This window comes from Curtobacterium sp. MCBD17_026 (genome assembly GCF_003234895.2).
Classification (GTDB): domain Bacteria; phylum Actinomycetota; class Actinomycetes; order Actinomycetales; family Microbacteriaceae; genus Curtobacterium; species Curtobacterium flaccumfaciens.
Genome location: NZ_CP126281.1, coordinates 965,188 through 1,194,268, shown reverse-complemented (window position 1 = coordinate 1,194,268; position 229,081 = coordinate 965,188). Strand labels below are relative to the sequence as shown.

Below are 229,081 nucleotides of genomic sequence, written 5' to 3'. Positions count from 1 at the left end.
TGTGCGGGAGAGTGCCCAGGTACGGCGCTCGACGACGTCGAGGCGGGAGCGGTCGAGGAACAGGCCGACCTGTTCGCCACCGCCGCGCGTTCCCCGCCCGGCCAGGACGGGCTCCCAACCCGACCCGAGGCCGGACGTCAGGTCGTCTGCCTGCGTGGGCAGGGCCTCCTGGACGGCGAGGACGGTGGGCGCTTCGGACGTGACGAGCGCGAGGACGGCGTCGCGGCGGCGCTCCCAGGCGTCCGGGTGGGTCGGCTGTCGCGGCACGCGGCGACGCACGTTGAGCGTCATGCAGTGCACCTCGGGCGACCGGACCGGTCCGATGAGCGGGCGGTCGTCGGGGTGGTGGGGCATGCCTCCCTTCTACGAGACGACACCCGTCGGATTCCCAGGGACCTCTCCGTCTGACTCGTATGGTGGCTCGATGCGTTCTCGTTCCACCCCTCGTTTCCTGCTCGCGATCGCGGTGTCCGGGCTGCTGCTCGGAGCCGCCGGGTGCACGTCGAGCGGACCGGACACGAGCCGCCCGACCCTGGCGAAGGCCTCGGCCGACACCGTCACGGTGGCCGACGCTGGGGACGCCGCCGCCCGGTCCGTCCGCGTCAGCAAGGCCCTGTTCGCGAGTGCTCCCGGAGCGGTCGTCGCCCGGGCCGGCGACGCCGACGGGATCCGTGGTGCGGCGAAGGCTGCGGCGAGCGCCCACGTCCCGGTGCTGCTGACCGCGAAGGACGACAAGAACACGAGCACCGCCGTCGCCCGCGAGCTCGACCGGCTCGGTGCCGACTGGTACCAGGCCGAGGGCGACGTGTCGGTCGACACGGACGTCGGACAGCGGCAGGCGCCGGACGGCGGTGACGCGCCGGAGCCGACCCGGGCCTCCCGGCAGGCGACCGTGGTGGTGGCGGACGCGAGTGCGGACGCCGCTGCCGTGGCGACCGCGAAGGCCGCCGGTGCCCGCGTCGTGACCATGCCGGAGGGCGTTACCGACCCGGCTGCCGCACCCGACGTGGTGACCGCGCTGCACGAGCGGACGAAGCACCCGACCGTCCTGGTCGGCGCGGCGTTCGACGCCCTGCCAGAGCCGGAGTGGACGGTGCGGGCGGCCGAGGGCGGGTTCCAGCTGCGGAACGGCGGCCAGCGGCCGTTCGACGGGCACCGGTACGTGGCGCTGTACGGGGCTCCGGGGGCGCCGGCGCTGGGCGTGCTCGGCGAGCAGGGGCCGAAGGAGACCGTGCAGCGCGCCGAGCAGGTCGCGAAGCCGTACCGGGCGGAGTCCGACGAGCTCGTGACGCCCGCGATGGAGGTCATCGCGACCGTCGCCGCCGGGGACGCCGGAGCCGACGGCGACTACTCGACGGAGCTGCCGGTGTCGACGCTCGAGCCCTACGTCGACGCCGCGCACGACGCGGACATGCCGGTCATCATCGACCTGCAGCCCGGCCGGTCGGACTTCCTGTCGCAGGCCAAGAAGTACGAGTCGCTGCTGAAGAAGCCGGGCGTCTGGCTGGCCCTCGACCCGGAGTGGCGGCTCACGAAGGACCAGGTGCCGCTCGAGCAGATCGGCAGCGTGTCGGCGTCCGAGGTGAACGAGGTCTCCTCGTGGCTGGCTGCGCTCGTGAAGAAGGAGGGGCTGCCGCCGAAGGCCCTGGTGCTGCACCAGTTCCGGCTGTCGATGATCCAGGACCGCTCCGCACTGAAGACCCACCCGGAGCTCGACATGCTCGTGCACGTCGACGGGCAGGGGTCGCAGCCGGACAAGCAGGCGACCTGGAAGGCACTGCACCAGGGCGCGCCGGAGGGGCTGCACTGGGGCTGGAAGAACTTCTACGACGAGGACACGCCCATGCTGACGCCCGCGCAGACCATGCAGGACGTGCAGCCGACGCCCTCGTTGGTCACGTACCAGTAAGCGCGCCCCGTCGCGTTGTCCACAGTCTGGAGGCGCGGGTCGGGTTTCGTCGGTTGCTCCTGACAGCATGGGGGCATGGACACCCCCACCGCCGCTCCGTCTGCCGCCCCGCCTTCTGCGGACATCGCCGCCGAGGCGCAGCAGGCGCTCGCTGCGCTCACGGGGCGCCCCGACGCGGTGTTCCACCCCGGCCAGCTCGAGGCGATCTCGGCGCTGGTCGAGCACCGGCAGCGCGCCCTCGTGGTGCAGCGCACCGGGTGGGGCAAGTCCGCGGTGTACTTCCTCGCGACGCTGCTGCTGCGCCGACGCGGGGGCGGCCCGACGGTCCTGGTGTCGCCGCTGCTCGCCCTGATGCGCGACCAGGTCGCCGCCGCCGCGCGGGCCGGTGTCCGTGCGGTGTCGATAAACTCCGCGAACGCCCACGAGTGGGGCGAGACCCAGGCCGCCCTCGCCCGTGACGAGGTCGACGTGCTCCTCGTCTCCCCCGAGCGACTGAACAACCCGAAGTTCCGCGACGAGCAGATGCCGACCCTGATCGCCCGGATGGGCATGCTCGTGGTCGACGAAGCGCACTGCATCTCGGACTGGGGCCACGACTTCCGGCCGGACTACCGCCGACTGGCCGAACTCATCCGGTCGCTCCCCCACGGCGTCCCCGTCCTGGCCACCACCGCGACGGCGAACGAGCGCGTGGTCGAGGACGTCGCCGAACAGCTCACCGCCGGCCCGGCCGACCCGGTGTTCACCATCCGCGGGTCCCTGGCTCGCAAGTCCCTGCGCCTCGGCGTGCTCACGCTGCCCGATGCCCGGCAGCGGCTGGGGTGGCTCCTCGCGCACCTCGGCGACCTGCCCGGCAGCGGTATCATCTACACGCTCACGGTCTCGGCGGCCGAGGACATCGCACGACTGCTCCGCGACAACGGGTACGCGGTGCGCGCCTACACGGGGCGCACCGACACCGACGAGCGCGAGCAGCTCGAACAGCAGCTCAAGGGCAACGAGCTGAAGGCCCTGGTCGCCACGAGCGCGCTCGGCATGGGGTTCGACAAGCCCGACCTCGGGTTCGTCGTGCACGTCGGGGCTCCCTCGTCGCCCGTCGCCTACTACCAGCAGATCGGTCGTGCGGGTCGTGCGACCGACAACGCCGACGTCCTGCTCCTGCCCGGGCGCGAGGACCGCGAGATCTGGCAGTACTTCGCCAGTGCCTCGATGCCGACCGAGGCCCGCGCCGCCGCCGTGCTCGGCGCCCTGTCCACCGACGCCGCGATGTCGACCGTGGCGCTCGAGGGCCTGGTCGACATCAAGCGCTCCACCCTCGAACTCCTGCTCAAGGTGCTCGACGTCGACGGCGCCGTCCGACGCGTCACCGGCGGCTGGGTGTCGACCGGGCAGCCGTGGGAGTACGACGCACCCCGGTACGAGCGGGTCGCAGCGGCCCGCGCTGCCGAGGCCGCGTCGATGCTCGACTACGAGTCCACCTCGGCCTGCCGCATGCAGCTGCTGCAGCAGGACCTCGACGACCCCTCGGCCGAGCCCTGCGGCCGGTGCGACAACTGCGCCGGGGCGTGGTTCCCGACCGCCGTGTCCGACACCGACTCCTCCGGAGCCGCGGCCGCGCTCGACAAGGTCGGCGTCGAGATCGCCCCGCGTGCCCAGTGGCCCTCGGGGATGTCGTCGCTCGGGGTCTCGGTGCGGGGCAAGATCGGCGCGGAGGAGCTCGTGCAGCCCGGCCGTGCGGTGGCGCGTCTGACCGACCTCGGCTGGGGAGGTCCCTTGCGTGCGCTGTTCTCACCGTCCACCCCCGATGCCCCGATCTCGCGCGAGCTCGTCGACGGCTGTGTCCGGGCGCTCAAGGACTGGCCGTGGGAGACCCGGCCGACCGGCGTCGTGGCGATGTCGTCACGGTCGCGGCCCGAGCTCGTGGGGTCCCTCGCCCAGGCGCTGTCCACGATCGGGCGACTGCAGTTCCTCGGCACGCTCGGCCGCGACGGCGGGACCCCCCGTGGCGACGGTGCGACGAACAGCGCGTACCGACTGTCCGGCGTGTGGGACACCTTCGTGGTCGATCCATCGCTCGCCGCAGCCCTGCAGGCGCACGAGGGCCCGGTGCTGCTCGTCGACGACCTGGTCGACAGCCGGTGGACGATCACCGTCGCCGGCCGGGAGCTCCGGCGCGCCGGGGCCGCCGCAGTGCTCCCGTTCGCCCTGGCCACGGTCGCGTAGCCCGGTCGCGCCGGTCTCACACCACCGTTGCGACACTCCACCTGTCGATCGACGCGTGTTCTGTCGCAGATCCGGTCCACCGCCTGCCGGAGGCCTACCGCCGCGCGGGCTTCGGGAACGTCGCCCGCATGTGGTCGCTCGTCAGCACGTCGCCGATGCCGACCATGAGCACCGAGAACAGGATCTGCTCGATGACCATCCAGAACGGGTAGAGCCCGGGGATCGCCGCGACGATCAGCGTCACGATCGGGAAGATCCGGCTGAACAACCGCAGCCGCTGGTACGCCCAGTAGTACCCGAGCTGCGCCCGCCAGGCGAACACGTAGAGCGTCAGGGTGATGAGCAGCACCACGGTGGACCGGAACCACACCGCCCATGACAGGGATTCCCCCGCGCGGGTCAGCAGCACGGCGACCACGATGGCGGTGAGCCCGACGACGGTCTCCGCGACGAGCAGCCACCGGATCCAGCGGAACGAGCGGACGGTGTCCGGGTGTTCGAGCATGTCCTCGCGTATCACGTACCCGGACTGTCGACCTCCGGCCAACCGATCGAGGCGCAGACGGCACCACACGCGGTCGGCGAGCACGCCGAGTCCGTCGTTCTGCTGCGTCACCACTCCATCGTGCCCCATCCCGAGGCCCCCGGCGGACGCAGCCCGGGGCACCGACGGCTCAGTCGGACGGGACGAGTGCCGCGCCGCCCAGCACGGTGCCTGTCCCGGCGTCGAGCAGGACCAGGGACCGGACCTCGTCGGGCAGTGACCACGGGTCGCTCAGCACGACGGTCAGCCCCTGTTCGACCCCGGCGGCCTGGAACAGCTCGTAGGACTCCCCGGCGGGCATCCACATCGGCTTCGAACCACCACGCACCGTCCCCGCGGACAGCACGACGTCGACCGGGCCGTCCCCGCCGGTCTCCAGGTGGTCGATCTCCACAGCGAGGGTCTCGTCGCCCGTGTTCGCGGCGATCCGGACGTGCCCGGAGGCAGCGGCTCCGATGCCGACGATGTCGCCGGAGACCGGCGGGACGCGGCGCCACCACGGGTCGATGGGCGAACCGTCGACCGGCCGGACGGGTTCGGGCTCGATCGGTTCCTCGAGGGCGTTGGACGGCTGCAGTCGGACGTCGGGCGACCGCGCCGGCTCGGGGGCCACGGCGTCGGCACGCGTGACCGTGTCGCCGTCGTCGGACGTGTGCGAGACCGCCCACAGGGAGACCGAGCCCACGACGACCACACCGACGAGGACGCCCACCAGGGCGAGCCGACGTCGGTCCGCTGCCCACGGCCCGGTACGCACGCACCCATGATGCCGCACGGGCGCGCCGGACCGGCTCCGGACCTCCAGGCCGGACGCGAACGCAGAACGCGCCCCGACGGATCGGGGCGCGTTCTGCGTGACGGGTGGGAGGGCTCAGCGCTTCCGGCGCTCGCGCACCCGCATGTTGACGTTGATCGGGGTGCCGGAGAAGCCCCAGACCTCGCGGAGGCGACGCGTGATGAAGCGTCGGTACTGCGGGTCGAGGAACGCCGACGTGAAGAGCACGAAGGTCGGCGGCTGGCTCGACGCCTGGGTCCCGAACAGGATGCGGGGCTGCTTGCCGCCGCGCACGGGGTGGGGGTGCTCCTGCACGAGCTCGGCGATGAAGGCGTTGACCTTGCCGGTCGGGATGCGGGTGTCCCACGACTCGAGGGCGGTCTCGAGCGCCGGCACGAGCTTCTCGAGGTGGCGGCCCGTGCGGGCGGAGATGTTCACGCGCGGGGCCCAGGCGACGTGCGCCAGGTCCTGCTCGATCTCGCGCTCCAGGTAGCGGCGTCGCTCGTCGTCGAGCAGGTCCCACTTGTTGTAGGCCAGCACGAGGGCCCGGCCGGACTCCAGGACGAGGTCGATGATGCGGAGGTCCTGCACGGAGACCGGCTCGGTGACGTCGAGGACGACGACGGCGACCTCGGCCTTCTCGAGCGCGGCGGTGGTGCGGAGCGAGGCGTAGAAGTCCGCGCCCTGCTGCAGGTGCACGCGCTTGCGGATGCCGGCGGTGTCGACGAAGCGCCACACCTTGCCGCCGAGCTCGATCTGCTCGTCCACCGGGTCGCGGGTGGTGCCGGCGATGTCGTTCACGACGACCCGCTCTTCACCGGCGGCCTTGTTGAGCAGCGAGCTCTTGCCGACGTTCGGGCGGCCGAGGATGGCCACGCGGCGGGGGCCGCCGACCTCCTGCTTGGCGACGGCCGACGTGTCGGGCAGCGTCTTGATGATCAGGTCGAGCAGGTCCGCGACGCCGCGGCCGTGCAGCGCGGAGACCGGGTGCGGCTCGCCGAGACCGAGGTTCCAGAGCTCGGAGGCGTCGAGGTCGCGGCGCTCGTCGTCGGACTTGTTCGCGACGACGATGACGGGGCGGTCGGTGCCGCGGAGCATCTTCACGACGTGCTCGTCGGTGGCGGTGATGCCGACCGTGACGTCCACGACGAAGAGCACGGCGTCGGCCAGGTCGATCGCGACCTCGGCCTGCGCGGCGACGGAGGCGTTGATGCCCTCGGCGCCGGGCTCCCAACCGCCGGTGTCGACGAGGGTGAAGCGCTTGTCGTTCCAGTCGGCCTTGTAGCTGACACGGTCGCGGGTGACGCCGGGGACGTCCTGCACGACGGCCTCACGACGACCGAGGATGCGGTTCACGAGCGCGGACTTGCCCACGTTCGGGCGGCCGACGATCGCGAGCACCGGGTAGGCGGGCAGGTAGTGGACGCCGTCCTCGCCGACCTGACCGGCCTCGAGCAGGGCAAGGTCTTCGTCCTCGAGGTCGTACTCCTCGAGTCCGGCGCGGAGCGCGGTCGCGCGCTGCTCGGCCTCGGCCTCGTCGAGTCCGGCGAGCCGCTCGCCGAGGGCGTCGTCGTACTGTGGGAAGTCGTCGTTGTCCGGGTTGTCCAGCTGAGCCATCTTGGGTTCCTCGCGAGCGGCCGGGGCCGCGGTGTCGGTGGCCGTTGCCGGCCGGGGCCGGGGGTCCGGCCGTGGTGGACCGTCCCGCCGAGGCGGTCCGGTCTGCGTCAGTGCGTGATCGGCCCGCCGAGGCGGTCCGGTCTGCGTCAGTGCGTGGCCGCGCGGGCCAGGTCGACGACCGCCTGCACGGTCTGGTCGAAGTCGAGGTCGGTGGAGTCGAGCGTCGTGACGCCGTCGGCGGCGTTCATGAAGTCGACGACCTTCGCGTCCGCCGCGTCGCGACGAGCGAGTGCTGCGGAGGTCTCGGCGGCCGACTGGGTCGTGACCTCTGCCGAGCGTCGCGCCATTCTAACGGACTCGTCGGCCGTCAGCAGGATCCGGACCTCGGCGTCCGGCGCGACGACCGTGGTGATGTCCCGGCCCTCGGTGATGATGCCCGGGGCGTCGGTCTTCCGCATCACGTTCCGGAACAGCTGGACCAGGCGCTTCCGGACGTCCGGGAGCTTCGCGATGTGGGCGACCGCGCCGGTGACGTCGGGGGTGCGGATGGCGTCGGTGACGTCGGTCTCCCCCACCTTGACGTAGTAGTCGTCGGGGTCGGTGCCGATGGCGTAGTCGAAGGTGTCCCAGCTCGCCAGGATCGCCGCGGCGTCGTCGAGGTCGACCCGCTGCTGCAGGGCGTGCCACGCGAGTGCACGGTAGGCGGCGCCGGTGTCCTGGTAGCCGTAGCCCAGGGCGCGGGCTGCCGCACGGGAGACGCTCGACTTGCCGCTGCCTGCGGGGCCGTCGACCGCGATGACGATCTTCGCCACGTAGGCGCCGTCGGCCAGGCCGGACGGAATCGGGGCGCTGGTCGAGCCGGGCTCGCCGCCGGGCTGGCCCATGCCGCCAGCCGGACCGCCGAGGGGGCCGCCCTCAGCACCGCCGCGTGCCCCGTCACCGGGCGTCGGCGTCGGCGTCGGCAAGCCGGAGTCGGGCCCGTCGGTCCCGCCAGCCGGAGCGCGCCCGCCGGCCACACCCGAGTCGTTCGTCGCTGCGTTCGTGTCGTCGTTCAGGCCCATGCTGCTGCGATCCTCCATCCGCGCCCCTCGAGTTCCTCGACGAGTCGCTGTTCCTGCTCGGGCAGCACCGACACCTCGACGATGCCGATCTGTGCGCCCGGTGAGTGCTCGAGGCGCATGTCCTCGAGGTTGATGCCGATCTCCCCGATGAACGTCAGGAGTGCGGCGATCTGCCCGGGGGTGTCGTCGACGAGGACGACCACCTGGGCGAAGCGCTTGGTGGTGCCGTGCTTGCCCGGCAGCCGTTCGACCCCACGGTTGCCGTCGGCGATGGTCTCGGCGATGGTGCGCGGCGAACCGGCACCGTCCGGGTCGCCGAGGGCGTCGATCACGCGGGACAGGTCGTCGCGCAGGTCGGTGAGCACCGGCCGGATGTGCCCGGCGTTCGCCCCGATGATCTGCACCCACAGCCCGGGGTCGCTCGCGGCGATCCGGGTGACGTCGCGCACGCCGCCGCCGGCCAGGCCGAGCGACCCGTCCGGGGCGTCCCGCAGGCGCGAGGCCATCAGCGTCGACACGAGTTGCGGTGCGTGCGAGACATACGCCACGGCGAGGTCGTGCGACTCCGGGTCCATCGGCACGACGGTGGCACCGAGGTCGAGCGCGAGGTCCTCGACCGCCGCGGCACGCTGGTACGTGATGCCGTCGTGCCCGGCGATCACCCACGGGCGCCCGAAGAACAGGTCGGCGCGGGCGGCGGTCGGCCCGCTGCGCTCACGCCCCGCCATCGGGTGCGAACCGATGTACCGGGAGACGTCGGCGCCGGCAGCCACCAGGGCAGCGAGCGGCCCGGACTTCACGCTGGCGACGTCGGTCACCACGGCGTCCGGGTAGGCGGCGAGTTCTCGCTCCACCACGGTCGCGACGACGTCAGGCGGCACCGCGACGACGACGAGCTCCGGCTGGTCGCCGGCAGCCGATCGACGCCCGGCACCGTAGTCCACGGCGAGCGCCAGTGCGGCGGGTGAGACGTCGTCGAGGATGACGTCCACGCCCTTCTCACGCAGGGCCAGACCGATCGAGGCACCGAGCAACCCGGCACCGACGACCCGGACCGGGCCACGCAGACGGCGGTCGATGTCGGTCGGGTTCACGTCGGTCACCGGGCAAGCCTACCGATCGGGTCTCGGGCATCGGTCGATGCCCGAGACCCGGCTTGGTCAATCGGCCGACTCGTCCTCGTACTCGTCGTCGTCCTGGTCCAGCGCGACGTCGCGGTCGTCACGAGCGGACGGCTTCGCGTCACGGACGGTGCTGAGCAGCTTGCCGACCTCGACCGTGCCGAGCTCGCGCATCTTGCCCGGCGGCAGGCTGCCCAGGTGCAGCGGTCCGAACGACCGGCGGACGAGTTCGAGGACCGGGTGGTCGACGGCCTCGAGCATGCGGCGGACGATGCGGTTGCGGCCGGAGTGCAGCGTGATCTCGACGAGCGATTCACCCCGCGAGGACTCGAGCAACCGCACCTTGTCGGCCTTGATCGGACCGTCCTCGAGCTCGACGCCCTCGGTCAGGCGCTGCACCACGGCAGGGTTCACGTTGCCGTGGACCTTCGCGATGTACGTCTTCTGCACGCCGAACGACGGGTGCGCCAGCACGTGTGCCAGGTCGCCGTCGTTCGTCAGGACGAGCAGCCCGGAGGTCTCGGTGTCGAGACGGCCGACGTTGAACAGGCGCTCCTCGTAGCGGTCCACGAACTCGGTCAGGTCGCGTCGACCGCGCTCGTCCTGCAGGCTCGAGACGACACCGGTCGGCTTGTTCAGGACGATGTACCGCCGCGACGAGTCGATCTGCACCGGCACGCCGTCGACGCTGATCGCGTCCTTCTCGGGGTCGACGCGACGCCCGAGGGCGTCCACGACCTCGCCGTTGACCGTCACGCGGCCCTCGACGATCAGGTTCTCCGCGACGCGGCGGGATGCCACGCCGGCAGCGGCGATCACCTTCTGCAGGCGCTCACCCTCTGCCTGGAGGCCCGGCTCGGCCCCGGCAGGCGCCGTTCCGTCCGCCGCGTCCCAGTCCTCGATGATCGGCCGTTCGGGCGTGCCCTCGGCCGGGTTGCCCCGGTCGTCGCGCTGCCCGCTCGGCTTCGGCGTGGTGCGGTCGCTGTTGCGGACGCTCGTGGTGCCGCCGACGTAGCGGCGTCCGTTGTGCCAGACGCGGCTCTGCTGGCCGTCGGGGGTGCGGCGGTCGTCGCGGGGAGCGGAACTGCCACGGTCGTCGCGACCCCGGTACCCACCACGATCATCACGCGGAGCCGAAGCCCCACGGTCGTCACGACCCCGGTACCCACCACGATCATCACGCGGAGCCGAAGCCCCACGGTCGTCACGACCCCGGTACCCACCACGATCATCACGCGGAGCCGAGTTGCCGCGGTAGCCGCCACGGTCGCCGCCACGGTCATCACGCGGAGCCGAAGCCCCGCGGTAGCCGCCACCGGAGCGGTCGTCACGACCCCGGTACCCACCACGGTCATCACGCGGAGCCGAAGCCCCACGGTCGTCACGACCCCGGTAGTCACGGGGAGCCGAGTTGCCGCGGTAGCCACCGCGGTCATCACTCGGAGCCGAAGCACCACGGTCGTCACGACCCCGGTACCCACCACGGTCATCACGCGGAGCCGACCCTCGGTAGCCACCCCGGTCGTCACGCGGAGCGGAAGCACCACGGTCGTCGCGACCCCGGTACCCGCCACGGTCGTCACGCGGCGCCGAAGCCCCGCGGTACCCACCGCGATCGCCACCACCGGAACGGTCGTCACGACCCCGGTAGCCACCTCGGTCGTCACGCGGAGCCGGGGCACCACGGTACCCACCGCGGTCGTCACGCGGCGCGGAGCCACCACGGTCGTCACGGCCGCGGTAGCCACCGCGGTCATCGCGCGGCGCCGAACCTCGGTAGCCACCACGCTCATCACGCGGAGCGGAGCCTCGGTAGCCACCGCGGTCTCCACCACGCTCGTCCCGCTGCGCCGAAGCCCCGCGGTACCCACCACGGTCGCCGCCACGATCGTCGCGCGACGGGTACCCGCCGCGCCGGTCGTCGTCACGCGGCGGGCGTGCGCCCCCGCGGTCGTCGCGACCGTACCCGCCGGAGCGGCCACCGGCACCAGAGCCGGCCCCGCCGCGTCCGCCGGCCGGTCGGCCGGAGCGATCCGGGCCTCCTGAGCGTCCGCTGCGGTCGTCTCGGTCTCGGGGCGCGCCGCGCCCCCGGTCGTCAAACCCTGCCATCGGGGATCCCTTCGTTCTGCTCGAAGCCGTCCGCACCGTCGTCCAGGAGGGGCGAGATGAGCGGCAGCTCGTCGAGCGAGTTGATGCCGAGCTGCTGCAGGAGCAGGTCGGACGTGACGTAGTTGATGGCGCCGGTCTCGGCGTCGGTGAACGACTCCTCGATGAGGCCGCGTGCCACCAGGGTCCGGACGACGCCGTCGACGTTGACGGCGCGGATCGCAGCGATCTGCGAGCGGGTGATCGGCTGCTTGTAGGCGACGACAGCCAGGGTCTCGAGCGCGGCCTGGGACAGCCGCGAGGGGCGCTCGGCCTCGACGAACTGCTCGACCACGGGGTCCAGGTCGGCGCGGACGTAGAAGCGCCAGCCGCCACCGACCTCGCGCAGTTCGAAACCGCGGCGGATCGTGCCGTCGACGCCGTCGAAGTCCGCGACGAGACGTTCGATCGCCTGGCGGACGGCGGGGACGGGCGAACCGACCGCAGCGCCGAGCGCGACGAGCGACTGGGGCTGGTCGGCGATCATCAGGATCGCCTCGAGCTGACGGTCGATGGGGATGGTGGGGTGGGCCGGCGACGCGGCGCGTTCGTGGATCTCGTGCTCGATCGCGCGGGCGTCGGCCATCTCGTCGGCGCCGCCGGGTTCGGCGCTGGACGTGTCGTGCACGTCATCCGTCATAGTCGGCTCCCAGGTTCGCGAGGCTCTCGTCGGACCAGTCCTCGGCGGTCCACCGCAGTGTCAGCTCCCCGAGCGGCTCGAGCTGCTCGAACGAGATCGACGCGTTCCGGTACAGCTCGAGGATCGCGAGGAAGCGAGCCACCACGATACCCGTCTGGTCGACGCCCGCGACCAGTTCGCGGAACGAGACGCCCTCACCATCGCGGGTGCGGAGGATCGAGACGACGATCGCGGCTTGTTCGCGGATGCTGATGAGCGGGGCGTGCAGATGGTCGAGGCCGACGGTCGGGATCTCCCGCGGGGCGAAGGCCAACGCGGCCAGTGCGGCGAAGTCCTGCACCGACAGCGTCCAGACGAGTTCGGGTGTGCGGGCGCGGAACCGCTCCTCGAGCCGGACGCTGCGGACGTGCCGGCGCGACTCGACGCCCCAGCGCTCCCCGAACCAGTCGGCGGCCTGCTTGAAGGCCCGGTACTGCAGCAGCCGGGCGAACAGCAGGTCACGGGCCTCGAGCAGGGCGACGTCCTCGGCGTCCACGAGCTCACCCTGGGGCAGCAGCCCGACGATCTTCAGGTCGAGCAGGGTCGCCGCGACGACCAGGAACTCGCTGGCCTCGTCGAGCTCGTCGGCGGACTCGGCCTGCCGGACGTACTGGATGAACTCCCCCGTCACGGCACCGAGCGACACCTCGGTGATGTCGAGCTCGTGCTTCGTGATGAGCGACAGCAGGAGGTCGAACGGTCCGTCGAAGTTGGCGAGCCGGACCCGGAACCCCGCGTCAGGCGACGGCGCCACGCTGGACGAGCTCTCGTGCGAGCTGCCGGTAGGCGTGGGCGGCAGGGTGGTCCGGCGCGGTCTGCGTGATCGGGCGTGCGGACACCGTGGCGTCCGGGAACTTCACGGTGCGGCCGATGACGGTGTCGAGCACGCGGTCGTCGAAGGTGTCGACGACCCGCTCCATGACCTCGCGCGAGTGCAGCGTGCGCGAGTCGTACATGGTCGCCAGGATGCCGTCGAGCTTGAGCGCCGGGTTGAGGCGGTCACGCACCTTGTCGATCGTCTCGATGAGCAGGGCGACACCGCGGAGCGCGAAGAACTCGCACTCGAGCGGGATGAGCACGCCGTGCGCCGCGGTCAGGGCGTTCACGGTGAGCAGGCCGAGCGACGGCTGGCAGTCGACCAGGATCACGTCGTAGTCGTTCGCGACCTTGCGCAGCACGCTCGCCAGGATCTGCTCGCGGGCGACCTCGTTGACCAGGTGCACCTCGGCCGCGGACAGGTCGATGTTCGCCGGGATGACGTCGAGGCCGGGGGTGTTCGTCGGCTGGATGACCTGGTTCGGGTCCTTCACGGCACCCATCAGCAGGTCGTAGACGGTGTGGATGTCGTGCGTCCGGACCCCGAGACCCGCGGACAGCGCGCCCTGCGGGTCGAAGTCGACGGCCAGGACCTTGCGGCCGTACTCCGCGAGCGCGGCGCCCAGGTTGATGGCCGTCGTGGTCTTGCCGACGCCGCCCTTCTGGTTGCAGAGCGCGATGATGCGGGCGGGTCCGGTGCTGTCGAGCTCCTCGGGTACGGGGAAGTCCCGGACGGGACGCCCCGTCGGACCGTGGGTGGTCGCGCCGGTGGGGTTGGTCGTCGGGTTCGGGCTCACCCCGTCATCGTACCGGCGACCTCGGGCTGGGCCGGGCCGCACCGCCGCGGGACCCCTGCGCTGCTGGCTGGCAGCCTGGCCGCGGCCGCTGCTGGCCGGCAGCCTGGCCGCGGCCGCTGCTCGCTGGCAGCCTGGCCGCGGCCGCTGCTGCTCGTCAGGCAGCGCGCAGGGCGACGCGCATGCTGTCGACCCGCTCCGCGATCACGGGGTCGGTCGACCACCGCTGCTGCAGCCGACCGACGAGCTCGCCGACCCGCTCGCGGTCGAGCCCCGGGTGCAGCGCCAGGCCCACCGTCAGCTCCGGCCCGGCGAACCGTCCGAAAGGGTCGCCCGGCGCGAGTTCGACACGGGCGACGTCGGGCTCCCCCTCGACCGAGGCGGCGAAGGCCCGGGCCACCTCGGGGTCCTCGAAGCACGGGGTCCACGGCAGGTCCTGCCCGAGCGCCCACACGGCCGGACGACGCAGCACGAACTCGGTCGGCGACTTCGGGTCGAGCACGACGAGCTGGGTGTCCTCGCTCGCCGCGGCCATCGCCACACGGCGGGATTCCACCGGCACCGGGCGCGCCTCCGGATCCCACGCGTGCACGGCGTCCACCGAGGTGAACGCCGGCATCGCGCTGCGACCGTCCGGACCGGCGACCGTCACGATCGAGAGTTCCTGGGTCTTGTCGACGAGTTTGCCCTCATCGGTCTCCCCCACGTCGCCGGCCTCGGCGATGAGCGGGATGAGCAGGCGCGCGGAGCGGAGTGCCTCGACGATCGCGGCCTGGGAGGCTCCGTCGGCGAGCGCACCGATGGCCGCGACCACCGCGGGGTCGGCGAGCCCGTCGTCATCGGCGAACGCGGTGTCGTGGTGGTCGAACGTGCGACCTTCCCACGAGAAGCCCGCCGAGTCCGCCGCCCCACCCGGGGTGTGCGCGTCGTCGGCGTCGGGCCCGGTGCCGCGGCCGTTCGAGATGCCCGCCACGGCGTTACTCGGAGGCGACGTCGAGTGCGGCCGGCAGCGTGAACGCCCCGGAGTACAGCGCCTTGCCGATGATCGCGCCCTCGAGCCCGTACGGCACGAGTTCGCGGAGCGCACGGAGGTCGTCGAGCGTCGAGATCCCGCCCGAAGCCACCACGGGCTGGTCGGTCCGGTCGCACACCTGGCGGAGCAGTTCGACGTTCGGCCCCTGCAGCGTGCCGTCCTTGGTGACGTCGGTCACCACGTAGCGGGCACAACCGGCGGCTTCCAGCCGGTCGAGCACCTCCCACAGGTCACCGGCGTCCTCGGTCCAGCCGCGGCTCGAGAGCGTGGTGCCGCGGACGTCCAGCCCGACGGCGATCTGCTCGCCGTACTCACCGATCACACGGGCGGCCCAGTCGGGGTTCTCGAGCGCCGCGGTCCCGAGGTTCACGCGTGCCGCACCGGTCGCCAGTGCCGCTTCGAGCGAGGCGTCGTCACGGATGCCGCCGGACAGCTCGACGGAGACGCCCTCGACCTCGCGGACGGCGTGCGCGATCACCCGGCGGTTGTCGCCACGCCCGAAGGCCGCGTCGAGGTCGACGAGGTGGATCCACTCGGCGCCCTGGTCACGCCAGGTCCGGGCAGCGGCGACGGGGTCGCCGTAGCCGGTCTCGCTCCCCGCCTCGCCCTGGGTGAGTCGCACGGCCTGTCCGTCGACGACGTCGACAGCCGGAAGCAAGACGAGGGGCGGGGTGTCGGTGAGGTCGGTCATGGTCCTGTCGGTTTCGTTGCGGTGGAGAAGGGGCTGCGGACGGCCGGGAGGCCCGGTGCGCGTCCGGCACGGCCGTCGCGGCCGGCACGGCCGGGTTCAGAGCGAACGCACCCAGTTGGAGAGCAGGCGGATGCCCGGCTCGCCGGACTTCTCGGGGTGGAACTGCGTGGCGGTGAGCGGCCCGTTCTCGACCGCGGCGATGAACTTCTGGCCGTGCTCGGCCCAGGTCAGACGGGGCGCGCGGAACGGCCCGTACGCCTCGAGCGGGAAGTCGGTCACGCCGTAGGAGTGCACGAAGTAGAAGCGCTCGTCGTGCAGCCCGTCGAACAGCACGGAGTCCTCGGGGGCCTGCACGGTGTTCCAGCCCATGTGCGGCAGCACCTCGGCCTGGATCTCCTGCACCGTGCCGGGCCACTGGCCGAGCCCTTCGACGTCGGCACCACGCTCGATGCCCCGCGAGAACAGGACCTGCATGCCCACGCAGATGCCGAGCACGGGTCGCCCGCCGGCCAGACGGTGGTCGACGATCTCGCCGCCCTGCACGTCCTCGAGCTGGTCGATCACGGCGGCGAACGCGCCGACGCCGGGGACGAGCAGGCCGTCGGCCTTGAGCGCCGCCTGCTTGTCCGAGGTCAGCGTGACATCAGCCCCGGCGCGCTCGAGCGCCTTGGCGGCGGAGTGGACGTTGCCCGACCCGTAATCGAGGACGACGACGTTCGGCTTGGCGGCGGTCACAGTGCGCCCTTCGTGGAGGGGATGCCGTCGACGCGCGGGTCCAGTTCGACCGCCTTGCGCACGGCTCGGGCGAACGCCTTGAACTCGGCTTCGGCGATGTGGTGGGGGTCGCGGCCCTCGAGCACGCGGACGTGGACGGTGATGCCGGCGTTGAACGTGATCGCCTCGAACACGTGGCGGACCATCGAGCCGGTGAAGTGACCACCGATGCGGTGGAACTCGAAGCCCGCGGGCTCGCCGGAGTGCACGAGGAACGGACGCCCGGAGACGTCGACGACGGCCTGGGCCAGCGCTTCGTCGAGCGGGACCAGGGCGTCACCGTACCGGCCGATGCCGGAGCGGTCGCCGAGCGCCTGCTTGATCGCCTGTCCGAGCACGATGCCGGTGTCCTCGACCGTGTGGTGCACGTCGATCTCGGTGTCACCCGTCGAGCGCACCCGCAGGTCGATCAGGGAGTGCTTGCTGAACGCGGTCAGCATGTGGTCGAAGAACGGGACGGAGGTCGAGATCGACGAGGTCCCGGTGCCGTCCAGGTCGAGCTCGAGTTCGACACTCGATTCGCTCGTCGAACGGCTGATCGAGGCGGTGCGGGCGGTCATGCCTCAACCCTAACCGGCGGCTGCTCGGCGGCGACCTGCCGCATGGCGTCGAGGAACGCGGTCGTCTCGGCCTCGGTCCCCGCACTCACCCGCAGGTGGTTCGGGATGCCGAGGTCGCGCACGATGACGTCGCGCTCGAGCAGCGCCTCGAACGCGGCGTGCGGGTCGGCCACACCACCGAACAGGACGAAGTTGGACCAGGTCTCGTAGGTGCGGTACCCCATGGCCCGGAGCGCGGTGACCATGCGGTCGCGCTGCCCCTTGATGTCGTCGACCATCGCCAGCATCTCGGGGGCGTGCCGGAGTGCCGCGATGGCCGCCGCCTGGGTCAGCGCGGACAGGTGGTACGGCAGCCGGACCAGCCGGACGGCGTCGACGACGGCGGGGTGCGCGGCCATGTACCCGACCCGGGCACCGGCGAACGCGAACGCCTTGCTCATCGTGCGGGAGACCACGAGGCGCTCACGACCGGGCAGCAGCGTGAGGGCGCTCGGAGCGTCGGACGGCATGAACTCGGCGTACGCCTCGTCCACCATCACGATACCGTCGGTCGCGTCGTAGGCGGCCGCGATCGTCTCGATCTCGAGCGGGGTGCCAGTCGGGTTGTTCGGCCCGCACAGGAACACGATGTCCGGCTGGTGTTCACGGATCGCCGCCACGACCGTCTCGGGCGAGATGCGGAACTCGTCCTCCCGCTGGGCCGGGATCCACGTGGTGCCGGTGCCCGACGCGAGGATCGAGTGCATCGAATAGGTGGGCGGGAACCCGAGCACCGAGCGGCCCGGCCCGCCGAACGCCTGGAGGAGCTGCTGCAACACCTCGTTCGACCCGTTCGCCGCCCAGAGCTGCTCGGCGGTCAGGTCGTGCCCGAGGTAGTCGGCGAGGGACTGTCGGAGCTCGGTGAACTCGCGGTCCGGGTACCGGTTCACCGTGAGCAGGGCTTGCCGGATCGACTCGACGATGTCGGCAGCCACGTCGTCCGGAACGGGATGCGTGTTCTCGTTGACGTTGAGCTGCACGCGGACGTGCTTCTGCGGGGCGCCGTAAGGGCTCTGCCCGCGCAGGTCGTCTCGGATCGGGAGGTCTTCGAGCGTGAATGCCACCGATCCATCGTAGGCTGCTGTCACCGTGCGACGACCAGCCGTCTGGACGGCGCTGCCCGAGTGGCTACTCGCCGTCGGTGTACTTGGTGGGGATGGCGATCTCTTCGCCGGCCTGCAGCGCGGAGCCGTCGAGCGCGTTGAGGCTCACGACGTCCTGCACGAAGTCGCGCGGGTCGGAGTCGGGGGCCGTCTGCTCGGCCAGCTGCCAGAGGGTCTCGCCCGGCTGGATCGTCACGGTCTCGAACTGGGTGCGGGCGCCGCCGGCGGTGGCGTCACCGGCGGAGGCCTGTCCACCGTTCAGCACACCGAGGGCGACGACGATGAGGAGCGGGAGCGCGGCGAGCGTCGTGAAGACGATGCGGCCGCGACGCGTCAGACGCAGGCGGGTACGCACGGCGGGCGCCGCGGTGCGCTGGATGTCAGCGATGGCGATGGTGCTCATGTCGTTCTTGCCTTCCCGTTCGGTGGAACCGAAGTCGTGTACCGAACATAGTTTCGAATCAGATGACGCACAAGTCCTGGGAGGGGATTTCTGCGGGGTTTTCTTGCGACACGCTCGAACAGGTGTTTGTCCGGCCCTGGCTGGTCGGATACTGTTTCGATCGACTGGGACAAGCCTGGCGGGGACCACCGACATTCCCGCCGCGGCCGGACCGGCACCGACGAAAGCGAGACGACGTGGTGGACGAACTGCGGGGCCAGAAGCCGCTGACGCCGAAGCAGCAGGCGATCTTCGACGCGATCCGTGCGTCGATCGCCTCACGGGGCTACCCGCCGAGCATGCGCGAGATCGGCGACGCCGCCGGGCTCTCCTCGCTCTCCAGCGTCTCCCACCAGCTCGGCCAGCTCGAGCTCGGGGGCTGGATCCGCCGCGACCCGAACCGCCCGCGTGCGCTCGAGGTCCTGGTCGACGAGCCGTCGTCCGACGTCGGGGGCCCGGACATCGACGCCACCACGCTCGTGCCGCTCGTCGGCCGGATCGCCGCAGGTGTCCCGATCACTGCCGAGCAGCACGTCGACGAGATCATCCCGCTCCCCCGACAGCTCGTCGGCACCGGCGAGCTCTTCATGCTCAAGGTCGTCGGTGAGTCGATGATCGACGCCGCGATCTGCGACGGCGACTGGGTCGTCGTCCGGTCGCAGCAGACCGCCGAGAACGGTGACATCGTCGCGGCCATGCTCGACGAAGAGGCCACGGTCAAGGTCTTCCGCCAGCGCGACGGTCACACGTGGCTGCTGCCGCGCAACTCCGCCTTCGAGCCGATCCTCGGCGACGCGGCCTCGGTCCTCGGCAAGGTCGTCGCGGTCCTCCGCTCCCTCTGACCGCCTCCCGCGCTGTACCGGCGCGAGACGCCGTCGTCACCGTACGACGCCCCCTGCACGACGAAACGCCGCCGGATCCGGCGGCGTTTCGTGTGTTCCGGGGCGTCTCGGTGACAGGACGGCGTCCGGCGGACCCGTGACGGGCCTCCAGGCCGCGCGGCAGCGCTCGCCAGCGCCAGCGCCCACCGGAGCCGGCCGTCAGACGGTCGGGACCGGCGTGACCACGTAGGGCTCGAGCTCGGCGACCTGCCGCTGGAAGACGCGCACCCGCAGGCGTGTGCCGTCCTCGACGTAGTCGACCGACTCGACCGAGCCGGTGTCGTGCAGCGACGACACCAGGTCGCCGCGGTCGTACGGCACCACGATCGTCAGGTCGACGTCGGGCTCGGGCAGGCGGTCCTCGATGACGCTGAGGAGCTCCGGGATGCCCTCGCCGGTGCGCGCCGACACGAACACCGCGTCCGGTACGAGTCCGATGAGCACGAGGCGCTGCGCGTCGTCGATCAGGTCGGCCTTGTTGAAGACGACGATCTCCGGGATGTCGCCGGCACCGACGTCGCCGATGACCTCGCGCACGGTGGACAGCTGCGCCCCGGGGTCGGGGTGCGAGCCGTCGACCACGTGCACGATGACGTCCGCGTCGCCGACCTCCTCGAGGGTGGAGCGGAAGGCCTCCACCAGCTGGTGCGGCAGGTTGCGCACGAAGCCGACGGTGTCGGCGAACGTGTACTCACGGCCCTTGGTGCTCTCGGTCCGGCGGACCGTGGCGTCCAGCGTCGCGAACAGCTGGTTCTGCACCAGCACGCCCGCGCTCGTGAGCCGGTTGAGCAGCGACGACTTGCCGGCGTTGGTGTAGCCCGCGATCGCGACGCTGGGCACCTCGTTGCGGTTGCGCTCGGCACGCTTGGCCTCGCGCGCGGGGCGGAACCCGGCGATCTGGCGGCGGAGCTTGGCCATCCGGGTGTGGATGCGACGCCGGTCGAGTTCGATCTTGGTCTCACCGGGGCCACGCGAACCCATGCCCGCGCCGCCGGAGACCTGACCACCGGCCTGCCGGGACATCGAGTCACCCCAACCACGCAGTCGCGGCAGCAGGTACTCGAGCTGGGCGAGTTCGACCTGCGCCTTGCCCTCGCGGCTCTTGGCGTGCTGGCTGAAGATGTCGAGGATCACGGCCGTGCGGTCGATCACCTTGACCTTCACGACGTCCTCGAGCGCACGGCGCTGCGAGGGAGCGAGCTCGGTGTCCGCGATCACGGTGTCGGCGCCGGTGGCCTTCACGATCATCGCGAGCTCTTCGGCCTTGCCCTTGCCGAGGTAGGTCGAGGCGTCCGGGTGGGGCCGGCGCTGCAGGAGCCCGTCGAGCACGACCGCGCCGGCCGTCTCGGCAAGGGCGGACAGCTCGCGCAGGGAGTTCTCGGCGTCCTGCGCGTCGCCCTGGGGGTACACGCCGATGAGGACGACCTGCTCGAGCCGCAGCTGGCGGTACTCGACCTCGGTGACGTCCTCGAGTTCGGTGGAGAGGCCGGCGACACGGCGCAGCGCCGCTCGGTCCTCACGGTCGTACTGGTCGCCGTCGCCGGTCCAGCTGCGGTCGTCGACCGACTGCGTCTGGATGGCCTGGGCGGGTGCGAAGATGGACGATGCTGCGCGGTGGTCTGCGTTGCGCAGCACCCTCTCGACGACACCGTCTGCGCTGTCGTCGTTGGTCTGGTTGTTCTGCTGATGGGTATCCGTCATCCTGTGCACAGGCTACCTCCGGAGGCCCTCCGACACACTCGGTTGCCGGTACGGTTCATCCATGGCGAACGACCACTACTTCTCGGCCACCCCCGAGAGCGAACTCCGGCCGCGCCAGGTGCACGTCACGCTCGCCGGTCAGCCCCTCACCCTGTCGACCGCTGCGGGGGTCTTCAGCCCCGACGGCGTCGACCGCGGCACGAAGGTCCTGCTCGGTTCGGTGCCGGCACCCGCTGCCGACGGCGCCCTGCTCGACATCGGCTGCGGCTGGGGCCCGATCGCGATCACCATGGCCCTGCAGTCCCCCGATGCCCACGTGTGGGGCGTCGACGTCAACGAGCGGGTGCTCGGCCTCGCGCGCGCCAATGCCGCTGCTGCAGGGACGTCGAACGTCACGATCGCGCTGCCCGACGACGTCCCGGCCGACCTGCGCTTCCGCACGATCTGGTCGAACCCGCCGATCCGTGTCGGCAAGGACGAGCTGCACCAGATCCTGCTGACGTGGCTGCCCCGGCTCGAGGTCGGGGGCGACGCCTGGCTCGTCGTGTCGAAGGACCTCGGGGGCGACTCGCTGCAGAAGTGGCTCGTCGGGGCACTCGGCGAGGGGTTCTCGGTCACCCGGGAGTCGACGGCCAAGGGCTTCCGCGTCATCCGGGTGCGCCGCAGCGCGGAGGCTCGCAGTTCGTGAGCAGGAATGGTCGGGTCGCCCCTGGGCAGCCGACCATTTCTGCTCACGAAGCGCGCGCCGCGCGACCGCCTCGCCGCGCGACCGCCGCGCCCGCCTCAGACCGTCAGGTCGCCCGAGAACACGAGCTCGGCTGGCCCGGACAACGACACGTGTTCGCCATCCTCGGTCGCCGTCATCCGCACCGTCAGCAGCCCGCCCGGCACCCGCACCCGCCAGGTGTCCGGCGCCCCGGCACCGACCCAGTAGCGGGTGGCGAGGGCAGCCGCGACGGCCCCGGTGCCGCACGAGAGCGTCTCTCCGCTCCCCCGCTCGTGCACCCGCATCGTGATCTCGCCGACGCCGTCCTTGATGAGGGGGTCGCCGGGCAGCACGAACTCGACGTTCGCACCGTGCTCCGGCGCCGGGTCGAGCACCGGCAGGAAGGTCAGGTCGAGGTCGGCCAGTTCGTCCTCGGTCTCGACGGCGACGACCACGTGCGGGTTGCCCACGTCGATGCCGATGCCGGGCCGCGCCCCGTCGAGGTTCTTGGCCCGCACGAGCACGTCGTCAGAGCCCCCGCCCTCGATGCCCAGGCCCCAGCGGCCGAGGTCGGCGGCGAACCCGTTCGTGGTGCGCTGGATGTCGACCAGCCCCTTGCGGCTGCCGACGGTGAGCGTCTCGCCGGGAGCGAGCTCGACCAGGCCGGACTCGGTCAGGAACCGGGCGAACACGCGGATGCCGTTGCCGCACATCTCCGCGATCGTGCCGTCGGCGTTGTGGTAGTCCATGAACCACGTCGCCTCGGGCTCGACGGCCACGAGCGCACGCCCCTCGGGGATCGCCTCGGACCGCACCGCGCGGATCACACCGTCGCCGCCCACGCCGAAGCGTCGGTCCGCGATCGCGCGGATCCGCTCGGGGGTCAGGTCGACGGTGGCGTCGGGGTCGGCGAACAGGACGAAGTCGTTGCCGGTCCCCTGGCCCTTGGTGAAGTGCAGCTCGGTCACGGCACGATCCTACGGGCCAGTTCCGACAGGTCGCCGCGGTCCGCCCCTGTGACGTCGAGCGTCTCGGCATCGGCGTACCGGCGGAACCAGGACACCTGCCGCCGGGCGTACTTCCGGGTCGCGATGCCGGTCGCCTCGACCGCGTGCTCGCGCGTGGCTGTGCCGGCGAGCACCTCGAGCGCCTGCGAGTAGCCGATGGCGCCGCGCGCGGTCCTGCCCTGCTCGAGTCCCTGCTCGCGGAGCGCCGCGACCTCGTCGACGAGTCCGGCCTCGAACATCCGCGCGGCCCGCTCGTGCAACGCCGACACGAGCTGCTCGCGGTCACGCCGCAGGTGCAGGATCCGGGACGGTCGCCAGGCGCGGGGCGAGGCCGGGAGGCTCGGGGTCACGACCTCGGATCGGCTCGCGATCTCGAGTGCACGGATCAACCGCCGTGGGTTGCGTGCGTCGATCGTCGCGGCGGCCGCCGGGTCGAGGGCGCGGAGTCGCTCGAGCAGGATGCCCGGGCCGAGCTCCTCGTGCTCGCGCTCGAGCTGCGCGCGGAGCGCGGGGTCGGTGCCCGGGAACGCCAGGTCGAACAGCACCGCGGAGACGTAGAGGCCACTGCCGCCGACGAGGACGGCCACGCCACCGTCGGCTTGGATCCGGTCGACGTCGGCTCGGGCGGCGACCTGGTACGCCGCGACGCTCGCCTCGTCGGTGACGTCGAGCACGTCGAGCTCGTGGTGCGGGATGCCGTGCCGTTCGGCCGGGGGGAGCTTCGCGGTACCGATGTCCATGCCCCGGTACAGCTGCATGGCGTCCGCGTTGATGATCTCCGCGGGGCGACCGGCAGCACGCAGTCGCTCTGCGATCGCGATGCCGAGGTCGGACTTCCCGGTGCCCGTCGCCCCGACGACCGCGATCAGGTCGGCAGTGGCAGCGGCACCGGCACCGGCACCGGACAGCGTTCCGGAGGCGACGGGCGGAACACCCGACGGTCCGGCGGTCGGCAGGTCAGCGCCCGACACGGAGCGTGGGCAGCCCGAGCGAGACCGGACGGGGCCCGTCTCCCGCGGCGGCAGCGGGTGTGGGCACGCCGCAGCTCTCGGCCTGCGCGCGGTCCCAGGCGTCACCGGCCCGGGTGCGTCGGATGCGCAGCGGAGCGTCGTCGTCGGCGAGCAGGAAGTGCGGCGCGGCACGGGTGACGTCGACGGTGACCACGTCGCCGGGGCGCGGGACCTCGGAGCCGGCGGGCACGGCGAAGTGCACGAGCCGGGAGTCCTCCGCGCGACCGGAGAGCCGGCGGGTGGCGTCGTCCTTGCGTCCTTCGCCCGAGGCGACGAGCACCTCGACGCTCCGGCCGACCTGCAGCGCGTTCTCTTCCGCGGTGATGCGTTCCTGCAGGGCGACGAGTCGCTCGTAGCGCTCCTGCACGATGTGCTTCGGCAGCTGGTCGTCCATCGTCGCCGCCGGGGTGCCCGGACGGATCGAGTACTGGAACGTGAACGCCGAGGCGAACCGCGCCTGCTCGACGACGCGCAGGGTGTCCTCGAAGTCGGCGTCGGTCTCACCGGGGAACCCGACGATGATGTCGGTGGAGATCGCCGCGTGCGGGATCTTCGCGCGGACGCGGTCGAGGATGCCGAGGAACCGCTCGCTGCGGTAGCTCCGGCGCATGGCCTTGAGCACGCGATCGGAACCCGACTGCAGCGGCATGTGCAGCTGGGGCATCACGTTCGGGGTCTCCGCCATCGCGTCGATGACGTCGTCGGTGAAGGCCGCCGGGTGCGGGCTCGTGAAGCGGACGCGCTCGAGCCCCTCGATGGCGCCGGTGGCCCGCAGCAGCTTGCCGAACGCCTGTCGGTCGCCGAACTCGACCCCGTAGGAGTTCACGTTCTGCCCGAGCAGCGTGACCTCGATCGCGCCGTCGTCGACGAGCGCCTGGACCTCGGCCAGGACGTCACCGGGACGGCGGTCCTTCTCCTTGCCGCGGAGCGACGGGACGATGCAGAACGTGCAGGTGTTGTTGCAGCCGACCGAGATCGAGACCCACCCGCTGTGCGTCGAGTCGCGCTTGGTGGGCAGCGTCGACGGGAAGACGTCGAGTGCCTCGAGGATCTCGATCTGCGCCTCGTCGTTGTGCCGCGCCCGCTCGAGCAGGGTCGGCAGCGACCCCATGTTGTGCGTACCGAAGACGACGTCGACCCACGGCGCCTTCTCGAGGATGACGTTCTTGTCCTTCTGCGCCAGGCACCCGCCGACGGCGATCTGCATGCCGGGGTGCTCGCGCTTGATGCCCGCGAGCTGCCCGAGGTTGCCGTACAGCCGGTTGTCCGCGTTCTCGCGCACCGCACAGGTGTTGATGACGACGACGTCGGCCTGCGCACCGTCCGCCGCGGTGTAGCCCGCGGCCTGCAGGGATCCGCTCAACCGCTCGGAGTCGTGCACGTTCATCTGGCACCCGTAGGTGCGGACTTCGTAGGTGCGGGGGCGCGCTTCGACGGTGGCCATGGTCGTTCCAGTGTAGGTCGGGGCGACTACTCGAACCGTACGGTCCCGCGGCCGGGTTGCGGCCGTTTCCCACCGCCGTCGAGGGCACGTGCAACAGCGATCCGGACAACCCCGGAGCTGTAGCCCTTGCGCATCAGGAAGCCGGACAGACGGCGTTCCGCAGTGGCCCGGTCGAGCCCGCGCATCTGCGGCGCCCGCTTGTCGGCGAGTTCCTGCGCGCGGAGGAACTCGTCGTCCTCGTCATCGGCGGCTTCGTCGAGCGCGGTGTCGATCGCCACCTGGTCGATCCCCCGGCGACGGAGCTCCGTCACGACACCCTGTCGACCGAGGCCCTTGCGGGCGTGCAGTCGATCCACCAGGTCGGTGGCGAGGGCGACGTCATCGAGGAGCCCGACACGGGTCAAGCGTTCGATCTCGTGCTCGACCACGTCGGGGTCGAGGTCCTGCTGCAGCAGCAGGGTCCGCATCTCGGACTCGCTCACGCCCTTGCGCCCGAGAGCGCGCAGGCTGATCCGTTCGGCATCCGCCCGCTGTTCGTCGAGCGGACGCGGTGCGTCGGCCGGGTCGATCTCCTCGCCGCCGGCGATGGAAAACACCGACGCGGTGCTGGCATCAGCCGTCTCGGAGTCGTAGCCGTCCTGCTCCGCACGGCTCGAGCGCCCGCTGCCGTCGCCGATCACGGGCGACACCCACGCTGCCGGCCCGCGGGCACCGTGCAGCGGCACCGGCGAATCGGCGTCGAACGATGCGGGGAACTCGTCCACCCGGCTTTCGTCCGACTCGGGCAGCGCCCAACCATCGGTGTCGCGCGGTTCGTCCGGTGACACCGGAGGCTCGGGGATCGCGGGCGTCACCGGGGTGACGGGGGCACGACGACGCGACCTCGCACCGAACAGGTCGGTGACCGGTGCGAGGCCGTCGTCGTCGTGGTCGGTGCTCACGCGCCCTTGCGCTCCGCGAGCTTCGGCGCGATCGACTCGACCGGGGCATCTTCGGCCTTGGCGCCACCGACGCCGAGCTTGGCGAGGATCTTGCCTTCGATGTCGGCAGCGATCTCGGGGTTCTGGATCAGGAAGGAACGCGAGTTCTCCTTTCCCTGCCCGAGCTGGTCGCCGTCGTAGGTGTACCAGGCACCCGACTTCTTGACGATGCCGTGGTCGACACCGAAGTCCAGCAGCGAGCCTTCGCGCGAGATGCCGACGCCGTACAGGATGTCGAACTCGGCCTGCTTGAAGGGCGGCGCCATCTTGTTCTTGACGACCTTGACGCGTGTGCGGTTGCCCACCGCGTCGGTGCCGCTCTTGAGCGTCTCGATGCGACGGATGTCGAGGCGGACGGACGCGTAGAACTTCAGCGCCTTACCGCCCGAGGTGGTCTCGGGCGAACCGAAGAACACGCCGATCTTCTCGCGCAGCTGGTTGATGAAGATCATCGTGGTCTGCGTCTGGTTCAGGCCACCGGCGAGCTTTCGCAGGGCCTGGGACATGAGGCGGGCCTGCAGACCGACGTGCGAGTCGCCCATCTCGCCCTCGATCTCGGCGCGCGGCACGAGGGCCGCGACGGAGTCGATGACGATGAGGTCGATGGAGCCGGAGCGGACCAGCATGTCCGCGATCTCGAGCGCCTGCTCGGCGGTGTCGGGCTGCGACACGAGCAGGGCGTCGATGTCGACACCGAGCTTCTTGGCGTACTCGGGGTCGAGCGCGTGCTCGGCGTCGATGAAGGCCGCGATGCCACCGGCGCGCTGGGCGTTGGCGATGGCGTGGATGGTGAGGGTCGTCTTACCCGACGACTCCGGGCCGTAGATCTCGACGATGCGGCCACGGGGCAGGCCACCGATGCCGAGCGCGACGTCCAGCGCCACCGACCCGGTCTGGATGACGTTGACGGGGGCGCGTTCGTCCGAACCGAGGCGCATGATCGCACCCTTGCCGAACTGCCTGTCGATCTGTGCGAGTGCGGTCTCGAGGGCCTTCTCGCGGTCTGCCGGTGATGGCATGGGGTGCTCCTTCGTGCTCGTGTTCGGCCGCCTGTAGGCTGTCGCGTCCACGCCGGCCGATGGTGCAAGGCCGATGGTTCTGCGACAAGGCTTCGGGCTGTTCCCGATGTCCATCAACCTATGGCGAGCCACCGACATCACTGCCGACGGTCACGCGATCTGTGGATGGAACACCCGGGCGACGCCGCTGTGGAGGAAGCTACCACCGATCGAACACGCGTTCGAGCAACACGCCGAACACAGTTTCGGGTACCCGGCCTCGCGGAACCGCCTCAGTCCTGGGGTTCGGCCAGGCCCTTGCCGTGCCGACGGTCCATCGGGACGTCCTGCGAGTCGCAGAGCGCGTCCCACACCCGGCGGGCATCGACACCGGCGGCGAGGGCGTCCACGGCGGAGCGACCGCCGAGCCCTTCGAGCACGACGTCACGGGTGACCACGGAACCGTAGGCCTCACCGAACACCTGGTCGACGGCTCGCCAGAACTCACTCACGCGCATCCGACCAGCCTAGGCGCGTGGTCGTGGGCCGGAACGCAGAACGCCCCCGCCGGGAAGGACCGGCGGGGGCGTTCGGTGCGATGCGCTCAGCGCACCGCGAGGTCGTTGTCGAACTCGGCGACGAGGTCGTCCGGGAGCGTGTCGGGGACGGGGGTCAGCCCCTCGACGATCGCGAGGCGGTCGCCCACTTCGCGCATGATGGTCGAGATGGGCGTGTCCAGAGCATCCGCGACGGACGCGAGGATCTCCGAGCTGGCTTCCTTCTGCCCACGCTCGACCTCACTGAGGTACCCGAGCGCGACACTGGCCTTGGACGCGACCTGACGGAGGGTCCGGCCCTTCTGCAAGCGGAAGTCCCGGAGCACATCGCCGATTTCCTGACGAACGAGAACCATGAGAACTCCTCCTCTCTGTCGTCTCCGCGCCCGCTCGGTCCGGTGGATCGAGTTCGGGTTCAGCAACAATAGCGTTGCCGGTTGCAGCATGTTAGCCAGGCTGGCTGCCGTACTGCTGGAGATTTCGTGAGATGTAACCCAGTGGAAACGGGACCTATTCCCGACCCCGGACCTCGGACGACATCCGTGCAAGGAGTTCGGAGACGGTGGCGTGCCGGATTGCTCCCCGGTCACCGTCGAGGTGCAGCTCGAAGGCCTCTGCCCCCGCGGCGGAGGCGATCCCCACGTACACGGTGCCGACGGGCTTGCCGTCCTGCGGATCCGGGCCGGCGACGCCCGTCGTGCTGATCCCCCACGTCGCGGGTTCCCCATCGACGGACAGCGCGATCCGGACACCGGCGGCCATCTGCCGGGCGACCTCCGGGTGCACGGCACCCTCGGCATCGAGCAGCTCCGCCGAGACCCCGAGCACGGAGTGCTTCACGGCCGTCGCGTAGGCCACGACGCCGCCGCGGACGACGGCGCTCGCCCCCGGCACGTCGACGAGGGTCGCGACCACGAGGCCGCCGGTCAGCGACTCCGCCACGGCGAGGGTCTCGCCCCGCGCCGTCAGTTCGGCGATGAGTCCCGGTGCGACCGGGACGGGAGGGGCGGCCTGCGTCGAGCGCTCGGGTCCGGTCAGGCGGGGGTGCGGTTGTGCTTCCATGCCTGCCAGAGGTAGTCGATCCCGCTCAGGATCGTTGCCAGGAACGCGGCCGTCATCAGGATGCCGTTGACCCAGTGCGCCCAGTCGCCGACCAGGTTCCACCACGGGAACAGCGCGGCCGTCAGGGCGACGGCCTGCAGCACGGTCTTGATCTTGCCGCCGCGGCTGGCCGGGATCACCCGGTCGGAGAGCACCGCGAACCGGAAGACCGTGATGCCGATCTCGCGCACCATGATCAGCAAGGTCACGTACCAGGGCAGCTCGGCCAGGATCGACAGCGCCACCAGCGCACCCCCGATGAGGACCTTGTCGGCGATCGGGTCGACGAGCTTGCCGAAGTCCGTGACCAGGTTCTGCCGACGGGCGATGATGCCGTCGGCGCTGTCCGTGACGATCGCCACGACGAAGACGACCGCCGCCCAGATGCGCAGGGGTCCGTCGTCGCCGGCGTCGGCGAGCAGCAGGACGAAGAACAGCGGCGCCATCAGGATCCGCACCACCGTGATGATGTTCGCGACGTTCGCGGTCGACGCCGGGCCGGGGCCCTTGCGCAGCAGCCGCCCGCGCCACGGGAACCGTGCGCCGTGCGTGGTGTTCGTGCTGTCCGAGGCGGTCATCGCCGTCACTCCCTGCCCGTCAGTCCCCACGCGTCCTCATCGGGCTCGTCGTGGACTTCATCGTACCCGCGGGTCATGTCCCCGACCGGGTCTGCTCCGTAGCGGTCACCGTCGCCGGACGGCGTCGGCGCCGGCGCTGCCGGAGCGGCCGCGGCGGGCGGCTCCTCGCCGCGGAGCTTCGCGAGCACCGCGGGCAGCTGGTCGGCGGTCACCAGGACGTCGCGGGCCTTCGAGCCCTCGGACGGCCCGACGATGTCACGCGACTCCATCAGGTCCATCAGGCGACCGGCCTTGGCGAAACCGACGCGGAGCTTGCGCTGCAGCATCGACGTCGAACCGAACTGGGTCGACACGACCTGTTCGACGGCCGCGAGCAGCAGTTCGAGGTCGTCGCCGATGTCGGCGTCGATCTCCTTGCGCTCGACCACGGCCTGGACGTCCTGGCGGTACTCGGGCTGCGCCTGCCGCGTGACGTGCTGGACGACCTCGGCGACCTCGCCCTCCTGCACCCAGGCGCCCTGCACGCGGAGCGACTTGGACGAACCCATCGGCAGGAAGAGCGCGTCGCCCTGACCGATGAGCTTGTCGGCACCGGGCTGGTCGAGGATGACGCGGGAGTCCGTGACGCTCGTCACCGCGAAGGCGATGCGCGACGGCACGTTCGCCTTGATCAGCCCGGTGATGACGTCGACCGAGGGGCGCTGCGTCGCGAGCACCAGGTGGATACCGGCGGCTCGCGCGAGCTGGGTGATGCGGACGATCGACTCCTCGACGTCACGCGGCGCCACGAGCATGAGGTCGGCGAGCTCGTCGACGACGACGAGCAGGTACGGGTACGGCTTGAGCTTCCGCTCGCTGCCCGCGGGCAGGACGATCTCGTTGTTCTCGATCGCCTTGTTGAAGTCGTCGACGTGGCGGAACCCGAACGACGCCAGGTCGTCGTACCGCATGTCCATCTCCTTCACGACCCACTGCAGCGCTTCGGCCGCCTTCTTCGGGTTCGTGATGATGGGCGTGATGAGGTGCGGGACACCGGCGTAGATCGAGAGCTCGACGCGCTTCGGGTCGACCAGGACCATGCGGACCTCGGACGGCTTCGCGCGCATCAGCAGCGACGTGATCATCGAGTTGATGAACACCGACTTGCCGGAACCGGTGGAGCCGGCGACGAGCAGGTGCGGCATCTTCGCCAGGTTCGCGACGACGAAACCGCCCTCGACGTCCTTGCCGACGCCGATCGTCATCGGGTGCTTCGACTTGCGGGCGGCGTTCGAGCGCAGCACGTCGCCGAGCGAGACGATCTCGCGGTCGGTGTTCGGGATCTCGACGCCGATGGCGCTCTTGCCCGGGATCGGCGACAGGATGCGGACCTCGTTCGAGGCGACCGCGTACGACAGGTTCTTCGACAGGGCCGTGACGCGCTCGACCTTGACGCCGGGGCCGAGCTCGATCTCGTACCGGGTCACCGTCGGCCCGCGGGAGAACCCGGTGACCTTCGCGTCGACCTTGAACTCGGTGAGCACCCCGGTGATGGCGGCGACGATGTCGTCGTTCGCCTGGCTGCGCGCGACCGAGGGCGTTCCGGAGCTCAGCGTGGTGGCAGCGGGCAGTCGGTAGGGCTTCGACGGGTCCTCGTCGGACCCGGCGGCGGCCGCGCTGAGCTCGGCGTCGGCGTCGATGTCTTCCGGCTCGTCGACGATCTCGGGCTCGGACAGCACCTCGGGCACCGCGGGACGGATGTCGGCCGTCGGCTCCGGCGGCGCGGGGACGTCGGTGCCGAACGCGCGGAGCGCCTGCTCGGCATCCTGCAGGTCCTGTTCGACGGAGTCGTTGAGGTTGACCGACGCGGGCTCGGCCGGCGTGAGGTCGACGAGCCCGGCGGCGGCACCGGCGTTCGGACACGCAGCGGGCACGACGGGCGCAGCAGGCGCAGCAGGCGCAGCAGGCGCGACGGCAGCGGCAGCCGGGGCGACCCCGGTGGCCGGGGGCAGCACCGGGCTGTCGTACGCCGGGTCCTCTTCGCGCCCGGACTTGTTCCGGCGCCACCACGGCACGTTGTCGCCATCGGCTTCGGCGGCGGCAGCGGCCTGCTCGTCACCGAACCCGAGGTCGTCGAACAGCTGGAAGTCGGCGTCGCCCTTCTTGCCGCGCTTGGACGTGCGGGCGCGGGCGGCGGGCTCCGCCACGGCGGCGGCGTCGGCCTCGGGTTCGGCCGCGGGGGCCGGTGCGCCGAACAGGTAGGCGTAGAGCTCGTGCAGTCGGCGACCGAGCTTGTTCGGCGGCGTCTTGGTGATGATGAAGAGCGAGAGCACCAGCAGCACGATCGCCACGGGCACGGCCACCCAGGCGGTCGCGATCGTGACGAGCCAGCCGATGACCACCCAGCCGAGCACCCCGCCGGCGGCGGCCAGCGCGGGCATGCCGTCGGCCGCGCTCGGTCGGCCACCGAAGACGTGGCAGAGCGAGGCGATCGACACGATCAGGATGCCCAGGCCGATGCCGATCCGGGTGTTGTCGTGCACGGAGGCCGGGTGCCGGAACAGCCACCCGGCGAACACGATCATGATGACGGGCAGGGCGAACGCCAGGCGGCCGAACAGCCCACCGAACGTGTACGCGTCGAGTGCGACGGAGACGCTGTTGGTCGGGTTGAGCCACTCGACGACCCCGCCGGCGATGGCCAGCAGGAACAGCAGGAACGGGAACCCGTCGCGCCGCTGGTCCTTCTCGAGGGTCTCCTTGCCGAGCAGCCGGAACATCGCGCCGACGCCGTGCGCCATCGCGAGCCAGAAGGTCACGAGCGGGTTCTGCTCGCGGAACACCGGCGTGGGCGCGGCCTGCGGCAGCTTCTTCGTCGTGGCCTGGGTGCGCGACGAACCGCGCGTCCCGTTGCCACGGGACGACGTGGACGCGCGCGAGCGCGTGGTCGACTTGGTGCCTCCGGCCATGGGCAGAACCCTAACGCCCGCTCAGGACAAACGCAGGAAGGCCCGCCGCAGCGTCCGTGACGGACGCTGGACGGGCCTCCAGGGCGGGAACGGACGCTACGCCTCGATGACCACCGGGACGATCATCGGACGACGACGGTGCTTCGTGTTCACCCAGCGGCCGACCGTGCGGCGGACGACCTGCGCGAAGGCGTGCGAATCGCGCGTGCCGTTGGCGGCAGCCTCGGAGATCGCCTTGGCGATCTGCGGGCGGACGTCGTCGAACACGGAGTCGTCCTCGGCGAAGCCACGCGACTGGATCTCCGGGCCGATCACGCACTGCCCGGTGGTGAAGTCCACCGCGGCGAAGATCGAGATGAAACCCTCTTCCGCCAGGACGCGGCGGTCCTTCAGGTCGGCGTCGGTGATCTCGCCGACGGTGGAGCCGTCCACGTAGACGTAGCCGATGTCGAGCTGGCCGGCAACCGTCGCGACGCCGTCCTTCAGGTCGACGACGATGCCGTCCTGCCCGAGGATCACGTTGCGCGGCGGGACACCCGTCTGGATCGCCAGGTCGGCGTTCGCGTACAGGTGGCGGTGCTCGCCGTGGACGGGGAGCACGTTGCGCGGCCGCAGGATGTTGTAGCAGTAGAGCAGTTCGCCGGCGGAGGCGTGTCCGGAGACGTGCACCTTCGCGTTGCCCTTGTGCACGACCTTCGCACCGAGCTTGGTCAGCCCGTCGATGACGCGGTACACGGCGTTCTCGTTGCCCGGGATGAGCGACGACGCGAGGATGACGGTGTCGCCCTCGCCGATCTCGATCTGGTGCTCGAGGTTCGCCATGCGGGCCAGGACGGCCATCGGCTCGCCCTGCGACCCGGTCGACATGTAGACGATCTGGTCGTCCGGGACGTTCTTCGCCTTCTTCGTGTCGATGAGCACGTTCTCCGGCACCCGCAGGTACCCGAGGTCGGCGGCGATCGTCATGTTGCGGATCATCGAGCGCCCCATGAACGCGACCTTGCGGTTCGCGGCTGCGGCGGCGTCGAGGACCTGCTGCACACGGTGCACGTGCGACGAGAAGCTCGCCACGACGACCTTCTTGCGGGCGCGCATGATGATGTTCTCGAGCACCGGGCCGATGTCGCGCTCCGGAGCGGTGAAGCCCGGCACGTCGGCGTTCGTGGAGTCCGGCAGGAACAGGTCCACGCCGGCCTCGCCCAGACGGGCGAACGCACGGAGGTCGGTGATGCGGTCGTCCAGCGGGAGCTGGTCCATCTTGAAGTCACCCGTGTGCAGCACACGACCGGCTGGGGTCGTGATCGCGACGGCGAGGGCGTCCGGGATGGAGTGGTTCACGGCGACGAACTCGAGGTGGAACGGGCCGATCTGCTCGGTCTGGTCCTCGGCCACGACGAGCGCGTACGGCTTGATCCGGTGTTCCTTGAGCTTCGCCTCGACCAGCGCGAGGGTGAGCGTGGAGCCGATCAGCGGGATGTCGTCGCGGAGCTTGAGCAGGTACGGGACGGCGCCGATGTGGTCTTCGTGGCCGTGCGTGAGCACGACGCCGAGGACGTCGTCGAGGCGGTCACGGATCGGCGAGAAGTCCGGCAGGATCAGGTCGACACCGGGCTGGTGCTCCTCGGGGAACAGCACGCCGGCGTCGACGATGAGCAGCTTGCCCTCGTACTCGTAGACGGTCATGTTGCGACCGATCTCGCCGAGGCCCCCGATGGGGACGACGCGGAGGGTGCCGGCTTCGAGCGGCTGCGGTTCGGAGATCTGTGTGGGCATTCGGTCCTACGGATTCGGGCGACGCGCGTGCTGCGCGCCGCGGTGTTCGCTAGCGGGTGGTGCCTGGCACCTTCGGTAGTGCACCGCCGGCCGCCGCGTTGCGGTCGGGGCGGAAGTTCGAGAAGTCGGCGCCGGGCACGTCACGCACGGCTTCGAGGGAGGTCTCGATGGCGTACGCCTCGGAGTCCTCGGGGCCGACGAGCGGCAGTCGGACGCGCGGGCTGCCGATGCGGCCGAGCCCGTGCAGGATGTACTTCGCGGCCACGGTACCGGGAACGTGCGTCATCACGGCGCGGACGAGCGGCTCGAGTCGCTTGTGCTCGGCCGTCGCAGTGGCCAGGTCGCCCCGGTTCACGGCGTCGACGATGGTGCGGTACGGCGCCGACGTGATGTTCGCGGTCACGCCGATCAGGCCGGTGGCGCCGATCGACAGGTGCGGGAGCACGTTCGTGTCGTCGCCGGAGAAGTACATGAGGTCGGTGTTGTTCAGCACCCGCGAGACCTCGGCGAAGTCGCCCTTGGCGTCCTTCACGGCGAGGATGTTCGGGTGCTTCGACGCGCGCAGGATCGTGTCGTACGTGATCGGGATGCCGGTGCGGCCCGGGATGTCGTACAGGATCACCGGCAGGTCGGTCGCGTCCGCGATCATCCGGAAGTGGGTGAGGACACCCGACTGCGTCGGCTTGTTGTAGTACGGCGTGACGATCATCACGCCGTCCGCGCCGGCCTTCTCGCTCTGCTTGTACAGGTGGATCGCGTGCGCGGTCTCGTTCGAGCCACCGCCCGTGATGATCTTCGCGCGACCGGCGGCGACGGACTTGCCGACCTCGACCAGACGGAGCTTCTCCGGGTCGGTCAGCGTCGACGTCTCGCCGGTCGTGCCGGTGACGACGATGCCGTCGGCACCGGCGGTGATGCAGTCGTCGATGTGCTGCTCGACGCCGGGCCAGTCGACCTCGCCGTCGGCCGTGAACGGGGTCACGAGGGCGACGAGGACCTGACCGAAGGGATTCTCACGCGGGGACACGGGCACCAGCGTACCGGGGATGCGCGCGAGGACCGCCGTCCGTGTGGACGGTGGACCGCCTGCGGCGCGACCGGGAGGCCCGGATCACGTCCGTCCCGCCGGTCACGCCCGGTGGGAACCAGGTTCCGGACACCGCACCACGGGACAGCGCGGTGCTGTGTCCGGAACCTGGTTCCGAGTGGTCACGCGCTGCGGTGCCACTCGAGGAACCGGTAGCGGGTGCCGCCGTTCCGGGACTCCTGCCAGGGGCCCTCGTCGGCGAGCGTCCAACCGGTCGCCTCGCCGAGCGTGGGTGCGACGGTGTCGCCGGGGACGTCGACGTCGATCAGGGTCTCGGAGACGTGGTCGGCCGCGTCGAGTGCGGCGTCGTACACCTGGCCGCCGCCGATGACCCAGACGGTCTCGTCGGTGTCGAGCGCGGCCTGCAGGTCGTGCACGACCTCGGCGCCGTCGGCCGTCCACGTCGTGTCACGGGTGAGCACGACGTTGCGACGACCGGGCAGCGGCCGGAAGCGCTCGGGCAGGGACTCCCAGGTGCGTCGGCCCATCAGCACGGTCGCATCGCCGGTGACCTGCTTGAAGTGCGCCAGGTCCTCGGGCACGTGCCAGGGCATGCCGCCGTCGGCACCGATGACACCGGTGGTCGAACGGGCCCAGACCATGCCGATCATCAGACGGCGACCGCTGCCTTGATCGCCGGGTGGTGCTCGTAGCCCACGACGGTGAAGTCCTCGTACTCGTAGTCGTCGATCGAGTCGCGCGGTGCGAGTTCGAGCGTCGGCATCGGGTACGCCGTGCGGGACAGCTGCTCCTCGACCTGTTCGACGTGGTTGTCGTAGATGTGGCAGTCGCCGCCGGTCCAGACGAAGTCGCCGACCTCGAGCCCGGTCTGCGCCGCGATCATGTGGGTCAGCAGCGCGTACGAGGCGATGTTGAACGGGACGCCGAGGAACATGTCGGCGCTCCGCTGGTAGAGCTGGCACGAGAGCTTGCCGTCGTTGACGTAGAACTGGAAGAACGCGTGGCACGGGGCGAGCGCCATGTCCGGCACGTCGGCGACGTTCCACGCCGAGACGATGAGCCGACGGCTGTCCGGGTTGGTCGTGATCTGCTCGATGACCTGGGCGATCTGGTCGACGTGCTCACCCGAGGGGGTGGGCCACGAGCGCCACTGCACGCCGTACACCGGGCCGAGGTCGCCGTCGGCGTCCGCCCACTCGTTCCAGATCCGGACACCGTGCTCCTGCAGCCAGGTCGCGTTGCCCTCGCCGCGCAGGAACCAGAGGAGCTCGTACGCGACCGACTTGAAGTGCACGCGCTTCGTGCTGACGAGGGGGAACCCCTTCGACAGGTCGTAGCGGAGCTGCGCGCCGAACAGGCTGCGGGTGCCGGTGCCGGTGCGGTCACCCTTCGGCGATCCCTCGGTCAGGACCCGGCGGAGCAGGTCTTCGTAGGGGGTCGGGACGGAGGCGTCGGGCTGTACGGTCTCGCTGTCGGTCACACACAGAAGCCTACGTCGGTGTGAGTAGCGTTGCGGGCATGCCCGACACGACGGAACAACCGCTCTCGATCCTGGTGGCCGGCTCGTCCGGGTTCATCGGAACGCCCCTCGTCCGCGCCCTGCGCGAGGCGGGGCACCACGTCACCACGCTCGTCCGCCGCGAAGCGCGCACCGCCACCGAGTTCCGCTGGGCGCCGGGGCGGCGTCCGCTCGACCCGGCGATCCTCGACGGCGCCGACGTGGTGATCAACCTGGCCGGCGCGAACATCGGCAAGCTGCCGTGGACGGACGCCTACCGCAAGGAGATCCGCAGCTCGCGCATCGACGCCACCGACACCCTGGTCGAGGCGATGCGGCACGCCGCCACTCCCCCGGCGCTGTTCCTGTCGGGCTCGGCCTCGGGCGTGTACGGCGACCGCCCGGCCGACGTGCTGCAGGACGACGCCGCCCCGGGCACGGGCTTCCTCGCCGACGTCTGCACCGCGTGGGAAGCAGCCGCGAACGCCGCTCCCGCCGGGGTCCGCGTCGTCACGCTCCGCACCGGCATCGTCATCGGCAAGGGCGGTGGTGCACTCGCGCCGCTCGTGCCGCTGACCAAGCTCGGCGTCGGCAGCCGGCTGGGCACCGGTGGCCAGCACTGGCCCTGGATCGCGCTCGAGGACGAGGTGGGCGCGATCGTGCACCTGGCGACCGCGGCCCCGGACGTCTCCGGCCCGGTGAACTTGGCGGGTCCTGAGCCCGTCGTCGCCGACCGCATCACGAAGCACGTCGCCGAGGTCCTGCACCGCCCGTACCTCTTCCGGATCCCCGAGTTCGCCCTGCGCCTGGCACTGCGGGACGCCGCCGACGACATGCTCCTGTCGAGCCAGCGGATGGTCCCCACGAAGCTGATCGAGTCCGGCTACACGTTCCGGTACACGCAGGCTGCGGACGCGATCGACGCCGTCTTCTGATCCGACGCCGGGCGGTCGGTCAGCGGTCGGCGGCGCGCGCCAGGGCGGTGCGCATCGCCGATCGCGCACGCTTGCGGTCACCGGCGGCGTCGTAGACCACACCGAGCCGGTACCAGGCACGCCAGTCGGCCGGGTCCTGCTCGACCGCGTCGCGGTACCGCGGGAACAGCTCGTCGGCGGCGTCGCGGATCGGTCGGCCCGACGGCCGCACCGGGACGACGTCGTCCGGGGTGCCGCCCTCGGCCTCGAGCCGTCCGCCGAGCCGGGTGATGCGGATGCCGAAGCGGAACTCGAGCACGAGCAGGAGCGCCCCGATCGCGGCCACGACGAACAGCGCGACGCCGATGCCGATGCCGATCGGGATCCCGGTCGCGATGAAGGCGACGGCGCGCTGCCCGACCAGCACGATGTACAGGGCGAGCAGCACCGCCATCAGCGCCGCACCCCAGAACGGCGAGCGGATCGTGCGTCCGGCCCGCTCCATCCGACCCATGACGCCTCAGCCGATGCCGAGGACGCTGCCGAGGCCCACGGTGAGGCCCCGCGCCGCGACGACGTTCGCCAGCGCCGCACGGATGCCCGCGACGTAGGCGACGTCGTCGTTGGTGTCGTGCCGGATCGTCAGCGTCTCGCCGGGGCCGCTCAGCACGACGTCCTGCACGGCCTTCACCCCGGGGAGCCGGAGCGAGTGGACGGGCACGCTGGCGACCTGCTGGCCGCGGGCGCGCTGGTCGACGTGCGGGGCGTCCACGGGACCGACCTCGCGCCGGGCGTCGGCCATCAGCTCGGCGGTGCGCACCGCGGTGCCCGAGGGCGAGTCGATCTTGCCGGCGTGGTGGGTCTCGACGATCTCGGCGGCGGGGAACCACGGGGCCGCGATCGTCGCCAGGTGCGTGCCGAGCACGGAGCCGATCGAGAAGTTCGGGACCACGAGCACCCCCTGGTCCGGGCGTTCCTGCAGCCCGGTGCGGAGCTTCGCGAGCCGGTCGAGCGACCAGCCGGAGGTGCCGACGAGCACGTTCGCGCCGCTCGAGAGCGCGTTCTCCACGATCGCCGGGCTGAGCGACGGCACCGTCACGTCGACCACGAGGGCCGCGCCGCCGAAGACCGACGGCGGCGCCTCGTGCGCGCCGTCCTTCGACGACAGGCGGGTGACGAGCTCGAACTCCGGGAGTTCCTCGACGACGGACGCCACGAGGCCCCCGAGACGACCGGTGGCGCCGACGACGGCGACGGGAGTGACCATGCGGTCCATCCTAGGATCGACGCATGTCAGTCGAGGTCAGGACCATGCCGGCCGATCTGCCCGAGGTCGACGCGCTGCTCGATGCGTACCTGGACGAACGGGAGGCGACGTTCCCGAGCGCGCAGGGCACGTACTCGCGGAAGCGCACCCCCGCGGCCGAGTTCACGCCGCCGAACGGGGTGTTCGCGGTGGCGTACGACGACGGCGTCGCGGTCGGATGCGGCGGCCTCCGTCGGATCGCGGACGGGGTCGACGCGACCGGTGCCGTCGACGTCCGGTTCGAGGTCAAGCACGTCTTCGTGGTGCCGGCCGGGCGCGGCACGGGCGTGGCGACGGCCGTGATGGACCTGCTCGAGCGGGCCGGGGCCGACCTCGGTGCGACGAGCATCGTCCTCGACACGAACGACTCGCTCGTGGCGGCCGGCGCGATGTACCGCGGTCGCGGGTACCAGCGGGTCGAGCCGTTCAACGACAACCCGAACGCCACCGCTTGGTACCGCAGGGCGGTGGACCGCACGGAGACGGGCCGCGAGCCGATCGCCTGAGCCGCCACGGGCCTCCCGGCCGCGTCGCCGCGTACCGGACGGGCAGCCGCTAGACGGGCTGGTCGACCGGCAGACCGGTGCGCAGCTCCACGGGCAGGTGGGCCAGGTCGTTCAGCGTGACGACCTCGGCGGGCTTCGCCGACCGGATCCGGATGATCGTGAGCGCGGTGTGGGCGACGTTCGTGCCCATCCAGCGCCACTCCGGGGCCTGGAACGCCTCGCGCACGAACCAGCCGATCACGGCGTTGTGGGTGATCAGCAGGTCGTGCCGGTCCTCGCGCGCCGGGGTGAACCACTCCGACACGGCGTCGCCCATCTGGGCCTGCCCGGCGACGATCTCCTCTTCGGTGATGCCGCCGTACCAGCCCTGGTAGGCGTGCGGCATGTCCGGGGTCGGGCCGGAGGGGATGCAGTCGAACAGCAGCGTCGAGGGCTCGGGCTGGATCGACGGCAGGCGCTGCGACAGGAACGCGGCGGTCTCGCTCGGGGCCTCGAGCGGCGAGTGGTACACGCCGTCGAAGGGCACACCGCCGAGACGGTCAGCGATCAGGGTCGCCTGACGCTTGCCGCGTTCGGAGAGCTTGCCGTCCCGCAGGCCGTGTTCGGCGTCCTGGTGTTCGCCGTGTCGGACGAGGTACAGGTAGTGCGACATGTCCGTGCTCAGCTGCCGATCCCGATGGCCGCGGCGAGTTCGTCCTGCTGCACGGCACCGACGACCGAGGTGATCGTCGGCCGGGTCAGCAGGTCGCGCGCGAGTTCGAGCACGCCGTCGGTCGTGACGCGGTCGACACGCTCGAGCGCCGTCGACAGGTCGGTGTACTCGCCCGTGCCGAGCTCGGAGCGGCCGAGGCGGGTCATGCGGGCGTCGGAGTCCTCGAGCGAGAGCGTCAGCGCGCCCTCGATCTGGCCCTTGGCACGTCGGAGCTCGTCGTCGGTGATGCCGTGGTCGACCATCCGGCGGAACTCGGCGTCGACGATGTCGATGACACCGGCCACGTTGTCCGGCGCGCAGCCCGCGTAGACACCGAAGGCGCCGTTGTCCAGGTAGGCCGGGGCGAACGACGACACCGCGTAGGCCAGACCGCGGCGCTCGCGCACTTCCTGGAACAGGCGCGAGCTCATGCCCCCACCGAGCACGGCGTTCAGGACGCTGAGGGAGGGACGGCGGTCGTCGCGCAGGTCGAGGCCCTGCGAGCCGCGGAGCATGCTCACCTGTTCGGTGGGGCGGTGCACCACGGACAGCTTCGCCTCGACCGGGTCGGCCACGGTCTCGGGCGTCCGGCGCGGCAGCGGCTCGGCGTCGGGGGCGTCGTGGAAGACGCCGGCGACGAGTTCGCAGAACCGGTCGTGGTCGACGGCACCGGCGGCGGTCACGACGATGCCGTTCGGTGCGTAGTGCTCGCGGTAGTGGGCCAGCACGTCGTCGCGCTGGACCGCCCGGATGCTGTCCGGGGTCCCCCCGATCGGACGGCCGAGGGGGTGTCCGCCGAAGGCCGCGGCGAAGAAGGCCTCGCCCGCGACGTCGGCCGGGTCGTCAGCGGCCATCGCGAGTTCCTCGAGGATGACCCCGCGCTCGACGGCGAAGGCGTCCGGTTCGAGCACCGAACGGGTGACCATGTCACCGATGACGTTCACGGCCATCGGGACGTCGGTGTCCCGGACCCGTGCGTAGTAGCAGGTGTACTCCTTGGCGGTCGCAGCGTTGTGCTCACCGCCGACCGAGTCGAACGCGATGGCGATGTCGAGCGCCGATCGGGTCTCGGTGCCCTTGAAGAGCAGGTGTTCGAGGAAGTGGGTCGACCCGAACTGCCCGTCGCGCTCGTCACGCGAACCGACGCCGACCCAGAACCCGATGCTCGTCGACGCGGCACCCGGCACCGCCTCGGTCAGCACACGGACACCCGAGGGCAGCACGGTGCGACGGACGAAGGCCCCGCCGGACGTCAGGAACGACGTGTCCGGGGCCCCGAGCGGCAGTGGCACTGGCTGGTTCATCGCAGACGAGCCTACTGATCCGTCGATGCCTCCCGCCCAGTTTCCCGGTCTCGGTCGCGTGCCACTCGAAGTGGGGTACAGAAAGTGTGGACAGACCGACTCGTCTGTCTGTCCTCCTTGTGCTACTGTTGGCCACGCCGGATCGAAAGCCCCCCTAAGTTCCGATCCGGCGGCTCGGGACATCAGTCCTGCGCGACCACCGAGTCCCCCCACTCCGGTCGCGGAGCCGATGAGTCCGAGGAGTACACGCTGTGACGGTCGATTCCCCCCAACCGGCCGTCCAGCGTCTCCCCGGCCCGAGCACGAACCTCGCGTCGCCGGACGGGTCGAGCGTCCCCCCGACTCCCCGCTCCGGCGGCGCGAAGGTCCGTGTCCTCGAGACCGCCACGCGACTCTTCTACGAAGAGGGCATCCACAGCGTCGGCGTCGACCGCCTCATCTCCGAGGCGAGCGTCACGAAGGCGACGTTCTACAAGCACTACGGGTCGAAGGACAACCTGATCCTCGCCTACATCCGCACCCAGCACGAGCGCGTGCAGGAGCGGATGGAGCAGCTGATCGCGGACGCCGGCTCCCCCGACCGGGCCGTCCGTGCGTGGGTCGCCGCACTGGCCGACGACGTCAACGACCCGGCGTTCCGCGGCTGTGCGTTCCTGCACGCCGCCGCCGAGTACCACGACCCGCGCGACCCGGTCCGCCAGGTCGTCGCCGTGCACCGCGACTGGTACACCGAGCGACTCGCGACCCTGCTGCAGGAGGCCGGACACCCCCTGCCCGGCGACGGTGCCGACGAGCTCATGCTCGCGCGTGACGGTGCGATGGCCGGGGCGTACGCCGGTGACGCGATCGCCGCCACCGCTGCGCTCAACCGAGTGGTCGACCGGGTGCTCGCGGGCTGACGCCCGGCTGTCGCCAGATCTGTCGCTCTGGCGGGGCGGTCGAGGCGACCGCGGGCGGACGGGAGGCCCGTGGCGGGCCCGTACCGTGCCTCTAGGCCGTCGCGTGCGAACTCCCACAGCCCAGCGCGCGCACCGAGCGCAGCCCGAGCCGGCGGGTGTTGGCTTGGGTCATGGCCAACGACCCCAACTGGAACCTGCCCGACGTCCCGTCCTTCACCCTGACGAGCCCCGAGTTCACCGACGGAGGCGAGCTGCCCACCTCGGCACGCGGCTCCGACGTCGGCGGTGAGGACCGTTCCCCCGCACTCGAGTGGTCGGACGCGCCCGAGGGCACGAAGAGCTTCGTCCTGACCGTCTACGACCCCGATGCCCCGACCGGCTCCGGCTTCTGGCACTGGAGCCTGACCGACATCCCGGGCTCGGCGACCTCGCTCCCCGCAGGCGCCGGCACCGACGACGCCCTGCTGCCCGCCGAGGCACTCCGCCGCCGCAACGAGTTCGGCACGGACACGTTCCTCGGGGCAGCACCGCCCGCGGGCCACGGTGTGCACCGCTACTTCTTCACGCTGAGCGCCCTCGACGTCCCCGTGCTCGAGGTCCCCGCCGACGCGACCCCCGCGGTCGTGGGCTTCATGCTCCGCGGGCACCTGCTCGGGCGCGCGCAGCTCATGGGCACGCAGGAGACCCCCGCGGCCTGACCGGCACGCGGCACCGCGCCGCGATCTTTCGCGGCCAACGACAGTTCACGCGGCGCCGTGCCCGTGAGGTGTCGTTGGCCGCGAAAGCACGCACGCGGCCAACGCACGCACGCGGCCAAGGCACGCACGCCCCCGCAACGGCGAACGGCCGCCGCCCCGGAAGGGACGGCGGCCGTTCGTGCGTCAGGACGCGAAAGCGGATCAGCCCTCGGCCGGGTCCTCGGCGTGGGCGCGGACCGTCTCGGCCGAGGTGGAGTCACCCTCGGTCTCGTCGGCCACGACCGGCGCGAGCGACAGCTTGCCGCGGTCGTCCACCTTGGTGACCTCGACCAGGACCTTCTGGCCGACGCCGAGCACGTCCTCGACGTTCTCCACACGCTTGCCACCGGCGAGCTTGCGCACCTCGGAGACGTGGAGCAGACCGTCACGGCCCGGGAGCAGCGACACGAAGGCGCCGAAGGTGGCGATCTTCACGACGGTGCCGAGGAACTGGTCCCCGATCTCCGGGTTCGTCGGGTTGGCGATCGCGTTGACCTGGGCACGAGCAGCCTCGGCCGACGGACCGTCGACGGCGCCGATGTAGACGGTGCCGTTGTCCTCGATCGAGATGTCGGCACCGGTGGTGTCCTGGATGCCGTTGATCGTCTTGCCCTTCGGGCCGATCAGCTCGCCGATCTTGTCGACGGGGATCTGCACCGAGATGACGCGAGGAGCGGTGTCCGCCATCTCGTCGGGGGCGTCGATGGCCTCGTTCAGCACACCGAGGATGGCCGAGCGGGCCTCCTTGGCCTGCTTGAGCGCCGCGTCGAGCACCGTCGACGGGATGCCGTCGAGCTTGGTGTCGAGCTGGATCGCGGTGACGAACTCCGAGGTACCGGCGACCTTGAAGTCCATGTCGCCGAGGGCGTCTTCCGCGCCGAGGATGTCGGTCAGGGCCGCGTAGCGGGTCTGACCGTCGACGGTGTCGGAGACCAGGCCCATCGCGATGCCGGCGACCGGGGCCTTGAGGGGCACACCGGCGTTGAGCAGCGACAGGGTCGAGGCGCAGACGGAACCCATCGAGGTCGAGCCGTTGGAGCTGAGCGCCTCGGAGACCTGACGGATGGCGTAGGGGAACTCGTCACGCGAGGGCAGCACCGGCACGAGGGCGCGCTCGGCGAGGAAGCCGTGCCCGATCTCGCGACGCTTCGGCGAACCGACACGGCCGGTCTCACCGGTCGAGTAGGGCGGGAAGTTGTAGTGGTGCAGGTAGCGCTTCTTCGTGACGGGCGACAGCGAGTCGATCTGCTGCTCCATCTTGAGCATGTTCAGCGTGGTGACGCCGAGGATCTGCGTCTCGCCGCGCTGGAAGATCGCCGAACCGTGGACACGCGGGATCACGGCGACCTCGGCGTCGAGCGGACGGATGTCGGCGAGGCCGCGACCGTCCATGCGGACCTGCTCGGTCAGGATGCGGCCGCGGACGACCTTCTTCGTGACCGACTTGTACGCGGCGCTGACCTGGCCGTTGGCCTCGGTCGGCAGCTCGCCGGCCTCGACCTTGGCGGCGATGGCCTCCTTGACGCGCGACTTGAGCGCGTCGTCGGCGTCCTGACGCTCGGTCTTGGCGGCGATCTTGTAGACGTCACCGAGCTCGGAGAGCGCGAGGGCCTCGACGGCCGAGTAGACCTCGGGCGCGTAGGGCGGGAAGACCGGGTAGTCCTGGATCTCCTTGGCCGACTGCGCGGCGAGCTTGGCCTGGGCGTCGACGAGGGACTTGAGGAACGGCTTCGCCGCCTCGAGGCCCTGGGCGACGATGGCCTCGTCGGGCTTGGTGGCGCCGCCCTGGATGAGGTCCCAGGCGTACTCGGTGGCTTCGGCCTCGACCATCATGATCGCGACGTCCTCGTTGCCGGCCTCGTCCGTGACGACACGACCGGCGACGGTCAGGTCGAACACGGCGTCGGCGAGCTGCGAGGCCTTCGGGAACGCGACCCACTGGTCACCGATGAGCGCGAGGCGCACACCGGCGATCGGGCCGGAGAACGGCAGACCGGAGATCTGCGTCGACGCGGACGCGGCGTTGATCGCCAGCGCGTCGTAGAACTCGTCCGGAGCGATGCTCAGGACGGTGATGACGATCTGCACCTCGTTGCGCAGGCCGTCGACGAACGACGGACGCAGCGGCCGGTCGATGAGACGGCACACGAGGATGGCCTCGGTCGACGGACGGCCTTCGCGGCGGAAGAACGAACCGGGGATCTTGCCGGCGGCGTAGGAGCGCTCCTCGACGTCGACGGTCAGCGGGAAGAAGTCGAAGCCCTCACGCGGGTGCTTGCCGGCGCTGGTGGCCGAGAGGAGCATCGTTTCCTCGTCCAGGTACGCGGCGACCGCGCCCTGGGCCTGCTGTGCGAGCCGACCGGTCTCGAACCGGACGGTGCGCTTGCCGTACTTGCCGTTGTCGATGACGGCTTCGGCGAACTTGATCTCGGGACCCTCCAAAAGGGCGCCTCCTTGATGTGTTTCCGGCAGGCCATGGCGACGGCACTCGATGGTGCGTGCGCGCCGATCGTTCCGGACGCATGTCTGGCCAGCAGTAGAAGCACTCGGGAAACCGTTCCGGCCCGCGAGCCACCACCGATGACCAGCTCCGTGCCCGGCCTGCGCAGTGTTGTGTGTGACGTCCGGGGAATGAGTCCTCGGACACGATGGACTTTACCAGTCCTCAGGCTGTGGGCGGCGCGGCTCGCTGGACTGCTGGTGAACATCGGTAGCCTGCCGCCATGCGTCTCACCCCCTCACGGGGCGTGCTCGTCGCGGCCGCCGTGGTCGTCGGCGCGCTCGTCGCCCCGGCCCTGACCGCTGCCCCCGCGAACGCCACCGAGTACCCCACGTGGCAGGACGTCCAGCGCGCCAAGGGCAACGAGACCGCGAAGCGCGCCGAGGTGCAGAAGGTGCAGGCTGCGCTCCGGTCGGCGCAGGACGAAGCAGCCGCGAAGTCGCAGGCCGCCCTGGTGGCCTCGTCGAAGGCGGACGCGGCCGAGGCGGAGTCGGTGGCGGCCGCCCAGGCCGCCACGAGCCTCCAGGCCCAGGCGCAGCACGCGAGCGAGACGGCGGACCGTGCCCAGCAGCGGGCCGGCCAACTGGCCGCGAACCTGTACCGCGACGGCAGCACGAACCAGATGACCACCCGCATCGCGACCGCGGAGAACCCCGACCAGCTGCTCTACCAGCTCGGCGCGCTCGACCAGCTGTCGGAGACCTGGTCCGGCGTCATGGACGAGGCGTCCGTCGCGGCCGGCACGGCGTCGTCGCTGCACGAGCAGGCCGAGCGGGCCGAGACGGAACGCGCGACGCGCGCGCAGGCGGCCGAGGAACGCTCGGCCGCGGCGAAGGCGGCGGAACAGGCGGCGGACGCCGCCGTCGAGTCGACGGAGCAGCACAGCGACGAGCTGTACGCGCAGCTCGCGTCGCTCAAGGACAGCACCGCGAAGCAGGAGGCCGGGTACGAGCTCGGCCAGCGGGTCGCCGCGCAGAAGGCGGAGCAGCAGCGCAAGCGGGCCGCAGCGGCGGCGGCCGAGGCTGCGGCGAACACTGCCGCGGCGAACGCCGGCAGCGGCGGCGCGACGAGCGGCGGCACCGGCTCGTCCTACCCGAGCACCGGGGGCGTCGCCGTGGACCCCGCGGCCGCACAGGCCTACGCACGGAGCGCGCTCGGGTCGTACGGGTGGGGCTCCGACCAGTTCTCGTGCCTGGTGTCGCTCTGGACGCAGGAGTCCGGGTGGCGGGCGAACGCCCTGAACGCCTCGAGCGGCGCCTACGGGATCCCGCAGTCGCTGCCGGCCGAGAAGATGGCGGTCGCCGGAGCCGACTGGCGCACCAACGCGAACACGCAGATCGACTGGGGGCTCGCGTACATCAAGAGCGCCTACGGCTCACCCTGCGGGGCGTGGGGCCACGAGATGAGCGTCGACCCGCACTGGTACTGAGCCAGGGGCGGACCGGGGGTCAGTGACCGAGGCCGCCGAGCAGGCTCGCGAAGTCCGCGGTCGCGGGGAGCGCGTCGGCTTCCTGCGGCGCCCGCCTGGAGGCCCGGATCGCCCAGGCCAGATCGGCTCCGGCCCGGCGGATGCGACCGTCCAGGGCGGCCGCGTCACCGTCGGTCCCCCAGTCGTCGGTCGCGGCGAAGACCCCGGTGGGGACGATCGCCGCGCGCAGGTACGCGAAGACCGGCCGGAGGGCGTGGTCGATCGCGAGGGAGTGGCGCGAGGTCCCGCCGGTGGCCCCGAGCAGAACGGGCATGTCGGCCATCGAGTCCTTGTCGAGCACGTCCAGGAACGACTTCGCCAGTCCGCTGACGCCCGCGGTGAAGATCGGCGTGACGAACACGACGGCGTCGGCCTCGACCACGGCGGCCATCGCTGCAGAGAGCGCCGGGGCCGCGAAGCCGGTGAGCATCGCGTCGGTGATCTCGTGCGCGAGCGGCCGGAGCTCGACGTGCACGACGTGTGCCGGGGTGCCCTCGGCGACGAGCGACGCGACGGCGGCCTCCCCGAGACGGTCGGCGAGCAGGCGGGTGGAGCTGGGCTCGGAGAGTCCGGCGGAGACGACGGCGATGGTGGTCATGATGCTTCCCGACTTTCGATGCGTTTGCATGAACATAGCATTCAACCGGGTCGTCGTCGCAACCATTCCCGCGCCGAGCGGCGTGCCGATCGGTCACGACTCCCCGCGTGCTGACTGCGGAGCGGTCGCGAAGTGTCGCGTGAGACCGCGGTAATCGACGAATCGTGACCGCCGCACGAGCGCGGGCGACGTGTCGTGACCGACCGAGGACGGAGCGCGGCCCCCGCCGAGCGTCGAACACCCCGGGAACGAAGAACGCCCCGGTCCTCACGAAGAGGTCCGGGGCGTTCGGTCAAGCGTGTATCGGTCGACTAGCGACGCAGGCCGAGGCGCTCGATGAGCGTGCGGTAGCGGGCGATGTCGACGTCGGAGAGGTAACCGAGGAGACGGCGACGCTGACCGACCATGAGGAGCAGGCCACGACGCGAGTGGTGGTCGTGCTTGTGCTCCTTGAGGTGCTCGTTCAGGTCGTTGATGCGACGCGTCAGAACGGCGACCTGGACCTCGGGGGATCCGGTGTCGCCCGGGTGGGTCGCGTACTCTTCGATGATCTCCTGCTTGACCTGTGCGTCAAGTGCCATGGTGATCCCCTTCCTGTCCGTTGCGCGGTGCCCGTGCCTGATGCACGAGCGCTCTTTGTCCGCGGCCGTTCGACGGCAACCGCACAAGACTACCAGAGTCCTAGGCGGTCCTGGGGCGCAGACGGCGTCGTCGGCGACGCTCCGGCAGCAGACTGCGGACGAGTCCGACCAGCGTCGCGCCGAGCAGTCCGCCGAGGCCGTTCGACAGCACGTCGCGCGGGTCCGCGACGCGGTACGGCAGGTAGGTGGCCTGCGCGAACTCGATGCCCGTGGACAGCGCGACCGCGACGAGCGCGCCGAGGATCCACCAGCGCCGGGGCAGCCACAGCGCCGCGAGCACCCCCACCGGCACGAACATCGCGATGTTGGCGAGGAACTCGGTGCGCTCGTACGTGAACCACGCACCGTGCGGCAGCTGCTGCACCCAGGCGATCGCATGCAGCACGAGCGAGTTCTGGGCCGAGGTGAAGACCTGCGGGGTCAGCGTCATCCGCCAGATCACCCAGGCGTAGCCCGCGGTCAGGGCGAGGAGGAGGAGTCGACGGAACATCCGGACAGTGTGCTGCACGGTCCTGGCCGGTCGCTGGAGCGCTCCTGTCAGCGGGCGGTACGACTCCTGGGGGATCGCGCATCGGCGCTGGTCAGGACTCCCCCGCACCTGTCAGCATGGGTCGGGGCGCGATCGGTGCCCACACCACCGACACCGCACGGGCAGATCAGGAGCACCGCAGCATGCCGGAGCACGAGGCACCCGACACCCCACGCCGCAACCGCACCGGCGGCCTGCGGCAGTGGGGGTGGATCACCGTCGCCGCCGTCGTCGTCGCCGCGGTCGTCACGACGCTCGTGGTCGTCGGCCCGTGGAGCGGCGGCCAGCCGGACGGCGACGCCACCCCGAGCGGGCGCACCGTCGCCGAGCGGAAGACCGCGGCCGAGGCGTTCCCGGGCGGGCTCGCGCGCCAGCCGACCGCCGTGAACCAGGCCGGCATCCGCGAGCGACAGGCACGGGCCGAGGGCGACGCCGCGACCGCCGAGCAGATCGCCGTGATCGCCGACCAGCCGATCGCGACCTGGCTGACGAACACCTCGCGGGCCGAGACCCGCTCGACGATCCGGTCGGTGGTCAGCACGGCGGAGGAACGTGGCGGCACCCCCGTGTTCGTCCTCTACAACATCCCGGACCGCGACTGCGGCAGCTACTCCAAGGGCGGCACCGAGGACGACGCCTACCTGCCGTGGGTCCGGTCCGCCGTCCGGGCGATGGCCGGCTCGCACGCCGTCGTGCTCGTCGAACCCGACTCGATCGCCCAGATCCAGAACTGCGAGCGACTGCGCGACGCACGCCTGCCCCTGCTGCGGAAGGCCGTCGACGCGCTGACCGGCCACGGGCTCACCGTGTACCTGGACGGTGGCAACGAGAACCGTGTGCCGACCGCCACCATGGCGGACTGGCTGCGGCAGGCCGGCGTCGACGAGGTGCAGGGGTTCTTCACGAACGTATCGAACTTCTACCGCGTCGACCAGGAGCGCGCGTACGCGGACGAGCTCGCCGACGCGATCGGTGGCGACCCGCACTTCGTCGTCGACGTCTCCCGCAACGGGCAGGGGTGGCGGGGAACCTGGTGCAACCCCGAGGGCGCCGGCCTCGGCCAGGAGCCGCACGTCACCGGCGGCAGCACCCGGCTCGACGCCCTGCTCTGGGTGAAGACGCCGGGGCTCAGCGACGGCACCTGCAACGGCGGCCCCGCTGCCGGCCAGTGGTGGGAGTCGTACGCGCTGGCCCTGGTCGAGCACCGCAAGCGCGACTGACCACGTCACGGAGACGGCCCGCGCAGGACCGTGTCGGTGCCCGGTGGTTGCATGTGCGCATGACCGCGACCGACCGCATCCGCTCCGTCGTCCCGCCCTACCTGCTCCGCGCCGTCGCCGACGCCCAGGCATTCCCCCGGGCGGCCTCGGCGGCACGCACCGCACTGGCCTCGCTCGACGCCGTGCAGGCGCCGAAGCACGAGCACCTGCTCGCACCGCGCGGCGTCAGCGGTGCCGTCGACCGCTCCCCGCAGCGGACGATCACCGACGCGCACGGCACCACGACGCTGCCCGGCACCGTCGTCCGGCTCGAGGGCGACGCCGACTCCGGTGACGCCGCGGTCGACGAGGCCTACGCGGGCCTGGGCGCCACGCACGCCTTCTGGCTCGAGGTCTTCGACCGGGTGTCGATCGACGGTGCCGGACTCCCCCTCGACGCGACCGTGCACTACGGCCAGGACTACGACAACGCCTACTGGGACGGCAGCCGGATGGTGTTCGGCGACGGCGACGACGAGGTGTTCCGCCGCTTCACCGTCGCGCTCGACGTCATCGGCCACGAGCTCGCGCACGGCGTCACGCAGTACACCGCCGACCTGACCTACCAGGGCCAGTCGGGCGCCCTCAACGAGTCGATCAGCGACGTCTTCGGCTCCCTGGTCGCCCAGTACGCGGCGGGGCAGACGGCGGAGCAGGCGAGCTGGCTCATCGGCGAGGGGCTGTTCACCGACGCCGTGCAGGGCGACGCGCTCCGGTCGATGCGCGCCCCCGGTACCGCGTACGACGACCCGGTGCTCGGGAAGGACCCGCAACCGGCGACCATGGACGGGTTCGTCGTCACCACCGACGACGCCGGCGGCGTCCACACGAACTCCGGCATCCCGAACCACGCGTTCTTCCTGGTGGCCACGGCCATCGGCGGCCCCGCCTGGCTGGGCGCCGGTGCCGTCTGGTGGGACGCCCTGACGTCGCCCGAGGTGACTGCCTCGGTCGACTTCGCGGGCTTCGCCACCGTCACCGTCGACGCGGCCGGGCGACGGTTCGGGGACGGCTCCGCCGAGCAGACCGCGGTGCGTCAGGCCTGGCAGCGGGTGGGCGTGCTCGACTGATCGCGCCACCCGGGCGTAGCGTCGGGGGCATGCGCATCGAGGTCCGCCGCTCCGGTGGCTTCGCCGGCACCACACGGCGCTGGCGGGTCGACACCGACACGAGCGGCGACCCCACGGCGTGGTCCGACGTCGTCGATGCGCTGCAGCGCACCCCGGCGCCGACGGCACCGCCCGTCCCCGACGACTTCAACTGGACGATCACCGTCGAGCGCACCACCGTGACGATCCCGGGTCGCCGCCTCGACGGTCCGTGGGCCGACCTGGTCGCGCGTGTGCGCTCCGAGGGCGACCCGACCTGAGCCGGGAGGCCCGTGGCGGGCCCGCACCGGGCCTCCTGTCCGCCCCGCGGTGACGCCACCACCCATCGATCGTGCGCAGGAACGGTCGCGTGGGACCGGCGGGCCCGACCGTTCCTGCTCACGAAGCGCGCGGGGACGCGCACACGACCGTCAGTCGACGTCGATGACCGTCAGGCGACGGGTCGGACGCGTCATCGCGACGTACACCGCGGCGGCGGCACGGGCGGCATCGGCCCCCACGCCGTCCGGGTCGACGAGCAGCACGCCGTCGAACTCCAGGCCCTTGGCGTCCGCACCCGTCAGCACCGTGAGCGAGCCGGCGTTCGGCGAGGCGAGCCCCCGGACGTCCGCCTCGGTGCGGGCGAGCCGCTGCCGGATCGTGTCGACCTGGGACTCGGGGACGATGACGCCGATGGTGCCGGAGCCGATCCGGGCACGCTCGGCGTCGGCGACCGCCACGACGGTGTCGAGTAGGTCGGCCCGGGCGACGCGGACGCGCTCGACGGGGTCGCCGTCGCGCACGGCCTCGTTGCGGGTGACCGTGAGGCCGGCGCTGTCCGCGAAGGCCCCGGCGGCCTCGACGATGGAGCGGGGGGTGCGGTAGTTCACCGTGAGCTGCTCGATGCGGTGGTCGAGCGGCACCTGCGGCGCACGGCCGCGGCGGCGACGCGCGAGCGCTCCGATGACGTCGTCCCAGGTGCGTGCGGCACCCGGCGAGGAACCCTGCGCCATGTCGCCGACGATCGTGAACGAGCGCAGCGGGTTGCGGCGGGCGAGCACGCGCCACTGCATCGGCGACAGCTCCTGCGCCTCGTCGACGACGATGTGCCCGTAGGTCCACTCGCGGTCGTCGGCGGCGCGCTCGGCCGTGGAGCGGGGGTCGCCGCCCTCGGCGAACGAGCCGGCGACCTGCTCGGCGCTGACGATGCCCTCGACACCCATGTTCTCGATGGCCTGGCGGGCGTTCTCGATGTCGCGGTTCCGGCTGGCCTTCGCCGCGCGCTTGGCGGCGCCGCCGGTCGGGTCGAACGGGCCGAGCAGTTCGGCGGCCTCGTCGAGCAGGGGGACGTCCTCGACGGTCCAGGCCGTGCCGCGGGCGCGCTGCAGCAGGGCACGGCGTTCCGGGGTCCAGTCGGGGGTGAGCGAGGCGAGCCAGTTCGGCCGGGCGTAGAGGTCCTCGAGGAACTTCTCCGGCGGCAACGGCAACCACGCGGTGTTGAGCAGCACCCGGGCGTCGTACGAACTCCGGATGTCCTCGCGCAGGACCTTCTCGTCGGCCTCGTCCACCGTGGTACCGCGCTCCCGCAGCTGCTCGGCGAGCAGGCGGGTCATCGCGTCGAGGGCGATCTTGTTGAACGTGACGCGGGCGGCGTTGTGCGGCTTGCCGCGGTCCTGCGCACGCTTCATCGCGTCGGCGACGAGCTGCGGCGGGACGACGAGCCGCTCGCCCTCGATGTCGAGCGTGACCGACTCGGTCGGCACGACCTGGCGCGAGCGCACCGCGCGGCGCAGGAGCGACGCCGTCTGCGCGGCACCCTTCACGGCGGCGACGTCGCGGGTGTCGTGCGTCGTCGCGTGCACGCCCGGGTAGAGCGAGCCGAGCGACGCCATCACGACACCGGTCTCGCCGAGCGACGGGAGCACTTGCTCGATGTACGTCAGGAACGCCGGAGACGGACCGACCATGAGCACGCCGGATCCCCGCAGCCGCTCGCGGTACGAGTAGAGCAGGTAGGCGGCCCGGTGCAGCGCCACGGCGGTCTTGCCGGTGCCGGGGCCGCCCTGCACGATGAGCACGCCCTCGAGCGGGGAGCGGATGATGCGGTCCTGCTCGCCCTGGATCGTCGCGACGATGTCGGTCATCCGGCCGGTGCGCTCGGCGGTGACCGCGGCGAGCAGCGCTCCCTCGCCCTGCAGGTGGGTGCGCTCGTCGTCGTAGAGCGAGGCGTCGAACACCTCGTCCTCGACGCCGACCACCCGTCGACCCTGCAGGGACAGGTGCCGGCGGGACCGCATGCCCATCGGGTGCGCGGCGGTGGCCTGGTAGAAGGCACTGGCGCCGGGGACGCGCCAGTCGAGCAGCAGCGGCCGGTGCTCGGCGTCGCGCAGTCCCACGCGGCCGATGTACCGGAAGGTGTCGTCGGTGCTCTCGGGTTCGGCGACCTCGAGCCGGCCGAAGACCAGACGGTCGCCCACCCGCTCGAGCGTCGCGACGGTGTCCTCGTAGAGCCGCGCGTACGCGTCGCGCTCGCTGCGGCTCTGGTGGTTCCCGCCGACCGCCTGTCGGCGGGTCTCGGCGAGGCGCTGCTCGGCCTCGGCGGTCAGCTCGTCGAGACGACGGAAGAGGCCGTCGACGTAGCCGCGTTCACGGTCGATCTCGGTCGGTTCGGACACACGCAACCCTTCGGGAAGAGGGGGAACCAGTGTACTGCCCACCGGGAGCCCCGCTGTCCCCGAAGGGTCGCGTCGGAGTCACATCTCTTCGTGCGTGTCCGGGTCGCCGTCCCACAGGCGACCGCGCTCGAGCGCGGAGATCGCCTGCACCTCGTCGTCGGTCAGCTCGAAGCCGAAGACGTCGAGGTTCTCCTTCTGGCGGGCGGCGTCTCCCGACTTCGGCACCGGCACGGCACCGAGCTGGACGTGCCAGCGCAGCACGACCTGGCCGGGGGCCACACCGTGCGCGGCGGCGGCGTCGACGATCGGCTGCTCGGTGAGCAGTTCCGACCGCTTCGCGAGCGGGCTCCAGCTCTCGGTCACGATGCCGAGCTCCTGGTGCACCTTCCGCAGTTCCGCCTGGGGGAAGTACGGGTGCAGCTCCACCTGGTTGACGGCCGGGGCGACCCCGGTGGCGTCGACGATCCGGCGGAGGTGCTCCGGCGTGAAGTTCGAGACGCCGATCGAGCGGACCTTGCCGCTGTCACGGAGGTCGACGAACGCCTTCCAGGTGTCGACGAACTTGTCCACCGACGGGTTCGGCCAGTGGATCAGGTACAGGTCGACGTGGTCGAGCCCCAGGTTGCCGAGGGTCTCGTCGATCGAGCGGTGTGCCTCGTCGTAGCCGTGGTGCCGGCCGGGCAGCTTCGACGTGACGACGAGGTCCTCGCGTGCCACCTCGGACTCGCGGACGGCGCGGCCGACGGCGTCCTCGTTGCCGTAGTTCAGCGCCGTGTCGAGCAGCCGGTAGCCGCTCGTGATCGCGGTGCCGACCGCCGCCGCGCCCTCGTCGCCGTTGAGGCCGTAGGTGCCGAGGCCGAGCTCCGGAAAACGGTGGCCGTCGTTCAGCTCGATCGTCGGGGCGCCGACCTGCATCAGCGGACCCCGAGCAGGTCGATCACGAAGATGAGGGTCTTGCCGGACAGGAAGTGGCCACCGCCGGCGGGTCCGTAGGCGAGCTCCGGCGGGACGACGAGCTTGCGTCGGCCGCCGACCTTCATGCCGGGGATGCCCTCCTGCCAGCCGCGCACCAGGGCCGCGAGCGGGAAGTCGATGGGCTCGCCGCGGTTCCAGGAGCTGTCGAACTCCTCGCCGGTCTCGTACTCGACGCCGGCGTAGTGGACCTTGACGGTCGAGCCGGACGACGCTTCCTCGCCGGAACCCTCGACGATGTCGGTGATGACGAGCTCGGTGGGGGCGGGACCCTCGGGGGCGTCGAACTCGGGCTTGCTGTTCAGGTCAGTCATGCCGATCAGTCAACCAGAGCGCGCACCGGGAACGCGCAACGAGCGTCCAGCCCGCAGAATGGTTCCACCGTGACACCATCGACTCCCGCACCGCCGCGCCGCCGCCTGCTCGCCGACCTCACCCCGCTCCGCCGCTCCCCCGCCTTCGCCCGCCTCTGGGCCGGCACCGCGATCGCCGGCATCGGTACCCAGATGACCACCGTCGCCGTCGGGCTCGAGGTCTACGAGATCACCCGCTCGACCTTCGCCGTGGCCCTGGTGGGTGTCATCGCGCTCGTGCCGATGATCGTCGCCGGCCTGTACGGCGGCATGCTCGCGGACGCCTTCGACCGACGCCTCGTCGCGCTCGTGTCGTCGATCATCGCGTGGGTCGCCGTCGCCCTGATCGCCACGCACGCCTGGCTCGACCTGCACAGCGTCGCACTGCTCTACGTGCTCGCGACGGTCAACGCCGTGGCCGCCACCGTCAGTAATGCCTCCCGCTCCGCCATCGTCCCGCGGCTCGTCGGCACCGACCTGCTGCCCGCGGCGAGCGCCCTGGGCGGGATCGCGTCGGGGTTCCAGGTCACCGTCGGTCCGGCGATAGCGGGCGTGCTCATCGCGAGCGTCGGGTTCGCGCCGACCTACACGATCGACGTCGTGCTCTTCACGTTCGCGTTCCTCGGGGTGTTCACGCTGCCCCGGATGGCCGCCGACCACGACGCACTGCGGCCCGGGCTCGGCTCGCTCATCGAGGGCGCGAAGTTCCTGCGGCGGTCACGCAACATCACGATGACGTTCGTGCTCGACATCGTCGCGATGACCTTCGGGCAGCCGCGTGTGCTGTTCCCCGCGATCGGCGCGCTCGTCATCGGCGGTGGGTCGATCACCGTCGGGACCCTGACCGCCGCGTACGCGATCGGGGCGCTGCTGTCGAGCGTGTTCTCCGGGCCGCTCGGGCACGTCCGACGCCAGGGTGAGGCCGTCGGCTGGGCCATCACCGCGTACGGCGGCGCGATCGCGGCGTTCGGTGTGGTCATCGCGCTGGCGCACGTGCTCGGCGGCCGCTCGGGCGAAGCGTTCGGCGTCGAGATCCTGCCGGCACTCGGGCTCGCGGCGCTGTTCCTGGCGATGGCCGGCGGCGCGGACAACGTCAGCTCGGTGTTCCGGAACACGATCCTGCAGGCGGCATCGCCGGACGGCATGCGCGGTCGGCTGCAGGGCATCTTCATCGTGGTGGTCACGGGCGGCCCGCGGCTCGGCGACCTGTACGCCGGCCTGGTCGTCGCGGCCGGCATCGCGTACCCGCCGGTCATCGGCGGCGTGCTCATCATCGGCCTCGTCGCGCTGCTCCTCCGGGTGGTCCCGTCGTTCCGCCGCTACGACGCGCTGCACCCCCACGCCAATTGACGGGCGGTGCGGTGCGGTCGGGTCGCCTCGACTCGCCTCGCCGAGACTCGGCTACGCGGACAGTTCCGCGGCCGAACGCGCGGGAGACTGTCCGCCGGGGCGAGACTCGGCTACGCGGGCTGCGGGTGGGACGCGACCACCCCAGGACCGGAGGCGCGAGGCGGGCCCGCACCGCGCCTCCAGGACCGCACGTGTCGGGTACCGTACGACACATGCCGGACAGCGCATCGCGCGACCTCCAGCGGACCGGAGTCCGTGCCGTCGTCCGGCGCACCTACCACTCGGTCATCCGGCACCGCGTCGTCGACGCGGCCGCGTCGCTGACGTTCTTCGCCCTGCTCACGGTCTTCCCGACCGCATTGGCGGTCGTGTCGGCGCTGTCGATCGTCGACCGCAAGGGCGACAGCCTGACGGACATCGTCCAGGTCCTCGGGTTCATCGTCAGGCCGGAGACCGCCGAGCACCTCGAGGGGCCGCTCCGGCAGCTGCTGACCCTGGACAACCCCTGGCTCGGGTTCACGATCGGCGTCGTGCTGACGCTCTGGTCACTGTCCGGCTACGCGACGGCGTTCGGACGGGCGATGAACACCGCCTACGAGGTCGAGGAGGGCCGGCGGATCTGGAAGTTCCGCAGCATGATGCTCCTCGTCACGCTGCTCGTCATGGTCGGCGGCGCCGTCGCCATCGTCATCCTGCTCGGCACGCCGACCATCTCCGAGGCCGTCATCCGACAGCTCGGGTGGGCGCCCTGGATCGACGACGTGTGGAACGTGGTGAAGTGGCCGGTGCTCGCGGCCGACCTCGTCGTCATGGTGGCGGTGCTCTACTACGCGACGCCGAACGTGAAGACCCCGCAGCTGCGGTGGGTGTCGGCCGGTGCCGCGTTCGCGATCGTGACCTGGGCCGTCGCCACGGTGGGGTTCGCGCTCTACGTGGAGACCCTCGGTGGCGGGAACCGCGCCTACGGGTGGCTCGGTGGCGCGATCCTGCTGCTCGTGTACCTGTACATCTCGAACTTCGTGCTCGTGGTCGGCGGGGAGCTCGACTCCGAGGTGATCCGGATGCGGCAACTGCTCGCAGGCATCGAGGCGGACGAGTCGATCCGGCTGCCGCTGCGGGACGTCACGCGGAACTTCACGCTCGCGCGCTGGCGGGACCAGGACATCGCGGCCGCGCAGCACGTCCGGGCCGAGGCCGCGCGGGTGGCCGAGGAAGAGGACGCCGAGCCGACCCCGGGCGAGGAGCACCTGCGGGCGCTGGCGCAGCAGGTGCGGGTGGGCGAGCGGCCGCTGCCCTGACCGGTGGGTGCGTGGGCGCGCGGACGCCCCGTGTCAGCGCTTGCGCGCCTCGGCGTCCAGCATCTCCTCGGTGATGATCGGGATCGCGCCCGTCGCCAGCTCGATGCCCGACAGCCGCGCTGGGCTGAGCACCCGCATGACCTGGTCCTCCTCCATCAGCCCCGCGGCCACGACGAGCGTCGAGATCGGCGTCGAGGTGGTCAGCGCCGTGTGCGCGATCGACGCCGCCGCCGCGTACCCGATGTACGGCGTGAGCGCGGTGACGACGCCGACGTTCGTGTCGACCTGGGCCGCGAGCTTCGCCTCGTTCGCCTCGATGCCGACGACGCAGTGCTCACGCAGGGTCGCGCAGCCGCGGGACATCCACTGCAGCGACTGCAGGATCGAGTGGGCGATGATCGGCTCGAAGGCGTTGAGCTGCAGCTGCCCGCTCTCCGCCGCCATCGTCACGGTGGTGTCGGCCCCGGCGACCGCGTAGGCGATCTGGTTCACGACCTCGGGGATCACCGGGTTGACCTTGCCCGGCATGATCGACGAGCCGGCCTGGCGAGCCGGCAGGGTGATCTCGCCGAGACCCGCCTGCGGACCGGACGACAGCAGCCGCAGGTCGTTGCAGATCTTCGAGAGCTTCGCGGCGCTGCGCTTCACGGTGCCGGACAGGGTCATGAACGCACCGGCGTCGCTCGTCGCCTCGATGAGGTCGGGGGCGGTGACGACGTCGATGCCGCTCGCCTCCTGCAGCTGCCGACGGACCTCGTCACGGTAGAGCGGGTCCGCGGTGATCCCGGTGCCGATCGCCGTCGCGCCCAGGTTCATCTCGGCGAGCAGCGGCATCACCTTGCGGAGCAGGTCCGCGTCCTCCTGGATCGTGTGCGAGAAGCCGGTGAACTCCTGCCCGAGGGTCATCGGCACCGCGTCCTGCAACTGCGTCCGGCCCACCTTCAGCACGTCGGCGAAGGCGCGGCCCCGCTCGGCGAACGCCGCGGAGAGCTCTTCGAGCTGCACGATCAGACGGCGGACGCCGAAGATCATCGCGATCTTGATGCTCGTCGGGTACGTGTCGTTCGTCGACTGGCTGCGGTTCACGTGGTCGATCGGGTGCAGGTACGCGTAGTCGCCCCGCTCCCGACCGAGGAGTTCGAGCGCCCGGTTCGCGAGCACCTCGTTCGTGTTCATGTTCGTGCTCGTCCCCGCACCGCCCTGCACGACGTCGACGACGAACTGCTCGCGGAGGGCCCCGTCGCGGACCTCCTGCGCCGCGCGGTCGATCGCATCGGCGCGCTCCTCGTCGAGGACACCGATCGCCCGGTTCGCCCGCGCCGCAGCCTGCTTCACCGTGACGAGCGCCTCGATGAGGTCCGGGTACACGGCGATCGGAACGGAGGTGATCGGGAAGTTCTCCAGTGCCCGCAACGTGTTGATGCCCCAGTACGCGTCGTTCGGGACCTCCCGTGATCCCAGCGAGTCGCTCTCGGTCCGCGTCGTCGTCGTCACAGGTGCCTCCTCGTTGCCGGTCACACGTCGAGGCTAGTCCCGTCCGTCCGGCCGGTCCGGGAACGCGCCGGGGCTGGTGGGACCGGCGGCGTTCCTGCGCGAGCGGGCGGAATACCGGGGTCGCCTCGGCACCGCACGCGGGCGTTTCGCCCGCTCGCCACGCGACGGCCTGGAGGCCCGGTGCCAGGCCGCCACGGGCCTCCCGTCGCTTCGTGAGCAGAAGATGTCGGGTCCCAGACGGCGACCCGACATCTTCTGCTCACCGAACGCGCCGCCTGCGCGAGCGGGCGGAACACCGGGGTCGCCTCCGCAACGCACGCGGGCATTTCGCCCGCTCGCCACGCGACGGCCTGGAGGCCCGGTGCCAACCCGCCACGGGCCTCCCGTCCGACCCGCGGTCACGCCCGGCCGCGAGCGGGCGAAAGACCGGGGTGCCCGCGCGCGAAGACGCGGGCATTTCGCCCGCTCGCGCCAGGGGCGCACGCCCGAGGTGGGCGCCCTCACACTTCGTGAGCGGAACGGGTCGGGCCGCCGACCGCGACCCGACATCTCCTGCTCACCAAGAACGCCCCGCCCGCGCGAGCGGGCGGAATACCGGGGTTGCCTCCGCAGCGCACCGCGGCATTTCGCCCGCTCGCCACGCGACGGCCTGGAGGCCCGGTGCCAAGCCGCCACGGGCCTCCCGTCCGACCCGCGGTCACGCCCCGCCGCGAGCGGGCGAAAGACCGGGGTGCAAGCGCGCGAAGGCGCGGGCATTTCGCCCGCTCGCACCGTGCTCACGCCTGGGCGCCCTCGCGCACACGTCGTGAGCAGAACGGGTCGGCTCGCAGACCGCGACCCGGCCGCTTCTGCTCCCGAAGTGCGCAGTTCGAGCAGCGGACGCAGAAGACGCCGGGTCGCGAGGGGCGACCCGGCGTCTTCTGCTCACCCGGTGAGCGTGCCCGTCAGTGGAACTGCGGGACGATGAGGTAGATGCCGTAGAGCACGACGGCGCCGCACACGACGAAGCACGCGATGGCCGCGGCACGGAGCGCACGTGCGGCCGCCGAGGCTCCGGCCGGGTTCGGGAAGCCGGCGGTGGCCGGGCCGATCGTGCCGTCGTCCTTCACGGTGAACTTGCCTTCGCGGGTGTCGGCGGCGCTCCAGAAACGGAGGCCGACCGAGTACACGGCGACGACGAAGCACGACGAGACCACGGCGACGAGCGCCACGGTGAGGAATGCGAACCAGTCGATGCCCATCAGCGACGGCCTCCCTTGCGGGCCGCCATGCGACGGAGCGTGCGCTCGCGGCTCAGTTCGGCGCGACGCTGGGCGACCGCGTCGGCACGCTTCTTGCGCTGCATGTCACGCAGCTCCTTGCGGGTCAGGACCGCGTTCGCGGCGACGTCGACCTCGATCGCGGAGGCCTGCTCGTGCGGCTTGCGGAGCGACCACAGGTACAGGCCGAGGATGACGACGGCTCCGATCACGGCGTCGAGCACGAGCCCGATGACGCCGAGGCGGGCGATGCCCGAGGCGACCGCACCGACCGCGGCGGCCGCGGGCAGGGTGATGAACCAGGCGATGACGATCTTGCCGGCGGTCGACCACTGGATCTTCGAGCCACGACGGCCGAGCCCGGCACCGATGATGGACCCCGAGGACACCTGCGTGGTCGACAGCGCGAAGCCGAGGTGGCTGGAGGCGAGGATCGTCGCGGCGGTCGAGGCCTCGGCGGCGAAGCCCTGCGTCGCACGGATCTCGGTGATGCCCGAGCCGAGGGTGCGGATGATGCGCCAACCGCCGGTGTAGGTACCGAGGGCGATCGCGAGGGCACAGGCGACGACGACCCAGAACTGCACGCCCTGGTTCGACGACTGCGCGCCCGAGGCGATGAGGGTCAGCGTGATGACACCCATCGTCTTCTGCGCGTCGTTGGTGCCGTGTGCCAGGGACACCATCGAGCTGGTGAAGACCTGCCCGATGCGGAACCCGCCGCGCTCGTTCGGGAACACCGGACGCTTCGTGATCCGGTACGCGATGCGCGTCGACAGGAACGACACGAGCGCGGCAATCACGGGCGAGGCGAACGCCGGGATGATCACGACCGTCAGCAGCGCGACGTAGTTGACCGACTGGAACCCGGCGCCGACGATCGCGGCACCGATCAGCCCGCCGAACAGTGCGTGCGACGACGACGACGGCAGCCCACGGAGCCACGTGATCATGTTCCAGACGACTGCCCCGATCAGGCCCGCGAAGATCATCTCCGGGCTGATGGCGACGCCACCGGGCCCCTCGTTGATCAACCCGTGCGAGATCGACGTCGCCACGGCGGTGCTGAGGAACGCACCGACCAGGTTGAGCACCGCAGCGACGGTGACCGCCACCTTGGGCTTCATGGCGCCGGTCGCGATCGGGGTCGCCATCGCGTTGGCGGTGTCGTGAAAACCGTTTGTGAAGTCGAAGAAGAGGGCCAACGCGATGACCAGGACGACTATGAGTGTGATGTCCACCGCGGGCAAGTGTCCCAGGCGTCGGCCCTTCGAGCAAACCTGATCGGCAACCTGTCGTTCACCGCAGCTTCACGCTCGTTCAGCTTCGGAACCATGCCGATGGGAGAATGCGTCCATGGACACCGCTGAGCTCCTCATCCTGCTGATCGGATCGCTCGCGGTGACGGGGTTCGCCCGGGCCAAGGGACTCCCCGCTCCACTGCTCGTCACGGCGGTCGCCCTGGCCGCCTCGTTCCTGCCCGGGCTGCCGCCGATGGAGATCGACTCCGAGGTCATCCTCACGGTGATCCTGCCGCCGCTGCTCTACTCGGCCGCCCTCGACGTGTCGTGGCAGAGCTTCCGCGGCTCGATCAAGCAGATCCGACGGCTCGGCATCTTCCTGGTGATCGTCACCGCCCTGGTCGTCGGCGGGGTGGCGTACCTGCTCATCCCGGACATGACCCTGCCTGCGGCGATCCTGCTCGGCGCGATCGTCGCGCCGCCGGACGCCGTGTCCGCCGCCGCGATCGGTCGGAAGCTCGGACTGCCCCGGCGCGTCATGACCGTGCTGTCCGGCGAGAGCCTGATCAACGATGCGGCCTCGCTGACCCTGGTGCGGGTGTTCACGCTCATCATCGCGGGCACGTCACTGACGATCTGGCAGGACCTCGGCATCTTCGGCTTGGCGATCGGCGTCGGTCTGGTCGTCGGCATCGTGCTCGGCGTCGTCGTGCACTGGATCCGGATGCGCATCAACGACCCCGTGGTCGAGACGATCATGAGCATCCTGCTGCCCTTCGTCGCCTACATCCTCGCCGAGGACCTGTCCGGCTCCGGGGTCATCGCGGTCGTCACGGCCGGCCTGTACATCGGCTACAACTCGCCCAAGGAGGGCTACGCCACCCGCCTGCAGGAGCGTCCGCTCTGGACGAGCATCGACGTCATCCTCGAGGGCTTCGTGTTCGCGCTCATCGGCCTGCAGCTCAACACCGTCGTGCAGGACCTGGTCGAGAGCGAGCGGAGTCTCGGGCAGACGCTCACCGCTGCGGCCGTCGTGCTCGTCGTCGTGATCCTGGTGCGGCCGCTGTTCGTGTTCGAGTCCTACGCGCGCAACCGCATCAACGGGAAGTGGCTCCGGCCGCTGCGGATCAAGCTGTCCCGCGGACACCCGTCGCTGCGGTGGATGCGCGGTTCCGCCGAGCCGAAGCTCAACTGGCGGGAGCTCACCGTCATCTCGTGGACGGGCATGCGCGGTGTGGTGACCCTGGCGGCTGCGGTGTCCGTCGTCGCGAGCCCCACGCAGATCCCGGCGCAGGACACGATCTTCATCATCGCCTTCTTCGTCACCGTCGGCACCCTGCTGCTGCAGGGACTCACCCTGCCGTTCGTCATCCGCGCGCTCAAGGTGCAGGACCCGGCCGAGGGCGAGGAGGACGTGCGCAGCGAGATGCGGCTCAACCAGCGCACCACCGAGGCCGCGATCGAGCTGCTCGAGAAGCGGCGTCCGGCGTGGGCGAAGCAGTACGGCTCGGAAGCCGTCGACTCGGTGGTGAACCGGCTGAAGGCGCGACTCGAGCGTCAGGCCGAGACGTTCCGTCAGGACGCCGAGGAAGAAGAGGACGAGGGGCGGAACGTCGCACTGCGCCTGCGTGGCTCGCAGATCCAGGACATCCGGCGCGAGCTCCTCGACCGCCGCCGCGAGATCGTGCTCGAGGAGCGGGAGAAGGGGAACCTCGACGAGGAGGTCATGCGCCGCGTGCTCGTGACCCTCGACGCCGAGGAACTCGCGATGGACTCGGCGCAGGCATCGCGCAGTCGCTCCTGATCACCCCGGGCGTATCCTGGCGCTCCGATCGAGAGCAGGAGCAGAGCGCCGAGTGAGCACGCCGCGGAACGACGTCCCCAGGAACGACGACGGACCGGAGCGCCCCGGCAGTTCCCGTCCCACGCCGCCGAAGCCGCGCGGGACCCGCCCCTCGGCACGTGGGACCAAGCCGCGTCGTGGTGGCAAGGTCGCCGGGCACACGCGTTCGGTACCCCGACGACAGGCTCCGGTGCCCGCGCCCCAGCAGCACGGCGCCTACCGCCGGTGGTACTCGACCCTGCACCCGTCGCTGCAGTTGATCGGCCTGCAGCTCTGGATGCCGCTGTTCTTCATCGTCGGGTTCTGCCTGTGCTACGTCTTCGCGTTCCACGCCCCGCATCCGCACGACGTCCCGATCGCCCTGATCGGCAGCGACCCGGCGTTCGTCCAGGCGGTGCAGCAGGCGTTGCCCGGCGAGTTCGTGTTCCACTCGTACGACTCGCTCGCGCAGGCGAAGCGCGACGTGGTGGGCGGCTCGATGGCGGTCGCGTACGACCCCGCTGCGAACGAGTTCTTCAAGGCGAGCGCGCACCAGTTCCAGGTCGCGAGCCTCGTACCGGCCACCCTCACCGCGGTGCTGACCGGCCTGGGCGTCGCGACCCCGAAGGTCACCGAGCTCGCGCCCCTGCCGGCGTGGGACGAGTACGGCACCGTCGCGATGTACGTCATGCTCGCGTGGTGCATCGGCGGCTACATGGTCGCGATGTTCATCGGCATCATGGGCGGCCCGCTCCGGCACCGCACACGGATGACGGTCATCGTGGTCGGCGGCCTCGTCATCTCGCTCATCACGAACACGCTCGCCGGGCCGGTGCTCGGTGCCATCCACGGGCACTGGATCCAGCTCGTGCTCATCGCGTGGGGCTGGATCGTGGCGATCGGCCTGGCGGTGAACGGCCTGAGCTACTTCGTCGGCCGGTTCATCGCCGCGCCCGCGATGATCTGTTTCGTCTTCCTGTCCATGCCCTCGTCCGGCGGCGCCTACCCGAAGTGGTTCATGCCCGAGCCCTTCGCCTGGCTGAACAACGTCGTCGTCGGCTCGAGCATGGTCGACATGATCAAGCACCAGGTCTACGGCGTCGGCCCCGGCCCGGCCCGCGGCCTGATCACGATGGCCTGCTACGCCACGGCCGGCCTGGTGCTGATGTACTTCGGCAAGAAGTGGTGGGAGCGCCGACGGATCCGGGCGATCGTCACCGGCAGGACCACGATGTTCCAGGACGCCAACACCGCCAACCGCGAGTTCCTCGGTGGGCAGCGCGACGCCGAGCTCGAGCGCCACGGCCTGACCTCCACCGAGACCGGCACCCTGAGCGTGCTGCGCGACGACGACTGGGAGGACGACCGCACCGGCGGCGACGTCTTCACCGGCGGTCGCGACGGCCTGGAGCCGGACGCGACACCGACCGGTCGCATCGCCGTGCAGCGCCCCGGGGACCGCACCGGCCCGGTGCAACGGCCAGGAGGCGCGGGGACCGGACCGCGCACGCGTCCCGTCCCACGCACCGAGGGCTCCAGGGCGTCGGCTCGGTCCGACACGTCGGACGAGCCGCCGCACGGCCGGCACGCGGACCGGTAGCTCGTTCCTGACGGTCGCACCGCTCGCGCAGACCGACTGCTTGCGCATGTTCCGACAGTGCACCAGTCGAACGACGCGAGTTCTGTCGCATGATGCGCGTGCATCATCCGTGCCGGCACGCGGATCGGTGAGGTGCCGCTGACGCGTATCCTGATCGGATGAACCCGCGCATCACCTGGCACCGCGTCCTCATCACCGTCGTCGTCGTGTTCCTCGTGCTGACGGTCGGCTTCTACGCCGCGAGCGTCCTGCTCGCGCCCGCCGACGGCCGCGGCACCGCCGGGCTGTTCGTCGGGTGGGCGATGTTCTCGATGATCGGCGCGATCGTCGTCGGCATCATCGACTTCTTCGTGCGACCCCTGGGTGGCCGGAGCGGCGACGCCGACGTCATGGCCGCCGCCGAGGAAGCGCGCACCGGCAGCACCCGCACCCAGCAGCCGCGCTAGCCGCTGGCCGCTGGCCGCTGGCCGCTGGCCGCTGGCCGCTAGTCTCCCGCGTCGACGCCGACGCCCGTCCCGGTGAACCCGGCGACCGTCGCGTCGTCCTCGGCGAACGTGAACCGCGCGCGGACGCTGCCGCCGGCGAGCACCCCCGGCAGCCAGTAGCGGGCGTCGTCCCACATCGCGTCGTAGGGCACGGTGTCGACGGGGATCCACCGCGGCTCCAGTTCGTCCGAGCCCGACGGGTCGCCCTGCCAGCGGCGGCAGACGAAGACGTCCGAGACCTGGGACCAGGACGGTCGGTACGGGAACCGGTAGTCCAACGTGCCACGGGCCTCCAGGTCGACCGCGTCGAGCCGCAGGCCGACCTCTTCTCGCACCTCGCGCACGGCGGTCTCGACCGCCGACTCACCGGGCTCGCGCTTGCCGCCGGGGCCGACCAGACGGCCCGTGCCGAGGCCGCGGCGCTTCTCCCCCAGCAGCACCTCGGGGCCTGACTCGCCGTCGCGCAGCAGGTACACGACCACCACCCGGGGATGCTGGGACTTGCTCTCGTCGCGAAGGGTCACGCGTCCAGTGTGACCGATGGAGTGTCGTACGCTTTCCCCATGGCAGGCGTGCTGCGGGGGCACCATGGCTGAGCCCCGCAGGACCGGGCGCAGCCTCGAAGTGCTGCGCGCCGAGGCCGCCGAGGAGATCTCGATGCTCGTCGAGCACCGGAGCCGTCAGGGCGAGGACCCGTGGGAGTTCATGCCGACGCTCCCCACCGTCGACGAGCAGGTCGTGCTGATCCTGCGCGCGGACGCCGTCGACCTGGACGAGGCGATCGGCAAGCGGCACGCGCAGTGGTCGAGCCACCCGGCGTCCGGGCAGGGCACCAGGCTCGGCGAGGAGTACCACCGGCTGCGCCGGATCGCGCTGCAGCACCCCGAGCTGACGCCCGCCGTGTGGAAGCTGCTCGGCGCCCTGCCCGAAGCGGGCTGACGCGCGCGCCGGCGCACGCACGCGCGCACACCGCGGCACCGCGCACGCACGCACCCGCGTGGGGTTGGATGGACGCATGACCGAAACCGTGCTCGCCGTCCTCAACCAGCCCTCCCGCGACGCCGCGCCGCACGACCCCGCGGCCGATGCCTTCACCTGGGCGAAGCCGCTCGAGGAGCACGTGCAGGTGCAGGACCTCGGCGTCACGCGCGGCGACGGCGTGTTCGAGACGATCACGGTGATCGACGGCCGGCCCCAGGCCCTCGAGGCGCACCTCGCCCGCTTCGGCCGCTCCGCCGCGATGCTCGACCTGCCCGCCCCCGACCCGGAGGCCTGGCGCCAGGCCATCGAGGCCGTCTGCGCCCGCCTCGACCCGGTGCGCGAGGCCTTCGCCAAGACCGTCCTGACCCGCGGCGTCGAGGGCACCGACCGCCCGACCGGGTGGGTCTACGCCGCGCCGTCGGGCGACTCCACGGCCGCACGCACCGAGGGCATCTCCGTCGTCGTCCTGGACCGCGGGTACCGGCACGACGTCGAGCGCACCTCGCCGTGGCTGCTGCAGGGCGCGAAGACGCTGTCGTACGGCGTCAACATGGCCGCCCTGCGCGAGGCCGTCCGCCGCGGCGCCGACGACGCCCTGTTCGTCTCGAGCGACGGCTACGTGCTCGAGGGCACGCGCGCCAACCTGATCATGAAGGTCGGCGACCGGCTCGTCACGCCCCGCACCGACATCGGGATCCTGGCCGGCACGACGCAGGCCGACGTGTTCCGTTTCGCCGAGGAAGCCGGCATCGAGACCGCCTACGAACTCGTCACGCTCGCCGACCTGGCGGCGGCGGACGCGCTCTGGCTCGTGTCGAGTGTGCGGCAGGCTGCGCCGATCCGTTCGGTGAACGGCGACGCACGTCCGATCGACGCCGAGCTCACGACGCGCATCAACGACTTCCTGCTGGCACGCGAGGTCTGAGCACGCGGCGCCCCCGGCGCGTGCTCCGCGCGCGTTTCGTGCTGAGCGACACGTCACGGGGCGGCGTGCGCGTGAGGTGTCGCGCACCGCGAAATGCGGCGTGGGTCCACGACGGACTGGAGGCGCGGTGCCAGCTGGCACCGCGCCTCCAGTTGCGTGTCGTGCTCGCTACCAGCGCGGCGTGGTGACGCCGGCTCCGTCGGCCCACGTGAAGACGGGCTCGCCGTCGATCCAGACGCGCGTCGCGCGGCTGGTCGCGTCGAGCGGGTCGCCGTCCCAGAGCACGAGGTCGGCGTCGTAGCCCTCGGCCAGGCGACCGACGCGGTCCCCGAACCCGAGGAACTCGGCCGGGTTGACCGTGAGCGCCTCGAGTGCGGTCTGGGCGGGCAGGCCCTCCTTCACGGCGGCGGTCGCCTGGTCGACGAGCATGTTGATCGGCACGACCGGCGCGTCCGTCGTGATGGCGACCCGGACACCGGCCGCCGCGATCGTGGCGAGGTTCGGGATGCCGCGGTCGCGGAGCTCGACCTTCGAGCGGCTGGTGAAGAGCGGGCCGTAGATGACCGGGATGTCCTTGGCGGCCAGCACGTCGGCGATCTTGTGCGCCTCGGTGCCGTGGTTCACGACGAGCCGGTAGCCGAACTCCTCGGACAGGCGGATCGCGGTGGCGATGTCGTCGTGGCGGTGGGTGTGCTGGTCCCAGACGAGCTCGCCGTCGAGCACCCGGACGAGCGTCTCCTTCGTCAGGTCGCGGGCGAACGGCTCGTCCTTCGCGGCGGCGGCGTCACGGGCGGCCCGGTAGTTCTGCGCCTCGACGAAGGCGTCGCGGATGACCTTCGCGACGCCGAGCCGGGTCGAGGGCGTCTGGCCCTTGCCGCCGTAGACGCGCTTCGGGTTCTCGCCGAGGGCGCTCTTCACGCTCACCGAGTCGGAGATGAGCTGCTCGTCGATCGTGCGGCCGCCCCAGGTCTTGATGGCGACGCTCTGACCACCGATCGGGTTGCCGGAGCCGGGCTTGACGACGATGCTCGTGATCCCGCCGGCGAGCGCGTCCCGGAAGCCCTCGTCGTCGATGTCGATCGCGTCGATCGCGCGGACGCCGGCCGTGTTCGGGGCGGTCATCTCGTTCGTGTCGTTGCCCGCCTCACCGTTGGCCTCCTCGTGGATGCCGACGTGGCCGTGCGCCTCGACGAACCCGGGCACCAACCACGAACCGGCTGCGTCGACCACGGGCATCCCCTCGGGCGGGGTCACGTCCGGACCGATCGCGGTGATCCGGCCGTCCTCGACGACGACCGCGCCGCCGTCGAAGGCGGGGGCGGAGACGGGGACGACGTGGGCACCGGTGATCGCGAAGGAGTTGCTCATGGCACCAACGGTACGCGGAGGGCGCGGTCGGGCTCCGGGCGGGCCTGAGGGCGAGCGGGCGAAACACCGATTCCTGGCGTCGAGCGTCCGGGCGGCCCTACCGTCGCGGGATGGCACACCACAGCGAGACCCGGCCTCCGCACGAGTGGCCCGTCCACCAGCATGCGGAGCGCCCGTGGCGGAGCGCAGTCCGCGGGTGCCGCGACGACCGTTTGGTGACCACCGTGCGGGTGTCGCTGCCCCCGTCCATCGCGAGGGCTCGGTGGACACCCGACGACGAGACCGTCGCGCTGCTCGACCGGAGCGCCACGGCCCTGCGCACCCTCGACGTCCGCCACGGCTCGCGGCTCGCACCGCTCGGGTCCGTGCTCGGCCGGACCGAAGCCGTCGCGTCGTCGCGGATCGAGGACGAGTCCGCGACGATCGACGACCTGGCACGGGCCCTCGTCGGCATCCGGGCGAACGCTGGTGCCACCGCGGTCGTCCGGGCCGGCGGCGCCGTCGAGCACCTGGTGTCCGGAGCGGACTCGGGCACCGTCACCGAGGCCTCCCTGCTCGAGGCACACCGCCTGCTGATGCGCGACGATCCGGTCGACGGACGGTACGCCGGCCGGTACCGCGAGGTGCAGAACTGGATCGGCGGCGGCGCCACACCCCGCGACGCCGTCCACGTGCCACCGCCGCCCGAGCTCGTGGCACCGCTGATGGCCGACCTGTTCGCGTTCGTGCACCGCGTGGACCTGCACCCGATCGCCCAGGCGGCGATCGCCCATGCGCAGTTCGAGTCGATCCACCCGTTCACCGACGGCAACGGTCGGATCGGGAGGGCACTGATCGGGGCCGTCCTGCGGCGACGCGGGGTGACGACGACGCTCACGGCACCGGTCGCCACCGCGCTCGCGGCGGACCGGCTGCGGTACTTCCGGCACCTGGAGCAGTTCCGCGACGGCCGGGTCACCGGGTTCGTGGTCGACCTGGCCCTCGCGATCGGGACGGTGTGCGACGAGGCGACGCTGAGCGCCCTGCTGCTCGCCGAGCACGACGCCGACCGGTCCGCCGGCCCCTGTGCCTCGGGCCCGCACGCCGTGGTCGGCCGGGCACTCGCCGACGACCCCGTCCTGACCGAAGCGCACCTGGACACCCTGCTCACCGCCGACGAGGTCGAGCGCGTCACGCACGACCTGGTGCTGGCGGGAGTGCTCCGTCCGGTCACCGGTCGACGCCGCGACCGCGCGTGGGTCGCACCCGCCGTGGTCGCCGAGCTCGAGGCGTTCGAGCAGCGGGTGCACGCCGCTGTGGGCGGGCGCGAGCGCACGGCGGCCTGACCGGGGGTGCGGGCGAATAGGGTGGGACGGTGAGCAACGAGCACACCGCATCCACCCCGCCCAGCGCCGCCAAGCGGCCCGTGACACGGACCCACCACGGCATCGACTTCGTCGACGACTACGAGTGGCTGCGGGACAAGGAATCCCCCGACACCCTGGCGTACCTCGAAGCCGAGAACGCCCACACCGACGCCGCGACCGCGCACCTCGCGCCGCTGCGGGACCGCATCTTCGCCGAGGTGAAGAGCCGCGTGCAGGAGACCGACCTCTCGGTGCCGGTCCGCATGGGCGACTGGTGGTACTTCACCCGCACCGCCGAGGGCAGCCAGTACGGCGTGCACTGCCGCACACCCATCGCCGGCCGCGACGACTGGACACCGCCCGCCGTCGTCGAGGGCGAGTCGACGCTCCCCGGCGAGCAGGTGGTCCTCGACGGCAACGCGCTGGCCGACGGCCACGAGTTCTTCTCCCTCGGCACCTACGACATCAGCGACGACGGCACCCGCCTGGTCTACGGCATCGACGTCGAGGGTGACGAGCGGTACACCCTGCACGTGCGGGACCTGGCCTCGGGGACCGACCTCGGCGACGCCATCCCGAACACCGGGGCCGGCGCCACCTTCGACCCGGCCGGACGCTACGTGTTCTACCCCACGGTCGACGAGTCCTGGCGTCCGGACAAGATCTGGCGGCACACGGTCGGCACCGCGGCGTCCGAGGACGTCCTGGTGTTCGAGGAGCCCGACGACCGCTACTGGGTCGGTGTCGGTGTCACCCGCTCCTCGCAGTACATCGTCATCGAGCTCGGCTCGAAGATCACGTCCGAGGCGCACGTCCTCGACGCCGCGGACCCGACGGGTGAGTTCCAGGTCGTCTGGCCCCGTCGCGAGGGCGTCGAGTACGAGATCGAGCACGCCATCGTCGGCGGCAGCGACCGGTTCCTGGTGCTGCACAACGACGGCGCCGAGAACTTCGAGCTCGTCGACGTCCCCGCCGACGACCCGACGTCCGAGCGTGACCGCCGCGTCGTCGTGGCACACCACACCGAGCGCCGCATCGAGTCGGTCGACGCCTTCGCCGGACACCTCGCCCTGGAATACCGGTCCGAGGCGCTCCCCCGCGTCGCGATCATCCCGATCGAGGGCGACGGCTACGGCGACGCGCACGAGGTCCCCTTCGACGAAGCACTGTTCTCGGCGGGTCTCGGCGGCAACCCGGAGTGGGAGCAGCCGACCCTCCGCATCGGGTACACGTCGTTCGTGACCCCCTCCGAGGTCAGCGACCTCGACCTGGCCACCGGCGAGGTCACCGTCCTGAAGCGCCAGCCCGTGCTCGGCGGCTACGACCCGGCCGACTACGTGCAGGAACGTGACTGGGCGACCGCGTCGGACGGCATCCGGGTGCCGATCTCGCTCGTCTGGCGTCGTGACGCCGTCGAGGACGGCACCACGGCACCGCTGCACCTGTACGGCTACGGCTCGTACGAGCACTCGATCGACCCCGGTTTCAGCGTCATGCGCCTGTCGATGCTCGACCGCGGTGTCGTCTTCGCCGTCGCGCACGTCCGTGGTGGCGGTGAGCTCGGCCGGCACTGGTACGAGAACGGCAAGACCCTGACGAAGAAGAACACGTTCACCGACTTCGTCGCGGTCGCCGAGCACCTGATCGAGTCCGGCCGGACGAGCGCCGACCGGCTCGTGGCCGAGGGCGGCAGCGCGGGCGGGCTCCTGATGGGTGCGGTCGCCAACCTCGCACCCGAGCGGTTCGCCGGCATCCTGGCCGCCGTGCCGTTCGTCGACGCGCTGACGAGCATCCTCGACCCGGACCTGCCCCTCACCGTCATCGAGTGGGACGAGTGGGGCGACCCGCTGCACGACGCCGAGGTCTACCGCTACATGAGCGAGTACACCCCGTACGAGAACGTTCGCGACGACGTGCAGTACCCGCGGATCCTCGCCGTGACCTCGATCAACGACACCCGCGTGCTCTACGTCGAGCCCGCGAAGTGGACCGCGAAGCTCCGCGAGGTCGGCGCGCCCGTGCTGCTGAAGACCGAGATGTCCGCCGGCCACGGTGGTGTCAGCGGTCGCTACGCATCGTGGAAGGAGCGGGCGTTCGAACTCGCCTGGCTGCTCGACGTGCTCGGGCTCGCCGACGAGACGCCCGCCGCCGCGACCGCCAACCCGATCGCCGCGGGCTGAGCCGCTCCGCGCACTCCGTGAGCAGAAGAGGTCGGGTCCGAACGCGGGACCCGACCTCTTCTGCTCACGAAGCAAACAGCGGCGAACAGCGGCGCAGGCGGCGCACGCAGCGCCCGCACCGCGCTCACACGCGGTTGAGCGCGTGCACCGCCTCGTCGTAGGACTCCTCGGCCAGGCGCACCCGGTCCCCCGCGAGCACCCCGTACCCGAACGTGCCCTCACCCCCGCGCTCCGCGATCGCCGCGTTCGCCCGCAGGATGTCGAGGGCGTGCAGGGACCGCACCCGTTCGGTCAGCACGTCGGCCGCGGTGCCGATCCGCTTCCACAGCGCGTGCGGGAACGCGTCGTCGCCGAGCACGTCCATCGCCATCCGGGCGCGCATCGTCTCCTGCCACGCGGCCTCGGTGGTGGTCCGGTCAGCGGCCTCGCGCTCGGCGGCGGTGTCCGAGGTGTCGTCGGCGACGGCGGCCCGGACGAGCTCGCGCACGCGCGGCTTCACGTCGGCGCCGACGTCCTGCGCGACCTGCTTCGGTGCGCGGAGCGACCACGCCGTCGGCGCCGGGCGCTCGGCAGCGTCGTCGAGGGCGTCGAGCAGTTCGAGGAACGGCTCGCCGTGCAGGAACGCGACGACGTCCCGCACCGCCTGGTCGCGACGTTCCCGGGTCGAGGCGAGGATGCGCTCACGGGTCATCGCGTCGACCAGGTCGTCCTGCGCCGGCGACGACGCCCGCGGCAGCCGGTCGATCAGGTACTCGGCCAGCGCCGCACGCGCGGTGACGCCCGCCAGGCCGTCCGCCGCCTCGGCGGCGCGGTCGACGGCCTCGCCGTCGGGGAACGCCGGGCGGTAGGCGCCCAGGATCGCGGCGATCTCGAGGGTGGTGTCGGCCGCCTGCCGGAGGTCGGCCGTGTCGCCGGAGCGGAGCCGGGCCTCCTGACCGAGCAGCGCGACACGCAGCTTGCGCACCCGCTTCGCCAGGATGCGTGCGGTCGTGCCCTTGGCCGGCTTCTCCTCGGTCTGGAGGCGCGGTGCCGGTGCTCCTGCCAGCCCACGTGCCAGCTTGGACGCGACGGCGGCGGGGCCGGCGCCGACGGCCGCGAAGCGCCCGTCGAGGGCCGCGAACAGCTCGTGGGCGATCTGCGGGTCGACGCCGTCGACGGTCTCGACCTCGACCTCGCGCCAGGTGCGCGGGGTCTCCGGAGCGTCGTCGTCGAGGCGCTGGGCGGTGACCTGGTCGTCGGCGAGCTCGGCGATCTGGTCGCCGTCCTCGTCGAGCAGTCGTGTGACGGTGCGGGTGGTGGTGATCCGGACGACGGGACGCAGCCCGCGGCCACGACGCTCCGTGAAGAGCGCGGCGAGGACCTCGTCGGGCACCGTGTCGGCGTCGTCGGTCAGGGGGAACTGCTGCTCGTGGCGGACCGTGTCCGACTCGGAGCGCTTGATGTGCCAGCCGGCGTCGGGGCCACCGGTGCGGCGGCGGACGGTCACCCGCGCGGCCACCAGGTCGTACCGCTCGGTGTCCCAGTAGGTCGCGTCCAGTTCGAACGGCTCCTGGTGCTCGGTGCGGAGGATGCCGCCCGCGCCGACGAGGTCGGGGAGGGCGCCGCCCTCGGGCAGGTCGTAGGTGCGCTCGATCTCGAGGTGCGTGTGGCTCACACGCTCTTGTCTACCAGGCACTGCGGGGTTTCCCCGCACCCGGGGTTAGCCTGCAGGGATGAGCGACACGATCACCCGCGAGCAGTTCACGCCCGGAGCCGGCGGCGTCACGATGTTCACCACCACGTGGTGCGGCTACTGCGCCCGGCTGAAGAACCAGATGTCGAAGGCCGGGGTGCCCTTCACCGAGGTCGACATCGAGCAGACCCCGGGCACGGCCGAGCTCGTCGCCGAGGTCAACGGCGGCAACCAGACCGTGCCGACGCTGGTGTTCCCCGACGGCTCGACGGCGACCAACCCGTCCCTGGCCGAGGTGCAGTCCCGCATCTGAGCGGTCGCGCCGCGGCACCCCTTCGCAGAACACCGGTGTTCACGCTCCGAACACGCGCATGACGCGGTTCAGTGCACGAACACCGGTGTTTTGTTGTCAGCGCCGCGCGCCGGACGCGCCGCGCGCCGGCCCTAGCCGCCGAGCGCCTCGGTCAGCAGCGCAGCCATCGCGTCGAGCTGGATGTCACCGGAGTCGACGACCTCTTCGTCCGAACCGTCGAGCGCGCGGGCGGCCAGGGACGCCTTCGAGTCGATGAGCTCGGCGATCTTGGTGTCGATCGTCTGCGCGGCGATGATGCGCCACGCGGTGACGGGCTCTTCCTGTCCGATGCGGTGCACACGGTCGATCGCCTGGGTCTGCTCGGCGCTCGTCCACGACAGCTCGGCGAGCACGACGTTCGACGACACCTGCAGGTTCAGGCCGACACCGGCGGCGGTCAGCGAGCAGACGATGACGGCGACGTCGGGGTCGTTCACGAACGAGTCGATCTCGGCCGTGCGCTGCGTCGGGGTCTGGTCGCCGCGGATCGTGGCGGTGCGCAGGCCGCGACGGGCGAACACCTCTTCGGCCTGGTCCATCACGTCGAGGTGCTTCGCGAAGAACACGACCTTGCCGACGTTCGAGGCGAGCTGCGCTGCGTAGTCGGCCGCGAGCTGGGCCTTGGCCCGGCCGATGCGGCGGACCATCGAGAACACGTTCTCGCCGGTCGACGAAGCGTCCTGGTCCTCGAGCTCCCAGCGTGCGACCTGGCGGACCAGCTTGTGGTCGATGCCGACGACCGGGTCCTGCCCGGTGCGGGCGTCGAGCGCCTGGTGGTAGCGGCGGACGAGCTTCGCGGTGAGCTCGCGCTCGGCGTCGCGGATGGAGCGACCCTCGTCACCGTCGAGCTCGACGGGGATGTCGGCGATCCGGCGGGCGGGGATGTCCGCGGCGACGTCGACCTTGCGGCGTCGGACGATGCCCTGGTCGATGACGGCACGGCGGGCCTCGACGAAGAACCCGGGGTCGGCCGGCGTCAGGCCGATCTCCTCGAGCTCGTTCATGAGCTTCGCGCGCGGCTTCTTGTCGTCGATCCAGCCGAGGTACTCCCAGATGGTGCGGAAGTCCTCGACCGAGTTGATCAGCGGGGTACCGGTCAGCGCCATGAGCAGCGGCGCGGCGGTGCGCTGCCGGATGCGCTCGGCGATCTGCAGCACGAACCGGGCGCGCTGCGAGTCCTTGTTCTTGATGAAGTGCGCCTCGTCGACCACCATCCCCTTGAACCCGAAGTTGCCGAGCCACCCGGCGTGCCGGTCGAGGATCTCGTAGTTCACGATGACGATGTCGGCGAACCCGTCGAGGTCGTTGCCGTCCCCGTGGATCACCGTGGCGCGGTGGTTCGGCACCCAGCGCTCGGCTTCACGCGCCCAGTTCGTCTTGACGACGTTCGGCACGACGACGAGCAGCGGGAACGCGTTCGCGGCATCGGCGGCGAGCAGCGACTGTGCGGTCTTGCCGAGGCCGGGCTCGTCGGCGAGCAGGAACGTGCGGTGCCCCTGCGCCGCGGCGGCGACGAGTTCCGCCTGGTGCTTCATGAGCGTGGTGCCCGAGCGCGAGTGCAGCGTCGTGGGTTCCGGCAGCGGCATCGACGCCGCTCCCCCGCCCGCGCCGTACTCGAACGACTTGAACAGCGGTCCGAACAGTTCCCAGTTCGCCAGGCGACGCGGGTGCGCGACGGGCTGGTCGGCGAGGGCGAAGTCCGGCGGCATGAACGGGTTCGCGAGCTGGCGCTGCACGACCGCCTGCGGCACGACGGCCCGCACCGGGGTCTCGACCACCGCGGCGGGCTCGGACGCGATGACGAGGTCCTCCGGCTGCAGTTCCATGCCGCCGGCGATCATCATGTCGCGCTTGACCGCACGCGTCGCCTCGGACACCTGCACCTCTTCGGCGAGGAGCTGGATGACGCTGGTGTCGCGCGCCGCCGTCTTCGCCAGGATCGTGGCCACGCCGTCGAGCCGCTTGAGCTGCTCGGCGCGCTGCGCGTCGGTGAGCTCCGTGTCGGCCTTCACCCGCGCACGCTCTTCGCGCATGAGCAGGGCGACCGCCTGGAACTTCGTCCGGTTCGATGCCTTGAGCGGTCCGCGCTGCGCCGCGGCCTCGACCTCGCGCACAGCGCGGGCGAGGACGGGGATGACGCCGTCGTTGTCCAGCGGCCTGGTGCGACGTGACGCGGTCCGCGTCCCGCCGGCAGCTCGCCGGGTGCCTGATCGAGCCAACGCTCCTCCTGTTCCGCCCACACGTCGGGGCGATCCGCCCGTGGGGCGGGAAGTCCTGCACCGGGGCCTGGCGCGGCTCCGGTTCGGCTGCGGGCCACCGTGGCCCACCGCATCGCCGGTCCCCGCATCGGGACGTCCGGTGGACTCCCGCGAGCCGTTCCACACGAGCACCTGCCGGGAGCAGGTTCGGACGGTCCGCGCCGGGATCCGGCGTCGTCACACGCACGTGATGCCCCCTCGGGGCGGTCACGGCCCGGTCCCCGCGTCGATCAAGCGATCGACGGCTGCGTCCGGAATCGACGCGGCACGCGGGAACGCGGTGCGTGCGCGCTCAGTTTACTCCGGGACGACCGACAGAGGCGACCGGCGCGTTGCCCGCGCGCGTCGCGACGGCGGACGGGAGGCGCGATGCGGGCCCGACCCGCGCCTCCGGTCCGTCCTCCGGTCGTCTCTCAGACCTGCGGTGCGGACCGCGGGCGGGTCGAGCCACCGGTCGGGAGGCTCGGGGCCGCGTCCGCCAGGGCGGCCTGCGTCGCGGCGAGGAGCTGCTGGGCGGTCTGGATCCCGTTGGCGGAGCCGGTGGTCGCCTGGCCGCCGGCGTGGGCGAGCAGCTGGGCGCCGATGGCGGGTCCGATGCGGTCGGCCTCGCGCGGGTTGCGCGTGACCCAGTCGCGGGCGATCGCGTCGGCGAGGCGCTCGGCGGCGGCACCGCGCTCGGCGTCCCCGCGGGACCGGTGCCAGAGCCCGGTGACCACGAGGTGGGCGACGACGGCGCCGACGTCACGGACGGGGAAGCCCCAGCCCGCGGTGTCGATGTCGAGGAGGCCGGAGATGCGCCACGGCTCGTCCTCGTCGACGAACACCTGCTCCAGGTGCAGGTCGCCGTGCACGACCTGCTTGGTCGAACTCGACCAGCCGATGGAGCGGCGGCCGATGGCGTCGTACAGGCGGTCGATCTCCTCGGCGTCGCGCGGAAGCGCGGCGATGAGCGTGCGACGGTGCCAGTCGGCGTGGTCCATCGCGTCGGCGCGCGCCTGCTGGGTCATCGGGACGGTGGCGACCCGACCGCTCAGCGCGGCGAGCGACGCCACGAAACGCGGGTCGTCGGCGATGTCGAGGATGCGGCTGCCCGCGGGCACGCCGCGGATGCGCTCGAGCACGAGCAGGCCGTCGCCGCGGCTGGACAGCACGCGCGGCACCGGCAGACCGGCCGCGACGAACTGCTCGTGCGACTGCACGATCGGCGCGACCCGGTGCGGACGGACGATCTTCAGGAACAGGGTGCGCTCGGGGGCGTCGACGCGCACGACCGCGCGCTTGCCGGGCCGGTAGGCCGCCACGGTGAGCACCGGCTCCGTGACGGGCATGCCGAGCGTGGTCAGCAGCTCGGCGACGGCGTCGCGGTAAGTGACCTGCGGCAGCACCGGCAGGCCGGGATCGTTCGGGTACGCCCACACCGACACCGGGTCGCCCGTCGCCGGGTCGGTGACGATCGCGCTGTTCTGGTCGTGGGTGCCGCCGGTGTCGACGTAGGTCAGGACCGTGGCGCGCTGGCCGTTGCGGTCCACCGTGTCGACCTCGTAGCCGTACAGGTAACCGTTGCCCGAGGGCTCGACGGAGTGCGCCCGCGCGGCCACGACAGAGGTCCCGGAGCCGGCGAAGGCCTGCGGGATGACGCGCTCATGGTTGGGCCACACGAGATCAGTCAACAGTGTCGCGCGGGTTTCGTCGCGTTCGTGCACGGCTCGGCGCGGGGCCGGTGGCTACCGTGGTCGGTGTGAACCCGGTCGCGCGCCTCCGCAGCTCCAGTCGCACGCCGTTCCTGCAGGTCGTGAAGACCGCCGTCGCGGTGGTCGCCGCCGTGCTCCTCTGCCGCCTGGTCATCCAGGGGCCGTTCCCCACCTTCGCGGCGATCGCTGCCCTGCTCGTGGTCCAGCCGAGCATCAACCAGTCGTTCGTGAAGGGGCTCGAGCGGAGCGCCGGCGTGGTGATCGGCGTCGTGCTGGCCACCGGGTTCCACCTGCTGCTCGGCGACGGCGTCTTCGTCGTGCTGCTCGTCATCGTGCTCGCGATCCTCATCGCGTGGGCGCTCCGGCTCACCCCGACCTCGGCCACCCAGGTGGGGATCAGCGGGATGCTCGTGCTCACCGCCGGGGTCGTGACGCCGAACTACTCCGCCGACCGGGTCCTCGAGACCGTGATCGGTGCGATCGTCGCCCTCGTCGTGAACGCGCTCATCGTGCCGCCCGTGCTGCTCGAACCGGCGCACCTCGCCGTCGCCCGGCTCGCCCGCGACACCGCGGTGGCGTTCGAGCGGATCGCGATCGGCCTGACCGAAGGGTGGGACCGCGAGCGCTGGGACGAGGCGCTCGTCGCCGCCCGTGCACTGCGGCAGCAGCACGCCAAGGCCGAGGCGTCCCTGGGGTCGGCGCGCGAGTCCCTGACGATGAACCCGCGCGGCGGCCGGCACCGGACGATCCTCGACCGCGACGTGGCGATCACCGACCACCTGCGCGTCCTGGTGACCCGGGTCACCGGGATGACCCGGGCGATCCGCGACAACACCGCACCGGACCTGCGCGACGACCCGGTGGTGCACGGCATCGCCACCGAGGTGGCACGGATCGGTGCGGACGTCCGAGCACTCAGTGCGCGGGTCGAATCGACACGGCTCGACCCGGTGGACGGGCTCGGCCGGACGGACGCCAGCGCCTTCGGACCGGACGCCGAGCCGTGGGCCGAGGCCTCGGAGCCGGCGCTCACCGCGCCGCTCGAGGTGGTGCGCCCGAACTCCCGGCACTGGGTGCTCATCGGGGCGCTGCTCGAGGACATCCGACGGGTGCGTGGCGAGCTGCTCGGCGAGGACGACTAGTCGGTCCGCTTCAGCGCGCTGCGCAGGCCGCTTCCGACGCTGTCCGGACGACGTCCGACCAGATCACCGCGGTCGGCACGACGTCGGTCGCGGTCGCACCCGGGATGCCGGCGTCGGCGTACCGGCTGATCTCGGCGACGACGGCCTCGGTGCCGACCTCGCGTGCAGCACGGCTCGCCACGTCCGGCACCGCCGTCCGCAGCTCCGCGACCACGCGGTCGCGCGGAGCGTCCTCCAGCTGCGCGAGCGCGCCGATGCCCTTCCACGCGGCGTCCAGTTCGACGCGCAGGCGCACGATGGCCGGGTGGTCGATCGAGTCGTTCATGATCCCCCAGTGCGGGCGGCGCATCGGGTCGCGCTGTCCGCTGCCGGAGCCTAGCAACGAAGCAAGCCGCGCTCACGTCCCCAGGACGTGGGACAGACCGTTCTGCTCCGTCCTGTGACGAGATTCAGCGAGTCGGCCCCGGAGAACGGCCCTCCGCGCCGGTTCGATGCCACGATGGGTCCGAGGAGGTCCACTATGCGGCTGTTGGTGGTCGAGGACGACGACGAGATGCGTGCCCTGATGGAACGCGGACTCGCGGCCGAGGGGTACCGGGTCACGGCCGTCGAGAACGGTGTCGAGGCGCTCATCGCCCTCGGCGAGCAGGCGTTCGACCTGGCGGTCGTGGACGTGATGATGCCCGGCATGTCCGGCTTCGAGCTCGCCCGACGGATCCGTGAGCGCGAGGACCCCGTGCGGATCCTGCTCGTGACCGCGCGCGACGCCGTCGACGACCGCGTGTTCGGGCTCGACGCCGGTGCGGACGACTACCTCACCAAGCCCTTCGCCTTCGCCGAGCTCACCGCCCGGCTGCGTGCCCTCGGCCGTCGCGAGTCCGCCGGGGCGCCCCGCACGATCGAGGTCGGGGACGTGTCGATCGACTCCGAGGCGCGCCGCATCTCGATCAAGGGGCAGCGCGTCGCCGTGAGCCCCACCGAGTTCGCCCTGCTCCGACTGCTCGCCCGCTCCGCAGGCAGTGTCGTCGACCGCCCGAAGATCCTCGAAGAGGTCTGGGACGGTTCGCAGCACGTCGACCCGAACGTGGTCGAGCAGTACATCTCGTACCTCCGCAAGAAGCTCACCGCGCACGAGGCCACCGTCGCCATCGCCACGGTCCGCGGTCGCGGGTACCGCCTGGATCTGCTCGGGGCGTGAGCGGGGCCGACGACGCCCCACGATCGGACCGCCGACGCGGCGGTCCGATCCGGCCGCTGCGTCGGCTGTCGCTGCGTGCCCGGATCACGATCGGCTCGACGGCGATCGCCGCGATCGTCATCCTGCTGCTCGTCCTGGTGATGCGGTTCCAGGTGGTGAGCGTCGTCGCGAGTGCGACGCGCACGCTGCTCGACGCCGACGCCGACCCGTACGTCGCGACTCTCGAGGTCGACAGCGACCCCGACCTGTCGCCGCCGGGCAACGCGCAGCTCGTCGCCGTCGTGTCCCCGTCCGGCGAGATCGTGCTGTCGACGATGCCCGATCGTGTCGAGCAGGCGCTCGGCAGCCTGCGGTCCACCCCTGCCGGCACCTCGATCATCACCGTCTCCGGCTCGGAGTACCGCGTCGTGGTGGAGCACCCCGTCAACGAGGCCGGCCGCTGGACGGTTGTAGCCGCCCGCAACTCGCAGGCCGAGGCCATCGTCGTCGACGACCTCACGACCACCCTGTCGTTGACCGGTCTGGCCATCCTGCTCGCCTTCGGCGTGGCGTCCTGGGTGCTCGCGACCACCGCGCTGCGCCCGGTGAACCGGATGCGCCGCGAGGCCGAACGGCTCTCCGTCGCCCCGGAGCGTGCCGAACTGCCGGTGGGCCCTGCCCAGGACGAGCTGGCATCCCTGGCGACCACGCTCAACGCCTTCCTCGCCCGGACCCGGCAGGCGACCGAGCGCGAACGCCAGATGGTGTCGGACGCCAGCCACGAGCTCCGGACACCCCTGGCGATCCTGACGACCCAGCTCGACCTCGCCTCGCTCGACGGGAACGACGCCGCCGCCCTCGCCGCCCACATCGAACGCGCCAAGCACAGCGTCGCGCGGTTGTCGCGGCTGGCGAACGACCTGCTCGCGCTGTCGCGGATCGAGGAGTCGGAGCGCCGTGAACAGGACGGCGACCGGCGCCCCGAGACCGCGTGGTCGGACCTCGGCGACGAGGTGATGGCCGCGGTCGACCGCGTCCGGCTCATCGCCTCGGCGAAGGACGTCACCGTCGACTTCGACCTCGAGCCGCCCGTCGCCGTCGGCGGTTCCGGCCCGGGCATCGGCGGCGGCACCGTCGAACCGCGGTACCGGATCGACACCGGCGGGATGGCCCAGCTCGTGACGAACATCGCGGGCAACGCCGTGTCCGCACTCCCCCGCGGCGGCGGCATCTTCGTGTCCTGGCGGAGCACCGGCGGCGAGGGCGTGCTGCAGATCACCGACGACGGCCCCGGCGTGCCCGAGTCCTTCATCCCGGTGGCGTTCGACCGCTTCACCCGTCCGGACGAAGCCCGGACGTCCCGCCCGAACCCGGACCCGTCGACCGGTGTCGGAGCCCTGCCCGGCGGCTCCGGGCTGGGACTCGCGATCGTGCGTGCGGTGGCGGAACGAGCGGGAGGCACGGCGTCCCTCCGCAACGTGCCCGCCGGTGGGCTCGAGGTCACGGTCCGCCTGCCCGAGGTGCGCTGAGCACGACCGTTCACTCGGGCACGACCGCTCACTCGAGTGCGACCGCTCACCTGCGCACGACCGCTCACTGGAAGTCCCGCGAGCGGGTGCGGACGGACAGCGACAGGTGCTCGATGCGGTCCGCCACCAGGTTGACCACCCCGTCGGGTGAGCGCTCGAGGATGCCCCGGACGATCACCGCCGGGGACTCCCGCGCCACCCGGCGGAAGCGCCCCCAGACCCCGACGCTGCAGATGACGTTGACCAGCCCGGTCTCGTCCTCCACGTTCAGGAACGTGATGCCGGAGGCCGTCGCCGGACGCTGCCGGTGCGTCACGATCCCGCCGACCTCGACCCGTCGTCCGGTCTCGGCGGTCGCGGTGTCCTGCACGCTGAGCACCCGGCGGGCGACGAGCCGGTCGCGCACGTGCCGGACGGGGTGGTCGTCGGTCGTCATGCCCGTCGACCACATGTCGGCGATGAGCACGTCCCCGCTCGTCATCTGACCGAACAGCGGCGGCTGCACGAACACCTGTGTGTCCGGCAACTGGTCCGGACGCTCGGCGGCCGCCTGGGCAGCCGACCACATCGCACCGCGGCGGTCGATGTCGAACGGAGCGAAGGCGTCGGCCGCGGCGAGGGCCTCGAGCTGCGGCGTGGTGAGCCCGACCCGCCGAGCCAGGTCCGACATGTCGCGGAAGGGACCGTTCGCGTCCCGCTCCGCGACGATCTTCTCGGCGCTCTTCCGGCTGAGCGACGCGACCTCGGCGAGCCCGAGCCGCACGGCGAAGGCACCGTCGCGACGGTGGCTCGCGGTGTCGTCGGGGAGCGCCTTGTCGAAGGGCAGCACCGGGGGCTGCTCGGTGGCCAGGCAGGCGTCGTCACCGACCGGGGCGTCCCCGTCCGGCAGCGGTTCGAGCGTGGCGTCGACCCCGGACCGCAGGATGTCCGGTCGCAGCACGCGGACGCCGTGCCGTCGGGCGTCGGCCACCAGGGTCTGCGGTGAGTAGAACCCCATCGGCTGCGCCCGGAGCAGCGCCGCCAGGAACGCCCCCGGGTAGTGCAGCCGCATCCACGCGCTCGCGTAGACGATGAGGGCGAAGCTGATCGAGTGGCTCTCCGCGAAGCCGAAGTTCGCGAAGGCCTGGATCTTCGCGTAGATCGCGTCGGCGTCCGCACCGTGGATGCCGTTGTCCGCCATCCCCGTGTAGAGCTTGTCCCGCAACCGGTCGATCTTCTCGTGCCCGCGCTTCGACCCCATCGCCCGTCGCAGCAGGTCGGCGTCGTCACCGGAGCAGTTGCCGACCGCGATCGCCATCTGCATGAGCTGTTCCTGGAACAGCGGGACCCCGAGGGTGCGTTCGAGCACGGGTTCGAGCGCAGGGTGCATGTAGGTGATCGGTTCCTCGCCCGTGCGCCGGCGGATGTACGGGTGCACCGCGCCGCCCTGGATGGGCCCGGGTCGGACGAGTGCGACCTCGATCACCAGGTCGTAGAACCGCCGCGGGAGCAGTCGGGGCAGGGTGCCCATCTGCGCGCGGGACTCCACCTGGAACACCCCGATCGTGTCCGCGCGGCAGAGCTGGTCGTAGACCCCCTGTTCTTCCTTCGGGATGGAGTGCATCTCCCAGCGCTCCCCGCAGTGCTCTGCCGCCAGGTCGAACGAGTACTGCAGGGCCGCGAGCATGCCGAGCCCGAGCATGTCGAACTTCACGAGCCCCATGTAGGCGCAGTCGTCCTTGTCCCACTGCAGCACGGTGCGGCCGTCCATCCGGGCGTGCTCGATCGGCACGACCTCGCCCACCGGACGGTCGGTCAGCACCATGCCGCCGGAGTGGATGCCGAGGTGCCGCGGGAACCCGAGGACGTCGCTCGCGAGCCCGACGACCGCCGGCGGGATGTCGTGGTCCTGGCTCTCGGTCACCGAGCCCCACCGCTCGACCTGCTTCGACCAGGCGTCCTGCTGCCCGGGGCTGTGGCCGAGCGCCTTCGCCATGTCACGCACCGCACCCTTGGGCCGGTAGGTGATGACGTTCGCGACCTGGGCGGCGTTGTGCCGGCCGTACTTGGCGTACACGTACTGGATCACCTCTTCGCGGCGATCCGAGTCGAAGTCGACGTCGATGTCGGGTTCCTCGTCGCGCATCGCCGACAGGAACCGCTCGAACGGCAGCCCGTACCGGATCGAGTCCACCGCGGTGATCTCGAGCAGGTAGCAGACCGCCGAGTTCGCCGCCGAGCCCCGCCCCTGGCAGAGGATGCCCCGACCGCGGGCGTACTGCACCATGTCGCGCACGATCAGGAAGTACCCCGGGAAGTTCTTCTCCTCGATCACGGACAGCTCACGCTCGATGCGCTCCCGCTTGCGGGGGTCGACGCCGTCGGCGCTGCCGGGGTAGAACCGCCGGGCACCCGTCCACGTGAGCTCGCGGAGCCACGACATCGCGGTGTGTCCGTCCGGGACGTCGAGGTCGGGCAGTCCGGGCTGCACGGTCTTCAGCCGGAACCCGAGCTCGTCGGCGAGCTCCACGGTCCGCTCGATCGCGCCGGGGTAGCGCCCGAACCGTCTGGCCATCTCGGCGCCGGAGCGCAGGTGGGCGGTGTCGGCGGCCGGCAGCCAGCCGTCGATCTCGTCGAGGCTGCGGCGGGCGCGCACCGCCGCGAGTGCGGTCGCCACCGGGAACCGGTCGGGGGTGGCGTAGTGCACGTTGCCGGTGGCGACCAGGGGCAGCGCGTGCTTCGCGGCGAGGGCGGCCAGGGCGTCGTTGCGGGCGCTGTCGAGCGGGTCGCCGTGGTCGAGCAGCTCCACGACGACGTTGCGGCTGCCGAACCGGTCGAGCAGCACCCGGAGCGCGGTCTCGGCGGCGGACTCGCCACCCTGCTCGAGGGCCTGCCGCACGGAGCCCTTCCGGCACCCCGTGAGGACGCGCCAGTGCCCGTTCGCCCGCGCGGCGAGGTCGTCGAGGTCGTACTGCGGGCTGCCCTTCTCGGACCCGGCGGCCAGGTGTGCGCTCGTCACCGCGCCGGCGAGCCGGTGGTAGCCGTCCTGGCCGTCGGCGAGCAGGAGCAGGTGCGAGCCCTCGGGGTCGGGCACACCGTTCTGCGGTTCGGTCAACCCCAGGGACAGCTCGGTGCCGAAGACGGTGCCGACCTGCGGGTACGACTCGGCGACCTCGGCCATCCGGGCGGCCCCGTAGAAGCCGTCGTGGTCGGTGAGCGCGAGGGCGTGCAGTCGGAGCCGAGCAGCTTCTTCGAACAGGTGCTCGGGCTGACTGGCGCCGTCGAGGAAGCTGAAGGCCGAGTGCGCGTGCAGTTCGGCGTACGGCACCACGGGTCCGCCGTCGGTGTCGAGCGGTGACGGGACGTACGGCTCGCGCTTCCGCGACCACGCCGGGCTGTCGCCGCCGTCGCCGTCGTGCGCCGTGCCCGGGCTCCGCTTGTCGGACAGCGCGCGCTCGAACTGCGACCACGGGATGGGTGGGTTGCTGTAGCCCATCAGGTCACGCTCCTGTTGGTGGTGGTGGTCGGGGTCACGTCGCGATCGCCTCGGCCCACCAGCGGTGGTCCGCCAGCACCAGGTACCAGGCACGCCCCTCGGCGTCGACGAGCTGCAACCGGTGCAGGCGTCGGCCGCCGGACTCCCACCACCGCACGACGAGCGGCCACGGACCCGCCCAGGCCGTCACGGCCGAGAAGCCGCCGCCCCGGTCGCCCTCGGCACGGAACCGTTCGGGTGCGCCGGACAGCACGCCGCGCTCGTCGACGTCGACGCTCACACCACCGACGGCGACGACGTCGACCGGTCGGGGGCGCTCGAGCACGGTGGCGGGGGGCGGGCCGGGTAGCTTGCCGGGCCACGGGCGGTCGCGCACGGTCGCCAGGGCTCGCTCACCACCGGCTGGCGCGTCGCCCCACGGCACGAGCACCACGCGCTCGGACAGGGTGCGGCCACCACCGATGCGCGGACTCACCACACCGTCGTGGCCGACCATGCCCTGGATCCGGGCGAGGCCGTGGTGCACGCGCTCGTCCGGGCCGGAGCCCCACAGCCCGCGCTCGTGGTTCGCCATGTCGTCGACGGCGACCGGCTCGAGCACGACCGAGGTGACCGGCGCCTCGAGCCCGCTGGGGTCCACCCCGCCGGCGAGCTGCCACCGCACCCGGTCGACCACGTCGGCGGCGTCGAACCAGCGCGGGTGCGCCCAGGTCCGTTCGAGCAGGATGTCGCGCTCGTCGACGATCCCCACGCGGATGGTCGTCGCCACGAGCCCCGCGGCCCGGAGTCGCTCGGCGAAGTCGTCGGCGGAACGCCGGAACGCGAACGCGATCTGGTCGGCACGGTCCAGCGGGGGTTCGAACGACGCCTCGACCCGGAGTTCCGGCGGGATCTCCCGCGCCGCGATCTCGCGGGGGTCGCGGCCCCCGGCCAACCGGTGCAGGAACGCCCCGGCCACGCCGAAGCGGTCCCGCACCTGTTCGTCGCCGAGTGCCGCGAAGTCGCCGAGCGTGGTGATGCCGAGCCGGTCGAGCACCGTCGTGAGGTCGGGGTCGCCGAGCACACCGAGCGGCAGGTGCGCGAGGAAGTCGGCCGATCCCCCGACGGGCACGAGCCGCACCCGTTCACCGGGACGCACCGGACGGGCCCGGGCGGCCTGGTCCGCCGCGAACGGGGTGTCGGCCACCCCGGCCCGTACCGCGGGGGCGCCGTGGTCGGCCGCGATGCCGGCAAGGGTCGCCGCCGCCGCGCGCTCACCGCCGTAGTACCGGGCCGGCCCGCGGGCGCGGAGCGCGAGGGTGCCCGGCCGCAGCACCTCGACCCCGGGGACCGCTGCCTCGACCGCCCGGATGACGGGCTCGAACGCGCGGTGGTCGAGGGCGTCGTCGTAGGGCTGCACGAGGAGCTCGGGGCACCGCGCCTGCGCCTCACGCACGCGGAGCCCCCGCACGACACCCTGCTCACGCGCGGACGCGGAACTCGCGAACACGAGCCCCTTCGCGGTCAGGGCGAGTGGCTGCTCCGGCGGGGTGCCACCGGCCCGAGCCGCAGCGATGACCGGCCAGTCCGGGCACCAGAGCACGATCGTCCGGGTCGGGGGTGGTTCGGGCAGTGCCGCTCCCCGCGTGATCGCGTCGGTCCGGACGCGCCCGGAGGCGATCACGACGCCACCGCCACGGGCCGCAGCACGCGGGTGTCCCCGGAGCCCACCGTCGGCACCGCTGTGGCGGCCCGGACCGCACCGTCGGCCGCGGGCAGGAGCAGCTCGGCGGTCGCCGGACGCACCGCGCCGGCACGCCCGGTCGCGGTCACGGTGGCCCGGCGCTCCGTCAGGTGGCCGTGGCCCTGACCGATGCCGCTCCACGTCGAGGACGTGACCCGCAGCGTGACGTCCGCCCCGGGCCAGGAGCCGAGCGCGACGAGTGCGCCACCGCGCTGTCGCAGCCGAGCCGACAGCCGTGCCACGTCGCCCGGCACGACCCGGCCGAGCGGTCGGGTGAGGACGATCTGGGCGACGTCGGCCATCGCCGCCGTCACGGCGAGCCACTGGTCACCGGGATCGGGGACGAGCACGAGCCGTTCGAGGTCGATCCCCGCGGCGGCGGCGGCTTCGATCCCGAAGGACGGCACCCCGACGACCGCACACCACGCCCCGGCCGCCGAGGCCGCCTGCAGCATCGTGATCGCGAGCAGCACCGACTCGGGGACGGCGTAGGTGCCACCGACCCGGATCGCGCCGCCGGGCAGCAGGGGTTCGAGCGCCGGGGCCGTGGGGAGCCCGGCGGTGTCGACCCGCGTGGACTCCATGTCGGCCACCCGGGACCGCAGGGACGTGATGCGGTCGAGCGCGGCCCGGGCATCGCTCAGGTGGTCCGTCCCACGGCGCGCACCGCCACCGCCCGCGCCGCTGCCGCGTGCAGCACCGCTCCGCCCGCCCCGGTCCGGGGTGGGCGACCGGAGTGCCGCCGCCGTCTGCATGCCCTCATATTCGAACATGTGTTCGATGATGTCAATCGCGTCCGACATCTGTGGACAGTCCTGATGAACACGTGTTCGGATCAGGGCATCAGCTCACCAGCTGGCCACCGCCCCGACTCCGCCGAGCACCGACCGCGTCTTGGTCTCGACCTCGTCCGCCTCGTCCGCGGGCACCGACGACCAGGTCACCGCTCCCCCGGCTCCGAGGGTCCGGGAACGCACCGCCCCCGACTCGTCGAGCACGGTCACGAGGCTACGGATCGCCACCGACAGGTCGACCGCCCCGCTGGCCGAGAAGTACCCGATCGCGCCCGAGTACACCCCGCGCGGCGCCCCCTCGAGCCGGTCCGCGATCGCCGTGGCACTGCTCTTCGGTGCCCCGGTCATCGACCCCGGCGGGAACGCCGCGTGCACCACGTCGGCCCGCGACGTCCCCGGCGGCAGCACCGCCCCGATCGTCGAGACCAGCTGGTGCACGCTGGCGTACGTCTCGACGGCGCACAGCCGCTCGACGTGCACCGACCCGGGCACCGCGGTCCGCAGCAGGTCGTTCCGCAGCAGGTCGACGATCATCACGTTCTCGGCGCGGTCCTTCGGGCTCGCCGCCAGGTCGTCCCGCGCGGCCGCGTCCGCCACCGCGTCGGCGAGCCGCCGCCGCGTGCCCTTGATGGGTTCCGCGAGCACCGCTCCGGCCGCGTCGATCCGCAGGAACCGCTCCGGTGACCGGCTCGCCACGCGCAGCGGGCCGAGCCGCAGGAACGCGCCGAACGGGACGGGGTCGGACGCCCGCATCCGCAGGTACTCGCCCAGGTGGGGGTCCGTACCGGGGCCGCCACGGGCCTCCTGTCCGACCGCGAAGGCGGTGGTGAGGCAGACCTGGAACGCGTTCCCCTCGCGGATCTCCGCGCGGCACACGTCGACCGCCCGCTCGTAGGCGGCGCGCGTCACGCGTCCGGTCGCCGCGGACACCCCGGCCGGGAGGCCCGTGGCCGCGTCCACGACGCCGGCCGACGTCGTGGGGGTGCTCAGCTCCTCGAGCCACGCGCGGTTGCGCGCACTGGCCGCCGGTTCCGCCTCGGCGACGAGCGCGAGCGCCCAGGCGCCACCGGTGTGGTCGACGACGACGGCTCGGTCGACGAACCGCAGGTCGGCGTCGGCGTGCCCGTCGGCGGTGCGGTCCGGGCCGCCGGACTCGCGGCCGAGCTCGTAGCCGAGGAACCCGACCCAGCCCAGCGCGAACCCGCACCCGACGACCGGTTCGGGCAGGCGGGGCGTGCGTCGGAGCAGGTCCGCCAGCACCGCGAAGGCTGGACGCTCCTCGGATCGGGCAGACCCGAACCACTCCTCGGCGGGCGCGGCGACGGTCAGGTGCGCACGACGGTCCTGGTGCCGGAACCGGGCGGCGAACGGCCCGTCCGTCCACGCCAGCACGGACCAGCGCGCCCGGGGCCGAGCCGTGGCGGGAGCACCGTCCGGCAGGCCGGAGTCGAGCCACACCAGGTCCCCGGCGACCTGCGCCGCCAGGGCCGCGAGGTCGGGGGCCGGGTCGAGTCGGCGGATCTCGACGCGGACGACGGGGCCGGGGGTGGTCAGATCGCGGCGATCGTCCATGCGGCGGCGTGCGAGGCACCGGGCGCGAGCACCACGAGGCCGCGGTCCTCGCCGTCGTTGAAGGCGTCGGGGGCGCACGTCATCGGCTCGACGGCGAGACCGGCGCGGTGGTACTCGGGGACGACGTGGTCGGCGGTGTGCACCTGTGCCCAGCCGCACTCCGGCCCGAAGGTCGCACGGACCCCGTGACCGTCCGCAGCCGTGACCGCGATGGTGGCGAGGCCGGCGGTGTCGCGGTCGAAGCCGGTGAAGGCGTGGTCGATGAACCGGTCACCGATCAGCGTGGGCGTGCGCAGGTCGAACTCGTCGTGCACGGGGACCAGGTCGGTCGGGACGAGCCGGTCCGGCGTCACCTCGAGCACCTGGGCGGCGGGGAGCGTCAGGGTCCAGTCGTCGACGGTGCCGGCACCCGCGACGAGGTACGGGTGCGGGCCGGTCCCCCACGGCGCGGCCTCGGCCCCGGTGTTCGTCCCGGTGATCGTGGTGTGCAGCCCCTCGGCGTCGAGCCGGTACTCCACGGTGACCTCGACGCGGTACGGGTAGCCCTGCTGCGCCTGGACGGTCGTGGCGAGCACCACGCGGTCGTCCGCCTGCTCCTGCACGCGGAAGTCCGTCCACGCGACGAGTCCGTGCAGGGCGTGGTGCCGTGCGGGCTCGGTGAGGGCCAGCTCGTGGTCGACGCCGCCGAAGGAGTACTCGCCGTCGACGATCCGGTTCGGCCACGGGGCCAGGACGGCACCGCGGAAGACCGGGCGGACCTCGTCGGCGTCGAACGGGACGACCAGGTCTCGGCCCTCGTGCCGCAGGGTCCGCAGTGTCGCTCCGACGGTGGCGACGTCGGCCGTGTACCCGGCGGAGGCGATCGTCAGCGGGGACCCGGACAGCGGCGCGTCGTTGCTCATGCGCTCAGCGTATCGGGCCACCGAGCACTGTCGGACGCACGAGAAAACCCCCACCGTTCCGAGGAACGATGGGGGTTCTGGGTGGATCTGAGGGGACTCGAACCCCTGACCCCCTGCATGCCATGCAGGTGCGCTACCAGCTGCGCCACAGACCCAGATCGTGTTGCTTTGCACCAACCGGTTCCCCGGAGGCACCATAGAAGCGTACACCATGCGAACGCCGGGCGACGAAATCGAAGCCGTCACCCGGGCGCGTCGCTGATCAGGCGGTGTGGTCCACCGGAAGCTCGAGCGGGATCGTCGGGCAGTCGGCCCAGAGACGCTCGAGCGAGTAGTACTGGCGGTCTTCGTCGTGGAAGACGTGCACGATGATCTCGCCGAAGTCGATGAGGACCCAGCGGCCCTCGGTGCGACCTTCGCGGCGGAGCGTCTTGGCGCCGAGCTCGAGGAGGCGTTCCTCGACGGCATCGGCGATGGACTGCACGTTGCGCTCGTTCCGACCGGTTGCGAGCAGGAACACGTCCGTGAGCTGCAACGGCCCGGTCACGTCGAGAGCGACGAGGTCCTCGGCCTGCTTGGCGTCGGCCGCGAGTGCTGCGGCCTGCACGAGTTCCAGTGCGCGAGTGGAGGCGGTCACGGATTCCTTCCGGTCGTCGAACCGACGGACAGCCGGTTCGCTTGATGGGTCACGATCATAAGCCACCCCGCCGACAGCGGCCAGGCCAGGGTCGGCGGGGTGGTGGAGAACGGACGTCGGGGACGGCAGCGGTCAGCCGCCGAACGCGTGGGTGGTGAGCAGTGCGGTGATGATGACACCGGCCGCAGCCAGCCCGACCGCGCCGACCGTCACACCGAGGATCAGCGGCGTGCGCGACTCCTTCGGCTTGGCGGCGGCGAGCACGACCTGGCGGGTCGAGGTGTGGCTGGACACCGCGCGACTGGCCCGGACCGGGCTGGCATCGGTGTCGGGCTGCTCGTCCTGCTGCTCGAGCAGGCGGTCCACCTCGGCGCCGTCGATCGGCCGGTGCGACCCCGTCGACGACAGCGACGCCGGCAGGTCGATCGACCCGGTCAGGATCACCTCGCCCGTCGCGTTGAGTGCGCCGGTGGGGTCGGCCAGGGCCGAGTTCGGCAGGATGATCGCGTTCGTGTTCGTCACCGCGACGCGGCGGGTGCCGGTCTCGGCGTCGTGCACCTCGGAGTCGTTCGAGTCGTGCGCCTGCTGGGACCAGTGGCCGGCGGGCGGCGCGAAGGCCGTGGTCACCGGCTTCGGCTCGGTCGGACGCTGGAACGCGGCGGGGACCTTCGGGGCCTCGGTCGCGGGCTCGGGCAACGGCACCTCGTTGGTGTCGTCGTCCTCGGCGTCGAGCGAGAGCGGGAACACCGCGGGGGTCGCTGCGGCGGCGTTCGTCGGGATCGGCACCGGCGTGACGGCGGGCTGCGACCCGGCAGCGGGAGCCGGAGCGTCGTGGGCTGAGCGGGCCGGAGCGTCCTCGGACGTCTCGTCCGCCGGGGCGACGTCGGTCGCCTCGTCCGAAGGGGCGTCGGTCGCCGACGCGTCGGACTCGGTGACGTCGGCGGGCGGCGACCACGTCGACCGGTGGCGGCGGGGCTCCTCGGCGTGCGCGGCGGCTTCATCGAGGGGCTCGAGCGCGTCCGGTGACCCGTCCGCCTCGGTGGCCTGGGCAACAGCGGCCTGGTCGAGGACCGTCGGGGCAGCGGGCTGCTCCTCGTGCGCGGCCTCGGCGTCCGGAGCGCTCTGCGGCGCGGCGGTGGGGTCGATCGTGTCCACCGACCCGAGGACGTCCTCGACGGTGCGGTCGGACGACTGGGGCGTGGGGTTCTGCAGCGGGACCGGCAGGACCGCCTGGCGCTCGGCGGCACGGAGCTGCCGGATCTGCCGACGGGTGAGCCCACCACTGCCGGGGACGATCTCGGTCGCGGAGGCCGGCGGGAACGGCGGCACACCGGCGGCGGGCGCCGACGCCGGGACGGACGGGGCGGACCCGGGCGCGGTCTGCGCCGATGCCGGCGCGGACGACTGGGCGGGGCCACCGGGGGCCGGGGCGACGTGCGACCCGGGACGGCGGCGGGACTCGGGGGTCTCGGCGGCGGGTGCGGCGACGGTCGGGGGCGGCGTCGCGGGCTGCGAACCGGCCGCGGCGGCACGCTCCCGCTCGCGCGCCTGGCGCCGCGACAGGGGCGGCTGCGCGTCGGACGAACTCATGCAACGCTCCGATACAGATGGTGCTTGGAGATGTACTGGACGACACCGTCGGGAACCAAGTACCAGACGGGGAAACCCCGTCGAACCCGGTCACGGCAATCCGTCGAGGATATGGCCAGTGCAGGGACTTCGAGCAAGCTTACGTCCCGCTCGGGCAATCCGGTGATGCTCAAGGCGTGTCCCGGACGCGTCACGGCCACGAAGTGCGCGAGGTCCCAGAGACCATCATGGTCTTTCCAGTCGACGATCTGCTGAACGGCGTCTGCGCCCGAGATGAAGACGAGCTGGGCATCCGGTCGCTGTTCGTGCAGGTCCCGCAGGGTGTCGACGGTGTACGTCGGCCCGGGGCGGTCGATGTCCACGCGGCTGACGGTGAACATCGGGTTCGACGCGGTGGCGATCACGGTCATCAGGTACCGGTGCTCGGCGTCGGTGACGTCGGACTTCATGTACGGCTGTCCGGTGGGGACGAAGACGACCTCGTCGAGGTCGAACGCCCGCGCCACCTCGGACGCCGCGACCAGGTGCCCGTGGTGGATGGGGTCGAACGTGCCACCCATCACGCCGATGCGTGGCCGTCCGGTGGTCTCGAGCATCGAGTGGTCGGTCAGATCTTGGTGTGGCCGAACTCGTCGACACCCGTCTCGTGGTGGCGGGTGGCCTCGAACTTCTGGGAGTGGCGGTAGGCCACGTCGCGGAAGCTCCAGGTCACGAAGCCGAGGAAGATGAAGAAGAGGGCGCCGACCATCGGGAACACGAACGCGGGCGCCCCGGAGGCGTGCTCAGCAGCTTCTGCGAGGAAGGTCATCGTTCGTGCTCCGTTCGGTCGGGGAAAGACGCCGTTCAGTCTAGCCGCGGATCTGCCCGGAGCCGCGCACGATCCACTTCGTGCTCGTGAGCTCCGGCAGGCCCATCGGACCACGCGCGTGCAGCTTCTGCGTCGAGATGCCGACCTCGGCCCCGAAACCGAACTCGCCACCGTCGGTGAACCGGGTCGAGGCGTTCACCATGACGACCGCCGAGTCGACGGTCGCCAGGAACCGCTCGGCGGTGTCGACGTCGTTCGTGACGATCGACTCCGTGTGGTGCGTCGACCATCGGGCGATGTGCGCCATCGCCGCGTCGACGTCGGGCACGACGCGGATCGACAGGTCGAGGTCCATCGACTCGGTCGCCCAGTCGTCCTCGGTGGCTCGGAGCACCCCGGGCACGATCGCCCGCGCGGCGTCGTCGCCGCGCAGCGTGACACCGGACGCCCGCAGCCGGTCGGCCAGCACCGGCAGGAGTCGTTCGGCCGCGGCCTCGTGCACCAGGAGGGTCTCGAGGGCGTTGCACACGCTCGGCCGCTGCACCTTGCTGTTCAGGACGATGTCGACCGCACGCTGCTCCGGCGCGGACGCGTCGAGGAACACGTGCACGACGCCCGCACCGGTCTCGATGACGGGTACCTGCGACTCGGTGACGACGGTCTGGATGAGCGTGGCGCTCCCCCGCGGGATCAGCACGTCGACCAGGCCACGTGCGCGCATGAGCTCGGTTGCACCGGCGCGCCCGAACTCGTCGATGGTCTGCACCAGGTCGCGGGGCAGGCCGACCGACTCGACCGCGTCCTGGATCCGGGCGACGAGCACGGCGTTCGTGTGCTGGGCCGCCGACCCACCACGGAGCACGACGGCGTTGCCCGACTTGAGCGCGAGCGAGGCGATGTCGACGGTGACGTTCGGGCGTGCCTCGTAGATGGCCCCGACGACACCGAACGGCACGCGCACCTGGGTGAGCTGGAGTCCGTTCGGCAGCTGCGACCCGCGCACGTGCTCCCCCACGGGGTCGGTCAGCCCGACGACGTGCTCGACCGCGGCGGCGAGGGCTTCGATCCGGACGGGGTCGAGTCGCAGCCGGTCGAGCAGCCCGGACGAGAGTCCGCCGTCCTCGCCGGCAACGAGGTCGTCGTGGTTCGCGGCGACGATCTCGTCCGTCGCGGCACGCACCGCCGAGGCGATCGCGCCGAGGGCCGCGTCCTTGACGGCGGTCGTCGCGGTCGCGAGCGCCGACGAGGCGGCCCGTGCCGCCACGAGCTTGTCGGTCAGGGTCGGGGCGGGCGCGATCGACGACATGGACCGATTGTAGGTCCGTCCCCCGGTTCGTGACGGGCGTGCCGGACGCTCGCCGTGCCTCCAGGCCCGGTCCGCCGCGCCGACCGGTCACGACATGTCGTCCCCCGCCCGCCGAGCGGTCGCAGATCGTCGCTCCGCGCCGCCCGCAGCGACGACTCCCGACCACACGACCACGACCCAACGGGGAGTCGCGACCGCCTGGAGGCCCGCCACCGGTCCCCGGACACGCACCGGGCCTCCAGGCGGTCGCGTCCACCCCGTCGACCGGCCGCGCCGACCAGTCACGACATGTCGTCCCCCGCCCGCCGAGCGGTCGCAGATCGACGCTCCGCGCCGCCCGCGGCGACGGCTCCCGACCACACGACCGCGACCCAACGGGGAGTCGCGACCGCCTGGAGGCCCGCCACCGGTCCCCGGACACGCACCGGGCCTCCAGGCGGTCGCGTCCACCCCGTCGACCGGCCGCGCCGACCAGTCACGACACGTCGTCCCCCGCCCGCCGAGCGGTCGCAGATCGTCGCTCCGCGCCGCCCGCAGCGACGACTCCCGACCACACGACCACGACCCAACGGGGAGTCGCGACCGCCTGGAGGCCCGCCACCGGTCCCCGGACACGCACCGGGCCTCCAGGCGGTCGCGTCCACCCCGTCGACCGGCCGCGCCGACCAGTCACGACACGTCGTCCCCCGCCCGCCGAGCGGTCGCAGATCGTCGCTCCGCGCCGCCCGCAGCGACGACTCCCGACCACACGACCACGACCCAACGGGGAGTCGCGACCGCCTGGAGGCCCGCCACCGGTCCCCGGACACGCACCGGGCCTCCAGGCGGTCGCGTCCACCCCGTCGACCGGTCGCGCCGAGCGGTCACGACACGTCGTCCCCCGCCCGCCGAGCGGTCGCAGATCGACGCTCCGCGCCGCCCGCGGCGACGGTTCCCGACCACACGACCGCGACCCAACGGGGAGTCGTGACCACTCGGTGCCACCCGCGAGGCGCGGCGCGGCGCGGCGCGGCGTGGCGCACTGCGGGCCGTGTCAGGGACGCGGCGCGGCGTGGAACCAGGTGCCGAGGTGTTCGCCCGCCAGCGCGCGGTCGACCAGCGCCGTGTCGGTCACGAGCACCGCGGTGCCCGCCTCGGCCGCGAGCCGCGCGGCGGCGACCTTGGTCCCTGCTCCCCCGGTGCCGACGCCCGCGGTGCCGATCGAGCCGAAGGTGACCCCGGCCAGCTCGTCGCCGAACGGCACCTCGTCGATGCGGGTCGCGCCCGGCTGCTCCGGGGGTGCCGTGTAGAGCGCCTCGACGTCGGAGAGCAGGACGAGGGCGTCGGCGCCGAGCAGCCGGGCCACCAGGGCCGCGAGCCGGTCGTTGTCGCCGAAGCGGATCTCGTGCGTGGCGACGGTGTCGTTCTCGTTCACGATCGGGAGCACGCGCAGGGCGAGCAACCGGTCGATGGCCCGCTGGGCGTTCACACGGTGCGTGGGGTTCTGCAGGTCACCGGCGGTGAGCAGGATCTGCGCCGCGACGACACCGTGCCGGTCGAGTTCCTTCTGGTACCGGAACATCAGGACGTTCTGCCCGGTTGCGGCCGCCGCCTGCTGCGTGGCGAGGTCGTCCGGTCGGCCCTCGAGCCCGAGGAACGGGAACCCGGTCGCGATCGCACCGGACGACACGAGCACGACCTCGGTCCCTCGACCGTAGGCGGCGGCCAGAGCGTCCACCAGGGGGCCGATCTGGCCGGCGGCGTCACCGCTGACCGAGGACGAGCCGACCTTGACCACGATCCGCCGCGCACGCGGGATGTCCTCGCGCCGTGTGACGGGTCCGAGGTCGGTGCGGGCGGTCGTGTCGGTCATGCCGCGGTCAGTCCTTCTGGTCGCTGGTCTCGACCTGGTCGCTGGTGCCGAGCTGGTCGCTGGTCACCACGTCGTCGTCCACCCAGAGCCCGGAGACGCGCTCCTGCTCGAGCTCGGCACGGGCGGCCGCCTTGGCGTCCATCCGCTCGAAGTACTCCTCGCGCCGCTCGTTGCGGGTCGGACGCGAGGTCGCACCGATGCGGGCGTCGGTGCCGCGGGCACTCGTGATGAGCTCCGCGGTCGACGTGAGCGTGGGCTCCCAGTCGAACACCATGCCGCCGTCGCCACCGATGACGACGGTCGAGCCGGCGACGGCTCCGGCCTTGAACAGGCCGTCCTCGACGCCGAGCTTCGCGAGCCGGTCGGCCAGGTAGCCGATCGCCTCTTCGTTCGTGAAGTCGGTCTGCTGGACCCAGCGCTCCGGCTTGGCGCCGCGGACGCGGTAGAAGCGGTGCTCCTCGCCGCCTTCGGCGCGCACGGTGAAGGGCTTCTCGTTGACCGAGCGGGGGCGGAGCACGATGCGCTCCGGCACGGGCTCGGCAGCACGGGCGGCGCGGGCCTGCTCGACGATGTCGGCCAGGGCGAACGTCAGCTCGCGGAGCCCCTTGCGGGACGCCGTGGAGATCGGGAAGACGCGGTAGCCGCGGCCCTCGAGCTCGGCGGTGACGAACTCGGCGAGCTCCTGCGCCTCGGGCACGTCGATCTTGTTCAGGGCGATGAGCTGCGGGCGCTCGAGCAGCGGCACCTGGCCCTCGGGGACCGGGTAGCGCTCGAGCTCGCCGAGGATGACGTCGAGGTCGCTGATCGGGTCGCGGCCCGGGTCGAGCGTGGCGCAGTCGATGACGTGGAGCAGCGCCTCGCACCGCTCGACGTGGCGCAGGAACTCGAGGCCCAGGCCCTTGCCCTCGGACGCGCCCTCGATCAGACCGGGGACGTCGGCGACGGTGAACCGGGTGTCACCGGACTCGACGACGCCGAGGTTCGGGGTGAGGGTCGTGAACGGGTAGTCCGCGATCTTCGGCTTGGCGGCGGAGACGGCCGCGATGAGCGAGGACTTGCCGGCGCTCGGGAACCCGACGAGGGCCACGTCGGCGATGGTCTTCAGCTCGAGGCTGATGTCCCCCGCCCAGCCCTCGGTGCCGAGCAGCGCGAAGCCGGGGGCCTTGCGCTTCGTGGTGGAGAGCGCCGCGTTGCCGAGGCCGCCCTGTCCACCGGGAGCCACGACGACGCGCATGCCGGGCTCGGTGAGGTCGGCGATGACTTCGCCGGACTCGTCGTACACCACGGTGCCGACGGGCATCGGGAGCTCGAGGACCTCGCCGCTGAGACCGCTGCGGTGGTCGCCCATGCCGGGCTGGCCGTTCTTCGACGAGCGGTGCGGGGAACGGTGGTAGCCGAGCAGCGTCGTCACCTGGGGGTCGGCCACGAGCACGATGTCGCCGCCGTCACCGCCGTTGCCGCCGTCGGGCCCGGCGAGGGGCTTGAACTTCTCACGGCGGACCGACACGCAGCCGTTGCCGCCGTGCCCCGCGCTGAGGTGCAGGGTCACGCGGTCGACGAAGGTCGCCATGGGTCCACTCCTGGTGTTTCGTTGTGCCGACGGGATCGTCGGCGGGAAAAGCGAAGGAGGGGCGGGCACTCGGCCCGCCCCTCCAGCTGCAGTCGTTCGAACGACTACGCGTTGACGATGTTGATGACCTTGCGGCCACCCTTGGTGCCGAACTCGACCGAACCGGACGAGAGGGCGAACAGCGTGTCGTCGCCACCGCGGCCGACGTTGGCGCCCGGGTGGAAGTGGGTTCCGCGCTGGCGGACGATGATCTCGCCGGCGTTGACGACCTCGCCACCGAAGCGCTTCACGCCGAGGCGCTGTGCGTTCGAGTCACGACCGTTGCGAGTGGAACTCGCACCCTTCTTGTGTGCCATGAGTTGACTCCCTTACGCGATCTTGGTGATCTTGACGCGGGTCAGCTCAGCGCGGAAACCCTGGCGCTTCTTGTACCCGGTCTTGTTCTTGAACTTCTGGATGATGACCTTGGGACCACGGAGGTCGTCGAGCACCTCGGCGGTGACGGTCACGTTCGCGAGCTCGGAAGCCGCCGACGTGATCTTGTCACCGTCCACGAGGAGCACGGGGGCGAGGTCGATGTTGCCCTTGTCGTCCGCCTTGGCACGGTCGATGGTCAGGATGGTGCCGACCTCGACCTTCTCCTGACGGCCGCCGGCGCGCACTACTGCGTAAACCACGTGGAAATCCTTACGTAACTCTGCTTGAGGGAAGTCTCGGGTGCCCACTTCTGCACGAGCGGCTCCCGGGAAGGCCGGGCCCGATCGGCGACGCAGGCAGAACGGCCCGCTGACACCAGGGACCGAGAATACTCGATCACCCTGGGTCCGGTCAAACGGCGACACCCGTACGATTGCACGGTGACCGTGTTGATCGACCCACCGACGTGGCCCGCCCACGACACACTGTGGTCGCACCTCGTCAGTGATGAATCCTACGCGGAACTCCACGCGTTCGCTGCGCGGGCAGGTGTGCCGCGCCGTGCGTTCGACCACGACCACTACGACGTCCCGCTCGCGCGCTACGACGAACTCGTGGCCGCGGGCGCCTCGGCGGTGACCGGTCGCGAGCTCGTACTGCGGTTGATCCGCAGTGGGCTGCGCGTGGCGCAGCGCGACAAGCGCGGCCTCTGACAGCGCCTCAGGACGGCCGGGAGGCCCGGTGCGGGTCCGCCCCACGCGGCACCTCGCACGGCGCGCCGCCGGCTCGCAGGGCTGCGCGTGCGAGGGGCCGGGAACGGGCTCAGCGGGGCGCTGGTCCGCCCCAGGGGTTCGCCGGGGGCTGCTGCGGAGGCTGCTGCTGCTGCGGCTGGATCGTCGACGGCGGGACCGCGTCGGCGGGTCGGACGGTGCCCGGCATCCCCGGGGTCGTCGACGGGCCTCGTCCGCGGCGCGGTCGGCCGAGCCAGAGCCAGGCCGCGGTGGCGGTCGCCAGGAGCATCACCGTGAACGGCAGACCGTTCTGCAGCGGCCGCGTGACCACGTCGATGACGAGCTGGGAGGCGCCTGCGGTGGTCGCTCCGAGCGACCCGGTGAAGACCCCGACGAGCATCAGGGCCACCGTGCCAGCGGCGCCGGCGAGGACCACGCGGAGCAGGAGCCTCGGCAGCGGGCTGCGACGGTCGATCGGCGTCAGGAACGCCAGGGCCAGGAACGCGCCGACGTAGTACGGGAACGGCGCCACGAAGACCCCGGTCGTGAAGCTGCCGAGCAGGCTCGTGCCGGCGCCGTAGTGCCGGAACGGACTGACCACGAGCGAGGTGCCGAGCAGCCCGAAGAGCCCGGACACGAACTCGACGAGCACCAGGGCCACCACGGCGATGAGCGCACCGGCCGTGTTCGTCACCGAGGCCCCGGGCGCGAAGGCCCGACGCGGGTCTGCCGGGGCACGGGGCGGCCGCGGCGGGGCGTACGGCGCGCCGGCACCGGGCTGACGCCCGTACTGCGGCACACCGCCCTGCTGCGGCGGCACGGGGCCACCGGGCTGCTGGGCACCCGGGCCGGGCGGTGCGGGCTGGGACCAGCCCGCACCGTAGTACCCACGCTGCTGCTGCGGGTCGCCCGGGTTCGTCACGTCAGTTCCCCAGGATCACTGCGCCGTCGGAGCCGTCGGCGTCGTCGGTCGGCTCCTCCGTCGGCGTGGCCGGAGCGCTGATGCTCGGCGACGAGACCCGGCGCGAGCGCGAGCGCCCCTGTCCGGGCTGCTTCGGTTCCGGGAGCGCCTGGAGCACCGAGTCGAGCAGGGACTCGGCGTCCGGGGCGACCGCGCGGGGCTCGCGCTTGGGCGCCGCGGCGATCGGGATGTCCAGGATCGCGACGGTGTTGTCGGTCGGGGTCACGGTGGCGCTCGAGCTCACGCGACGGCGGGCCGGGGCCTTCGCCTTCGGTGCGGCCGCGGTCTCCGTGACGGCCGGAGCAGCGCCCTTCGGCGCACGCGCCTCGGGCTCGACGACCACGGTGGGCTCGGCGGTGGCCGAGGACTCCGGTGCGTCCGACTGCTCGGCGGCAGGTGCCTGCGGCGCCTCGGTGGCCCCAGCCGGTGCAGCGGCCTGCTGGTCGCCGTTCTGCTGGTCTCCGGTCTGCTGGTCAGCCCCGCGGCCTCCACGGCCACGACGACGACGCTTCGAGCCGGTCGGCTGTTCGCCACCCGTGCTGTCCGTGCCGGTCGACGCGTCGGCCGACGACGGTGCCGCGGCCTCCGTGGCGGTCACGGCAGCAGCTGCCGCCTCTTGCTCGTCGTGCGACAGGGTCGAGGCGGCGATCCGCGACAGCGCGTTCTTCACGTCGTCGGTGATCTGGTGCGCCTGGCTGGACGCCCCGTTCGACGACCCCGACGAACCGGAGTTCCCGTTGCCGCCGTTCCCGCCGTTGCCGGACCGGCCGTTCTCGTTGCCGTTCCCGCCACGGCCCTTGCGACGACCCTTGCTCGGGCCCGGGTCGGCGTTGTTGTCGTTGATCTTGGCGTTGACCTCGTCGAGGGACTCGCGCAGACCGACGCCGATCTTCTTGCGGGTCATCTGCACGAGGCCGAGCGAGGTGATCTCGGCGACCTGGTGCTTCGTCCGGTCACGGCTCAGGCACTCCACCAGACGGCGGAGCACGAGGTCGCGGTTCTCCTCGAGCACCATGTCGATGAAGTCGACGACGATGATGCCGCCGATGTCCCGCAGGCGGAGCTGCCGGACGATCTCCTCGGCGGCCTCGAGGTTGTTCTTCGTGACCGTCTCCTCGAGGTTGCCGCCGGAGCCGACGAACTTGCCCGTGTTGACGTCGACGACCGTCATGGCCTCGGTCCGGTCGATGACGAGCGAACCGCCGGAGGGCAGCCAGACCTTGCGGTCGAGCGCCTTGTCGATCTGCTCGTTGAGGCGGAACTCCTCGAACGAGTCGGGGCCCTCGTACCGGACGACGCGGTCCTTGAGGTCCGGGGCGACGGCCGACAGGTACTCGTCGATGGTGCCGCCGGCGGCCTCGCCGTCGATGATCAGCTTCGTGAAGTCCTCGTTGAAGACGTCGCGGACGATCTTGATGAGCAGGTCGGGCTCGGAGTGCAGCATCACCGGGGCGTGACCGCCGGCGACCTTCTTCTGGATGGCCTCCCACTGGCTGGTCAGGCGCTGCACGTCGCGGGTGAGCTGCTCCTCGGTCGCGCCCTCGGCAGCGGTGCGGACGATGACGCCCGCGTGCTCCGGCAGGACCTCCTTCAGGATCTTCTTCAGTCGGGCACGCTCGGTGTCCGGCAGCTTGCGCGAGATCCCGTTCATCGAGCCGTTCGGCACGTAGACCAGGTAGCGACCCGGCAGCGAGATCTGGCTGGTGAGGCGGGCACCCTTGTGGCCGACCGGGTCCTTCGTGACCTGCACGAGGACCTTGTCGCCCGGCTTGAGCGCTGCTTCGATGCGGCGACCGTGGTTGCCGGTCTCGACGGAGTTCCAGTCGACCTCACCGGCGTAGAGCACGGCGTTCCGGCCACGACCGATGTCGACGAACGCCGCCTCCATCGAGGGCAGGACGTTCTGCACCTTGCCGAGGTAGACGTTGCCGATGAGCGACACGTTCTCGGACTTGGTGATGTAGTGCTCGGCGAGGATGCCGTCCTCGAGCACGCCGATCTCGATCGTCGACGAGCTGGAGCGGACGATCATCTGGCGGTCGACGCTCTCGCGGCGGGCGAGGAACTCGTCCTCGCTGACCACCTGACGGCGGCGTCCGGCGTCGCGGCCGTCACGACGGCGCTGCTTCTTCGCCTCGAGTCGGGTCGAGCCCTTGATGCGCTGCGGCTCGGTGATGAGCTCCGGCTCGCGGCGGCGCGGCTCCTGGTGGTCGCGCGGCTCGCGGGCCTCGCGGTCCGCGCTCGAACCACGGCGACGCGAGCGACGGCGCGAGCCGCCCTGGTCGTCGCGGTCGTCACGGTCCCGATCGCGGTCGAAGCGGTCCTCGCGGTCGTAGCGGTCGTCCTCGTCGCGGTCACGGTCGCGGTCGCGGTCGCGATCGAACCGGGGCGCGCGCTGCGGCAGCTCCGGCAGCACCGGCGCGTGGAAGATCAGGCTGAGCGTGCTCGTGGCCTTCGGCACGAACGGCTCGTCGGCGGGTGCGGCGTCGTCGTTCGCCTCGGCCGTCGGTGCGGCGTCGGCCGGACGGGAGGCGCGGTCCGCGTCCGCCCCGTCGCTCGCGGTGCCCGACTGGTCGCCCGTCACGACCGGCAGGTCACCGGTCAGCGTGCTCACGTCGTGCGGCTCGGCACCGCTGTCGGCCACGGCCTCGACCGCGACGGAGACCGCCCCGGTGTCGGTCGGCTCGACGGGCGATGCCGGGGAGTCCGGCGAATCGGGAGAATCCGGCGAATCGGGAGACCCGACGCTGGCCGCGGGACGGGCGTCAGCGCCGCCCGTCAGCGCGAGGGTCTCGTCGGCGTGGGGTGCCTGCTCGGCGCCCCCACGGGCCTCCTGGCCGGACGACCGGGCGCGGCGACCGCCGAACAGGCGGCTCCGGCGCTTCGGCGCGTTCTCGTCGTTGGTCGTGTTGTCGTTGTTCTGCTCCACCATGGACTGGTGCACTCCTCGGCCCCACTCGCACCCTTTCGGGCGGCGGGAATTCTGTAGTTGTGGCGGGCGGCGTCGACGCCCCCGCGCTCGCTGTCTCGTGACCGGTCTGCGTCAACTTCGCTTGCGTCCGCGCCCGTTCCGGTCCGGGCACCCGGCCCGGGTCGGCTCGGCGTCGGAGTGACGCTGTCCCGACCACAGTGCGCTCTCACCGCACCGGATCGTCCGGGTTCAGCCCGGTGGGGCGTCACTCGGAAAGCTCTCTTCGGTGTGCGGTTGGCCGCACGACCTCCAGGCATTATCGCATGCCACACCCCGAAAGCACCGGAACCCGCATGCGATGATGACCGCGTGACCGCGTCTGCACCTGCCCCCCGTCGTCCGATCGCGATGGCGGTCTTCCTGCTCGTCACCGGGATCGTCGGCCTGTTCGGCTCGTTCCGGCTCGTCCTGGACGAGTTCACGAAGTACCAGAACCCGAAGGCCGTCCTGAGCTGTGACGTGAACCCCTTCATCAACTGCTCCGACGTGATGGCCAGCTGGCAGGGGCACCTGTTCGGGTTCCCGAACCCGCTGCTCGGCGTCATGGGGTTCGTCGCGCCGATCGCCGTCGCCGTGCTGCTGCTCGCCGGGTTCCGGAACGGTTCGCGCTGGTTCTGGATCGCGTTCAACGCCGGTGTCTTCCTGGCGTGGGTGTTCGTGACCTGGCTGTTCACGCAGACCGTCTTCGTCATCGGTGCCCTGTGCCCGTGGTGCATGCTCGTCTGGTCGATGACCATCCCGATGTTCTGGGTGTTCACGATCTGGAACGCCGCCCAGGGTCGCTTCGGCGCCGGAGCGCAGCGTGTCGGGCGGTCGCTCCTGCCCTTCAGCTGGGCGTTCGCGCTGGCGAACTACCTGGTCATCATCGTCACGATCATCATCAAGTTCCCCGCGGTCCTCACCAGCTTCTGAGCCGTCCCCGCTGCCCCTACGCTCGGGATCGATGAACGAGAACGAGAGCAGCAGGGCGCGCCGGGACGCCGCACGTGAACGCGCGCGAGCGGCACGGGCGGCGGAGCAGTCGCGCCGACGCCGCCTCCGCACACTCGGCATCAGCGGGATCATCGTCGGCGGCCTCGCGGTGATCGCGGTGGTGGTCCTGGTGATCGCGAACTCCGTGCAGCCCGCCGGTCCGGGGCCGCGCAACACGGCGAGCGACGGCGTCCTGCTCACCGGGGTCAACGGCAGGATCGTGCCCGTCGAGACGCGGGCGGTGCCCGACGGCGGGACCCCGACGCCGACCGAGCAGGACGGCTCCGAGACCGCGATCACGATCTACGCGGACTACATGTGCCCGTACTGCAACCAGTTCGAGACGGCCCAGATGTCCCGGATCCGGCAGTGGGTCGAGGACGGCACCGCGACCCTCGAGCTGCATCCGCTCGGGCTGCTCGACCGCGTGTCGCTCGGATCCCGGTACTCCACCCGCTCGGCTGCGGCTGCCGCCTGCGTGGCGGACCACGACCCGGACGCGTTCCTGGCGTTCAACAGCTCGCTGTACGAACACCAGCCCTCGGAGAGCACGCGCGGACTCACGAACGACGAGCTGGCGTCCCTCGCGCGCGGAGCGGGGGCGACGGACCCGGCCGTGACACCGTGCATCACCCGGCAGGACTTCGCCGGGTGGGTCGCCGACGCGACCAACCGGGCGATGAACGACCCGGTGCCGAACTCGTCGCTCGACGGGATCACGAGCACGCCGACGATCATCGTCGACGGCGAGCAGTACAACGCGGACGGCGCGGCGTCCCTCGCTGACGTCGACGCGTTCGCGGCCTTCGTCCGGAAGCACGGCAGGGCGTCCTAGCCGCGCGCACCGTCCCGCCGCGTCCTCGCCGTGCGACCGCCCGCCCGCCCGCCCGCCGCACGACGAACGGCCCCCGCTCCCGGATGGGAGCGAGGGCCGTCGGTCGTTCGGGGAGTGTTACTTCGCCGCGGCGTCGATCGCGGTGATGACGGTGCTCAGGTCGTCCAGGCGCTTGCCGTCGACGACGATCGTCGGCGTGCCGAAGCCCTGCGTGCCCGCGAGCGCCTCGTTCGTGGTGACGGCCTGCGTGGACTTCGTCACCCAGCCCTTGAACTGCTCGGACGACAGGCACTCGGACAGGTCCGAACCGGTCGCGCCGCCCGCCTTGACGAGCTTCGCGATCTCGGAGTTGGTCAGGCCCTTGGTGCCCTCGGCCGGCTGGTTCTCGAAGAACTGCGTCTGCACGTCGAGGAACTTGTCCGGCGCGTAGTTCGCCACGCACATGGCGGCGTTCGCGGCACGGCTGGCGTAGCGGGAGCCCGCGTAGCTGCGGTCGAGGATCGACACCGGCTGGATCGCCAGGGTCGCGTCGCCCGACTTCACCTTGTCGAGGATCTGGTCGGAGTAGGCCGCCTCGAACTGCTTGCAGACCGGGCAGGCCCAGTCGACGTACTCGGTGACCGTCACGGCACCGTCGCTGTTCGCTGTGGGGACCGGCGAGGCCGAGCCCGTCGCGGAGACGGCCGGCGTGGTCACCGGGGTGACCTTGCCGTCCTGGCCGGTGAACTGGATGGCCCCGGTGGCCATGTTCTTCGGCCCCGCTGCGGACACCACGGGCGCGTTGTTCACGTTCACCACGACGATCGCGATGATCGCGGCGATCGCCACGATGCCCAGGCCGATGCCGCCCTGCAGGAACCACTTGTTGCGGCGCTTGCGGCGCTTCTCGGCGTCGGCTCGCTGGCGTGCGACCTCTCGGGCGTGCTGACGCCGCTCGTTCTTGGTGGGTCGGTCGTTGTTCGTCACGTCGTGCCCGCCGCTCAGGCGAACCAGAGCGCGAGCTCGCGCGCGGCCGACTCGGGGCTGTCCGAACCGTGGACCAGGTTCTGCTGCACCTTGAGGCCCCAGTCGCGGCCGAGGTCACCACGGATGGTGCCGGGCGCGGCCGAGGTCGGGTCGGTGGTGCCGGCGAGCGAGCGGAAGCCCGCGATCGCACCGTTTCCGGCGACGCGGACGGCGACGACCGGACCGGACTGCATGAACTCGACGAGCGGCTCGAAGAACGGCTTGCCCTGGTGCTCCTCGTAGTGCGCGTCGAGCAGGTCGCGCGGTGCGGTGAGCATCTTCAGGTCGACGAGCTCGTAGCCCTTCGCCTCGATCCGGCGGAGGATCTCACCGGTCAGCTGGCGGGCGACGCCGTCGGGCTTGACGAGGACGAGGGTCTCTTCGAAGTCGGACACGCAGTACTCCCTGTGTTCGGGGTCGAATGTGGTGGTCAGTCCTCGCCCATGGCCGCTCGGCGCGCGGCGTTCTGGCGGTCCAGTTGACCGCCCTTGACGAAGCAGAAGACCCACAGCGCCAGGAACACCACGGCGACCGCGAACATGAACGGTTCGATGAACCCGGTGGCGAGGATGGCCGCCTGCAGCAGCCACCCGAACCATACACCGGCCGGGTTGCCCGTCAGACGTGAGGCAGCTGCGAGGACGATGATCGCGCCGATGCCGCCGCCGAAGGCCGCTGCGGGCGGAAGCGTGCCCTTGCCGAACACGACGAGCATGGGGAAGAAGAACATGATCGCCTCGAGCACCAGGGTGATCGAGAGCAGGCTCTCCTGCGCCCCGCGTTCGCGGCGCGGCTTCCGGGTGCGCGGTGCGCGGCCCGGCCGGGAGGCCCCTGGTGCGTCCGTCACTTCGCCTCGCCTTCGCGGTGCACGAGGTCCATGACCGCGCCCACCATCACGATGGAGCCCGCGACGAGCACGAGGGCGTCCTCGGCGTCCGCCTCGTCGGCCAGGCTGCGCGCTTCCTGCAGTGCGGACGCCAGGGACGGCTCGACGACGACGCGGTCCTCGCCGACCTCGTCGACGACGACCCGGGCGAACTCGTCCGCGTCGAGCGCTCGCTCCCCCGGCGGCTGCGTCACGACGAACGTGGCGACGGTGTCCTTGAGCGCGCGGACGAACCCGCGGGCGTCCTTGTCTCCGAGGATCCCGACGACGCCGACGACGTGCTCGGACGGGAACGCGACCGGCAGCGCCTCGGCCAGGGCCTTCGCACCGTGCGGGTTGTGCGCGGCGTCGACGACGACGGTCGGGTCGGTCGCGATGGGCTGCAGGCGACCGGGGCTCGTCGTGCCGGCGATGCCCTCGGACAGGACGTCCTCGTCGAGGGCCTGGGCCCCGCGGCCGAGGAACGACTCGACCGCCGCGATCGCCACGGCGGCGTTCTCGGCCTGGTGCCGGCCGAACAGCGGCAGGAACAGGTCGTCGTAGCGGCCGGCGATGCCCTGCACGGTGATGAGCTGTCCGCCCACGGCCGGGGTGACGTCGACGACGCTGAATCCCTGCGAGCTCGGCCTGCCCGCCGCTTCGCGACGGTCAGGTACCGGCTCGAAGGGGCCCACGGCGCCCTCGACGGCCAGCGTGGACTCGGTGAGTTCGGCGGCGCGCTCGAGTTCGGCGAGGGCCTCGGGGACCTGCCGGCTCGACACCACGGCGGACGACGGCTTGACGATGCCCGACTTGGTGCGGGCGATCTCGGCCACCGTGGCACCGAGCTGCTTCGCGTGGTCGATGGCGATCGGCGTGAACACCGACACCTGGCTCTGCACGACGTTGGTGGAGTCCCACTCGCCGCCCATGCCGACCTCGATCACGGCGACGTCCACCGGCGCCTCGGCGAAGCACGCCAGGGCGAGCACGGTGAGCGCCTCGAAGAAGGTCAGCGGGAGTTCGCCCTTGTCGGCGAGCTCGCGGTCGGTGATCTCGAGCACCGGGGCGATGTCGTCCCAGTTCTCGACGAACCGGTCCGCCGCGATCGGCTGACCGTCGATCACGATGCGTTCCCGGATCGACACCAGGTGCGGGCTCGTCATCAGGCCGGTGCGCAGACCGTGGGCCCGGACGATGCTCTCGATGGTGCGCGCGGTCGACGTCTTGCCGTTCGTGCCCGTCACGTGGATCACCGGGTACGCCAGGTGCGGGTCGCCGAGCAGCTCGACGGCGCGGCGGGTGGCGGTCAGCCGGCGCTCGGGGGCCTGTTCACCGATGCGGGCGTACAGGGCGGCCTCGACGCGGCGGACCTCGTCGTCGTCGCCCCCGTAGGGCACGGCGTCGGCTGGAGCGTCTCCGGAGGGGCCGACCGGGATCCGGATGCCGTCCTCGTCGCGGCCGTCGAACTCGTCGTGTCCGACGAACTCCTCGTTCGCCTCGTGGCCGTCGTACTGGTCGTCGTCACTCATGCGCGTGCTACCTCCACGGATACCTTCGCACCGTCACCGACGTCGGTGGTGGTGTCGTCCGCCCCGAGGGGCTCGATCTCGACGCTCGTCGCGAGGGTCTCCCCCGCGATGAGCTCCTGGTGCGCGCGGACCGCGCCGTCGGCCGTGTCGTCCACCCGGAGGGTCAGGGCGATGCGGTCGCTGACGTCGAGGTCGGCGTCGCGGCGGGCCTGCTGGACGGCGCGGACGACGTCGCGGGCGAGCCCCTCGGCCTCGAGTTCGGGCGTGGTCACGGTGTCGAGCACCACGAAGCCGCCCTCGTCGAGGAACGCCACGGCCACCGAGGCGTCGGCCACGGTGAGGTCGAGCGAGTACTCGCCCTCGATCAGGTCGACGCCGCCGACGGTCACGCCGGAGTCGGTCGCGGTCCAGTCGCCCTTCTTGGCTGCCGGGATCACCTGCTGCACCTGCTTGCCGATGCGGGGGCCGGCGACGCGGGCGTTCACGGTGAGCTTCCGCTCGATGCCGTACTGCGCCAGCGACTCCTCGGCCTGCTCCTCGAGCACGACGCGCTTCACGTTGAGCTCGTCGCGCAGGATGTCGGCGAACGGTTCGACCGCCGCCGGGTCCGGCACCACCAGGGTCAGCGTGGCGAGGGGCAGCCGGACGCGCTTGCCGGTGGCCTTGCGGAGCGCCAAGCCCTTCGAGGCGACGTCGCGCACACGGTCCATCGCGTCGACGAGGGCGTCGTCGGCGGGGAACTCGTCGGGGTCCGGGAAGTCCGTCAGGTGGACGCTGCGCCCGCCGGTCAGGCCCTTCCAGATCTCCTCGGTGACGAGCGGCGCGAGCGGGGCGGCGACCCGGGTCAGGGTCTCGAGCACGGTGTACAGCGTGTCGAACGCCGCACGGGTCTCGGCGCCGGCATCCGCGTCGGCCCCGGTCCAGAACTTGTCGCGCGAGCGGCGGACGTACCAGTTCGTCAGCACGTCGGCGAAGTCGCGGACGGCCTGGGCAGCGAGCGGGGTGTCGAGCGCGTCGAGGTGCGTCCGGACGTCGGTGACGAGGACCCGGGTCTTCGCGAGCAGGTACCGGTCGAGCACGTCGGTCGAGTCGGTCCGGCGCTGGGCCCGGTACCCGTCGGGACCCGAGGCGTTCGCGTACAGGGTGAAGAAGTAGTACGTCGACCACAGCGGCAGCATGAACTCGCGGACACCCTGGCGGATGCCCTCTTCCGTGACGACGAGGTTGCCGCCGCGGATCACCGACGAGGACATCAGGAACCAGCGCATGGCGTCGGCGCCGTCGCGGTCGAAGACCTCGGAGACGTCCGGGTAGTTCCGGAGCGACTTCGACATCTTCTGGCCGTCCGAGCCGAGGACGATGCCGTGGCTGATGACGTTCCGGAACGCCGGACGGTCGAACAGCGCGGTGGAGAGCACGTGCATGACGTAGAACCAGCCGCGCGTCTGCCCGATGTACTCGACGATGAAGTCGGCCGGGCTGTGCGACTCGAACCACTCCCGGTTCTCGAACGGGTAGTGCACCTGGGCGTACGGCATCGACCCGGAGTCGAACCACACGTCGAACACGTCGGTGATCCGGCGCATCGTCGAGTTGCCCGTGGGGTCGTCGGGGTTCGGCCGCGTCAGATCGTCGATGAACGGGCGGTGCAGGTCGACCTCGCCCTCGGCGTTCACCGGCAGGCGGCCGAAGTCGCGCTCGATGTCGGCGAGCGAGCCGTACACGTCGGTGCGCGGGTACTCGGGGTCGTCGGACTGCCACACCGGGATCGGCGTGCCGAAGTAGCGGTTGCGCGAGACCGACCAGTCGATGGCGTTGCCGACCCACTTGCCGAACTGGCCGTCCTTGACGTTGTCCGGCACCCAGTTGATGTCCTGGTTGAGCTGGCCCATGCGGTCGCGGAGTTCGGTGACGCGGACGAACCACGACGAGACGGCCTTGTAGATGAGGGGCTTCCGGCACCGCCAGCAGTGCGGGTAGCTGTGCTCGTAGGACGCCTGGCGGAGCAGTCGCCCGGCGTCGCGGACGGCCTTCGTCAGCGGCTTGTTCGCGTCCGACCAGAGCATCCCGGCGACCTCGCCGAACTGGGACGTGAAGACGCCGCCCTCGTCCAGCGACAGCACGACGGGGATGCCGGCTGCTGCGCAGACCTCTTGGTCGTCGGCACCGTAGGCCGGGGCCTGGTGGACGATGCCGGTGCCCTCCCCGGTCTCGACGTACTCGGCGACCAGGATGCGCCAGGCGTTGTCGTACCCCTCCTGCTCGGCCAGGAAGTCGAACAGGCGCTCGTACTCGACGCCATCGAGCTCGGCGCCCGTCAGCGTGAGCGCGACGGCGGCGAGCGCCTCGTCGCCCGAGGCGTAGCCGAGCTCCTTCGCGTGCGCGGCCACGGTGTCGGACGCGAGGAGGTACGAGGCGGAACCCGCTTCGCCACCGTCAGCCGCGCCTCCAGGGCCCGCCGGGACGACCGCGTACGCGATGTCCGGGCCGACCGCGAGGGCGGCGTTCGTCGGGAGGGTCCAGGGGGTCGTCGTCCAGGCGAGCGCACGCACACCGGTCAGGTCGAGCGCGGAAGCGCGGTCGCCGTGCAGCGGGAACGAGACCGTGACGGACTGGTCCTGGCGCATCTTGTAGACGTCGTCGTCCATGCGCAGCTCGTGGTTGGAGAGCGGCGTCTGGTCGTTCCAGCAGTACGGCAGGACCCGGAAGCCCTCGTACGCCAGGCCCTTGTCCCAGAGCTGCTTCCACGCCCAGAGCACGCTCTCCATGAAGGTGACGTCGAGGGTCTTGTAGTCGTCCTCGAAGTCGACCCAGCGCGCCTGGCGGGTGACGTACTCCTGCCACTCGTCGGTGTACTGCAGCACGGACTTCTTGGCGGCGGCGTTGAAGACGTCGATGCCCATGGCGTCGATCTCGTGCTTCTCGGTGATGCCGAGCTGGCGCATCGCCTCGAGCTCGGCGGGCAGGCCGTGGGTGTCCCAGCCGAAGCGGCGGTGCACCTGCTTGCCGCGCATGGTCTGGTAGCGCGGGAAGACGTCCTTGGCGTAGCCCGTCAGCAGGTGCCCGTAGTGCGGCAGGCCGTTGGCGAAGGGCGGGCCGTCGTAGAAGGTCCACTCCGGGCAGCCCTGTCGCGCGTCGATGGACGCCTGGAACGTGTCGTCGCGCTTCCAGAAGGCGAGGATGCCCCGCTCGACGGCGGGGAAGCTCGGCGAGGGGACGACGCCATCGGCATCGGCGTTCAACGGGTACGGCACCGGGACTCCTTGTGGGTTCGCTCGATCTCCACGAGGACGGAAGCAGGTTCCGCGGTACCACCTCGTTTGCCGCCCAACGTGCGCTGTGCGACCACTCTGTGTCGGGGGTGGTGACGGTCCCGAACCCGCCCGGTTCTACTGACGGAGGCGCTGATGCGCTCCGCGTTCTTCCGGAAGCTCCCCGGTGATGGCCGGATCGACGCTCTTGGAACACGACTTTACCGGACGGGAGCATGCTTGAGTGATGCCCGCAGAAGAACGCCCCGAGTCACTCGTCACCGTCCTGATCGCGTTCGGGGCGAACCTGCTCGTCGCGATCGCGAAGACGATCGCCTCGCTCGTCTCGGGTTCGGCCTCGATGGTGGCCGAAGCGGCGCACTCCTGGGCGGACACCGGCAACGAGGTGTTCCTGCTCGTCGCGGAACGACGCGGCGGCAAGAAGCGGGACACCGCGCACCCGCTCGGGTACGGACGCGAGACCTACATCTGGTCGATGTTCGCCGCGTTCGGCCTGTTCACGGCCGGTGCGATCGTCTCGATCTACCACGGCATCTCGGAGTTCGGGGACACCGGGCCGGCCGAGGACGTCGTGCTCAACTACGTCGTGCTCGGGGTCGCGTTCCTGCTCGAAGGCACGAGCTTCCTGCAGGCCTACCGGCAGGCGCACGGTGCCGCGACCAAGCGCAAGGTCCCGGTGCTGCGGCACGTGCTGCAGTCGTCGAACCCGACGCTCCGTGCGGTGTTCGCCGAGGACGCGGCGGCGCTGATCGGCCTGGTCGTGGCGTTCCTCGGGGTGTTCCTGCACCAGGTCACCGGGCTGGCGGTCTTCGACGCGCTCGGCTCCATCGCGATCGGTGTGCTGCTGGGGGTCGTCGCGATCGTCCTGATCGACCGCAACCGCCGGTTCCTGCTCGGCGAGAGCACGTCCCCCGAGCTCGAGAACGCGGTGCTCGTCGAGCTGCTGGGCCGGCCGCAGGTCGAGCGGGTCACCTACCTGCACCTGGAGTTCGTGGGGCCGTCGCGGGTGTACCTCGTCGCGGCCGTCGACCTGACGGGCAACGAGACCGAGGAGCACGTGGCGGTGCGGTTGCGTGACGTGGAGAAGTCGCTCGAGGACAGCCCGTACATCGAGGAGGCCGTCCTCACCCTGAGCTACCCGGGCGACGAGTCGCTGGTGCCGACCGACGGCGACGTGCCCGAGGTCGTCCGGGACGGCACGGCTTCGGACGTGGCGTCCGGTGGCGCGGGGACCCTGCGCACGGAGTGACGCGTCCGAGGCCGGACGGGTGGGTGTCGGGCGACCTTCGGGCGGTCGGGAGGGTCGTGGCTTGTCCGAGAAACGCCGTCGTGTTCCGCTGACGCCGCCAGGTCGCCAACACACCGCCGAACGTGGCGGCGTCTCGCGAGTTGCGCGGCGTCTTGCGAGGACGCCGGCGTGTTGCGCGCACGAGAACGCGGCCCACCACCGGACTGGAGGCGCGGCACCAGCCCGCAACGAGCCTCCCGGCCCGCCACCGGCTGCGCCCACCGCACCACGCCGGCGTCTGCGCATCACGCCGGCGTCACCGCGAGACGCCGCCACGTGCGCGAGACGCCGCCGAATTCGGCGGCGTCTCGCGGGGAACGGGGCGTGGTGCCGACACGACGGCGTCTTGCGTCAGGACTTTCGCGCTACACGATCGCGTCTCGTCGCGGCGAGACGCCGGCGTGTCAGCGGGCGTCGAGGCCCGCGACCACCGGGGTGAGCGCCGCCGCGACGTACTCGACGAGCGCACGGCGGCCGACCCCGTCGGTGGCCCACACCCCGAACGCAGCGGCGGCGGCCCCGAGCATCGCGCCGGACACCGTCTGCGGCCAGAGCGAGCGCGACTGCTCCCCCGTGCGGCCCGCGACGAAGGCGGCGACGGCCTCGTGCTGCGCCGTCACCCGGACCGCGACGCCCGCCACCAGCTCGGGCCCGATGCCCATCACCTCGGCCTGCGCGACGGCCCACGGAACCCGCTCGGGGTCGTGGGCACGGGCTGCGGCGAGGAGCGCCTGCTCGACGGCCCGGACGACGCTCGGCTCGGTCGACGCTGCGAGGTACCCGGGCAGGCCGGCGACGGCGGCGTCGAGCTCGAGCCACATCACGTCGGCCTTCGCCGGGAAGTAGTTGAAGAACGTCGCGCGGCTGACCCCGGCGCGGGCGGCGATCTGGTCGACCGTGGTGCGTCCGTACCCCTGCTCGAGGAAGAGCTCGGCAGCGGCGTCCGCGAGCACCTCGGCGCTCGATCGTCGGGGGCGGCCACCGCGGCGGATCGGTTCGTCCATGGGCCCCAGTAAACCGCTAGACTCGATCCGCCATGATCTTGGACTCAGTACAGAAAACCCTCACCGCAGTCGCGGGCGCCTCGGCGGTCCTGCTCGTCCTGGCTGCCTGCAGCGGGCCGGGCACGAGCACCGGGAGCAGCACCCCGGTTGCGGGCGGCACGCTCACCTACGCCTCAGGCGACGCCGAACCGACCTGCCTCGACCCGCACGTCGGCGGCAACTACCCGCAGGCGCTCCTGGCGACGCAGTACATCGAGGAGCTCGTCGGGCTCGAGGACGGCAAGCCGACACCCGAGCTCGCGACGAAGTGGACCACGAGCGACGACGGGAAGACCCTGGCGTTCACCCTGCGTGACGACGTCTCCTTCACCGACGGCACCCCGTTCGACGCCGCTGCGGTCGTGGCGAACATCGAGCACGTGCAGGACCCGGCCACCGCCTCGAGCACCGGCTACCTGGCACTGCAGTCCATCACGAAGGCGACCGCCACGGACGAGCACACCGTCACGCTGACGCTGAGCCGGCCGGACAGCGCGCTGCTCGAGTCCTTCTCGCAGCCCTGGGTGGGCATGGAGTCCCCGAAGGCGCTCGAGCGCGAGCAGGCGACGAACTGCGAGTCCCCCGTCGGCACCGGCCCGTTCCGGGTCACCGGCTGGAAGCACGGCGACCGCGTCACCCTGACGAAGAACACCGACTACTGGGGGGCGACGAAGCCGCGCCTGTCCGGCATCACGTGGCGGTTCCTGCCGGACTCGACCTCGCGCTACGCCGCGCTGCAGTCCGGCCAGGTCGACGTGATCGACAACGCCCAGCCCGACCAGCTCAAGGCCGCGTCGGCGAAGGGAGCGATCCGCGACCTCGACGCCCCGCGCCCCGGTGCCTCGAACCGGCTCGAGCTGAACTCCGGTCACGGGGTCTTCCGCGACGAAGCGGTGCGCCAGGCCTTCATCGCCGGTGCCGAGATCGACCCCGGCCTGCAGTCGCTGTTCCTCGGCACCGCGAAGCGCTCGTACTCGGTGCTCTCGAGCGCTGAGCCGCTCGCGTACTCGGAGAAGAGCCGGTTCGACCACTCTCCGTCCAAGGCGAAGCAGCTCCTCGACGACGCCGGGTGGAAGGTCGGCTCGGACGGCATCCGCGAGAAGGACGGCCAGCAGCTCACCGTGACGTTCCCCGTCTCGACGAACCAGTCGGTGCCGGCCGAGCGCAGCCTGTTCCAGCAGATCCAGGCGTCCGAGAAGGCCGTCGGGTTCAAGGTCGTGCTCGACGAACTCGACCTGTCCAGCTGGTACGCCGCCCTCGCAGCGAACGAGTACGACCTCGTCAGCGCCCCGTACACGAAGGTCGGCCCCGACGTCCTGCGCATCCTGTACGAGAGCGCGAGCATCGAACCGGCACCGTCCGGCTACTTCGCGAACCTCGCCCAGCTCGACGACCCCGCGCTCGACCGGCTGCTCGAGCGGGCCGCCCGCACCTCGGACGCCGACGAGCGCGCCGACCTGTACGAGCAGGCCCAGAAAGCGATCCTGGCGAGCGGCACGGTGCTCCCCCTGTACGACCAGCAGAACCACTTCCTGGTGCGCTCGGCCGTGCACGGCATCCAGACGACCCCGGTCTCGACGCCCTGGTTCGGCACCGCCTGGATCGACCGCTGACCCGGATGCGATGGGTCTGGTGGGCCGTCCGGCGGCTCGCCGGGGGCATCGGCGTGCTCTGGGCCGTCGCGACGATCGTCTTCGTCGCGATCCGGCTCATCCCCGGTGACCCGGCGCTCGCGATCCTCGGCGGACCGGGCTCGCAGGCCTCGGCCGAGGCCGTCGCCCAGGTCCGCCACGAGTACGGCCTCGACCAGCCGGTCCTGGTGCAGTACGCGGTGTTCCTCGGACGCCTGGTGACCGGCCAGCTCGGGGACTCGTACGCCTTCCGCACCCCGGTCGCGACGCTCCTCGCCCAGCAGCTGCCCGTCACGCTGACGCTCGCGGTCGCCGGCCTCGTCGTCGCCTGGGTGCTGGCGATCATCGCCGCGTGGGCCTCGACGCAGCGCGGCCGGATCGCCGCCGGGCTCACCAGCGCCCTGAGCGTCACCGCGAGCGTGATGCCGCACTTCTGGCTCGGCAGCGTGCTCATCGTGGTGTTCGCCACTTCCCTGGGGTGGGTGCCGGCGGTCAGTGACGGCACCGCGCGCGGGTGGGTGCTCCCGGTGCTGACCGTGGCCGTGCCGGTCGCCGGGTACCTGGCCGAGACCGTGCGCGACGGCGTGGTCGACGCGCAGCGCTCGGCCTTCGCACTCGCCGCCCGGGGCCGGGGCGAGACCCGCGTCGGACTGTTCGGACGCCACCTGCTCCGGCACGCAGCGCTGCCCGGGATCGCGCTGTCCGCGTGGGCCTTCGGGTCGCTCGTCTCCGGAGCCGTGGTCGTCGAGTCCGTGTTCGCCCTGCCCGGCATCGGCCGTGCCCTCGTCACCGCCGTCACCCAGCGGGACATGCCGCTCGTCGCCGGCATCGCGATGGTGTCGGCGGCAGCGTACGTCGTCGTACTCGCCGTGGCCGACCTGGTCGAGCGTGCCGTCGACCCGCGCAGCACCGCACGGAACGCGACCTCCCGCCCTGGCGACGCGCGACGCCGTGGACCCGGCCGTCCGGCGGGCGCGCGGTGAGCGGGATCGCCGACCCGGGCCTCCAGACCGGAGCGCCCGGCCACCAGACCGCCGCCGGCACCGAGCGCGTCCGTGGGGGGACGCTCGGCGCCGGCGGCATCGCCGCGGGGGTGGTCGTCCTGGTCGCCGTCGTGGCGGCGGCGTGGCCCGCCCTGCTCGGCGGCGGGGACCCGCTCGCGGTGCACCCCGCAGACGCCCTGGCTGCGCCCAGCGGCGCGCACCCGTTCGGCACCGACGAGTCCGGCCGCGACGTCCTGGCACGGGTGGTCGCGGGGACCCGGGCATCGCTCGTCGTCGGCGTCGCCGCGACCCTGATCGGCGGCGGCGTGGGCGTCCTGCTCGGCGTCGTCGCCGGACTCGGTGCCGGGGCCGGACGACCCGGACGCCTGCTCGACGCCGTCATCGGCCGCGTCACCGAGGTCGCGTTCGCCCTGCCGCTGCTGCTCGTCGCCCTGGTCGTCATCGCCGTGACCGGTCCGGGTCCGGTGCCGGCGGTGCTCGCGGTCGGGTTCGCGACCGCTCCCGGCTACGCCCGGATCGTGCGCGGCCTGGTCCGGACCGCCCGGAGTTCGCAGGTGGTCGAGACGGCGGTGCTGCTCGGCCGCTCCCCCGCCCGCACCGTGGTCCGGCACGTGCTGCCGACGGCGCTCTGGCCCGTCGTCGCCGTCGCCACGCTCGGCGTCGGGCAGGCGGTCGTGTGGGCCTCGGCGCTGAGCTACCTCGGCGTCGGCACGCCCCCGCCCGCGCCGGAGTGGGGCGCGATGCTCGCCGACGGTCGCACCTACCTGCAGACCGCGCCGTGGATGAGCACCTTCCCCGGACTCGCGATCGTGGTGCTCGCGACCGCCGTCACCGTGCTCGGCCGGGCGATCCGACGGACCGGGGCCACGCGGTGAGCGCCGTCCTCGACGTCCGCGGGCTCACCGTCGCCATCGGTGGCACCCCGATCCTGCACGGTGTCGACCTGCGCGTCGACGCCGGCGAGTGCGTCGCCCTGGTCGGGGCGTCCGGCTCCGGCAAGACCGTCACCGCCCGCGCCGTGCTCGGCCTGTCCGTGCCCGGCGCCGCCGTGCAGGCCGACGTGTTCGCGGTCGACGGTGTCGACGTCGACGGGTACACGGACCGGCGGTGGCGCCGGCTGCGGGGATCACGGGTCGGCTACGTCGGCCAGGAGGCCCTGGGCGCGTTGGACCCGCTGCGCCCCGTCGGGCGCGAGGTCGCCGACAGCCTCCGCCTGCACACCGAGATGCGTGCGGCCGAGCGCGTGGACGCCGTGCGCGACGCCCTGACCGCGGTGGGCCTCGACCCGGACATCGCGACCGACGGTCGGCTCGCCGGAACGCTGTCGGGCGGGATGCGACAGCGGGCCCTCATCGCCGCGGCCACCGTCGGGTCCCCCGCGCTGCTGGTCGCCGACGAACCGACGACCGCGCTCGACGCCGGGGTCGCCGTCACCGTGATGGAGCAGCTGCGGGCGGCGCAGACACGGGGCGCCGGACTGCTCGTCATCACGCACGACCTGGGGCTCGTCGCGGGGTGGGCCGACCGGGTCGCCGTCGTGCACGAGGGCCGGATCGTCGAGGAGGGCGCGGTCGCCGAGGTCTTCGCGGCACCGACGCACCCCGCGACCCGGGCGCTGGTGCGCGCGGCCGGTGCTGCGGCGGCGCCCGCTGCCGTTCCGCCCTCGCACGGTTCGGAGCCGACCTCGCACGGTGCGAGGGGGGTGCTCGCGGCGCAGGGACTCTCGCGGGGGTACGGCGAGCTGCTCGCGGTCGACGACGTGTCGTTCGGGCTCGAGCGGGGACGGGTGCTCGGGGTGATCGGCGCCTCGGGCTCGGGCAAGACGACGCTGGCGCGGATGCTCCTCGGGCTCGAGACGCCCGACGCCGGCACGGTGACGCTCGACGACGAGCCCTGGGTCCCGCTGCCCGAGCGCGAGCGACGCCCACGACGGCACCGGCTCGCGGCCGTCGTGCAGGACCCCGGCGCGACGTTCGACGAACGGTGGAGCGTGGAGCGGGTCCTCGCCGACGCGTTCTCGCGCGGTGACGAACGGCGGGCTCGCGATGCGCTCGGCGAACGGGTCGACGCGGCACTGCGGCAGGTCGACCTCGACCCCGTGCTGCGGTCCCGCTCCCCCCGCACCCTGTCCGGCGGGCAACGGCAGCGGCTCGCGATCGCCCGCGCCCTGGCGACCGACCCCGAGGTGATCGTGCTCGACGAGCCGGTGACCGCCCTCGACGCCACGGTGCAGGACGCCGTGCTGCGGCTGCTCGAACGGCTCCGCGACGAGACCGGGGTGGCGATGGTGTTCGTGTCGCACGACCTGCGAGCGGTCCGTCGGATGGCGGACGACGTCCTCGTGGTGCACCGCGGCGCGGTCGTCGAGCACGGACCGGCCGCCGAGGTCTTCGCGCACCCCGCCCACCCGGTGACCACACGGCTGCTGCACGCCGCCGAGCGGCTGGCAGCGGGCCCCGCCGCCGACGGGTCCGCCACCGACCTCACGGGCTGAGCGACAGTCCACGCGCGCTCGCGCCCGTGGACTGTCGCTGCGCGCGTGACGTCACCGCGGCCCCGTGGTCAGGAACCGGAGGGTTCCTTCTGCGCCGCGTCGGCCGAGATGATCGGGATCTCGCTCGTCGAGAAGTCCTTCGCCCAGTCGGACTTCGCGAGCTCCGACGTCGGGTCGTTGTAGTCCTCGATGACGCCGGCGATCTCGTCCTCGGAGCCGACCGTCGGGCCGGAGCCCATGAGCGGGCTCGCGGCGGTCTCCTTGGTGAAGTACACCGCGACCAGGCCGATCACGGCGGCGAGCATCAGGTAGAACGCGGGGATGTCCTCGGCCCAGCCGTACCCGGCGTCCTTCGCGGCGTTGATGAGCGCGGCGGTCGCGAGCGGGGTGGTCCCGCCGAAGAGCGACACCGACACGTTGAACGCGATCGCCAGGGCGCCGTAGCGGATGATCGTCGGGAACAGCGCGGGCAACGTCGACGGCATGGTCGAGGTGAACGTGACCAGCACGACGCCGAGGATCAGCAGGCCGGCGAAGACGCCGACGCCGGTGCCGGTCTGGACCAGCTTGAGGGCCGGCCAGGACAGCAGGATGAAGCCGATGCAGCCGGCGGCGAGCACCGGACGGCGCCCGAACCTGTCGGACAGTCGGCCACCGAAGGTGATGACGACCATCATGAGCAGCATCACGATGACGATGAGGATCAGGCCGAACGTGGCGTTCTGGCCGAGGTTCTGCTCGAGGTAGGTCGGCATGTACGACAGCAGCATGTAGTCGGTCACGTTGAAGACCAGGACCAGGCCGATGCAGATGATGAGCGAGCGCCAGTTCTCGGCGAAGAGCTTGAGGAACGGGGTCTTCTGGCCCTCGCGCTCGGCGGCCTGCTCCTGCTGCTTCTGGAACGCCGGGGTCTCCTCGAGCTTGAGACGCAGGTAGAGGCCGATCAGGCCGAGGGGCCCCGCGATGATGAACGGGATGCGCCAGCCCCAGCTGAGCAGGGCGTCCTCGGACAGGCCGAACTGCAGGCCGGTGACGATCGAGGCGCCGAGCACGTAGCCGGCGAGGGTGCCGAACTCGAGCCACGAGCCCATGAAGCCGCGGCGCTTGTCGGGCGAGTACTCGGCGATGAAGGTCGCGGCGCCGCCGTACTCACCACCGGTCGAGAAGCCCTGCACGAAGCGGGCGACGAGCAGCAGGACCGGGGCCCAGAAGCCGATCGTGTCGTACGACGGGATCAGGCCGATCATGAGCGTGCCGGCGGCCATCAGGATCATCGTCAGCGCGAGGACCTTCTGGCGGCCGATCTTGTCGCCGATCGGGCCGAACACGGCACCGCCGATCGGGCGCACGATGAACGCGGCGGCGAAGAAGCCGAACGTGGCGACGATGTTCGCCGCCGGGTCGCCCTGCGGCAGGAACACCTGCGAGATGGTGACCGTCAGGTACGCGAAGATGCCGAAGTCGAACCACTCCATGGCGTTGCCGAGCGCGGCAGCCGCGACGGCACGCTTGAGCAGCGACTCCTCGACGACGGTGACGTCGTCCTTCGTCAGATCGCGACGAGCGCGCTTCGCGGCGCCCTTCGTGCGCAACGGCCGATCGCCGTGCTGGTGGGGTGCGTTGTTCGGTGCCAAGTCGTTCCTCCGGGGTGCGGTGCTTCCTTCGGGCGTCCGGCGGACGGCGACGTTGCAGCTCCTGCGAACCCTGCGCTCGCCGGACAAACCCAGGAAGACTAGCAGGCTCCGGGCGTGTCCGACAGTTCGGTGTGCTAGGCGCCGATCGGCGATGGCCGCGAGCCGCCCGTCGTCCGGCTGCGCGCCCGTGCGCGGCCGCTACGATTGGGGCACCGCGCGTCAGGCGCGGAACACTCAGGCACCTCATCACGGACTCGGTGCCGCACACACGGACGGAAGGTGCACCATGACCAAGCCCATGCCCGAGAAGCCGAGCGTCGACGGACTGGAGCAGGTCTGGGGGCCCGTCTGGGAACAGGACGGCACCTACCGCTTCGACCGCGACGCCGCCGGTCACCGCGACGCCGTGTGGTCGATCGACACCCCGCCGCCCACCGCCTCCGGCTCGCTGCACATCGGCCACGTGTTCTCGTACACGCACACCGACCTCAAGGCCCGGTTCGAGCGCATGCGCGGCAAGCACGTGTTCTACCCGATGGGCTGGGACGACAACGGCCTGCCCACCGAGCGTCGCGTGCAGAACTACTACGGGGTCCGCTGCGACCCGACCCTGCCGTACGACCCCGAGTTCACGCCGCCGTTCGAGGGCGGGGACGGCAAGTCCTCGAAGGCCGCCGACCAGCTGCCCGTGTCGCGCCGCAACTTCATCGAGCTGTGCGAGCGCCTGACCGTGCAGGACGAGCAGCAGTTCGAGGAGCTCTTCCGCACGCTCGGCCTGTCGGTCGACTGGACCCAGTCGTACCGCACCATCGACGACACCTCGCGGGCCAGCGCCCAGCGCGCGTTCCTGCGCAACCTCGAGCGTGGCGAGGCCTACCAGGCCGACGCCCCGACCCTGTGGGACGTCACGTTCCGCACCGCGGTCGCGCAGGCCGAGCTCGAGGACAAGGAGATGCCCGGCGCGTACCACGGCATCGCCTTCCACCGCACCGACGGCGGCGACGACGTCGTCATCCAGACCACCCGCCCGGAGCTCCTGCCCGCCTGCGTCGCCCTGGTGGCACACCCGGACGACGAGCGGTTCCAGGACCTCTTCGGCACCACGGTCCGCTCCCCCCTGTTCGACGTCGAGGTCCCGGTGCTGGCACACCACCTGGCGCAGAAGGACAAGGGCGCCGGAATCGCGATGGTCTGCACCTTCGGTGACACCACCGACGTCGTGTGGTGGCGCGAGCTGCAGCTGCCGAACCGCGCGATCATCGGCTTCGACGGCCGCGTGCGTTCCGACGAGCCCGCCTGGATCGAGTCGGCGACGGGCCGGGAGCTCTACGCCGAGATGGCCGGCAAGACCGTGTTCTCGGCCAAGAAGGTCGTCGTCGACGCCCTGACCGAGTCCGGCGAGCTGATCGGTGACGTCAAGACCATCCAGCACCCGGTGAAGTTCTTCGAGAAGGGCGACAAGCCCCTCGAGATCGTGTCGACCCGCCAGTGGTACATCGTGAACGGTGCGCGCGACGAGCAGCTGAAGAGCACGCTGCGCCAGCGCGGCGAGGAGATCGCGTTCCACCCGGACTTCATGCGCGTCCGCTACGACAACTGGGTCGGTGGCCTCTCCGGCGACTGGCTCATCTCGCGCCAGCGCTTCTTCGGCGTGCCGCTGCCGGTCTGGTACCCGCTCGACGCCGACGGCAACCCGGTGTTCGACCAGCCGATCGTGCCGACCGAGGCGCAGCTGCCCGTCGACCCGGCCTCCGAGCCCGCCCCCGGCTTCGCCGAGGACCAGCGCGGCGTGCCCGGCGGGTTCCAGGGCGAGCTCGACGTCATGGACACCTGGGCCACCTCGTCGCTCACCCCGCAGCTCGCGGGCAAGTGGGAGACCGACCCGGCGCTCTACGACCTGGTGTACCCGTACGACGTCCGCCCCCAGGCGCAGGACATCATCCGCACCTGGCTGTTCACCACCGTGCTCCGCAGCCAGCTCGAGGCCGACGTGGTCCCGTGGAAGCACGCCTCGATCTCCGGCTTCATCGTCGACCCCGACCGCAAGAAGATGTCGAAGTCGAAGGGCAACGTCGTCACGCCGCTGTCCATCCTCGAGCAGCACGGCGCCGACGCGGTCCGCTACTGGGCGGCCTCGTCGAAGCTCGGCACCGACGCGGCGTTCGACCCGCAGAACCCGAAGCAGATCAAGGTGGGCCGCCGTCTGGCGATCAAGGTGCTCAACGCGGCGAAGTTCGTCTACGGCTTCCCGCTGCCCGAGGGCGCCACCAGCGTCACCGAGGCACTCGACGTCGACATGCTCGCCGAGCTCGGCGCGGTCGTCGAGCAGGCCACCGCGGCGTTCGACGGCTTCGACCACGCCCGTGCCCTCGAGATCACCGAGCGCTTCTTCTGGACGTTCTGCGACGACTACCTGGAGCTCGTGAAGGAGCGCGCCTACGGCACCGCGTCCGACGCGACGCACGAGACGCAGGCGAGTGCGGTCCTGGCGCTGCGCGGCGCGATCGACGTGCTGCTCCGGCTGCTGGCACCGTTCCTCCCGTACGCGACGGAAGAGGTGTGGGCCTGGACCCACGACACCAGCGTGCACCGGGCCTCCTGGCCGACCGCGGCCGACCTGCCGACCGACACGGCCCCCACCGGGCTGCTCGCGGCCGTCGGACAGGCGCTCATCGGCATCCGCGGTGCGAAGACGGCGGCGAAGGCGTCCCAGAAGACGCCCGTAACACGTGCGGTCGTCGCGGCACCCGCCGAGACGCGGGTGCTCATCGAGCGCGCAGCGGTGGACCTGGCGGCCGTGGGCCGGATCGAGAACCTGTCGTTCGTCGACGGCGACGAGCTCGCCGTCACCGAGATCGAGCTCGCGGAGCAGCCGGCGTCGTAGGCTCGCGCACGACGCATGGTGAGCAGGAATGGTCGGGTCCGTCAGGCGGACCCGACCATTCCTGCTCACGAAACGAACGGACTGGAGGCACGGATGCAGTTGGGCACACGCTGGAACGTGGGTGGGGAGCCGCCTGCGCGACTGCCCGAGGTGATGGTCGTCGCCGTGCGCGAGGTCGAGGACGAGCTCGCGGCGGAGTCCGTCGACACGGCGACGTGGGGCTGGACCCTGACGTTCCTCGAGGGCAAGCCGATCGTCGAGCTCGACGACGGGACCTCGATCCACCTCGACGCGCTCGGGCACGCCCAGGTGACGAACCCCGACGACGCGGGCGAAGAGGACTAGCGCGCGGCGCGCTGCGCGTGGTTCGCTGCGCGGACCTCGCTCGGTGTGCACGAATGGTCGGGTCCCCGGTGGGGACCCGACCATTCCTGCTCACGCTGCGGACGCGCCCTCCGGGGAGCGCCCGCGTGATCGCCGAGGGATCAGGACTCGGCGAGCCAGGTGCGCAGGACCTCGTTCACCTCGGCGGTGTGCGTGGTGAGCAGGCCGTGCGGGGCGCCCTCGATCTCGACGTACTCCGCCGCGGGCAGGGCCTGGGTGAAGCGTCGGCCGGTGGCGTCGATCGGCAGGATGTTGTCCGACGTGCCGTGCACGATCAGGGCGGGGACCGTGACCTTCGGGATGTCCTGGCGGAAGTCGGTCGGCCAGGTCAGGGGTGCTGCAGCGGACGCGATCGAGCCGGAGCCGGCCGCGATGTTCCAGGCGTTGCGGACCTGCTCCTCGGAGATGCGGGAGCCGAGGTTCTCCGACAGGTTGAAGAAGTCCTGGTAGAAGTTCGTGAAGTACGCGTAGCGGTCCTTCGCCACGTCGGCGGCGACGCCCTCGAAGAACGACATCGGGCCGGCGCCGTCGGGGTTGTCGTCGGTGATGGCGAGGAACGGCTCGAGCGAGGCCAGGAACGCGACCTTCGCGATCCGGTCCTCACCGTGGCGGCCGATGTAGCGGGCGATCTCACCGGTGCCCATCGAGAAGCCGACGAGGATCACGTCGCGCAGGTCGAGGGTCTCGAGGACCGTGTGCAGGTCGTCGGCGAAGGTGTCGTAGTCGTAGCCGGTGGACGGCTGCGAGGACTGGCCGAAGCCACGGCGGTCGTACGTGATGACGCGGTAGCCGGCCTCGAGGAGCATCGGGACCTGCCCCTCCCACGAGTTGCCGTCGAGGGGGAAGCCGTGGATCAGCACGATCGGCTGCCCCTGGCCCTTGTCCTCGTAGTGGAGTTCGATGTCGACGCTGTTCTCGGTTCCGACGGTGATGGCACCCATGATCGTTCCTTCCCTGGGTATCGCGGAGAACGATCGTTCTCCGCCGATGTGGACTACAGTAGAGAACGCCCGTTCCCGGCGCAAGTCGAGAACGGTGAACACTCAGGGAACGGGGTACACACATGGCCACCAGCACCGTCGAGCCGGACGTCCGAGCACACATCGTCGAGGTCGCGGACCAGCTGTTCTACACGCGCGGGATCCAGTCCGTGGGGATGGACGAGATCCGGACGGGCGCAGGGGTCTCCCTCAAGAAGCTGTACGCGGCGTTCCCCGGCAAGGAGCAGCTCATCGCCGCGGTGCTCGCCGGCCGCCACGACATGTGGGAGCAGGGCGTGCACGGCGCGGTCGAGGCTGCGGCCAGCCCGCGCGACAAGCTCCTGGCGGTCTACGACTTCCTCGAGTCGTGGTTCGGCGACGACACGTTCCGCGGCTGCGGGTTCATCAACGCGTTCGGCGAGCTCGGCGCGACCTCGCCCGCGGTCGCCGAGATCGCGCGCGAGCACAAGGACTCGTTCCAGCGGTTCGTGCAGCGGCTCACCGCCGAGGTCGTCACCGACCCCGAGCACGCCGAAGAGCTCGCCGCGCAGCTCGCACTGCTCGCCGAGGGCGCGCAGACCACCGCGGCCATCGCCGGCACCACGGCGCCGGCCGCGCACGCGCGCCGAGCCGCGGTGACCCTGATCGACGCCGCGATGCGCTGACACGCGACCACGATGCGGACGGGAGGCCCGTGGCGAGACCGCCACGGGCCTCCCGTCCGCTCACTGGTCGCGCCGGGCGCGGGTGCGCTCCCCGGGTCGTTCCGGGCGTACCTGTTGTTTCCGGGCGTACCGGGTGTTTCCGGGCGTACCGGGTCGTTCCGGGCGTACCTGTTGTTTCCGGGCGTACCTGGTGTTTCCGGGCGTACCGGGTGGGTTGTTTCGACCAGGTACGCCCGAATCCGCTTCCCAGTCCGGGCGTCATGGGAAGGAACGCACTCCAGCACCCGTGCATAGGGTGGGCAGATGGCAACCCCGTTCGACGTCCCGAGCACCCTCCCCTACGCCCTGCCGCCCTTCAACGACGTGCGACTCGAGCACTACCGACCGGCGTTCGAGGCCGGCATGGCCGAGCAGCGCGCCGAGGTCGAGGCCATCGCCACCGACCCGCACGCCCCGACGGTCGAGAACACCCTGGTCGCACTCGAGCGATCCGGGCAGCTGCTGACCCGCGTCAGCCACGTGTTCTTCACGCTGTCGTCGGCCGACTCGACCCCGGAGTTGCACGACCTCGAGGCCGAGGTCTCCCCGCTCCTCGCCGCCCACCGCGACGCGATCACGCTCGACTCCCGCCTGTACGCCCGCGTGCAGGCGGTGCTCGACGGTGCCGAGGCCGCCGGACTGGCGGGCGAGGCGCTGCGACTGGTCGAGCGGACGCACGCCGAGATGACCCTGGCGGGCGCGGGCCTCGACGACGCGGGCAAGGAGCGTCTGACCGCGATCAACCAGGAGCTCTCGACCCTCACGACGACCTTCGAGCGGAACCTGCTCGAGGACACCAACGACTCCGCCGTGCACGTGACCAGCGAGGACGAGCTCGAGGGGCTCGACGACGGTGCGAAGTCCGCCGCGGCCGCCGCCGCTGCCGACCGGGGCCTGGACGGCTGGCTCATCACGCTGCCGCTCTACACAGGACACCCGTGGCTGTCCTCGCTGGCGAACCGGGACCTGCGCGAGCGGATCATGCGCGCCTCGCTCGCCCGCGGTCGTCGCGGCAACGAGTACGACAACCGCGACGTGCTGCTCCGCATCGTCCGGCTCCGCGCGGAGCGCGCCGAGCTGCTCGGGTTCCCGAACCACGCCGCTGTGGTCACCGCCGACGAGACGGCGAAGACCCCCGAGGCCGTCGACGGGCTGCTGTCCTCGCTCGTCGGCGCTGCTGCACGGAACGCCGACGACGAACGCGCGGTCCGGTCGCGCACGGTCGGCTTCGACATCGAGTCGTGGGACTGGGCGTACGCCACCGAGATCCTGCGAGGCGAGCAGTTCGCCGCGGACAGCACCGCGCTCCGCCCGTACTTCGAGGCCGACCGGGTCCTGCACGACGGGGTCTTCCACGCCGCGGGCGCCCTGTACGGTCTGACCTTCACCGAGCGCCCGGACCTGCACGGCTACAACGACGAGGTGCGGGTCTTCGAGGTCACCGGCGACGACGACGAGCCCGTCGGACTGTACCTGCTCGACCTCTACACGCGCGACGGCAAGCGCGGCGGCGCGTGGATGAACCCCGTCGTCGAGCAGTCCGAGCTGCTCGGCACCCTGCCCGTCGTGGTCAACAACCTCAACGTCGCGAAGCCGTCCGCCGGCTCCCCCACCCTGCTCATCCAGGACGAGGTCGAGACGCTCTTCCACGAGTTCGGGCATGCCCTGCACGGCCTCGTCGCCCGCACCACCTACCCGCGGTTCTCCGGCACGAACGTCGAGCGGGACTTCGTCGAGTTCCCGAGCCAGGTGAACGAGATGTGGCTGTCGTGGCCGTCCGTGCTGGCGAACTACGCGAAGCACCACGAGACCGGCGCGCCCCTGCCGCCCGAGCTCGTCCTGGGGCTCAGCGAGTCCGAGGGGTTCAACGAGGGCTTCGGCACCACCGAGTACCTCGCCGCAGCACTGCTCGACCAGGCGTGGCACCGGCTCTCGGCAGCCGACGCCGCGGCGGTGACGTCCGTCGCGGACTTCGAGCGAGACGCCCTCGCCGCCGCCGGCATCGCGGTCGAGGCCGTGCCGCCGCGCTACTCGTCGACGTACTTCGCGCACACGTTCTCGGGCGGGTACGACGCCGGGTACTACGGGTACATCTGGTCCGAGGTGCTCGACGCCGACACGGTGGAGTGGTTCCGCGACAACGGCGGGCTGGACCGCGGGGCTGGCAAGCGGTTCGCCGAGCGGCTGCTCGGGGTCGGCGGGGCGAAGGACCCGCTGGAGGCGTACCGGGACTTCCGCGGCCGCGACGCCGAGGTCGGCCCGCTGCTGCGGCGCCGCGGGCTGGAGTAGGCCCGGCGGCGACACCGGCACCGTCCCCGGCGGCGACACCGGCACGGGCACCGGCCCCGGCTCGCACCAAGAAACGGACACAGCACCACGGAATTCCGAGGTGCTGTGTCCGTTTCGTGGTTCCGGAGGGCTACGCCGACTTCTCGACGCGCTTGGCCCGGGGTCGCGGCACGATCGTCGGCGCCGCGTTCTCGAGCACGGACTCACGGGTGATCACCACGCGGGCGACGTCGTCGTCGGACGGGACGTCGAACATCACCGGGCCGAGGACCTCTTCGAGGATCGCCCGGAGCCCGCGGGCGCCCGTCTGGCGCAGCACCGCGAGGTCCGCGATGGCCTCGAGCGCACCCTGGTCGAACTCGAGCTCGACGCCGTCGATCTGGAACATCCGCTGGTACTGCTTGACCAGCGCGTTCTTCGGCTCGGTGAGGATCTGCATGAGCGCCGCCTGGTCGAGCTGCGACACCGTGGTGACGACGGGCAGACGGCCGATGAACTCGGGGATGAGACCGAACTTGTGCAGGTCTTCCGGCAGCACCTCGGAGTAGAGGTCCTGGTGGTCGGTCGCACTGTGCAGAGGCGCCCCGAAGCCGATCCCACGCTTGCCGACGCGCGAGGACACGATGTCCTCGAGCCCGGCGAACGCACCCGCCACGATGAACAGCACGTTCGTCGTGTCGATCTGGATGAACTCCTGGTGGGGGTGCTTGCGGCCACCCTGCGGCGGGACCGAGGCGACCGTGCCCTCGAGGATCTTGAGCAGCGCCTGCTGCACGCCCTCGCCGGAGACGTCGCGCGTGATCGACGGGTTCTCGGCCTTGCGGGCGATCTTGTCGACCTCGTCGATGTAGATGATGCCGGTCTCGGCGCGCTTCACGTCGTAGTCGGCGGCCTGGATGAGCTTGAGGAGGATGTTCTCGACGTCCTCGCCGACGTAGCCGGCCTCGGTCAGGGCGGTGGCGTCCGCGACGGCGAACGGCACGTTGAGGCGCTTGGCCAGCGTCTGCGCCAGGTACGTCTTGCCGCAGCCGGTCGGGCCGATGAGCAGGATGTTCGACTTGGCGATCTCGATGTCGTCGCGGTCTTCGGCGGCGGTGATCTGCCCCTGCGCCCGGATGCGCTTGTAGTGGTTGTAGACGGCCACGGCGAGGGCGCGCTTCGCCGGGTCCTGCCCGATGACGTACTCCTGCAGGAAGTCGAAGATCTCCCGCGGCTTGGGCAGTTCGAAGTCCCCGCTCGAGGTGTCCTCGCCGGCTTCGGCCAGACGTTCCTCGATGATCTCGTTGCAGAGCTCGACGCACTCGTCGCAGATGTAGACGCCCGGTCCGGCGATGAGCTGCTGGACCTGCTTCTGGCTCTTGCCGCAGAACGAGCACTTGAGGAGATCGCCGCTCTCTCCGATGCGTGCCATTCCCGTGCCTCCCTGATTGGACATGTCGGCCGCGCTGTCGCACCACCGCTGGTGCACCGCTGCTGGTGGGCACCTCGTCGTGGACACGAGCCTAACCGCAACCGGTGACACCGACCGCGATGCCCCTCCGGAATCCGCCCGCGCGTTCGCCCTGGGCGTGCGACCCTGCTACGGTGATCCGGACTTCTCTACATCTTGTAGAACAGCAGGTGCAGAACCACCCCGGAAGGAACCCCATGCAGAAGCGTCTCGCCGCCGGCGGCGCCGTCACCCTCGGTGTCGCGGCCGTCATCGTCCTCGGTAGCGCCACGACGGCCAGCGCGCACGTGTCCGCCACGGCCACGTCGACCGCAGCGAACTCGTACACCACGGCGACCTTCTCGGTCCCGCACGGCTGCGACGGCTCCCCCACCACCAAGATCGAGTTCCAGGTGCCGGAGTCCGTCATCGAGGTCACGCCCACCGTGAACCCGAACTGGACGATCACGAAGGCGACCGAGCCCTACACCGACCCGTCGGCCTCGGCATCGGACGAGGACCACGCCGAGACGGCCGCCGAGCGTGTCACCAGCGTCACGTACACCGCGAAGACCCCCCTGCCCGCCGACGAGCGCGACACCTTCGCACTCTCGTTCTCGCTGCCGGACGGCAAGGCCGGTGACCTCGTCGAGTTCCCCGCGATCCAGACCTGCGAGAAGGGCAGCGTCGAGTGGAACCAGGAGCAGCAGGCCGGCGAAGCCGAGCCCGAGCACCCGGCACCCTCGATCACGCTGACCGCCGCCGAGGCGACGGACGACGACGGTGACCCGATCGCCGCGACCCCGACGGCCGAGGCCGCCGGCACGACCGCCTCGAGCGACCCCGACCTGGTCGGTCGCTTCCTCGGCCTCGGCGGCCTGGTGCTCGGTGCCGTCGCACTGGTCGTCGCCGTCGCCGGCACGCGTCGTCGGAGCTCCGCCAAGTGACGCGGCGCGGCTCGCGTCGGTCCCACCCGCGGCCCTCTGCCTGGAGGCTCGTGGCCGGGACCGCCGCGGCCGTCGCGATCGCCGGTGGTGCGGTCCTCGGGCTCGCCGGTCCGGCCAGCGCGCACAACTACCTGGTCTCGTCCGACCCCGAGGTCGGCGGCACCCTGACCGAACTGCCGGAGACGTTCGACATCACGACGAACGACAAGCTGCTCGACATCGGCGACTCGGGGTCGGGCTTCGCGTTCCGCATCGTCGGCCCCGACGGCAGGTACTACGAGGACGGCTGCGTCGACGTCGAGGGGCCGTCGATGACCACGACCGCCGCACTCGGCGACTCGGGCGGGTACACCGTCGAGTGGCAGATCGTCTCAGCCGACGGGCACACCGTGTCCGACGAGTACCCCTTCACCTGGAAGGCACCGTCGGGCTTCACTCCGGCCTCGGGTGCGGCGAAGCCCCCGACCTGCGCCACTGCGGGTGACGACGACACCGGCTCGGACACCGCCACCGGCACGGCCTCGGGGTCGAGCGACTCGGCGGCGTCCGACGCGATCTGGATCGGCGCCGGTGGCATCGTGCTGGTCGGCGTGGTCGTCGCGGTGCTGCTGCTCCTGCGTCGCAAGCCGGCCCCGGAGTCCGACGACACCGACGACTGACCACCGCGCAACGACGAAGGCCCCGCACCGTTCGGTGCGGGGCCTTCGTCGTTCGTGCTGGTGCTACTTGACGAGCGCCGGCAGGTTCTTGCGGCTGGTGAGGACCTGGTCGATCAGGCCGTACTCCACGGCTTCCTGCGCGGACATGATCTTGTCGCGCTCGATGTCGTGGTTGATCTCCTCCGGCGTCTTGTTGGAGTGCTTCGACAGCGTCTCCTCGAGCCAGGTGCGCATGCGGAGGATCTCCGCCGCCTGGATCTCGATGTCGGACGCCTGACCGCCACCCTGCTGGGTCGCGGGCTGGTGGATCAGCACACGGGCGTTCGGCAGCGCGAGGCGCTTGCCGGGGGTGCCACCGGCGAGGAGCACCGACGCGGCCGAGGCAGCCTGGCCGAGGCAGACCGTCTGGATCTGCGGACGGATGTACTGCATCGTGTCGTAGATCGCCGTCATCGCGGTGAACGAGCCACCGGGCGAGTTGATGTACATCACGATGTCGCGGTCGGGGTCCATCGACTCGAGCACGAGCAGCTGGGCCATGACGTCGTCAGCCGACGCGTCGTCGACCTGCACGCCGAGGAACACGATGCGGTCCTCGAACAGCTTGGCGTACGGGTCCTGGCGCTTGTAGCCGTAGGCCGTGCGCTCTTCGAAGCTCGGCAGGATGTACCGATTGGACGGAGCCGGGACGTTCTGCGCGCCACCGAGCATGGGGAGATGCATTCTCGTTTCCTTTTCTTCGGTGGTGATCAGGACTGGGCGTCGGGCTCGGCTGCGCTGGTGGGCGTCTCGCCGTCGCCGACGGTGCCACCACCGCCGATGACCTCGGCGCTCGAGGCGCGGAGGTGGTCGACGAAGCCGTACTCGAGCGCTTCCTGCGCCGTGAACCAGTTGTCGCGGTCGTTGTCCTTGAGGATCTGCTCGACCGACTTGCCGGTCTGCTCGGCCGTGAGCTCCGCCATGCGCTGCTTCATGTCGAGGATGACCTTGGCTTGCGTCTGGATGTCGGCGGCGGTACCGCCGAAGCCACCGGACGGCTGGTGGAGCAGCACGCGCGCGTTCGGCGTGATGTAGCGCTTGCCGGGCGTGCCGGAGGACAGCAGGAACTGTCCCATCGACGCGGCGAGGCCGATGCCCACGGTGACGATGTCGTTCGGGACGAACTGCATCGTGTCGTAGATCGCCATGCCGGCGGTGATCGAACCACCGGGCGAGTTGATGTAGAGGTAGATGTCCTTCTCAGGGTCCTCGGCGGCGAGCAGCAGCAGCTTGGCTGCGATCTCGTTCGAGTTGTCGTCGCGGACCTCGGAGCCGAGCCACACGATCCGGTCTCTCAGAAGGCGGTCAAAAACACTGGGGTTCAGTGTTGCTTCGGCCATGGAAAAGCTCCCGTTCAGTTGTCGCTTGTTGTCGAACTTATCGGGTGCAACGCACCAGTTCTCGTCTGTTCGCTGTCGGCAATGCGAAGGTGCGGAAACGACGGACGGGAGGCACGGTGCCAGCTGGCACCGTGCCTCCCGTCAAGTCGTGCTGGTGGCGTCGAGATCGTTACTCGGCGTCCCCTGCCGGCTCCTGCGCGACGCCCGCCGTGAAGGCGGACAGGTCGACGGCGTCGCCGTTGGTGTCCTTGACGGTCACCTTCGACAGGACGGTCGCGACCGCCTTCGAACGGGCGACCTCGCCGACCATGCCGGGGATCTGGCCGTTCTGGTCGATGACCTTGATGAACTCGGCCGGCTCCATGCCGTACTGCGCGGCGGCCTGGATGAGGTACTGGGTCAGTTCCTCCTGCGAGACCTGGATCTCTTCCTTCTCGGCGATCGCGTCGAGGAGGATCTGCGAGCGGAAGGCGGTCTCGCTGGACTCGGAGACCTCCTTGCGGTGCTCCTCGTCCTCGAGGCGGTTCTCCTGCTCGAGGTGACGGTGCACCTCGTCGGCGATGAGCTGCTCCGAGATCGGGATGTTGACGTCCTCGGTGAGCTTCTCGACGAGCTTGTCGCGAGCCGCGGCGCCCTGACCGAAGGTCTTGGACTTCGCGATCTGCTCCTTGAGGTCCGCCTTGAGCTCGTCGATGGTGTCGAACTGGCTGGCGATCTGGGCGAACTCGTCGTCGGCCTCGGGGAGCTCGCGCTCCTTGACGGCGGTGACGGTGACGGCGATCTGGGCGGTCTCGCCCTCGCGGTCGCCACCGACGAGCTTCGACTCGAAGGTCGTCGACTCACCGGCGGTCAGGGACTCGAGCGCCTCGTCGATGCCCTCGAGCAGGTCGCCGGAGCCGATCTCGTAGGAGACGCCGGTGGCCGAGTCGACCTCGTCGTCACCGATGCTGGCGGTGAGGTCGATCTGCGCGAAGTCGCCGGTCTTCGCCGGACGGTCGACCGTCACGAGCGTGCCGAAGCGGGTGCGGAGGTTCTGCAGTTCCTCTTCGATCTCGTCGTCCGACACCTCGACGGCGTCGACGGTGAGCTCGTACGAGGAGTAGTCCGGCAGGTCGAACTCAGGGCGGACGTCGACCTCGAAGGTGAGGACGAGGTCGCCGGTGAAGTCCGCGACGTTCGGCAGCTCGGCGACGTCGGCCTCGGCACGGCCGAGGATGCGCAGCTCCTGCTCTTCGACCGCCTGGCGGTAGAAGTTGTCGATGGCGTCACCGACGGCGTGGTTCAGGACCTCGCCGCGGCCGACGCGCTGGTCGACGATCGCCGGCGGGACCTTGCCCTTGCGGAAGCCGGGGATGTTGATCTGCTCGGCGATGTGCTTGTAGGCGTGGTCGATGCTCGGCTTGAGATCGTCCGGCGTCACGTTCACGGTGAGCTTGACGCGGGTGTCGCTCACCTTGTCGACGGTGCTGGTGGCCAAGGGATGTTCTCCTGTTGGTTGACGTTCGTGTGGTCGGTGGTGCTCGAAGGACCTGGTCGGGGCGACAGGATTTGAACCTGCGACCTCCCGCTCCCAAAGCGGGCGCTCTACCAAGCTGAGCTACGCCCCGTTGGTGTGTGCCAGGGATCGGCCGCGCACGCGCAGGGCGCATGCGACCCCGGTGAGTCTAGCGGTCCGACGCCGCGCTGTTCCCGGACGTTGTTCAGTCGTCGTCAGCGGCACGTCGCAGTCCGCGTCGCCAACGGATCCCGACGGCCACCTGGACCCCGAGTGCGGCGACCGCGAGCAGCAGTCCGACGACGATCCGCCAGACGTGCAGCAGTGCGTGCGCGGGCTGCGACTGCGGATCGCCGAACAGGTCGGGGCGCAGGGACAGGACCGCGGCGGCGAGGACCACCAGCACGTACGAGACCACCCGCGACCAGCGGATGGTCCGCGCGGCGCCGGGGTCTGGCTTCGGGATGACGCGCGTCGGCATGTCGGTGCTCGTTCGTCCGCTACGATGGTCGGGCTGCGCCTGGTGCGCAGGCGCGGGGATGTAGCTCAATGGTAGAGCCCCAGTCTTCCAAACTGGCTACGCGGGTTCGATTCCCGTCATCCCCTCCACAACCTCACCTCTCCCGTCAGGGGTCGGCGAACTCGAGGGTGATCTCCGGGGAGTCACCGAGATCGACACGGGCACGCTTCCGCTCCGCCGCCCGCAACGGCACGAGGTACCCGCCGTCCTTCGGGAACAGCGACGTCGTCCACGTCACCGGGCCGATCGTCACGCGGGCCGGGATCACACCCCACCCGTAGGTGAGCACCGGCGCGAGGTCCGCGATGACCTCGGCGGCGTCCGGCGGCACGACGACGAAGAAGAAGGGTGACGGGCCGCGCCACTCGATCACCTCGCCGCGGAACTCGAGCTCCATGCGGCGATCGTACGACCGCGGCGTCGAGCGCGCCGGGCCGGGATTCGTTTTCGGTGGATGACGGTTCCGGTTCACGATCGCCGGGGTCTGCGAACCGGAACCGTCATTCGCGAGGAGGAACTGGTGCCTCCCCCGGACCAGCGGGACCGGACGACGGACGCGCCCCGCGCCTCCAGGCCGGAGCCGGGGAGCACGGGGCGCGAGCCTCCGTCAGGATGCGAGCGTCAGCGGTACGACGCGGCCTGGCCGTAGAGCACGTTCGTGAACGACGACACGTACGCCGACTCGTCGCCTCCCGGCAGGTTGTACGTCATGAAGACGCCGTACCCGTCGGCCTTCGTGCGCTGTGCGAGCGACACTGCGGTGGCCTGCGGGGTGTTCTGGATGTCGACCGCGGCGGCGGACAGCTTCGACTTCGGCAGGCCCGGGATCGTCGGCGCCGTGTAGGTGCCGTAGTAGGGGTTCCAGGCGTAGTCGAGCTTCCCACCGATCGACGGGTTCGCCGTCTTCAGGGCGTCGGACGACGGGCCGATGTCGTAGAACGAGATGATCTTGCCCGGCATGTCCGCACGCAGGGCACTGATGAGCCAGCCGATGGACTGCTGGTTCGGCTGCGGGGTACCGTTCACGCCGTAGTCGGAGTACTCGTCGTCCAGGTCCACCCCGTCGAGTCCGTACTGCTTCACCGTCGCCGACACCTGCGCCGCGAAGTCCCGCGCCGCGGCCTTCGTCGGGAAGTTCGCGAGGCCGGCGCCCTGGTGGTTGCCGAGCACCGAGAGCGTGACCTTGATGCCCTTGGCCTGCAGCGGGCGAATCTGCGTGGCGGCCTGGTCGAGGGTGCGCTGCACGTTCTCGTTGTTGTACAGGACCGCCTTGCCGTCCTCGTAGTTGATGTTCGCGGCGAAGATGATCGCCACGTCGAACGCGTTCGCGCCGTTCGCCAGCGTGTACCGACCGACGTTGGCGAGCTCGTCGTTGTTCACCTCGACGTAGGCGATGCTCGTCGGCCCCGACTTGGTGGGCGCAGCGTGGTGCCCGTGACCGTGACCGCCGCCGTGGGACGGACCGTGCCCGTGCCCGTGGCTGGACCCGGACGAGGAGGGCGCCGCGGATGCTGCGGCGGGCACCAGTGGTGCCGCGAGCATGGCGACCAGTACGGTCGCGATGCTGAACTTCGTGGACTTCTTCATGGCGTTCCTCCTTGTGTGGATGGATCGATCACTCGCGTGGGAAGCGGAAGGTGCGGACCTCGTAGGCGTCGACGGCGAACGAGGACGCGTCGACCACCCCGGCCGGGGTCAGCGGCTCTTCGAGCAGCGTCACCTCGGCAGCCGGGCCGAACTCCGCGCCGTCGGCCTCGATGCCCCCGGTCCCCCGCTGCCCCGACGGCTCGTAGACGCGCACGACCAGGTCGCCGGACCGGTCGTCGGCGAGCTTCACGCTCGACAGCACGACGTCGCCGGAGACCTGCACCAGCGGGTCGAAGCCGTGCGCCCCGGTGATCGTCCGCGCGCCCGCGTTCATCCGCACGCCGGCTGACGTGGCTCCGAGCTGGTCGGTGCCGATGACGATGCCGTACCGGTGCGTCTGCACGCCCTGGTCGGTCTCGGGGTCCGGGAACCGCGGTGCCCGCAGCAGCGACAGCCGCACGGTGGTGGTGACGTGCCCGTCGACGGCGTCACGCGTGGTGTCGAAGCCGTGGATCGAGTCGTTCACGAGCGCGACGCCGAAGCCCGGCTCGGACACCAGCACGTAGCGATGCATCGAGGTCTCGAACTTCGCGGCCTCCCACGAGGTGTTCGTGTGCGTCACCCGCTTCTGCGCGCCGAACTGCGTCTCCGCGACGGTGTGCTCGGCACGGACGTCGAGCGGGAACGCCACCTTGAGGAACTTCTCGGTCTCGTGCCAGTCGGTCACCTGGTCGAACTCGACCGTGCGGGACCCCGGCGCCAGGACGATCTCCTGCGTCACCGTCGAGTCACCGAAGACCCGCGAGACGACGACCCGTGCGACCCCGGCCTCGTCGACGGATGCGTCGAGGGCCGACAGCGACACCAGGTCCTCGACGCGGTTCCGGTAGTACCGGTCGACGTCCCACGCGTCCCACATGTTCGGGAAGTCCTGGTGGAGCTGCAGCAGGTTCGCCGCCTGTGCGGACGCGATCGCCTCGCGCCCGCTCGCCAGGTCGACGGCGCTCGTCACGAGCCCCCGCGCGTCGACGACGACCCGCACCAGGTCGTTCGCCAGCACGTACCCGCCGTCCTGCTCGGTCAGCGACACCGCGGTCGCCGCCGCCACGTCGGTCGCCAGGACCGCTCCCTGCGCTGGTGCACCGGCCTGGAGGAACGGGGCCGGGTTCACGACGACGGCTGCGTCTCCGGTGCCGGCGAGCGCCGAGAGCGCCTGGTCGATGATCGCGGTCAGCGCCGCGGCCGTCTCGGCGTAGCGCTCGACCGCTTCGCGGTGCACCCACGCGATCGAGGTGCCCGGCAGGATGTCGTGGAACTGCTGGAGCAGGACCTGCTGCCACAGGGCGTCGAGTTCGTCGTACGGGTAGGCGAAGTCGGTGCGGGCGGCGGCGGTCGCGGCCCAGAGCTCGGCCTCGATGAGCAGCTGCTCGCAGCGGCGGTTGCCCTGCTTCGTGCCGTGCTGCGACGTGAGCGTCGCGCGGTGCAGCTCGAGGTACAGCTCACCCACCCACACCGGGGGGTCGGTCAGCTCGGACTTCGCCCGGTCGAAGAACGCGTCCGGGTGCTCCCAGCGGACCTTCGCGCTGCCCTCGAGGTCGGCCAGCCGTGCCGCGGTGCCGGTCATCTCGCGGGTCGTCCCACCGCCGCCGTCACCCCAGCCGACCGGGGCGATCGAGCCGGTGGCGAGTCGGTTCTCGCGGAACTGGCGGGAGGCCTTCGCGACCTCGCTGCCGGACAACCGCGAGTTGTAGGTGTCCATCGACGGGAAGTGCGAGAACACCCGCGACCCGTCGATGCCCTCCCACAGGAACGTGTGGTGCGGGAACTTGTTCACCTGGTTCCACGAGATCTTCTGCGTGAAGAACCACTCGAAGCCCGCACGACGCATGAGCTGCGGCAGCGCCGGCGAGTACCCGAAGCTGTCGGGCAGCCAGACGCCCTTGGGCCGGATGCCGAACTCGCGCTCGAAGAACCGCTGGCCCTGCGAGAACTGCCGGACGATGCTCTCGCCGGTCGGCATCACGGTGTCGGACTCGACCCACATGCCGCCGATCGGCAGGAACCGGCCGGCCTCGACCGCAGCCTTGACGCGGGCGTAGACCTCGGGACGGTGCTCCTTGATCCACGCGTACTGCTGCGCGCTCGACATGCCGTACAGGAAGTCGTCGGTCTGGTCGATGAGCTCAGTCATGGTCGAGGTGGTGCGGGCGACCTTGCGGATGGTCTCGCGCACGGGCCAGAGCCAGGCGGAGTCGATGTGGGCGTGCCCGACGGCCGAGATCGTGTGCGCCGAGGCCTCGGCGGGAGCGGCGAGCACCTCGGCGAGCGCTGCACGGGCGTCACCGGCGGTCTCCGGGATGTGCTGCAGGTCGAGCGCGTCGAGGGCGTCGTCGAGGGCCTGCAGGATCCGCATGCGTCGGGGTCCGGCGGGCAGCTCGGCCTGCAGTTCGAGCAGGACGTCGACGTCGAGGGCGAGTTCGTGCACCTCGGACTCGAACACGGCGAGCTCCATCCGGCGGGTGGCGTACAGGCGCTTCGACGACGAGGTCTGCACGTCGCCCTCCTGCGTCGGCAGGAAGGGGTGGTAGTCGAGCAGGACGGGGTTCGACGCGGCCTCGACGAAGAGTTCGACGGTCTCCCCGCCCTCGGCCCGCTCGGTGACCAGGACCCACTGGTTGCGTGGGTTGATCGACTTCACGGGTGTGCCGTCGGCCAGGTAGACGAGTCCCTCGCACTGGAACCCGGGCATGTTCTTGTCGAAGCCGAGGTCGATCACGGCCTCCACCCGGCGTCCGGCCCACTCGGTCGGCACAGTCCCGGTCAGCCGGAACCACGTCGTGCCCCAGGCCGCACCCCACGGCGTGCCGACCTCGTAGGGTTCGAACGTGAGCGCGAGCCCCTCGGTCGGGGGGATCGGCTCCCCCGGCAGCTCGTGCCAGGCGGTCTCGAGGGCCGTCGTGGTCGCGTGCACCGCGGGGGTGATCCGCTCGTCGAGCACCCGGCGGGCGCGTCCGGTGGTGAGGGGGATGTCGTCGTGCATGGGGCCTTCCGGGGTCAGGGCGTGGTCGCCGGGTGGGCGACGCGGACGGTGGTGGTGTCGAGGTCGGACGGCACGTCGACGCAGCGGTCGATGCCGCGGGCGGCCAGCAGCGCGGTGTCCGACAGTCGGGAGCGCAGGACGACCTGCGGGCCGCGGCCGTCCGGCGCGGCCTCGGCCAGGGCGAGCCAGGCGGCGGCGAACCGACCGCCGGGGGCGCAGTCGGCCCGGGTGCCGCGCCGGTCGGTGCCGTCGGACAGCACGTCGTCGAGGACGAGCGCGGTGGCCGGCGGTGCGGCGCGGGCGTCGCGGGTGTGCTCGGCGCGGGCGAGGGCGGCGAACGCCTCGCCGGCGGGCTTCAGTCGTCCGTCGTTCGTGAACAGCCCGAGGTCGTACTCGAGCTCCGGGAAGTCCGCGAGCGACCGGGCGACGTCGTGGGAGCACCACCACGTCACCCCGAGCACCTGCTGCGCGTCGAGGACGTGCCGGATGGTCTGCTCGGTGAACGCGGCGGCGTCGGCGGGGTCGACGACGTTGGTGGGGGCCCCGACCTCCTGCAGCCAGTTCGGACGGGCGGCGTCGCGGTTCCAGGCCGCGGCGAGCTGGAGCAGGTACTCCCCGTGCCGCACCGACCCGGCCCCGAGGGCGCCGTGCAGGGCCGCCGAGCCGTTGAACACCCACGAGTGTGTGACCGTGGCGTCACCGTGGTCCGCCGCGTGCTCCGGGCCGAAGGGCTGGGCGTCGTCGTACCACGCCGCGTCGTACTGCGCGACGGTGACCAGCGGCCCGGGGCGCAACCCGATGGCGGACGGGACCGACGAGGCGGGGTCGAGCCGTGCCTCCAGGCCGACCGACACGGACGACGCGGCTGACCCCGACGACCCGGCCGACCCCGACGACCCGTCCGACAGCCCCGCTCGCGCCGCCGCGACCATCGCCGCCGCCCACGCGTGCCCCTGCTCCGCCGTGATCGCGTGCGGTGCGGGGTGCGGCGCGTGTGCGAACTGGTTGACCTCGTTGCCGATGGTGATCCCGAGCAGGTTCGGCCTGTCGGCGACCGCTCCGGCGAGCGCCCGGACGTAGGCGGCGGTCGACGCGACCACGTCCGGGTCGGTGAACATGTTGCGGCGGTGCCAGCTGTCCAGCCAGGACGGCACGAAGTCGAAGCTCGACAGGTGCCCCTGCAGGGCGTCCACGTTGACGTCGAGCCCGAACGAGTCGGCGAGGTCGACGACCGTCGCGACGTCGTCGAGGGCCTGCTGCCGGATGAGTGTCCGATTCGGCTGGACGACCGGCCAGAGCGGGAAGATGCGCACGTGGTCGGCGCCGATCGACGCGATGGCCTCGAGGTCCCTGGCGGTGTCCGACCGCGAGAAGTCGAGCCACGAGTGGAACCAGCCGACCGAGGGCGTGTAGTTGACCCCGAAGCGCATCAGCCCTTCACACCGCCCTCTTCGACGCCCTTGAAGAAGAAGCGCTGCAGGACGGCGAAGATCACGGCGATCGGGATGAAGGCGATCATGGTGCCGGCCGCGATCATCCGCTGGTCGGTGGCGAACGTGCCCTGCAGGTACTGCAACCCGACGGTCAGGGTGAGGTTCTCGGGCGACTGCAGCACGATGAGCGGCCAGAGGAAGTCGTCCCACGCACCGATGAACGAGAAGATCGCGATGACGGCGATGGTCCCCTGCACGGCGGGCAGCGAGATGTAGCGCAGGCGCTGCAGGGCGTTCGCACCGTCCATCACCGCGGCCTGGTCGATCTCCTCGGGGATCTGCCGGAACGCGTTGAACATCAGCAGGACGTTGAGCGCCGCGATCATGCCGGGCAGGGCGACGCCGACCAGGTTGTCGGCGAGGCCGAGGTCCTTCACGGTGACGAACTGCGAGATGATCGTCGCCTCGCCGGGCAGCACGAGGGTGCCGAGGAACAGGCCGAGCACGAGCTTCCGGTGTCGCCACTGCAGACGGGCGAGGGCGAAGCCGGCGAGGGTCGCGAACACGATGTTGCCGAGCACGTCGATCGCGGCGACGAGCAGTGAGTTGCCGATGTACCGCCACACCGGGATCGCGGCGGCGACCTTCAGGTAGTTCTCGATGGTCGGCTCGGACGGGATGAACGACGGGTTCGCCGTGTAGATGTCCTCGCCAGCGCCCTTGAGCGACGTGGACAGCTGCCACAGGAACGGGCCGATCGTGATGAAGAGCACCACGATGAGCAGGACGTAGCGGACGACCTTCTCGCGGGTGGACATGACGCCCCAGACCGCGCGGCGCCGCTTGCGTCCGTCGCGTCCGTTCTGCCTGGAGGCCCGCCCCGCGCCCGTCGCGCCGGTCACGTCCGGCGTCGGGCTGGCTGCGCCCTGCGCGCCGCCGATGACGGGTTCGGTCGTGCTGGTCGTGTTCGTCACTTGTCCGCCTTGCTGTTCATCCGGGCGAGGGCGAGCATCGGCACGAGCGTCACGACGAAGAGCAGGAGGCTCAGGGCGGACGCGTAGCCGAGGTTGCCGGTGAAGCCGCGGGCGTACTGCTGGATGAGCATGACGAGCGAGTTGTCCTGCCCGCCGGGCCCGCCGGTGCCGTTGGTGAGGATGTAGAGCTCGCTGAACACCCGGAGCGCGGAGACGCACACCAGGATCCCGACGAGCGTCATGGTGCCGCGGACCCCGGGCATCGTGACCGACCAGAAGCGCCGGACCGCGCCGGCGCCGTCGAGCGCGGCGGCCTCGTGCAGGTCCTTGCCGACGTTCCCGAGGGCGGCCAGGAAGATGATCATGTAGTAGCCGAGCCCCTTCCACACCGTCAGGCTGATGGCGCTGAGGAGCAGCAGCCACCGGTCGGTCAGGAACGGGACGCTGCCCTGCACGACGCCGAGGGCCTGCGCCATCTCGTTGATGACGCCGCGGTCGTCGAGGATCCACGTCCAGATGAGCCCGACGACCACCGCGGACGCGATGACCGGCGTGTAGAACGCGGTGCGGAAGAACGCGATCCCGGGCAGCTTCTGCTGCACGAGCACCGCGATGAGGAGCGGGAGGACCGTCAGCAGCGGCAGGCACACCGCCATGTAGATGACGCTGTTGAGCAGCGCTTCCCACACCTGCGGGTCGGCGAGCAGGGTCTCGAAGTTCTCGACCCCGACCCACTGGCTGACGCCGCCGAGCGGGCTGGCGTTCGTGAACGACAACCGGACCGTGTTGATCGAGGGCCACAGGCTGAACGCGACGAGCCAGATCAGTGCCGGCAGGACGAGCAACCAGGGCGTGTACCAACGGTTGGCACGCATGACGATCCTCCCTCTTCCTTCTTCGGGGCTGGATCAGCCGTTGGCCAGCAGGCTGTTCATCTTGGTCTGGGCGGTCTGCAGCGCCTTCTCGGGCGCCACCTGGCCCTTCATCGCGAGGGCGATCTGCTGGTCGAGGAAGTCCGTCATCGCGGAGTTCGCCTCGACCGGGTTGATGACCTTCGCCGTCTTCAGGGCCTCGTTCGCCAGGACCCGGGCCTCGCCGTTCACGGTGCCGTCGTCCTTCGAGAAGTACGGGTCGGACTGCGACGACGTGGTGGACGGGAAGATGTTGACCTCGTGGGCGAACGCCTCCTGGTTCTTCGCGTTCGTCATGAACTTCGCGAAGGCCTCGGCGGTGGCGAGGTGCTTCGACTTGCTCGAGACCGACAGGCCCTGGACGTAGAGCGGCGGGGTGTCGAGTGCGGGGCTGACGGTGACCTTGCCCTTGAGCGACGGGTTGTTCTTCTCGAAGTCGGCGAGCGAGGTGGCGCCACCGGTGGTCCAGGCGACCTTGGCCTGCGTGAACAGGGTGGAGTTGCCGAGGTAGTCGCTGTTCAGCACGTTGGAGGGCATGTAGCCGTCCTGGTACGCGTCCTTGTAGCGGTCGATCAGGTCGGCGGCCTTCGACGAGTCGGCGAAGGTGAACTTCGTGCCGTCGGCGTTGAGCACCTTGACCCCGGCGAGCGTGAAGTCACCGAGGCCCGGCTTGCGGCTCATCAGGTAGTCGGTCGGGCAGTTGTCGTGCATGGTCTTCGCCTGCGTGAACAGCTCGTCGGTGGTCTTCGGCGGGTTCTTCGCGTCGAGGCCGCACTTGGCGAACATCGTCGAGTTCCAGTAGTTCACGTCGGTGTTGAGGTACCAGGGGTACCCGAACGTGCCGTCGACGCCCTTGTACTCGTACGAGTCCAGTGCCCCGGCGACGTACGTGCTGTCGAGCTTCGAGTCATCCTTCGCGACGTCCTGCAGGAACCCGCGCTTCGCGAGCGGCAGGGCGATGTCCGGCGGCAGGTTGATCACGTCGGGCAGGCTGTTCGACGAAGCCTGGCTGAGCACCTTGTCGGCGTACCCGTCGCCGGGCTGGTCCTGCAGCTTGACCTTCGCGTCCGGGTGGGCCTGCTCGAAGTCCTCGATGACCCCGTTGAGGTAGCCCGTGTAGGTCGGCGTGAGCGCCCAGGTCTGCAGGGTGATGGTGCCGCTGATCTCGCCGTCGCCGCCGTCGGCCGCGTTCCCGCCGCTCGAGCAGCCGGTCAGGACGAGCGCCGTCGCGGCGGCCGTCGCGAGCAGCGCGGTGGCGCGGCCCCTCGTCATGCGTGTGGTGGTCCTCATGGCGTCTGACTCCCTCGTCATAGCTGAACCGGTTCAGCAACAGTCACCGAACCCGTGTGTGGCAGCCACTGTGAATGACTAAAGCGCTATAGTCAACCCCGTGGCCACCAAGCGTCGAACGACGATCGCCGACATCGCCGCGCGGGCCGGCGTGTCCATCAGCGCGGTGTCGTTCGCGTTGAACGACCGCCCCGGTGTCTCCGACGAGACCCGCCGCCGCGTGCGCGAGATCGCCCTCGAGCTCGACTGGCAGCCGCACACCGCAGCCCGGGCACTCGGCGGTGCGAAGGCCGGTTCCATCGGGTTCGTGCTGAACCGCCCCGCCCGGACCCTGGGCACGGAATCGTTCTTCGGCGACCTGATCTCCGGCATCCAGCTCGGGCTCGCCGGCACCCACGTCGGCATGAACCTGCTCGTCGCGCGTGACGCGGACGAGGAACTCGAGACCTACCGGGACTGGTGGCGCGGACACCGTGTCGACGGCGTCATCGTGATCGACCCCCGTCGCGACGACGCCCGGCTCGCCCTGCTCGCCGACCTCGGCATGCCGACCGTCGTCGTCGGCTCGCACCCCTCCCCCGACGGCGCCGCACCCACCGTCTGGATCGACGACTCGGACGCCACCGACACGGTTCTGCGGTACCTGCACGCCCTCGGGCACCGACGCATCGCGCACGTCGCCGGCAGGCCCGAGTTCGAGCACACCGCCATGCGCATGGACCGGCTCCGGGCGTTCGCGGCCGACGAGGGGCTCGACGACGCGGTCTCGGTACCGACGGACTACTCGGCCGAGGCCGGCGCGAGCGCCACCCGCACCCTGCTGTCGAGGAGCGTCCGACCGACCGCGATCGTCTACGACAACGACGTGCTCGCCGTCGCCGGGCTGGGCGTGGCGAGCGAGATGGGCGTCGCGGTGCCCGGCGACGTCTCGATCGTGTCCTTCGACGACTCGGCGATGATCCGGCTCGTCCGGCCGGCGATCACCTCGCTCACCCGCGACACGGTCGAGCTCGGGCAGCGTGCGGCGACCCTGCTGCGCGCGCAGATCGACGCCAGCACCCCGCTCCCGTCACGCGCGGGCCCCTCGCTCACCCTGAGCGTCCGCGAGTCCACCGGCCGCGCCCCCGTCTGACCGCTCCGGAGGTCGGCGCCGACGACTCACTCGTGCTGCCGCCGCGACCGGCGCGCCACACCGCACCTGCGACGGCGCGGGACGACGTGGTCTTCTCCGCGCCGTGACGGTTCTGGCTCACGAAACCCGAGGATCGTGAACCAGAACCGTCATCGATGCGAAGCGGAACTGCCTTCCCCCGCGGTCGACGGTCACCGGCGGTTCGTCGGGGGTCGGACCCGCTCGAGGGCCCGCCGCATGGACGACGTCGTGCTGAAGCCGAAGCGGGTCGCGACGTCGGACGGGCGGTCTCCACGACTGAGCGCGCTCCGGACGGCGAGACTGCGGTACCAGCGGCCGAGCTGCGCGGGCGAGCATCCCGTCGCTGCGACGCACCGGCGCTCGAGGGTGCGCTCCGACATGTCGATGCCGACGAGGAGCTCCCGCACGGATGGTTGACCGGCGGGATCGAACAGGCGGTCGAGGACTCGCGCGAGACCGTTGTCGCCGAGCATCGGGGGCGGGTTGTCGCGGAGCACCGTCGTGACGACGAGTCGGGCGAGGGCCTGCTGCTGCGCGCCGTGCCACCTCCCGCCGTCCAGGTGCCCGACATGGCGGAGCGCGAGGCCGACATCGGGTGAGGGAGCCCCTGGGCGGACCGGTCGTCGCGATGGCCGGGAGTGCGAGGACCTCGTCGGCGAGGGGTCCGAGCGTTGCGGCACCGACGAGGACACCGGTCAGCGCGAAGAGTGCTTCGTGCGGGAACGCGTACGTCGCAGCGGCATCGGGCGGGCCGGAGCGCTCCGGGCCCGTGCTGATCGTGATCGTCGCGTGCCCTTCGACGAAGGCAGCGGTGCCGGCGTCGACGATCGCGATGTCGTCTCCGCGCCGGATCCACACGGAGCGGGACCGCGTCGCCACCCAGACGCGGGTGCCCGTCGGTTCGACGTCGAGCGTCCACGCCTCGTCGTCGGACCGGACCTCGGTGCCCGGCCCGACCTGGAGCCCGACGGCGTCGATCAGTGCGCGGAGCGCATCACCCATCCGACGAGCGTGATCCACGGGCAGGACGCGCGGGCGTGGATCGGACGGTCTGTGGAAGAGGGGGGATAACCCCACCCGGGGTGGGGAGAGGGCAGGATGGGGGAACGGCTCCGCGATCGCGAGGCTGGATGCATGACCGACACCGACCGCCTCGACCAGGCGCGAACCGTCCCGCTGGACGACGTCACGCCTTCGCCCGACCAGGCCCAGACCGTCCCGCTGGGCGACTCCGTGCCCCCTGGAGCCACCACGCCGATGCCCCAGTACCCGCGCCAGCACCACCAGGACCCCCAGGACTCCCAGGACGCCGCGCAGTCCCCTCCGGCGTCGTGGAGCGCCACCCCGCGGGTCGGGTCCGGTCCGGTCGGTGGTTCCGGTCGCGGGTCCGGCATGACCGCCGGGCAGTTCTACCGCGACGCGTGGAAGCGCCTGCCGCGGGACTTCGGCTACATGGCGCTCACCGCCGTGCTGCTCTGCACGCTGTACTTCGCGTTCCCGACGGCGATCTTCGGTGGCGGGTTCCGGGACCTGTTCAACCCCTTCGTCCTGCTCATGTTCTTCATCGCGCTGTTCGTGGCGCGGTGGCTCGGACAGTTCGAGAAGCTCCGCATGAGCTGGGCGGACCCGAGGCCGATCCGCCCGGTGGACTGGACGCCCCGCTGGCAGCAGAACTGGTGGACCCGCACGGGGTCGGCCGTCGCCAACCCGCACTACTGGCTCTACCTGCTGCACGCCGCGGTCGTGTACCCGCTCGTCGCGGTCGTGACCGTCGGGGCCGGCGCACTGCTGATCCTCGGTTTCACCTGGCCGGTCGTCGTGGCGGGCGCATGGGCGTTCGGCGGCGTGGGTGGGTTGTCGTACCCGAGCTGGGACTACGGCGTGGTGGCCGGCATCGGCGTCGCCGGGCTGCTGTCGATGGCCGCCTCGGTCGTGCTCTTCCCGCTCTGGGCCCGCGGGTCCGTCCTGGCGCACTACTGGGTCGACTTCGGCCTGCTGGGCGGCTTCCGGGCCGAGCAACTCGAGCAGCGCGTCGCCGGCCTGCAGGCCTCCCGCGCCGGTGCCGTCACCGCCGAAGGGCAGGCACTCCGCCAGATCGAGCGCGACCTGCACGACGGCCCGCAACAGCGGCTGGTGCGACTCCGCATGGACCTGTCCGCCGCCGAGCGCGCCTTCGACAAGGACCCCGAGAAGGCCAAGCAGCTCATCGGCGAGGCTTCCGAGCACGCCCAGGACGCCCTCGACGAACTGCGCGCACTGTCACGCGGCTTCGCCCCGCCGATCCTGCTCGACCGCGGACTCGTCGCGGCGCTCGAGGCACTGGTCGCCCGCACCCCGATCCCGGTGGGCCTGGACGTCCGGCTGCCCGAGGGCCTGGAGCTCGCCACGGAAATCCAGCGCAACGTGTACTTCACGGTGAGCGAGCTCCTGACGAACACCATGAAGCACGCCGGCGCCACCACCGCCGGGGTGTACCTCGGCCTGGTCGTCGACGCCTCGGGCCTCTGGTACCTGACCGTCAGCGTCACCGACGACGGCCGGGGTGGTGCCCGGCCGCAGCAGGGCCACGGGATCGAGGGCCTGATCGGCCGGATGCGGGCCCTCGACGGCGACCTGGTCGTCTCGAGCCCCGAGGGCGGCCCGACCGAGGCCACCGCCCGGATCCCCCTCGGGGCCCTGAACGGCGTGCCGACGGCGGCGAACCAGCGGTCGTGACCCCACGGGGGCGCCCGCGCTCCCACTAGGCTGGTCGGCATGACAGACGGCCCGGATGCAGCACGCATCCGGGCCGTCGTCGTCGATGACGCCGTCCTGCTGCGCGAGGGCCTGGCCCGCGTGCTCGACGAGGCCGGCATCGACGTCATCGGGCAGTACTCCGACGCCCGGGCCTTCCTGGCGACCCTGCCCGAGGGTGCACCCGACGTCGTGGTGATGGACGTGCGGATGCCGCCCACCTTCACCGACGAGGGCGTCCGCGCCGCCGTCGAGACCCGCCGGATCGCTCCACGGACAGGTGTGCTCCTGCTCTCCCAGTACGTCGAGGCCACCTACGCCGAGGACGTCCTCGCCGCCGGCGCGACCGGCATCGGCTACCTGCTCAAGGACCGCGTCACCCGGCTCGAGGAGATCGACGACGCCGTCCGCCGCATCGCCGCCGGCGGCACCGTGCTCGACCCCGAGGTCGTCACGCAGCTGATGAGCCGCCGTCGCGACCCGCTCGCAGCCCTGACCCCGCGCGAGCGTGACGTGCTCGGGCTGATGGCCGAGGGCCGCACGAACGCCGCCATCGCCCGCGCCCTGGTGATCGGCACCGGCGCCGTCGAGAAGCACGTGTCGAGCATCTTCGGCAAGCTCGCACTCGAGGACACCGGAGAGGACCACCGCCGTGTCCTCGCCGTCCTCGCCTACCTGGGATGAACCGGGTCCCCGCGCCCCTGCTGGCCCTCACCGCGATGGTGTCCGTCCAGCTCGGCGCCGCGATCGCGAAGACCCACTTCGACGACGTCGGCGCGGTCGGGGCGGCCACGCTCCGGCTCGTCATCGGTGCCGTCGTGCTCGCCCTGGTGATCCGCCCGCGGATCCGGCACTGGACGCGGGCGCAGTGGCTCGGTGCGATCGGGCTCGGCCTGGCGCTCGGCGGCATGAACGTCTTCATCTACCTGTCGTTCGCGAGCATCCCCATCGGTGTCGCCGTGACGATCGAGTTCCTCGGGCCGCTCGCCCTGTCGCTCGTGCACACCCGGCGCTGGCGCGATGCGCTGTGGGCCGTGCTGGCGCTCGCCGGGGTCGTGCTGCTCGGCGTGGGCCCGACCGCGGTGACCGAGGTGGGCGGTGTCGTCTGGGCGGTCCTGGCCGCCGGGTGCTGGGCGGGCTACATCGTGATGAACCGGCACGTCGGCGCCGCTATCCCCGGCGTCGACGGGCTCGTCGTGTCGATGGTGGTCGCGATGCTCGTGTCGTTGCCGTTCGGGCTCCGGTCCGCGGTCGACGGCGTCCTGCACGAACCGACGCTCCTGCTCGTCTTCGGTGCGGTCGCCGTGCTGTCGAGCGTGCTGCCGTACGCCCTCGAGATGCTCGCGCTCCGCCGGATGCCGACGCGGGTGTTCGGCGTGCTGCAGAGCCTCGGCCCGGCGATCGCCGCCCTGGCCGGCCTGGTGGTGCTGGCCGAGGGGTTGACGGTGCTCGAGACGGTCGCCCTGGCGTGCGTCACCGCCGCGAGCGTCGGCGTGACGCTGTCGGCGCGTCGCCGACGCGGCGGACCGGTGGGGTGAACGAAGAGGAGGCCCGGATCACGTCCGCCGACAGCGGTGCGTGATCCGGGCCTCCTGGGAGAAGACCGTCTACTCGTCGCGCAGGAAGTCTGCGTACGTGGGTTCCGACTGCTCGCCCGACAGGAGGGACGGATCGTTGATCCGACGCTCGATGTAGGCGCTGATGACCTCGGGCGGGGTGAGCACGTGGGCGACCCAGGACGGCACCGCTGCGTTCTTCATGGTGCCTCCTTCTGGAACAGGGGTCCGGACCGGATGCCTCGATCAGTGAGTTACTTGCTGAACCCGTGTTCGCTAAACCATCCTCGGGGTGCGGGCGGAAGTCAACGCAGTGCGCTCTGCGGACTCCGGTTCGCGCTGTCCCGGTCGGCACGGAGCGTGCGGTGCTTCACCGCGGAGCGCCAAACCCACGCCTCGGCCTGCTGCCCGAACTGCGCCCACTCCACCAGCACGGCGTCGCGGGTCCAGCTCTTCGCGAAGGCCTTCACCCGGACGTGGAAGGTCGGGAACTGGACCCACGCCCAGACCGGCTTCGGGGTGACGGCGTGGCAGACGTCACCGCCGCGGGCGTCCTCGGACAGGGAGTACGCGCGCGGACGCTCGACCTCCGGGTGTTCCGGGGGCTGCCACCGGTTCTCACGACGCCGTCCCACGACGGTATTCGAACGTGTGTTCGAACGACAGTCAAGTCGACCGCGTCGTCTGGACGAGCACCCGGGGCCGGACGGGCGTGTCGTCGGGGCGCCGAACGGTGGGGAGCGTGTTCCCCTGGCGGGGTGCCGGGGCATAGGGTGCGGGCATGCAGAGCAGCACGGGGGTACGGGTGGTGTCGGCGGCCGCGGTGGTGGCGGCGCTGGTGTTCGGGGCGGCCGGACTGGTCGGGACGGTCTGGTTGGCGCCCTGGGACCTGCCCCGCGGGCTGCTCCTCGGCGCCACGGTCGTCGCCGGCATCGCCGCCGTCGTCGTGCTCGTCGCCGCGGTGCGTGCTCGGGACCGCCGGGCGCTCACGTTCGCGGTGTCCGTGCTCGCGTTCGCGCTCGTGTCGCTGGTTCCCGGCCTGTTGATCGACGTGTTCCTCGTCGTCGCGCAGGCGGCGCTCGTGGCCTTCGGCGTCGTCACCGTCCGGAGTGCACCGGGTGTGCAGCGGGCCTTCGGCTGGATCGTCACGGTGGCGGCTGCGGCGTGGTTCGTCACCGCACTGCTGTCGGAGACCGTGCTCCTCACGGCGCTCCCGCAGGAGTCGCTCGGCGTGGCCTTCGCGGTCCCGGGGCTGCTGCAGGCCGTCGCGTACCTGGCTGCCGCGGTGCTCGTCGCGGTGCCGCTGCTGCGCCCGGTGGGCCGCGGCGTCGGCGTGCTGTGGGCCTCGGCCGAGGTGCGCTGACCCGGACTCTCTCCCCCCCTCAGCCCGCGTGGGCGGCCAGGCGCTCGGAGCGTCGGCGTGCCTGCTCCCCGGGGTCCGGCACGGGGGCGGCCTGGATGAGCCGACGTGTGTACGGGTCCTGCGGCGAGCGCAGGATGGCGTCGCGCGTCCCGTGTTCGGCGACCCGGCCGCCGTGCAGCACGACGACCCGGTCGCACAGGGTGTCGACCACGGCGAGGTCGTGCGTGACGAACAGGCACGCGAACCCGAGGCGCTCCTGCAGCTCGCGGAACACGTCGAGCACGCGGGCCTGCACCGACACGTCGAGCGCACTCGTCGGCTCGTCGGCGATCAGGAGCGCGGGGTCGAGGGCCACCGCGCGGGCGATCGCGACGCGTTGCCGTTGGCCGCCGGAGAGTTCGTGCGGGTAGCGCTCGGCGTACCCACCGTCGAGACCGACGTCGGCGAGGAGTCGCTCGACACGCTCCTCGACCTGCACCGCCGGCAGCCGGAGGATCTGGCGGAGCGGCTCGGCGACGGTCTGCCCGACGGTGTACCGGGGGTTGAGCGACCGGAGCGGGTTCTGGAACACCACGCCGACGTGCTGGCGCATCTGCCGGCGGGCGGCTCGTCGCGCGCCGGCGACGTCGGTGCCGTCGACGACCACCGAACCCGAGGTGATCGGCGCGAGGCCGACCGCGGCCCGGCCGATGGTGGTCTTGCCGCTGCCGGACTCCCCCACCAGGCCGACGATCTCGCCACGGCCGACGGTGAACGACACGTCGTCGACGGCGCGGAAGCGCCCCCGCAGGGCGCCGCCGTACTCGACCACGAGGTGCCGGACGTCCAACACGGCGGCCGGGGGTGCCGTGGCGGGGCCGAGCCGAGCCTCCTGTCCGGACCCGGTGCCCATGCGCGGGACCGCAGCGAGGAGTTCCCGCGTGGAGTCGGCGGACGGTGCGGCGAAGACCGCGTCGGCGGTGCCGGTCTCGACGACGCGTCCGCGGCGCATCACGACCACGCGGTCGGCGAGGTCCGTGACGACGCCCATGTCGTGGGTGATGAGCAGGATCGCGGTGCCGGTGCGCTCGCGCAGCGCGCGGAGGACGTCGAGCACCTCGGCCTGCACGGTGACGTCGAGGGCGGTCGTCGGCTCGTCCGCGATGAGCAGGTCCGGGTCGGCGGCGAGCGCCATCGCGATCATCACGCGCTGGGCCTGCCCGCCGGAGAGCTCGTGCGGGTACTGGCCCAGGCGGCGTTCGGGTTCGGGGACCTCCACCGCACGGAGCAGCTCGAGCGAGCGTTCCCGGACGGCGGCGCGGTCGTGCGGGCCGTCGGTGCGTCGGACGGCCTCGGCGAGCTGGAACCCGATGGTGAACACCGGGTTCAGGGCCGCGGACGGGTCCTGGAAGATCATCGACACGCTGCGGCCCCGGACAGACCGGAGGGTGCGCTCGTCGGTGCCGATGACCTCGAGGTCGCCGAGTCGGATGCTCCCCGAGGCGTGCGCACCGTCGGGGGCGATGCCCATCGCGGTCATCGCGGTCATGCTCTTGCCGGAGCCGGACTCCCCCACGACCGCGACGACCTCGCCCCGGGCGACGGTGAACGAGGCGTCGTCGACGGCGCGGACGACCTCGCCGTCGACGTCGAAGGTGACGGTGAGGTGCTCGACGGTCAGGACGTCGGTGGTGCCGCTCATGGGGTCTCCGGGGGGTCGGTGTCGTCGCGGGCGGCCTTGAAGGCCTCCCACTCCTCGAGCATCTTGCGGTGGTAGCCCTGCAGCCACTGCATGTAGTCGCGGCCGTTGAGCAGGCGCTCGCGGACCTCGGCGTCCACGTCGCCCGTGCCGGTCCGGCCGGCACCCTCGACGACGGCGAGTCCGCGGCCGATGATGTCGCGCTGCCGGTCGAGGTACTTCCGTTCGCTGGCGAGCCAGGAGCCCCAGACGTCGGCCTCGGCGCGGAAGTAGTGGCTGCGCTCGCCGGGGACGATGTGGCGCTTCACGAACCCGGAGTCGACGAGCCGCCGGGTGGCCATCGACACCGACCCCGAGCTGGCGCCGAGCGCTGCCTGCAGGTCGGACGACGACGAGTGCGGTGCGCGGGTCATCATCAGGTAGCCGAGCACCCGGGCGTCGGTGAGGGGCATGCCCGCGCCGTCGTTGAGCATCAGGGCGAACTCCTCGACGAACGCCTGGCGCTCCGGTCCGAGCAGCCGGTCGTCGTCGGGGGCCCCGTCGCCGGTGCCCCTGTCGTCGGTCACGAGGCGAGCCCGGCGGCCACCTCGGGTCGCTCCTCCGGGATCGACCACGGCTCCTGCGACATGCCGCCGCCGCCGCGGATCGCCCGGACGGTGCCGTCGTCGTCACGCGTGTAGGTGATGTCCTCGTCGACCGAGCCGAAGCGGTTGCCGTGGGTCATCCGCAGGGTGTCGGCGTCGACGACCTCGAGCCGGGTGGGGGTGTCCATCGGTTCGGGGCCGGACGGGTCGACCTCGACGAGCCGGTCACCGATCCGGGCGACGTCGGTGACGCCCCACGGGTTGGCGAAGCGCCCGGTGAAGGCGGCGGTGTCCACGTCGTCGGGCACCGGGGTCCCCGGGGCATCGGCGTCGGCTGCCGCGTCGAGCATGGCGATGACCGCGGTGGCGATGAGCGTGGCGGGTCCGGCGGCGGCACTCGTCAGCACGGACACGACGAGCCCGGACGCCGGGTCGAACATCGACTGGGTGATGTGCCCCGGGAACCCGCCCGAGTGGCCGCGGATCTCCCGTCCGCCGATCCGGTCGACGATGAAGCCGGCGCCGTAGCCCCGGGCGGCGGGGTCGTCGGTGGCGCTCCAGGCCTTCCGCTGCGCGAGGCGCTTGGAGTGGTCGTCGAGCAGGGTGCCCTGCCCGATCACGTGCTGCGAGAAGTAGCGGACCAGGTCGGACGCGGTGCCGTGGAACCCGGTGGCGGCGGCCATCGCGCGGGTGTCGACGTGGTCGATGCGCTGCCGGTGCCGCGCGGTGTGGAAGCCGGTGTACCCGACCACGAAGTCGTCGGCGCGTGCGGGGTCCCAGTCGGGGCCGGTGTTCCGCAAGCCCAGGGGTTCGGTGATCGACTCCCGCACGAAGTCGTTGTACGACCGCCCGGACACCGCGGCGATGACCAGGCCGAGCAGGGAGTAGCCGAGGTTCGAGTAGTTGAACGACGAGCCGGTCGGCACCTTCTGGCCCCGGTCGAGGACGAGCGCCAGGAGTTCCTGCTCGTCGGGGAACGGCCGGAGCAGGGACCAGTAGTCGCCGTCGTGCCCGTCGCGGATGACGCCGGCACCCATCTCCATGAGCTCGCGCAGGGTGGCGTCGGCGAGCGGGGAGCCGCCGTCGACCAGCGCCGGGACGTACGTGCCGAGGGTGTCGTCGAGCCGGAGCGACCCGCGCTCGGCGAGCTGCAGCAGGGCCGTCGCGGTGAAGGTCTTCGAGTGCGAGGCGATGCGGAACAGGTCGGTGGTGGTCAGCCGGCGTCCGGCCTCGACGTCGGCGTAGCCCCAGGCCTCGTCGAACAGGACCTCGCCGCCGTACCCGACGGCGACCTGCACGCCGGGCACCCGCAGCTGCCACACCTTGTACGACACCCACTCACGGATGTAGGGCAGGGTCTTCCGGTACGCGGAGAGGGTGTCGGTCACGGTGGTCCTTTCGAGAACGGTTCTGCAGCGAGTCTGGCGTGTCAGCGCCGACGTGGGTCGAGTGCGGCGCGCAGCGTGTCGCCGAGCGCGATGACGGCGAGCACGGTCACGGCGAGGAACGCCGCCGGCGCGATGAGCATGTGCGGGGCCCGGAGGAACTGCGACGTCGCCGCGGACAGCTGCAGCCCCCACGAGATCGCCGGACGTTCCAGCCCGATGCCGAGGTAGGTCAGCGACGACTCGGACACGACGACCCCGCCGACGGTGATGGTGGCGAGCACGAGCAGCGGCGAGATCGACGACGGCAGCACGTACCGGGTGGTGATCCGCCACGTCGACAACCCCATCGTCCGGGCGGCGAGCACGAACTCGGCGCCCCGGACGCTGCGGACGCTCGACCGCACGAGCCGGGCCATCGTCGGCCACCCGAACAGGGCGAGCACGAGCGACACCGTGAGCACCGACCGCTCCCCCACGCTGTTCAGCACGACGACGGCGCCCAGCAGGAACGGGAAGCCGAGGAACACGTCGGTGAGCCGGGCGAGGACGGCGTCGACCCACCCGCCGACCATGCCCGCGACGGTCCCGACGACGACCGCGACCATGCCGGCGAGCAGGGTCGTGAGCACCGCGACGGCGATCGACGACCGCGTGCCCCAGACGACGTTCGCGTACACGTCGCAGCCCTGCAGGTCGAAGCCGAACGGGTGCCCGGCGGTCGGTGACGCCCCGCTCCGGCCGAGGTCGCACACCCGGGGGTCGCCGTGGCCGAACAGCCCGGCGAACAGCTGCGGGAACGCCGCGATGAGCAGGACCACCACGAGCACCGACCCGGGCACCCAGAACCCCGGCGTCCGTGCGGCGGCGAGCAGTGGCCGGCGCCGGACTCCGACGACGGGTTCGACGGTGGCGCCGAGGGCTTCGGTGGTCATCGGGAGGCTCCTGTCCGGACGCGCGGGTCGAGGGCGGCGTGCAGCAGGTCGACGAGCACGCTCGTGACGAGGAACACCAGGATGAGGGCGGTCGAGATGCCGACGACGACGGCGCCCTCGTGCGAACGGATGCCCTGGAACAGCAGGTTGCCGACACCCGGCAGGTTGAAGATGCCCTCGATGATGACGGTGCCGCCCATCAGGTACCCGAGGTCGGTCGCCAGGTAGGTGGCGGTGGGGATGAGCGAGTTCCGCAGCACGTGCACGCCGACGATCCGGCCCGGCGCGAGCCCCTTGGCACGGGCCGTCCGCACGTAGTCGGCGTCGAGCGTCTCGATCATCGACGTCCGGGTGAGTCGGGACACCGCGGCCAGGCCGAACAGGGCGATCACGAACGCCGGCAGGACGTACGCGGTCGGCCACCCGGCGGTGACGCCCGCGACGGGGAACCAGTGCAGCCGCACCGAGAACACCAGCTGCAGCGCCACGCCGAGCACGAACACGGGCACGGCGCCGACGACGATGGTGCCGACGAGCACCGTCTTGTCGAGCACGGTGCCGCGCCTGAGCGCCGAGACCACGCCGAGCCCGATGCCGAGGACGATCTCGAGCGCCCATGCGCTCAGCGCCAGCGTGATCGTCACGGGCCACCGCGAGGCCATCTGCTCGCCGACGGACTGCCCGTTGAAGTCGGTGCCGAAGTCACCCCGGAACAGGCCGCCCAGGTACTGCACGTACTGCAGCCACAGCGGCTGGTCCAGGTGGTACTCCGCCCGCAGCGCCCGCACGACCGAGTCGGTGAGGGGGCGCTCGCCGCCGAGCGCCTTGATCGGGTCGCCGGGCAGCGCGAACGTCATCGCGTAGATCAGGAAGGTCACCCCGAGGAACACGATGACCAGGCCGCCGAGTCGGCGACCGACGGCGAGCGTCGGACGCATCACGCGCCTCTCCCCACCGGCACGGCCGGCCCGCCGCTGGCGCGTCGGTCCGGAACCGGCGGCGTGGGCCCAGGCTCTCCCGGGGTGACCAGTGACGGTCGGGAGGCGCGGGTCGGGTTCGCCACGTGCGCCGCGCAGGCGAGGATCGCCCCGTACTGCACGCCCACGAGCTTCCCCACCGGGATCGGCTGCGCACCCGTCGACGCGTCCGCCTGCCAGTGCGCGTACCGCTCGGCCAGGCGGTCGCGGAGCCGCCGGAGCGGCGCGGACGCCGTGCCGGCGGTCGTCTCCGCCTCGACGGCCCGCAGGAGCATGCCGCCGTAACGCAGGCGGAAGCAGCGGACGAGGTCCTCGCAGCCGAAGCGCTCCGCGACGGTGGCCGTCCGGTCGGCCGGTTCCCGCTCGGCCCGGCGGCGGTCGGTGTCCGCGATCCCGACGAGCATCGGGACGAACGCCCGGGAGGCCTCGACGAACGGGGACGGGATCGAGAGCATCGGCGACGCCTCGTCGAGGAACGCCTGCAGTTCCGCACCCGAGGCACCGAGCTCGTCCGCGCACCGGCGCAGCAGGTCGGCGTACGACTCGTCGGTCGGGGTCTGGTCGTCGGCGTCGGGGTGGCTCCAGTACGGCAGCTCGGCCACCACGCAGAGGGCGCCGTGGCGCATCGCCCACGCCGCGCTCGACCCGCCGTGGATGTGCTCGCCGGGATCCACGCCGAGCTCCTCGAGGTAGGCGTACGCCGTCTCGATGCCGTCCATCGCGAACACCGCCGGGCCGATCTCCCGCAGGTACGGGGACTCCGGCTCCCCGGTGTCGAGCGGCAGCCCGAGTGCGGCCGGCACCGCGTGCAGGGTGTCGACGACGTCGGGCAGGTCCTCGGACAGGTAGTAGTAGACCCCGCCCATCTCGCCGTTGTGCAGGCTCACGAGCAGGTCCGGCTCGGTGTCGTCGATGAGCCGCATGAACGCGAGCGTCTCGGGCAGCACCTGGTCGAAGTACACCGACTTGTAGCTGTTCGGGAACGTCCACTCGACCTGGCTGTCCGGGGCGGGCCGGTAGAAGTGCCGCGAGTAGAAGACCCGGTCGTGCGGGTCGTGGAACCAGGCCTCGTTGAGCCGCATGCCGTCCGGGTCGATCGTCGGGACGATGTGCCAGGTGACGTCGAGCCCGGCCACCCGCTCGTCGCCGAGGGCCGTCTCGGCGAGGTGCAGCGCCGTCCACGAACCGATCGGCTCGTTCGGGTGCACCCCGCCGACCACGACGGCCACGTGCGACCCGGTGCCGATGCGGTAGCTGTGCAGGGGTTCACCGAGGCGGCTCGTTCCGATCCGGGTGACCGTGACCCGGTCGGGGTGTGCCGCGGCGAGCGCGGCGAACCGTGCGTGCAGGTCGTCGACGAGCGGGAAGCCGTCGCGGTCGGGGACGTCGCGGACCAGGTCGAGGACGGTGTGCTGCTCCATGCCCGCCCTACTTCACGGCGATCTGCGCGATCACGGGGCTGCCCGCCACCGCCGGCAGCTTCGCGATCTTGTCGCTCGTGACGTACGAGTACTTGTCGAAGAAGGTCGGGACGATCGGGAAGTCCTCGAGGACCGCCTCCTGCGCCTTCGTGTAGTACCCGTTCGCCTCGTCCTGGGACCCGGCGGAGTCGGCCTTCGCGAGCAGCAAGTCGACGTCGTCGGACTGGTAGTAGCCGGTGCACGGGGAGCAGCCGCCGGCCGTGGTGAACAGCGCGCGGAGCGTGTTCTGCTGGCTGATGTACAGCGCGCCCCAGTGGCCGAAGTGCGGGCCGGCGACGGTCTTGTCGGTGAGCTCCGAGTAGTAGGACGCCCAGTCGGTGGTGGCCTTCGCCTCGGCGTCGACGCCCAGGTTCTGCCGGATCTGGTTGGCGTACGCCTCGTACAGGGAGTCGAGGCCGGTGCCGCCCGGGTAGACGAGCGTCATGGTGCCGTCGAACCCACCCGCGCTGGCGAGGAGCTTCTTCGCCGCTGCCGGGTCGAACTCGCAGGCGTCGCCGCAGATGCCCTCTTCGGTGCCGGACATCGACGGTGGGGTAAGCGCGGTGGCCGGGTCGTACAGGCCGCCGTAGATCGCGTCGTTGACCTCGTCACGGTCGATCGACATCGAGATCGCCCGACGCACGTCGGGGTCGGAGTACCGGTCGTCCCACAGCGGGAACCCGAGGTAGTCGATGCCGGGGGCGTCGAAGGAGTGCAGGCGGTCGCCGAAGTCGGCCTTCGCGCTCGTCATCTTGTCGGTCGGCAGGAACAGCACGTCGGCGTTGCCGGCCAGGACGTCCGTGTAGGCGGTGTTCATGTCGGAGTAGCTGCGGAAGGTCACCTCGTCGGTGGCGGGCTTCGTCCCCTCGTAGTCCTCCCAGGCCGTGACGGTGAACTCCTGGTCCGCCTTCCACGCCTTCCTCATCTCGTACGGGCCGTTGCCGATCGGCTTCTCGTCGTACGCCTCCAGGTCGTCGTAGGCGGCCTCGGGCATGGGGTAGAACGCCGTCTGGGCCTGGCTGAGCTGCAGGGGGAACTGGCTGTCCGCGTGGGTGAGCGTGACCGTGAAGGTGTCCTTGCCGGTGACCTCGAGCCCCGACATCTCCTTGGTCTTCGGGGTGCCCTTCGCCGGGTTGAGGTCGGTGTACCCGACGATCCCGGCGAGCTGACCGCTGTTCTCCCACGCGTTCGGGCCGTAGGCGACGTGGTTCCAGGCCTTCACGTAGCTCTCGGGTGTGACGGCCTCGCCGTTCTGGAACGTCCATCCGTCCCGCAGCGTGATCGTCCAGGTGGTGGCGTCATCGCTCTCGACGCTCTTCGCCGCGACGTACTGCAGGTCGCCGTCGGCGTCGGTCTGGGTCAGCGGCGCGAAGACGCTCATCACCTGGTCGAAGGCCACGGTCTGCCGGCCCGGGGTCAGGTGGTCGGGCTCGCCGGTCGCGTAGACCAGGCTCGAGGGAGCGTCGTCGTCGGCCGCGCCACCCGCCGAACAGCCGGTCGCCAGCAGTGCCAAGGTTGCCGCCGCGGCCAGCGCGGCGATCGTCCTGCGTCGCATGATCTCTCCTCGATCGGGTGCGGCCGGATCCCTGCCCGGTCGTCGTGGTGGGAAAGCTAGGACGGTTCGAATCCCGACCACAAGACTTCTTTCAATGCGCTCTGAGAGTTTTACCGCGCAGAAACACTGACGAAACGACACCCGTCGCGCGACCGGGCCCGTTGTGCCACGCTCGGAGCATGCGCCACACACCGCACTTCCTGATGACCGACGTCGACGAGGTCCGACGCCTCATCACCGGGAACCCGTGGGCGACGATCGTGTCGCACACCGCGGCCGGGCTGGTCGCCTCGCACTACCCGGTGCTGCTCGAGACCCCCGGTCCCGACGACGACCCGGACGCCCTCGTCCTGGTGTCCCACGTCGGCCGACCCGACGAGGTCGCCCACGAACTCGGACAGCACGAGGTCCTCGTCGTGTTCCAGGGCCCGCACGGCTACGTCTCCCCCGCCTGGTACCCGCCGGAGCAGTTCGTGCCGACCTGGAACCACGTCACCGCCCACGTCTGGGGCACCCCCGAGATCCTGTCCGACGACGAGAACTTCCGGGTGCTCGGCGAACTCGTCGACCACTTCGAGCGGGTCATGCCGTCGCCCGTGTCGTTGCAGATCGACGAGGAGACGGCCCGCCGGATGGCGAAGGGCACCGTCGGCATCCGGATCCGCATCACCCGGTTCGACGCCCGCGCCAAGCTGTCCCAGAACAAGGCCCCCGAGGTGATCGACCGCATCGTCGCCGGCCTTCGGGGCGACGGCCCCTACGCGTCGCCGGCGCTCGCCGACGAGGTCGAGCGGGTCCGGCCGGTCCCGTCCCCGGCGAACAGCCCGGAGGGACGGCGGGGATGAGCGAGATCCTGCTGCGCACCGTCCGCAGGGTGGGCACCTCCGGGGCCCCTGCCGACGTCCGCGTCGTCGACGGGCGGGTCACCGAGATCGCGCCGGCCGACACGCTCGACCCCACGAGCGTCGACACCGACGTGGTCGAGGCTGCCGGCGCCTGGCTCGGCCCGGGGCTCCGCGACCACCACACGCACTTCGACCAGTGGGCGCTCGTCCGCCGCCGTGTCGACGTCACCGGCTGCGACTCCGCCGAGGCGACCGCCGACCTGCTCGCCGCCGTCGCGCGGGCGGGCGTGGCGGACCGCGTCCTGGTCGGACACGGCTACCGCGACGGGATGTGGCCGCGCCGTGCACGACGCGAGCTGCTCGACCGTGCCGCACCGGGCCTCCCGGTCGTCGTGATCAGCGCGGACCTGCACGCGGTGTGGTGCAACGCGCTGGCGCTCGCGCACTTCTCGGCTGCTGTCGGCCGACCGCTCGACACGGGCGAGGACGGGGTCCTGCGCGAGCAGGACGCGTTCGACGTGACCGGCGCACTGTCGCAGGTGCCGGACGACCTGCTCGACGCCTACGCGGCAGATGCTGCCGAGGCCGCGGCGGTCCGCGGGGTGACGGGCGTGGTCGACCTCGAGATGCGCTTCGGGCTCGACCGCTGGCGCCGCCGGATCCACGCCGGGACCGACGCGATCCGGGTCGCGTCCGGTGTGTACGCGGCCGAGCTCGACGACGTGATCGCCCGGGGCCTGCGCACCGGCGACGTGGTCGACGGCACGCGGGGGCTGCTCACGATGGGGCCCTTCAAGGTGATCACCGACGGGTCGCTGGGCACCCGCACCGCCGCGATGACGGACGGCTCCGGCGTGCTCGCGTGGGCCTTCGAGGACCTCGTCGCGATCACCCGCCAAGCCGTCGACGCCGGACTCGTCCCCGCGATCCACGCGATCGGCGACCGTGCGAACACCCTGGCGCTCGACGTCTTCGAAGCCGTCGGGGCCCGCGGCACGATCGAGCACGCGCAGTTGCTCGTCGACACCGACGTCGACCGGTTCGCCCGGCTCGGGGTCGCCGCGTCGGTGCAGCCCGAGCACGCCATGGACGACCGGGACATCGCCGACCGGCACTGGGCGGGGCACACCGACCGGGCCTTCGCCTTCGCGTCGCTCGCACGGGCCGGAGCGCGCCTGCTGCTCGGGTCGGACGCCCCGGTGGCGCCGCTCGACCCGTGGGTGTCGATGGCTGCGGCCGTCGGGCGGGACCGCGACGGGCGAGCGCCGTGGCACCCGGCCGAACGGCTCTCGGCACTCGTCGCGTGGCAGGGATCGACCGACGGGCGGGTCGGGGTGTCCGTCGGCGACGTGGCTGACCTGGTGCTCGTCGAGTCCGATCCGCTGGCGGCACCGTCCGCCGCGCTGCGCAGCATGCGGGTGCTCGGGACGGCGGTCGCCGGACGGTTCACCCACCGGGAGGTGTGAGCGGGCGGGCGTACTTGTTCCCCGTGCGCTACTTCTGGTCCTTCGGGCACCAGTAGAGCTTCCGGCCGGCCATGTCGGCCATCCGGATCTCGGTGCCGCACACCCGGCACGGCTCGCCCTGTCGGTGGTAGACCCAGTGCCGGTCCTTGCGTGAACGCAGGGCCTTCTTGTGGTCGGCTTCGGACAGGTCGTCCATCGTCATCATCAGGCCGTCGCGGACGCCGTCGTGCAGCAGCTTCGACCAGTCGGCCCAGAGCGCCTTGGCCTGCTTGACCGTGATCTTCTTGCCGGGCTTGTACGGGTCGATGCGCTGCCGGAACAGCAGCTCGGCGCGGTAGATGTTGCCGATGCCGGCCACGACGGACTGGTCCATGAGCAGCTGCCCGATCGCGACGTTCCGACGGCGGACGTTGTCCACGAAGGTCTTCTCGGCCTCGGGCCCGTCGTCGTTCATCGGGTCGGGGCCGAGCTTGTCGAGCGCGCGCTGCACCTCGGCCGGGGTCTCCACCACGCAGGCGGTCGGGCCGCGCAGGTCGGCGACGGTGTCCTCGGTGAGGATCCGCACCCGGACCTGGCCGACCGGGTCCGGCGGGAAGGACTCGATCGGGTCCTCCGCCTGCTCCTGCTCGGCCATCCGGTAGCGGGCGAGCCGCGGTGCGCCGATCGAGCTGAGCGACTCTTCGCGGTCGTCGTCGTCGGACAGCGCCTCGGCGGTGGAGATCACGCCCGCGAAGTCCCACGCGCCGTACAGCCCGAGGTGGACGCGGAGGAACAGGTCGCCCTCGAACTCCAGGAACATCTGCTTCGCCACCGCACGCGCGGCGATCATGCGCTTGCCGTCGAGCTGCGCGGCCCCGGCGGCGAAGCGACCCTGGGGGCTCGACACCTCGCAGCGCTTGCCGACGAAGTGCCGGGTGAACTGGTTGGCGATGCGGTGGACGGAGTGACCCTCGGGCATGACTACCGTTCTACCCGGTACCCCTGACGGGCCGGACTACGCGTCGATCTGGCGGCCGGCGATCAGCCCGGTGGTCTCGTACTCGGCGAGCTGGGCGATGCGACGGGCGTGGCGCTCCTCGCCGGAGAACGGCTCGGCGATGAACAGGTCGACGAACCGGATCGCCTCGTCCTCGGTGTGCTGGCGCGCGCCGATGGAGATGACGTTGGCGTCGTTGTGCTGACGGGCGAGCAGGGCGGTCGACTCGTTCCACACGAGCGCGGCGCGGATGCCCTCGACCTTGTTGGCGGCGATCTGCTCACCGTTGCCGGAACCGCCGAAGACGACACCGAGGGCCTGGACACCGGCACGCTGGTCCTGCACCACGGCGTGCGCGGCGTTGATGCAGAAGGAGGGGTAGTCGTCGAGCGCGTCGTACTCGGTCGGACCGTGGTCCACCACCTCGTGCCCGGCTTCGGTCAGGTGGGTTGCGAGGGTCTTGTTGAACTCGAGGCCGGCGTGGTCCGTTCCGAGGTGGATGCGCATGGAACCGATCATATTCCTGCGGCTCCGGGGCCCGGACCACCACTGCTTTCGGCGCGCGGACCACCACTGCCTACGGCGCGCGGACCACCACGACGAGGTACCGGGTGGGGTCCTCGCCGGGGTTGCGGTAGACGACGTCGGCGGGTTCGCCGAGCTCGATCCGGTCCCCCGCGGCCAGGCGCGTCGGCTCGCCGCCGACGACCACCTCGAGCACGCCGTCGACGACCCAGATGCAGTGCCGCAGGAACGCGTAGGCGGACGCCGGGTAGGCCACTTCGCGGCCGGCCGGGAGGCGCACCTCGGTGACGTCGGCGGGGAACGTCGCGCTCGAGACCGGACGGCGACGGTACCCGGTGTCGGGATCGGTCCAGGAATCGGCGGTCGCGCCGCGCTGGACCCCGCGCGCCTCATCGGGGTCCGTCACCCTGGGCACCTCGTGCTCCAGGGCATCGTCGAGGAGCTGCGAGATGGTCAGGCCGAAGGCACCGGACAGGCGACCGAGGATCGTCGCGGTGGGGCTGGAGACCCCGCGTTCGACGCGGTTGATCATCGCGCGGGAGACGCCGGACTCCTCGGCGAGCTCGGTGAGGCTCCACTTCCGCTCCGTGCGGAGGCGCTGGAGGCGTTCACCGAGCGCCCGCTGCTCGGCGACCGAGGCGTCGTCGGCGTCGGTTGCGGGATCAGCGTGCGAGTCGTCTACGATGTGAGACATGACGACAGCATATGCGACGAACGGGGTCGTGATCCGCGACTGCACACCGGCCGACCTGGACGTCGTGCACGCCCTGCACGTCGACGCCGTGCTGCACTCCACCGCCATCTGGCAGGAGACACCGCACCCGCGCGCGTACTTCGACGGGTGGCTCGCCGAGCGACAGGGTGACGGCTTCCCGGTGCTCGTGGCCGAGGTCGACGGGGTCGTCGCTGGCTACGCCACGTACTCGCAGTGGCGGCCGCACCAGGGGTACCGGCTGACGGTCGAGCACAGCGTCTACGTGGTGGAGGCGTTCCGCGGCCGGGGCATCGCCACGACCCTGATGCAGGCGCTGGTCACACGGGCCACCGCCGAGGGCCGGCACGTCATGATCGCCGGGATCTGCAGCACCAACACGGGGTCGATCGCCCTGCACGAACGCCTGGGGTTCACCACGGTCGCGGTCGTGCCCGAGGTCGGACGCAAGTTCGACCGCTGGCTCGACCTGACGATGATGCGGCTGCCGCTCGTCTGACCGTCGCCGGTCAGTCCGTGCCCGGCATCGGGACGTCCAGGGGCGGTGGCGACCTTCGGAACGGCGGCGCGATGTCACCGTGCGCAATCGGACGGTGGTCGGCGAACCAGGAGTACGCGACCGCTTCGTCGGCCTCGGCCGGACTCTCGTCGAGGCAGTCGTTGCACCGTGTGTGCCACCCGTCCGCGTCGTGCCACCGGTGCGGGTACCCCTTCGCGACCCAGTTCGGCGACCACTTCACGTCGAAGGCGTCGACGATCTCCGCGGCGATGCCCCAGGCGATGCTCTTGAGTGCATCGTCGCCGATGCCCGTGTCCCACGAGAGTGGGCCGTTCCGGAGCTCCTCGAACACGTTGCCGGCGAGCAGTTCGTGGTGCTTGTCGTCCCACGCGTCGCCCTGCGAACGGACGACCACCGCCGGCTTGCTCGCGGGGACGCTCGAGCGTGCCTCGCTCGGTTCGGCGGTCCCGTCCGCCTCGGCGCCGTGCGTCCGTGCGAACCGCTCGCCGTCCGTCGTGTTCATCAGCCACACGGAGTTCGCCAGGTCACCGTCGGACTCGCCGGCGACGGGCGCGCTGGCGTAGCGACCCCGGACGGTCGCGATCTGCTCGTCAGCAGTCCGCTCGGGTTCGACGAACGCGAGTTCGGATCCTGCTCGGACGAACATCCCGCTCGCCAGGAGCCCCCGCCGGATGCCGAACTCGACGCACCGCAACGCCATCGCGCGGGCTCGGGTGCCGTCGGGTTCGTGGTCGGTCCGCGCCATACGGTGCAGGGCGCGGAGGTCGGTCGCGCACCCGTTCCGGTTGAACTCAGTGAGGTCGAGCAGCAGCTGCTCTTCGGGCGTCCGCGGCGCTGGCTCCGGGCTCGGCGCGAGGCCGACGTCGTGCCGGACACTGCGCCGCTGCACCCGGGGGTCCTCGGCGTCAGCGGGCGGGATGACGTCGATGTAGGCCTCGTGCCCGGGGAGGGGTTCACGCATCGCGGCGACGGAGCCGTCCGGCATGGAGCGGACTTCCTCTGCAGGGAAGGGGACGTACTCGAGGCCGGCGTCAGACGACGATCTCGTCTCCGTGTTCTTCGATGACGTTGCCGTCCTCGTCCCAGATGCCGTCATCCCGTGCGAAAGGGTCCAGGCCGGCGGCGATCCGTCGGGCACGCTCGGCTTCGAACAGGGCATCTCCCTTCGGCGTGTCCATGATGTAGCAATCCCAGAACGGGACCTCGACGTCGCCCGGCTCGAGTGTGTAGACAGCAGCGACTCGTTCGACGATCTCGTCAGGCGGGCCCTGCCACTCGTCCCAGCCGGCACGTCCGGGCCCGTCCCGCGCGGACGTGCCGACGGACACGAGCCCCTCGGCGAGGAGATGGCGAAGGTTGTCGAGTACCCAATCGCGCGTCTCCTCGCGGGGACGATGTCGTTCGATCTCGAACGTCGCTGCCCAGCCCCAGAGGTTCTCGCCCGTTCCGTTGTAGGTCGTCGCGAGGACGTAGTAGGTCAGTTCGTTCATTCGAATCCCTCTGGTCATGCGTCATCGGGCAGATCGTGGGCGTCGGCTCCCTTGGGCATGTGCAGCTTGACCGGCTTCGCACCGTTGCTCTGCACTTCGACGACCGGAGCACCGGATTTGCTGCCTCGTCGGTACTGGACGCCAGTTCCGTCCGGAAGCACCACAGCGATGCGTTCAGGAGGGGACGCACTCAAGGCCGGCGTCAGACGACGATCTCGTCTCCGTGTTCTTCGATGACGTTGCCGTCCTCGTCCCAGACCGCACGAAGTCGCGGGACCGGGTCCTCATCGGCGAGCTCTCGCCTCGATCGCTCTCGTCCGTAGAGCTGCGCGCCTGCCTCCGTCCGCATCAGGTAGCACGGCCAGTACTGCACCTCGTCAGCAGCAAGGTCGACCGTGTAGATCGACGCGACTCTGTCGACGACGGCCTCGACGCTCCCTGTCCAGGTCTCCCAACCGGCACGCCCAGTGCCGTTCTCCTCGAAGTTGCCGACGCACACCAGATCACGCTCGAGCAAACGACCGAGCACGCCGAGGAGCCATTCACGAGTCTCCCCCAACGGCCGACGGCGTCGCTTCTCGATGTTGCCGGTCCAGGCCCAGAGGTTCTCGCCGGTCCCGTCCTGAACAGACGCCAGACAGTAGTAGGTGAACTCGTTCATCGACATCATCCTTCCGGCATCGCGTCGTCGGGCAGGTCATGCGGCGCCGACCCCTCGGGAAGATGCACCTTCACGTTCTCCCATTCCGACGTCTTCGAGTTGTGTACTTCGACCACTGGCCCTCCCGAGCCGCTGTCGCGTCGGTACTGGACGCGTGTTCCGTCAGGGAGGACGACTTGGATGCGATCGCGTGTCGATCCCGGAGCGAGTGTGCCGCCTCGGCTGAGCTCACGCCATGCCTTGACGACCTCCTCGGGAGTGTCGACCTCGCGGTGCGGCTCGGTCTTCCCCGGGCGTCCGATGGAGCGGACCCGCTCGTTGGCCTCGTTGCCGGTCATCGGCCCGACGACGTCGGTCATGATCCCGGCGCCGCCCGCGACCTCACGGGGCTCGCCGGTGAGCGGGTCGTGCGTCCACGCCCACGCGTCCCGGTCAGCCTGGGCCATCCGTTGCCGCATGGCATCGGCCGGGGTCTGCTGCTTCGTGTCCCCGCTGAGGCCGAACAGGATGCCCAGCACGCCGAGCGCCGACAGGCCACCGACCGCGCTGCCGGTGCCTGCAGCGGTCCCGCCGGCAGCACCGAGCCACGGCCACGGGAACTGGAAGGGCGCGGACGGGAAGCCGGGCAGCGGCATCGGTGCCACGAGACTCGCGGTGTGCACGTCGGTGTCGTCCTCGGCGAGACCCGCGGTCGAGTCACCGCCGCTGACGGCGCGGATCTGCGAGGCGAGTCGCTGCTGCCAGTCACGCCACTGTTCGTTCCACGCCGAGACTGCCGCCCGGAGCGCCGCGTCCTCGGCTGCGAGGCTGGGGATCCGGTCCCACGACGTGCTCGTATCGGGCGGCTCGGGCAGCGCTGCGTCGTGACGCTCGACGGCGGCGTGGACCCCGCCGGTGAACGACGAGATCCGCTCGACCAACGCGACGCGGCGTGTCCGGAGTTCGGCGAAGTCGAACGACGCCCGATCGACGAGCGCGTGAAGGTGGTCGACGCTCTCTGCGAGTTCGGTCGCGACGGCGGTGGACCGGTGCGTCATGACGGGCCTCGCGGCGCTCACACCGGGCATCTCGAACGCCGTCGGCATGGTGGACCAGGAGTGCTCGCCGTCCGATGCTGCGGTCCGCACGTCGTCGGATGCGGCACGGAGCGTCGCGGCTGCGTCCACCACGGCGCTCATGTCGAGACGGATCTCGTCGAGCGACGCGACCGAGACCATGCCGCTCATCGCTCTGCCGCGTGGTCGGCGGTGCGCGCCATCTGCTCGTCCGCCTCGTCGACGGCGGCGAGTGCGATCGCACCGACCGCGCTGACCGCCTGGAGGTGGGTCCCGATCCGCATCGCGGTCCCCGTGCGCGCCGACGCGAACGATCGAAGCGCCGCCGCGATCACCGGCGTTCCGCTCGCCGCTCCGGCGAGTCCGTCGAGCGCTCGCTCGAACTCCTCCGCGTGTCGACTGACGCCGGACGCGGTGGATCCCCATCCCCCTGATACTTCACCGACGGAACCCACCACAGTGCCGTCTGGAGGCGCGTGGCGGCGCCGCCACGTGCCTCCAGTCCGTCAGTCGGTGGTGTCGAAGACCGGACCGACCGTGCGCGAGCGCTTGAGCTCGAAGAAGCCGGGGTACTTCGCGACGGCGACGACGCCGTCCCACAGGTCGAGCGCTTCCTGGCCCTTGGGCGCCGGGGAGATGACCGGTCCGAAGAACGCGGTGCCCTCGACCGCGATCACCGGCGTGCCGACGTCCTGGCCGACGCGGTCGATGCCGTCCTGGTGGCTGACGCGCACGGCGGCGTCGACCTCGTCCGTCCAGGCGTACTCGAGCAGGTCGGCGTCGAGGCCGAGCTCGGCGAGCACGGCGGGGACGACCTGCTCCGGGTCGGACTCCTGGCGGTGGTGGATGTGCTCGCCGAGGGCGTCGTAGAGCGGCTTGACGACGTCCTGTCCGAGCCGGAGCCTCGCCGCCGTGACGATGCGCGGGTAGACCTGGCCGGCGTGCAGGCGCTCCTTGTAGGTGTCCGGGACGTCCTGGTCCTCGTTGAGGACGAACAGGCTCATCACGTTCCAGGTCACGTCGAGGTCGCGGTGCTCGGCGACCTCACCCACCCAGCGGCTCGTCATCCAGGCCCAGGGGCAGTTCGGGTCGAACCAGAACTCCACGGCGGTGCGCTCGGTGGTGGCGTCGGTCGGGTTGTCCACAGTCGTCTCGGTCACGGTGCGAGCGTACGCGGCGTCGCTAGGCTGGAACCCATCGTCCCGCCGGCGCACGACGCCGTCCGGGGCCCCGTACGCGGACACCGATCGTCCGCGTCCCCAGCGAAGATGGAGCGTTGCGTGCCCGGAGAGAACCTCACCCGAATCGAAGCCCAGGAGCGTGCGGCCGTCGTCGCCGTGCAGACGTACGACGTCGAGCTCGACCTGACCCGCGGTGCCGAGGCCTTCGGCAGCACCACGCGGGTGCGCTTCACCGCCACCGCCGGCGCGTCGACCTTCATCGACGCCATCACGAAGACCGTGCACTCCATCACGCTGAACGGCACGGCGCTCGACGTCGCCGCGGTGAACGACGGCGTGCGCATCCAGCTCGACGACCTGCAGGAGCAGAACGAGCTCGTGGTCGTCAGCGACGCGCTGTACACGAACACCGGTGAAGGCCTGCACCGCTTCGTCGACCCGGTGGACGACGAGGTGTACCTGTACTCCCAGTTCGAGGTCCCCGACTCCCGACGGATGTTCGCGGTGTTCGAGCAGCCCGACCTGAAGGCCGAGTTCTCCTTCACCGTGACGGCGCCGTCGCGGTGGCAGGTCGTCTCGAACTCCCCCACGCCGGAGCCGCACGTCGACGGCGACGTCGCGACCTGGTCCTTCCCGCCCACCGCGCGCATCTCGAGCTACATCACCGCGCTCGTCGCCGGCCCGTACGAGGTCGTGCGCGACGAGCTGACCAGCCGCGACGGCCGGACGATCCCGCTCGGCGTGTTCGCGCGCAAGTCGCTCGCCTCGTACCTCGACCCCGAGTACGTGTTCGACATCACGAGGAAGGGCTTCGCGTACTTCGAGGAGAAGTTCGACGTCGCCTACCCCTTCGACAAGTACGACCAGCTCTTCGTGCCGGAGTTCAACGCCGGCGCGATGGAGAACGCCGGGGCCGTCACCTTCACCGAGACCTACGTGTTCCGGTCGAAGGTCACCGACGCCATCAAGGAGCGCCGGGTCGTCACGATCCTGCACGAGCTCGCCCACATGTGGTTCGGCGACCTCGTCACGATGAAGTGGTGGAACGACCTGTGGCTCAACGAGTCGTTCGCCGAGTGGGCCTCGACGATCGCCACGGCCGAGGCCACCGAGTGGACCGAGGCCTGGACCACGTTCCAGGCGATGGAGAAGTCCTGGGCCTACCGCCAGGACCAGCTCCCCTCGACGCACCCGATCGTCGCGACGATCAACGACCTCGAAGACGTCCAGGTCAACTTCGACGGCATCACCTACGCGAAGGGCGGCTCGGTCCTCAAGCAGCTCGTCGCCTGGGTCGGCATCGATGCGTTCTTCGCCGGTGTCTCCGCCTACTTCAAGAAGCACCACCACTCGAACACCGAGCTCCGCGACCTGCTCGTCGAGCTCGAGGCGACGAGCGGCCGTGAGCTGACCGAGTGGTCGAAGCTCTGGCTCGAGACCGCGGGCGTCAACACGCTCCGCCCGGAGATCGTGACCGACGAGTCCGGCGTCATCACGTCGTTCACCGTCCTGCAGGAAGCCCCCGCCGACCACCCGACGCTGCGCCCGCACCGTCTGGCGATCGGCGTCTACGCCTTCCGGAACGACGAGTCCGCGCCGTTCGGGGCCGACACGGCCTCCGCCGGCGGCAAGCTCGAGCGGGTCCACCGCGTCGAGATCGACGTCGACGGCGCCCGCACCGAGGTGCCCGAGCTCGTCGGTGTCCAGCGCGGCGACCTCGTGCTGCTGAACGACGACGACCTGGCCTACGCCAAGATCCGTCTCGACGAGCACTCCCGGCGCACCGCGATCGAGCACCTGGCCTCGATCGCGAACCCGCTCGCCCGCTCGATCGTCTGGGGTTCGGTGTGGGACGCCACGCGCGACGCCGAGTCCCCGGCGAGCGACTACGTCCGCCTCGTGCTCGGCAACATCGCGACCGAGACCGAGTCGACGACCATCCGCACGACGCTCTCGCAGCTGCTGCTCACCGCACGCAACTACGTGGCACCGGGCTCGGTCGAGGCCACGGTCCGCACCGTCGGCGACACGCTCTGGCAGCTCGCGTCCTCGGCCGAGGCCGGTTCGGACGCGCAGTTCCAGTTCGTGAAGTTCTTCGCGCAGATCCCGTCCACGCCCGAGCACGTCGCGACCCTGCAGGGTCTCCGCGACGGATCGGTCACGCTGCAGGGCCTCGAGATCGACACGGACCTGCGCTGGGAACTGCTCGAGGGCCTCGTGCTCGCGGGTGCTGCGGACAACGCCGAGATCGACGCCGAGCTCGCCGCGGACAAGACCGCGTCGGGCGAGCAGGCCGCGGCACGCGCCCGGGCGACGATCCCCACGGCCGAGGGCAAGCTGGCGGCGTTCTCGTCGCTGGTCGACTCGTCCGAGCTGCCGAACGCCATCGTGCGCCAGACCACGGTCGGGTTCCAGCACGTGAACAGCCCGGTGCTGCTCGAGGGGCTCGTGCCGAAGTACTTCGAGGTGCTCACGCGCATCTGGGCCGAGCGTAGCTACCACATGGCGGACACCATCGTCTCGGGCCTCTACCCGGCGCCGCTCGCGTCGGCCGAGCTCCGTGACGCCGCAGCCGCGTGGCTCGAGGAGCACCCGGAGACGCCGGCGCTGCGCCGCATCGTGTCCGAGAGCCTCGCGGGCACCGAGCGCGCGCTCCGGGTCCAGGCCGCCGACGCCTGACCCCTGCTCTGATCCGGCGGGGTCTTGGTGTTCCTCCAGGGATGCCGAGGCCCCGCCGCTTAGCATCGACCGGATATGAACTTGGCTGCAACGACCGAAGACACGTCCAAACTGCTCTCGAACGCGTTCACGGACTTCGTCGACACCTGGCAGGCGCCGATCACGATCGTCATCACGATCATCGCCGCGATCATCCTCCGACTGATCCTGCGCCGGATGATCAAGCAGGTCGTCGACCGGATCGTGAACGGCGTCAAGAAGCGCCAAGGAGCCGCTGACACCCAGGCCCTCATCGCGTCGCCCGTGCAGACGGCTCGGGTCGTCCAGCGCACCCGGACGCTCGGCAGCGTCCTCGAGAACCTCGCCACCGTGGTCGTGGTCGCGATCGCACTCGTCATCATCGCCACTGCCGTGTGGAAGGGCGCCGCGGTCGGCATCGTCGGCGGTGCGTCCCTCGTCGCCGCCGGCCTCGCCGTCGGCGCCCAGTCGATCGTCAAGGACCTGCTGTCCGGCGTCTTCATGATCCTCGAGGACCAGGCCGGCGTCGGTGACGTCGTCGACACCGGTCAGGCCACGGGCGTCGTCGAGAACGTCGGGCTGCGCGTCATGCAGATCCGCGACGTGAACGGGATCCTGTGGTTCGTGCCGAACGGCCAGATCCTGCGCGTCGGCAACCTGTCGCAGGGCTGGTCGCGCGTGCTCGTCGACATCACCGTGCCCTACGACACCGACATCGACGCCGTGCAGGACGCCCTGCTTAAGGCTGCCGTCACGATGTCGCAGGAGTCCCGCTGGCGGCAGCGGGTCGTCGAGAAGCCCGAGATCTGGGGCCTGCAGTCCATCACCGACGCCGGCATGGTCTTCCGCCTGGTCGTGAAGACCCGCGCGTCCGAGCTCGACGTCGTCGGCCGGGAGCTCCGCACCCGACTGAAGCACGCCGTCGACGAACTCGGCATCACCCTGCCCGCGATGGCGATGATCATGCCCGAGGGCTGGGAGAACGCCACCTCGATCAACGGCCTGCGCACCGTCCGGACCCAGCCGACGCCGGCACCCACCAAGCCCCGGCGGACCAAGCGCAACATCCTCGGGCAGCCGATCCGCACGGACGACCCCGACAGCGGGAAGGACCCCCGATGATCGACCCCACACCCCCGAGCGGCACGGGCGGGCCCGGAGCACGCGGCTCGCTCGGCATGCCCGGCTCGTCCAGCGCCGTCGGCGTCCCGGCCCAGCCGATCACTCTGCGCGTCGGGGAGCACGGCGCCTCGGCCACGGGGTCGCTGTACGAGCGGATCGGCGGCGCCCCCACCTTCGACCGGCTCGTCCGTCGCTTCTACGAGGGCGTGCAGCAGGACGAGGTCATCTGGCCGATGTACCCGGCCGACGACCTCGAGGGTGCGATCTGGCGCCTCTCCGCCTTCCTGCAGCAGTACTGGGGCGGCCCGGGCACCTACAGCGAGCAGCGCGGGCACCCCCGCCTGCGGATGCGGCACAACCCGTTCCGCATCACGTCCGAGGCCCGGGAACGCTGGCTCCACCACATGCACGAAGCGGTCGAGTCGCTCGAGCTCGCGCCCCTGGACGAAGCCGAGCTCTGGGGCTACCTCGACCGCGCTGCCCACGCGATGACGAACACCTTCGACTGACGCGCGCCGGGCGCGACACCGGCGCGGTGGACGCCGCCCGTGGCGGACGGGAGGCCCGTGGCGGCGTCGCCACGGGCCTCCCGTCCGCCGGTCCCCGCGTTCTCGTGCCCGCGGGACGCCGGCGTCTTCGGACAGCGCGTCTCAGCGCACGTACGAGCCGGAGGCGAGGTCCTCGACCAGGGACGGCCGTGACGGACGCCAGCCGAAGGTCGACCGGGCGTGTGCGCCGGACGCCTCCTGGTGCAGCAGCAGGGCGTCGGCGTACTCCCGCCCGAGTCGTTCGCGGCTCGCGTCGACGCTCTCGGGGACGACCGGTGCACCGTGGGACCCGGCCTCGGCTACCTCTCGGACGGTCAGATTGTCCCCGGTCGCGGCGACGATGTACCCGTCGGGCTCGCCGCGGTGCAGCGCGAGGACGTAGAGCTCGCCGAGGTCGTCGACGTGCACCGTCGTCCACCGCTGGGAGCCGTCGCCCACCAGCCGCACCGGCTGCTCGCCGTCGCTGACGAACATCGCCGGGATGCCGGCGCCGCGCCCGTACACGATGCCGGGCGCGACGATGGTGCTCCGCACGTCGCTCTCCCGCAGCAGGGCCTCGTTCGGCCCGCGCCAGGCGGTCAACGCCGGCGGGTCGATCGGCGACTGCTCGGAGATGTCCGTCGAGTCGCCGAAGGTGAAGATCCCACCGGTGTGCACGAACGGCTTCGGCGTGCCGCCCAGGGCACCGATCGCGGTGCGGATGAAGCCCGGGTCGACGCCCGGCGCCGATGCCGTGTGGACCACACCGTCGCTCTCGTGCAGCAGCCGTTCGACGACGTCGGTGTCGGTGACGTCGCCCACCAGGGCACGGCCACCGGCGTCACGGACGTGCTGGGCCTTCTCGTCGGACCGGACGAGCGCTGTGACCTCGTCGCCGCGGGCCACGAGGGAGCGGAGGACGGAGGAGCCGATGTAGCCGGACGCACCGGTGAGGAAGACGTGCATGCGGCCAGCCAACCACGGTGGCCCGGCGGCGTCGCGGTCGTCGTCGCCGTCGTCGTCGTCGTCGTCCCTAGGAGCTCAGGGTCCAGGCGCGGCGCTTGACGAGCACGTGGCCGCGCGAGGTCGTGAGTCGGCTCCACGGACCCGTCTCGAACAGACGGACCGGGTCGTGCCCGAGGAACCCGAGGCTCTCGCCCGCGAAGCCGGCACCGGCGGGCAGGTGTTCGACGCCGGGGACCGGTCGGCCCCAGACCTCGGCACGGATCCGTCGGACGATGGCCTCGCCCGCGTTGGACGGCACGGCGTCGGCGACCTCGGCGATGCCGTCGCGGGTGGCTCGGCGGAGGAGTTCCGGTGAGACGTCCGGCAGCGGGACCCAGCCACCGCGGGGCGGGGAGATGGCCGCCCACGTCACGGTGTGCACCTCGTGCGGCAGCTCGACCTCGATCGGGGTGGCCCGCGTCGGGTCGGCACCCTCGGCGCGCTCGGCGTCCTGCGCCTCGGCCAGCAGGCGGAGGCGCTCGAGGAGCGACTGCAGCGGGACCACGGTGTCGATCGACGCGGGCTCGGTGAGCGAGAACGTGCGGAGACCGAGCACCGTCGGCAGTTCGTCGAGCAGCCCGAGCGGGTAGAGGATCGCCGTGTAGACGGCCAGGACGCCGGAGTCGGCGATGAGCCGGACCGAGCCGTCCTCGATCCGAGCGGCACGCCCGAGGTACGTGCGGAGGTCACCGAGTGAGGCGGCGTCGGGAAGCGTGAACGAGTTGCCCATGTCGTCCCCGATCCTACCGGCCATCGGGACCGCGCAGCCTGGGCGCGACGACCTGCGACGGCGGCGGGCAGCCGTTCGTAGACTGCACAGCGTGAACGGCGAACCCGACTTCCTGCGGACCCTGCGACTCGAGGACACCGGCGCGAGCACGGGCGAGACGATCCTGACCGGCGCCAGCCACTGGTCACCCGGCGGACGGGTGTTCGGCGGCCAGGTCCTGGCACAGTGCATCGTCGCCGCGCAGCGCACGATCGAGGGACGCGACGTCCACTCGATGCACGGCTACTTCCTGCGGCCCGGCGACATCGACGTGCCGATCACCTTCGGCGTCGAGCGCATCCACGACGGCCGGTCGTTCGCGGCCCGACGCGTGCAGGCGTACCAGCGCGGTGTCCCGATCTTCTCGATGATCGCGTCGTTCCAGGTGCCCGACACCGGCATCGAGCACCAGGACCCGTACCCGGTGGACACCCCGGACCCGGAGTCCCTGCCGTCGGCCGCGTCGATCCTGTCCGCGATCGACCACCCGGTCGCACGTGCCTGGGCCGCTCGGTCCATCGACCTGCGACACGTCGAGGGACCGGTGTTCGTCGATGTGCAGGGCGAGCACGTGCCGCACCAGGCGGTCTGGTTCCGGGTGCAGGGCGACCTGCCGGAGGACCCGGCGCTCCACCGTGCGGTGCTCGGGTACGCGAGCGACCTGTCCATCCTCGAGCCGATCATGCGGCGGCACGGCGTCGCGTGGGGCACCAAGGGGGTCAAGAGCGCGAGCCTCGACCACGCCATGTGGTGGCACCGCGACGGTCGCGCCGATGAGTGGATCCTGTACACGCAGGAGTCCCCGAGCGCGCAGGGCGGCCGGGGACTCGCGTTCGGCCGGATGTTCTCCCGTGACGGCAAGCTGCTGGCCACCGTCGCCCAGGAGGGCATGATGCGGGTGCCTACGGCCGGCTGAACTGCACCGGTTCCTCGAGGTAGCGCTCGCACGCAGCGCGCTCGGTGTCGGTCAGCCGACGCGGACGGTTCGTCGCCGCGTCGACCATCACGAGTGCGGTCGTCGCCCGTGTGTACAGGACGGCAGGGTGATGCCCCGCCGGCGACCAGACCTCGTACGAGACGTCGATGCTCGCACCCCCGAGCCGCCCGATCCACATCTGGATGTCGAGCGGCTGACGGAGGTACGGGATCGACGCCAGGTACTCGAGGCGCTGGCCCGCGATCACCGTCATGGTGCCCGAACCGGGCCGACCGTCGATGATCGGCTCGGGCAGGCCGCCGTCCGGGTCCTCACCCGGGTCCGCACCCCAGAACCCCACGATGCGCGCTTCTTCGAGCAGGCGCAGCATCGCGGAGTTGTTGACGTGACCGTAGGCGTCGATGTCGCTCCACCGCATGCGGATGGGAGCGTGCAGTCTCGCCACGAGGGTCAGTCGCGGGTGAGCTTGCGGTACGTCGCGCGCCCGGGCTTCGCGGCATCGGCGCCGAGGCGCTCGATCTTGTTCTCCTCGTAGGCCTCGAAGTTGCCCTCGAACCAGTACCAGTTCGGCGTGCCGTCCTCGTTGAGGCCCTCCCACGCCAGGATGTGCGTGGCGATGCGGTCGAGGAACCACCGGTCGTGGGTGATGACCACGGCGCAACCGGGGTACTCGAGCAGGGCGTTCTCGAGGCTGCCGAGCGTCTCGACGTCCAGGTCGTTGGTCGGCTCGTCGAGGAGCAGCAGGTTGCCGCCCTGCTTGAGCGTCAGCGCCAGGTTCAGACGGTTGCGCTCACCACCGGACAGGATGCCGGCGCGCTTCTGCTGGTCCGGGCCCTTGAACCCGAACTGCGACACGTAGGCGCGGGACGGGATCTCGGTCTTGCCGACCTGGATGTAGTCGAGTCCGTCCGACACGACCTCCCACAGGTTCTTGTTCGGGTCGATGCCGCCGCGGGTCTGGTCGACGTAGGAGATCTGGACGGTGTCACCGATCTTCAGCGTGCCGCCGTCCAGGGGCTCGAGGCCGACGATCGTCTTGAAGAGCGTGGTCTTGCCGACACCGTTCGGGCCGATGACGCCGACGATGCCGTTGCGGGGCAGCGTGAACGACAGGTCGCCGATGATGACGCGCTCACCGAACTGCTTGCGCAGGTGCTCGGCGTCGATGACCTGCGAACCCAGACGCGGGCCGACCGGGATCACGATCTCCTCGAAGTCGAGCTTGCGGGTGCGCTCGGCCTCGGTGACCATCTCCTCGTAGCGGGCGAGACGGGCCTTCGACTTCGCCTGGCGGCCCTTCGTGTTGCTCCGGACCCAGTCGAGCTCCGAGGACAGGCGCTTCGCGAGCTTGGCGTCCTTCTTGCCCTGGACCTCGAGGCGAGCGCGCTTCTTCTCGAGGTAGGTCGAGTAGTTGCCCTCGTACGGGTACAGGCGGCCGCGGTCGACCTCGGCGATCCACTGGGCGACGTGGTCCAGGAAGTACCGGTCGTGGGTCACGGCGAGGACGGCACCGTGGTACTGCTGCAGGTGCTGCTCGAGCCAGAGCACGCTCTCGGCGTCGAGGTGGTTGGTGGGCTCGTCGAGGAGGAGCAGGTCGGGCTTCTGGAGCAGCAGCTTGCAGAGCGCGACGCGGCGCTTCTCACCACCGGACAGGTGCGTGACGAGTTCGTCCCCCGGGGGGCACTGCAGCGCGGCCATCGCCTGCTCGAGCTGGGAGTCGAGGTCCCACGCGTCGGCGGCGTCGATGTCTTCCTGCAGCGTGCCCATCTCGGCCAAGAGCGCGTCGAAGTCGGCGTCCGGCTCGGCCATGAGCGCCGAGATCTCGTTGAAGCGCGCGAGCTTGCCGTGGATCTCGCCCACGCCTTCCTGCACGTTCTCGAGCACGGTCTTGCTCTCGTCGAGCTCCGGCTCCTGCATGAGGATGCCGACGCTGAAGCCCGGCGTGAGCTTCGCCTCGCCGTTGGACGGCTGGTCGAGACCCGCCATGATCTTCAGGATCGTCGACTTGCCAGCACCGTTCGGTCCGACGACGCCGATCTTGGCACCGGGGAGGAACGACATCGTGACGTCGTCGAGGATCAGCTTGTCGCCGACCGCCTTGCGGGCGCGGACCATCTGGTAGATGTACTCAGCCATATCCCGATGAGTCTACTGAACCCGGCCCCCTGCCGGAACGCGCACAAGGGGTGTTGCATCGGCGCACTTCGACGTACCGTTGCCTCGCCTTCCACCAGAGGCCTCGTCGTCCACACGGAGATCAGGATCAGGGACATGCCCACAACACGAATCCGCCGGCTCGCGCTCCCCCTCGTCGGAGCGGTCGCACTCGCAGTCGGCCTCGTCGCACCCACCGGCGCGACGGCCTCGGCAGCCACCGTCGCCCCGCACGGCACACCGTTGGTCGAGTACACCGCCGACATCACCGAGGGCGGGGCCGGGACCGGGTACTCGTCGTACATCAACGTGCACGACGCGTACAACAACGCGTTCTCCGTGGGGATCCAGTCCGACAAGGGGTCCACCGTGAGCAAGGGGGCGCCGCGGTTCATCTGGGAGCGCGTGCAGAACGGCAAGTTCACGTACGGCTACCTCGGCCCGGCGACCCACAACGTGACCCCGGTCGGACTCCGCTTCTACCCGAACAACGTCGGGACCTTCTTCGCGAACGGCCACACGATCGCGGCGGTCGGCCTGAACCTGAAGGGGCGCCTGTTCTTCAACGTCGAGGGGAACGGCCGCCTGAACGGCGACGTCGTCCACTCGTCGATGCGCAACGTGAAGATCACGGTGCGCAACAAGCCCGGCGTGAGCGGCCTGCAGGGCAAGTGGAACACGAACTTCTCGTTCCACGGTCTGAAGGCACGCCAGGTCAACTCGCCGGCGGTCCAGGGAGCGACGTTCTGGGTGGACGGCCGTGTGAGTGGCCTGCCGAAGGGCGGCAACTGGGACACGACCGAAGTGGCGGGCATCGGCATGATCACCCAGCGCTGGTGACCGTCGGACACTGATCCGCGGGACGGGCATCACGCGGCCGGACGTTCGTGCTCCTCGGGTACGTCCAAGTCACGCAGGCCGTCGACCGGCCCGGCGTCGTCGAGATCGTGGTCGTGTTCGTCGTCCCGATCGACGTGGTCGGGCTCGACGTGATCGACCGGCTCCTCGCCGTCTGCCCGGGCCTGGTCGTGCCCAGGAGCGGACCCGGGTTCGTCCGGGGTCGGGCCGCGTACCTCCCCGGTCCGGGGGTCGACGTCCGCGGTGGCACCCGGCGTCACCGCCGAGTCCGAGGTGTGTCGAGGCACCTTGACCCAGTTGCTGATCCCCCACGCCAGGTCGTGCCCGATGCCGTCGGCGTCGATCTCGACCGAGGTCCCACCCCGACCGTCGCGTTCCCACGTGCGGATGCGGACCCGGCCGGCGACGACGATCCGGTCACCCTTCTTCAGGGACTTGAACACGTTCGACGCGAGCGACCGGAACGCGGTGACGGTGTACCAGTTGGTCGCGCCGTTGACCCAGGCGGCGGTGGCCCGGTCCCAACGGCGTGAGGGCGACGCGAGTCGGAGACTCGTGATGGCGATGCCGGTCTCGGTGACGAGGTGCCGGGGCTCGGTGGCGACGATTCCGCAGACGGTGATGATGTCGTTCATGCGTCGATCGTCACGGAGCCCGGGGCCGCGTCAGCGGCCCCGGGCTCGATCTGTGGCGTGTGGATCCGATCAGGCAACCTGTGGAGGACGAGTCCCCCGGGCCTCCTGGACAGACCCGCTCAGTGTGCTCGGAACTCGGGCCGGGCAGCCAACGGTCCGAGCGCGGCGTGGACCGCACCCTTCGCGGACTCGAGGGACGGGTAGGGCCCGCCCGCCCGTCGGCGTCCGTAGAGCTCGACCTCGAAGCCGTCCGCCGCACGGTGGATGCTGCCCACCGCTCCGGCCGGACCGATGGCGACCCAGGTTCCCGTGTTGTCCGTCATGTTCGAACCACCTCCTTGTGGCCCTGCCGCCCCGGGGTCAGGACGCCAGGATGTACTGACTGTAGGCCTTCCGGACCTTGTTCACCTTGGGCAGCGCGACTGCGAGGCAGTAGCCCTGGCCGGGGTTCTTCGCGAAGAAGTCCTGGTGGTACTCCTCGGCGCGGTAGAACGTCGAGAGCGGCTCGATGGTGGTGACGATGCCGCCGTCCCAGATGTCGGATGCTCGCTCGACGGCCCGTTCGAACACCTCGCGCTGCGCGTCGTCGGCCGGGAACATCGCCGAGCGGTACTGCGTGCCGACGTCGGCGCCCTGACGGTTCAGCTGGCGGGGGTCGTGCAGCGTGAAGAAGACGTCCAGGATCACGTCGGCCGGGATCACCGACTCGTCGAACGTCACGGCGACCGCCTCGGCGTGCCCCGTCGTGCCGGTGCACACCAGTTCGTAGGAGGGCTCTTCGACCTGTCCGCCGACGTAGCCGGACACCACGTCCTGCACACCCTGGAGCGTGCGGTACACGGCGTCGAGACACCAGAAACATCCACCTGCGAGCACGAACGTGGTCATGGCCACTCCCTCTCTCCGGGCCGCCGGTGCAGCAGCCTCGTTCCTCCACAACAGTGTGCGCGGAGACCCTGTTCCCCAGATCTGCTGGCACCCCTCGGCGTGTCGGTGGTCCCCCGTAGCGTCGGCACCACACCGACCAGGAGGCCAGCGATGCAGACCATCACCGAACCCGCACTGCGGATCCGCACCGTCCCGCTGGCCCGCGCCCGGGGCGACTACCGCATCCTCGACGTCCGCGACGACCTGAGCCGGGTCACCCGGGCCAACGGCGAGATCGTCGGGTACGTCGACCGCATCGACGTCGCCGGTGACACCGCGTACCGTGCCCGCCGGTACGTCGCGACCGAGCGCCGGTTCGTCGAGCTGCCGAGCGTGTGGTCCGCCGACGACGCCGTGGACACCCTGCGCTGGTCATGATGTTCCAGATTGGAATCATCTGCGATGGGATGCACGGAACGCCGTCCGGCGTCCCCGACGCCTGACCGTTCCGTGGGTATGGTGCGCGCATGGACTGGTGGAACGACCTGACCGACTGGACTTCGTCCGACACGGGTTGGCGGGTGCTCTCGGGCGCTGTGATCCCCTTCGTCGCCATCGTCGTGGCGGGCGTCATCGCGGCGCTCATCGGGCGCAGCGCGACCAAGCGGGTCGTGGCGCTGCAGGAGCGCGAATCGAAGAACGCGGCCGTGGCCGCGATCCTGACGGCTGCGCGCAAGGCAGCTGCGTGGGGATCGCTCGGGCACGACGAGCGGGCCTACGCCGACCACCTCGCCGAGGACGCCGACATCCGGCTGCGCCTGCTCCCCGTGCAGGGTGCGCCACTGGCCGCCAACTGGGCACAGCACGAGATCGCCGACATCAAGAAGAACTCGTCGACGTTCAGCTTCCAGGCCGACCAGTCCCTCGCCGAGTTCCGTGACCGCCTGCTCGACTGGCAGTCGCGACCGAACCGTGCGCGCAAGCTCTTCAAGGCCGACCTCGAGCGCTGGAAGTTCGAGTCGCCGGACCCCGACGCCGACCTGATCAAGCGGCAGCAGGACTGGAACGCCGACCAGGCCGAGGCCCCACGCACGCAGGCGCAGGCAAAGGCCCCGGCCGCTCCCGCCGAGCGTCCCACCCCGACGACGACCTCGCTGCGTCCGGCGCAGCGCCCCACGTCCGCGCCGTCGACCCCTCCGGCGCCGGCCGCTGCTGCGCCCGGCGCTGCTGCACCCGGTGCGGCGTCAGCCGGTGCTGCGTCAGTCGGTGCTGCCGGCGGGACGACCCCGTCGTTCTCGGTGAACCGCGGTGCGGGCACGAACCCGAACCGCGGCAACGCCGACCCGAACGCCACACGCTCGTTCGGTGACAACACCACCCGCGTCTACGGCGACGACGAGGCTGCACCACCGGTCCGTCCGGCGCTCGGTACCCCGACCTCGCCCTTCCGCTCCGCCCAGGGCCGCGGCACGGACGACACCGAGGTCGTGGACGACGACAGCGCCACCCGAGCCTTCGGCGACTCCGACCGCGCACCGCGGAACGGCCGTCCGACCTCGTCCGACCGCCCCGTCGCGACGCCCACCGCAGCCGACGCACACGTCAATCGAGCACCCGCGAACGACGTCCCGCCCGCCTCGGCACCCCGGGTCGACACCCCCGGCGCGACGAACACCACGTCCGTCCCGACCCGCCTGAACCAGGCCCCCGCAGAGCCGGCCGACGCGAACGAGACGTCAGAGGCGCCGTACACGCAGCCGATCAGCGCCGCCGAACTCCGGCGCCGCGCCGCGGACGACGACGAGTAGTAGCCAGCACGACGAGTAACAGCCACCACGACCAGAACAGGGCCGCCATCCGGAGAGGATGGCGGCCCTGTTCGTCTTCGGCGCCCCCGGCAGGAATCGAACCCGCGGCACGGTGGGTAGAAACCACCTGCTCTATCCACTGAGCTACGGAGGCGAGCAGCGTCGATTGTAGCGGCGAGCGGCCCTCAGACGCTCGATGCACACCCCGCCGCGTCGCCGTGACCGGGCTCGGCGGTCGCCCAACGGTCGGCCGCCGTCTGCTCCCCGTTCCCCTCCGCGACACCCACACTTCGTAGCGTCCGGAGCATGCGCACCACCGGTTCCGTCCTCGCCGTCGTGCCCGCACGTGCCGGGTCGAAGGGGATCCCCGGCAAGAACCTCCGCACGGTCGCGGGTCGTTCGCTGGTCCGTCGAGCGGTCGAATCGGCACGACGTGCCACGCGCATCGACGAGGTGGTCGTCACGACCGACGGCGACGCCATCGCCGCCGAGGCGGTCGCCGCCGGTGCCGCCGTGGTCCGCCGTCCGGCCGAGCTCGCGGGGGACGAGGCGTCATCGGAATCTGCCCTGCTGCACGTCCTCGACGCGATCAGCACCCCGCTGCCCGAAGTCCTCGTCTTCCTGCAGGCGACCTCGCCGTTCATCGACCCGGCGGACCTCGACGCCGCCGTCGCGCGCGTGATCGACGGGCACGCCGACGCGGTGTTCGCCGCCGCCCCGTCGCACGCGTTCCTGTGGGGGACCGCCCCGGACGGCACGGCGGTCGCGGTGAACCACGACGCTGCGACCAGGCCCCGTCGGCAGGACCGCGAGCCCGAATACCGCGAGACCGGCGCCTTCTACGTGATGCGGACGGCGGGGTTCCTCGAGAACCGGCACCGGTTCCACGGCCGCGTCGAGCTGGCCGTCGTCGACGGTGCCGGCGCGATCGACGTCGACGACGAGGCCGACCTGGCCCTCGCCGAAGCGCTGGCCGGCGCGCTGACCGACGTCACGGCAGACGAACGCGTCGGCGCCGCGGCCCCAGCACCCACCACGACCCGAGACCCATCCCCGACGCGGGCCACCCCCGCACCGAACGGAGCACCATGACCGTCACCATCGGTACGTCCACGATCGGCGCGGGCCACCCCGCGTACCTCATCGGCGAGATCGGCCTCAACCACAACGGCGACGTCGACATCGCGAAGCAGCTCGTCGACGTCGCTGCCGACGCGGGCCTGCAGGCCGTGAAGTTCCAGAAGCGCACCCCCGCGATCTCCACGCCGGAGCACATGAAGAACACCCCGCGCAGCACCCCGTGGGGCGACATGACCTACCTGGAGTACCGCTACCGCGTCGAGTTCGACCGCGACCAGTACATCGAGATCGGCGACCACGCGACCCTCCGCGGTCTCGACTGGTTCGCGTCGCCGTGGGACGAGCCGTCGGTCGACTTCCTCGAGGACCTCAACGTCGTCGCCTACAAGATCGCCTCGGCGTCGGTCACCGACCTCGGCTTGCTCGCCGCCGTCGCCGCGACCGGCAAGCCCGTCATCCTGTCGACGGGCATGTCCACGCTCGAGCAGATCGACGCCGCCGTCGAGGCCCTCGGCACCGACCGACTCGTCCTCATGCACGCGACGTCGACCTACCCGCTGCCGGCCGAAGAGGCGAACCTCCGCATGATCGACACCCTCGCCCACCGGTACGCGGGCGTCCCTGTCGGGTACTCCGGCCACGAGCCCGGCCTGCAGATCTCCATCGCCGCCGTCGCCCTCGGTGCCACGGCCGTCGAACGGCACATCACGCTCGACCGCACGATGTGGGGCTCCGACCACGCCGCATCGCTCGAGCCGCACGGCCTGAAGACGCTCGCCCGCGACCTCCGCATCATCGAGACCGCCCTCGGCGACGGCGTGAAGCGCATCTTCCCCGGCGAGCAGGCACCGCTCGCCAAGCTGCGTCGCGTCGGCGCGTGAGCGCATGCAGTCCCCATCCGACCGCCGGCGAGCAGGCACCGCTCGCCAAGCTGCGTCGCGTCGGCGCGTGAGCGCATGCAGTCCCCATCCGACCGCCGGCGAGCAGGCACCGCTCGCCAAGCTGCGTCGCGTCGGCGCGTGAGCGGCCCGGTCGACGGGACCAGCGCCCTGAGCGGGCCGGGTGACGGCGGCGGGCCGACAGACGGACTGGAGGCGCGCCTCCCGTCCGACGCGTCACCACGCGTCCGACGCGTGGTCGGTCTGGTCGACACCGACTCGTTCGCGAAGTGGGGCGCACACCTGCTGGCGAGCGCCCCGGCGGACTGGGACCTGGAGCTGCGCACCGTGGCGACCCCGCGGTCGGCGAGTCCGAAGCAGCTGCAGTCGGCGTTCCGCGGGCTCGACCGGCGACTCGCCCACCTGCACCGCGAACCGCCCGCGCCGAAGGACGTCGACGCCGTCGTCGAGGAGCTCCGACAGGACCCGCCGGACGCCGTCCTGGTGTCGTTGATCGGACCGGTGGCCGAACTCGTGATCGACGAGGTGTACCGGCGGATCCCGGACCGGCCGGTGCTGGTGTCGGGGCTGCCGGGGATCTCGTTCCCGTCGAAGTGGAAGGGCGTCTTCTTCCGTGCCCGGGCCGACCTGTTCGTGCTGCACAGCCACCGTGAGGTCCGCGCGTACGAGGAGACGGCGCGCGACGGCGGCGTCGAGCCGCACTTCGCGCTCGCCACGTTGCCGTTCGCCCGGGGTGCCGGCGCCACCGGTGGTGCCGGCGCGACCGACGCTGTCGACGGTGTCGGCCCGACCGTCCGCGACTCCGTCGTCTTCGCGGCGCAGCCGAGTGTGCCGTTCGAGCGGGCTGATCGGGCGATCATCGTGCGGTGGCTCGTCGAGACGGCACGGGCGCACCCGGAGTGGCGCGTCGTCATCAAGACGCGCGCGGCGGCCGGCGAGCACCAGACGCACCGCGAGGAGCACCCCTACCCGGACCTGGTACCGGCGGACGCGCCGACCAACCTCGTGGTGGAGAGCGGGCCGATGGCCGAGCACCTCGACCGCGCGGTGGCACTCGTGACGATCAGCTCGACCGCGGTGCTCGAGGCGGCGGCGCGGGGCGTCCCGGCTCTCACGCTGACCGACTTCGGCATCGGGCGGCACCTGATCAACGAGGTGTTCGTGGGGAGCGGCCTCGAGGGCGACGCCGTCGACCTGGTCGACGGACGGTTCGGTGTCGTCCGGCCGGAGTGGATGCGGGACAACTACTTCCACCCGGCCTCGGAGGACGACTGGCAGCACCGGCTGGTGGAGCTCATGGCCCGACGGGATGCCGGGGCCCTGGTGGACCGGGCGCCGGCTCGGCGGAGTCGCGGTGGGCTGCTGCGCCGCGCGTGGGAGCGGAAGAACGCCCTCGGCGGGGCAGACCGCAGCCCGCTCGGGCTGGTGGCGCTGGGCATCGGGGCGCCGATCCGGGGCGCGAAGCGTCTGGCGCGACGTGTGCGGGCGGTTGTCGATCCGCCGGCGCCCGTCGTGGTCTCAGCGCCGACGTCGCAGCGCGCGGGGGCGCGCGCCGCTGTGCCTGCGCCGGGGGCCGTCGCTGGGACGGCTGCGGCGGCGGCTGCGGCGACCGCTCGTTCAGAGCGCCCTGGCCACCGCGAGCAGGAGTTGGTCGCGGGTCGGGACGCCGGGTGAACGGAAGACCTCGGTGCCGTCGTCCTGCCGCACGATGATCGTGGGCGTGGACCGGATACCGAGGTCCTCCGCGTCGTCGGGGTGTGCCGCCACGTCGCGTTCGGTCACGGTGAGCCCGGGAACGAGCGCCGAGGCCTCGGCCGACACCCGGCGGGCGGCGGCGCACGGCGCACAGAAGGCGGACGTCCAGAGGTCGAGCTGCATGTGGTCCTGCAACGCGGCGGGTGGGGGTTCTACTCCCGGTCGAACTCGCCGCTGCGGTCGCCGCGGTCCTGCAGGTCGTCCACCGGGTCGGACTCCTCCGGCTCGTAGGTGAACTCGACCGAGATCTGGTCGAGGACCTGGCGGGACTTGGTGGCGCGGTAGGTGAAGGCCGTCTGCAGGCCCTCGACGTCGGCGAACACCGTGACCTCGTCGTCCAGCGCGTCGCTCGTGGCGGTGCGGGTGTCGGTCGTGCCGTCGAAGGGGCCGCCGTGGAAGATCGCGGTGTACTCGTCGCCTTCGTGGATGGTGATGTCGCTCATGCCTCCCTTCTACCAGGCGGCGGCTGGTGCAGTCTGTTCGGGGTCGTCGTCGCTCGACTGCACCGCCGTTGCATTTTGCATAGCATAGCTATATAGTTCAACTATGGAAACACCGCGTGAGCAGACGATCGAGACCCTCCTCGTCTCCGTCAACCGCCTGATCCGCAGCGCCGTCCAGTCGACGGGCAACACCACGTCCGCCGCGGTCTGGCGCACCCTCGGCATCCTCGAGACCGACGAGCCACTGCGACTCGGCGAACTGGCCACCGCCTCCCGTGTGGCGCAGCCCACGATGACCCGACTCGTCGCCGGCATGCTCGCCGACGGCCTCGTCAGCCGCAGCGTCGACCCGGACGACTCCCGCGGGCAACTCATCGAACTCACCGAGGCCGGACGCGAACGGCTCGCTTCCTGGCGCTCCACCCTCACCAGCACGGTCGGCCCGTTGTTCGCCGACCTGACCGACGACGACTGGGACGTCCTGCACCACGCGGCGAACCTGATCGCCCAGCGCACCCGGACAACCCCCAACGGAACGGAGATCCCCGCGTGAACGCCCACGCACCCGCCGGCCAGTCCGGCTCCATCCTCAAGCAGTCGTCCGCGGTCTGGGCGATCGCCTTCGCCTGCGTCGTCGCGTTCATGGGCATCGGCCTCGTCGACCCGATCCTCCCGGCGATCGCGGCGTCCCTGAAGGCGACGCCGGCGCAGACCGAGTTGCTCTTCACGAGCTACCTCGCCGTCACCGGTGTCGCGATGTTCTTCACCAGCTGGGTCTCCAGCCGCATCGGCGCGAAGCGCACCCTGCTCATCGGACTCGCCCTGATCGTGGTGTTCTCGGTGCTCGCGGCGACGTCGAACAGCGTGTGGAGCATCATCGACTTCCGTGCCGGCTGGGGCCTCGGCAACGCGCTCTTCATCTCCACCGCGCTCGCGACCATCGTCGGGGCGGCGTCGGGCGGCACCGCCTCGGCGATCATCCTGTACGAGGCAGCGCTCGGGCTCGGCATCGCCGTCGGCCCCCTCGTCGGAGGTCTGCTCGGCTCGGTGAGCTGGCGCGGCCCGTTCTTCGGCGTCACAACCCTGATGGCCGTCGCGTTCATCGCCATCGTCGCCCTGCTGAAGACCGGCAGCCTCGAGAAGCCCACGCCGACGAAGCTCTCCGCCCCCTTCCGCGCCCTGACCCGTCCGGCACTCGCAGCCCTCGCCGCGACCGCGCTGTTCTACAACATCGGCTTCTTCGTCCTGCTGGCGTACACGCCGTTCCCGCTCGGCTTCGGCGCGCTCGGGATCGGGTTCACGTTCTTCGGCTGGGGTGTCGGTCTCGCGATCACGTCGGTGTGGGTCGCCCCGATGCTCACCGCTCGGATGCGCCGGACGACCGTGCTGAAGGTCGCGCTGCCCCTGCTCGCGCTCGACCTGTTCGCCGCGGCCCTCGTCGTGCGCTCCCAGGTCGGCCTGATCATCTGCGTCGTCATCGGTGGTCTGGTGCTCGGTGTCCTGAACACCGTGCTCACCGAGTGCGTCATGGAGGCCACCGACCTCCCCCGCTCGGTCGCCTCGAGCGCCTACTCCGCCGTCCGGTTCGTCGGCGGCGCCATCGCCCCGCCCGTCGCGACCCTGCTCGCCGACGCGTACTCGCCCTCGGCGGCGTACGTCTTCGCGGGCGCGTCCGTCGCGGTCGCCTTCGTCGTGATCCTCTGCACCACGAGGGTCCTGCGCCGCGTCGACGACGGTGCCGAGCCGGAGCGCGTCGAGGCCGAGGCGATCACCGCCGGCGACATGGCCTAGCCACCGGGCACCGGCGAACCCCACTCGCACCCCGCTTCCCCACTTCCCCACGAACGGGCGAAATGCCGGAGTGTCCCCCTCGGGCACGCCGGCCTTTCGCCCGTTCGTGCGTCCGCCCGCTTCCCCCGCGCGGGTTCTCTCCCCCTCGCCCCTCCCCCTCGCCCCTCCCCCTCGCCCCTCCTCCTTCCCCTCGCGAGCGGGCGAAATGCCCGGCTTCGTCCGCAGGGCGACTCGGGTATTTTGCCCGCTCGCGCGGTCGGCTCACGGTCGGCAGGAGCGGTGCGGCAGGCGGGGTGGAAGCGACGACCTGGAGGCGCGGGGCGGCCTGCCGGGTCGCGGCGAGCCTCCAGGCGGTCGCCTGCGGTGCTCGCGGCTCACGTGGCCGACGAGCGGGCGGAACATCCGGGTGTGTCCGCAGGGCGACCGCAACATTTCGCCCGCTCGGCTGGACGCCGGCGTGCGAAGGCGCAACCGGGGCGCCGCCGTCGGCGAGCGGGCGGAACACCACGGTCCGTCCGCCGGGTGACACTGCATTTCGCCCGCTCGCGGTGACGAAGCGGAGCCGGGTGGGATCGGTGCGGCAGACGGGGTGGAAGCGACAGCCTGGAGGCGCGGGGCGGCCTGCCGGGGTCGCGATGAGCCTCCAGGCGGTCGCCTGCACCGCATGCGGCTCACGTCCTGGACGAGCGGGCAGAACATCCGGGTGCGTCCGCAGGGCGACCGCGGCATTTCGCCCGCTCGCGGATCGGACGCGCGGATCGGCCTCGCGGAACTCACGGAACGGGCGGAACGCGCGGAACTCGCGGAACGGGCGACCGAGCACGACCGAGCACGGGCGAGCACGCGCGGGCGCGGTCAGCGCGGGCGCAACGGCACGTACGGGAGGCACGCAGCGCGGGAATAGGATCGAGGACATGGCAACCGCGAATGACCGCCTCGTCTGGATCGACTGCGAGATGACCGGCCTCGACCTCGAGGTCGACGAACTCGTCGAGGTGGCCGTGGTCATCACCGACTTCGACCTCGAGCCCGTGCACCCCGGATTCGACATCGTCATCAAGCCGGACCAGTCGGCGCTCGACAACATGAACGAGTTCGTGACGAACATGCACGTCACCTCGGGGCTCATCGAGGAGATCCCGAACGGCGTGAGCCTGGCGGACGCCGAGTACCAGGTGCTCGAGTACATCCTCCAGCACGTCCCCGCCGAGGGCTCCGCCCCACTGGCCGGCAACACCATCGGCACCGACCGCGCGTTCCTGTCGAAGTACATGCCGCGGGTCGACGGGCACCTGCACTACCGCAGCGTCGACGTGTCGAGCATCAAGGAGCTCTGCCGCCGCTGGTTCCCCCGCGTGTACTTCAACGCGCCGGAGAAGCACGGTGGGCACCGGGCCCTCGCGGACATCCTCGAGTCGATCCGGGAGCTCGAGTACTACCGCCGCGCCGGCTTCGTCGCCGAGCCCGGCCCGAGCACGGACGACGTACGCGCCGTGCAGGCCGACGTCGTGGCGAAGTGGGAGTCACGGCTGGCGCAGCCCGCGGCCGAGTAGCGACACGGGTGGTCCGCGCCCCGTCCCGCATGTACTACTATTGAGTGGTCGCGCCGGTCAGCCGGTTCGAACATGGTGGATATAGCTCAGTTGGTAGAGCGCCTGGTTGTGGTCTAGGAGGTCGCGGGTTCGAGACCCGTTATTCACCCCGGTCGAGGGAGAGTCCTGTTGCGTGTGGCGCAACCGGGGCTCTCCCTCCGTGTTTGTCTGGGCACCTCCGGCGCCGTGCGGCTTCGCCGCGAGTGGTCAGCCGCGAGTGGTCAGCGCGGTGTGGGACGATCCCTGCGTGATGGAGATGTCCGCCGAAGCGTTCGAGCAACTCGTGACCGACGAACTCGACCTGCTACCCGACGAGATGGTCGACGGGCTCGACAACGTGGTGTTCGTCGTCGAGGACGAACCCGAGAACGGCGAAGAGCTGTTCGGCGTGTACGACGGCATCGCGGCCACCGAGCGCGGGCAGTACGGCTTCGGCGAGCTGCCCGACCGCATCGTGGTGTTCCGGAAGCAGCACCTCGCCGAGTGCGACACCGTCGAGGAGCTCAAGGACGAGGTGCACACCACCCTCGTGCACGAGATCGGCCACTTCTACGGCATCGACGACGAGCGGCTGCACGAGCTCGGCTGGGCGTAGCGAACCGAGTCTCGGCCAGCCGGACAGCACGCGGGCATCGGCGCCCACGAACTGTCCGCAGGGCCGAGACTCGGCACCACCCCCGAGCCGCCGCGCCCCTCAGAACCGGGTCGGCCCCACCTCGTGGTACTTCTCCCACGCTCCCACCGGCCCCCGCCCGTGCAGCGCGTACTCCCCCACCATCCGCTCCTTGTAGACCGCCGGGTTGTGCGACGCCACCACCCGGGCGTTCCGCCAGTGCCGGTCCAGCGCACGCGTCCGCTCGGCCGCGGACGCCCCGCCGACCTCGAACAGCTCGGACGCCGACCGCATCACCCGCGACCCGATCTCGATCTGCGCCTGGTACACGGCGTTCTCGGCAGCGTCGAGCACCACGCGGTCGACGCCGACCCCGGGCTCGTTCGTGGCGACGACCCCGTCGAGCAGTCCCGCGGCGGTGACGACGAGTGACCGGGCGGTGAACGCCCCGGCCGACAGTCGCCCGAGCACCGCCAGCACCTGCGGGTCCTCCCCCGGCACGGCCGCGTTGGCGTGGATGTAGGTGCGGGTCCGTGGTCGCACGAAGGCCACGGCGTCGTCGGACACCGCCTGCCCGATCCCGGCGAGGACCGCCAGCAGGTACAGCTGGTAGAAGGCCTGGATGTGCGACAGCGGGGCGTCCCGGTACGCCGACACCACCGAAGGGTCGACCGACACCCCGTCGAACACGGTGGTGCCGGACGCGGTCAACCGCTGCCCGAACCCGTCCCAGTCGTCGATGCTCCTGACGCCCGGTGCGGAGGCGTCGACGGCGAACGTCACGCGCTCCCCGTCGCGGTCCGCCGCCAGGTAGATCCAGTCCGCGTAGAGCGTGCCGGTCGAGTAGAACTTCCGCCCGTCGAGGCGGAGGGAATCACCAGCAGGCGTCACCGTCGTCGAGATGTCAGCCAGGGTCGTCCCGGTCCGCTCCGAGGTCGCGTTCCCGACGATCGCGCCGCCGACGATCCGGTCGAGCCACTCGTCGCGTGACGCGGAGTGCGGCCGCAGCAGCACCAGTTCGGTGTACCCGAAGTGTCCGCGCCACAGGTGCGCGATGTTCGAGTCCGCCGCCGCCAGGTCCGCCACCAGGTGCGCGAGTTCGACCAGCGTCACCCCGAAGCCGCCGCGGTCCTCCGGCACGCGCAGCCGCCCGAACCCCGCGTCGGCGAGCGCCCGGACCTCGGCGTGCGGCAGCGGCCGGTCGCCGGGCCTCCCGGACGCGAGCTCACGCTCGACCGCGCCGTCGCGGATGGTGGCGAACACGGGCGCGAAGCGTTCGCGCAGGGTCGCCAGACGGTCGGCCGGGAGGCCCGTCACGGCTCCGTCGGTCGTCGTCGCCGGCGTCACGCGGGCACCTCCACCGCACGGGTCGCGTCGTCCGGGACGGTCGCCGGCGCGGTGGCGCCAGAGCCCCCCGAGAACGCCCCGCGCCACCGCCTGGCCGGGTGCGATCCCGGCAGCTGTGCGTGGCCGAAGAGCTTCTCGCGCAGGGTCCCCTCGCGGTACTCGGACTGCATCAGCCCGCGCTCCTGCAGGGTCGGCGCGATGTGGTCGACGAACTCCTCGTAGGAGCCGGGCAGCGTCCAGTTGATGACGTTGACGCCGTCGACGCCCACGCGCTGCCAGCCGGCGAGCTCGTCGGCGATCTGCTCCGGCGTCCCGACGACCCGGGCGCGGAGCTTCGCTGACAGGCGAGCCAGGTCGGCGATCGTCGGTTCGCGGTCCCCGGCGGCCTCGCGGAGCCACTGCAGGTGCGACTGCCCGGCGTGGGTGCGGACCTCGGAGAGCGGGGTGTCCGGGTCGAGGGGCTCGCCGGTGTCCGGGTCGAAGCCGAGGTTCGAGTGCACCAGGAACCCGTCGGCGGCCAGGTACTCGTCGATCTCCGCTTCCTTGGCCTTCGCCTCGGCCTCGGTGGAGCCGGTGACGAAGGTGAGGCCGAGGAAGAACGCGATGTCGTCCCGCTGCCGGCCGGCGGCCTCGGCCAGGTCACGGGTCTCGCGGATGAGCTGCTCGGTGGCGTCCCGGTTCGAGGTCAGGATGAACTGCGCCTCGGCGTTCCGGGCCGCGAAGGCCCGGCCGGCGGGGGACGACCCCGCCTGGAACAGCACCGGGGTCCGCTGCGGCGACGGTGCCGACAGGTGCGGGCCCTGCACGTCGTAGCGGGTGCCGTGGTGGTCGATGCGGTGCACCTTGTCGGGGTCGGCGTAGCCGCGGACGGGGTCCTTCAGCACGGCGCCGTCCTCCCACGAGCCCTCCCAGAGCTTCGCGCAGACCTCGAGGTACTCCTCGGCCCAGACGTAGCGCTCGTCGTGCTCCTCGAGCCGGTCGGCCCCGAAGTTCCGGGCGGCGCTGTCGAGGGCGCTCGTGACGACGTTCCAGCCGATGCGGCCCCGGGTGATGTGGTCGAGCGTGGAGACCTTGCGGGCGAAGTCGAACGGGTGCGCCTGGATGACGCTCGAGGTGAACGCGAGCCCGAGGTGCTCGGTCGACACGGCGAGCGCGGACAGCAGCACGGAGGGGTCGTTCGAGGGGATCTGCAGCCCCTCGCGCAGGTTGGTCGAGTAGTCGCCGCGACCGGGGCCGTAGGTACCGACGACGTCGGCGAAGAACATCGCGTCGAACTTGCCGCGCTCGAGGGTCCTCGCCAGGTCGGTCCACAGCGTCACGTCGTCGAAGTCCACCTGCCGGGCGTCGGGGTGCCGCCACAGGCCGTGCTGGATGTGCGAGGTCGTGTTCATGACGAAGGCCGCGAAGCGCAGCGGGCGGTTCGGTGCATCGCTCATGCGTCCCATCGTGGTCGGCGGGCACCATCCGACGACAGCGACGTGACCTCCCGTTACGCGCGGTGTTCCCCGCGGCCCTGGACGCGACCATGCTCCTGAGGCATGCCGAGCCAGACCACCGTCACCGCGCCTCCAGGCCGTCCCGCCGCACCGTCGACCACCGCGACCCGTCGTCGGGTCGCCCTCGCGTCGTTCGTCGGGACGACCGTCGAGTACTACGACTTCTACCTCTACGCGACGGCCTCGGCGCTGGTGTTCGCACCGACGTTCTTCCCGTCCGTGACGCCGGCCGTCGGGGTCATCGCGTCGTTCGCGACCTACGGCGTCGGGTTCGTGGCGCGGCCGCTCGGCGGCGTGATCGCCGGCCACCTGGGCGACCGGATCGGGCGGAAGAAGCTGCTCGTCGCCTCGCTGGTGCTGATGGGCATCGCGTCCACGCTGATCGGGGTGATCCCGTCCGCCGCGACCATCGGGGTCGGTGCCGTCGTGGCGCTCGTGTTCCTGCGGTTGCTGCAGGGCGTCGCGGCCGGTGCCGAGTGGGGTGGCTCGGCGCTGCTGTCCGTCGAGCACGCGCCGGAGCGGCACCGGGGGCTGTTCGGGGCGTTCACGCAGATGGGGTCGGCCGGTGGGATGCTCCTGGCGACCGGGGTCTTCACGCTCGTGCGGTCGCTGCTCGGCACCGAGGCGTTCCTGGCCTGGGGCTGGCGGCTGCCGTTCCTGTTCTCGGCGGTGATCGTGGCGGTCGGGCTCGTCATCCGACTCGGCGTGCAGGACGCCCCGGTGTTCCAGGAGCTGCGCGCCTCGGGTGGGGTCGAACGGTTCCCGGTGTGGCAGGCGATCCGGCAGCACCCGCGGTCGATCCTGGTGACGGCGGGCCTGCGCCTCGTGCAGCCGGCGCTGTACTCGATCCTGACGACGTACTCGCTGACCTACCTCGGCAACGTGCGCGGACCGGAGGGCTCGGACGCCGGGCTGCAGGCCGTGCTCGTGATCTCGGCGGTGTCGCTCGTGTCGACGCCGTTCTGGGGGTGGCTGTCGGACCGGGTCGGGCGGCGGGTGCTGACGATCTGGTCGGCGGTGGGCATCGCGGTGCTCATCTGGCCGTTCTTCGCGTTCCTCGACGCCGGGCCGCTCGTGCTGCTGCCGCTCGTGGCGCTGATCGGGATGTGCGTGTTCCACGACAGCATCTACGGGCCGCAGGCGGCGTGGTTCGCCGAGCAGTTCCCGACCGGGCGGCGGTACTCGGGGATGTCGCTCGGGTACCAGATCGGGTCGATCTTCTCGGTGGGGCTGACACCGCTGCTGGCCGCGGTGTTCGTGCAGCTCGGGGGCGGGTCGCCGTGGATCCTGTGCGGGTACCTCGGGGTGTACGCGGTGCTGACGATCGTGGCGGCGGTGTTCGCGGTGGATCCGCGGGCGGTGGCGCGGCGGGAGGCGCGTGCGGGCGCGGGCGCGGGGGCGGGCGCGGGCGTGGGCGCGGGCGCGGGGGCTGACGTTTCGCGCTGAGCGACAGTTCTCGCCTTCCGGAGGCCGTGAGGTGTCGCTGAGCGCGAATCCTCGGGGCGCGGCGAGCCGCGCGCGGGCCCACGCGCGCTACGTCCGCAGGACCACGTCGGCCAGGGCGGCCGAGTCCTCGGCGGCGATGAAGGCCTGCTCCTGCGCGGCCCAGCGGTCCCACTCGCGCGCGAAGACCTCGCCGTCGCGTCCGATCGCCCGGTCCCACCGCACGGCATCGTCGGCCTCGAGCCACACCCGCAGCGACGCCAGCGGCGCCGACGCGCGGGACAACGCACCGCACCCCTCGACCACGATCGGCAGGTCGGGGTCCACCGACGCCCAGTCGACGGGCGCATCGGCCACCCAGTCCCAGCGTCGGTACCCGCTCGGCGCTCCGAGGACGTCGGTCACCACGGCATCGGCAGCCGCACGCAGGCCGTCCCACCCCGGGTACAGGTCGTCCAGGTGCACGAGCTGCGCGCCGAGCTGCTCCGCGACCTGTGCTCCGAGGGTGGTCTTGCCCGTGCCGGACCGGCCGTCGATGAGCACGACGGCGCGCCGGCCCGTGGCAGCGGCGACACCGGCGGCAGCAGCGGCGAGGCCGGGGGCGAGGTCACCGGCGGTCGTGCCCGTCGCGCGCTCGCCGCCCGTCGTGCCGTCTGCAGGCGTCGGGTCAGGCACGCCACGTCCCGACGCTCACCGCAACGGCGATCGACACCACGCCGATGCCGATCAGCACCGCCACCATCGCCCACTCCGGCCCGGCGAACCGTGCGACCCGCGCCCAGGTCCGCCGTCCGGGAGCACCGAACCCCCGTGACTCCATCGCCACCGCCAACGTCGTCGCCCGGCGCAGCGCGAGCACGAGCAGCGCGAACGCCATGGTCGCTCCGCGGCGGAGCCGTCCGGAGTCGGCGAGTCCTCGGGCGCGCCGGGCCATCGCCAGCTGTCGCCAGTCGTCGACGAGCAAGGTCATCATGCGGACGGCGGCGAGCGCCCCGAGCACGAACCGCGCGGGCAGCCGGAGCACCTGCGCGAGCCCGTCGGCCAGGTCGGTCGGGTCGACCCGTACGAAGAGCGCGATGGCGGGCACTCCCACCGCGAGGACCCGGAGCGCCGTCGCCAGGGCGAGTGTCAGCGACCCGTCGGTGACGTGCGCGAACCCGAGGTCGAACCACTCCCGACCCGAGGGCCTGCCGTACAGCGCGATGCTCACCGCCGTCAGCGGCACCGCGACGAGCACCGGTGCGAGTCGGAGCAGCAGTGTCCGGACCGGCAGGCGCAGGAGCGGCAGGAGCGCGAGTTCGAGCGCCAGGGCGACGGCGGCGGAGACGACGTCGAGACTGAGCACCAGGCAGACGCCGAGGGCGAGCACACCGATCAGCGACGCGACCGGCTGGACGCCGGGGATGCCGGTCGCTCGCGCGGGCAGCGGTCGCAGCGCCGGGTTCGGCCGGTCGGTTCCGTCCGCCACGTCCGCCGCGTCCGCCGCGTCCGCCGCGTCCGCCGCGTCCGTCCCATCGTCCGTGTCGGTCCGGTCTGGAGGCCCGGGGCGGCTCCCGGCTGTCGGTCCCGTCTCCGGGACGGTCGCGACCGACGGCCCCTGGTCGCGCCCGACGGTCCGGGCGCCGTCAGGCCCGAGCACGACCTCGTCGGCGTCGAGTGCCCGGACGAGATCGCGGTCGTGGGTGACCGCCACCACCGAGGTGCCGGCGTCAGCCAGGGCTCCGAGCCGCCCGACGACGGCCTGCCACGTGGCTCGGTCCTGCCCGGAGGTCGGTTCGTCGAGCACGACCACCGGCGGCCGGGCGGCGATGACCGAGGCGATCGCGAGTCGTCGTTGTTCGCCCCCGGACAGGGTGAAGGGGTTGGCGTCGGCCAGGTGTGCGAGCCCGAACTCGTCGAGCAGCGCGGTGGCTCGTTCGGCGGCGTCAGGCGCGTCGAGTGCTCGGGGGCCGGCCTCGACCTCCTCACGGACGGAGCGGGCGACGAACTGGTGCTCGGGGTCCTGGAACACCGTGCCGATCCGGGCGGCGAGTTCGCGGCTCGTCCAGGTGTGCGGCGCCGCACCGATGCCGCCGGCGAGGGTGTCGGTGACGCCGAGCTCGCCGGCGGCCGGTGCCAGCAGGCCCGCGAGGGTCAGCCCGAGCGTCGACTTGCCGACGCCGTTCGGTCCGGTGACCGCGAGGACCTGTCCGGCCCGGAGCACGAGGTCGATACCGTTCCCGACCGATTGCTTCGCCCGTGCCGTGCCGAGTCCCCGGGCTTCGAGCAGCACCGCCGCCGCCGCCTCGCCGCGCTCCGCGGCGCCGGGCTCCCCCTCGCGGAGCTCCCCCTCGCGGAGCTCCCCCTCGCCGAGCGGGCGGAATGCCGCGGTCGCCCCACCCGACAACCCGGGCATTTCGCCCGCTCGTCCGCGCGACGTCATCTCACGCGCTCCGTCGCCGAGCTCCCCCTCGCCGAGCGGGCGGAATGCCGCGGTCGCCCCACCCGACAACCCGGGCATTTCGCCCGCTCGTCCGCGCGACGTCATCTCACGCGCTCCGTCGCCGGGCTCCCCATCGCCGAGCGGGCGGAATGCCGCGGTCGCCCCGCCCGACAACCCGGGCATTTCGCCCGCTCGTCCGCGCGCAGGCCGTCGCCGGGCGGAACCACGCGCCGGCTCGGCACCGGGAACCCAGACCCCGGCCGCGGTGAGCGCCTCGCCGTGGTCCGCCAGCACCTGCGCCGGCGGACCGTCCGCGACCACGCCGCCGGCCGGTTCGAGCAGCACGAGCCGATCGACCAGGTCCAGCCAGGTGCCGATCCGGTGCTCCACCACGAGCAGCGTCGCCCCGGTCTCGTCGAGCAGTGCCCGGACGGCGTCGTGCACCTGCGCCACGCCGTCCGGGTCGAGGTTCGCGCAGGGTTCGTCGAGCACGAGCGCACCCGGCCGCATCGCGAGCACGCCCGCGAGCGCCAACCGCTGCCGCTGCCCACCGGACAGCTGCGCGGTGGAGCGGTCGAGCGGCAGGTCGAGGCCGACGACATCGAGCGCCGTCCGCACCCGGTCCCAAATCTCGTCACGGGGGACGCCGGCGTTCTCGCAGCCGAAGGCCACGTCGTCGCCGACGCGGGACATCACGGTGTGTGCCTCGGGGTCCTGCATGACGAGACCGACACGCCCGCGGACCGCGCGGGGGTCGGCCTCGTCGACCAGGAGTGTTCCCCGCACCGAAGCAGCCGTGTCATCGGTGGCGTCGGGTTCGTCCGGCAGCACGCCGGCGACCGCTCGCAGGAGCGTCGACTTGCCGGCACCGGACGACCCGACGACGGCGACCCGCTCCCCTGGCTCGACGGTCAGGTCGACGTCACTGACGGCCCAGGCGTCTCGCTCCGGGTACCGCCAGCCCCAGCCGCGGAACACGATGCGCGCCCCGCGGACGCCGGCACCTGCGCCGGCGTCGCCGCCGGCGGAAGGGGACGTCGCCGACGGAGCGGGCACGGTCACACCAGGGCGCGGGGTTCGCGGCGGCTGTGCTCGCGGCCGGCCGCGAAGGACGAGAGCACCCCGGTGCGGGCGAGTGCCCGGACGATGAGCCAGGAGCCCGCCCCCGCGATCACGGCACCGGAGATCACCGCACAGATCACGTAGACGACCTTGAAGGCGACGTCGAGTCCCGGGTACCAGAGGACGGTGTCGTTGATGCCGAGCGCGAGTCCGGCCGCGGCACCGGCGAGCACGACGACCGGCAGGCGGTAGACGCGGTACAGGAACAGCGCGAGGACGATCTCGGCGCCGAGGCCCTGGACGAGTCCGGCCTCGAGCGTGAGCCACCCCCACTGGGTGCCGAACAACGCCTCGACCGAGGCGGCGACCATCTCGCCGTAGAGCGCGGCGCCGGGCTTGCGGACGACGATCGCGACGATCGGGCCGGCGAGCAGCCAGACCCCGCCGAACAGGGCCTTCGTGCCGGGGAGCACGAGGTCCATGACGGCGCTGATGGGTTCGTAGCCGAACTCCCAGAGCCGGAAGACGACTCCGAGGGCCACCGCGAGGACACTCGCGACGACGATGTCGACGACCCGCCAACGCAGCGATCGCCGTGGAGCGGTGGTGACGGTTGTGGACGTGCCTGAAGGCATGCTGCTGACTCCTCCCTGCGCCGGCATTATCCGGATCAGGTTCGACGGTCGGAGCGCCGATCGCTCCCTCTCAGCCCGGCGGTCCCGGACTCCCGTGTGTGTGCCAGCAGTCTAGACGCGGTCGCGACCGCGTGACGGACTGGAGGCCCGTGGCGGCGTCGCCACGGGCCTCCGGTTGCGTCAGGTGGTCACTTCTTGAGCGCGCGCACCAGCTTGCGGAGGACACGCCCGGCCACCCACACGAAGGGGATGCCGACGACGATCAGCGAGATCGGGTTCGGCTCGAACACGAGGTCCTTGCCCGGGCGACGGACGTACGCGCCGACGGGGGCCGACAGGCCGCCGCCACCGCCGCCACCGTTCTCGTCGTCCCCGCCGCCACCGAAGCCGAACCAGCTGACGGACACGGGGATGAGGGTCTGGTCACCGACCTCGACGGGTTCTCCGTAGTTCGTGGAGACCCCGAGCGGGCGGACCTGGTCTGCGATCTTCGAGACGATGTTGGCCATGCGCGCGACGCTACTCGTCCGTTCCTCCACAGGCCGCGGGGCGCAGTGGGCATCCACAGCTGGGCTTGTCTGCGGACGCGGACGAGCGCCGCCGATATGTTGGCCGCACCCACACCTGGAGGACCGTTTGCACACCTGGCCCGGAAACCCGTACCCGCTCGGGGCGACCTACGACGGGAGCGGCACGAACTTCGCGCTGTTCTCCGAGGTCGCCGAGCGCGTCGAACTCTGTCTGTTCGATTCCGACGGCAACGAAGAATGCGTCCGCCTGCTCGAGGTGGACGCCTACGTCTGGCACGCGTACCTCCCCAACATCGGCCCCGGGCAGCAGTACGGCTTCCGGGTCCACGGCCCGTACGACCCCGAGAACGGCGCGCGCTGCAACCCGTCGAAGCTCCTGCTCGACCCGTACGCCAAGGCGACCAGCGGCGAGATCGACTGGGACCAGTCGCTCTTCTCGTACACGTTCGGCGACCCGGACTCGACCAACGACGAGGACTCCGCGTCGCACATGATGAAGGGCGTCGTGATCAACCCCTTCTTCGACTGGCAGGGGGACCGTCCGCCGCGCACGCCGTACGGCGAGACCGTCATCTACGAAGCGCACGTCAAGGGACTCACCGAGACCCACCCCGACGTGCCGGAAGAGCAGCGCGGCACCTACGCCGGCGTCGCCCACCCGGCGGTCATCGAGCACCTGCAGCGCCTCGGCGTCACCACGCTCGAGCTCATGCCGGTGCACCAGTTCGTGAACGACTCGACCCTGCAGGACAAGGGGCTGTCGAACTACTGGGGCTACAACACCATCGGTTTCTTCGCGCCGCACTCGGCGTACTCGTCATCGGGCGACCAGGGCCAGCAGGTCCAGGAGTTCAAGACGATGGTGCGCGAGTTGCACCGCGCCGGCATCGAGGTCGTCCTCGACGTCGTCTACAACCACACCGCCGAGGGCAACCACCTCGGCCCGACGCTGTCGTTCCGCGGCATCGACAACGCGGCCTACTACCGCCTGGTCGACGACGACAAGAAGTTCTACATGGACTACACGGGCACGGGGAACTCGCTCAACGTCGGGCACCCGCACTCGCTGCAGCTCATCCTCGACTCGCTCCGCTACTGGGTGACCGAGATGCACGTCGACGGCTTCCGCTTCGACCTCGCCTCGGCACTGGCCCGCGAGTTCTACGAGGTCGACCGGCTGTCGGCCTTCTTCGAACTGGTGCAGCAGGACCCGATCGTGTCGCAGGTCAAGCTCATCGCCGAGCCGTGGGACGTCGGCCCCGGTGGCTACCAGGTCGGCAACTTCCCGCCCCAGTGGTCCGAGTGGAACGGCAAGTACCGCGACACCGTCCGTGACTTCTGGCGCGGCGAGTCGTCGACGCTCGGCGAGTTCGCCTCGCGGATCTCCGGCTCGGCCGACCTGTACGAGCACGACGGCCGCACCCCCAAGGCGAGCATCAACTTCATCACCGCGCACGACGGCTTCACTCTGTACGACCTGGTGGCCTACAACGAGAAGCACAACGAGGCCAACGGCGAGGACAACAACGACGGCGAGAGCCACAACCGGTCGTGGAACTCCGGGGCCGAGGGCCCGACCGACGACGAGGCGGTGAACGCCCTGCGGCTGCAGCGTCGCCGGAACTTCCTGGCGACCCTGCTCCTGAGCCAGGGTGTGCCGATGATCGCGCACGGCGACGAGCTCGGCCGGTCGCAGGCCGGCAACAACAACGTGTACGCGCAGGACTCCGAGCTCAGCTGGATCGACTGGGACAGTGCGGACGAGGACCTCATCCAGTTCACCGCCGACGTGGTGAAGCTGCGGCACGACCACCCCACGTTCCGCCGGACCCGGTACTTCAACGGCCGTCCGGTCCGACGTGGTGAGGGCGAACCGCTGCCCGACGTGGTGTGGCTGACCCCCTCGGGCGACGCCATGGACCCCGAGGACTGGGACTCCGGCTTCGGCAAGAGCGTCGGCATGTACCTGAACGGCGAGGGCATCCGAGGTCGCGACGCCCGCGGTGAGCGCATCACCGACGTCGGCTTCATCACGTACTTCAACGCCCACGACGACGTCGTGACCTTCACGCTCCCACCCGAGGAGTACTCCCCCGGCTGGACCGTCCGGATCGACACCGCCGACCCCGGCGCCCGCGACGAGGTGCTCGACGCGGGTACCCCGCTCGACGTCCCCGCCCGGTCGATGATCGTGCTGCGTGCCGAGCCCGACCACGAGGTCACGAGCACCCCGGTCGACGCCGAGCAGGACGGCGCCCCCGGACCAGACGCCCCGCAGGACACCGTCACCCCGGCCAACCCGGCCGGGTCCACCGCACCGAGCGGAGCCACCCGATGACCGCCGGAACGCCCGGCGCCGCGAACCGCGTCCCCGCGTCGACCTACCGGCTGCAGGTCTCGGCCGACTTCGACCTCGACGCCGCCCGCGACCTGGTCGACTACGTGCACGACCTCGGCGCCGACTGGCTGTACCTGTCGCCGGTGCTGCAGGCCGAGTCCGGGTCGAACCACGGCTACGACGTGGTCGACCACACGCGGGTCGACACCGACCGCGGTGGCGACCAGGCGATGCGGGCGTTGGCCGAGGCCGCGCACGCCGTCGGCCTCGGGGTCATCGTCGACGTGGTGCCGAATCACGTCGGCGTCGCGACCCCCGAGTCGAACCCGTGGTGGTGGTCCCTGCTCGAACTCGGGCAGGGCTCCCCCGTGGCCTGGGCCTTCGACGTGGACTGGGAAGCCGGCGACGGCAAGGTCCGCGTCCCCGTGCTCGACGACCGGCTGCTCGACGCGGTCACGCTCGACACGTCCGACGCCGAGCGTCCGGTGCTGCGCGTCGGCGAGACCGCCTACCCCACCGCCCCCGGAACGGTGCACGACGGCGACACCGTCGAGACCGTGCACGCCCGCCAGCACTACGCGTTCGTGCACTGGAAGCGCGCCGACCACGACCTGAACTACCGCCGGTTCTTCGCCGTGAACACCCTCGCGGCGATCCGCGTCGAGGAGCCCGAGGTCTTCGCGGCCTCGCACGGGGTCATCGGAGGCTGGTTCCGCGACGGACTCGTCGACGGCCTACGCATCGACCACCCGGACGGGCTGTACGACCCGGCGGGCTACCTGCAGGACCTGGCGGAGCTGACCGGCGGGGCCTACACCCTCGTCGAGAAGATCCTCGAGCCCGGCGAGCAGCTGCCGAGTTCGTGGCCGGTCGACGGCACCACCGGGTACGACGCCCTCGGGGTGATCGACCGCGTGTTCGTCGACCCCGCGGGTGAGCAGGCGCTGACCGCGGCGTCGGGGGCCGAACCGACCGACTGGCAGCAGCTCACGCACGACACCCGACGGGGCATCGCGGACGGCATCCTCGGCAGCGAGGTCGAGCGGCTCGCACGCCTGCTCGCACCGAGCGCCGTGACGGAGACGATCACGCACGAGCGGATCGTCGACGCGGTCGCCGAGATCGTGGCCTCGTTCGACGTGTACCGCACGTACCTGCCCGAGGGCGCCCACCACCTCATCACGGCGCTCGAGCGCGCCGCCGAGGCCCGCCCGGACCTCGACGACGTCATCGACCGGATCGCACCGGCACTCGTCGACCCGACGAACGCCGCGGCGGTCCGACTGCAGCAGACCAGCGGCATGGTGATGGCGAAGGGCGTCGAGGACACGGCGTTCTACCGCACCTCGCGCCTGTCGTCCCTGAGCGAGGTCGGCGGCGACCCGAGCGTCTTCGCGGTCTCGGTGGCGAACTTCCACCAGGCCCAGCGCGAACGGCTCGGCAGCTGGCCGCACACCATGACGACGCTCACCACGCACGACACGAAGCGCAGCGAGGACACCCGCGCGCGCATCGCGGTGCTGGCCGAGCTCGGCGACGAGTGGGCCGCCACGCTCGAGCGCCTGCAGTCGCTCGTGCCGTTGCAGGACCGCGTGTTCGCCGACCTGCTCTGGCAGGCGATCGTCGGCGCTCGGCCCGCGAGCCGCGAGCGTCTGCACGCGTACGCCGAGAAGGCCTCCCGCGAAGCCGGAGACAGCACCACGTGGACCGAGCCCGACGAGGCGTTCGAGCAGCAGATGCACGCGATCGTCGACGCTGCGTTCGACAACCCGGACGTGGTCGCCGTGCTCGACGCCCTCGACGAGCAGATCGACGCCGCCGGGTGGTCGAACGGTCTCGCCCAGAAGCTCGTCCAGCTCACCGCCCCGGGCGTCCCCGACGTCTACCAGGGCACCGAGTTCTGGGACCGCTCGCTCGTCGACCCCGACAACCGTCGTCCGGTCGACTACGCCGAGCGGCGTCACGTGCTCGCCGAGCTCGACGGCCCGGACGACGACGGCCCCGAGGACCTGCCGTCGATCGGCATCGACGGCGCCGCGAAGCTCCTGGTCACGACCCGCGCACTGCGCATCCGTCGGGACCACCCGGAGCTGTTCACCCGGTACCTGGAGCTCGAGGCCACCGGCAGCGCGGCCGACCACGTCATCGCGTTCGACCGCGGCGGTGCCGTGACGATCGCGACGCGTCTGCCGATCGGTCTCGGCCGGGTCGGCGGTTGGGGCGACACGCTGGTGCACGCCGTCCCCGTCGAGCGCATCGACCTGCTCACCGGCCGACGCGTCCCCGCCGACCGCGGGATCGCGTTGGCCGACCTGCTCACCACCTACCCGGTCGCGCTGCTCGTGCCCGCCGACGCAGTCGGTGCAGCCGGCCACGCCGACGCGGTGCCCGCCGTGTCCGACGCGAGCGGCGCCTCCCGGCCCGCCGCCGACCGCACGACGGACGCCACCGAGAACGACGCGCAGGCCGAGATCGAAATCCTGGAGGGTCACGCATGACCGCACCTGACCGTTACGCCGTCTGGGCGCCCGAGCCGGACCGGGTCCGGCTCGTCGTCGACGACGTCGAGTACCCGCTCACCAAGGGCGACGACGACTGGTGGTCCACCGACGCCGTGATGCCGGTCGTCGGCGCCCGGTACGGGTTCCGCATCGGCGACGACGACGCGGTCCGACCGGACCCGCGCAGCCGGCACCAGCCCGAGGGCGTGCACGGCCCGTCCGAGGTCGTCGACCCCGCACGGTTCGCGTGGACCGACGAGTCGTGGACCGGACGCCCGGCCCGCGGCGCCGTCATCTACGAGATGCACATCGGCACCTACACACCCGAGGGCACGCTCGACGCCGCTGCCCAGAAGCTGGACCACCTGGTCGAGCTCGGGGTCGAGTTCGTCGAGCTGCTCCCCGTCAACGCCGTCAACGGCGAGTGGAACTGGGGCTACGACGGGGTCGGCTGGTTCTCCGTGCACGCCCCGTACGGCGGCCCGGACGCCTACGACCGGTTCGTCGACACCGCACATGCGCTGGGGCTCGGGGTCATCCAGGACGTCGTCTACAACCACCTCGGCCCGAGCGGCAACTACCTGCCGCTCTACGGCCCGTACCTGCTGGCCGGGCTCGGCAACACCTGGGGTGACTCGGTGAACGTCGAGCACCCCGAGGTCCGCCGGTACGTGCTCGACAACGTGCGCATGTGGTTCCGCGACCATCACGTCGACGGGCTCCGGCTCGACGCCGTGCACGCGATCCGCGACACCACCCGCCCGCACGTGTTGGCATCGATGGCCGACGAGACCGACGCCTACTCGTCGTTCATCGGTCGTCCGCTGTCGCTCATCGCGGAGTCCGACCTCAACGACCCGGTGATGTTCCGGCCGCGCGAGGCCGCCGGGTACGGCCTCGCGGGGCAGTGGTCGGACGACTTCCACCACGCCGTGCACGTGGCGCTCACCGGTGAGACGAACGGCTACTACGCCGACTTCGCTCCGCTGTCGGCGCTGGCGAAGGTGCTCGAGGACGGTTTCTTCCACGACGGCACGTGGTCGTCGTTCCGCGGCAAGCGGCACGGTCGGCCGATCGACCGCGGGACCTCCCCCGCGACGGCCCTGGTCGTCGCGAACCAGAACCACGACCAGATCGGCAACCGCGCCGCCGGCGACCGGCTCGCCGCGACGCTCGACGACGAGGGGCTCGTGATCGCCGCGGCCCTGACACTGCTCGGGCCGTTCACGCCGATGCTGTTCATGGGCGAGGAGTTCGCGGCCTCCACGCCGTGGCAGTTCTTCACCTCGCACCCGGAACCCGAGCTCGGCAAGGCGACCGCCGAGGGGCGCATCGCCGAGTTCGCCGAGCACGGGTGGGACGAGTCAGCGGTGCCGGATCCGCAGGACCCGACGACGTTCACCAACTCCAAGCTCGACTGGGCCGACGTCAGCTCGGAGCGCGGTGCGGCGATCCTGCGTGCCTACCGGGTGCTCATCGCCCTGCGGCGCACCGACCAGGCGTTCGTCGACCACCGCTACGAGGCGAACGCCGTCCGCTTCAGCGAGGACCGTCGTTGGCTGGTGCTCACCCGCGGGCTGCTCGGCCCCGACGTGGCGCCGGTGCACGTCGTGGTGAACCTCGCCGACGACGCAGCCGAGGTCCCGGTCCCCGACGCCGTGGGCGAGGAGCTCTACGGCTTCGGCGCGACCGAGGTGGATGCCGGCGTCGTCCGGTTCCGCGGCCGCGGCGTGGTCGTGCTGCGCTAGCCACCCGCGAGCTGCGCTAGCCACCCGCGTGCTGCGCGAGCCGCAGTTCCGCACGCGCGAACGGCGACGAACCCACCTGGTCCGTCGCCGTTCGTGCGTTCGTGTGTCCGCGGCCTCAGGCGGCGTGGTCGGAGACCGCGTGCGCGTTCTTCCGCACGGAGGGCAGCTTGCGGTGGTCCTTCACGAGCGAACGGGTCTCGCGGATGCGGCGGTCGATGCCCCACTTCGTCACGAGCGCCAGGCTCTCGCGGACGATGTTGCCGCTCATCTTCGAGACACCGAACTCCCGCTCGGTGAAGGTGATCGGCGTCTCCACGACCCGCAGACCCGCCTCGAGGGAGCGCCAGCACAGGTCCACCTGGAAGCAGTACCCCTTCGACGCCACACCGGCGAGGTCGATCCGCTCGAACGCCCGCGAGGTGAAGACCCGGAAGCCGCCGGTGGCGTCGCGCACCGCGATGCCCAGGGCGAGACGCGTGTACAGGTTGCCGCCGCGGGAGAGCAGGAGCCGGTACCAGGGCCAGTTCTCGACCTTGCCGCCCTTGATCCACCGGGAGCCGAGCACCAGGTCGTGCGAGTCCGCGAGCTCGAGCATCCAGGGCAGGTACTCGGGGTGGTGGGAGCCGTCGGCGTCCATCTCGACGAGCTTGGCGTAGCCGTGTTCCAGACCCCACGCGAACCCGGACAGGTACGCGCCGCCCAGGCCGTCCTTGACGGTGCGGTGCATGACGTGCACCCGGTCGGTCTCGCGGGCGATGGCGTCCGCGATGTCGCCGGTGCCGTCGGGTGAGTTGTCGTCGACGACGAGCACGTGCACGGAGTCGTCGGTCGCGGCCAACGTGCGCTCGACGATCGGCCGGACGTTCTCGGCTTCGTCGTAGGTCGGGATGATGACCAGGGTCTCGCTCATGGTGCTCCTCGTGCTCTCGGTCGAATGTATCGCTGGCTTGGTGGGTCAATCCGACGAGAGGTCTGCGAACACGATCAGATTGTCCGTGTAGTGCCCGGTGGCGGTGTCGAACGTGCCGTCGCAGGTGATGAGTCGGAGTTGCGGGGTGGGGGTGGGGCCGTAGACGTCGCTCGTCGGGAACGCCGACTTGGCGGCGCGTTCGGCACGGTCGACGATGAAGGTGCGGGTGCTGCCGTCGGACATCCGGACGTGGACCTCGTCGCCGGCGACCAGTTCGTCGAGCCGGAAGAACACCGCGGCGCTCGTGGGGCTGTCGACGTGACCGGCGATGACGGCGGGGCCGACCTCGCCGGGGACGATCCCGTCGCTGAACCAGCCCGCGCTGTCCCAGTCGACGGGCGGGTCGAGTTCTCCGGCAGCGCCGCGGTGCAGGTCCTCGAGCGAGGACCGCACGCCGATGGCCGGGATCGACACACTGACCGGGGTGGCCGTCGAGCGGGCCTCGGGCGCGGCCGGGTCCTGGAACCCGTCGGTGCCGGAACCCGAGGACGACGAGGAGGACGACGGGGACGCGGACGAGGACGACGCGGCGCGCTCCTCCGCTCCGCCGCCCACCGTCGACGCGACCGCCACCCCGGCCACGCCCCCGACCACCACGACTGCGGCGACCACGGCACCGATCACCACGCCTCGGTTCCGGACAGCCGAGACGCGCCCGGCGCTCCGACGGCCGCTCACGAGCCGCCTCCCACGTCGCTGGCACAGCCTCCGAGCACGTCGGAGGTCAGCATGGTCGAACCGATGGCCAACCAGGCGTCCCCGTAGTAGGTCGGAGTGGTCGCCGCAGTCCGGTCGGCCCGCTCGAGGTCGTCGGCAGCCGCACGGGAGGAACCGGCGGCCTGCTCGGCCGCGGCCCGCGCGGTGTAGGCCAGCGCGTTCGTGTCCCGTGTCACCGGGGTGCCACCGAGGTCGAGCTGCGAGGCGAGCCGCGTCGTCCGTCCGAGCGTGGGTGCGAGCGCCGCCGCGAGCTCCCGGTCGGGCGCCGAACACGCCTCGGCGTACCGGAGCGGCGTCCGCATCGCGTCGTACCCGTAGAGCACGCGCCCGTCCCCACCGACGGCCGGCATCGGGTCCACCGATCCGTCGGCGTGCACCTGGGACCAGTCGCTGGGCAGGTCGGAGGCGTCGAGCACGGCGCCCGTCACGGCGCGCGAACCCCGGTTCAGCGCGTTCCAGCGGTCGTCCCCGGTGGCGTCCGCCAGCACCGAGAAGGCCGCGGGCGAGGCGTACGAGGCGTTGTACCGGTAGGGCTCCTGCTCCGCCCACGGTCCGGGCAGCAGGATCGTACCGAGGTCCGTCCGGGCCGTCTCGTGCTCGAGGATCGCCACCGCGATGCGCTTGCCCGCGGCGGTGTACCGGTCGTCGTCCCAGGCCTTCCCCGCGAGCACGAGGGCCCGGGCGGCGTCGAGGTCGGCATCGCTCGCGGACTGCTCGTCGGCGACGCCCTCGTCGGACGTCCACCGCCACGCCAGCAGGTCGTCGTCGGTGAGCATGTGGTCCTTCGTCCACTGCCAGATCGCGTCGAAGCGCGCACGGTCGTCGTTCGCGTAGGCGATGAGCAAGCCGTACGCCTGCCCCTCGCTGACGGTGTCACCGCCCTGGTCGGTGCGGACGACGCGACCGCCCTCGACGTAGCGGTCCAGGAACGCCGACCGCAGCTGCTGCGGCGAGCGCGCCGCGTCGGGTGCGGTGGTCGAGGTCGGGGTCGCCGTGCCGCGAGCGGCGGTCATGGTGCTCGACGACCAGGGGCGGACCGCGACGACCGCGACCACGATGGCGACGATGACGGCCGCCGCGGCGGCGACCGGTATCCAGGTCCTGCGGGTCATGCTGGCCTGCCTCTCCGGGGATGGTGGGGTGGGGTCGAAGGGGAGGCGCGGACCACGTGGGCCGTTCAGCGCCCGTGATCCGCGCCTCCAGTCCGGGGCGTCAGCGGAACAGCGAGCGGAGCATCGCGACGACCGCGTGGACCGCCTCGGTCACCGGCCGGTCAGCGGCTGCGCCGCCACCGCCGGTCTGCACACCGCCGGACGGGGTTGCGGCGGTCGCCGCGGCGTCCGTCACGGGCACGACCGTCAGGTTGCCCTCGCTGTCGTCGAGGACGAACAGGGTCGAGACCGTGTTGCCGGCGAGGTCGACCTCGGCGGTACCACGCTGTCCGCTGCCGGAGACGTCGAGCGACCACTTGCCGGCGTCGACCGTTGCGTACTCGGTGGCGGTGCCGAAGGTGGCGTCCTCGGCGATCGCGGTGCCGTCGGAGGTCTGCACGTCGACGCGCTTCGCGGTGGTGGCGGCCTGCACGAGCCGGAGCTTCGCCTTGCCGTCGCCCGGCTGCTGCAGATCGTCGGTGAACGCGGTCGTCTTCAGCCCGTCGTTCTTGCCGTAGGCGACGACGGTGCTGGCGTCGCCCTCCTGCACGGTGACGTCGGTGGATATGACCGGGGTGGAACCCGGCGCGTCGGCGGCGCGCATCGACAGGACGTAGGTGCCGACCGGCAGCTTCTCGTACGGGCTGACCTGGCCGTAGGTGACGTCGTCGAGTTCGAAGACGGTCTTGCCCCCCGCGAGGCTGGACAGTTCGACGTCGACGCCCTTCGTGTCCGGCGACAGGTGTCCGACGCGGAGCCAGCCCTGCTCGGTCGTCGCGGCGGAGGCGTTCTGCGGGGCTGCGAGGCCGACCGTCGCGGCGACGAGTGTGGCGGCGAGCGCTCCGACGACGACGGTGCGGCGGCGGTTCGTGGTGCGTGCGGTCATGATGGTGCTCCTTCGGGTCGAGGTGCGGTTGGCGGTGCGGTCGTCGTGTCGAGGGGTGGTTCGTGGGGTTGTCGTCCAGGCCGCCGGGCGAGCGGGCGAGCGGGCGGAATGCCCGGGTCAGGGCCGGAGCCCTCCGGGCATTTCGCCCGCTCGCGCAGCGGGTGTTCCGCCCCGACGCGTTCGCGGTGAACGGTTCCGCGGCCGATCCGGCGAGCGGGCGGAATGCCCGGGTCAGCGCCGGAGCCCTCCGGGCATTTCGCCCGCTCGCGCAGCGGGTGTTCCGCCCCGACGCGTTGGCGGTGAACGGTTCCGCGGCCGATCCGGCGAGCGGGTGGAATGCCCGGGTCAGCGCCGGAGCCCTCCGGGCATTTCGCCCGCTCGCGGAACGCCCGCTCGCGGAACGCTCGCTCGCGAGACGCCCGCTCGGCCAGCGCCCGCTCGGCCAGCGCGGCCGGGCGATCGGGGGTCACGAGGCGCTCGTCGCGGTCGTCGTCGGGTCGGCCGGGGCGTACGTCACCGTGAGCCGTGCTCCCTCGCGCTCGACCGAGTCCGGCCGGAACGCCTGGGACATGGCGTCGAAGGTCCGAGTGACCCGGGCTGCCGAGGCGTCGTCACTCGTGTGCAGGACGACGGTGCGGAACGGCTGGCCGGTCTCCCCGGTGCGCGGGGTGAACCGGTCGACCCGCACGTCCTGGTCGGCGAGCACCTGTCCGAGCGCGATCATCGCCCGCGAGTCGACCTGTCCGGCGCGGAACTGCGACTTCGTGCCCTCGTCCGCACGCAGAGCCGGGTTCGAGGCGAGCTCGGTCCCCAGGGTCTTCCGTACGTCGGTGGCCCGGGTGATCGCGGTCTCGGCGGCACTGGCTCCCTCGGCGTGGATCCGGCGGACCTCGACCTGCTGGTCACCGGTGCCGAAGGTCGCGACGGCCGTGGAGTTCTCGATCGCCTGCCGCACGTCGGTGGACGAGTTGCCGCCGGTGCGCATGGAGTCCGTCGTGATGACGTAGTCCGAGTCCTTCCAACCGTTCGGGGACTGCCGTTCCACCGCTCCGTCGGTGTCGAGCTTGTAGTACCAGACGACGTTGTTCCGGGCGAAGCCGTCGTCCACGAGGTCGACCCACATGGCGTCGTCGACCAGCAGACGCGAGGACTTCGGCACGTTGTCGCCCACCCACTGCTCGGCCTGCTGCATGGGCAGGTCGAGGTTGCCGAGCAGGAAACCCCGCAGCTGCGTCCCCCACAGCGGCACCGCGACGACGAGCGCCGCAGCCGTCACGACGGCCCAGGTGATGCCGAGGCCGCGCCGTGCCCTCGGGCCGAACCGGCCCCGGATGTGGACTCGACCGGCGATCGTCAGGACGGCACGCTCGACGGTGTACGCGACGAGGAGCGCTGCGAACGGGATGAGCATGATGACGTAGGGCACCGGCAGGTACCCGTTCGGCCGGAACATCACCGCGAGCAGGAACACGAGCATCGCGGCGATCGGTCGGACCCGGCGCAGGAACAGCCCCACGACGGCCGCGGCCGAGCCGAGCACGATGAACACCGGGTCGAGCGCCCACCACTGCGCGGCGGCCTCGTTCGCCAGGCTGCCCCCGTCGAACACTGATCCGGAAGCGGTCCGCGACCCGAGCTGGTAGGTGACGCCTTCCCACAGGCTGACTCGCCCGTTGCCCGGCACGAGTTCACCCTTCACCGCGGCGAGCAGCAGGTACCCGCCGCCGATCAGCACGAGCACGGCCCCGGCGACGCTGAGGGTGTACCGGCGGGTGCTCGTGTCGGCGCGACGTACGGCCATCCAGATCAGGAACGGCAGCGCGAGCAGGTAGGTCTCCTTGGACAGCACGGCGATGCCGAGGCACGCAGCGGCGCCGGCGAACCCGGCGAGCTGCTGGCGACGGCTCAGCACGAGGACGAACGCGGCGAGCAGCCACGGCGTCGCGACGTTGTCGATGTACACCGTGCGGTGGTACTGCAGCGCGAGCGGTGACAGCGCGAAGACGAGTCCGGCCGCGGCTGCCGTGATCCGTCCGGCGCCGAGACGTCGGGCCAGGACGAACAGCAGGATGCTCGAGACGGCGGAGAAGAACACCATGGCCTCGCGCCCGGCCTCCACCGCGAAGGGGTACCGCGCGAACGCCCCGGTCAACCCGGTGTACCCGGCGATCTGGATCCATCCGAGCGGCGGGTGGTCGTACCAGTACGTGTAGTGGGTGAGCTCGCCGAGGTTCGTGATCGCCCACGCCTGTGCGGTGTAGGTCCCCTCGTCGTCGATGCGCTGCGGTGTGCCCGACATGTTCCAGGCCTGGATGAGCACGGTCACCGCGACGACGGGCAGCAACCACGTCAGGCTGGCTGCGTGCCGGCGGAACCACGCCCCGACACCGGCCCGGTGTGCGGTGGTGCCACCACGGATCGGGATGCCCGTGGTGTCGGTGATGCTGGCGGTCATCGGGTGCCTCCCGTGGTGGTGCCGGCGAACTCACGGTCGGACGAGGCTGCGCCCGATCCGGCACCCGCGGACGACGCTGCGCCCGATCCGGCACCCGCGGACGACGCTGCGCCCGATCCGGCACCCGCGGACGACGCTGCGCCCGATCCGTCCAGGTCCGAGGCGAAGCCGACCACCTGTCCGCTGCGGTGCTGGCCGGTGTGCTCGGTCTTCTCCCACCCGTTCTGGCCCTTGGCGTGCCGGACGACTGCCCGGACCGCCGCGGCGGCGAGGAACACCTGGTACGGCACCAGGCCGAGCACGAGCCGCACGTAGTCGCGGAGCCGGACCTTCTCGCCGTACAGGCGGCCGAACTCGTTCAGCCCGACGATCTCCACGGCGAGCAGCATGAGCGTCGGTGCCACCGGCACGAACGACACGAGGGCGATCGCCGTCGGCACCTTGACGAACAGGATCATCAGGACGCTCAGCGGGATGAGCAGCCCGGTGGCCGCCTGGATGAACGGCATCGTGAGCATGTAGCGGGCGAAGAACCGCTGCCGGAACGACGGCAGCTTCTTCCACTCCCCCTTGCCCAACACCTGCAGGAAGCCCTGGTTCCACCGCGTGCGCTGCTTGAGCAGCGAGGCGAAGGTCGGCGGGGTCTCCTCGCGGGTGACGGCCTCGGGACTGTAGGCGACGACGACCTTCGCCCCGTCGGCGGAGAGTCGCACGCCGAGTTCGCAGTCCTCGGCGAGGCAGTGCGCGTCCCAGCCGTTCGACCACTCCAGGCGGGAGCGCGTCACGAAGACGGTGTTGCCCCCGAGCGGGATGAACTTGGACCCGGCGTGGAAGTGCAGGCGCGAGCGGAACCAGAAGTAGTACTCCAGGACGTTCCGGAGCGACCACCAGCTCGACTTGAAGTTCATCAGCTGGACGCCGCCCTGCACCACGTCGGCGTCGGTCTCCTGGAACCGCGAGTCGACGAGGGAGAGCAGCCGCGGGTAGACCTCGTCCTCGGCGTCGAACACCCCGACGATGTCGCCCGTCGCGTGCTGGAGCGCCAGGTTCATCGCCTTCGGCTTGTTCTTCGGCAGGGTGTCGTCCACCACGACCTTGATCAGGGAGGGGTGCCGAGCCGCCGCAGCACGCACGACGGCGTCGGTCTCCGGGTCGTCCTCCCCGACGATCGCGATGATCTCGAAGTCGGGGTGGTCCTGGGTCGCGAGCATGTCGAGCGTCTGCCCCATCACGTCCTGCTCGTGCCGACCGGGCACCAGGAGCGTGAACCGGTGCGCCGCCGGTCGCGGGGTCTGGCTGAAGCTGGTGGACTTCAGCGCGTCCCGGGAGCGCCAGGCGTGCAGCATCCACCAGAGGGTGGTCAACGCGATGATCGTGAGCAGCACGGACAGGGCGATGAGGGTCGAGTAGCCGAGCCACTCGCCCAGCGACCAGGCGGCCTGTGGGAGCTGCCCCGAGTCTCCCGTCGGCACGTCCGTGGTCCCGCGGTTCGGGACGTCCCCCGTCGTCCCGGTGTCGTCGTCGGGTCGGAGCAGCGGCCCTGCGGCCGTCAGCAACACGGCTGAGATGGTCATTCGGGGAACCCCTTCGGACGTGTGTCGGTGGACCGGAAGACGAGGGCCTTGTACGCGGCGAACCGGAACGCGGTGCCGAGGACGAGGCCGACGCCGTTGCCGGCGACGTTGTCGGCGAGGGTGGACGTGAAGCCGAGGACGTAGTGCGAGACGAACAGGCAGGCGGCGGCGATGCCGAGGCCGACGAGGTTCGTGGCTGCGAAGAGCAACCCCTCGCGGACGGTCGCGCGGCGGCCGGTCTGGCGCTGGGCACGGAAGGTGATGAAGCGGTTGCCGATCCACGCGACCGAGGTCGCCACGACGGCCGACACGATCTTCGCGGCGATGGGACCGTCCGGCATGACGGTGGCGCGGAGCAGGTTGTAGACGCCCAGGTCGATGACGAAGCAGACGGCACCGATGGTGCCGAACGACGCGAGTTGCCTCGCGGTGGCGAGCAGGCGCGGGATCGTGCCGGGGCGCACGGTCCGCACCGCACCGGTGTCGGGTGACACCAGAACGGGGGTATCGGTTCGGGTCATGCCCCCGATTCGGGGGGCTTCCCCGGGTGGTTTGGGTGGGGTACGCGCTTTGCCAGGCGCCTGCCAGAGGCGCGACACATGCCGTTCATGTTGACCATCCGTCAGCTGCGGTGGGCAGAGGCGCGCGGACGACGGACGGGAGGCCCGGTGCCAGCTGGCACCGGGCCTCCCGTCCGTCGGTCGGTTGCGTCTACGCGGGGCGCGACGACGGGGACACGTTCTTGGACGCGTCCCGTTCCGGGATGTCGCCGAGTGCCTCGTCGATCGCCGCGAGGGCGTCCGCGTCGAGCTTCACGCCGGCGGCCTTGACGTTGTCGGTGACCTGCTGCGGACGCGAGGCGCCGACGATCGCCGAGGCGACGTTCTCGTTCTGCAGGGTCCACGCAATGGCGAGCTGCGCCAGCGTGAGGCCGGCCTGGTCGGCGACGGGCTGCAGGCGCTGCACGGCTTCGAGGACCTCGTCGCGCATGAACCGCTTGATCATGTCCGCGCCGCCCTTCTCGTCCGTGGCACGCGAACCCTCGGGCAGGGGCTGACCCGGCTTGTACTTGCCGGTCAGGACGCCCTGCGCGATGGGCGACCAGACGATCTGCGACAGGCCGAGCTGCTTCGAAGCGGGGACGACCTCGCCCTCGATGACCCGCCACAGCATCGAGTACTGCGGCTGGTTCGAGATGAGCTGGAAGCCGAGCTCCTTGGCCAGTGCGGCACCGGCACGGATCTGCTCGGCCGACCACTCGCTGACGCCGATGTAGAGGGCCTTGCCCTGGCGGACGACGTCGGCGAAGGCCTGCATCGTCTCTTCGAGGGGGGTCTCGTAGTCGTAGCGGTGTGCCTGGTAGAGGTCGACGTAGTCGGTCTGCAGTCGCTCGAGCGAGCCGTCGATCGACTCCATGATGTGCTTGCGGCTGAGACCGACGTCGTTGTGCCCCTTCGGGCCGGTCGGCCAGTAGACCTTCGTGAAGACCTCGAGGGACTGGCGCCGCTCGCCCTTGAGCGCCTCACCGAGGACGGTCTCGGCGGCGGTGTTGGCGTACGTGTCCGCGGTGTCGAACGTGGTGATGCCGGCGTCGAGCGCTGCCCGCACGCACTGGGTGGCGACGTCGTTCTCGACCTGCGAGCCGTGCGTCAGCCAGTTGCCGTAGGTGATCTCGGAGATCTTGAGTCCGGAGTTGCCCAGGTACCTGAATTCCATGGTCCCGACGCTACTGGAGTGAGCGCGCACGTGAGGGGTCCCGCGAGTGCCTGTCGGGGTGGGGGTGCGGGCGCGGGGTGGGGGCGCGGGGCAGGGGCGCGTGAGCGGGCGAAATGCCAGAGTGCTCCCGACGGCACACCCGGACATGTCGCCCGCTCGCCCGCTCGCCTGCTCGCCTCGGGCGCGACCCCGGCGGCGGCTTCCGCGCAGCGGGTCCCGAGCAGCGGGTCCCGAGCTGTCGGCGAGCGGGCCGCGCGAACGGGCGAAACACCGCCGTTCGGTCAGGCGGCAAGCACGGCGTTTCGCCCGCTCGCGGAAGCAACCGTCCCTCCACAGCGGCGAGAGCGGGCCAGCCGTCCACAAAGGAGGCCCGACTCCCGTCCGCAAGACCGGCTCGCCGTCACGCTGTGGAGATGACCGCGAGACGGCGACTCCCGATGGCACTCCGCGACGCTTCGTTCCGAGTACGCGATGCGCTGCACCGCGGCGTTTCGCGTGGCCGACTCGACGCTCGCGATCTCATCCGCCCGTTCCACGGCATCCGATCAGCGTTCCCACCGGAGTCCGTGGATGACCGTGCGAGAGCACTCGCTCCTCGGCTCCGCCCCGATCAGGTGTTCAGCCATGTCACTGCAGCAGCGATCATCGGCGTCCCGCTGCCCCGTCGCCTCGAACGCGACCAGCGGTTGCACGTCACGACGATCGGGACCGACCAAGCGCTCCGGGTTCGCGGCGCGGTCGGCCACCGGGCCCGGTACGGGTCAGTCCGCGCGACGATCGCACGAGGAGTGCCACTGACCACTCCGGCCGATACGTTCGTCGCACTGGGCTCGATGCTGACACTCGACGAACTCATCGTCGCGGGCGATGCGCTCGTGGGGTGGCTCGGCTGGACGACACTCGACGAACTCGCCCAGGCCGTCCGACGACGACGCGGCATCCGCGGCATCGTGAAGCTCCGCCTCGCGCTCGATGAGATCCGGAGGGGATCTCGGTCTCCCGGAGAAACCCGGACACGGCTGGCACTCGTCCGCCGCGGACTCCCGGAACCGGCGCTCAACCACGATGTCGTCGTCGACGGGCGGTGGATCGCATGTGTGGACCTCGCCTACCCCGATGCCAGGGTCGCGATCAAGTACGAGAGCGATCTGCACCGCACCGATCCAGCCAGCTTCCGAAAGGACCTCACGCGCGGCGAGCACCTCAAGGACGTCGACTGGTGGCTCGTCAGAGCAACAGCAGACGACCTCGATCACGGGGTCGAGCGTTTCGTGCACCGCATCCGTCGGCTGCTCGAAGCCGGCGCCAGAGGAGCCCACGACACGCGGTTTGCGACACTTGGGTGAACAATGGTTGACGCTTCAACCAAAACCGTGCACACTGTCGTAGTATCAACTCGATGCAGGCGCATGGAATGCGTCGCACCGCAGACTCTCGTTCGGAAGAAGGACCACCATGACGCTCACCGCTGACACCGTTCCCGGCTACAAGACCGGCACCTGGAAGATCGACCCGACCCACTCCGAGGTCACCTTCTCGGTCCGCCACCTCGCCATCAGCAAGGTCAAGGGCAAGTTCGAGACCTTCGACGCCACCGTCGTCACCGCCGAGAACCCGCTCGAGTCGACCGTCGAGGCCAACATCGACGTCGCGTCGATCAACACCGGCCAGGAGCAGCGCGACCAGCACCTCAAGACGAGCGACTTCTTCCTGACCGAGGAGCACCCGCAGCTGACCTTCCGTTCCACGAGCATCGAGGCGAAGGGCGACGACCTGCACATCGCGGGCGACCTGACCCTGCGCGGCGTCACCAAGCCGGTCGTCCTCAAGGCCGAGCTCGGCGGGTTCACCACGGACGGCTACGGCCAGGTCAAGTTCGGCGCCGAGGCAACCACGAAGATCGACCGCACCGAGTTCGGTGTGAACTGGAACGCGGCGCTCGAGGCCGGCGGCTTCACGCTCGGCAACGACGTCACGATCAACCTCGACGTTCAGTTCGTCCTCCAGGCAGCCTGAGCCACCTCTGACTCGACGCCTGACTGAGGGCACCGAGCGGCACTCCCCGAACCCGAGAAGAACGCCCCGACTCCGCACGGAGTCGGGGCGTTCTCCGTTGCCCGCGCCGGTCCCCCGACCACGAGCGGGCGAAATACCCCGGAGCTTCGTCCTGGTTCGTCAGGCATTCCGCCCGCTCGCCGATGCCGGCACCGAAGTCGACACCGATCCTCGCAATCACGCCCACCCCCACGCCCACGCCACGAGCGGGCGAAACACCAGGCCGGTCCCCGTGGCGCGCCGGACATTTCGCCCGCTCGCCCAAGGACTTGAGCGGAGGGTGCGAGCGACCCCGGCCGAGATCGGAAGCGCGGCCGAGCGGGCGGAATGCCCGGGACACGGCGGCGACAAGTGCGGCATTTCGCCCGCTCGCGCAAGAAGGCACGAGGAAGCGCAGGGCAGGGGCAGAGGCAGGGCGCGAGGAAGCGCAAAGGCAGGGGCAGGGCAGGGGGCAGGGGGGCAGGGGGCAGGGGGAGGGGGCAGGGGCAGCGCAGGCGCAGGGGCAGGCGCAGGCGCAGGGGGCAGGGGGCAGGGGCAGCGCAGGGGCAAGGGCAGAGGCAGAGGCAAGGGCAAGGGAGACAGCGGGAACGAGCGGAAGAGCGACGGCCACGCGCCGCCCCCGCGTAACGTTGGCCTGTACGACAGCAGCGAGGGGAATCCGCACTCCGGACCCCGAGTTGCACCGAGAGCACACGCCCGCACGACGAACAGGAGCACCACCATGGCCACCGACTGGATCGCGATGCAGGCCCTCGCGGCAGCCGAGTTCGGCCGCCGCGTCGCCGCCGTCACCGACTGGGACGCCCCCACCCCCGACTCCGAGTGGACCACCCGCGACCTCGTCGCCCACGTCGTCGACGAGCAGCGCTGGATCCCGAAGCTCCTGACCGGGTGCGACTACGCCCAGGCCCAGGCCGACCTCGAGCCGATCGGCGACGACCTGGTGGCCGAGTGGCACCGTTTCGCCACCGCCGCGACCGACGCCTGGCGGAACGCCCCGCAGGACACCCCCGTGCACCTCAGCACCGACGTCGTGCCCGCCGCGCAGTACCTCACCGAGCAGACGAGCGACATCACGATCCACACGTGGGACCTCGCCCGGGCGACCGGCGCCGAGGAGTCCCTGCCCGACGAGCTCGTCCGCGCCGTGTGGGAGTACTTCGAGCCGCAGATCGAGGACCTCGCCGCCACCGGCCTCTACGCACCCCCGGTCGACGTCACCGAGGACTCCCCGCTCCAGGTCCGCCTGCTGGCCGTCACAGGCCGCGATGCCAGAGTGACTGCATGACCACCGACACGAAGCGCCTCGGCAACTCGGGGCTCGAGATCAGCAGCGTCGTCCTCGGCATGATGTCGTACGGCGACCCGGACCGGGGCTCACACGCCTGGAGCGTCGGCATCGACGAGGCCCGCCCGTTCGTCCGCCGCGCGTTCGAGGCCGGCATCACGACCTTCGACACCGCGAACGTCTACTCGGACGGCAGCAGCGAGGAGATCACCGGCACGCTCCTGGCCGAGCTGGCTCCGCGCGAGGACGTCCAGGTCTTCACGAAGGTCTTCAACCGGATGCGTCCCGGCCGGAACGGAGCCGGGCTGTCCCGCGCGGCGATCATGCACGAGATCGACGCCTCCCTGACCCGGCTGGGCACGGACTACGTCGACCTGTACCAGATCCACCGCTTCGACCCGGTGACGCCGGTCGAGGAGACCATGGAGGCCCTGCACGACGTCGTGAAGGCCGGCAAGGCGCGCTACATCGGCGCGAGCAGCATGTGGACGTGGCAGTTCGCCGAGATGCAGCACACCGCGGAACGCCACGGCTGGACGAAGTTCGTCAGCATGCAGGACCAGTACAACCTGCTCGAACGCGAGGAGGAGCGCGAGATGCTCCCCTTCTGCGAGCACACCGGCGTCGGCGTGATCCCGTGGAGCCCCCTCGCCCGCGGCCGCGTCACCCGCCCCTGGGACGCCTCCGGGTCGGGTTCCCGTGCGCAGACCGACGAGTTCGGCAAGACCCTCTACAAGCAGGACGAGGACGCCAACCGTGCGATCGTCGACGCGGTCGAGGCCGTCGCCACCGAGCGCGGCGTCCCGATGGCGCAGGTCGCCCTGGCCTGGGTCGCTGGCAAGTCCGCGGTCTCCGCGCCCATCGTCGGCGCGACGAAGGAGCACCACATCGACGACGCGGTGGCCGCAGCGTCGCTGACGCTCACCGACGACGAGGTCACGCGACTCGAGTCCACCTACACGCCCCGGGTGCCGTCGGGTTTCTGACGCCCCCACGAGCGGACGGGAGGCACGGTGCCAGCTGGCACCGTGCCTCCCGTCCGTCAGGTTGTCGCGGTGACCGCCGTGGTCAGGCGACCGCGCTGCCGTCAGCGCGCTGCAGCCGCGCGATGCGCCGCCGCGCGGCCCGTTCGGAACCGGTCTGGTCGTCGAGCACCGCGCCGATCCCGTCGAGCACGAGCTTCGTGGTCCGCACGACCGGCAGCTCCACCGGGCCGACGACCGGCGCTCGGAGTCCGAGCAGCGACCGGTGCCGCGGGTCGAGCGTGGACACGGCACCCTGGAACACCGCCCGGTAGCCGGGGCGCAGCAGGCGGGACAGCGGCGGGTCCTTGATGAACCGGACGACGTCCCGGGTGCGCGAGTCCACCAGGAGTTCGCCGCGGTCCAGGTACCCGTTCATCTGGGCACGGAGCTCCGCCTCGGACTCGGGCGGGTCGACGATGCGCATGAGGCGCCCGGCCTCCGCCCACTCGCGGACGTAGGCGTCGGCGCCCCCGGGGATCGGGCCGCCCCAGCGCTGGGCGGCGCGGAGGAACGCGTCGGTGAAGGCGAGGTGTACCCAGCGCGCCAGGTCCGGGTCGTTGGCCGCGTAGGGGCGGGTCGTGCCGTGCGCGTCGACGTACTGCCCACGGACCCGCTCGTGCAGGCGGAGCACCCAGTCGCTGCCGCTGCGGGCGGTCTGCCGGTCGCCGTACGTGACGGTGGCGATCCACCGGCTGGTGCCCGCGAGGCGACCGAACGGGTCCTCGCGGTACCGGGAGTGGTCGGCGACACCGGCGAGCGCGCCGGGGTGCAGCGCCTGGACGAGCAGTGCCCGCACGCCGGCGACGATGCCGTGGCTGCCGCCGTGCACCGCCCACGTGGCGGAGCCCGGACCGAAGAAGCCCGCGTCGGTTCCGTGTTCCAGGTCGTCCATCCAGGCTTCCGTCCCGGTCGAACCGCCCGTGAACGTCTGGTTGAGGCGGGACCGGAAGACGTCGGAGACAGCGGACATGTCGTCATGTTCCGTCCGTCACCTGGGCGTGGGGGTGACATCGCGCAATGTGGCCCTCCCAGCGTGCACGGGGGTCGCCCACTAGGTTGGGTCGGGTGAGCATCGACACGCCTCGTCCCTGGCTTGCCTCGTACGCCCCGGGGGTCCCGCACGACATCGAGGAACAGAGTGGTTCCCTGTACGACCTGGTCGAGCAGTCGGCCCGGAAGTTCCCCGGGCAGGTCGCCCTCGAGTTCTTCAAGCGCACGACGAGCTACGCCGACCTCGAGGAGCAGATCCTCCGCGCGGCGAACGGCCTGCGGAAGCTCGGCGTGGGAGCGGGTGACCGCGTCGCCATCGTCCTGCCGAACTGCCCGCAGCACATCGTGGCGTTCTACGCGGTGCTGCGGCTCGGTGCCATCGTGGTCGAACACAACCCGCTGTACACGCCACGCGAGCTCCGTCACCAGTTCGAGGACCACGGGGCCAAGGTCGCCATCGCGTGGGACAAGTCCGTCGCGACGCTGCAGGACTTCCCGGCCGACGTGCACCTCGACGCGATCGTCTCGGTGGACATCACCCGTGCCATGCCCCGGAGCACCCGGCTCGCCCTGGCCCTGCCGGTCGCGAAGGCCCGCGAGTCCCGCGCGAAGCTGACGGCGAAGGTGCGTGGCACGGTCAAGTGGGACGACCTCGCCGACACCCGCAAGCTGTCGAAGCGGCACCCGCGCCCGGCCACCGACGACGTGGCGCTGATCCAGTACACGTCCGGCACCACCGGGACGCCGAAGGGTGCGGTCCTGAGCCACCGGAACCTGCTGGCGAACGCCGCCCAGGCCCGCGCGTGGGTGCCGCAGATCCGCCGCGGCGACAACGTCGTGTACGCGGTGCTGCCGATGTTCCACGCCTACGGCCTGACGCTCTGCCTGACCTTCGCGATGAGCATGGCCTCGCGGCTCGTGCTCTTCCCCGCGTTCGACCCGGCGCTCGTCCTGACCGCCATCAAGCGCCACCCGCCGACGTTCCTGCCGGCCGTGCCGCCGATCTACGCCCGGCTGCAGCACGCGGCCGACTCGGCGAAGGTGTCGCTCAAGGGCATCGAGATCGGCATCTCCGGCGCCATGCCGCTGTCGCAGGACATCGTCGAGCCGTGGGAAGCCCGGACCGACGGCTACCTGGTCGAGGGGTACGGCCTGTCCGAGTGCTCCCCGGTCCTGATGGCCAACCCGGTCTCCCCCGAGCGTCGACTCGGATCGATCGGCCTGCCGCTGGCCTCCACCGAGGCGCGCGTGGTCGACCCCGACGACGACACGAAGGTGCTCGGCATCGACGAGCCCGGCGAACTGCAGGTCCGTGGCCCGCAGGTGTTCCGCGGCTACTGGGGCAAGGCCGAGGCCACCGACGAGGTCTTCACCGCCGACGGCTGGTTCCGCACCGGCGACATCGTGGCCATCGACGCCGACGGGTACGTCCGGATCGTCGACCGCCTCAAGGAACTCATCATCACCGGCGGCTTCAACGTGTCGCCGTCCGAGGTCGAGGACACCCTGCTGAAGCACCCAAGCGTCAAGGAGGTCGCGGTCGTCGGCATCACGCAGGGCGGCAACGAGCAGGTCGTCGCCGCGGTCGTGCCCAAGGACCCCGCGACGTTCGACGGGGCCGCGCTCCGGGCCTGGTCGCGCGAGCACCTGGCGGCGTACAAGGTGCCGCGCCGGGTCGTCGTGGTCGAGGACCTGCCGCGTTCGATGATCGGCAAGGTGCTGCGGCGGAAGGTGCGGGACCAGATCCTGGAGGGCTGACGGGCGGCCTCGGGGCGGCGCCGGTCCGGCCGATGCGCGGGTACCGCCGCTGGTCAGGTCGCGCGCCGCGCGGGCAGCGCCAGCACGGACAGCCCGGCCACCACCAGCACGATGCCGGCCCATCCGCCGAGCCCCAGGCGCTCCCCCACCACGAGCACCGCCAGCACCGCGGCCACGACGGGCTCGAGCAGGGACAGCAGCGTCGCGACCGACGCCGTCACCGTCCGGAGCCCGAGCGCGTACAGCGAGTGGCCGATCACCGTCGGCACCAGCGCCAGGTACAGGAACACCGGCCAGTTGCCGGCGTCGGTAAGGAACGGCCCGCCCGCCGCCACGGCGAGCACGACGAGCGGCACCGCGGCCACCCCGAACACCGCGCCGACGAGCCCGCGTTCGTTCGGCCCGCGGGCAGCCCGTGCGGCGGCGACCCCGACGTCCCCGCCGACGCGCATGCTGTCGGACTCCGCGCGACCGACGGCGATCGGCATCCGGCTCGTCGCGGCGTGCATCCCCCGCGCCACCGCCCACGAGTACAGCGCGTACGTCAGACCGGCGACCAGGGCGCTGCCGACGCCGACCGCGAGTGACCGCCCGCCGCCGTCGTGCTCGGAGCGCGCGAGGGTGACGACGACCATGCCGACCAGGCTCACCAGGGTGGCGAGGACCCACCGGCGGGTGACGGGTCTGCGGTCGGCGACCCACTCGACCAGCCCGGCGAAGACGGGCGACGAGCCGATGGCCAGGGTCGTGCCGAGCGCGACCCCGGCGTCGGCGAGGGCCGCGTAGAAGGCGACCGCGTAGACCACGAGTGAAGCGGCACCGAGCAGTGCCCAGCCGCGGGTCCGGCGCTGCGTGACGGCACGCAGCGTGCCCCGGCCCGCGGTCGCGGCGAGCACGAGGCCGCCGAGCCCGAAGGTGACCGCACCGAACACGAACGCCGGCACACCGGGCGCGAAGTGCGTCGCGGTCCCGGTGGTGCCCCACACCGCCGCGGCGACCGCGATCGCGGCCAGGCCGCCGACGGGCCTGGAGGCACGCCCCGCGCCCGGTGTGCGGCTCACGAGACGTGGACGCTCGGCCGTCGGTTGACCTCGGGTTCCGCTTCGCGCAGGACTTCGCGCGTCACCGGGGCGACGTCGCCGGCGCCGGTGAACACGAAGCGCAGGGCGTTCCGGATCGGGCTGCCCTCGTTCCACTCGAAGTAGATGCTCGGCACCACCCCGGCGATGTCGCGGATGGCGAGGAGCGTCGACGCGATGGTGTTCGGGACGTTGCCGGAACGGACCTTGAGCACGCGGAACCCGTGGATGACGTGGCCTTCGACCACCAGGTCCTCTTCGAAGTCGGAGGAGTCGGCGGGCAGGACCTCGAGGAACATCGTCGGCACGCGGGCCGGGATGCCGGAGTCGCGGCGTTCCTCGCGCCCCTTCGCCCGGTACGCCTCGGCCGTGCCGGCACCGGGTTCGTTCGCGATGATGCAGACCGAACTGAACTGGTCGGCATCGGCCTCGACGAACTGCCGGGCGGTCGCGTCGAGCTCGATCGACGACGCTCGGAGCTCGAACGAACGCCGCACGCGCGAGACGAGCGACACCACGACGATCGCGATGATGAAGATCGCGGCGATCCGGACGCCGTCGGGCCGCTCGATGACGTTGGCGACCGTGGTGTAGACGAACACGACCGAGATCACACCGAACGCGATGGTGCGCTTGCGCTGCTGCTTGCGGCGCGCGGACAGCGTCACCGCGACCGCGGCACTCGTGATGAGCACCAGCACGCCGGTGGCGTAGGCGCCGCCCTGGGCGTCGACGTCGGCCTGGAAGATGATCGTGATGACGAACGCGATGAGCGTGAAGATGATCACGAGGGGACGCACCGCACGCGCCCACTGCGGCGCCATGCCGTAGCGGGGCAGGAACCGCGGCACCAGGTTGAGGAGCCCCGCCATCGCGCTCGCGCCCGCGAACCACAGGATGGCGACGGTCGAGAAGTCGTAGATCGACCCGAAGACCCCGCCCATGTACTCGTGCGCCAGGTACGCCAGGGCACGCCCGTTCGCACCACCGCCCGGCTGGAACTCGTGCTGCGGGATGAGGAACGTCGTCACGATCGACGACGTGATGAGGAACGAGCTCATGATGAGCGCCGCGACGGTCAGCAGTCGCTTGGTGCCGCGGATCCGACCCTCGGGTCGGTCGCTGGTGTCGTCGCTGGCGTCGCCGCGGACCTGCGGCATCACCGCGACGCCGGTCTCGAAGCCGGAGAGCCCGAGCGCGAGCTTCGGGAACACGATCAGGGCGATGCCGACCATCACGAGCGGGTTGCTGTGCTGTGCCGTCAGCCCGGACCACCAGTCGCTCGCCACCATCGGGTTCTCGAACACGTGCCAGAGCGAGACCATGATGACGACGGCGTTCAGGGCGAGGAACACCGCGACGAGGCCGACCGCGATGCCGATGGCCTCCTTGAACCCGCGCAGGAACACGATGCCGAGCAGGAGCAGCAGCGCCAGGGTGAGCGGCACCGGGATCTCGGTGAACCAGTGCGGCGTGTACGGGTTCTCGGCGATGTGCGCCGTGGCGTCAGCCGCCGAAAGGGTCATCGTGATCATGAAGTCCGTCACGGCGAACCCGAGCAACACCAGCACGAGGAGCTTGCCCGCCCACCACGGCAGGAGCTTCTCGAGCATCATGATCGACCCGGCGCCCCGGAAGCTGTCGTGGGCGATCCGGCGGTAGACCGGCAGCGCCCCGAACAGCGTGACGAGCACGAGGACGATCGTCGCGATCGGCGACAGCAGACCCGCGGCGAGCGCGGCGATGGCGGGTTGGTACCCGAGGGTGGAGAAGTAGTCGACGCCGGTCAGGCACATGACCCGCCACCACGGGTGGGTCTTCTCGACCTCGACCTGGTGCGGGCCCTGGTGGGAGGCACCCTGGTCGGCCCCGTGCAGCATCCACCGGCGCAGGCGGGTGCTGCGGTCGAGGGGCTGCTCGGTGGCGTCGCGCTGGGCGGCCCGCTCGGCGTCTGTCGCGGTCACGTGGATGATGCTAAGCCGTCCGGGTGACCCCCGTGCACACCCGGACAGCCCTGTGCACCGAGCGGTCCGACTAGCGCTGTGTGCGGGACAGGGCCGCCACGATCCCCGCCACGACCAGCAGCACACCGGCGGCGATGCAGGCGGCCAACAGCAGGGTCGTGGTGTCCACTGAGAACATCGGCAGCGCACTCACGGCCATCGCTCCGGCGAACACCAGGAGCAGCACGCCCCAGAGGATCGTGCCGAAGCGTGCGCCACCGCGTCGGGGCCGGCAGGCGGGCCCGTCCGGGGCCACCGGGGAGGCCACCGGTGCCGTCGCCTCGTCGTTCGTCGTGCCGTCGTTCGTCGGGTTGTCGTTGGTCGTGCTGTCCGTCGTCATCGTCCCGCTCCTCACTCGCCGACCGTGAACGCCCGCGGCACCTCGACGCCACCGCCGAGTACCCACAGGTGCACCGTCGTCGTCTCGTCCGCATCGGCCGTGCGTGCCGCCCGGTTCTCGAGCGTGGTGGTCCGGAGCACCCCGCCGGCGCCGTCGTCGTCGCCTCCGCCGGTGTCGATCCCGTAGCCGACACCGCTCACCTCGACCCGCACCGGCAGGTCGGTCGGCAGCAGCACCTCGGCTCCGCCGGCACCCAACCACAGGTGCACGTCGCCCCCGACCGCCGACGGCTCGAGTCCGCGGAGGTCCAGCGTGGGACCGCCGGCCAGCATCGCGAAGTCCCGTTCGGTCCCCGACGCGGCGCGTTCGACCTGCCACGTGGTGCCGCCGATGAGCGAGACCTGGGTGCCGGCGGGCAGGACCCCGGTGACCACCAGGGCCACCGCGGCGACCGTCGAGAACAGTCCGAGCACGCCGTCGTCACGGCCGCGGATCCCGGCGACGATCGTCGCGACCGCCAGCACCGCGAGCGCGGCCGCGATCCCGAGGACCGGGACGGACCACCCGACCTGCTGCGCCCAGACCGCCACACCGGCTCCGGCGACGAGCGCGAGTCCGAGGGACACCGCCACGTACGCCGCCCCGGGGCGTCGCTCCGACCGCACGGCACGCCACTCGGCCGTCCGCTCCCGTTCCGCGCGCAGCCGCTCCTCGTTCCGCCGTCGCCGGTCCTCGGGGCTCGCCGGCACGTCCCACTGCCAGGAGGCCCGTCCCGCGTCCGTCGCACCGGTCGCCTCCGCGGTCCACGCGGCTCGTGCCGGGCGCGGCCGGTCGGGGCTGGTCCAGAAGTCGCCCCGCGGTGCAGCGGTCGGGTCGGTGCCGGTGCTCGTGGTCCGGTCGCCGTCCACCCCGCGTCGGGCCAGGACCACGATGAGCCACACGATCCCGCCGACGAGCACGATGCTCCAAGCCGTGGCCAGGGTCGCCTCGAGCCACCCGGGCATCCCCCAGGCGTCCGGGACCCCCTGCCACCAGAGACCCCGGGCCGCGGGCACGAAGGTCAGTGCCGCGAGCGCGCCGATCGCGATGAGCGCCGGGTCGAGGACCCCGCGGATCATCCGTTCGACGTGGATGCGTCCGGCGGTGTCGGGCAGCAGCGCCCAGCCGACGGCGTAGGCGAGGAAGACCGGCCCGCCCAGCAGCGCGACGACGATCGTCACGCCGCGGACCACGAGGGGGTCGAGCCCGGTGCGGCGGGCGACGGCACCGCACACGCCGGCGAGCCAGCGGTCGTCGGTGCGCGCGATGCCGAGGCCGCGGACCCAGTCGAAGAACCGGGTCGTCGAGTCGGCGCTGCCGGCGGCGGCGCCGGGAGCGGAGTCGTGCTGGTGATCGGTCATGGCCACCAGCATCCCGGCAGTGCTGCGCCGACACCATCGGGGTTCCCCCTGACCGGTCCCTGATCCCGGCCCCGGACCCTGCTGCGACCGCCGTCCGGGTGCCAGGATTGCCCCATGGCCACCGCGACGATGACGCGCCCGACCCCCAGGGTCGTCGGCGGGGTCTGCAGCGGGTTCGCAGCGCACACCGGGCTGCCGGTCGGGGCCGTCCGACTCGCCACCGTGGTCCTGGTGGTCTGCGGCGGCGCCGGGCTGCTGCTCTACGCCTGGCTCTGGGCGACCGTGCCGAGCGCTGCCGCCGGGGCAACCGCCGGGAGCGCACCGCTCAAGTCCGTGCTGACTCCTGCCGCCGACGTCGACCAGGACGAGGCCACCGCGTCCGCCCGGCGCGCCCCGGTCGTCGAGATCCTGCTCGGCGTGGCCCTGCTCGTGGCCGCCGGCGCCGTCGTCGCGGCACGGATGGGCGCGGCGGTCCCCCTCGAGGTCGTCGTGCCCGCCGTCGTGGTCGTCACCGGCGCCGCACTCGCCTGGCGGCAGTTCGACGCGCTCCGCAACGTCCGCACCGCCGGGTCGTCCGCCCTGGTCGTCCGGGCGCTCGGAGCCCTGGTGCTCGTCGTCCTCGGCATCCTGTTGTTCTTCACGACGAGCAGCCGCCCGAACGTCTGGACGGTCCTCACCGCCGCGGTGGCCGTCCTGGTCGGGGTCGCGGTCGTCGTCGCCCCGTGGGTGGTCCGACTCGTCCGCGACCTCGCCGAGGAACGCGCCGCCCGCGTCCGCGACCTCGAGCGGGCCGAGTTCGCGGCGCACCTGCACGACTCGGTGCTGCAGACCCTCGCCCTCATCCAGCAGAAGGCCGAGCCGGGTTCGGACGCGGCGCGGTTGGCGCGGGCGCAGGAGCGCGAGCTACGGTCCTGGCTCTTCACCGAGCAGGCGGAACCGGCGCGCGACCTCGGCACGCAGCTGCGGGACGCGGCCGTGGACATCGAGGCCGAGTACCCCGCCCGCATCGAGGTCATCGCGGTCGGACCCGCCCGCAGCGACCTGCCGGACGGGCTCGTCGCCGCCGCCCGCGAGGCGATGCTCAACGCCGCCCGGCACGCCGGCGGGACCGTGAGCGTGTACGCCGAGACCGCCGGCGACCGGGTCGAGCTCAGCATCCGTGACCGCGGCCCGGGCTTCGACGTCGACTCGGTGCCGGCGGGCCGGTACGGCGTCCGCGAGTCGATCATCGGCCGGATGCAGCGCCTCGGCGGCCACGCGACCATCGCGCCGGGGCCGGGCCGCACCGGCACCGAGGTCCGGCTGACCCTGCCGCTCGCACCCGCGGCCCACGACGAGGAGCACGCATGACCGAGCCCGCCCCGTTGACGCTCGCGATCGTCGACGACCACTCCATCTTCCGAGCCGGCGTGCGCGCCGGGCTGCCACCGGGCCTCCAGGTCGTGGGTGAGGCGGCGACCGTCGACGAAGCCGTGACGCTCGTCGCGGCCACGCGCCCGCGCGTCGTCCTGCTCGACGTGCACCTGCCGGGCGGCGCCGGCGGCGGCGGCGCCGAGGTGATCACGCGGTCGGCACCGGAGAACCCGGACACCCGGTTCCTCGCGTTGAGCGTGTCGGACGCCGCCGACGACGTGGTGCGGGTCATCCGCGCCGGCGCCCGCGGGTACATCACGAAGAGCTCGTCGAGTGCCGAGGTCGCCGAGGCCGTGGCCCGTGTGGCGGACGGGGACGCGGTGTTCTCGCCGCGCCTGGCCGGCTTCGTGCTCGACGCCTTCGGAGCGGTCAGCGGCGAGACGGCGCAGCACGACGCCGAGCTGGACCGCCTGTCTGCCCGCGAG

207 protein-coding genes, 5 tRNA genes and 1 riboswitch (2 of these 213 running past the window's edge) are annotated in these 229,081 nt (G+C 71.4%); of the genes, 75 read left to right on the top strand and 137 right to left on the bottom strand.

The features are described 5' to 3' along the window. A protein-coding gene (locus DEI85_RS05645) for an endonuclease/exonuclease/phosphatase family protein (protein WP_110859292.1) crosses the window boundary here: on the bottom strand, positions 1 to 354 show its 5' portion. 477 nt of this gene lie to the left of the window's left edge; only the first 354 of its 831 coding nucleotides appear in the window; it begins with the start codon at positions 352 to 354; its stop codon lies off the left edge, out of view. Between the two features lie 70 nt (positions 355 to 424). Here DEI85_RS05645 and DEI85_RS05640 point away from each other — a divergent pair, with 70 nt between their 5' ends. Together DEI85_RS05640 and DEI85_RS05635 are read left to right on the top strand one after the other, a co-directional pair. Beyond that, on the top strand, positions 425 to 1,909 hold the full coding sequence (locus tag DEI85_RS05640; RefSeq protein WP_111123130.1) for a hypothetical protein: 1,485 nt from the start codon (positions 425 to 427) through the stop codon (positions 1,907 to 1,909). A gap of 75 nt (positions 1,910 to 1,984) precedes the next feature. Then, a complete protein-coding gene (locus tag DEI85_RS05635) occupies positions 1,985 to 4,132 on the top strand; it encodes a RecQ family ATP-dependent DNA helicase (RefSeq protein WP_181436307.1) in 2,148 nt (715 codons plus the stop codon). 94 nt (positions 4,133 to 4,226) lie between these two features. Here DEI85_RS05635 and DEI85_RS05630 read toward each other — a convergent pair whose 3' ends face one another. The 16 genes from DEI85_RS05630 to DEI85_RS05555 all read right to left on the bottom strand — a co-directional run bounded on the left by DEI85_RS05630 (position 4,227) and on the right by DEI85_RS05555 (position 18,287). Then, a complete protein-coding gene (locus DEI85_RS05630) occupies positions 4,227 to 4,748 on the bottom strand; it encodes a hypothetical protein (RefSeq protein ID WP_017885892.1) in 522 nt (173 codons plus the stop codon). 58 nt (positions 4,749 to 4,806) lie between these two features. After that, entirely contained in the window at positions 4,807 to 5,433 is a 627-nt protein-coding gene (locus tag DEI85_RS05625; RefSeq protein ID WP_146248974.1) for a hypothetical protein, read from the bottom strand. A 114-nt stretch (positions 5,434 to 5,547) separates the two neighbouring features. After that, positions 5,548 to 7,068, bottom strand: coding sequence for a ribosome biogenesis GTPase Der (gene der / locus DEI85_RS05620; protein ID WP_111123128.1), 1,521 nt, complete (start codon positions 7,066 to 7,068; stop codon positions 5,548 to 5,550). A gap of 146 nt (positions 7,069 to 7,214) precedes the next feature. Continuing rightward, a complete protein-coding gene (gene cmk / locus DEI85_RS05615) occupies positions 7,215 to 7,952 on the bottom strand; it encodes a (d)CMP kinase (protein WP_110859376.1) in 738 nt (245 codons plus the stop codon). Positions 7,953 to 8,119: 167 nt separating this feature from the next. After that, a complete protein-coding gene (locus DEI85_RS05610; RefSeq protein ID WP_111123127.1) occupies positions 8,120 to 9,232 on the bottom strand; it encodes a prephenate dehydrogenase in 1,113 nt (370 codons plus the stop codon). Positions 9,233 to 9,289: 57 nt separating this feature from the next. Next, a complete protein-coding gene (locus DEI85_RS05605) occupies positions 9,290 to 10,051 on the bottom strand; it encodes a pseudouridine synthase (protein ID WP_349815121.1) in 762 nt (253 codons plus the stop codon). Positions 10,052 to 10,065: 14 nt separating this feature from the next. Beyond that, on the bottom strand, positions 10,066 to 11,178 hold the full coding sequence (locus DEI85_RS05600; RefSeq protein WP_258376273.1) for a hypothetical protein: 1,113 nt from the start codon (positions 11,176 to 11,178) through the stop codon (positions 10,066 to 10,068). A gap of 167 nt (positions 11,179 to 11,345) precedes the next feature. Further along, entirely contained in the window at positions 11,346 to 12,035 is a 690-nt protein-coding gene (gene scpB, locus DEI85_RS05595; protein ID WP_258369822.1) for an SMC-Scp complex subunit ScpB, read from the bottom strand. Then, complete coding sequence (locus DEI85_RS05590; RefSeq protein WP_171907825.1) at positions 12,025 to 12,828, bottom strand: segregation and condensation protein A; 804 nt, start codon at positions 12,826 to 12,828, stop codon at positions 12,025 to 12,027. The genes scpB and DEI85_RS05590 overlap by 11 nt, the downstream gene beginning before the upstream one ends. Next, entirely contained in the window at positions 12,812 to 13,687 is an 876-nt protein-coding gene (locus DEI85_RS05585) for a ParA family protein (RefSeq protein WP_017885900.1), read from the bottom strand. The genes DEI85_RS05590 and DEI85_RS05585 overlap by 17 nt, the downstream gene beginning before the upstream one ends. A 154-nt stretch (positions 13,688 to 13,841) precedes the next feature. Then, complete coding sequence (locus DEI85_RS05580; RefSeq protein WP_111090549.1) at positions 13,842 to 14,657, bottom strand: SseB family protein; 816 nt, start codon at positions 14,655 to 14,657, stop codon at positions 13,842 to 13,844. A 4-nt stretch (positions 14,658 to 14,661) separates the two neighbouring features. Then, on the bottom strand, positions 14,662 to 15,408 hold the full coding sequence (gene priA, locus DEI85_RS05575; protein WP_110859286.1) for a bifunctional 1-(5-phosphoribosyl)-5-((5-phosphoribosylamino)methylideneamino)imidazole-4-carboxamide isomerase/phosphoribosylanthranilate isomerase PriA: 747 nt from the start codon (positions 15,406 to 15,408) through the stop codon (positions 14,662 to 14,664). 96 nt (positions 15,409 to 15,504) lie between these two features. Beyond that, positions 15,505 to 16,143, bottom strand: a complete 639-nt coding sequence (gene hisH, locus DEI85_RS05570; protein ID WP_111090548.1) for an imidazole glycerol phosphate synthase subunit HisH — start codon at positions 16,141 to 16,143, stop codon at positions 15,505 to 15,507. Further along, positions 16,140 to 16,742 carry an imidazoleglycerol-phosphate dehydratase HisB gene (hisB, locus tag DEI85_RS05565; protein ID WP_110859284.1) on the bottom strand — a complete coding sequence of 201 codons (603 nt, stop codon included), beginning with the start codon at positions 16,740 to 16,742 and terminating at the stop codon, positions 16,140 to 16,142. The genes hisH and hisB overlap by 4 nt, the downstream gene beginning before the upstream one ends. After that, on the bottom strand, positions 16,739 to 17,845 hold the full coding sequence (locus DEI85_RS05560) for a histidinol-phosphate transaminase (RefSeq protein WP_111090547.1): 1,107 nt from the start codon (positions 17,843 to 17,845) through the stop codon (positions 16,739 to 16,741). Before DEI85_RS05560 ends, hisB begins: the two co-directional genes overlap by 4 nt. A gap of 64 nt (positions 17,846 to 17,909) precedes the next feature. After that, complete coding sequence (locus DEI85_RS05555; protein ID WP_110859282.1) at positions 17,910 to 18,287, bottom strand: LysM peptidoglycan-binding domain-containing protein; 378 nt, start codon at positions 18,285 to 18,287, stop codon at positions 17,910 to 17,912. 236 nt (positions 18,288 to 18,523) lie between these two features. Here DEI85_RS05555 and lexA point away from each other — a divergent pair, with 236 nt between their 5' ends. Then, positions 18,524 to 19,168: a transcriptional repressor LexA gene (gene lexA, locus DEI85_RS05550; protein ID WP_027464773.1), complete on the top strand. Its 645-nt coding sequence runs from the start codon at positions 18,524 to 18,526 to the stop codon at positions 19,166 to 19,168. Between the two features lie 198 nt (positions 19,169 to 19,366). On the opposite strand, the gene hflX is transcribed toward lexA, so the two are convergent. Next, positions 19,367 to 20,908, bottom strand: coding sequence for a GTPase HflX (hflX, locus tag DEI85_RS05545; protein ID WP_110859281.1), 1,542 nt, complete (start codon positions 20,906 to 20,908; stop codon positions 19,367 to 19,369). 61 nt (positions 20,909 to 20,969) lie between these two features. On the opposite strand from hflX, the gene DEI85_RS05540 reads away from it, so the two are divergent. Continuing rightward, a complete protein-coding gene (locus tag DEI85_RS05540; protein WP_111123125.1) occupies positions 20,970 to 21,596 on the top strand; it encodes a class I SAM-dependent methyltransferase in 627 nt (208 codons plus the stop codon). A 95-nt stretch (positions 21,597 to 21,691) separates the two neighbouring features. Here DEI85_RS05540 and dapF read toward each other — a convergent pair whose 3' ends face one another. The 14 genes from dapF to DEI85_RS05470 form a co-directional block, all read right to left on the bottom strand. Continuing rightward, positions 21,692 to 22,582 (bottom strand): diaminopimelate epimerase, encoded by an 891-nt coding sequence (gene dapF / locus DEI85_RS05535; RefSeq protein ID WP_110859279.1) that lies wholly within the window; start codon positions 22,580 to 22,582, stop codon positions 21,692 to 21,694. Then, positions 22,579 to 23,529: a tRNA (adenosine(37)-N6)-dimethylallyltransferase MiaA gene (gene miaA / locus DEI85_RS05530; protein ID WP_375231868.1), complete on the bottom strand. Its 951-nt coding sequence runs from the start codon at positions 23,527 to 23,529 to the stop codon at positions 22,579 to 22,581. The genes dapF and miaA overlap by 4 nt, the downstream gene beginning before the upstream one ends. Before the next feature lie 49 nt (positions 23,530 to 23,578). Continuing rightward, positions 23,579 to 25,075, bottom strand: a complete 1,497-nt coding sequence (gene miaB, locus DEI85_RS05525; protein ID WP_111123124.1) for a tRNA (N6-isopentenyl adenosine(37)-C2)-methylthiotransferase MiaB — start codon at positions 25,073 to 25,075, stop codon at positions 23,579 to 23,581. A 26-nt stretch (positions 25,076 to 25,101) separates the two neighbouring features. Next, entirely contained in the window at positions 25,102 to 26,016 is a 915-nt protein-coding gene (locus DEI85_RS05520; RefSeq protein WP_111123123.1) for a regulatory protein RecX, read from the bottom strand. After that, positions 26,013 to 27,074, bottom strand: a complete 1,062-nt coding sequence (gene recA, locus DEI85_RS05515) for a recombinase RecA (protein WP_027464767.1) — start codon at positions 27,072 to 27,074, stop codon at positions 26,013 to 26,015. The genes DEI85_RS05520 and recA overlap by 4 nt, the downstream gene beginning before the upstream one ends. 272 nt (positions 27,075 to 27,346) lie before the next feature. Beyond that, complete coding sequence (locus DEI85_RS05510; protein WP_027464766.1) at positions 27,347 to 27,571, bottom strand: DUF3046 domain-containing protein; 225 nt, start codon at positions 27,569 to 27,571, stop codon at positions 27,347 to 27,349. Between the two features lie 86 nt (positions 27,572 to 27,657). Beyond that, a complete protein-coding gene (locus DEI85_RS05505; protein WP_027464765.1) occupies positions 27,658 to 27,966 on the bottom strand; it encodes a helix-turn-helix domain-containing protein in 309 nt (102 codons plus the stop codon). 154 nt (positions 27,967 to 28,120) lie between these two features. Next, on the bottom strand, positions 28,121 to 28,672 hold the full coding sequence (locus DEI85_RS05500; protein ID WP_258369818.1) for a CinA family protein: 552 nt from the start codon (positions 28,670 to 28,672) through the stop codon (positions 28,121 to 28,123). Further along, positions 28,645 to 29,289 (bottom strand): CDP-diacylglycerol--glycerol-3-phosphate 3-phosphatidyltransferase, encoded by a 645-nt coding sequence (gene pgsA / locus DEI85_RS05495; RefSeq protein ID WP_181436305.1) that lies wholly within the window; start codon positions 29,287 to 29,289, stop codon positions 28,645 to 28,647. The genes DEI85_RS05500 and pgsA overlap by 28 nt, the downstream gene beginning before the upstream one ends. 5 nt (positions 29,290 to 29,294) lie before the next feature. After that, a complete protein-coding gene (locus tag DEI85_RS05490; protein ID WP_111123121.1) occupies positions 29,295 to 32,237 on the bottom strand; it encodes an FtsK/SpoIIIE family DNA translocase in 2,943 nt (980 codons plus the stop codon). 96 nt (positions 32,238 to 32,333) lie between these two features. Next, complete coding sequence (locus tag DEI85_RS05485) at positions 32,334 to 34,010, bottom strand: ribonuclease J (RefSeq protein WP_111123120.1); 1,677 nt, start codon at positions 34,008 to 34,010, stop codon at positions 32,334 to 32,336. 49 nt (positions 34,011 to 34,059) lie between these two features. Further along, entirely contained in the window at positions 34,060 to 35,037 is a 978-nt protein-coding gene (gene dapA / locus DEI85_RS05480; protein WP_017885921.1) for a 4-hydroxy-tetrahydrodipicolinate synthase, read from the bottom strand. A gap of 182 nt (positions 35,038 to 35,219) precedes the next feature. Further along, positions 35,220 to 35,708 (bottom strand): dihydrofolate reductase, encoded by a 489-nt coding sequence (locus tag DEI85_RS05475; protein WP_111123119.1) that lies wholly within the window; start codon positions 35,706 to 35,708, stop codon positions 35,220 to 35,222. Continuing rightward, on the bottom strand, positions 35,708 to 36,538 hold the full coding sequence (locus DEI85_RS05470; RefSeq protein ID WP_035807687.1) for a thymidylate synthase: 831 nt from the start codon (positions 36,536 to 36,538) through the stop codon (positions 35,708 to 35,710). The genes DEI85_RS05475 and DEI85_RS05470 overlap by 1 nt, the downstream gene beginning before the upstream one ends. A gap of 38 nt (positions 36,539 to 36,576) precedes the next feature. Between DEI85_RS05470 and DEI85_RS05465 the strand changes: the two genes are divergently transcribed. Further along, positions 36,577 to 37,491, top strand: coding sequence for a TIGR01777 family oxidoreductase (locus tag DEI85_RS05465; protein WP_111123118.1), 915 nt, complete (start codon positions 36,577 to 36,579; stop codon positions 37,489 to 37,491). Between the two features lie 19 nt (positions 37,492 to 37,510). Here DEI85_RS05465 and DEI85_RS05460 read toward each other — a convergent pair whose 3' ends face one another. Both DEI85_RS05460 and DEI85_RS05455 read right to left on the bottom strand, forming a co-directional pair. After that, positions 37,511 to 37,975 (bottom strand): tetratricopeptide repeat protein, encoded by a 465-nt coding sequence (locus DEI85_RS05460; protein WP_110859270.1) that lies wholly within the window; start codon positions 37,973 to 37,975, stop codon positions 37,511 to 37,513. Between the two features lie 15 nt (positions 37,976 to 37,990). Further along, positions 37,991 to 38,737 (bottom strand): 4-hydroxy-tetrahydrodipicolinate reductase, encoded by a 747-nt coding sequence (locus tag DEI85_RS05455; RefSeq protein ID WP_258376260.1) that lies wholly within the window; start codon positions 38,735 to 38,737, stop codon positions 37,991 to 37,993. 23 nt (positions 38,738 to 38,760) lie between these two features. On the opposite strand from DEI85_RS05455, the gene DEI85_RS05450 reads away from it, so the two are divergent. Next, positions 38,761 to 39,282 (top strand): GNAT family N-acetyltransferase, encoded by a 522-nt coding sequence (locus DEI85_RS05450; protein WP_258376259.1) that lies wholly within the window; start codon positions 38,761 to 38,763, stop codon positions 39,280 to 39,282. A 49-nt stretch (positions 39,283 to 39,331) separates the two neighbouring features. Here DEI85_RS05450 and DEI85_RS05445 read toward each other — a convergent pair whose 3' ends face one another. Beyond that, positions 39,332 to 39,934 (bottom strand): histidine phosphatase family protein, encoded by a 603-nt coding sequence (locus DEI85_RS05445; RefSeq protein WP_027464756.1) that lies wholly within the window; start codon positions 39,932 to 39,934, stop codon positions 39,332 to 39,334. 8 nt (positions 39,935 to 39,942) lie between these two features. Further along, positions 39,943 to 41,277: a M16 family metallopeptidase gene (locus tag DEI85_RS05440; protein WP_111123115.1), complete on the bottom strand. Its 1,335-nt coding sequence runs from the start codon at positions 41,275 to 41,277 to the stop codon at positions 39,943 to 39,945. Between the two features lie 251 nt (positions 41,278 to 41,528). Between DEI85_RS05440 and DEI85_RS05435 the strand changes: the two genes are divergently transcribed. After that, positions 41,529 to 42,176, top strand: a complete 648-nt coding sequence (locus DEI85_RS05435) for a TetR/AcrR family transcriptional regulator (RefSeq protein WP_110859266.1) — start codon at positions 41,529 to 41,531, stop codon at positions 42,174 to 42,176. A gap of 170 nt (positions 42,177 to 42,346) precedes the next feature. After that, positions 42,347 to 42,874 carry a YbhB/YbcL family Raf kinase inhibitor-like protein gene (locus tag DEI85_RS05430; RefSeq protein ID WP_111123114.1) on the top strand — a complete coding sequence of 176 codons (528 nt, stop codon included), beginning with the start codon at positions 42,347 to 42,349 and terminating at the stop codon, positions 42,872 to 42,874. Between the two features lie 201 nt (positions 42,875 to 43,075). Here DEI85_RS05430 and DEI85_RS05425 read toward each other — a convergent pair whose 3' ends face one another. After that, positions 43,076 to 45,355, bottom strand: a complete 2,280-nt coding sequence (locus tag DEI85_RS05425) for a polyribonucleotide nucleotidyltransferase (protein ID WP_111123113.1) — start codon at positions 45,353 to 45,355, stop codon at positions 43,076 to 43,078. Positions 45,356 to 45,636: 281 nt separating this feature from the next. Between DEI85_RS05425 and DEI85_RS05420 the strand changes: the two genes are divergently transcribed. Further along, the gene (locus tag DEI85_RS05420; protein ID WP_111123112.1) at positions 45,637 to 46,842 is read left to right on the top strand and encodes a coiled-coil domain-containing protein; all 1,206 of its coding nucleotides are present in this window, start codon (positions 45,637 to 45,639) and stop codon (positions 46,840 to 46,842) included. Between the two features lie 19 nt (positions 46,843 to 46,861). On the opposite strand, the gene DEI85_RS05415 is transcribed toward DEI85_RS05420, so the two are convergent. From DEI85_RS05415 to DEI85_RS05405, 3 genes are all read right to left on the bottom strand, one after another. Next, positions 46,862 to 47,479, bottom strand: coding sequence for a CE1759 family FMN reductase (locus DEI85_RS05415; RefSeq protein ID WP_111123111.1), 618 nt, complete (start codon positions 47,477 to 47,479; stop codon positions 46,862 to 46,864). A gap of 311 nt (positions 47,480 to 47,790) precedes the next feature. Next, complete coding sequence (rpsO, locus tag DEI85_RS05410) at positions 47,791 to 48,060, bottom strand: 30S ribosomal protein S15 (RefSeq protein ID WP_017885935.1); 270 nt, start codon at positions 48,058 to 48,060, stop codon at positions 47,791 to 47,793. A 100-nt stretch (positions 48,061 to 48,160) separates the two neighbouring features. Then, positions 48,161 to 48,610, bottom strand: coding sequence for a VanZ family protein (locus DEI85_RS05405; protein WP_110859261.1), 450 nt, complete (start codon positions 48,608 to 48,610; stop codon positions 48,161 to 48,163). 182 nt (positions 48,611 to 48,792) lie between these two features. On the opposite strand from DEI85_RS05405, the gene DEI85_RS05400 reads away from it, so the two are divergent. The 3 genes from DEI85_RS05400 to DEI85_RS05390 are packed head-to-tail and all read left to right on the top strand — an operon-like array spanning position 48,793 to position 51,277. Then, entirely contained in the window at positions 48,793 to 49,869 is a 1,077-nt protein-coding gene (locus DEI85_RS05400) for a glycoside hydrolase family 6 protein (RefSeq protein WP_181436303.1), read from the top strand. Between the two features lie 59 nt (positions 49,870 to 49,928). Further along, positions 49,929 to 50,978 (top strand): M4 family metallopeptidase, encoded by a 1,050-nt coding sequence (locus DEI85_RS05395; protein ID WP_111123109.1) that lies wholly within the window; start codon positions 49,929 to 49,931, stop codon positions 50,976 to 50,978. 29 nt (positions 50,979 to 51,007) lie between these two features. Continuing rightward, positions 51,008 to 51,277 carry a protealysin inhibitor emfourin gene (locus tag DEI85_RS05390; protein WP_110859258.1) on the top strand — a complete coding sequence of 90 codons (270 nt, stop codon included), beginning with the start codon at positions 51,008 to 51,010 and terminating at the stop codon, positions 51,275 to 51,277. Positions 51,278 to 51,427: 150 nt separating this feature from the next. On the opposite strand, the gene DEI85_RS05385 is transcribed toward DEI85_RS05390, so the two are convergent. The 3 genes from DEI85_RS05385 to DEI85_RS05375 form a co-directional block, all read right to left on the bottom strand. Beyond that, on the bottom strand, positions 51,428 to 53,671 hold the full coding sequence (locus DEI85_RS05385; RefSeq protein ID WP_258376258.1) for a HelD family protein: 2,244 nt from the start codon (positions 53,669 to 53,671) through the stop codon (positions 51,428 to 51,430). A 78-nt stretch (positions 53,672 to 53,749) separates the two neighbouring features. Further along, positions 53,750 to 54,586 (bottom strand): aldo/keto reductase, encoded by an 837-nt coding sequence (locus DEI85_RS05380; RefSeq protein WP_110859256.1) that lies wholly within the window; start codon positions 54,584 to 54,586, stop codon positions 53,750 to 53,752. Further along, entirely contained in the window at positions 54,586 to 54,957 is a 372-nt protein-coding gene (locus DEI85_RS05375) for an FKBP-type peptidyl-prolyl cis-trans isomerase (protein ID WP_110859255.1), read from the bottom strand. Before DEI85_RS05375 ends, DEI85_RS05380 begins: the two co-directional genes overlap by 1 nt. 69 nt (positions 54,958 to 55,026) lie before the next feature. Here DEI85_RS05375 and DEI85_RS05370 point away from each other — a divergent pair, with 69 nt between their 5' ends. Both DEI85_RS05370 and DEI85_RS05365 read left to right on the top strand, forming a co-directional pair. Continuing rightward, on the top strand, positions 55,027 to 56,346 hold the full coding sequence (locus DEI85_RS05370; RefSeq protein WP_111123107.1) for an MFS transporter: 1,320 nt from the start codon (positions 55,027 to 55,029) through the stop codon (positions 56,344 to 56,346). Between the two features lie 212 nt (positions 56,347 to 56,558). Beyond that, entirely contained in the window at positions 56,559 to 57,644 is a 1,086-nt protein-coding gene (locus tag DEI85_RS05365) for a YihY/virulence factor BrkB family protein (protein WP_110859253.1), read from the top strand. Between the two features lie 33 nt (positions 57,645 to 57,677). Here DEI85_RS05365 and DEI85_RS05360 read toward each other — a convergent pair whose 3' ends face one another. From DEI85_RS05360 to DEI85_RS05350, 3 genes are all read right to left on the bottom strand, one after another. After that, the gene (locus tag DEI85_RS05360) at positions 57,678 to 59,138 is read right to left on the bottom strand and encodes an aspartate ammonia-lyase (RefSeq protein WP_258367025.1); all 1,461 of its coding nucleotides are present in this window, start codon (positions 59,136 to 59,138) and stop codon (positions 57,678 to 57,680) included. A 944-nt stretch (positions 59,139 to 60,082) separates the two neighbouring features. After that, on the bottom strand, positions 60,083 to 60,379 hold the full coding sequence (locus tag DEI85_RS05355; RefSeq protein WP_110859251.1) for a hypothetical protein: 297 nt from the start codon (positions 60,377 to 60,379) through the stop codon (positions 60,083 to 60,085). Then, a complete protein-coding gene (locus tag DEI85_RS05350) occupies positions 60,379 to 61,635 on the bottom strand; it encodes an inorganic phosphate transporter (protein WP_035807670.1) in 1,257 nt (418 codons plus the stop codon). The genes DEI85_RS05355 and DEI85_RS05350 overlap by 1 nt, the downstream gene beginning before the upstream one ends. Before the next feature lie 115 nt (positions 61,636 to 61,750). Between DEI85_RS05350 and DEI85_RS05345 the strand changes: the two genes are divergently transcribed. The 3 genes from DEI85_RS05345 to DEI85_RS05335 all read left to right on the top strand — a co-directional run bounded on the left by DEI85_RS05345 (position 61,751) and on the right by DEI85_RS05335 (position 65,503). After that, positions 61,751 to 63,439: a cation:proton antiporter gene (locus tag DEI85_RS05345; RefSeq protein WP_110859250.1), complete on the top strand. Its 1,689-nt coding sequence runs from the start codon at positions 61,751 to 61,753 to the stop codon at positions 63,437 to 63,439. 229 nt (positions 63,440 to 63,668) lie between these two features. After that, positions 63,669 to 65,057, top strand: coding sequence for an ABC transporter permease (locus tag DEI85_RS05340; protein ID WP_110859249.1), 1,389 nt, complete (start codon positions 63,669 to 63,671; stop codon positions 65,055 to 65,057). 158 nt (positions 65,058 to 65,215) lie between these two features. After that, positions 65,216 to 65,503 carry a hypothetical protein gene (locus DEI85_RS05335; RefSeq protein ID WP_027464737.1) on the top strand — a complete coding sequence of 96 codons (288 nt, stop codon included), beginning with the start codon at positions 65,216 to 65,218 and terminating at the stop codon, positions 65,501 to 65,503. A gap of 38 nt (positions 65,504 to 65,541) precedes the next feature. Here DEI85_RS05335 and DEI85_RS05330 read toward each other — a convergent pair whose 3' ends face one another. Further along, positions 65,542 to 66,066: an 8-oxo-dGTP diphosphatase gene (locus DEI85_RS05330; RefSeq protein WP_181420004.1), complete on the bottom strand. Its 525-nt coding sequence runs from the start codon at positions 66,064 to 66,066 to the stop codon at positions 65,542 to 65,544. 64 nt (positions 66,067 to 66,130) lie between these two features. On the opposite strand from DEI85_RS05330, the gene DEI85_RS05325 reads away from it, so the two are divergent. Beyond that, positions 66,131 to 66,481 carry a tryptophan synthase subunit alpha gene (locus DEI85_RS05325; RefSeq protein WP_027464736.1) on the top strand — a complete coding sequence of 117 codons (351 nt, stop codon included), beginning with the start codon at positions 66,131 to 66,133 and terminating at the stop codon, positions 66,479 to 66,481. Between the two features lie 76 nt (positions 66,482 to 66,557). After that, complete coding sequence (locus DEI85_RS05320) at positions 66,558 to 67,448, top strand: aminodeoxychorismate lyase (protein WP_111123106.1); 891 nt, start codon at positions 66,558 to 66,560, stop codon at positions 67,446 to 67,448. Positions 67,449 to 67,616: 168 nt separating this feature from the next. Here the strand turns inward: DEI85_RS05320 and DEI85_RS05315 are convergent, their stop codons facing one another. Continuing rightward, a complete protein-coding gene (locus DEI85_RS05315) occupies positions 67,617 to 68,816 on the bottom strand; it encodes an amidohydrolase (RefSeq protein ID WP_111123105.1) in 1,200 nt (399 codons plus the stop codon). A 215-nt stretch (positions 68,817 to 69,031) separates the two neighbouring features. On the opposite strand from DEI85_RS05315, the gene DEI85_RS05310 reads away from it, so the two are divergent. Both DEI85_RS05310 and DEI85_RS05305 read left to right on the top strand, forming a co-directional pair. After that, the gene (locus DEI85_RS05310) at positions 69,032 to 70,141 is read left to right on the top strand and encodes a Fic family protein (RefSeq protein WP_181435472.1); all 1,110 of its coding nucleotides are present in this window, start codon (positions 69,032 to 69,034) and stop codon (positions 70,139 to 70,141) included. 29 nt (positions 70,142 to 70,170) lie between these two features. Next, a complete protein-coding gene (locus tag DEI85_RS05305; protein ID WP_111123103.1) occupies positions 70,171 to 72,342 on the top strand; it encodes a S9 family peptidase in 2,172 nt (723 codons plus the stop codon). Positions 72,343 to 72,466: 124 nt separating this feature from the next. Here DEI85_RS05305 and DEI85_RS05300 read toward each other — a convergent pair whose 3' ends face one another. Beyond that, positions 72,467 to 73,996, bottom strand: a complete 1,530-nt coding sequence (locus DEI85_RS05300; RefSeq protein WP_071405572.1) for a CYTH domain-containing protein — start codon at positions 73,994 to 73,996, stop codon at positions 72,467 to 72,469. A 58-nt stretch (positions 73,997 to 74,054) separates the two neighbouring features. On the opposite strand from DEI85_RS05300, the gene DEI85_RS05295 reads away from it, so the two are divergent. Continuing rightward, on the top strand, positions 74,055 to 74,327 hold the full coding sequence (locus DEI85_RS05295; RefSeq protein WP_110859243.1) for a mycoredoxin: 273 nt from the start codon (positions 74,055 to 74,057) through the stop codon (positions 74,325 to 74,327). Positions 74,328 to 74,458: 131 nt separating this feature from the next. On the opposite strand, the gene DEI85_RS05290 is transcribed toward DEI85_RS05295, so the two are convergent. Further along, the gene (locus DEI85_RS05290) at positions 74,459 to 76,585 is read right to left on the bottom strand and encodes a DEAD/DEAH box helicase (protein WP_071245021.1); all 2,127 of its coding nucleotides are present in this window, start codon (positions 76,583 to 76,585) and stop codon (positions 74,459 to 74,461) included. Positions 76,586 to 77,037: 452 nt separating this feature from the next. After that, the gene (locus tag DEI85_RS05285) at positions 77,038 to 78,282 is read right to left on the bottom strand and encodes a phosphotransferase enzyme family protein (protein ID WP_111123102.1); all 1,245 of its coding nucleotides are present in this window, start codon (positions 78,280 to 78,282) and stop codon (positions 77,038 to 77,040) included. An 80-nt stretch (positions 78,283 to 78,362) separates the two neighbouring features. Between DEI85_RS05285 and DEI85_RS05280 the strand changes: the two genes are divergently transcribed. Next, complete coding sequence (locus DEI85_RS05280; RefSeq protein WP_111123166.1) at positions 78,363 to 79,457, top strand: FUSC family protein; 1,095 nt, start codon at positions 78,363 to 78,365, stop codon at positions 79,455 to 79,457. A gap of 10 nt (positions 79,458 to 79,467) precedes the next feature. On the opposite strand, the gene DEI85_RS05275 is transcribed toward DEI85_RS05280, so the two are convergent. Further along, positions 79,468 to 79,782, bottom strand: coding sequence for a hypothetical protein (locus tag DEI85_RS05275; RefSeq protein WP_111191956.1), 315 nt, complete (start codon positions 79,780 to 79,782; stop codon positions 79,468 to 79,470). A 195-nt stretch (positions 79,783 to 79,977) separates the two neighbouring features. On the opposite strand from DEI85_RS05275, the gene DEI85_RS05270 reads away from it, so the two are divergent. Together DEI85_RS05270 and DEI85_RS05265 are read left to right on the top strand one after the other, a co-directional pair. Continuing rightward, positions 79,978 to 80,655 (top strand): response regulator transcription factor, encoded by a 678-nt coding sequence (locus DEI85_RS05270; protein ID WP_017885962.1) that lies wholly within the window; start codon positions 79,978 to 79,980, stop codon positions 80,653 to 80,655. Further along, positions 80,652 to 82,163, top strand: coding sequence for a sensor histidine kinase (locus DEI85_RS05265; protein ID WP_111123101.1), 1,512 nt, complete (start codon positions 80,652 to 80,654; stop codon positions 82,161 to 82,163). Before DEI85_RS05270 ends, DEI85_RS05265 begins: the two co-directional genes overlap by 4 nt. A 64-nt stretch (positions 82,164 to 82,227) precedes the next feature. On the opposite strand, the gene DEI85_RS05260 is transcribed toward DEI85_RS05265, so the two are convergent. The 15 genes from DEI85_RS05260 to rplU form a co-directional block, all read right to left on the bottom strand. Next, on the bottom strand, positions 82,228 to 85,638 hold the full coding sequence (locus DEI85_RS05260) for an error-prone DNA polymerase (protein WP_111123100.1): 3,411 nt from the start codon (positions 85,636 to 85,638) through the stop codon (positions 82,228 to 82,230). 34 nt (positions 85,639 to 85,672) lie between these two features. Further along, a complete protein-coding gene (locus DEI85_RS05255; protein WP_110859237.1) occupies positions 85,673 to 87,301 on the bottom strand; it encodes a DNA polymerase Y family protein in 1,629 nt (542 codons plus the stop codon). Next, positions 87,298 to 88,164 carry a DnaE2-dependent mutagenesis accessory factor ImuA' gene (imuA', locus tag DEI85_RS05250; RefSeq protein ID WP_284183488.1) on the bottom strand — a complete coding sequence of 289 codons (867 nt, stop codon included), beginning with the start codon at positions 88,162 to 88,164 and terminating at the stop codon, positions 87,298 to 87,300. Before imuA' ends, DEI85_RS05255 begins: the two co-directional genes overlap by 4 nt. Before the next feature lie 45 nt (positions 88,165 to 88,209). Continuing rightward, positions 88,210 to 89,727 carry an anthranilate synthase component I family protein gene (locus DEI85_RS05245; RefSeq protein WP_111123099.1) on the bottom strand — a complete coding sequence of 506 codons (1,518 nt, stop codon included), beginning with the start codon at positions 89,725 to 89,727 and terminating at the stop codon, positions 88,210 to 88,212. Beyond that, positions 89,706 to 90,629, bottom strand: coding sequence for an aldose 1-epimerase family protein (locus DEI85_RS05240; protein ID WP_111123098.1), 924 nt, complete (start codon positions 90,627 to 90,629; stop codon positions 89,706 to 89,708). The genes DEI85_RS05245 and DEI85_RS05240 overlap by 22 nt, the downstream gene beginning before the upstream one ends. An 82-nt stretch (positions 90,630 to 90,711) precedes the next feature. Continuing rightward, positions 90,712 to 90,784, bottom strand: a tRNA-Ala gene (locus tag DEI85_RS05235). 107 nt (positions 90,785 to 90,891) lie between these two features. Further along, on the bottom strand, positions 90,892 to 91,266 hold the full coding sequence (gene rsfS / locus DEI85_RS05230; protein WP_027464721.1) for a ribosome silencing factor: 375 nt from the start codon (positions 91,264 to 91,266) through the stop codon (positions 90,892 to 90,894). Positions 91,267 to 91,398: 132 nt separating this feature from the next. After that, positions 91,399 to 92,856, bottom strand: a complete 1,458-nt coding sequence (locus DEI85_RS05225) for a hypothetical protein (protein WP_111123097.1) — start codon at positions 92,854 to 92,856, stop codon at positions 91,399 to 91,401. Continuing rightward, positions 92,853 to 93,452 (bottom strand): nicotinate-nucleotide adenylyltransferase, encoded by a 600-nt coding sequence (gene nadD / locus DEI85_RS05220; RefSeq protein WP_110859233.1) that lies wholly within the window; start codon positions 93,450 to 93,452, stop codon positions 92,853 to 92,855. Before nadD ends, DEI85_RS05225 begins: the two co-directional genes overlap by 4 nt. An 11-nt stretch (positions 93,453 to 93,463) precedes the next feature. Beyond that, positions 93,464 to 93,664, bottom strand: coding sequence for a hypothetical protein (locus tag DEI85_RS05215; protein WP_110859232.1), 201 nt, complete (start codon positions 93,662 to 93,664; stop codon positions 93,464 to 93,466). A gap of 40 nt (positions 93,665 to 93,704) precedes the next feature. After that, on the bottom strand, positions 93,705 to 94,970 hold the full coding sequence (locus DEI85_RS05210) for a glutamate-5-semialdehyde dehydrogenase (RefSeq protein ID WP_111123096.1): 1,266 nt from the start codon (positions 94,968 to 94,970) through the stop codon (positions 93,705 to 93,707). Between the two features lie 1,033 nt (positions 94,971 to 96,003). Continuing rightward, positions 96,004 to 96,822 (bottom strand): glutamate 5-kinase, encoded by an 819-nt coding sequence (gene proB, locus DEI85_RS05205; RefSeq protein ID WP_217499638.1) that lies wholly within the window; start codon positions 96,820 to 96,822, stop codon positions 96,004 to 96,006. A 7-nt stretch (positions 96,823 to 96,829) separates the two neighbouring features. Beyond that, complete coding sequence (gene obgE, locus DEI85_RS05200; protein ID WP_110859230.1) at positions 96,830 to 98,392, bottom strand: GTPase ObgE; 1,563 nt, start codon at positions 98,390 to 98,392, stop codon at positions 96,830 to 96,832. Between the two features lie 104 nt (positions 98,393 to 98,496). Next, positions 98,497 to 98,748: a 50S ribosomal protein L27 gene (gene rpmA, locus DEI85_RS05195; protein WP_017885976.1), complete on the bottom strand. Its 252-nt coding sequence runs from the start codon at positions 98,746 to 98,748 to the stop codon at positions 98,497 to 98,499. 12 nt (positions 98,749 to 98,760) lie between these two features. Then, positions 98,761 to 99,069, bottom strand: a complete 309-nt coding sequence (gene rplU, locus DEI85_RS05190; RefSeq protein WP_027464715.1) for a 50S ribosomal protein L21 — start codon at positions 99,067 to 99,069, stop codon at positions 98,761 to 98,763. 180 nt (positions 99,070 to 99,249) lie between these two features. On the opposite strand from rplU, the gene DEI85_RS05185 reads away from it, so the two are divergent. Continuing rightward, the gene (locus DEI85_RS05185; RefSeq protein WP_110859229.1) at positions 99,250 to 99,522 is read left to right on the top strand and encodes a DUF4031 domain-containing protein; all 273 of its coding nucleotides are present in this window, start codon (positions 99,250 to 99,252) and stop codon (positions 99,520 to 99,522) included. 109 nt (positions 99,523 to 99,631) lie between these two features. On the opposite strand, the gene DEI85_RS05180 is transcribed toward DEI85_RS05185, so the two are convergent. Together DEI85_RS05180 and DEI85_RS05175 are read right to left on the bottom strand one after the other, a co-directional pair. Continuing rightward, positions 99,632 to 100,462, bottom strand: coding sequence for a hypothetical protein (locus DEI85_RS05180; protein ID WP_111123095.1), 831 nt, complete (start codon positions 100,460 to 100,462; stop codon positions 99,632 to 99,634). A gap of 1 nt (position 100,463) precedes the next feature. After that, entirely contained in the window at positions 100,464 to 103,433 is a 2,970-nt protein-coding gene (locus DEI85_RS05175) for an Rne/Rng family ribonuclease (protein ID WP_111123165.1), read from the bottom strand. Positions 103,434 to 103,781: 348 nt separating this feature from the next. On the opposite strand from DEI85_RS05175, the gene DEI85_RS05170 reads away from it, so the two are divergent. Then, entirely contained in the window at positions 103,782 to 104,384 is a 603-nt protein-coding gene (locus DEI85_RS05170; RefSeq protein WP_258376257.1) for a vitamin K epoxide reductase family protein, read from the top strand. 31 nt (positions 104,385 to 104,415) lie between these two features. Beyond that, entirely contained in the window at positions 104,416 to 105,279 is an 864-nt protein-coding gene (locus tag DEI85_RS05165; RefSeq protein WP_111123093.1) for a DsbA family protein, read from the top strand. 117 nt (positions 105,280 to 105,396) lie between these two features. On the opposite strand, the gene DEI85_RS05160 is transcribed toward DEI85_RS05165, so the two are convergent. From DEI85_RS05160 to ileS, 5 genes are read right to left on the bottom strand one after another with little or no spacing between them, the layout of a single operon-like run. Continuing rightward, positions 105,397 to 106,245, bottom strand: a complete 849-nt coding sequence (locus tag DEI85_RS05160; RefSeq protein ID WP_111057898.1) for a DsbA family protein — start codon at positions 106,243 to 106,245, stop codon at positions 105,397 to 105,399. A 14-nt stretch (positions 106,246 to 106,259) separates the two neighbouring features. Then, positions 106,260 to 106,679 (bottom strand): nucleoside-diphosphate kinase, encoded by a 420-nt coding sequence (gene ndk, locus DEI85_RS05155; protein WP_017885984.1) that lies wholly within the window; start codon positions 106,677 to 106,679, stop codon positions 106,260 to 106,262. 35 nt (positions 106,680 to 106,714) lie between these two features. After that, positions 106,715 to 107,131 (bottom strand): DUF4233 domain-containing protein, encoded by a 417-nt coding sequence (locus DEI85_RS05150; RefSeq protein ID WP_111123092.1) that lies wholly within the window; start codon positions 107,129 to 107,131, stop codon positions 106,715 to 106,717. Next, positions 107,128 to 108,681, bottom strand: coding sequence for a bifunctional folylpolyglutamate synthase/dihydrofolate synthase (locus DEI85_RS05145; protein ID WP_181436301.1), 1,554 nt, complete (start codon positions 108,679 to 108,681; stop codon positions 107,128 to 107,130). Before DEI85_RS05145 ends, DEI85_RS05150 begins: the two co-directional genes overlap by 4 nt. Next, positions 108,678 to 111,935 carry an isoleucine--tRNA ligase gene (ileS, locus tag DEI85_RS05140; RefSeq protein WP_111123091.1) on the bottom strand — a complete coding sequence of 1,086 codons (3,258 nt, stop codon included), beginning with the start codon at positions 111,933 to 111,935 and terminating at the stop codon, positions 108,678 to 108,680. Before ileS ends, DEI85_RS05145 begins: the two co-directional genes overlap by 4 nt. 244 nt (positions 111,936 to 112,179) lie before the next feature. Here ileS and DEI85_RS05135 point away from each other — a divergent pair, with 244 nt between their 5' ends. Next, positions 112,180 to 113,202, top strand: coding sequence for a cation diffusion facilitator family transporter (locus DEI85_RS05135; RefSeq protein WP_111123090.1), 1,023 nt, complete (start codon positions 112,180 to 112,182; stop codon positions 113,200 to 113,202). A gap of 443 nt (positions 113,203 to 113,645) precedes the next feature. On the opposite strand, the gene DEI85_RS05130 is transcribed toward DEI85_RS05135, so the two are convergent. Continuing rightward, positions 113,646 to 114,245 (bottom strand): acyl-CoA-like ligand-binding transcription factor, encoded by a 600-nt coding sequence (locus DEI85_RS05130; RefSeq protein ID WP_111123089.1) that lies wholly within the window; start codon positions 114,243 to 114,245, stop codon positions 113,646 to 113,648. Positions 114,246 to 114,277: 32 nt separating this feature from the next. Here DEI85_RS05130 and DEI85_RS05125 point away from each other — a divergent pair, with 32 nt between their 5' ends. The 4 genes from DEI85_RS05125 to DEI85_RS05110 are packed head-to-tail and all read left to right on the top strand — an operon-like array spanning position 114,278 to position 119,413. Then, positions 114,278 to 115,897 (top strand): ABC transporter substrate-binding protein, encoded by a 1,620-nt coding sequence (locus tag DEI85_RS05125; protein ID WP_111123088.1) that lies wholly within the window; start codon positions 114,278 to 114,280, stop codon positions 115,895 to 115,897. Between the two features lie 5 nt (positions 115,898 to 115,902). Then, on the top strand, positions 115,903 to 116,898 hold the full coding sequence (locus DEI85_RS05120; protein WP_110859217.1) for an ABC transporter permease: 996 nt from the start codon (positions 115,903 to 115,905) through the stop codon (positions 116,896 to 116,898). Then, the gene (locus DEI85_RS05115; protein WP_110859216.1) at positions 116,895 to 117,794 is read left to right on the top strand and encodes an ABC transporter permease; all 900 of its coding nucleotides are present in this window, start codon (positions 116,895 to 116,897) and stop codon (positions 117,792 to 117,794) included. The genes DEI85_RS05120 and DEI85_RS05115 overlap by 4 nt, the downstream gene beginning before the upstream one ends. Then, on the top strand, positions 117,791 to 119,413 hold the full coding sequence (locus DEI85_RS05110; protein WP_110859215.1) for an ABC transporter ATP-binding protein: 1,623 nt from the start codon (positions 117,791 to 117,793) through the stop codon (positions 119,411 to 119,413). The genes DEI85_RS05115 and DEI85_RS05110 overlap by 4 nt, the downstream gene beginning before the upstream one ends. Positions 119,414 to 119,481: 68 nt before the next feature. On the opposite strand, the gene proP is transcribed toward DEI85_RS05110, so the two are convergent. Continuing rightward, entirely contained in the window at positions 119,482 to 121,047 is a 1,566-nt protein-coding gene (proP, locus tag DEI85_RS05105) for a glycine betaine/L-proline transporter ProP (RefSeq protein WP_258369813.1), read from the bottom strand. 286 nt (positions 121,048 to 121,333) lie between these two features. On the opposite strand from proP, the gene valS reads away from it, so the two are divergent. Beyond that, complete coding sequence (gene valS, locus DEI85_RS05100; protein ID WP_258376256.1) at positions 121,334 to 123,931, top strand: valine--tRNA ligase; 2,598 nt, start codon at positions 121,334 to 121,336, stop codon at positions 123,929 to 123,931. Between the two features lie 93 nt (positions 123,932 to 124,024). Further along, positions 124,025 to 124,276, top strand: a complete 252-nt coding sequence (locus tag DEI85_RS05095) for a hypothetical protein (RefSeq protein WP_181420000.1) — start codon at positions 124,025 to 124,027, stop codon at positions 124,274 to 124,276. Positions 124,277 to 124,416: 140 nt separating this feature from the next. On the opposite strand, the gene DEI85_RS05090 is transcribed toward DEI85_RS05095, so the two are convergent. Beyond that, positions 124,417 to 125,256: an alpha/beta fold hydrolase gene (locus tag DEI85_RS05090; RefSeq protein WP_110859214.1), complete on the bottom strand. Its 840-nt coding sequence runs from the start codon at positions 125,254 to 125,256 to the stop codon at positions 124,417 to 124,419. A gap of 122 nt (positions 125,257 to 125,378) precedes the next feature. Between DEI85_RS05090 and DEI85_RS05085 the strand changes: the two genes are divergently transcribed. Together DEI85_RS05085 and DEI85_RS05080 are read left to right on the top strand one after the other, a co-directional pair. After that, positions 125,379 to 125,960, top strand: coding sequence for a TetR/AcrR family transcriptional regulator (locus tag DEI85_RS05085; RefSeq protein WP_110859213.1), 582 nt, complete (start codon positions 125,379 to 125,381; stop codon positions 125,958 to 125,960). A 303-nt stretch (positions 125,961 to 126,263) separates the two neighbouring features. Further along, the gene (locus DEI85_RS05080; protein ID WP_110859212.1) at positions 126,264 to 128,288 is read left to right on the top strand and encodes a M3 family metallopeptidase; all 2,025 of its coding nucleotides are present in this window, start codon (positions 126,264 to 126,266) and stop codon (positions 128,286 to 128,288) included. 130 nt (positions 128,289 to 128,418) lie between these two features. Here the strand turns inward: DEI85_RS05080 and clpX are convergent, their stop codons facing one another. Next, positions 128,419 to 129,699 (bottom strand): ATP-dependent Clp protease ATP-binding subunit ClpX, encoded by a 1,281-nt coding sequence (gene clpX, locus DEI85_RS05075; protein WP_017886000.1) that lies wholly within the window; start codon positions 129,697 to 129,699, stop codon positions 128,419 to 128,421. A gap of 236 nt (positions 129,700 to 129,935) precedes the next feature. Here clpX and DEI85_RS05070 point away from each other — a divergent pair, with 236 nt between their 5' ends. Both DEI85_RS05070 and DEI85_RS05065 read left to right on the top strand, forming a co-directional pair. Further along, positions 129,936 to 130,664 carry a YcnI family copper-binding membrane protein gene (locus DEI85_RS05070; protein WP_181419999.1) on the top strand — a complete coding sequence of 243 codons (729 nt, stop codon included), beginning with the start codon at positions 129,936 to 129,938 and terminating at the stop codon, positions 130,662 to 130,664. Between the two features lie 50 nt (positions 130,665 to 130,714). Beyond that, positions 130,715 to 131,323, top strand: coding sequence for a copper resistance CopC family protein (locus DEI85_RS05065; RefSeq protein ID WP_181419998.1), 609 nt, complete (start codon positions 130,715 to 130,717; stop codon positions 131,321 to 131,323). Between the two features lie 63 nt (positions 131,324 to 131,386). On the opposite strand, the gene DEI85_RS05060 is transcribed toward DEI85_RS05065, so the two are convergent. The 5 genes from DEI85_RS05060 to DEI85_RS05040 form a co-directional block, all read right to left on the bottom strand. Then, positions 131,387 to 132,046, bottom strand: a complete 660-nt coding sequence (locus tag DEI85_RS05060) for an ATP-dependent Clp protease proteolytic subunit (protein WP_027464696.1) — start codon at positions 132,044 to 132,046, stop codon at positions 131,387 to 131,389. A 26-nt stretch (positions 132,047 to 132,072) separates the two neighbouring features. Continuing rightward, positions 132,073 to 132,702, bottom strand: a complete 630-nt coding sequence (locus tag DEI85_RS05055) for an ATP-dependent Clp protease proteolytic subunit (RefSeq protein WP_035807635.1) — start codon at positions 132,700 to 132,702, stop codon at positions 132,073 to 132,075. Positions 132,703 to 132,871: 169 nt separating this feature from the next. Beyond that, on the bottom strand, positions 132,872 to 134,179 hold the full coding sequence (tig, locus tag DEI85_RS05050) for a trigger factor (RefSeq protein ID WP_027464695.1): 1,308 nt from the start codon (positions 134,177 to 134,179) through the stop codon (positions 132,872 to 132,874). 53 nt (positions 134,180 to 134,232) lie between these two features. After that, positions 134,233 to 134,309, bottom strand: a tRNA-Pro gene (locus tag DEI85_RS05045). Between the two features lie 93 nt (positions 134,310 to 134,402). Further along, a complete protein-coding gene (locus DEI85_RS05040; RefSeq protein WP_110859209.1) occupies positions 134,403 to 134,678 on the bottom strand; it encodes a hypothetical protein in 276 nt (91 codons plus the stop codon). Positions 134,679 to 134,732: 54 nt separating this feature from the next. Between DEI85_RS05040 and DEI85_RS05035 the strand changes: the two genes are divergently transcribed. Beyond that, positions 134,733 to 134,806: transfer RNA gene (locus DEI85_RS05035), tRNA-Gly, on the top strand. Positions 134,807 to 134,823: 17 nt separating this feature from the next. Here the strand turns inward: DEI85_RS05035 and DEI85_RS05030 are convergent. The 7 genes from DEI85_RS05030 to DEI85_RS05000 all read right to left on the bottom strand — a co-directional run bounded on the left by DEI85_RS05030 (position 134,824) and on the right by DEI85_RS05000 (position 143,934). Further along, positions 134,824 to 135,114, bottom strand: a complete 291-nt coding sequence (locus tag DEI85_RS05030) for a DUF1905 domain-containing protein (RefSeq protein WP_110859208.1) — start codon at positions 135,112 to 135,114, stop codon at positions 134,824 to 134,826. A 224-nt stretch (positions 135,115 to 135,338) separates the two neighbouring features. Then, on the bottom strand, positions 135,339 to 136,304 hold the full coding sequence (locus tag DEI85_RS05025; RefSeq protein ID WP_110859207.1) for an endo-beta-N-acetylglucosaminidase H: 966 nt from the start codon (positions 136,302 to 136,304) through the stop codon (positions 135,339 to 135,341). 28 nt (positions 136,305 to 136,332) lie between these two features. Further along, positions 136,333 to 139,344 (bottom strand): alpha-mannosidase, encoded by a 3,012-nt coding sequence (locus tag DEI85_RS05020; RefSeq protein WP_111123087.1) that lies wholly within the window; start codon positions 139,342 to 139,344, stop codon positions 136,333 to 136,335. Between the two features lie 14 nt (positions 139,345 to 139,358). Continuing rightward, positions 139,359 to 140,774 carry a glycoside hydrolase 5 family protein gene (locus DEI85_RS05015; RefSeq protein ID WP_111123086.1) on the bottom strand — a complete coding sequence of 472 codons (1,416 nt, stop codon included), beginning with the start codon at positions 140,772 to 140,774 and terminating at the stop codon, positions 139,359 to 139,361. Continuing rightward, complete coding sequence (locus DEI85_RS05010) at positions 140,774 to 141,751, bottom strand: carbohydrate ABC transporter permease (RefSeq protein WP_196783367.1); 978 nt, start codon at positions 141,749 to 141,751, stop codon at positions 140,774 to 140,776. Before DEI85_RS05010 ends, DEI85_RS05015 begins: the two co-directional genes overlap by 1 nt. Further along, complete coding sequence (locus DEI85_RS05005; protein ID WP_110859204.1) at positions 141,748 to 142,626, bottom strand: carbohydrate ABC transporter permease; 879 nt, start codon at positions 142,624 to 142,626, stop codon at positions 141,748 to 141,750. Before DEI85_RS05005 ends, DEI85_RS05010 begins: the two co-directional genes overlap by 4 nt. Before the next feature lie 33 nt (positions 142,627 to 142,659). Then, positions 142,660 to 143,934, bottom strand: a complete 1,275-nt coding sequence (locus tag DEI85_RS05000) for an ABC transporter substrate-binding protein (protein WP_111123085.1) — start codon at positions 143,932 to 143,934, stop codon at positions 142,660 to 142,662. Positions 143,935 to 144,052: 118 nt separating this feature from the next. On the opposite strand from DEI85_RS05000, the gene DEI85_RS04995 reads away from it, so the two are divergent. Further along, positions 144,053 to 145,084 carry a LacI family DNA-binding transcriptional regulator gene (locus tag DEI85_RS04995; RefSeq protein ID WP_111123084.1) on the top strand — a complete coding sequence of 344 codons (1,032 nt, stop codon included), beginning with the start codon at positions 144,053 to 144,055 and terminating at the stop codon, positions 145,082 to 145,084. Positions 145,085 to 145,275: 191 nt separating this feature from the next. Here DEI85_RS04995 and DEI85_RS04990 read toward each other — a convergent pair whose 3' ends face one another. Then, entirely contained in the window at positions 145,276 to 145,512 is a 237-nt protein-coding gene (locus tag DEI85_RS04990) for a helix-turn-helix domain-containing protein (RefSeq protein ID WP_181436300.1), read from the bottom strand. 6 nt (positions 145,513 to 145,518) lie between these two features. Here DEI85_RS04990 and DEI85_RS04985 point away from each other — a divergent pair, with 6 nt between their 5' ends. The 4 genes from DEI85_RS04985 to DEI85_RS04970 all read left to right on the top strand — a co-directional run bounded on the left by DEI85_RS04985 (position 145,519) and on the right by DEI85_RS04970 (position 149,376). After that, positions 145,519 to 145,704 carry a hypothetical protein gene (locus tag DEI85_RS04985; protein ID WP_181436299.1) on the top strand — a complete coding sequence of 62 codons (186 nt, stop codon included), beginning with the start codon at positions 145,519 to 145,521 and terminating at the stop codon, positions 145,702 to 145,704. A gap of 535 nt (positions 145,705 to 146,239) precedes the next feature. Continuing rightward, positions 146,240 to 147,820: a sensor histidine kinase gene (locus DEI85_RS04980; protein ID WP_111123081.1), complete on the top strand. Its 1,581-nt coding sequence runs from the start codon at positions 146,240 to 146,242 to the stop codon at positions 147,818 to 147,820. A 39-nt stretch (positions 147,821 to 147,859) separates the two neighbouring features. Continuing rightward, entirely contained in the window at positions 147,860 to 148,522 is a 663-nt protein-coding gene (locus DEI85_RS04975) for a response regulator transcription factor (RefSeq protein ID WP_027464682.1), read from the top strand. Continuing rightward, on the top strand, positions 148,519 to 149,376 hold the full coding sequence (locus DEI85_RS04970; RefSeq protein WP_110859199.1) for an EamA family transporter: 858 nt from the start codon (positions 148,519 to 148,521) through the stop codon (positions 149,374 to 149,376). The genes DEI85_RS04975 and DEI85_RS04970 overlap by 4 nt, the downstream gene beginning before the upstream one ends. A gap of 69 nt (positions 149,377 to 149,445) precedes the next feature. On the opposite strand, the gene DEI85_RS04965 is transcribed toward DEI85_RS04970, so the two are convergent. Then, the gene (locus DEI85_RS04965; RefSeq protein WP_181430102.1) at positions 149,446 to 149,598 is read right to left on the bottom strand and encodes a hypothetical protein; all 153 of its coding nucleotides are present in this window, start codon (positions 149,596 to 149,598) and stop codon (positions 149,446 to 149,448) included. Positions 149,599 to 149,699: 101 nt separating this feature from the next. Further along, entirely contained in the window at positions 149,700 to 150,029 is a 330-nt protein-coding gene (locus DEI85_RS04960) for a hypothetical protein (protein WP_110859198.1), read from the bottom strand. A 146-nt stretch (positions 150,030 to 150,175) separates the two neighbouring features. Between DEI85_RS04960 and DEI85_RS04955 the strand changes: the two genes are divergently transcribed. Then, positions 150,176 to 150,757 carry a hypothetical protein gene (locus DEI85_RS04955; protein WP_146244654.1) on the top strand — a complete coding sequence of 194 codons (582 nt, stop codon included), beginning with the start codon at positions 150,176 to 150,178 and terminating at the stop codon, positions 150,755 to 150,757. Positions 150,758 to 150,776: 19 nt separating this feature from the next. Here the strand turns inward: DEI85_RS04955 and DEI85_RS04950 are convergent, their stop codons facing one another. Genes DEI85_RS04950 through DEI85_RS04920 form a run of 7 tightly spaced genes read right to left on the bottom strand, consistent with a single transcriptional unit; the run spans position 150,777 to position 159,331 of the window. Further along, on the bottom strand, positions 150,777 to 152,438 hold the full coding sequence (locus DEI85_RS04950; protein ID WP_111123080.1) for a dipeptide ABC transporter ATP-binding protein: 1,662 nt from the start codon (positions 152,436 to 152,438) through the stop codon (positions 150,777 to 150,779). Beyond that, positions 152,435 to 153,001, bottom strand: a complete 567-nt coding sequence (locus DEI85_RS04945; protein ID WP_110859195.1) for a GbsR/MarR family transcriptional regulator — start codon at positions 152,999 to 153,001, stop codon at positions 152,435 to 152,437. The genes DEI85_RS04950 and DEI85_RS04945 overlap by 4 nt, the downstream gene beginning before the upstream one ends. Next, complete coding sequence (locus tag DEI85_RS04940) at positions 152,998 to 154,407, bottom strand: serine hydrolase (protein WP_258376254.1); 1,410 nt, start codon at positions 154,405 to 154,407, stop codon at positions 152,998 to 153,000. The genes DEI85_RS04945 and DEI85_RS04940 overlap by 4 nt, the downstream gene beginning before the upstream one ends. Positions 154,408 to 154,448: 41 nt before the next feature. After that, entirely contained in the window at positions 154,449 to 155,339 is an 891-nt protein-coding gene (locus tag DEI85_RS04935; protein ID WP_110859194.1) for an ABC transporter permease, read from the bottom strand. Further along, positions 155,336 to 156,277, bottom strand: a complete 942-nt coding sequence (locus DEI85_RS04930) for an ABC transporter permease (protein ID WP_027464675.1) — start codon at positions 156,275 to 156,277, stop codon at positions 155,336 to 155,338. Before DEI85_RS04930 ends, DEI85_RS04935 begins: the two co-directional genes overlap by 4 nt. Then, positions 156,277 to 157,737: a M14 family zinc carboxypeptidase gene (locus DEI85_RS04925; RefSeq protein ID WP_258376253.1), complete on the bottom strand. Its 1,461-nt coding sequence runs from the start codon at positions 157,735 to 157,737 to the stop codon at positions 156,277 to 156,279. The genes DEI85_RS04930 and DEI85_RS04925 overlap by 1 nt, the downstream gene beginning before the upstream one ends. A gap of 7 nt (positions 157,738 to 157,744) precedes the next feature. Further along, a complete protein-coding gene (locus DEI85_RS04920) occupies positions 157,745 to 159,331 on the bottom strand; it encodes a peptide ABC transporter substrate-binding protein (RefSeq protein WP_258376250.1) in 1,587 nt (528 codons plus the stop codon). Between the two features lie 179 nt (positions 159,332 to 159,510). Between DEI85_RS04920 and DEI85_RS04915 the strand changes: the two genes are divergently transcribed. After that, positions 159,511 to 160,176, top strand: a complete 666-nt coding sequence (locus DEI85_RS04915; RefSeq protein WP_111123079.1) for an FMN-binding negative transcriptional regulator — start codon at positions 159,511 to 159,513, stop codon at positions 160,174 to 160,176. Further along, on the top strand, positions 160,173 to 161,642 hold the full coding sequence (locus DEI85_RS04910; protein ID WP_111123078.1) for an amidohydrolase: 1,470 nt from the start codon (positions 160,173 to 160,175) through the stop codon (positions 161,640 to 161,642). Before DEI85_RS04915 ends, DEI85_RS04910 begins: the two co-directional genes overlap by 4 nt. A 28-nt stretch (positions 161,643 to 161,670) precedes the next feature. Here the strand turns inward: DEI85_RS04910 and DEI85_RS04905 are convergent, their stop codons facing one another. From DEI85_RS04905 to DEI85_RS04895, 3 genes are all read right to left on the bottom strand, one after another. Then, the gene (locus DEI85_RS04905) at positions 161,671 to 162,600 is read right to left on the bottom strand and encodes an Fpg/Nei family DNA glycosylase (protein WP_111123077.1); all 930 of its coding nucleotides are present in this window, start codon (positions 162,598 to 162,600) and stop codon (positions 161,671 to 161,673) included. A 36-nt stretch (positions 162,601 to 162,636) separates the two neighbouring features. Then, positions 162,637 to 163,125, bottom strand: coding sequence for a ribose-5-phosphate isomerase (locus DEI85_RS04900; RefSeq protein WP_027464669.1), 489 nt, complete (start codon positions 163,123 to 163,125; stop codon positions 162,637 to 162,639). A gap of 70 nt (positions 163,126 to 163,195) precedes the next feature. Next, entirely contained in the window at positions 163,196 to 163,837 is a 642-nt protein-coding gene (locus DEI85_RS04895) for a helix-turn-helix domain-containing protein (RefSeq protein WP_110859187.1), read from the bottom strand. Here DEI85_RS04895 and DEI85_RS04890 point away from each other — a divergent pair. Then, on the top strand, positions 163,836 to 164,354 hold the full coding sequence (locus DEI85_RS04890; RefSeq protein ID WP_111123076.1) for a GNAT family N-acetyltransferase: 519 nt from the start codon (positions 163,836 to 163,838) through the stop codon (positions 164,352 to 164,354). The genes DEI85_RS04895 and DEI85_RS04890 overlap by 2 nt on opposite strands. A gap of 10 nt (positions 164,355 to 164,364) precedes the next feature. On the opposite strand, the gene DEI85_RS04885 is transcribed toward DEI85_RS04890, so the two are convergent. The 5 genes from DEI85_RS04885 to DEI85_RS04865 all read right to left on the bottom strand — a co-directional run bounded on the left by DEI85_RS04885 (position 164,365) and on the right by DEI85_RS04865 (position 168,741). Continuing rightward, positions 164,365 to 165,360, bottom strand: coding sequence for a hypothetical protein (locus tag DEI85_RS04885; protein ID WP_111123075.1), 996 nt, complete (start codon positions 165,358 to 165,360; stop codon positions 164,365 to 164,367). Between the two features lie 46 nt (positions 165,361 to 165,406). Further along, on the bottom strand, positions 165,407 to 165,865 hold the full coding sequence (locus DEI85_RS04880; RefSeq protein WP_111123074.1) for a hypothetical protein: 459 nt from the start codon (positions 165,863 to 165,865) through the stop codon (positions 165,407 to 165,409). 202 nt (positions 165,866 to 166,067) lie between these two features. Continuing rightward, positions 166,068 to 166,526, bottom strand: coding sequence for a hypothetical protein (locus tag DEI85_RS04875; protein WP_146238492.1), 459 nt, complete (start codon positions 166,524 to 166,526; stop codon positions 166,068 to 166,070). A gap of 5 nt (positions 166,527 to 166,531) precedes the next feature. After that, on the bottom strand, positions 166,532 to 167,752 hold the full coding sequence (locus DEI85_RS04870; protein ID WP_146248973.1) for a hypothetical protein: 1,221 nt from the start codon (positions 167,750 to 167,752) through the stop codon (positions 166,532 to 166,534). A 335-nt stretch (positions 167,753 to 168,087) separates the two neighbouring features. Then, positions 168,088 to 168,741, bottom strand: coding sequence for a mycothiol-dependent nitroreductase Rv2466c family protein (locus DEI85_RS04865; RefSeq protein ID WP_258378416.1), 654 nt, complete (start codon positions 168,739 to 168,741; stop codon positions 168,088 to 168,090). A gap of 120 nt (positions 168,742 to 168,861) precedes the next feature. Here DEI85_RS04865 and pepN point away from each other — a divergent pair, with 120 nt between their 5' ends. The 3 genes from pepN to DEI85_RS04850 all read left to right on the top strand — a co-directional run bounded on the left by pepN (position 168,862) and on the right by DEI85_RS04850 (position 173,090). Continuing rightward, positions 168,862 to 171,441, top strand: coding sequence for an aminopeptidase N (gene pepN, locus DEI85_RS04860; RefSeq protein WP_110859180.1), 2,580 nt, complete (start codon positions 168,862 to 168,864; stop codon positions 171,439 to 171,441). Between the two features lie 75 nt (positions 171,442 to 171,516). Beyond that, a complete protein-coding gene (locus DEI85_RS04855) occupies positions 171,517 to 172,581 on the top strand; it encodes a mechanosensitive ion channel family protein (protein ID WP_110859179.1) in 1,065 nt (354 codons plus the stop codon). 56 nt (positions 172,582 to 172,637) lie between these two features. Next, positions 172,638 to 173,090, top strand: a complete 453-nt coding sequence (locus tag DEI85_RS04850) for a globin (RefSeq protein ID WP_258369829.1) — start codon at positions 172,638 to 172,640, stop codon at positions 173,088 to 173,090. A 141-nt stretch (positions 173,091 to 173,231) separates the two neighbouring features. Here the strand turns inward: DEI85_RS04850 and DEI85_RS04845 are convergent, their stop codons facing one another. Beyond that, complete coding sequence (locus DEI85_RS04845) at positions 173,232 to 174,074, bottom strand: NAD-dependent epimerase/dehydratase family protein (RefSeq protein WP_110859178.1); 843 nt, start codon at positions 174,072 to 174,074, stop codon at positions 173,232 to 173,234. 67 nt (positions 174,075 to 174,141) lie between these two features. Then, a complete protein-coding gene (locus tag DEI85_RS04840) occupies positions 174,142 to 174,843 on the bottom strand; it encodes a DUF8185 domain-containing protein (protein ID WP_110859177.1) in 702 nt (233 codons plus the stop codon). Between the two features lie 91 nt (positions 174,844 to 174,934). Here DEI85_RS04840 and DEI85_RS04835 point away from each other — a divergent pair, with 91 nt between their 5' ends. Beyond that, on the top strand, positions 174,935 to 175,798 hold the full coding sequence (locus DEI85_RS04835) for an acyl-CoA thioesterase (protein ID WP_110859176.1): 864 nt from the start codon (positions 174,935 to 174,937) through the stop codon (positions 175,796 to 175,798). Here DEI85_RS04835 and DEI85_RS04830 read toward each other — a convergent pair. After that, positions 175,785 to 176,237 carry an acyl-CoA thioesterase gene (locus tag DEI85_RS04830; RefSeq protein WP_110859175.1) on the bottom strand — a complete coding sequence of 151 codons (453 nt, stop codon included), beginning with the start codon at positions 176,235 to 176,237 and terminating at the stop codon, positions 175,785 to 175,787. The two genes, DEI85_RS04835 and DEI85_RS04830, sit on opposite strands and share 14 nt — an antisense overlap. 32 nt (positions 176,238 to 176,269) lie before the next feature. Further along, positions 176,270 to 177,955 (bottom strand): energy-dependent translational throttle protein EttA, encoded by a 1,686-nt coding sequence (gene ettA, locus DEI85_RS04825; protein WP_071405516.1) that lies wholly within the window; start codon positions 177,953 to 177,955, stop codon positions 176,270 to 176,272. A gap of 135 nt (positions 177,956 to 178,090) precedes the next feature. On the opposite strand from ettA, the gene DEI85_RS04820 reads away from it, so the two are divergent. Then, positions 178,091 to 178,813 (top strand): hypothetical protein, encoded by a 723-nt coding sequence (locus DEI85_RS04820; protein ID WP_110859174.1) that lies wholly within the window; start codon positions 178,091 to 178,093, stop codon positions 178,811 to 178,813. A gap of 29 nt (positions 178,814 to 178,842) precedes the next feature. On the opposite strand, the gene DEI85_RS04815 is transcribed toward DEI85_RS04820, so the two are convergent. From DEI85_RS04815 to msrA, 3 genes are all read right to left on the bottom strand, one after another. Beyond that, entirely contained in the window at positions 178,843 to 179,466 is a 624-nt protein-coding gene (locus DEI85_RS04815) for a single-stranded DNA-binding protein (RefSeq protein WP_110859173.1), read from the bottom strand. A 119-nt stretch (positions 179,467 to 179,585) separates the two neighbouring features. After that, a complete protein-coding gene (locus tag DEI85_RS04810; RefSeq protein WP_017886045.1) occupies positions 179,586 to 179,789 on the bottom strand; it encodes a hypothetical protein in 204 nt (67 codons plus the stop codon). Between the two features lie 37 nt (positions 179,790 to 179,826). Further along, on the bottom strand, positions 179,827 to 180,354 hold the full coding sequence (gene msrA / locus DEI85_RS04805) for a peptide-methionine (S)-S-oxide reductase MsrA (protein ID WP_110859362.1): 528 nt from the start codon (positions 180,352 to 180,354) through the stop codon (positions 179,827 to 179,829). A 150-nt stretch (positions 180,355 to 180,504) separates the two neighbouring features. Between msrA and DEI85_RS04800 the strand changes: the two genes are divergently transcribed. Beyond that, a complete protein-coding gene (locus DEI85_RS04800) occupies positions 180,505 to 180,771 on the top strand; it encodes a hypothetical protein (RefSeq protein ID WP_017886047.1) in 267 nt (88 codons plus the stop codon). Between the two features lie 89 nt (positions 180,772 to 180,860). Continuing rightward, a complete protein-coding gene (locus DEI85_RS04795) occupies positions 180,861 to 182,141 on the top strand; it encodes a hypothetical protein (protein ID WP_181435484.1) in 1,281 nt (426 codons plus the stop codon). Between the two features lie 81 nt (positions 182,142 to 182,222). Here the strand turns inward: DEI85_RS04795 and DEI85_RS04790 are convergent. After that, positions 182,223 to 182,295, bottom strand: a tRNA-Arg gene (locus DEI85_RS04790). A 152-nt stretch (positions 182,296 to 182,447) separates the two neighbouring features. On the opposite strand from DEI85_RS04790, the gene DEI85_RS04785 reads away from it, so the two are divergent. From DEI85_RS04785 to DEI85_RS04775, 3 genes are all read left to right on the top strand, one after another. Then, a complete protein-coding gene (locus tag DEI85_RS04785) occupies positions 182,448 to 183,233 on the top strand; it encodes an acylneuraminate cytidylyltransferase family protein (RefSeq protein ID WP_111123072.1) in 786 nt (261 codons plus the stop codon). Next, on the top strand, positions 183,230 to 184,102 hold the full coding sequence (locus tag DEI85_RS04780) for an N-acetylneuraminate synthase family protein (protein ID WP_111123071.1): 873 nt from the start codon (positions 183,230 to 183,232) through the stop codon (positions 184,100 to 184,102). Before DEI85_RS04785 ends, DEI85_RS04780 begins: the two co-directional genes overlap by 4 nt. 138 nt (positions 184,103 to 184,240) lie before the next feature. Beyond that, entirely contained in the window at positions 184,241 to 185,794 is a 1,554-nt protein-coding gene (locus tag DEI85_RS04775; RefSeq protein ID WP_146248972.1) for a DUF6716 putative glycosyltransferase, read from the top strand. On the opposite strand, the gene DEI85_RS04770 is transcribed toward DEI85_RS04775, so the two are convergent. Continuing rightward, positions 185,738 to 185,998: a thioredoxin family protein gene (locus tag DEI85_RS04770; RefSeq protein WP_110859168.1), complete on the bottom strand. Its 261-nt coding sequence runs from the start codon at positions 185,996 to 185,998 to the stop codon at positions 185,738 to 185,740. The two genes, DEI85_RS04775 and DEI85_RS04770, sit on opposite strands and share 57 nt — an antisense overlap. Positions 185,999 to 186,027: 29 nt before the next feature. Continuing rightward, complete coding sequence (locus DEI85_RS04765; protein ID WP_027464647.1) at positions 186,028 to 186,318, bottom strand: hypothetical protein; 291 nt, start codon at positions 186,316 to 186,318, stop codon at positions 186,028 to 186,030. 103 nt (positions 186,319 to 186,421) lie between these two features. Here DEI85_RS04765 and DEI85_RS04760 point away from each other — a divergent pair, with 103 nt between their 5' ends. The 5 genes from DEI85_RS04760 (at position 186,422) to DEI85_RS04740 (ending at position 190,296) form a co-directional block, all read left to right on the top strand. Continuing rightward, on the top strand, positions 186,422 to 186,871 hold the full coding sequence (locus tag DEI85_RS04760; protein ID WP_027464646.1) for a MarR family winged helix-turn-helix transcriptional regulator: 450 nt from the start codon (positions 186,422 to 186,424) through the stop codon (positions 186,869 to 186,871). Continuing rightward, positions 186,868 to 188,109: an MFS transporter gene (locus DEI85_RS04755; RefSeq protein WP_111123069.1), complete on the top strand. Its 1,242-nt coding sequence runs from the start codon at positions 186,868 to 186,870 to the stop codon at positions 188,107 to 188,109. The genes DEI85_RS04760 and DEI85_RS04755 overlap by 4 nt, the downstream gene beginning before the upstream one ends. Before the next feature lie 914 nt (positions 188,110 to 189,023). After that, on the top strand, positions 189,024 to 189,662 hold the full coding sequence (orn, locus tag DEI85_RS04750; RefSeq protein WP_111091505.1) for an oligoribonuclease: 639 nt from the start codon (positions 189,024 to 189,026) through the stop codon (positions 189,660 to 189,662). Between the two features lie 75 nt (positions 189,663 to 189,737). Then, a tRNA-His gene (locus DEI85_RS04745) sits at positions 189,738 to 189,810 on the top strand. A gap of 141 nt (positions 189,811 to 189,951) precedes the next feature. Further along, on the top strand, positions 189,952 to 190,296 hold the full coding sequence (locus DEI85_RS04740; protein ID WP_017886056.1) for a metallopeptidase family protein: 345 nt from the start codon (positions 189,952 to 189,954) through the stop codon (positions 190,294 to 190,296). A gap of 99 nt (positions 190,297 to 190,395) precedes the next feature. Here DEI85_RS04740 and DEI85_RS04735 read toward each other — a convergent pair whose 3' ends face one another. Then, positions 190,396 to 191,631, bottom strand: a complete 1,236-nt coding sequence (locus tag DEI85_RS04735) for an acyl-CoA dehydrogenase family protein (protein WP_258369808.1) — start codon at positions 191,629 to 191,631, stop codon at positions 190,396 to 190,398. A gap of 26 nt (positions 191,632 to 191,657) precedes the next feature. Then, positions 191,658 to 193,097, bottom strand: coding sequence for an LLM class flavin-dependent oxidoreductase (locus DEI85_RS04730; protein WP_111124442.1), 1,440 nt, complete (start codon positions 193,095 to 193,097; stop codon positions 191,658 to 191,660). A gap of 102 nt (positions 193,098 to 193,199) precedes the next feature. Here DEI85_RS04730 and DEI85_RS04725 point away from each other — a divergent pair, with 102 nt between their 5' ends. Next, positions 193,200 to 194,603, top strand: a complete 1,404-nt coding sequence (locus tag DEI85_RS04725; protein ID WP_284183482.1) for an MFS transporter — start codon at positions 193,200 to 193,202, stop codon at positions 194,601 to 194,603. An 87-nt stretch (positions 194,604 to 194,690) separates the two neighbouring features. On the opposite strand, the gene DEI85_RS04720 is transcribed toward DEI85_RS04725, so the two are convergent. From DEI85_RS04720 to DEI85_RS04705, 4 genes are all read right to left on the bottom strand, one after another. After that, entirely contained in the window at positions 194,691 to 195,275 is a 585-nt protein-coding gene (locus DEI85_RS04720; RefSeq protein ID WP_111124422.1) for a nucleoside/nucleotide kinase family protein, read from the bottom strand. After that, the gene (locus DEI85_RS04715) at positions 195,268 to 198,078 is read right to left on the bottom strand and encodes an ATP-binding cassette domain-containing protein (RefSeq protein WP_258376418.1); all 2,811 of its coding nucleotides are present in this window, start codon (positions 198,076 to 198,078) and stop codon (positions 195,268 to 195,270) included. The genes DEI85_RS04720 and DEI85_RS04715 overlap by 8 nt, the downstream gene beginning before the upstream one ends. A gap of 2 nt (positions 198,079 to 198,080) precedes the next feature. Continuing rightward, positions 198,081 to 198,719, bottom strand: coding sequence for an ECF transporter S component (locus DEI85_RS04710; protein WP_027464637.1), 639 nt, complete (start codon positions 198,717 to 198,719; stop codon positions 198,081 to 198,083). Beyond that, positions 198,714 to 198,825, bottom strand: a riboswitch (TPP riboswitch). Its footprint overlaps the gene before it by 6 nt. A gap of 82 nt (positions 198,826 to 198,907) precedes the next feature. Further along, positions 198,908 to 199,228 carry a hypothetical protein gene (locus DEI85_RS04705; RefSeq protein WP_027464636.1) on the bottom strand — a complete coding sequence of 107 codons (321 nt, stop codon included), beginning with the start codon at positions 199,226 to 199,228 and terminating at the stop codon, positions 198,908 to 198,910. A gap of 127 nt (positions 199,229 to 199,355) precedes the next feature. On the opposite strand from DEI85_RS04705, the gene glgX reads away from it, so the two are divergent. From glgX to treZ, 3 genes are read left to right on the top strand one after another with little or no spacing between them, the layout of a single operon-like run. Continuing rightward, a complete protein-coding gene (glgX, locus tag DEI85_RS04700) occupies positions 199,356 to 201,587 on the top strand; it encodes a glycogen debranching protein GlgX (RefSeq protein ID WP_111124424.1) in 2,232 nt (743 codons plus the stop codon). Further along, on the top strand, positions 201,584 to 204,085 hold the full coding sequence (gene treY / locus DEI85_RS04695) for a malto-oligosyltrehalose synthase (RefSeq protein ID WP_111124425.1): 2,502 nt from the start codon (positions 201,584 to 201,586) through the stop codon (positions 204,083 to 204,085). The genes glgX and treY overlap by 4 nt, the downstream gene beginning before the upstream one ends. Beyond that, entirely contained in the window at positions 204,082 to 205,836 is a 1,755-nt protein-coding gene (gene treZ, locus DEI85_RS04690) for a malto-oligosyltrehalose trehalohydrolase (protein WP_111124426.1), read from the top strand. Before treY ends, treZ begins: the two co-directional genes overlap by 4 nt. 115 nt (positions 205,837 to 205,951) lie before the next feature. Here treZ and DEI85_RS04685 read toward each other — a convergent pair whose 3' ends face one another. The 8 genes from DEI85_RS04685 to DEI85_RS04650 all read right to left on the bottom strand — a co-directional run bounded on the left by DEI85_RS04685 (position 205,952) and on the right by DEI85_RS04650 (position 215,305). After that, positions 205,952 to 206,746, bottom strand: a complete 795-nt coding sequence (locus DEI85_RS04685) for a polyprenol monophosphomannose synthase (RefSeq protein WP_110862886.1) — start codon at positions 206,744 to 206,746, stop codon at positions 205,952 to 205,954. Between the two features lie 45 nt (positions 206,747 to 206,791). Further along, the gene (locus tag DEI85_RS04680; protein WP_181436456.1) at positions 206,792 to 207,484 is read right to left on the bottom strand and encodes a class F sortase; all 693 of its coding nucleotides are present in this window, start codon (positions 207,482 to 207,484) and stop codon (positions 206,792 to 206,794) included. Beyond that, positions 207,481 to 208,635: a family 8 glycosyl hydrolase gene (locus DEI85_RS04675; RefSeq protein ID WP_111124428.1), complete on the bottom strand. Its 1,155-nt coding sequence runs from the start codon at positions 208,633 to 208,635 to the stop codon at positions 207,481 to 207,483. The genes DEI85_RS04680 and DEI85_RS04675 overlap by 4 nt, the downstream gene beginning before the upstream one ends. Before the next feature lie 100 nt (positions 208,636 to 208,735). Continuing rightward, complete coding sequence (locus tag DEI85_RS04670; protein ID WP_111124429.1) at positions 208,736 to 209,560, bottom strand: DUF4397 domain-containing protein; 825 nt, start codon at positions 209,558 to 209,560, stop codon at positions 208,736 to 208,738. A gap of 466 nt (positions 209,561 to 210,026) precedes the next feature. Continuing rightward, positions 210,027 to 212,015: an ArnT family glycosyltransferase gene (locus tag DEI85_RS04665; protein WP_111124430.1), complete on the bottom strand. Its 1,989-nt coding sequence runs from the start codon at positions 212,013 to 212,015 to the stop codon at positions 210,027 to 210,029. Then, positions 212,012 to 213,589 (bottom strand): glycosyltransferase, encoded by a 1,578-nt coding sequence (locus DEI85_RS04660; protein WP_111124431.1) that lies wholly within the window; start codon positions 213,587 to 213,589, stop codon positions 212,012 to 212,014. Before DEI85_RS04660 ends, DEI85_RS04665 begins: the two co-directional genes overlap by 4 nt. Then, positions 213,586 to 214,110, bottom strand: coding sequence for a GtrA family protein (locus DEI85_RS04655; RefSeq protein WP_111124432.1), 525 nt, complete (start codon positions 214,108 to 214,110; stop codon positions 213,586 to 213,588). Before DEI85_RS04655 ends, DEI85_RS04660 begins: the two co-directional genes overlap by 4 nt. 190 nt (positions 214,111 to 214,300) lie before the next feature. Beyond that, a complete protein-coding gene (locus tag DEI85_RS04650) occupies positions 214,301 to 215,305 on the bottom strand; it encodes an aldo/keto reductase family protein (RefSeq protein WP_071405490.1) in 1,005 nt (334 codons plus the stop codon). 437 nt (positions 215,306 to 215,742) lie between these two features. Between DEI85_RS04650 and DEI85_RS04645 the strand changes: the two genes are divergently transcribed. The 4 genes from DEI85_RS04645 to DEI85_RS04630 all read left to right on the top strand — a co-directional run bounded on the left by DEI85_RS04645 (position 215,743) and on the right by DEI85_RS04630 (position 219,634). Continuing rightward, positions 215,743 to 216,651, top strand: a complete 909-nt coding sequence (locus DEI85_RS04645; protein WP_146249034.1) for a hypothetical protein — start codon at positions 215,743 to 215,745, stop codon at positions 216,649 to 216,651. 109 nt (positions 216,652 to 216,760) lie between these two features. After that, on the top strand, positions 216,761 to 217,321 hold the full coding sequence (locus tag DEI85_RS04640) for a YceI family protein (RefSeq protein WP_027464630.1): 561 nt from the start codon (positions 216,761 to 216,763) through the stop codon (positions 217,319 to 217,321). Positions 217,322 to 218,081: 760 nt separating this feature from the next. After that, positions 218,082 to 218,648 carry a TIGR03086 family metal-binding protein gene (locus tag DEI85_RS04635; RefSeq protein ID WP_071246600.1) on the top strand — a complete coding sequence of 189 codons (567 nt, stop codon included), beginning with the start codon at positions 218,082 to 218,084 and terminating at the stop codon, positions 218,646 to 218,648. Further along, on the top strand, positions 218,645 to 219,634 hold the full coding sequence (locus DEI85_RS04630; RefSeq protein ID WP_111124223.1) for an aldo/keto reductase: 990 nt from the start codon (positions 218,645 to 218,647) through the stop codon (positions 219,632 to 219,634). Before DEI85_RS04635 ends, DEI85_RS04630 begins: the two co-directional genes overlap by 4 nt. Positions 219,635 to 219,716: 82 nt before the next feature. Here the strand turns inward: DEI85_RS04630 and DEI85_RS04625 are convergent, their stop codons facing one another. Then, positions 219,717 to 220,643, bottom strand: a complete 927-nt coding sequence (locus tag DEI85_RS04625) for an oxygenase MpaB family protein (protein ID WP_111090617.1) — start codon at positions 220,641 to 220,643, stop codon at positions 219,717 to 219,719. Positions 220,644 to 220,690: 47 nt separating this feature from the next. Between DEI85_RS04625 and DEI85_RS04620 the strand changes: the two genes are divergently transcribed. After that, a complete protein-coding gene (locus DEI85_RS04620; RefSeq protein ID WP_258376401.1) occupies positions 220,691 to 222,421 on the top strand; it encodes a long-chain-fatty-acid--CoA ligase in 1,731 nt (576 codons plus the stop codon). Positions 222,422 to 222,474: 53 nt separating this feature from the next. Here the strand turns inward: DEI85_RS04620 and DEI85_RS04615 are convergent, their stop codons facing one another. The 4 genes from DEI85_RS04615 to DEI85_RS04600 all read right to left on the bottom strand — a co-directional run bounded on the left by DEI85_RS04615 (position 222,475) and on the right by DEI85_RS04600 (position 227,243). Continuing rightward, the gene (locus tag DEI85_RS04615; protein WP_111124221.1) at positions 222,475 to 223,482 is read right to left on the bottom strand and encodes a DMT family transporter; all 1,008 of its coding nucleotides are present in this window, start codon (positions 223,480 to 223,482) and stop codon (positions 222,475 to 222,477) included. Then, positions 223,479 to 225,380: an APC family permease gene (locus DEI85_RS04610; protein WP_258370021.1), complete on the bottom strand. Its 1,902-nt coding sequence runs from the start codon at positions 225,378 to 225,380 to the stop codon at positions 223,479 to 223,481. Before DEI85_RS04610 ends, DEI85_RS04615 begins: the two co-directional genes overlap by 4 nt. 154 nt (positions 225,381 to 225,534) lie before the next feature. Continuing rightward, positions 225,535 to 225,843: a hypothetical protein gene (locus DEI85_RS04605; protein ID WP_111090619.1), complete on the bottom strand. Its 309-nt coding sequence runs from the start codon at positions 225,841 to 225,843 to the stop codon at positions 225,535 to 225,537. 11 nt (positions 225,844 to 225,854) lie between these two features. Then, positions 225,855 to 227,243, bottom strand: coding sequence for a PspC domain-containing protein (locus DEI85_RS04600; RefSeq protein WP_181430109.1), 1,389 nt, complete (start codon positions 227,241 to 227,243; stop codon positions 225,855 to 225,857). A gap of 114 nt (positions 227,244 to 227,357) precedes the next feature. Between DEI85_RS04600 and DEI85_RS04595 the strand changes: the two genes are divergently transcribed. Beyond that, complete coding sequence (locus DEI85_RS04595; RefSeq protein WP_111090621.1) at positions 227,358 to 228,593, top strand: ATP-binding protein; 1,236 nt, start codon at positions 227,358 to 227,360, stop codon at positions 228,591 to 228,593. Next, positions 228,590 to 229,081: the 5' portion of a LuxR C-terminal-related transcriptional regulator gene (locus DEI85_RS04590; RefSeq protein WP_111124220.1), read on the top strand. Its footprint extends 171 nt past the window's final position; 492 of the gene's 663 nt are visible here — the first part of the coding sequence; the start codon lies at positions 228,590 to 228,592; its stop codon lies beyond the right edge, outside the window. Before DEI85_RS04595 ends, DEI85_RS04590 begins: the two co-directional genes overlap by 4 nt.

Coding starts and splice junctions, on each gene's coding strand:
- DEI85_RS05640 (WP_111123130.1), top strand. CDS start 425: ATGCGTTCTCGTTCCACCCCTCGTTTCCTGCTCGCGATCGCGGTGTCC.
- DEI85_RS05635 (WP_181436307.1), top strand. CDS start 1,985: ATGGACACCCCCACCGCCGCTCCGTCTGCCGCCCCGCCTTCTGCGGAC.
- der (WP_111123128.1), bottom strand. CDS start 7,068: ATGGCTCAGCTGGACAACCCGGACAACGACGACTTCCCACAGTACGAC.
- cmk (WP_110859376.1), bottom strand. CDS start 7,952: ATGGGCCAGCCCGGCGGCGAGCCCGGCTCGACCAGCGCCCCGATTCCG.
- scpB (WP_258369822.1), bottom strand. CDS start 12,035: ATGACGGATGACGTGCACGACACGTCCAGCGCCGAACCCGGCGGCGCC.
- priA (WP_110859286.1), bottom strand. CDS start 15,408: ATGACCGACCTCACCGACACCCCGCCCCTCGTCTTGCTTCCGGCTGTC.
- hisB (WP_110859284.1), bottom strand. CDS start 16,742: ATGACCGCCCGCACCGCCTCGATCAGCCGTTCGACGAGCGAATCGAGT.
- DEI85_RS05555 (WP_110859282.1), bottom strand. CDS start 18,287: ATGAGCACCATCGCCATCGCTGACATCCAGCGCACCGCGGCGCCCGCC.
- hflX (WP_110859281.1), bottom strand. CDS start 20,908: ATGACGGATACCCATCAGCAGAACAACCAGACCAACGACGACAGCGCA.
- DEI85_RS05540 (WP_111123125.1), top strand. CDS start 20,970: ATGGCGAACGACCACTACTTCTCGGCCACCCCCGAGAGCGAACTCCGG.
- miaB (WP_111123124.1), bottom strand. CDS start 25,075: ATGGCCACCGTCGAAGCGCGCCCCCGCACCTACGAAGTCCGCACCTAC.
- recA (WP_027464767.1), bottom strand. CDS start 27,074: ATGCCATCACCGGCAGACCGCGAGAAGGCCCTCGAGACCGCACTCGCA.
- DEI85_RS05510 (WP_027464766.1), bottom strand. CDS start 27,571: ATGCGCGTGAGTGAGTTCTGGCGAGCCGTCGACCAGGTGTTCGGTGAG.
- DEI85_RS05505 (WP_027464765.1), bottom strand. CDS start 27,966: ATGGTTCTCGTTCGTCAGGAAATCGGCGATGTGCTCCGGGACTTCCGC.
- DEI85_RS05500 (WP_258369818.1), bottom strand. CDS start 28,672: ATGGAAGCACAACCGCACCCCCGCCTGACCGGACCCGAGCGCTCGACG.
- pgsA (WP_181436305.1), bottom strand. CDS start 29,289: ATGACCGCCTCGGACAGCACGAACACCACGCACGGCGCACGGTTCCCG.
- DEI85_RS05490 (WP_111123121.1), bottom strand. CDS start 32,237: ATGGCCGGAGGCACCAAGTCGACCACGCGCTCGCGCGCGTCCACGTCG.
- DEI85_RS05485 (WP_111123120.1), bottom strand. CDS start 34,010: ATGCCCACACAGATCTCCGAACCGCAGCCGCTCGAAGCCGGCACCCTC.
- DEI85_RS05475 (WP_111123119.1), bottom strand. CDS start 35,708: ATGATCGGCATGGTCTGGGCCCGTTCGACCACCGGTGTCATCGGTGCC.
- DEI85_RS05465 (WP_111123118.1), top strand. CDS start 36,577: ATGCCCGACACGACGGAACAACCGCTCTCGATCCTGGTGGCCGGCTCG.
- DEI85_RS05460 (WP_110859270.1), bottom strand. CDS start 37,975: ATGGAGCGGGCCGGACGCACGATCCGCTCGCCGTTCTGGGGTGCGGCG.
- DEI85_RS05455 (WP_258376260.1), bottom strand. CDS start 38,737: ATGGTCACTCCCGTCGCCGTCGTCGGCGCCACCGGTCGTCTCGGGGGC.
- DEI85_RS05450 (WP_258376259.1), top strand. CDS start 38,761: ATGTCAGTCGAGGTCAGGACCATGCCGGCCGATCTGCCCGAGGTCGAC.
- DEI85_RS05445 (WP_027464756.1), bottom strand. CDS start 39,934: ATGTCGCACTACCTGTACCTCGTCCGACACGGCGAACACCAGGACGCC.
- DEI85_RS05440 (WP_111123115.1), bottom strand. CDS start 41,277: ATGAACCAGCCAGTGCCACTGCCGCTCGGGGCCCCGGACACGTCGTTC.
- DEI85_RS05430 (WP_111123114.1), top strand. CDS start 42,347: ATGGCCAACGACCCCAACTGGAACCTGCCCGACGTCCCGTCCTTCACC.
- DEI85_RS05420 (WP_111123112.1), top strand. CDS start 45,637: ATGCGTCTCACCCCCTCACGGGGCGTGCTCGTCGCGGCCGCCGTGGTC.
- DEI85_RS05415 (WP_111123111.1), bottom strand. CDS start 47,479: ATGACCACCATCGCCGTCGTCTCCGCCGGACTCTCCGAGCCCAGCTCC.
- rpsO (WP_017885935.1), bottom strand. CDS start 48,060: ATGGCACTTGACGCACAGGTCAAGCAGGAGATCATCGAAGAGTACGCG.
- DEI85_RS05405 (WP_110859261.1), bottom strand. CDS start 48,610: ATGTTCCGTCGACTCCTCCTCCTCGCCCTGACCGCGGGCTACGCCTGG.
- DEI85_RS05400 (WP_181436303.1), top strand. CDS start 48,793: ATGCCGGAGCACGAGGCACCCGACACCCCACGCCGCAACCGCACCGGC.
- DEI85_RS05395 (WP_111123109.1), top strand. CDS start 49,929: ATGACCGCGACCGACCGCATCCGCTCCGTCGTCCCGCCCTACCTGCTC.
- DEI85_RS05390 (WP_110859258.1), top strand. CDS start 51,008: ATGCGCATCGAGGTCCGCCGCTCCGGTGGCTTCGCCGGCACCACACGG.
- DEI85_RS05380 (WP_110859256.1), bottom strand. CDS start 54,586: ATGCAGGTCGGCGCCCCGACGATCGAGCTGAACGACGGCCACCGTTTT.
- DEI85_RS05375 (WP_110859255.1), bottom strand. CDS start 54,957: ATGACTGACCTGAACAGCAAGCCCGAGTTCGACGCCCCCGAGGGTCCC.
- DEI85_RS05365 (WP_110859253.1), top strand. CDS start 56,559: ATGCCGGACAGCGCATCGCGCGACCTCCAGCGGACCGGAGTCCGTGCC.
- DEI85_RS05355 (WP_110859251.1), bottom strand. CDS start 60,379: ATGGGCATCGACTGGTTCGCATTCCTCACCGTGGCGCTCGTCGCCGTG.
- DEI85_RS05345 (WP_110859250.1), top strand. CDS start 61,751: ATGGACACCGCTGAGCTCCTCATCCTGCTGATCGGATCGCTCGCGGTG.
- DEI85_RS05335 (WP_027464737.1), top strand. CDS start 65,216: ATGAACCCGCGCATCACCTGGCACCGCGTCCTCATCACCGTCGTCGTC.
- DEI85_RS05325 (WP_027464736.1), top strand. CDS start 66,131: ATGGCTGAGCCCCGCAGGACCGGGCGCAGCCTCGAAGTGCTGCGCGCC.
- DEI85_RS05320 (WP_111123106.1), top strand. CDS start 66,558: ATGACCGAAACCGTGCTCGCCGTCCTCAACCAGCCCTCCCGCGACGCC.
- DEI85_RS05315 (WP_111123105.1), bottom strand. CDS start 68,816: ATGAGCAACTCCTTCGCGATCACCGGTGCCCACGTCGTCCCCGTCTCC.
- DEI85_RS05295 (WP_110859243.1), top strand. CDS start 74,055: ATGAGCGACACGATCACCCGCGAGCAGTTCACGCCCGGAGCCGGCGGC.
- DEI85_RS05275 (WP_111191956.1), bottom strand. CDS start 79,782: ATGAACGACTCGATCGACCACCCGGCCATCGTGCGCCTGCGCGTCGAA.
- DEI85_RS05270 (WP_017885962.1), top strand. CDS start 79,978: ATGCGGCTGTTGGTGGTCGAGGACGACGACGAGATGCGTGCCCTGATG.
- DEI85_RS05260 (WP_111123100.1), bottom strand. CDS start 85,638: ATGGGCTACAGCAACCCACCCATCCCGTGGTCGCAGTTCGAGCGCGCG.
- imuA' (WP_284183488.1), bottom strand. CDS start 88,164: ATGTCGGACGCGATTGACATCATCGAACACATGTTCGAATATGAGGGC.
- DEI85_RS05245 (WP_111123099.1), bottom strand. CDS start 89,727: ATGGACGATCGCCGCGATCTGACCACCCCCGGCCCCGTCGTCCGCGTC.
- DEI85_RS05240 (WP_111123098.1), bottom strand. CDS start 90,629: ATGAGCAACGACGCGCCGCTGTCCGGGTCCCCGCTGACGATCGCCTCC.
- DEI85_RS05225 (WP_111123097.1), bottom strand. CDS start 92,856: ATGAGTTCGTCCGACGCGCAGCCGCCCCTGTCGCGGCGCCAGGCGCGC.
- nadD (WP_110859233.1), bottom strand. CDS start 93,452: ATGCTCGAGACCACCGGACGGCCACGCATCGGCGTGATGGGTGGCACG.
- DEI85_RS05215 (WP_110859232.1), bottom strand. CDS start 93,664: ATGACCTTCCTCGCAGAAGCTGCTGAGCACGCCTCCGGGGCGCCCGCG.
- DEI85_RS05210 (WP_111123096.1), bottom strand. CDS start 94,970: ATGTCGTCGATCGCGCCCGCCCCGACCCTGACCGACAAGCTCGTGGCG.
- proB (WP_217499638.1), bottom strand. CDS start 96,822: ATGACCGACACGACCGCCCGCACCGACCTCGGACCCGTCACACGGCGC.
- obgE (WP_110859230.1), bottom strand. CDS start 98,392: ATGGCGACCTTCGTCGACCGCGTGACCCTGCACCTCAGCGCGGGGCAC.
- rpmA (WP_017885976.1), bottom strand. CDS start 98,748: ATGGCACACAAGAAGGGTGCGAGTTCCACTCGCAACGGTCGTGACTCG.
- DEI85_RS05175 (WP_111123165.1), bottom strand. CDS start 103,433: ATGGTGGAGCAGAACAACGACAACACGACCAACGACGAGAACGCGCCG.
- DEI85_RS05165 (WP_111123093.1), top strand. CDS start 104,416: ATGAACGAGAACGAGAGCAGCAGGGCGCGCCGGGACGCCGCACGTGAA.
- DEI85_RS05145 (WP_181436301.1), bottom strand. CDS start 108,681: ATGAGTGACGACGACCAGTACGACGGCCACGAGGCGAACGAGGAGTTC.
- DEI85_RS05135 (WP_111123090.1), top strand. CDS start 112,180: ATGCCCGCAGAAGAACGCCCCGAGTCACTCGTCACCGTCCTGATCGCG.
- DEI85_RS05130 (WP_111123089.1), bottom strand. CDS start 114,245: ATGGACGAACCGATCCGCCGCGGTGGCCGCCCCCGACGATCGAGCGCC.
- DEI85_RS05125 (WP_111123088.1), top strand. CDS start 114,278: ATGATCTTGGACTCAGTACAGAAAACCCTCACCGCAGTCGCGGGCGCC.
- DEI85_RS05120 (WP_110859217.1), top strand. CDS start 115,903: ATGCGATGGGTCTGGTGGGCCGTCCGGCGGCTCGCCGGGGGCATCGGC.
- valS (WP_258376256.1), top strand. CDS start 121,334: ATGACCAAGCCCATGCCCGAGAAGCCGAGCGTCGACGGACTGGAGCAG.
- DEI85_RS05095 (WP_181420000.1), top strand. CDS start 124,025: ATGCAGTTGGGCACACGCTGGAACGTGGGTGGGGAGCCGCCTGCGCGA.
- DEI85_RS05090 (WP_110859214.1), bottom strand. CDS start 125,256: ATGGGTGCCATCACCGTCGGAACCGAGAACAGCGTCGACATCGAACTC.
- DEI85_RS05085 (WP_110859213.1), top strand. CDS start 125,379: ATGGCCACCAGCACCGTCGAGCCGGACGTCCGAGCACACATCGTCGAG.
- DEI85_RS05080 (WP_110859212.1), top strand. CDS start 126,264: ATGGCAACCCCGTTCGACGTCCCGAGCACCCTCCCCTACGCCCTGCCG.
- clpX (WP_017886000.1), bottom strand. CDS start 129,699: ATGGCACGCATCGGAGAGAGCGGCGATCTCCTCAAGTGCTCGTTCTGC.
- DEI85_RS05070 (WP_181419999.1), top strand. CDS start 129,936: ATGCAGAAGCGTCTCGCCGCCGGCGGCGCCGTCACCCTCGGTGTCGCG.
- DEI85_RS05060 (WP_027464696.1), bottom strand. CDS start 132,046: ATGCATCTCCCCATGCTCGGTGGCGCGCAGAACGTCCCGGCTCCGTCC.
- DEI85_RS05055 (WP_035807635.1), bottom strand. CDS start 132,702: ATGGCCGAAGCAACACTGAACCCCAGTGTTTTTGACCGCCTTCTGAGA.
- DEI85_RS05040 (WP_110859209.1), bottom strand. CDS start 134,678: ATGCCGACGCGCGTCATCCCGAAGCCAGACCCCGGCGCCGCGCGGACC.
- DEI85_RS05030 (WP_110859208.1), bottom strand. CDS start 135,114: ATGGAGCTCGAGTTCCGCGGCGAGGTGATCGAGTGGCGCGGCCCGTCA.
- DEI85_RS05025 (WP_110859207.1), bottom strand. CDS start 136,304: ATGAAGAAGTCCACGAAGTTCAGCATCGCGACCGTACTGGTCGCCATG.
- DEI85_RS05020 (WP_111123087.1), bottom strand. CDS start 139,344: ATGCACGACGACATCCCCCTCACCACCGGACGCGCCCGCCGGGTGCTC.
- DEI85_RS05015 (WP_111123086.1), bottom strand. CDS start 140,774: ATGCGCTTCGGGGTCAACTACACGCCCTCGGTCGGCTGGTTCCACTCG.
- DEI85_RS05005 (WP_110859204.1), bottom strand. CDS start 142,626: ATGCGTGCCAACCGTTGGTACACGCCCTGGTTGCTCGTCCTGCCGGCA.
- DEI85_RS05000 (WP_111123085.1), bottom strand. CDS start 143,934: ATGACGAGGGGCCGCGCCACCGCGCTGCTCGCGACGGCCGCCGCGACG.
- DEI85_RS04980 (WP_111123081.1), top strand. CDS start 146,240: ATGACCGACACCGACCGCCTCGACCAGGCGCGAACCGTCCCGCTGGAC.
- DEI85_RS04975 (WP_027464682.1), top strand. CDS start 147,860: ATGACAGACGGCCCGGATGCAGCACGCATCCGGGCCGTCGTCGTCGAT.
- DEI85_RS04970 (WP_110859199.1), top strand. CDS start 148,519: ATGAACCGGGTCCCCGCGCCCCTGCTGGCCCTCACCGCGATGGTGTCC.
- DEI85_RS04965 (WP_181430102.1), bottom strand. CDS start 149,598: ATGAAGAACGCAGCGGTGCCGTCCTGGGTCGCCCACGTGCTCACCCCG.
- DEI85_RS04955 (WP_146244654.1), top strand. CDS start 150,176: ATGCAGAGCAGCACGGGGGTACGGGTGGTGTCGGCGGCCGCGGTGGTG.
- DEI85_RS04950 (WP_111123080.1), bottom strand. CDS start 152,438: ATGAGCGGCACCACCGACGTCCTGACCGTCGAGCACCTCACCGTCACC.
- DEI85_RS04935 (WP_110859194.1), bottom strand. CDS start 155,339: ATGACCACCGAAGCCCTCGGCGCCACCGTCGAACCCGTCGTCGGAGTC.
- DEI85_RS04930 (WP_027464675.1), bottom strand. CDS start 156,277: ATGCGTCCGACGCTCGCCGTCGGTCGCCGACTCGGCGGCCTGGTCATC.
- DEI85_RS04925 (WP_258376253.1), bottom strand. CDS start 157,737: ATGGAGCAGCACACCGTCCTCGACCTGGTCCGCGACGTCCCCGACCGC.
- DEI85_RS04920 (WP_258376250.1), bottom strand. CDS start 159,331: ATGCGACGCAGGACGATCGCCGCGCTGGCCGCGGCGGCAACCTTGGCA.
- DEI85_RS04915 (WP_111123079.1), top strand. CDS start 159,511: ATGCGCCACACACCGCACTTCCTGATGACCGACGTCGACGAGGTCCGA.
- DEI85_RS04910 (WP_111123078.1), top strand. CDS start 160,173: ATGAGCGAGATCCTGCTGCGCACCGTCCGCAGGGTGGGCACCTCCGGG.
- DEI85_RS04905 (WP_111123077.1), bottom strand. CDS start 162,600: ATGCCCGAGGGTCACTCCGTCCACCGCATCGCCAACCAGTTCACCCGG.
- DEI85_RS04900 (WP_027464669.1), bottom strand. CDS start 163,125: ATGCGCATCCACCTCGGAACGGACCACGCCGGCCTCGAGTTCAACAAG.
- DEI85_RS04890 (WP_111123076.1), top strand. CDS start 163,836: ATGACGACAGCATATGCGACGAACGGGGTCGTGATCCGCGACTGCACA.
- DEI85_RS04895 (WP_110859187.1), bottom strand. CDS start 163,837: ATGTCTCACATCGTAGACGACTCGCACGCTGATCCCGCAACCGACGCC.
- DEI85_RS04885 (WP_111123075.1), bottom strand. CDS start 165,360: ATGCCGGACGGCTCCGTCGCCGCGATGCGTGAACCCCTCCCCGGGCAC.
- DEI85_RS04880 (WP_111123074.1), bottom strand. CDS start 165,865: ATGAACGAACTGACCTACTACGTCCTCGCGACGACCTACAACGGAACG.
- DEI85_RS04875 (WP_146238492.1), bottom strand. CDS start 166,526: ATGAACGAGTTCACCTACTACTGTCTGGCGTCTGTTCAGGACGGGACC.
- DEI85_RS04870 (WP_146248973.1), bottom strand. CDS start 167,752: ATGAGCGGCATGGTCTCGGTCGCGTCGCTCGACGAGATCCGTCTCGAC.
- DEI85_RS04855 (WP_110859179.1), top strand. CDS start 171,517: ATGAACTTGGCTGCAACGACCGAAGACACGTCCAAACTGCTCTCGAAC.
- DEI85_RS04850 (WP_258369829.1), top strand. CDS start 172,638: ATGCCCGGCTCGTCCAGCGCCGTCGGCGTCCCGGCCCAGCCGATCACT.
- DEI85_RS04845 (WP_110859178.1), bottom strand. CDS start 174,074: ATGCACGTCTTCCTCACCGGTGCGTCCGGCTACATCGGCTCCTCCGTC.
- DEI85_RS04840 (WP_110859177.1), bottom strand. CDS start 174,843: ATGGGCAACTCGTTCACGCTTCCCGACGCCGCCTCACTCGGTGACCTC.
- DEI85_RS04830 (WP_110859175.1), bottom strand. CDS start 176,237: ATGCGGTGGAGCGACATCGACGCCTACGGTCACGTCAACAACTCCGCG.
- ettA (WP_071405516.1), bottom strand. CDS start 177,955: ATGGCTGAGTACATCTACCAGATGGTCCGCGCCCGCAAGGCGGTCGGC.
- DEI85_RS04820 (WP_110859174.1), top strand. CDS start 178,091: ATGCCCACAACACGAATCCGCCGGCTCGCGCTCCCCCTCGTCGGAGCG.
- DEI85_RS04815 (WP_110859173.1), bottom strand. CDS start 179,466: ATGAACGACATCATCACCGTCTGCGGAATCGTCGCCACCGAGCCCCGG.
- DEI85_RS04810 (WP_017886045.1), bottom strand. CDS start 179,789: ATGACGGACAACACGGGAACCTGGGTCGCCATCGGTCCGGCCGGAGCG.
- msrA (WP_110859362.1), bottom strand. CDS start 180,354: ATGACCACGTTCGTGCTCGCAGGTGGATGTTTCTGGTGTCTCGACGCC.
- DEI85_RS04800 (WP_017886047.1), top strand. CDS start 180,505: ATGCAGACCATCACCGAACCCGCACTGCGGATCCGCACCGTCCCGCTG.
- DEI85_RS04795 (WP_181435484.1), top strand. CDS start 180,861: ATGGACTGGTGGAACGACCTGACCGACTGGACTTCGTCCGACACGGGT.
- DEI85_RS04785 (WP_111123072.1), top strand. CDS start 182,448: ATGCGCACCACCGGTTCCGTCCTCGCCGTCGTGCCCGCACGTGCCGGG.
- DEI85_RS04780 (WP_111123071.1), top strand. CDS start 183,230: ATGACCGTCACCATCGGTACGTCCACGATCGGCGCGGGCCACCCCGCG.
- DEI85_RS04770 (WP_110859168.1), bottom strand. CDS start 185,998: ATGCAGCTCGACCTCTGGACGTCCGCCTTCTGTGCGCCGTGCGCCGCC.
- DEI85_RS04765 (WP_027464647.1), bottom strand. CDS start 186,318: ATGAGCGACATCACCATCCACGAAGGCGACGAGTACACCGCGATCTTC.
- DEI85_RS04760 (WP_027464646.1), top strand. CDS start 186,422: ATGGAAACACCGCGTGAGCAGACGATCGAGACCCTCCTCGTCTCCGTC.
- orn (WP_111091505.1), top strand. CDS start 189,024: ATGGCAACCGCGAATGACCGCCTCGTCTGGATCGACTGCGAGATGACC.
- DEI85_RS04740 (WP_017886056.1), top strand. CDS start 189,952: ATGGAGATGTCCGCCGAAGCGTTCGAGCAACTCGTGACCGACGAACTC.
- DEI85_RS04730 (WP_111124442.1), bottom strand. CDS start 193,097: ATGAGCGATGCACCGAACCGCCCGCTGCGCTTCGCGGCCTTCGTCATG.
- DEI85_RS04725 (WP_284183482.1), top strand. CDS start 193,200: ATGCCGAGCCAGACCACCGTCACCGCGCCTCCAGGCCGTCCCGCCGCA.
- DEI85_RS04710 (WP_027464637.1), bottom strand. CDS start 198,719: ATGCCTTCAGGCACGTCCACAACCGTCACCACCGCTCCACGGCGATCG.
- DEI85_RS04705 (WP_027464636.1), bottom strand. CDS start 199,228: ATGGCCAACATCGTCTCGAAGATCGCAGACCAGGTCCGCCCGCTCGGG.
- treY (WP_111124425.1), top strand. CDS start 201,584: ATGACCGCCGGAACGCCCGGCGCCGCGAACCGCGTCCCCGCGTCGACC.
- treZ (WP_111124426.1), top strand. CDS start 204,082: ATGACCGCACCTGACCGTTACGCCGTCTGGGCGCCCGAGCCGGACCGG.
- DEI85_RS04685 (WP_110862886.1), bottom strand. CDS start 206,746: ATGAGCGAGACCCTGGTCATCATCCCGACCTACGACGAAGCCGAGAAC.
- DEI85_RS04675 (WP_111124428.1), bottom strand. CDS start 208,635: ATGACCCGCAGGACCTGGATACCGGTCGCCGCCGCGGCGGCCGTCATC.
- DEI85_RS04670 (WP_111124429.1), bottom strand. CDS start 209,560: ATGACCGCACGCACCACGAACCGCCGCCGCACCGTCGTCGTCGGAGCG.
- DEI85_RS04665 (WP_111124430.1), bottom strand. CDS start 212,015: ATGACCGCCAGCATCACCGACACCACGGGCATCCCGATCCGTGGTGGC.
- DEI85_RS04660 (WP_111124431.1), bottom strand. CDS start 213,589: ATGACCATCTCAGCCGTGTTGCTGACGGCCGCAGGGCCGCTGCTCCGA.
- DEI85_RS04655 (WP_111124432.1), bottom strand. CDS start 214,110: ATGACCCGAACCGATACCCCCGTTCTGGTGTCACCCGACACCGGTGCG.
- DEI85_RS04650 (WP_071405490.1), bottom strand. CDS start 215,305: ATGGAATTCAGGTACCTGGGCAACTCCGGACTCAAGATCTCCGAGATC.
- DEI85_RS04645 (WP_146249034.1), top strand. CDS start 215,743: ATGGCACTCCGCGACGCTTCGTTCCGAGTACGCGATGCGCTGCACCGC.
- DEI85_RS04640 (WP_027464630.1), top strand. CDS start 216,761: ATGACGCTCACCGCTGACACCGTTCCCGGCTACAAGACCGGCACCTGG.
- DEI85_RS04635 (WP_071246600.1), top strand. CDS start 218,082: ATGGCCACCGACTGGATCGCGATGCAGGCCCTCGCGGCAGCCGAGTTC.
- DEI85_RS04630 (WP_111124223.1), top strand. CDS start 218,645: ATGACCACCGACACGAAGCGCCTCGGCAACTCGGGGCTCGAGATCAGC.
- DEI85_RS04625 (WP_111090617.1), bottom strand. CDS start 220,643: ATGTCCGCTGTCTCCGACGTCTTCCGGTCCCGCCTCAACCAGACGTTC.
- DEI85_RS04620 (WP_258376401.1), top strand. CDS start 220,691: ATGTGGCCCTCCCAGCGTGCACGGGGGTCGCCCACTAGGTTGGGTCGG.
- DEI85_RS04610 (WP_258370021.1), bottom strand. CDS start 225,380: ATGCTGCACGGGGCCGACCAGGGTGCCTCCCACCAGGGCCCGCACCAG.
- DEI85_RS04605 (WP_111090619.1), bottom strand. CDS start 225,843: ATGACGACGGACAGCACGACCAACGACAACCCGACGAACGACGGCACG.
- DEI85_RS04600 (WP_181430109.1), bottom strand. CDS start 227,243: ATGACCGATCACCAGCACGACTCCGCTCCCGGCGCCGCCGCCGGCAGC.
- DEI85_RS04595 (WP_111090621.1), top strand. CDS start 227,358: ATGGCCACCGCGACGATGACGCGCCCGACCCCCAGGGTCGTCGGCGGG.